General features: G+C 72.2%; 205 protein-coding genes, 7 tRNA genes and 1 other RNA gene (1 of these 213 cut by a window edge). 122 read left to right on the forward strand and 91 right to left on the reverse strand.

The genetic code is table 11. The features are described 5' to 3' along the window. Nucleotides 1-149: 149 nt before the first annotated feature. The 5 genes from MRBLMI1_RS00005 to MRBLMI1_RS00025 form a co-directional block, all read right to left on the reverse strand. Complete coding sequence (locus tag MRBLMI1_RS00005; protein ID WP_367726082.1) at nt 150-989, reverse strand: SDR family oxidoreductase; 840 nt, start codon at nt 987-989, stop codon at nt 150-152. 81 nt (nt 990-1,070) lie between these two features. Beyond that, nucleotides 1,071-1,604 (reverse strand): hypothetical protein, encoded by a 534-nt coding sequence (locus MRBLMI1_RS00010; RefSeq protein ID WP_367726083.1) that lies wholly within the window; start codon nt 1,602-1,604, stop codon nt 1,071-1,073. A gap of 137 nt (nt 1,605-1,741) precedes the next feature. Further along, nucleotides 1,742-1,963, reverse strand: a complete 222-nt coding sequence (locus MRBLMI1_RS00015; protein ID WP_367726084.1) for a hypothetical protein — start codon at nt 1,961-1,963, stop codon at nt 1,742-1,744. A 103-nt stretch (nt 1,964-2,066) separates the two neighbouring features. Continuing rightward, the gene (locus MRBLMI1_RS00020; RefSeq protein WP_367726085.1) at nt 2,067-3,269 is read right to left on the reverse strand and encodes a glycosyltransferase; all 1,203 of its coding nucleotides are present in this window, start codon (nt 3,267-3,269) and stop codon (nt 2,067-2,069) included. 120 nt (nt 3,270-3,389) lie between these two features. After that, complete coding sequence (locus MRBLMI1_RS00025) at nt 3,390-3,581, reverse strand: hypothetical protein (RefSeq protein WP_367726086.1); 192 nt, start codon at nt 3,579-3,581, stop codon at nt 3,390-3,392. 189 nt (nt 3,582-3,770) lie between these two features. Here MRBLMI1_RS00025 and MRBLMI1_RS00030 point away from each other — a divergent pair, with 189 nt between their 5' ends. Continuing rightward, nucleotides 3,771-4,070: a hypothetical protein gene (locus MRBLMI1_RS00030; protein WP_367726087.1), complete on the forward strand. Its 300-nt coding sequence runs from the start codon at nt 3,771-3,773 to the stop codon at nt 4,068-4,070. Here MRBLMI1_RS00030 and MRBLMI1_RS00035 read toward each other — a convergent pair. Continuing rightward, nucleotides 4,067-4,387: a hypothetical protein gene (locus MRBLMI1_RS00035; protein WP_367726088.1), complete on the reverse strand. Its 321-nt coding sequence runs from the start codon at nt 4,385-4,387 to the stop codon at nt 4,067-4,069. The two genes, MRBLMI1_RS00030 and MRBLMI1_RS00035, sit on opposite strands and share 4 nt — an antisense overlap. A gap of 125 nt (nt 4,388-4,512) precedes the next feature. Here MRBLMI1_RS00035 and MRBLMI1_RS00040 point away from each other — a divergent pair, with 125 nt between their 5' ends. Both MRBLMI1_RS00040 and MRBLMI1_RS00045 read left to right on the forward strand, forming a co-directional pair. Further along, nucleotides 4,513-4,650, forward strand: coding sequence for a hypothetical protein (locus MRBLMI1_RS00040; protein ID WP_367726089.1), 138 nt, complete (start codon nt 4,513-4,515; stop codon nt 4,648-4,650). Between the two features lie 2 nt (nt 4,651-4,652). Further along, nucleotides 4,653-4,880 (forward strand): DUF2188 domain-containing protein, encoded by a 228-nt coding sequence (locus MRBLMI1_RS00045; RefSeq protein WP_367726090.1) that lies wholly within the window; start codon nt 4,653-4,655, stop codon nt 4,878-4,880. A 144-nt stretch (nt 4,881-5,024) separates the two neighbouring features. Here MRBLMI1_RS00045 and MRBLMI1_RS00050 read toward each other — a convergent pair whose 3' ends face one another. Genes MRBLMI1_RS00050 through MRBLMI1_RS00060 form a run of 3 tightly spaced genes read right to left on the reverse strand, consistent with a single transcriptional unit; the run spans nt 5,025 to nt 6,812 of the window. Continuing rightward, the gene (locus MRBLMI1_RS00050; RefSeq protein ID WP_367726091.1) at nt 5,025-5,588 is read right to left on the reverse strand and encodes a DUF3618 domain-containing protein; all 564 of its coding nucleotides are present in this window, start codon (nt 5,586-5,588) and stop codon (nt 5,025-5,027) included. Further along, on the reverse strand, nt 5,585-5,998 hold the full coding sequence (locus MRBLMI1_RS00055; protein WP_367726092.1) for a phage holin family protein: 414 nt from the start codon (nt 5,996-5,998) through the stop codon (nt 5,585-5,587). The genes MRBLMI1_RS00050 and MRBLMI1_RS00055 overlap by 4 nt, the downstream gene beginning before the upstream one ends. Continuing rightward, nucleotides 5,976-6,812 (reverse strand): hypothetical protein, encoded by an 837-nt coding sequence (locus tag MRBLMI1_RS00060; protein ID WP_367726093.1) that lies wholly within the window; start codon nt 6,810-6,812, stop codon nt 5,976-5,978. Before MRBLMI1_RS00060 ends, MRBLMI1_RS00055 begins: the two co-directional genes overlap by 23 nt. Before the next feature lie 221 nt (nt 6,813-7,033). On the opposite strand from MRBLMI1_RS00060, the gene MRBLMI1_RS00065 reads away from it, so the two are divergent. Further along, complete coding sequence (locus MRBLMI1_RS00065) at nt 7,034-7,489, forward strand: MarR family winged helix-turn-helix transcriptional regulator (RefSeq protein ID WP_367726094.1); 456 nt, start codon at nt 7,034-7,036, stop codon at nt 7,487-7,489. A 175-nt stretch (nt 7,490-7,664) separates the two neighbouring features. Here MRBLMI1_RS00065 and MRBLMI1_RS00070 read toward each other — a convergent pair whose 3' ends face one another. Continuing rightward, a complete protein-coding gene (locus tag MRBLMI1_RS00070; RefSeq protein WP_367726095.1) occupies nt 7,665-8,009 on the reverse strand; it encodes a hypothetical protein in 345 nt (114 codons plus the stop codon). Between the two features lie 77 nt (nt 8,010-8,086). Next, on the reverse strand, nt 8,087-8,323 hold the full coding sequence (locus MRBLMI1_RS00075; RefSeq protein ID WP_367726096.1) for a hypothetical protein: 237 nt from the start codon (nt 8,321-8,323) through the stop codon (nt 8,087-8,089). A 234-nt stretch (nt 8,324-8,557) separates the two neighbouring features. On the opposite strand from MRBLMI1_RS00075, the gene ctaD reads away from it, so the two are divergent. From ctaD to MRBLMI1_RS00090, 3 genes are all read left to right on the forward strand, one after another. Further along, nucleotides 8,558-10,324 carry a cytochrome c oxidase subunit I gene (gene ctaD / locus MRBLMI1_RS00080; RefSeq protein WP_367726097.1) on the forward strand — a complete coding sequence of 589 codons (1,767 nt, stop codon included), beginning with the start codon at nt 8,558-8,560 and terminating at the stop codon, nt 10,322-10,324. Nucleotides 10,325-10,544: 220 nt separating this feature from the next. Continuing rightward, nucleotides 10,545-11,480 (forward strand): helix-turn-helix transcriptional regulator, encoded by a 936-nt coding sequence (locus tag MRBLMI1_RS00085; RefSeq protein ID WP_367726098.1) that lies wholly within the window; start codon nt 10,545-10,547, stop codon nt 11,478-11,480. 767 nt (nt 11,481-12,247) lie between these two features. Further along, nucleotides 12,248-12,339: transfer RNA gene (locus MRBLMI1_RS00090), tRNA-Ser, on the forward strand. Nucleotides 12,340-12,450: 111 nt separating this feature from the next. Here the strand turns inward: MRBLMI1_RS00090 and MRBLMI1_RS00095 are convergent. The 3 genes from MRBLMI1_RS00095 to MRBLMI1_RS00105 are packed head-to-tail and all read right to left on the reverse strand — an operon-like array spanning nt 12,451 to nt 17,024. Next, complete coding sequence (locus tag MRBLMI1_RS00095) at nt 12,451-14,766, reverse strand: transglutaminase TgpA family protein (protein ID WP_367726099.1); 2,316 nt, start codon at nt 14,764-14,766, stop codon at nt 12,451-12,453. After that, entirely contained in the window at nt 14,753-15,997 is a 1,245-nt protein-coding gene (locus tag MRBLMI1_RS00100; protein WP_367726100.1) for a DUF58 domain-containing protein, read from the reverse strand. The genes MRBLMI1_RS00095 and MRBLMI1_RS00100 overlap by 14 nt, the downstream gene beginning before the upstream one ends. A 7-nt stretch (nt 15,998-16,004) precedes the next feature. Then, nucleotides 16,005-17,024: an AAA family ATPase gene (locus MRBLMI1_RS00105; RefSeq protein WP_414685799.1), complete on the reverse strand. Its 1,020-nt coding sequence runs from the start codon at nt 17,022-17,024 to the stop codon at nt 16,005-16,007. Between the two features lie 176 nt (nt 17,025-17,200). Between MRBLMI1_RS00105 and MRBLMI1_RS00110 the strand changes: the two genes are divergently transcribed. Next, nucleotides 17,201-18,121 carry an ROK family protein gene (locus tag MRBLMI1_RS00110; RefSeq protein WP_367726102.1) on the forward strand — a complete coding sequence of 307 codons (921 nt, stop codon included), beginning with the start codon at nt 17,201-17,203 and terminating at the stop codon, nt 18,119-18,121. A 17-nt stretch (nt 18,122-18,138) separates the two neighbouring features. On the opposite strand, the gene MRBLMI1_RS00115 is transcribed toward MRBLMI1_RS00110, so the two are convergent. From MRBLMI1_RS00115 to MRBLMI1_RS00125, 3 genes are all read right to left on the reverse strand, one after another. Beyond that, nucleotides 18,139-18,633, reverse strand: coding sequence for a hypothetical protein (locus tag MRBLMI1_RS00115; RefSeq protein WP_367726104.1), 495 nt, complete (start codon nt 18,631-18,633; stop codon nt 18,139-18,141). A gap of 4 nt (nt 18,634-18,637) precedes the next feature. Further along, nucleotides 18,638-20,656 carry a primary-amine oxidase gene (locus MRBLMI1_RS00120; protein WP_367726105.1) on the reverse strand — a complete coding sequence of 673 codons (2,019 nt, stop codon included), beginning with the start codon at nt 20,654-20,656 and terminating at the stop codon, nt 18,638-18,640. A gap of 78 nt (nt 20,657-20,734) precedes the next feature. Further along, entirely contained in the window at nt 20,735-22,213 is a 1,479-nt protein-coding gene (locus MRBLMI1_RS00125) for an APC family permease (RefSeq protein ID WP_367726106.1), read from the reverse strand. A gap of 203 nt (nt 22,214-22,416) precedes the next feature. Between MRBLMI1_RS00125 and MRBLMI1_RS00130 the strand changes: the two genes are divergently transcribed. The 3 genes from MRBLMI1_RS00130 to ffs all read left to right on the forward strand — a co-directional run bounded on the left by MRBLMI1_RS00130 (nt 22,417) and on the right by ffs (nt 24,730). Then, entirely contained in the window at nt 22,417-23,916 is a 1,500-nt protein-coding gene (locus MRBLMI1_RS00130; protein WP_367726107.1) for an APC family permease, read from the forward strand. After that, complete coding sequence (locus MRBLMI1_RS00135) at nt 23,906-24,613, forward strand: helix-turn-helix domain-containing protein (RefSeq protein WP_367726108.1); 708 nt, start codon at nt 23,906-23,908, stop codon at nt 24,611-24,613. Before MRBLMI1_RS00130 ends, MRBLMI1_RS00135 begins: the two co-directional genes overlap by 11 nt. A 20-nt stretch (nt 24,614-24,633) precedes the next feature. After that, nucleotides 24,634-24,730: signal recognition particle sRNA small type (ffs, locus tag MRBLMI1_RS00140), an RNA gene on the forward strand. A 38-nt stretch (nt 24,731-24,768) separates the two neighbouring features. On the opposite strand, the gene MRBLMI1_RS00145 is transcribed toward ffs, so the two are convergent. Further along, entirely contained in the window at nt 24,769-25,440 is a 672-nt protein-coding gene (locus tag MRBLMI1_RS00145) for an NUDIX domain-containing protein (RefSeq protein WP_367726109.1), read from the reverse strand. A gap of 141 nt (nt 25,441-25,581) precedes the next feature. Between MRBLMI1_RS00145 and pta the strand changes: the two genes are divergently transcribed. The 18 genes from pta to MRBLMI1_RS00235 all read left to right on the forward strand — a co-directional run bounded on the left by pta (nt 25,582) and on the right by MRBLMI1_RS00235 (nt 52,102). Beyond that, the gene (pta, locus tag MRBLMI1_RS00150; protein WP_367726110.1) at nt 25,582-27,726 is read left to right on the forward strand and encodes a phosphate acetyltransferase; all 2,145 of its coding nucleotides are present in this window, start codon (nt 25,582-25,584) and stop codon (nt 27,724-27,726) included. Next, nucleotides 27,723-28,958 carry an acetate/propionate family kinase gene (locus tag MRBLMI1_RS00155; RefSeq protein ID WP_367726111.1) on the forward strand — a complete coding sequence of 412 codons (1,236 nt, stop codon included), beginning with the start codon at nt 27,723-27,725 and terminating at the stop codon, nt 28,956-28,958. The genes pta and MRBLMI1_RS00155 overlap by 4 nt, the downstream gene beginning before the upstream one ends. A gap of 124 nt (nt 28,959-29,082) precedes the next feature. Then, on the forward strand, nt 29,083-29,817 hold the full coding sequence (locus MRBLMI1_RS00160; RefSeq protein ID WP_367726112.1) for an HAD family hydrolase: 735 nt from the start codon (nt 29,083-29,085) through the stop codon (nt 29,815-29,817). A 44-nt stretch (nt 29,818-29,861) separates the two neighbouring features. Beyond that, complete coding sequence (locus MRBLMI1_RS00165) at nt 29,862-32,393, forward strand: glycoside hydrolase family 65 protein (protein ID WP_367726113.1); 2,532 nt, start codon at nt 29,862-29,864, stop codon at nt 32,391-32,393. Nucleotides 32,394-32,723: 330 nt separating this feature from the next. Continuing rightward, a complete protein-coding gene (locus tag MRBLMI1_RS00170) occupies nt 32,724-35,498 on the forward strand; it encodes a DNA polymerase III subunit gamma and tau (protein ID WP_367726114.1) in 2,775 nt (924 codons plus the stop codon). Beyond that, nucleotides 35,498-36,091, forward strand: coding sequence for a recombination mediator RecR (gene recR / locus MRBLMI1_RS00175; RefSeq protein WP_367726115.1), 594 nt, complete (start codon nt 35,498-35,500; stop codon nt 36,089-36,091). The genes MRBLMI1_RS00170 and recR overlap by 1 nt, the downstream gene beginning before the upstream one ends. A 174-nt stretch (nt 36,092-36,265) precedes the next feature. Then, complete coding sequence (locus MRBLMI1_RS00180; protein ID WP_367726116.1) at nt 36,266-36,802, forward strand: hypothetical protein; 537 nt, start codon at nt 36,266-36,268, stop codon at nt 36,800-36,802. Further along, entirely contained in the window at nt 36,795-38,534 is a 1,740-nt protein-coding gene (locus MRBLMI1_RS00185) for a serine/threonine protein kinase (RefSeq protein WP_367726117.1), read from the forward strand. Before MRBLMI1_RS00180 ends, MRBLMI1_RS00185 begins: the two co-directional genes overlap by 8 nt. 175 nt (nt 38,535-38,709) lie before the next feature. Then, the gene (gene pstC, locus MRBLMI1_RS00190) at nt 38,710-39,780 is read left to right on the forward strand and encodes a phosphate ABC transporter permease subunit PstC (RefSeq protein ID WP_367726119.1); all 1,071 of its coding nucleotides are present in this window, start codon (nt 38,710-38,712) and stop codon (nt 39,778-39,780) included. Between the two features lies 1 nt (nt 39,781). After that, nucleotides 39,782-41,119: a phosphate ABC transporter permease PstA gene (pstA, locus tag MRBLMI1_RS00195; RefSeq protein WP_367726120.1), complete on the forward strand. Its 1,338-nt coding sequence runs from the start codon at nt 39,782-39,784 to the stop codon at nt 41,117-41,119. Then, a complete protein-coding gene (pstS, locus tag MRBLMI1_RS00200) occupies nt 41,116-42,759 on the forward strand; it encodes a phosphate ABC transporter substrate-binding protein PstS (RefSeq protein WP_367726121.1) in 1,644 nt (547 codons plus the stop codon). The genes pstA (MRBLMI1_RS00195) and pstS (MRBLMI1_RS00200) overlap by 4 nt, the downstream gene beginning before the upstream one ends. A 219-nt stretch (nt 42,760-42,978) precedes the next feature. After that, nucleotides 42,979-45,546 (forward strand): hypothetical protein, encoded by a 2,568-nt coding sequence (locus MRBLMI1_RS00205; RefSeq protein WP_367726122.1) that lies wholly within the window; start codon nt 42,979-42,981, stop codon nt 45,544-45,546. Between the two features lie 70 nt (nt 45,547-45,616). Then, nucleotides 45,617-46,747 carry a hypothetical protein gene (locus MRBLMI1_RS00210; protein ID WP_367726123.1) on the forward strand — a complete coding sequence of 377 codons (1,131 nt, stop codon included), beginning with the start codon at nt 45,617-45,619 and terminating at the stop codon, nt 46,745-46,747. A gap of 39 nt (nt 46,748-46,786) precedes the next feature. Then, nucleotides 46,787-47,836 carry a hypothetical protein gene (locus tag MRBLMI1_RS00215; protein ID WP_367726124.1) on the forward strand — a complete coding sequence of 350 codons (1,050 nt, stop codon included), beginning with the start codon at nt 46,787-46,789 and terminating at the stop codon, nt 47,834-47,836. Between the two features lie 116 nt (nt 47,837-47,952). Beyond that, nucleotides 47,953-49,050, forward strand: a complete 1,098-nt coding sequence (locus tag MRBLMI1_RS00220) for a WxL protein peptidoglycan domain-containing protein (RefSeq protein ID WP_367726125.1) — start codon at nt 47,953-47,955, stop codon at nt 49,048-49,050. After that, nucleotides 49,047-49,889 (forward strand): hypothetical protein, encoded by an 843-nt coding sequence (locus tag MRBLMI1_RS00225; protein WP_367726126.1) that lies wholly within the window; start codon nt 49,047-49,049, stop codon nt 49,887-49,889. The genes MRBLMI1_RS00220 and MRBLMI1_RS00225 overlap by 4 nt, the downstream gene beginning before the upstream one ends. Further along, on the forward strand, nt 49,886-50,836 hold the full coding sequence (locus MRBLMI1_RS00230; RefSeq protein ID WP_367726127.1) for a sortase: 951 nt from the start codon (nt 49,886-49,888) through the stop codon (nt 50,834-50,836). The genes MRBLMI1_RS00225 and MRBLMI1_RS00230 overlap by 4 nt, the downstream gene beginning before the upstream one ends. A 474-nt stretch (nt 50,837-51,310) precedes the next feature. Continuing rightward, nucleotides 51,311-52,102, forward strand: a complete 792-nt coding sequence (locus MRBLMI1_RS00235) for a phosphate ABC transporter ATP-binding protein (protein ID WP_414685801.1) — start codon at nt 51,311-51,313, stop codon at nt 52,100-52,102. 72 nt (nt 52,103-52,174) lie between these two features. Here MRBLMI1_RS00235 and MRBLMI1_RS00240 read toward each other — a convergent pair whose 3' ends face one another. Further along, nucleotides 52,175-53,572 carry a threonine/serine ThrE exporter family protein gene (locus MRBLMI1_RS00240; protein ID WP_367726128.1) on the reverse strand — a complete coding sequence of 466 codons (1,398 nt, stop codon included), beginning with the start codon at nt 53,570-53,572 and terminating at the stop codon, nt 52,175-52,177. A 217-nt stretch (nt 53,573-53,789) separates the two neighbouring features. Between MRBLMI1_RS00240 and MRBLMI1_RS00245 the strand changes: the two genes are divergently transcribed. The 7 genes from MRBLMI1_RS00245 to MRBLMI1_RS00275 all read left to right on the forward strand — a co-directional run bounded on the left by MRBLMI1_RS00245 (nt 53,790) and on the right by MRBLMI1_RS00275 (nt 61,494). After that, nucleotides 53,790-55,076: an aspartate kinase gene (locus tag MRBLMI1_RS00245; protein WP_367726129.1), complete on the forward strand. Its 1,287-nt coding sequence runs from the start codon at nt 53,790-53,792 to the stop codon at nt 55,074-55,076. A gap of 223 nt (nt 55,077-55,299) precedes the next feature. Continuing rightward, nucleotides 55,300-56,370: an aspartate-semialdehyde dehydrogenase gene (locus MRBLMI1_RS00250; RefSeq protein WP_367726130.1), complete on the forward strand. Its 1,071-nt coding sequence runs from the start codon at nt 55,300-55,302 to the stop codon at nt 56,368-56,370. Between the two features lie 124 nt (nt 56,371-56,494). Next, complete coding sequence (locus MRBLMI1_RS00255) at nt 56,495-57,967, forward strand: malate:quinone oxidoreductase (protein ID WP_367726131.1); 1,473 nt, start codon at nt 56,495-56,497, stop codon at nt 57,965-57,967. 7 nt (nt 57,968-57,974) lie between these two features. Next, entirely contained in the window at nt 57,975-58,595 is a 621-nt protein-coding gene (locus MRBLMI1_RS00260) for a thymidine kinase (protein WP_367726132.1), read from the forward strand. 155 nt (nt 58,596-58,750) lie between these two features. Beyond that, nucleotides 58,751-59,776 carry a UDP-glucose 4-epimerase GalE gene (gene galE / locus MRBLMI1_RS00265; protein ID WP_367726133.1) on the forward strand — a complete coding sequence of 342 codons (1,026 nt, stop codon included), beginning with the start codon at nt 58,751-58,753 and terminating at the stop codon, nt 59,774-59,776. 66 nt (nt 59,777-59,842) lie between these two features. Continuing rightward, a complete protein-coding gene (locus MRBLMI1_RS00270) occupies nt 59,843-60,676 on the forward strand; it encodes a FadR/GntR family transcriptional regulator (RefSeq protein WP_367726134.1) in 834 nt (277 codons plus the stop codon). Further along, nucleotides 60,673-61,494 carry a siderophore-interacting protein gene (locus MRBLMI1_RS00275; protein WP_367726135.1) on the forward strand — a complete coding sequence of 274 codons (822 nt, stop codon included), beginning with the start codon at nt 60,673-60,675 and terminating at the stop codon, nt 61,492-61,494. The genes MRBLMI1_RS00270 and MRBLMI1_RS00275 overlap by 4 nt, the downstream gene beginning before the upstream one ends. Nucleotides 61,495-61,593: 99 nt before the next feature. On the opposite strand, the gene MRBLMI1_RS00280 is transcribed toward MRBLMI1_RS00275, so the two are convergent. The 5 genes from MRBLMI1_RS00280 to MRBLMI1_RS00300 form a co-directional block, all read right to left on the reverse strand. Beyond that, nucleotides 61,594-62,367 carry an HAD-IIB family hydrolase gene (locus MRBLMI1_RS00280; RefSeq protein WP_367726136.1) on the reverse strand — a complete coding sequence of 258 codons (774 nt, stop codon included), beginning with the start codon at nt 62,365-62,367 and terminating at the stop codon, nt 61,594-61,596. Between the two features lie 69 nt (nt 62,368-62,436). Further along, nucleotides 62,437-62,510 (reverse strand) — tRNA-Pro (locus MRBLMI1_RS00285). 285 nt (nt 62,511-62,795) lie between these two features. After that, nucleotides 62,796-64,313 (reverse strand): hypothetical protein, encoded by a 1,518-nt coding sequence (locus MRBLMI1_RS00290; protein WP_367726137.1) that lies wholly within the window; start codon nt 64,311-64,313, stop codon nt 62,796-62,798. Between the two features lie 115 nt (nt 64,314-64,428). Next, a complete protein-coding gene (locus MRBLMI1_RS00295) occupies nt 64,429-65,352 on the reverse strand; it encodes a metallophosphoesterase (protein WP_367726138.1) in 924 nt (307 codons plus the stop codon). Beyond that, complete coding sequence (locus MRBLMI1_RS00300; protein WP_367726139.1) at nt 65,349-68,048, reverse strand: transglycosylase domain-containing protein; 2,700 nt, start codon at nt 68,046-68,048, stop codon at nt 65,349-65,351. Before MRBLMI1_RS00300 ends, MRBLMI1_RS00295 begins: the two co-directional genes overlap by 4 nt. 110 nt (nt 68,049-68,158) lie before the next feature. On the opposite strand from MRBLMI1_RS00300, the gene MRBLMI1_RS00305 reads away from it, so the two are divergent. Together MRBLMI1_RS00305 and MRBLMI1_RS00310 are read left to right on the forward strand one after the other, a co-directional pair. Beyond that, nucleotides 68,159-68,377 carry a hypothetical protein gene (locus MRBLMI1_RS00305; protein WP_056229468.1) on the forward strand — a complete coding sequence of 73 codons (219 nt, stop codon included), beginning with the start codon at nt 68,159-68,161 and terminating at the stop codon, nt 68,375-68,377. Further along, nucleotides 68,374-68,841, forward strand: coding sequence for a RidA family protein (locus MRBLMI1_RS00310; protein WP_367726140.1), 468 nt, complete (start codon nt 68,374-68,376; stop codon nt 68,839-68,841). The genes MRBLMI1_RS00305 and MRBLMI1_RS00310 overlap by 4 nt, the downstream gene beginning before the upstream one ends. A gap of 64 nt (nt 68,842-68,905) precedes the next feature. On the opposite strand, the gene MRBLMI1_RS00315 is transcribed toward MRBLMI1_RS00310, so the two are convergent. The 3 genes from MRBLMI1_RS00315 to acs form a co-directional block, all read right to left on the reverse strand. Next, on the reverse strand, nt 68,906-69,307 hold the full coding sequence (locus tag MRBLMI1_RS00315; protein ID WP_367726141.1) for a type II toxin-antitoxin system VapC family toxin: 402 nt from the start codon (nt 69,305-69,307) through the stop codon (nt 68,906-68,908). After that, nucleotides 69,304-69,558, reverse strand: coding sequence for a type II toxin-antitoxin system VapB family antitoxin (locus tag MRBLMI1_RS00320; RefSeq protein WP_367726142.1), 255 nt, complete (start codon nt 69,556-69,558; stop codon nt 69,304-69,306). The genes MRBLMI1_RS00315 and MRBLMI1_RS00320 overlap by 4 nt, the downstream gene beginning before the upstream one ends. A 108-nt stretch (nt 69,559-69,666) precedes the next feature. Next, nucleotides 69,667-71,634, reverse strand: a complete 1,968-nt coding sequence (gene acs, locus MRBLMI1_RS00325; protein WP_367726143.1) for an acetate--CoA ligase — start codon at nt 71,632-71,634, stop codon at nt 69,667-69,669. A gap of 467 nt (nt 71,635-72,101) precedes the next feature. Here acs and MRBLMI1_RS00330 point away from each other — a divergent pair, with 467 nt between their 5' ends. The 13 genes from MRBLMI1_RS00330 to MRBLMI1_RS00390 all read left to right on the forward strand — a co-directional run bounded on the left by MRBLMI1_RS00330 (nt 72,102) and on the right by MRBLMI1_RS00390 (nt 83,758). Further along, nucleotides 72,102-73,112 carry a TadA family conjugal transfer-associated ATPase gene (locus MRBLMI1_RS00330; protein ID WP_367726144.1) on the forward strand — a complete coding sequence of 337 codons (1,011 nt, stop codon included), beginning with the start codon at nt 72,102-72,104 and terminating at the stop codon, nt 73,110-73,112. Next, a complete protein-coding gene (locus MRBLMI1_RS00335; protein WP_367726145.1) occupies nt 73,109-74,071 on the forward strand; it encodes a type II secretion system F family protein in 963 nt (320 codons plus the stop codon). Before MRBLMI1_RS00330 ends, MRBLMI1_RS00335 begins: the two co-directional genes overlap by 4 nt. 77 nt (nt 74,072-74,148) lie before the next feature. Further along, the gene (locus MRBLMI1_RS00340; RefSeq protein WP_414685728.1) at nt 74,149-74,415 is read left to right on the forward strand and encodes a DUF4244 domain-containing protein; all 267 of its coding nucleotides are present in this window, start codon (nt 74,149-74,151) and stop codon (nt 74,413-74,415) included. A 104-nt stretch (nt 74,416-74,519) separates the two neighbouring features. Continuing rightward, nucleotides 74,520-74,837: a TadE family protein gene (locus MRBLMI1_RS00345; protein ID WP_367726146.1), complete on the forward strand. Its 318-nt coding sequence runs from the start codon at nt 74,520-74,522 to the stop codon at nt 74,835-74,837. Nucleotides 74,838-74,937: 100 nt separating this feature from the next. Next, nucleotides 74,938-75,258 carry an Rv3654c family TadE-like protein gene (locus MRBLMI1_RS00350; protein WP_367726147.1) on the forward strand — a complete coding sequence of 107 codons (321 nt, stop codon included), beginning with the start codon at nt 74,938-74,940 and terminating at the stop codon, nt 75,256-75,258. 64 nt (nt 75,259-75,322) lie between these two features. Further along, nucleotides 75,323-78,037, forward strand: coding sequence for a type I DNA topoisomerase (gene topA / locus MRBLMI1_RS00355; protein ID WP_367726148.1), 2,715 nt, complete (start codon nt 75,323-75,325; stop codon nt 78,035-78,037). After that, on the forward strand, nt 78,034-78,708 hold the full coding sequence (gene tmk / locus MRBLMI1_RS00360; protein WP_367726149.1) for a dTMP kinase: 675 nt from the start codon (nt 78,034-78,036) through the stop codon (nt 78,706-78,708). The genes topA and tmk overlap by 4 nt, the downstream gene beginning before the upstream one ends. Nucleotides 78,709-78,896: 188 nt before the next feature. After that, a complete protein-coding gene (locus MRBLMI1_RS00365; RefSeq protein ID WP_367726150.1) occupies nt 78,897-80,084 on the forward strand; it encodes a DNA polymerase III subunit delta' in 1,188 nt (395 codons plus the stop codon). Between the two features lie 44 nt (nt 80,085-80,128). Then, nucleotides 80,129-81,625 carry an alpha/beta hydrolase gene (locus tag MRBLMI1_RS00370; protein WP_367727523.1) on the forward strand — a complete coding sequence of 499 codons (1,497 nt, stop codon included), beginning with the start codon at nt 80,129-80,131 and terminating at the stop codon, nt 81,623-81,625. A 57-nt stretch (nt 81,626-81,682) separates the two neighbouring features. Beyond that, nucleotides 81,683-82,354 (forward strand): deoxyribose-phosphate aldolase, encoded by a 672-nt coding sequence (deoC, locus tag MRBLMI1_RS00375; protein ID WP_367726151.1) that lies wholly within the window; start codon nt 81,683-81,685, stop codon nt 82,352-82,354. Nucleotides 82,355-82,430: 76 nt separating this feature from the next. Beyond that, nucleotides 82,431-82,503: transfer RNA gene (locus MRBLMI1_RS00380), tRNA-Thr, on the forward strand. Between the two features lie 166 nt (nt 82,504-82,669). Then, nucleotides 82,670-83,065 (forward strand): hypothetical protein, encoded by a 396-nt coding sequence (locus tag MRBLMI1_RS00385; RefSeq protein ID WP_367726152.1) that lies wholly within the window; start codon nt 82,670-82,672, stop codon nt 83,063-83,065. Nucleotides 83,066-83,179: 114 nt separating this feature from the next. Then, a complete protein-coding gene (locus MRBLMI1_RS00390) occupies nt 83,180-83,758 on the forward strand; it encodes an isochorismatase family protein (protein WP_367726153.1) in 579 nt (192 codons plus the stop codon). A 198-nt stretch (nt 83,759-83,956) separates the two neighbouring features. Here MRBLMI1_RS00390 and MRBLMI1_RS00395 read toward each other — a convergent pair whose 3' ends face one another. Both MRBLMI1_RS00395 and MRBLMI1_RS00400 read right to left on the reverse strand, forming a co-directional pair. Further along, on the reverse strand, nt 83,957-85,549 hold the full coding sequence (locus MRBLMI1_RS00395; RefSeq protein WP_367726154.1) for a molybdopterin-dependent oxidoreductase: 1,593 nt from the start codon (nt 85,547-85,549) through the stop codon (nt 83,957-83,959). Between the two features lie 37 nt (nt 85,550-85,586). After that, nucleotides 85,587-86,564, reverse strand: a complete 978-nt coding sequence (locus MRBLMI1_RS00400; RefSeq protein WP_367726155.1) for an EamA family transporter — start codon at nt 86,562-86,564, stop codon at nt 85,587-85,589. An 80-nt stretch (nt 86,565-86,644) separates the two neighbouring features. Here MRBLMI1_RS00400 and MRBLMI1_RS00405 point away from each other — a divergent pair, with 80 nt between their 5' ends. The 7 genes from MRBLMI1_RS00405 to MRBLMI1_RS00435 all read left to right on the forward strand — a co-directional run bounded on the left by MRBLMI1_RS00405 (nt 86,645) and on the right by MRBLMI1_RS00435 (nt 92,627). Beyond that, nucleotides 86,645-87,136, forward strand: coding sequence for an Lrp/AsnC family transcriptional regulator (locus tag MRBLMI1_RS00405; RefSeq protein ID WP_367726156.1), 492 nt, complete (start codon nt 86,645-86,647; stop codon nt 87,134-87,136). Nucleotides 87,137-87,217: 81 nt separating this feature from the next. Continuing rightward, entirely contained in the window at nt 87,218-87,928 is a 711-nt protein-coding gene (locus MRBLMI1_RS00410; RefSeq protein ID WP_367726157.1) for a DsbA family protein, read from the forward strand. A 271-nt stretch (nt 87,929-88,199) separates the two neighbouring features. Further along, nucleotides 88,200-89,099, forward strand: a complete 900-nt coding sequence (locus tag MRBLMI1_RS00415; RefSeq protein ID WP_367726158.1) for a hypothetical protein — start codon at nt 88,200-88,202, stop codon at nt 89,097-89,099. Further along, on the forward strand, nt 89,096-89,767 hold the full coding sequence (locus MRBLMI1_RS00420; RefSeq protein ID WP_367726159.1) for a hypothetical protein: 672 nt from the start codon (nt 89,096-89,098) through the stop codon (nt 89,765-89,767). Before MRBLMI1_RS00415 ends, MRBLMI1_RS00420 begins: the two co-directional genes overlap by 4 nt. A 3-nt stretch (nt 89,768-89,770) precedes the next feature. Further along, nucleotides 89,771-90,664, forward strand: coding sequence for a hypothetical protein (locus MRBLMI1_RS00425; protein ID WP_367726160.1), 894 nt, complete (start codon nt 89,771-89,773; stop codon nt 90,662-90,664). Beyond that, nucleotides 90,661-91,341, forward strand: a complete 681-nt coding sequence (locus MRBLMI1_RS00430) for an ABC transporter ATP-binding protein (RefSeq protein WP_367726161.1) — start codon at nt 90,661-90,663, stop codon at nt 91,339-91,341. Before MRBLMI1_RS00425 ends, MRBLMI1_RS00430 begins: the two co-directional genes overlap by 4 nt. Continuing rightward, the gene (locus tag MRBLMI1_RS00435) at nt 91,338-92,627 is read left to right on the forward strand and encodes an ABC transporter permease (RefSeq protein WP_367726162.1); all 1,290 of its coding nucleotides are present in this window, start codon (nt 91,338-91,340) and stop codon (nt 92,625-92,627) included. Before MRBLMI1_RS00430 ends, MRBLMI1_RS00435 begins: the two co-directional genes overlap by 4 nt. A gap of 78 nt (nt 92,628-92,705) precedes the next feature. Here the strand turns inward: MRBLMI1_RS00435 and MRBLMI1_RS00440 are convergent, their stop codons facing one another. The 5 genes from MRBLMI1_RS00440 to MRBLMI1_RS00460 all read right to left on the reverse strand — a co-directional run bounded on the left by MRBLMI1_RS00440 (nt 92,706) and on the right by MRBLMI1_RS00460 (nt 99,052). Continuing rightward, nucleotides 92,706-94,160: an aldehyde dehydrogenase family protein gene (locus MRBLMI1_RS00440; protein WP_367726164.1), complete on the reverse strand. Its 1,455-nt coding sequence runs from the start codon at nt 94,158-94,160 to the stop codon at nt 92,706-92,708. A gap of 91 nt (nt 94,161-94,251) precedes the next feature. Further along, the gene (locus tag MRBLMI1_RS00445; RefSeq protein WP_367726165.1) at nt 94,252-95,145 is read right to left on the reverse strand and encodes a dioxygenase; all 894 of its coding nucleotides are present in this window, start codon (nt 95,143-95,145) and stop codon (nt 94,252-94,254) included. A 16-nt stretch (nt 95,146-95,161) separates the two neighbouring features. Then, the gene (locus tag MRBLMI1_RS00450) at nt 95,162-96,235 is read right to left on the reverse strand and encodes a maleylacetate reductase (protein WP_367726166.1); all 1,074 of its coding nucleotides are present in this window, start codon (nt 96,233-96,235) and stop codon (nt 95,162-95,164) included. Then, the gene (locus tag MRBLMI1_RS00455; protein ID WP_367726167.1) at nt 96,232-98,028 is read right to left on the reverse strand and encodes an FAD-dependent oxidoreductase; all 1,797 of its coding nucleotides are present in this window, start codon (nt 98,026-98,028) and stop codon (nt 96,232-96,234) included. The genes MRBLMI1_RS00450 and MRBLMI1_RS00455 overlap by 4 nt, the downstream gene beginning before the upstream one ends. A 112-nt stretch (nt 98,029-98,140) precedes the next feature. Next, nucleotides 98,141-99,052 carry a helix-turn-helix domain-containing protein gene (locus MRBLMI1_RS00460; RefSeq protein ID WP_367726168.1) on the reverse strand — a complete coding sequence of 304 codons (912 nt, stop codon included), beginning with the start codon at nt 99,050-99,052 and terminating at the stop codon, nt 98,141-98,143. 333 nt (nt 99,053-99,385) lie between these two features. Between MRBLMI1_RS00460 and MRBLMI1_RS00465 the strand changes: the two genes are divergently transcribed. Then, nucleotides 99,386-99,649 carry a ribbon-helix-helix protein, CopG family gene (locus MRBLMI1_RS00465; RefSeq protein ID WP_367726169.1) on the forward strand — a complete coding sequence of 88 codons (264 nt, stop codon included), beginning with the start codon at nt 99,386-99,388 and terminating at the stop codon, nt 99,647-99,649. A 563-nt stretch (nt 99,650-100,212) separates the two neighbouring features. Here the strand turns inward: MRBLMI1_RS00465 and MRBLMI1_RS00470 are convergent. The 3 genes from MRBLMI1_RS00470 to MRBLMI1_RS00480 all read right to left on the reverse strand — a co-directional run bounded on the left by MRBLMI1_RS00470 (nt 100,213) and on the right by MRBLMI1_RS00480 (nt 102,247). Then, entirely contained in the window at nt 100,213-100,653 is a 441-nt protein-coding gene (locus tag MRBLMI1_RS00470; RefSeq protein ID WP_367726170.1) for an Lsr2 family DNA-binding protein, read from the reverse strand. A 531-nt stretch (nt 100,654-101,184) separates the two neighbouring features. Continuing rightward, a tRNA-Lys gene (locus MRBLMI1_RS00475) sits at nt 101,185-101,260 on the reverse strand. Nucleotides 101,261-101,578: 318 nt separating this feature from the next. Then, on the reverse strand, nt 101,579-102,247 hold the full coding sequence (locus MRBLMI1_RS00480) for a fasciclin domain-containing protein (protein ID WP_367726171.1): 669 nt from the start codon (nt 102,245-102,247) through the stop codon (nt 101,579-101,581). A gap of 301 nt (nt 102,248-102,548) precedes the next feature. Between MRBLMI1_RS00480 and sigK the strand changes: the two genes are divergently transcribed. The 4 genes from sigK to MRBLMI1_RS00500 all read left to right on the forward strand — a co-directional run bounded on the left by sigK (nt 102,549) and on the right by MRBLMI1_RS00500 (nt 105,939). Next, nucleotides 102,549-103,151 carry an ECF RNA polymerase sigma factor SigK gene (gene sigK, locus MRBLMI1_RS00485; protein ID WP_367726172.1) on the forward strand — a complete coding sequence of 201 codons (603 nt, stop codon included), beginning with the start codon at nt 102,549-102,551 and terminating at the stop codon, nt 103,149-103,151. Next, nucleotides 103,148-103,978 carry an anti-sigma factor gene (locus MRBLMI1_RS00490; protein ID WP_367726173.1) on the forward strand — a complete coding sequence of 277 codons (831 nt, stop codon included), beginning with the start codon at nt 103,148-103,150 and terminating at the stop codon, nt 103,976-103,978. Before sigK ends, MRBLMI1_RS00490 begins: the two co-directional genes overlap by 4 nt. A gap of 114 nt (nt 103,979-104,092) precedes the next feature. After that, on the forward strand, nt 104,093-104,731 hold the full coding sequence (locus MRBLMI1_RS00495) for a DNA-directed RNA polymerase subunit beta (RefSeq protein WP_367726174.1): 639 nt from the start codon (nt 104,093-104,095) through the stop codon (nt 104,729-104,731). Nucleotides 104,732-105,054: 323 nt separating this feature from the next. Beyond that, a complete protein-coding gene (locus tag MRBLMI1_RS00500; RefSeq protein WP_367726175.1) occupies nt 105,055-105,939 on the forward strand; it encodes an aminodeoxychorismate lyase in 885 nt (294 codons plus the stop codon). Between the two features lie 97 nt (nt 105,940-106,036). Here MRBLMI1_RS00500 and pstB read toward each other — a convergent pair whose 3' ends face one another. From pstB to pstS (MRBLMI1_RS00520), 4 genes are all read right to left on the reverse strand, one after another. Then, entirely contained in the window at nt 106,037-106,816 is a 780-nt protein-coding gene (gene pstB, locus MRBLMI1_RS00505; protein WP_367726176.1) for a phosphate ABC transporter ATP-binding protein PstB, read from the reverse strand. Nucleotides 106,817-106,835: 19 nt separating this feature from the next. After that, entirely contained in the window at nt 106,836-107,945 is a 1,110-nt protein-coding gene (gene pstA / locus MRBLMI1_RS00510; protein ID WP_367726177.1) for a phosphate ABC transporter permease PstA, read from the reverse strand. A 1-nt stretch (nt 107,946) separates the two neighbouring features. Beyond that, nucleotides 107,947-108,891 (reverse strand): phosphate ABC transporter permease subunit PstC, encoded by a 945-nt coding sequence (gene pstC, locus MRBLMI1_RS00515; protein WP_367726178.1) that lies wholly within the window; start codon nt 108,889-108,891, stop codon nt 107,947-107,949. Nucleotides 108,892-108,969: 78 nt separating this feature from the next. Further along, nucleotides 108,970-110,085, reverse strand: a complete 1,116-nt coding sequence (gene pstS, locus MRBLMI1_RS00520; RefSeq protein ID WP_367726179.1) for a phosphate ABC transporter substrate-binding protein PstS — start codon at nt 110,083-110,085, stop codon at nt 108,970-108,972. A 166-nt stretch (nt 110,086-110,251) separates the two neighbouring features. Between pstS (MRBLMI1_RS00520) and MRBLMI1_RS00525 the strand changes: the two genes are divergently transcribed. From MRBLMI1_RS00525 to MRBLMI1_RS00535, 3 genes are read left to right on the forward strand one after another with little or no spacing between them, the layout of a single operon-like run. Further along, nucleotides 110,252-114,196, forward strand: coding sequence for a Pls/PosA family non-ribosomal peptide synthetase (locus MRBLMI1_RS00525; RefSeq protein ID WP_367726181.1), 3,945 nt, complete (start codon nt 110,252-110,254; stop codon nt 114,194-114,196). After that, a complete protein-coding gene (locus MRBLMI1_RS00530) occupies nt 114,193-115,524 on the forward strand; it encodes a M1 family metallopeptidase (RefSeq protein ID WP_367726183.1) in 1,332 nt (443 codons plus the stop codon). The genes MRBLMI1_RS00525 and MRBLMI1_RS00530 overlap by 4 nt, the downstream gene beginning before the upstream one ends. Continuing rightward, nucleotides 115,521-116,252: a class I SAM-dependent methyltransferase gene (locus tag MRBLMI1_RS00535; protein ID WP_367726184.1), complete on the forward strand. Its 732-nt coding sequence runs from the start codon at nt 115,521-115,523 to the stop codon at nt 116,250-116,252. The genes MRBLMI1_RS00530 and MRBLMI1_RS00535 overlap by 4 nt, the downstream gene beginning before the upstream one ends. Nucleotides 116,253-116,271: 19 nt before the next feature. Here the strand turns inward: MRBLMI1_RS00535 and MRBLMI1_RS00540 are convergent, their stop codons facing one another. The 5 genes from MRBLMI1_RS00540 to MRBLMI1_RS00560 form a co-directional block, all read right to left on the reverse strand. Further along, complete coding sequence (locus MRBLMI1_RS00540; RefSeq protein ID WP_367726185.1) at nt 116,272-117,078, reverse strand: HNH endonuclease signature motif containing protein; 807 nt, start codon at nt 117,076-117,078, stop codon at nt 116,272-116,274. A 100-nt stretch (nt 117,079-117,178) separates the two neighbouring features. Further along, complete coding sequence (locus tag MRBLMI1_RS00545; RefSeq protein WP_367726187.1) at nt 117,179-117,646, reverse strand: hypothetical protein; 468 nt, start codon at nt 117,644-117,646, stop codon at nt 117,179-117,181. 62 nt (nt 117,647-117,708) lie between these two features. After that, nucleotides 117,709-118,647 carry an NUDIX hydrolase gene (locus MRBLMI1_RS00550; protein ID WP_367726188.1) on the reverse strand — a complete coding sequence of 313 codons (939 nt, stop codon included), beginning with the start codon at nt 118,645-118,647 and terminating at the stop codon, nt 117,709-117,711. Continuing rightward, entirely contained in the window at nt 118,644-120,812 is a 2,169-nt protein-coding gene (locus MRBLMI1_RS00555) for an RNA degradosome polyphosphate kinase (protein WP_367726189.1), read from the reverse strand. The genes MRBLMI1_RS00550 and MRBLMI1_RS00555 overlap by 4 nt, the downstream gene beginning before the upstream one ends. A 57-nt stretch (nt 120,813-120,869) precedes the next feature. After that, on the reverse strand, nt 120,870-121,562 hold the full coding sequence (locus tag MRBLMI1_RS00560) for a winged helix-turn-helix domain-containing protein (protein WP_367726190.1): 693 nt from the start codon (nt 121,560-121,562) through the stop codon (nt 120,870-120,872). Nucleotides 121,563-121,677: 115 nt separating this feature from the next. Between MRBLMI1_RS00560 and MRBLMI1_RS00565 the strand changes: the two genes are divergently transcribed. The 4 genes from MRBLMI1_RS00565 (at nt 121,678) to MRBLMI1_RS00580 (ending at nt 124,919) form a co-directional block, all read left to right on the forward strand. Further along, nucleotides 121,678-121,968, forward strand: coding sequence for a hypothetical protein (locus MRBLMI1_RS00565; RefSeq protein ID WP_367726191.1), 291 nt, complete (start codon nt 121,678-121,680; stop codon nt 121,966-121,968). A 133-nt stretch (nt 121,969-122,101) separates the two neighbouring features. Then, on the forward strand, nt 122,102-122,701 hold the full coding sequence (locus tag MRBLMI1_RS00570; protein WP_367726192.1) for an FABP family protein: 600 nt from the start codon (nt 122,102-122,104) through the stop codon (nt 122,699-122,701). Nucleotides 122,702-122,703: 2 nt separating this feature from the next. Continuing rightward, nucleotides 122,704-123,810 (forward strand): YgfZ/GcvT domain-containing protein, encoded by a 1,107-nt coding sequence (locus MRBLMI1_RS00575; protein ID WP_367726193.1) that lies wholly within the window; start codon nt 122,704-122,706, stop codon nt 123,808-123,810. Continuing rightward, on the forward strand, nt 123,807-124,919 hold the full coding sequence (locus tag MRBLMI1_RS00580) for an FUSC family protein (RefSeq protein ID WP_367726194.1): 1,113 nt from the start codon (nt 123,807-123,809) through the stop codon (nt 124,917-124,919). The genes MRBLMI1_RS00575 and MRBLMI1_RS00580 overlap by 4 nt, the downstream gene beginning before the upstream one ends. A gap of 163 nt (nt 124,920-125,082) precedes the next feature. Here the strand turns inward: MRBLMI1_RS00580 and MRBLMI1_RS00585 are convergent, their stop codons facing one another. Continuing rightward, a complete protein-coding gene (locus tag MRBLMI1_RS00585; protein ID WP_367726195.1) occupies nt 125,083-125,874 on the reverse strand; it encodes a class I SAM-dependent methyltransferase in 792 nt (263 codons plus the stop codon). A 72-nt stretch (nt 125,875-125,946) separates the two neighbouring features. Here MRBLMI1_RS00585 and MRBLMI1_RS00590 point away from each other — a divergent pair, with 72 nt between their 5' ends. Then, the gene (locus MRBLMI1_RS00590; RefSeq protein WP_367726196.1) at nt 125,947-126,699 is read left to right on the forward strand and encodes a phosphoglyceromutase; all 753 of its coding nucleotides are present in this window, start codon (nt 125,947-125,949) and stop codon (nt 126,697-126,699) included. Nucleotides 126,700-126,760: 61 nt separating this feature from the next. Here the strand turns inward: MRBLMI1_RS00590 and phoU are convergent, their stop codons facing one another. Beyond that, nucleotides 126,761-127,444 (reverse strand): phosphate signaling complex protein PhoU, encoded by a 684-nt coding sequence (phoU, locus tag MRBLMI1_RS00595; protein WP_367726197.1) that lies wholly within the window; start codon nt 127,442-127,444, stop codon nt 126,761-126,763. Between the two features lie 173 nt (nt 127,445-127,617). Here phoU and MRBLMI1_RS00600 point away from each other — a divergent pair, with 173 nt between their 5' ends. After that, nucleotides 127,618-128,832, forward strand: coding sequence for a sensor histidine kinase (locus MRBLMI1_RS00600; protein WP_367726198.1), 1,215 nt, complete (start codon nt 127,618-127,620; stop codon nt 128,830-128,832). Then, nucleotides 128,829-129,512 (forward strand): response regulator, encoded by a 684-nt coding sequence (locus MRBLMI1_RS00605; RefSeq protein WP_367726199.1) that lies wholly within the window; start codon nt 128,829-128,831, stop codon nt 129,510-129,512. The genes MRBLMI1_RS00600 and MRBLMI1_RS00605 overlap by 4 nt, the downstream gene beginning before the upstream one ends. Nucleotides 129,513-129,566: 54 nt before the next feature. Here MRBLMI1_RS00605 and MRBLMI1_RS00610 read toward each other — a convergent pair whose 3' ends face one another. Beyond that, a complete protein-coding gene (locus MRBLMI1_RS00610; RefSeq protein ID WP_367726200.1) occupies nt 129,567-130,133 on the reverse strand; it encodes a DNA modification methylase in 567 nt (188 codons plus the stop codon). A gap of 171 nt (nt 130,134-130,304) precedes the next feature. Between MRBLMI1_RS00610 and MRBLMI1_RS00615 the strand changes: the two genes are divergently transcribed. Together MRBLMI1_RS00615 and ispD are read left to right on the forward strand one after the other, a co-directional pair. Beyond that, nucleotides 130,305-130,787: a CarD family transcriptional regulator gene (locus MRBLMI1_RS00615; RefSeq protein ID WP_367726201.1), complete on the forward strand. Its 483-nt coding sequence runs from the start codon at nt 130,305-130,307 to the stop codon at nt 130,785-130,787. Between the two features lie 31 nt (nt 130,788-130,818). After that, the gene (ispD, locus tag MRBLMI1_RS00620; RefSeq protein ID WP_367726202.1) at nt 130,819-132,012 is read left to right on the forward strand and encodes a 2-C-methyl-D-erythritol 4-phosphate cytidylyltransferase; all 1,194 of its coding nucleotides are present in this window, start codon (nt 130,819-130,821) and stop codon (nt 132,010-132,012) included. A 20-nt stretch (nt 132,013-132,032) separates the two neighbouring features. Here ispD and MRBLMI1_RS00625 read toward each other — a convergent pair whose 3' ends face one another. Next, nucleotides 132,033-132,491 (reverse strand): GNAT family N-acetyltransferase, encoded by a 459-nt coding sequence (locus MRBLMI1_RS00625; RefSeq protein WP_367727524.1) that lies wholly within the window; start codon nt 132,489-132,491, stop codon nt 132,033-132,035. Between the two features lie 82 nt (nt 132,492-132,573). Between MRBLMI1_RS00625 and cysS the strand changes: the two genes are divergently transcribed. Genes cysS through MRBLMI1_RS00640 form a run of 3 tightly spaced genes read left to right on the forward strand, consistent with a single transcriptional unit; the run spans nt 132,574 to nt 135,618 of the window. Then, nucleotides 132,574-133,962, forward strand: coding sequence for a cysteine--tRNA ligase (cysS, locus tag MRBLMI1_RS00630; RefSeq protein WP_367726203.1), 1,389 nt, complete (start codon nt 132,574-132,576; stop codon nt 133,960-133,962). Beyond that, on the forward strand, nt 133,955-134,956 hold the full coding sequence (gene rlmB / locus MRBLMI1_RS00635) for a 23S rRNA (guanosine(2251)-2'-O)-methyltransferase RlmB (protein WP_367726204.1): 1,002 nt from the start codon (nt 133,955-133,957) through the stop codon (nt 134,954-134,956). Before cysS ends, rlmB begins: the two co-directional genes overlap by 8 nt. 20 nt (nt 134,957-134,976) lie before the next feature. Then, entirely contained in the window at nt 134,977-135,618 is a 642-nt protein-coding gene (locus tag MRBLMI1_RS00640; protein ID WP_367726205.1) for an NAD(P)-dependent oxidoreductase, read from the forward strand. 202 nt (nt 135,619-135,820) lie between these two features. Here the strand turns inward: MRBLMI1_RS00640 and MRBLMI1_RS00645 are convergent, their stop codons facing one another. Together MRBLMI1_RS00645 and MRBLMI1_RS00650 are read right to left on the reverse strand one after the other, a co-directional pair. Beyond that, complete coding sequence (locus tag MRBLMI1_RS00645) at nt 135,821-137,143, reverse strand: DUF4032 domain-containing protein (protein ID WP_367726206.1); 1,323 nt, start codon at nt 137,141-137,143, stop codon at nt 135,821-135,823. 83 nt (nt 137,144-137,226) lie between these two features. Then, nucleotides 137,227-138,330 (reverse strand): ABC transporter ATP-binding protein, encoded by a 1,104-nt coding sequence (locus MRBLMI1_RS00650; protein ID WP_367726207.1) that lies wholly within the window; start codon nt 138,328-138,330, stop codon nt 137,227-137,229. A gap of 211 nt (nt 138,331-138,541) precedes the next feature. Here MRBLMI1_RS00650 and MRBLMI1_RS00655 point away from each other — a divergent pair, with 211 nt between their 5' ends. From MRBLMI1_RS00655 to MRBLMI1_RS00670, 4 genes are all read left to right on the forward strand, one after another. Then, a complete protein-coding gene (locus tag MRBLMI1_RS00655) occupies nt 138,542-139,516 on the forward strand; it encodes a DsbA family protein (RefSeq protein WP_367726208.1) in 975 nt (324 codons plus the stop codon). A gap of 210 nt (nt 139,517-139,726) precedes the next feature. After that, nucleotides 139,727-139,802: transfer RNA gene (locus MRBLMI1_RS00660), tRNA-Thr, on the forward strand. A 78-nt stretch (nt 139,803-139,880) separates the two neighbouring features. After that, a complete protein-coding gene (locus MRBLMI1_RS00665; RefSeq protein WP_367726209.1) occupies nt 139,881-140,510 on the forward strand; it encodes a hypothetical protein in 630 nt (209 codons plus the stop codon). A gap of 271 nt (nt 140,511-140,781) precedes the next feature. After that, nucleotides 140,782-142,422, forward strand: coding sequence for a hypothetical protein (locus MRBLMI1_RS00670; protein WP_367726210.1), 1,641 nt, complete (start codon nt 140,782-140,784; stop codon nt 142,420-142,422). A gap of 48 nt (nt 142,423-142,470) precedes the next feature. Here MRBLMI1_RS00670 and MRBLMI1_RS00675 read toward each other — a convergent pair whose 3' ends face one another. Beyond that, the gene (locus MRBLMI1_RS00675) at nt 142,471-144,378 is read right to left on the reverse strand and encodes an alpha-amylase family protein (RefSeq protein ID WP_367726211.1); all 1,908 of its coding nucleotides are present in this window, start codon (nt 144,376-144,378) and stop codon (nt 142,471-142,473) included. 204 nt (nt 144,379-144,582) lie between these two features. Here MRBLMI1_RS00675 and MRBLMI1_RS00680 point away from each other — a divergent pair, with 204 nt between their 5' ends. Continuing rightward, complete coding sequence (locus MRBLMI1_RS00680) at nt 144,583-145,521, forward strand: DMT family transporter (protein ID WP_367726212.1); 939 nt, start codon at nt 144,583-144,585, stop codon at nt 145,519-145,521. A 41-nt stretch (nt 145,522-145,562) separates the two neighbouring features. On the opposite strand, the gene MRBLMI1_RS00685 is transcribed toward MRBLMI1_RS00680, so the two are convergent. After that, the gene (locus tag MRBLMI1_RS00685; protein WP_367726213.1) at nt 145,563-146,132 is read right to left on the reverse strand and encodes a nitroreductase family protein; all 570 of its coding nucleotides are present in this window, start codon (nt 146,130-146,132) and stop codon (nt 145,563-145,565) included. After that, a complete protein-coding gene (gene msrB, locus MRBLMI1_RS00690; RefSeq protein WP_367726215.1) occupies nt 146,129-146,548 on the reverse strand; it encodes a peptide-methionine (R)-S-oxide reductase MsrB in 420 nt (139 codons plus the stop codon). Before msrB ends, MRBLMI1_RS00685 begins: the two co-directional genes overlap by 4 nt. A gap of 74 nt (nt 146,549-146,622) precedes the next feature. Between msrB and MRBLMI1_RS00695 the strand changes: the two genes are divergently transcribed. The 5 genes from MRBLMI1_RS00695 to groL all read left to right on the forward strand — a co-directional run bounded on the left by MRBLMI1_RS00695 (nt 146,623) and on the right by groL (nt 150,747). Further along, entirely contained in the window at nt 146,623-147,615 is a 993-nt protein-coding gene (locus MRBLMI1_RS00695) for a DUF2332 family protein (RefSeq protein WP_367726216.1), read from the forward strand. Between the two features lie 9 nt (nt 147,616-147,624). Next, entirely contained in the window at nt 147,625-147,879 is a 255-nt protein-coding gene (locus tag MRBLMI1_RS00700; protein ID WP_367726217.1) for a DUF3263 domain-containing protein, read from the forward strand. Between the two features lie 62 nt (nt 147,880-147,941). Beyond that, nucleotides 147,942-148,529, forward strand: coding sequence for a LytR C-terminal domain-containing protein (locus tag MRBLMI1_RS00705; RefSeq protein WP_367726219.1), 588 nt, complete (start codon nt 147,942-147,944; stop codon nt 148,527-148,529). Between the two features lie 223 nt (nt 148,530-148,752). Further along, nucleotides 148,753-148,956, forward strand: coding sequence for a cold-shock protein (locus MRBLMI1_RS00710; RefSeq protein ID WP_367726220.1), 204 nt, complete (start codon nt 148,753-148,755; stop codon nt 148,954-148,956). A gap of 171 nt (nt 148,957-149,127) precedes the next feature. Next, entirely contained in the window at nt 149,128-150,747 is a 1,620-nt protein-coding gene (gene groL / locus MRBLMI1_RS00715; protein ID WP_367726221.1) for a chaperonin GroEL, read from the forward strand. Nucleotides 150,748-150,962: 215 nt separating this feature from the next. On the opposite strand, the gene MRBLMI1_RS00720 is transcribed toward groL, so the two are convergent. From MRBLMI1_RS00720 to MRBLMI1_RS00740, 5 genes are all read right to left on the reverse strand, one after another. After that, nucleotides 150,963-152,636: a sensor histidine kinase gene (locus tag MRBLMI1_RS00720; protein ID WP_367726222.1), complete on the reverse strand. Its 1,674-nt coding sequence runs from the start codon at nt 152,634-152,636 to the stop codon at nt 150,963-150,965. A 134-nt stretch (nt 152,637-152,770) separates the two neighbouring features. Further along, nucleotides 152,771-153,463 carry a response regulator transcription factor gene (locus MRBLMI1_RS00725; RefSeq protein WP_367726224.1) on the reverse strand — a complete coding sequence of 231 codons (693 nt, stop codon included), beginning with the start codon at nt 153,461-153,463 and terminating at the stop codon, nt 152,771-152,773. A gap of 69 nt (nt 153,464-153,532) precedes the next feature. Next, entirely contained in the window at nt 153,533-155,182 is a 1,650-nt protein-coding gene (locus tag MRBLMI1_RS00730; protein WP_367726225.1) for a DNA repair helicase XPB, read from the reverse strand. Nucleotides 155,183-155,263: 81 nt separating this feature from the next. Further along, on the reverse strand, nt 155,264-157,003 hold the full coding sequence (locus MRBLMI1_RS00735; protein ID WP_367726226.1) for a helicase-associated domain-containing protein: 1,740 nt from the start codon (nt 157,001-157,003) through the stop codon (nt 155,264-155,266). 1 nt (nt 157,004) lies between these two features. Continuing rightward, complete coding sequence (locus MRBLMI1_RS00740; protein WP_367726227.1) at nt 157,005-157,271, reverse strand: multidrug ABC transporter ATPase; 267 nt, start codon at nt 157,269-157,271, stop codon at nt 157,005-157,007. A 110-nt stretch (nt 157,272-157,381) separates the two neighbouring features. On the opposite strand from MRBLMI1_RS00740, the gene MRBLMI1_RS00745 reads away from it, so the two are divergent. Together MRBLMI1_RS00745 and MRBLMI1_RS00750 are read left to right on the forward strand one after the other, a co-directional pair. Then, nucleotides 157,382-157,765, forward strand: a complete 384-nt coding sequence (locus MRBLMI1_RS00745) for a cold-shock protein (RefSeq protein ID WP_367726229.1) — start codon at nt 157,382-157,384, stop codon at nt 157,763-157,765. After that, on the forward strand, nt 157,749-158,459 hold the full coding sequence (locus tag MRBLMI1_RS00750; protein WP_367726231.1) for a DUF3027 domain-containing protein: 711 nt from the start codon (nt 157,749-157,751) through the stop codon (nt 158,457-158,459). The genes MRBLMI1_RS00745 and MRBLMI1_RS00750 overlap by 17 nt, the downstream gene beginning before the upstream one ends. A gap of 63 nt (nt 158,460-158,522) precedes the next feature. Here MRBLMI1_RS00750 and serC read toward each other — a convergent pair whose 3' ends face one another. Then, nucleotides 158,523-159,647: a phosphoserine transaminase gene (gene serC / locus MRBLMI1_RS00755; protein ID WP_367726232.1), complete on the reverse strand. Its 1,125-nt coding sequence runs from the start codon at nt 159,645-159,647 to the stop codon at nt 158,523-158,525. Between the two features lie 100 nt (nt 159,648-159,747). On the opposite strand from serC, the gene MRBLMI1_RS00760 reads away from it, so the two are divergent. From MRBLMI1_RS00760 to MRBLMI1_RS00780, 5 genes are all read left to right on the forward strand, one after another. Continuing rightward, the gene (locus MRBLMI1_RS00760) at nt 159,748-160,446 is read left to right on the forward strand and encodes a metal-dependent transcriptional regulator (protein ID WP_367726233.1); all 699 of its coding nucleotides are present in this window, start codon (nt 159,748-159,750) and stop codon (nt 160,444-160,446) included. Nucleotides 160,447-160,703: 257 nt separating this feature from the next. Then, nucleotides 160,704-161,618: a M23 family metallopeptidase gene (locus tag MRBLMI1_RS00765; protein ID WP_367726234.1), complete on the forward strand. Its 915-nt coding sequence runs from the start codon at nt 160,704-160,706 to the stop codon at nt 161,616-161,618. A gap of 340 nt (nt 161,619-161,958) precedes the next feature. Further along, complete coding sequence (locus MRBLMI1_RS00770; RefSeq protein ID WP_367726235.1) at nt 161,959-162,456, forward strand: HNH endonuclease; 498 nt, start codon at nt 161,959-161,961, stop codon at nt 162,454-162,456. 123 nt (nt 162,457-162,579) lie between these two features. After that, nucleotides 162,580-163,137, forward strand: coding sequence for a cysteine hydrolase family protein (locus MRBLMI1_RS00775; protein ID WP_367726236.1), 558 nt, complete (start codon nt 162,580-162,582; stop codon nt 163,135-163,137). Nucleotides 163,138-163,257: 120 nt separating this feature from the next. Further along, on the forward strand, nt 163,258-164,409 hold the full coding sequence (locus MRBLMI1_RS00780) for a GAF domain-containing SpoIIE family protein phosphatase (RefSeq protein WP_367726237.1): 1,152 nt from the start codon (nt 163,258-163,260) through the stop codon (nt 164,407-164,409). Between the two features lie 51 nt (nt 164,410-164,460). Here the strand turns inward: MRBLMI1_RS00780 and opgC are convergent, their stop codons facing one another. The 4 genes from opgC to MRBLMI1_RS00800 are packed head-to-tail and all read right to left on the reverse strand — an operon-like array spanning nt 164,461 to nt 169,708. Beyond that, a complete protein-coding gene (opgC, locus tag MRBLMI1_RS00785) occupies nt 164,461-166,950 on the reverse strand; it encodes an OpgC domain-containing protein (protein WP_367726239.1) in 2,490 nt (829 codons plus the stop codon). A gap of 8 nt (nt 166,951-166,958) precedes the next feature. Then, a complete protein-coding gene (locus MRBLMI1_RS00790) occupies nt 166,959-167,375 on the reverse strand; it encodes an ATP-binding protein (protein ID WP_367726240.1) in 417 nt (138 codons plus the stop codon). Next, nucleotides 167,368-167,703 (reverse strand): STAS domain-containing protein, encoded by a 336-nt coding sequence (locus tag MRBLMI1_RS00795; RefSeq protein WP_367726242.1) that lies wholly within the window; start codon nt 167,701-167,703, stop codon nt 167,368-167,370. Before MRBLMI1_RS00795 ends, MRBLMI1_RS00790 begins: the two co-directional genes overlap by 8 nt. 1 nt (nt 167,704) lies before the next feature. Next, nucleotides 167,705-169,708 carry a glycosyltransferase family 2 protein gene (locus MRBLMI1_RS00800; protein ID WP_367726243.1) on the reverse strand — a complete coding sequence of 668 codons (2,004 nt, stop codon included), beginning with the start codon at nt 169,706-169,708 and terminating at the stop codon, nt 167,705-167,707. A gap of 181 nt (nt 169,709-169,889) precedes the next feature. On the opposite strand from MRBLMI1_RS00800, the gene MRBLMI1_RS00805 reads away from it, so the two are divergent. From MRBLMI1_RS00805 to MRBLMI1_RS00820, 4 genes are all read left to right on the forward strand, one after another. Continuing rightward, on the forward strand, nt 169,890-170,615 hold the full coding sequence (locus MRBLMI1_RS00805) for a hypothetical protein (RefSeq protein ID WP_387053796.1): 726 nt from the start codon (nt 169,890-169,892) through the stop codon (nt 170,613-170,615). Then, a complete protein-coding gene (locus MRBLMI1_RS00810; protein ID WP_367726244.1) occupies nt 170,615-172,159 on the forward strand; it encodes a DNA polymerase Y family protein in 1,545 nt (514 codons plus the stop codon). The genes MRBLMI1_RS00805 and MRBLMI1_RS00810 overlap by 1 nt, the downstream gene beginning before the upstream one ends. A gap of 30 nt (nt 172,160-172,189) precedes the next feature. Then, nucleotides 172,190-175,603 (forward strand): error-prone DNA polymerase, encoded by a 3,414-nt coding sequence (locus MRBLMI1_RS00815; RefSeq protein ID WP_367726246.1) that lies wholly within the window; start codon nt 172,190-172,192, stop codon nt 175,601-175,603. Between the two features lie 85 nt (nt 175,604-175,688). Then, nucleotides 175,689-176,894, forward strand: coding sequence for a DUF2510 domain-containing protein (locus MRBLMI1_RS00820; protein ID WP_367726248.1), 1,206 nt, complete (start codon nt 175,689-175,691; stop codon nt 176,892-176,894). A 141-nt stretch (nt 176,895-177,035) separates the two neighbouring features. Here MRBLMI1_RS00820 and coaBC read toward each other — a convergent pair whose 3' ends face one another. Further along, entirely contained in the window at nt 177,036-178,238 is a 1,203-nt protein-coding gene (coaBC, locus tag MRBLMI1_RS00825; protein ID WP_367726250.1) for a bifunctional phosphopantothenoylcysteine decarboxylase/phosphopantothenate--cysteine ligase CoaBC, read from the reverse strand. 231 nt (nt 178,239-178,469) lie between these two features. On the opposite strand from coaBC, the gene MRBLMI1_RS00830 reads away from it, so the two are divergent. Together MRBLMI1_RS00830 and MRBLMI1_RS00835 are read left to right on the forward strand one after the other, a co-directional pair. Continuing rightward, nucleotides 178,470-179,252 (forward strand): NRDE family protein, encoded by a 783-nt coding sequence (locus tag MRBLMI1_RS00830; protein ID WP_367727526.1) that lies wholly within the window; start codon nt 178,470-178,472, stop codon nt 179,250-179,252. Further along, nucleotides 179,215-179,290 (forward strand) — tRNA-Arg (locus MRBLMI1_RS00835). The genes MRBLMI1_RS00830 and MRBLMI1_RS00835 overlap by 38 nt, the downstream gene beginning before the upstream one ends. Nucleotides 179,291-179,323: 33 nt before the next feature. Here the strand turns inward: MRBLMI1_RS00835 and MRBLMI1_RS00840 are convergent. From MRBLMI1_RS00840 to MRBLMI1_RS00850, 3 genes are all read right to left on the reverse strand, one after another. Continuing rightward, nucleotides 179,324-180,616, reverse strand: a complete 1,293-nt coding sequence (locus tag MRBLMI1_RS00840) for a hypothetical protein (protein WP_367726251.1) — start codon at nt 180,614-180,616, stop codon at nt 179,324-179,326. 154 nt (nt 180,617-180,770) lie between these two features. Next, the gene (locus tag MRBLMI1_RS00845) at nt 180,771-181,055 is read right to left on the reverse strand and encodes a Fe-S cluster assembly protein HesB (RefSeq protein WP_367726252.1); all 285 of its coding nucleotides are present in this window, start codon (nt 181,053-181,055) and stop codon (nt 180,771-180,773) included. A 113-nt stretch (nt 181,056-181,168) separates the two neighbouring features. Continuing rightward, a complete protein-coding gene (locus tag MRBLMI1_RS00850; protein WP_367726253.1) occupies nt 181,169-182,077 on the reverse strand; it encodes a helix-turn-helix transcriptional regulator in 909 nt (302 codons plus the stop codon). Between the two features lie 84 nt (nt 182,078-182,161). On the opposite strand from MRBLMI1_RS00850, the gene MRBLMI1_RS00855 reads away from it, so the two are divergent. Next, nucleotides 182,162-182,515, forward strand: a complete 354-nt coding sequence (locus tag MRBLMI1_RS00855) for a DUF485 domain-containing protein (protein WP_367726254.1) — start codon at nt 182,162-182,164, stop codon at nt 182,513-182,515. After that, entirely contained in the window at nt 182,512-184,128 is a 1,617-nt protein-coding gene (locus MRBLMI1_RS00860) for a solute symporter family protein (RefSeq protein ID WP_367726255.1), read from the forward strand. Before MRBLMI1_RS00855 ends, MRBLMI1_RS00860 begins: the two co-directional genes overlap by 4 nt. Before the next feature lie 80 nt (nt 184,129-184,208). Here the strand turns inward: MRBLMI1_RS00860 and MRBLMI1_RS00865 are convergent, their stop codons facing one another. Then, nucleotides 184,209-184,742 (reverse strand): methylated-DNA--[protein]-cysteine S-methyltransferase, encoded by a 534-nt coding sequence (locus MRBLMI1_RS00865; RefSeq protein ID WP_367726256.1) that lies wholly within the window; start codon nt 184,740-184,742, stop codon nt 184,209-184,211. A 200-nt stretch (nt 184,743-184,942) separates the two neighbouring features. Between MRBLMI1_RS00865 and MRBLMI1_RS00870 the strand changes: the two genes are divergently transcribed. Beyond that, the gene (locus MRBLMI1_RS00870) at nt 184,943-188,641 is read left to right on the forward strand and encodes an AAA family ATPase (RefSeq protein ID WP_367727527.1); all 3,699 of its coding nucleotides are present in this window, start codon (nt 184,943-184,945) and stop codon (nt 188,639-188,641) included. 6 nt (nt 188,642-188,647) lie between these two features. Continuing rightward, complete coding sequence (locus MRBLMI1_RS00875) at nt 188,648-188,965, forward strand: hypothetical protein (RefSeq protein ID WP_367726257.1); 318 nt, start codon at nt 188,648-188,650, stop codon at nt 188,963-188,965. 46 nt (nt 188,966-189,011) lie between these two features. Here the strand turns inward: MRBLMI1_RS00875 and mscL are convergent, their stop codons facing one another. From mscL to MRBLMI1_RS00890, 3 genes are read right to left on the reverse strand one after another with little or no spacing between them, the layout of a single operon-like run. After that, nucleotides 189,012-189,428, reverse strand: coding sequence for a large conductance mechanosensitive channel protein MscL (gene mscL / locus MRBLMI1_RS00880; RefSeq protein WP_367726258.1), 417 nt, complete (start codon nt 189,426-189,428; stop codon nt 189,012-189,014). A gap of 34 nt (nt 189,429-189,462) precedes the next feature. Continuing rightward, nucleotides 189,463-189,753, reverse strand: coding sequence for an FmdB family zinc ribbon protein (locus MRBLMI1_RS00885; RefSeq protein WP_367726259.1), 291 nt, complete (start codon nt 189,751-189,753; stop codon nt 189,463-189,465). A gap of 21 nt (nt 189,754-189,774) precedes the next feature. After that, complete coding sequence (locus MRBLMI1_RS00890) at nt 189,775-190,368, reverse strand: 5-formyltetrahydrofolate cyclo-ligase (RefSeq protein ID WP_367726260.1); 594 nt, start codon at nt 190,366-190,368, stop codon at nt 189,775-189,777. A gap of 63 nt (nt 190,369-190,431) precedes the next feature. Here MRBLMI1_RS00890 and galU point away from each other — a divergent pair, with 63 nt between their 5' ends. From galU to MRBLMI1_RS00910, 4 genes are all read left to right on the forward strand, one after another. Further along, nucleotides 190,432-191,322, forward strand: coding sequence for a UTP--glucose-1-phosphate uridylyltransferase GalU (gene galU, locus MRBLMI1_RS00895; RefSeq protein WP_367726261.1), 891 nt, complete (start codon nt 190,432-190,434; stop codon nt 191,320-191,322). Between the two features lie 15 nt (nt 191,323-191,337). Continuing rightward, complete coding sequence (locus MRBLMI1_RS00900) at nt 191,338-191,964, forward strand: GNAT family N-acetyltransferase (RefSeq protein WP_367726262.1); 627 nt, start codon at nt 191,338-191,340, stop codon at nt 191,962-191,964. A gap of 116 nt (nt 191,965-192,080) precedes the next feature. Next, complete coding sequence (locus MRBLMI1_RS00905) at nt 192,081-193,211, forward strand: large exoprotein (RefSeq protein ID WP_367726263.1); 1,131 nt, start codon at nt 192,081-192,083, stop codon at nt 193,209-193,211. 189 nt (nt 193,212-193,400) lie between these two features. Continuing rightward, nucleotides 193,401-193,473 (forward strand) — tRNA-Ala (locus MRBLMI1_RS00910). Nucleotides 193,474-193,670: 197 nt separating this feature from the next. Here the strand turns inward: MRBLMI1_RS00910 and MRBLMI1_RS00915 are convergent. Continuing rightward, complete coding sequence (locus MRBLMI1_RS00915; RefSeq protein ID WP_367726264.1) at nt 193,671-195,041, reverse strand: MFS transporter; 1,371 nt, start codon at nt 195,039-195,041, stop codon at nt 193,671-193,673. Between the two features lie 318 nt (nt 195,042-195,359). On the opposite strand from MRBLMI1_RS00915, the gene MRBLMI1_RS00920 reads away from it, so the two are divergent. Then, nucleotides 195,360-196,022 (forward strand): peroxiredoxin-like family protein, encoded by a 663-nt coding sequence (locus MRBLMI1_RS00920; RefSeq protein ID WP_367726265.1) that lies wholly within the window; start codon nt 195,360-195,362, stop codon nt 196,020-196,022. A gap of 117 nt (nt 196,023-196,139) precedes the next feature. Here the strand turns inward: MRBLMI1_RS00920 and MRBLMI1_RS00925 are convergent, their stop codons facing one another. Further along, a complete protein-coding gene (locus tag MRBLMI1_RS00925; RefSeq protein WP_367726266.1) occupies nt 196,140-196,733 on the reverse strand; it encodes a hypothetical protein in 594 nt (197 codons plus the stop codon). Between the two features lie 238 nt (nt 196,734-196,971). Here MRBLMI1_RS00925 and MRBLMI1_RS00930 point away from each other — a divergent pair, with 238 nt between their 5' ends. Further along, nucleotides 196,972-197,397, forward strand: coding sequence for a hypothetical protein (locus tag MRBLMI1_RS00930; protein ID WP_367726267.1), 426 nt, complete (start codon nt 196,972-196,974; stop codon nt 197,395-197,397). A 52-nt stretch (nt 197,398-197,449) separates the two neighbouring features. On the opposite strand, the gene MRBLMI1_RS00935 is transcribed toward MRBLMI1_RS00930, so the two are convergent. Further along, entirely contained in the window at nt 197,450-198,937 is a 1,488-nt protein-coding gene (locus MRBLMI1_RS00935; RefSeq protein WP_367726268.1) for an amino acid permease, read from the reverse strand. Between the two features lie 141 nt (nt 198,938-199,078). On the opposite strand from MRBLMI1_RS00935, the gene MRBLMI1_RS00940 reads away from it, so the two are divergent. Beyond that, entirely contained in the window at nt 199,079-199,429 is a 351-nt protein-coding gene (locus MRBLMI1_RS00940; RefSeq protein WP_367726269.1) for a histone-like nucleoid-structuring protein Lsr2, read from the forward strand. 130 nt (nt 199,430-199,559) lie between these two features. After that, complete coding sequence (locus MRBLMI1_RS00945; protein ID WP_367726270.1) at nt 199,560-199,901, forward strand: histone-like nucleoid-structuring protein Lsr2; 342 nt, start codon at nt 199,560-199,562, stop codon at nt 199,899-199,901. A gap of 87 nt (nt 199,902-199,988) precedes the next feature. Here the strand turns inward: MRBLMI1_RS00945 and MRBLMI1_RS00950 are convergent, their stop codons facing one another. From MRBLMI1_RS00950 to MRBLMI1_RS00970, 5 genes are all read right to left on the reverse strand, one after another. Beyond that, the gene (locus tag MRBLMI1_RS00950) at nt 199,989-201,062 is read right to left on the reverse strand and encodes a Glu/Leu/Phe/Val dehydrogenase family protein (RefSeq protein ID WP_367726271.1); all 1,074 of its coding nucleotides are present in this window, start codon (nt 201,060-201,062) and stop codon (nt 199,989-199,991) included. A gap of 327 nt (nt 201,063-201,389) precedes the next feature. After that, nucleotides 201,390-203,342 (reverse strand): glycogen debranching N-terminal domain-containing protein, encoded by a 1,953-nt coding sequence (locus MRBLMI1_RS00955; protein WP_367726272.1) that lies wholly within the window; start codon nt 203,340-203,342, stop codon nt 201,390-201,392. A gap of 49 nt (nt 203,343-203,391) precedes the next feature. Continuing rightward, complete coding sequence (locus tag MRBLMI1_RS00960; protein ID WP_387053804.1) at nt 203,392-204,225, reverse strand: carbohydrate ABC transporter permease; 834 nt, start codon at nt 204,223-204,225, stop codon at nt 203,392-203,394. An 80-nt stretch (nt 204,226-204,305) separates the two neighbouring features. Continuing rightward, entirely contained in the window at nt 204,306-205,415 is a 1,110-nt protein-coding gene (locus MRBLMI1_RS00965) for a carbohydrate ABC transporter permease (RefSeq protein WP_367726274.1), read from the reverse strand. 10 nt (nt 205,416-205,425) lie between these two features. Next, nucleotides 205,426-206,661: a sugar ABC transporter substrate-binding protein gene (locus MRBLMI1_RS00970; protein ID WP_367726275.1), complete on the reverse strand. Its 1,236-nt coding sequence runs from the start codon at nt 206,659-206,661 to the stop codon at nt 205,426-205,428. A gap of 161 nt (nt 206,662-206,822) precedes the next feature. Between MRBLMI1_RS00970 and MRBLMI1_RS00975 the strand changes: the two genes are divergently transcribed. After that, nucleotides 206,823-207,833 carry a LacI family DNA-binding transcriptional regulator gene (locus tag MRBLMI1_RS00975; protein WP_367726276.1) on the forward strand — a complete coding sequence of 337 codons (1,011 nt, stop codon included), beginning with the start codon at nt 206,823-206,825 and terminating at the stop codon, nt 207,831-207,833. A gap of 12 nt (nt 207,834-207,845) precedes the next feature. Here MRBLMI1_RS00975 and MRBLMI1_RS00980 read toward each other — a convergent pair whose 3' ends face one another. After that, nucleotides 207,846-208,619: an IclR family transcriptional regulator gene (locus MRBLMI1_RS00980; protein ID WP_367726277.1), complete on the reverse strand. Its 774-nt coding sequence runs from the start codon at nt 208,617-208,619 to the stop codon at nt 207,846-207,848. A 61-nt stretch (nt 208,620-208,680) separates the two neighbouring features. Here MRBLMI1_RS00980 and hutH point away from each other — a divergent pair, with 61 nt between their 5' ends. Next, entirely contained in the window at nt 208,681-210,300 is a 1,620-nt protein-coding gene (gene hutH, locus MRBLMI1_RS00985; protein WP_367726278.1) for a histidine ammonia-lyase, read from the forward strand. Here the strand turns inward: hutH and MRBLMI1_RS00990 are convergent. The 5 genes from MRBLMI1_RS00990 to MRBLMI1_RS01010 all read right to left on the reverse strand — a co-directional run bounded on the left by MRBLMI1_RS00990 (nt 210,290) and on the right by MRBLMI1_RS01010 (nt 214,844). Beyond that, a complete protein-coding gene (locus MRBLMI1_RS00990; RefSeq protein ID WP_367726279.1) occupies nt 210,290-210,742 on the reverse strand; it encodes a SixA phosphatase family protein in 453 nt (150 codons plus the stop codon). The genes hutH and MRBLMI1_RS00990 overlap by 11 nt on opposite strands. Before the next feature lie 227 nt (nt 210,743-210,969). Continuing rightward, nucleotides 210,970-211,311, reverse strand: coding sequence for a gamma-glutamylcyclotransferase family protein (locus MRBLMI1_RS00995; protein ID WP_367726280.1), 342 nt, complete (start codon nt 211,309-211,311; stop codon nt 210,970-210,972). After that, nucleotides 211,308-212,579 (reverse strand): DUF445 domain-containing protein, encoded by a 1,272-nt coding sequence (locus MRBLMI1_RS01000; protein WP_367726281.1) that lies wholly within the window; start codon nt 212,577-212,579, stop codon nt 211,308-211,310. Before MRBLMI1_RS01000 ends, MRBLMI1_RS00995 begins: the two co-directional genes overlap by 4 nt. Beyond that, on the reverse strand, nt 212,579-213,739 hold the full coding sequence (locus MRBLMI1_RS01005; RefSeq protein WP_367726282.1) for an acyl-CoA dehydrogenase family protein: 1,161 nt from the start codon (nt 213,737-213,739) through the stop codon (nt 212,579-212,581). The genes MRBLMI1_RS01000 and MRBLMI1_RS01005 overlap by 1 nt, the downstream gene beginning before the upstream one ends. A 352-nt stretch (nt 213,740-214,091) precedes the next feature. Further along, nucleotides 214,092-214,844, reverse strand: coding sequence for an alpha/beta fold hydrolase (locus MRBLMI1_RS01010; RefSeq protein ID WP_367726283.1), 753 nt, complete (start codon nt 214,842-214,844; stop codon nt 214,092-214,094). Between the two features lie 175 nt (nt 214,845-215,019). Here MRBLMI1_RS01010 and MRBLMI1_RS01015 point away from each other — a divergent pair, with 175 nt between their 5' ends. Further along, on the forward strand, nt 215,020-215,424 hold the full coding sequence (locus tag MRBLMI1_RS01015; protein WP_367726284.1) for a pilus assembly protein CpaE: 405 nt from the start codon (nt 215,020-215,022) through the stop codon (nt 215,422-215,424). Between the two features lie 45 nt (nt 215,425-215,469). On the opposite strand, the gene MRBLMI1_RS01020 is transcribed toward MRBLMI1_RS01015, so the two are convergent. Beyond that, complete coding sequence (locus tag MRBLMI1_RS01020) at nt 215,470-216,675, reverse strand: MFS transporter (RefSeq protein ID WP_367726285.1); 1,206 nt, start codon at nt 216,673-216,675, stop codon at nt 215,470-215,472. Nucleotides 216,676-217,174: 499 nt separating this feature from the next. On the opposite strand from MRBLMI1_RS01020, the gene nrdH reads away from it, so the two are divergent. The 4 genes from nrdH (at nt 217,175) to nrdF (ending at nt 221,048) form a co-directional block, all read left to right on the forward strand. Continuing rightward, complete coding sequence (gene nrdH, locus MRBLMI1_RS01025; protein WP_367726286.1) at nt 217,175-217,408, forward strand: glutaredoxin-like protein NrdH; 234 nt, start codon at nt 217,175-217,177, stop codon at nt 217,406-217,408. Between the two features lie 66 nt (nt 217,409-217,474). After that, complete coding sequence (gene nrdI, locus MRBLMI1_RS01030) at nt 217,475-217,903, forward strand: class Ib ribonucleoside-diphosphate reductase assembly flavoprotein NrdI (protein ID WP_367727528.1); 429 nt, start codon at nt 217,475-217,477, stop codon at nt 217,901-217,903. Next, nucleotides 217,885-220,041 carry a class 1b ribonucleoside-diphosphate reductase subunit alpha gene (gene nrdE / locus MRBLMI1_RS01035; protein ID WP_367726287.1) on the forward strand — a complete coding sequence of 719 codons (2,157 nt, stop codon included), beginning with the start codon at nt 217,885-217,887 and terminating at the stop codon, nt 220,039-220,041. Before nrdI ends, nrdE begins: the two co-directional genes overlap by 19 nt. 32 nt (nt 220,042-220,073) lie before the next feature. Then, nucleotides 220,074-221,048, forward strand: a complete 975-nt coding sequence (gene nrdF, locus MRBLMI1_RS01040) for a class 1b ribonucleoside-diphosphate reductase subunit beta (protein WP_367726288.1) — start codon at nt 220,074-220,076, stop codon at nt 221,046-221,048. Between the two features lie 65 nt (nt 221,049-221,113). On the opposite strand, the gene MRBLMI1_RS01045 is transcribed toward nrdF, so the two are convergent. Next, complete coding sequence (locus MRBLMI1_RS01045; RefSeq protein ID WP_367726289.1) at nt 221,114-221,758, reverse strand: TetR/AcrR family transcriptional regulator; 645 nt, start codon at nt 221,756-221,758, stop codon at nt 221,114-221,116. An 88-nt stretch (nt 221,759-221,846) separates the two neighbouring features. On the opposite strand from MRBLMI1_RS01045, the gene MRBLMI1_RS01050 reads away from it, so the two are divergent. Further along, entirely contained in the window at nt 221,847-222,584 is a 738-nt protein-coding gene (locus MRBLMI1_RS01050; protein ID WP_367726290.1) for an SDR family oxidoreductase, read from the forward strand. Between the two features lie 36 nt (nt 222,585-222,620). Here the strand turns inward: MRBLMI1_RS01050 and MRBLMI1_RS01055 are convergent, their stop codons facing one another. After that, the gene (locus tag MRBLMI1_RS01055; protein WP_367726291.1) at nt 222,621-223,511 is read right to left on the reverse strand and encodes an aminoglycoside phosphotransferase family protein; all 891 of its coding nucleotides are present in this window, start codon (nt 223,509-223,511) and stop codon (nt 222,621-222,623) included. Nucleotides 223,512-223,620: 109 nt separating this feature from the next. Further along, nucleotides 223,621-224,901, reverse strand: coding sequence for a DUF3500 domain-containing protein (locus MRBLMI1_RS01060; RefSeq protein WP_367726292.1), 1,281 nt, complete (start codon nt 224,899-224,901; stop codon nt 223,621-223,623). 164 nt (nt 224,902-225,065) lie between these two features. On the opposite strand from MRBLMI1_RS01060, the gene bla reads away from it, so the two are divergent. Then, on the forward strand, nt 225,066-225,631 hold the 5' portion of the coding sequence (gene bla / locus MRBLMI1_RS01065) for a class A beta-lactamase (protein ID WP_367726293.1). 367 nt of this gene lie beyond the right edge of the window; only the first 566 of its 933 coding nucleotides appear in the window; the start codon lies at nt 225,066-225,068; the stop codon falls past the right edge of the window.

Below are 225,631 nucleotides of genomic sequence, written 5' to 3' on the forward strand. Positions count from 1 at the left end.
AATAAACACCCGCCCCCTGGGGGCGGGGTGGCCCGCGGGCTGCCGGGGGGCCGCGGGACGCGCCGGGGGGGCGCGCCGCGCGCCGCTTCTGTGTCACGGGTCAGCCGCCGACGGCGCTGCTCACCTCGGTGGGACCGTCGACGCAGGTCTTACAGGATGGGCTTGCCGCCGGTGACGGCGACGCGGGCGCCGGAAACGTAGCTCGCCTCGTCGGAGGCCAGCAGCACGTACACGGGGGCGAGCTCGGCGGGCTGTCCAGGGCGTCCCATCGGCACCTGCTCGCCGAAGCTCGCCACCTTGTCCTCGGGCATGGTCGCGGGGATGAGGGGCGTCCACACCGGTCCCGGGGCGACGCTGTTGGCGCGGATGCCGCGCTCGGCGAGCAGCTGCGCCAGCGACGCCGTCATGTTCGCGATGGCCGCCTTCGTCGCGGCGTAGGGCAGCAGCTGCGGCGACGGCATGTCGGAGTTCACCGAGCTGGACGCGATGATCGACGCCCCCTCCGTCAGGTGGGGCAGGGCGGCCTTGACGAGGTGGAAGTAGGCGCTGACGTTCGTCGCCCACGTGTAGTCCCACTCGGCGTCCTCGATCTCCTCGAGGGTGTCGTGGCTCATCTGGAAGGCGGCGTTGCTGACGAGCACGTCGAGTCCGCCGAGGTGCTGCACGGTCTGCGCGACGAGGTCGCGGCAGTGCTGCGGGTCGGAGACGTCGCCCGGCAGGAGGATCGCCCGGCGCCCGGCGTCCTCGACGAAGCGGCGGGCCTCCTCGGCGTCCTCGTGCTCGTTCAGGTAGGCGATCGCCACGTCCGCCCCCTCCCGGGCGAACGCCAGGGCCACCGCCTTGCCGATGCCGCTGTCGCCGCCGGTGATGAGCGCGACCTTGCCCTCCAGGCGGCCGGAGCCGCGGTAGCTGTCGACGCCGTAGTCGGGCTTCGGGTCCACGGCCTGGTCGCTGCCGGGCACGTCCTGCTGCTGAGCGGGCTGGGTCATGTCTGTCTCCTCGCGATCGGAGACCCGACTCCACCGGGAGTCTCGGGAGCGCGCACGAGGGTTGACAGCGTGCGCCGGCGCTCACTCGGAGGCGGTCGTGTCCACCCGCTCGCCGACGAGGGCCCCCCGGACCGGGGCGTCCCCGGATGCCAGCTGGTGCAGCTGCCGTGTCCGGAACCGGTGCACTGTCCGGGCCACGCCGCGCATCAGGGTGAGGGCGCCGGCGACGTTGACGGCGAACTCGCCGAAGCCGCGGAAGTCGTCGAGGGTGAGGACGTAGGCGCCGTCCGCGGCGTGCGGGTCGGCCGGCTTGAGGCGGAGCCCCGCACTGCGTCCGACCACCTGCGCCAGATCCTGCAGGGTCCAGTCGCCGTCGACGGCGAGGAGGGCCGACGGGTCGTCCGGTCCGAAGCCGGCGGTCGGCACGAGCACGAACCGCGCGTCGAGGAGCTCGGGCGTCTCGGGCTGGGTGGGCGGCACCTCCAGGCCGGCCGCGGCCAGCGCGTTCTCGATCGCGGCCACCGCTCCCACCGTCGGCGCGTCGCTTACTCGGACGAGCTGCCCCTCCTCGTCTCCCGTCGACCAGCGGACGACGACGGAGACGGGGGATGCCATGGCGAGGACCTCGGAAGACGTAGGGCGGCGGGGATGCGACGTGGCGCTCACGCTACGGGGAGCGCCGACGCCTGTCCGAGCCCTTGACAGTCCCACCGCGAGCGGCGGGTGGGCCGTGGGCCCCGGCGTCGGGCTGCTCACGGCCACGGCCACGGGGGGAGGAGGTCGACGTCGCCGAGATCGGGCGCCGTCGCGGGCGGGGTCTCCCACACGGTGAGCACGGGCGGCGGCGTCTCCGCCGGGGCGAGCGCGCCCAGCAGGTCGAGGTCGACGAGGGCCGACGTGTCCAGGTACTCGCCGTGGAGGAGGACGTGGTCGACCGGTGCGGCGGAGGGCGTCGGTGCGGAGGAGCGGGCCATGGCATCCACTGTCCGCCCGGCCCCGCAAGGACCGCCCCGCGCGCGGACGGGACCGGCGCAAGATCGACGCAAGATTCTCCCCGACGACCGCCGGGAAGAGGGGTCAGGCGGCCAGGACGTCGCGCAGCTGCATGCTCTCGACGATGGCGCGGTAGTCCTCCACCATGCGGCTGCGGTCCCAGCGCGGGCGGGTGAGGAGGGCGGCCGCGCGCAGGGCACCGCGATGGGCGAGTACGTGCTCCCAGGCCGCGGCCACGCGGACGGGGTCGCGATCGGTGACGACCCCGACCCCCTCGACGATGCGCGCCGCGTCGCCGACGTCCGTGGTCACCGGGGTGGCGCCGGACGCCGCGCCCTCGGCCAGGCAGAGCGGCGACGCCTCGCCGAAGGCGGAGGTGAGCGCCACGATGTCGGCCGCGCGGTACAGCTCGGGCATGTCCTCGCGCAGCCCGAGCGCGTGCAGGGGGGTGCCGGAGGGGATGCCGCTGGCTGCGACCAGCGCGGCGAACCCGGGGTTCGCCATGGTCATGCCCGAGCCGCACACGAGGTAGTGGGCGTCCGGGCGGCGCGCGGCGTGGAGGGCGACGGAGCGGAGGAAGAGCCCGGGGTCCTTCATAGCGTCGAACCGCGCCGCGAGCAGGACGAGCGGTGCCCGCTCCGGGATCCCCAGCCGTGCGCGGATCGCGCGCTTCTCGCCACGCACGGCGGGACGGAACCGGCCGGTGTCGATGCCGTTGTCGACGACGAGGGCCTCCGCGACCTGCACGCCCGCGGCCGCGTATGCCGCGGCGGTGGAGGACGCACAGGCGATCGTGGTCGTGACGGCCCCGGAGGCGCTCGCGTGCCGCAGCCACTCCAGCGCCGGGCCGGAGTGCGTCGGGTCCGAGCGGTGCAGGCAGACGGCGAGGGGGCGGTCCGGCAGCATCCCCGCGCGCTCGAGCGCGACGACGAGGCTCAGCGGCTGCTCCTTGAGCGACAGGACGACGTCGGCGTCCGCGATCGCCGCGGACGCGACGGCGAGCTCGTCGGCGGTGAAGTCCTCCGGCGCGACGGGACGGTCGCCCGCGACGCGGTCGAAGGCGGTGATGCGGACGCCCGCGGCCCGCAGTCCGCGATAGCGGCCGTCGTCCGCCGCGCGCTGCACCGATCCGTCGCGGCGCGCGGACGAGGTGAGCGAGAGCACGTGATGCTCCTGGGCCCCTCCCGCGGCCAGGCCGGCCACCACGTCGCTATGCAGGATGCGCGCGCCGCCGGCGAAGAATCCTTCGTACAGGGAGAGCACGCGCACGGCACCAGTCGTCGACATGGGCCTATGCTGCAAGCCGCGGCGCGGCGCCGGGTTACGTCAGGACGACCATCTCGTGAACGCCCTCCGCACGACAGGACGCGCCGACCCCCACGGGGCCGGCGCGTCGCGTCGGATCGGTCAGGCCGTCGGCGCGGTCTCCGCAGCGACCGGGGCGGCCGGCCGCGCCCAGGGCCAGCGGACGGCGCTGCGCGCGGTCGGGTGCGCGGCCGGGGCCGACCGCGGCACGATGCCGTCGCCCATCGCGGCCGAGAACGCGCTGCTCCACACCGAGCTGCCCTGCTGTCCCGCGTGCTGTCCATAGATCGTCATGGTGTCCTCCTCTTCCCCGTCTCCCGACGGGTCGTTCCCCTCAGAGGTACTCCGACGTGCGTGCCGTCGACCGGCCCTTGACAACCCGTCCCCTATCCGGGCGGGACCGATGGGGCAAGGGGGGTCGTGCGGGTGGGCAGGAGCCGCATCCTGGACGAGCGTGCGAGACAAGGACCGAGGTGACACGACATGCGGGACTTCCTCGTCAATGGGACACGCATCCTCACGGATGACGCCATCGCCGATGCGGTCGTCGACCTGTCGCGCGAGCTGAGCAATCGTGGGCGCGTCGAGGTCGTCACGTTCCCCGGGATCGTCGAGGGCGCTCTGGCCACGACGTGGATGAGCGTCGGCGCCGGGATCCCGTTGCTCATGGTGCAGGCCGATACGGGACTGCCCGTCTCGATCGCCGGCTCCGAGCTGGCGGTGTGGGCGATCCGCCGCCGTCGGCACGAGATCGAGCAGACCTCGACCGGCAAGGACCGTTAGTCGGAGGACGTCGGGGCCGCGGCATCCAGGTTCTCGGGGACCAGCATGATGCCCCCGGACGAGTTCGCCGAGTTGGCGAGGTCTTCGATCCAGGAGCGGCTCAGCTGCGCGGGCTCGATCTCGTCGAAGACGAACCGCAGCGGGATCGACGGGTGGATCCAGATGGTCTCGCGGCCCACGTCGTCGCCGTCGGGGTGCCGCCACGAGAGGGTGAAGCTCTCACCGCGACGGAGCTTCGTCGAGATGACCACCTTGAGATGCGCGAGCGCGCGGTCCTCGATGCGGATCGGTGTCGTCCCGTAGAAGATCGTGCCCATCACCCCAGAGTAATGACGCGCGTCCGTTCTCGCAGGTCGGCTCCCCGGGCGCCGCACGTCAACCCCCTTCGCGTCGATCCTCGTCCGCATTGGACTGGGAGGCCGACCGACCGAAGGAGAGCACCATGACGGATTCGATTCCCGACAAGCCCAGCCAGGCCGAGGGCGACATCGGCGACGACGACCTGACGCAGGGCGACACCAGCGGCACGATCGGCGAGAGCTCCGACGACTCCGACCCCTCGGGCGACGAGGAGGACTGACCATGCCGGCCGGCGACGTCGAGACCTTCCACCGCGACGGTGCGTGGCACAACCGCATCGAGGGGGAGGAGGGGACGATCGACGGCACGCATCGCACGCGCGCCGAGGCGGCCGCGGCCGGGCGGACCATCGCCCGGGCGCGACGCGTCGAGCACATCGTCCGCGACCTGCACGGTCGCATCGGCGATCGGAGCTCGTACGGACACGACCCTCGGGACATCCCCGGCTGACGGGGCCGCGCGGCGATCGACCACGGAGCCGGGATCCTCGCGGATCCCGGCTCCGTGGCGTTCCGACCCGCCCCCGAGTGGGTCGGCCCGTAGGGCGGAGCGAGCCCGGTGCCCCGCCCCACGGATCCTCCGATACGGACGGCGTCAGCCCTCCCGCACCGACTCGCCGGCCTGCTGGGCCCGGTCCTTCACCGTCGATGCGGCCTCCGTGGAGTCGTCCTTGACGTGCGCGACGGCCTCGGTGGCCCGTTCCTTCACGGCCTGTGCGGCCTCGGTGGCGGGCTCCTTGAGCTCGCCCGCGATCTCCTTCGCCACGTCCTTCGCCTGGTCGACGAGGGGCTGCGCCTGGTCCTTCACCTTCGCTGCCGCGTCGCGCTCGGCGCGGGTCGGAGGGATCAGGGACGACACGACGAGGCCGACGCCGAAGGCGACGAGGCCGACCGCGAGGGGGCTGCCTTTCGCCTTGTGGGCGGCGCCGGTCGTGGCGTCGCCCGCGCTGTGGGCCAGGTCGGACGCCGCCGCGGCCGAGTCGTGGGCGACGCCCATGATCCGGTCGCGGACGCCGCCGACGGCGTCGCGGACCTTGTTGGTCTGCCGCTCGACGATCTTCGACGGCGAGACCTTGTCGGCCAGCGCGTCGACGTCGGAGCCGAGCTCGGCGCGGGTGCGCTCGATGTCGGCACGGATGGCTTCCGGTGAATCGCTCATCGGTTCTCCTCGTTCCTCGTGAATGCCTCGGGGATCTCCTGCAGGGTCGCCGCCGTCTGCGGCACGCCCTCCACTTTCTTCAGCTGCGCGCGCCCGAGCGCGAACAGCACGGCCGCGATGATCGCCCAGACGAGGGCGACCACGACGGCGGACCAGCCCTCGCCCATGACGGTCGCCAGAGCAGCCCAGAGCGCGACCGACAGGAAGAGCAGCACCATGCCGGCGGCATAGCCCGCTCCGCCCAGCATCCCGGCGCCCTTCGCCGACTTCGACGCGGAGTCCTTCACCTCGGCCTTGGCCAGGGCGAGCTCCTGCCGCATCAGCGTCGACATGTCCCGCGTGACCTCGCCGACGAGCTCGCCGAGCGACGTCGACGCGGCGCGGCGCTCAGACGGTACCGGGTCGCTCATCGAGTCCCCCTTCCCGGGTGGTGTCCAGGCGGGCGGCCGACTCGGCGTACACGGGCGGGTCGACCGAGTCGACGTCCGTGACGAGTCCCGTGTCGTCGAGTCCGGTGTCGACGGGACCGATGCCGTCCGCGACGGTCTCGACCCCCGCGGCTCCGACGCCCGCGGCTCCGACGCCCGCGGTCCCCGCCAGCGCGGCGCCGCCGACGGGCGCGTCACCGATCGTCGAGCCCGACGTCGGCGGGGCGGGCGGGGCGGGCGGCAGCGGCGGCGCGGCAGGCGCCGACCCGGCCGTCGAGGCCGACCCGCTCGCCGAAGAGGCTCCGGCGGCCAGAGACCGGCTCAGGCGCCCGACGACGATGCCGGCGAGCGCGGCGACGGCGATGAACGTGCCCGGACGGCGACGGGCGAAGCCCTTCACGTCCTCGAGCAACTGCTGCGGGTCGCGGTCGCCCAGCCAGGAGCCGACGGTCGACACGTGACCGGCGGCCCGGCGCACGAGCTCTCCGGCGAGCCCGCCGTTCTCGTCGGCGTCGGCCATGCGCGACAGGTCCCCGCCGACGGAGCCGAGGCTCTCGGCGAGACGCTGCTGCTGCGAGGACGCCTGGTCCGAGAGCTGCCTGCCGGTCTGCGACACGAGGTCGCGGATCTGGTCCTTCGCCTCCCCGGCGACGGCCGCGGCCTCGTGCGCGCTCGTCTCGGCCACCCCTCGTGCGGCGTCCCGGGCGGTGCCCGTGACGGCGGACGCCTCGTGGGCGGCGTTCTTGACCGTGGAGTCGTCCTGGCTTCCGCCGTCCGACGCGGTGTATTGCGACATAATCGCTCCTTCCGTCCTGCGTTGGTCAGCCAGGTATAGGGGCGTTCGCGAGCCCCCGCAGCGGGCCTTGCCCCGGGCGAGGCGGCGTGCAATGCGCGCGGCGGCCTGCGGTGAGGCGCGAACGGCCGCGGAACGAAGTGCCCGGAGCCGACGCCGACCGCCTTATACACCTCGTGCGGGGCGCCGTGACTTCTTCGCCGGTGTGGGTACTATCAGGCCTCGTGCAGAACTCCACCGGATCCGTCGCGGAGCCGTCCCCGGTCTCCGACCTCGGACGCGCTCTGCTGGCCTACGGCGAGGCCCGCCGTGTCGCCGCCGTCGAGGCGCGTCGGACCCTGTCCCTCAACGAGCTGGACGCGCGTGCGCTCCTGTTCGTCGCGGGGAACCCCGGTGCCCGTCCGTCGCACGTGCGGGACCACCTCGGGATCACGTCGGCGGGCGTCACCACGCTCATCGACCGTCTCGTCCAGCGCGGCACCGTGCGCCGGGACCTGGACGAGGAGGACCGGCGCGTGAACCACATCACCGCCATCGTCGACCTCGACGCGGAGCCGTGGTGCGCGCTGCGCGGGTTCGACGCCGCCATCGAGTCCGCCATCGCGGATGTGCCGCCGGAGACGGCGGCGGAGCTCACCCGCATCCTCGACCGGATCGTCGACCTCGCCTCCGACGGCTGACGGCCGCCTCCACCTCTTGACGGCCGCCTCCGACGGCTGACGGCCGCCTCCACCTCCCGACGGTCGCCGGCGGGGGAGAGCCCGCACCGCTGCATCGCGGGACCCCGGCCCCGCGGCATCCCGCCGGCGCGGGCGAGGGCCCGCGCGGCCCGGGTGAGGCCGTGGGTGAACGGGATCAGCTGGCGGCGGCGGCGACGAACGCCTCGGACCGCGACTGCAGGAACGCGCAGAGCGCCGAGAGCATCGCGAGCTCGGCGGACAGCGCCATCACGCGCCCGCCGGGGAGCGGTGCCGCATCCTCCCGCGGCTCGAAGGTCACGGACCAGCGGGTCCCGTCCGGGCCGGCCTCCGGCGCGACGAAGAAGGTCGTCGACACGCTCCGCAGCTTCGCGGCGATGAGGCCGGTGTCGTCGTCCTCGTCCGTCTCCTGCGGGATGACGCGCAGGATCCCCGTGTCGTAGCCGAGGGCGGTGAAGTCGTCGACCCACGTCTGCAACGTCGACAAAGTGCGGAACGGCATGAGGACTCCCGTCTCGTTCGGCACGTCCGGCGACGTACCGTCCAATTATGCCGTTCCAGGCGGGGGCGGATGCCGGATCAGAGCCGACCGGTCGCCCGCTCGACCGCGAGCAGCGCCTCGCGCAGGGTCTCGAACCGCTCGGGCGGTCGCGGCGTGCGGACCCAGGTGACATCGACCACGTGATCGCGGCACTGCGCGAAGGCGAGCACGCGGTGCGGATCGTCGTCGCCGCGGGCGGCGTCGCAGATGCACCAGCCCCCGTCGCCGACCCAGAGCAGTTCGGTGCGTGTCGTGGCGTCGCTGTCGAGGGACATGGGGACCTCCGGGGTGGAACAGCCGACGACCCTGTCGGCGGCACCATGGTGCGAGCGGCGGGACGCACGCGCGCTCCCCTTGACAGCCCGCGGGCGGTGGGGCAGAGCCCGCGGATACCGCACGCCGGAGCCGCTGACAAGCCCGTCGTCGCGGGGCCACGGGGATTCCTATCGTCCGCGCACGTGGCATCCCTCCCCCCGCCACCTCCGTCGAACGCGTGAGAGCAGGACCCGATGTCGACCACCGACCGCACCCCCGGGGCGCCGACCCCCCGCCGCCCCGAGGTCCTGCCCCCGAAGCAGGCGGCGCTGCTCGCCCGCACGCGTGTCGGCGCGAAGGGCAACGTCGTCGTGCGGTGGATCACCTCCACCGACCACAAGACGATCGGCTTCCTCTACATCATCTCGGCGCTGATCTTCTTCTGCCTCGGCGGGGTCCTCGCCCTCGTCATCCGGGCGGAACTGTTCGAGCCGGGCATGCAGATCGTGCCGACCCGGGAGCAGTACAACCAGCTGTTCACCATGCACGGCACCCTCATGCTGCTGATGTTCGCGACGCCCCTCTTCGCCGGATTCGCCAACACCCTGCTGCCGCTGCAGATCGGCGCCCCCGACGTGGCCTTCCCGCGTCTGAACGCGTTCTCGTTCTGGATGTTCCTCTTCGGCTCGACCATCGCCGTGTCGGGGTTTCTCACCCCGCAGGGGTCGGCCGGCTTCGGGTGGACGGCCTATCAGCCCCTCGCGAGCGAGACGTTCCATCCGGGGGTCGGGGGAGACCTGTGGTTCCTCGGCCTCGCCCTCAGCGGCTTCGGCACGATCCTCGGCGCCGTCAACTTCATCACCACGGCCGTCACGATGCGCGCGCCCGGCATGACCATGTGGCGGATGCCGATCTTCACCTGGACCGTGCTCATCACCAGCATCCTGGTGCTCCTGGCCTTCCCCGTGCTCGCGGCCGCGCTCTTCGCCGCCGCGGCGGACCGCATCCTCGGCGCGCAGGTGTTCCTCCCGCAGAGCGGGGGAGTGCTGCTGTGGCAGCACCTGTTCTGGTTCTTCGGCCACCCGGAGGTGTACATCATCGCGCTGCCGTTCTTCGGCATCATCAGCGAGGTGGTGCCGGTGTTCAGTCGCAAGCCCATCTTCGGCTACAAGACCCTCGTCTACGCCACCATCGCGATCGCGGCCCTGTCGGTCGCGGTGTGGGCGCACCACATGTACGCGACGGGCGGGGTGCTGCTGCCGTTCTTCGCGCTGATGACGATGCTCATCGCCGTGCCGACCGGGGTGAAGGTGTTCAACTGGATCGGCACGATGTGGCGCGGATCGGTCACCTTCGAGTCGCCCATGCTCTTCGTCATCGGGTTCCTCGTGACGTTCGTCTTCGGCGGACTGACGGGCATCATCCTGGCCTCGCCCCCGCTGGATTTCCACCTGCACGACACCTATTTCGTCGTCGCGCATTTCCATTACGTCGTCTTCGGGACCGTGGTGTTCGCGATGTTCGCCGGCTTCTACTTCTGGTGGCCGAAATGGACGGGACGAATGCTGAACGAGCGACTCGCGAAGACGCATTTCTGGATGCTGTTCATCGGATTCCACCTGACGTTCCTCATCCAGCATTGGCTGGGCGTGGACGGGATGCCGCGGCGGTACGCGGACTACGGCAGCGCCGATCTCTTCACGTGGCAGAACCAGATCTCGACGATCGGCGCGATGATCCTGGGCGCCTCGATGCTGCCGTTCCTGTTCAACGTCTGGATCACCGCCCGCCGCGGGGCGGTCATCACCGTGGACGACCCCTGGGGATACGGCGCGTCGTTGGAGTGGGCGACGTCCTGCCCGCCGCCGCGGCACAACTTCACGTCGATTCCGCGCATCCGGAGCGAGCGGCCCGCGTTCGACCTGCACCACCCCGAGGCGGGCGTCCCCGTGGGCGTCGGACCGGCGAAGGATGCGCCGGCGAGCCCGACCGTGGATGCCGCGGACGGCGAGGTCAAGTGACGGCCGTCGCGATCGGTTTCTTCGCTGCGGATATCGATCCCGGACGGGCGCCCGGACGCCCTGGCGCGAGGGACGGCGGGCGCGGACCGATACGGTGAGGACATCGCCTCCGCGGCGACCGGCCGGGGGGACGGATGCCGCATGAGAGCGGTTCCATACAGAAATAGCGGCAATGCGCAACGGGTTTGCCGCATTCTTTCGGACGATTTAGGAAACTCTCGTGGACCATGTGAATATCGAGACCCGAGATGCCGCGACCGTCGAGGAGCTGTGGCAGACGGTGGTCCCCGGCGCTCGGATCGCGCGGGCCGAGACCATTCAGCCGGCCCTGTCGTGGCATGCCGTCTCGGACGGCTCCTTCGGCTTCTGCGACTACACGATCGGCTCGACCATGCTCGTCGAGTCGGATCCCCTCGACCAGGTCGTCGTCGGGCGCATCGCCGGCCCGCGGGTGCAGGGCACGTACCGGCGGGAGCGGATCGACACCGCCGTCCCCTTCCTCGTCGCCGACCGCCCCCTCGAGATCGCCTTCAGCGGGCGGATCGTGGGAACGGCGGTGTCGTTCGCCCGGTCGGAGTTCGACGAGGCCGCGCAGCGCCTGTCCGGCGACGACGGCCTGCGCGTGCGCCCCACTGGGTACGCCCCGGTCAGCGACCACCGGCTGCGGTACTGGACGCGGACGTGGAAGTACTGCCGCGACGTCCTCCTCCGCTCGTCGGAGCGGGCACCCCTGGTCGAGCAGCAGGCGCGCGCCCTCATGCTCGAGGCATCGCTGCTGTCCTTCCCCACCACCTTCACCGACGTCCTCGCGTCGGGGCGGCCGGCGCGACCGCTGCCCGCGCCGGTCCGACGGGCCAAGGCGTACATCGAGGCCCATGCGGCGGAGCCGGTCGTGCTGGCGGACGTGGCCCAGGCGGCCCGGCTGTCGCCGCGCGGGCTGCAGTACGCCTTCCGCGCGGCGACGGGGCGCACGCCGATGCAGTACCTGCGGCATGTGCGCCTGGATGCCGCCCGGTCCGACCTGCGCGGCGGGGACCCCTCCACCGACACGGTCGCCGCCATCGCCGCGCGCTGGGGCTTCTCGAACCTCGGCCGCTTCGCCGCGATGTACCGGGCGGAGTTCGGCGAGACCCCCTCCTCGACGCTCCGCTCCTGACCCGCGGGTCCTCCCTTCGCGCTGACTCGCCGCGTCTGCGGCCCGTCGTGGCCGGGAGCGGAGGGAGGAGATGTGGGCAGCGGAGGAGTCCCTCTCCGGTGAGGGTCCTCCCTTGGCGGCATCCCCTCCCTTCCCCGTCGTTTGGCGGCCGGGAGCGGAGGGAGGAGATGTGGGCAGCGGAGGAGTCCCTCTGCGGTGAGGGTCCTCCCTTGGCGGCATCCCCTCCCTTCCCCGTCACGTGGCGGCGTCGGCGGGGGGAGGAGATGTGGGCAGCGGAGGAGTCCCGCTGCGGTGGGGGTCCTCCCTTGGCGGCATCCCCTCCCGTCCCCGTCACGTGGCGGCGTCGGCGGCGGGAGGAGATGTGGGCAGCGGAGGAGTCCCGCTGCGGCGGGGGTCCTCCCTTCGCGGCATCCCCTCCCTTCCCCGTCGTGTGGCGGCGGGGGTGGGGGGAGGGGATGTGGGCAGCGGAGGAGTCCCTCTGCGGTGGGGGTCCTCCCTTGGTGGCATCCCCTCCCTTCCCCGTCGTGTGGCGGCGGGGGCGGAGGGGAGGAGATGTGGGCAGCGGAGGAGTCCCTCTGCGGTGGGGGTCCTCCCTTGGTGGCATCCCCTCCCTTCCCCGTCGTGCGGCGGCGGGGGTGGGGGGAGGAGATGTGGGCAGCGGAGGAGTCCCTCTGCGGTGGGGGTCCTCCCTTCGCGGCATCCCCTCCCTGCGGCGACGCGAGGGCGCGCGTTCGGTCGAGGCCGAGCGCCGTGTAAGATCGTCTGTTGGAAGTGTGTCCGAGCGGCCTAAGGAGCATGGCTGGAATCCATGTAGGCGGGGTAACTCGCCTCGCAGGTTCAAATCCTGTCACTTCCGCCACCGGAGCCCCGCCGAACGAGAGTTCGGCGGGGCTTCGTCGTTGCCGGTACGTCCCCCTCCCGGCTCCCTTCTCCCCGACGAAAGGGGACAGGGATGCCGCCACGACGGGCGTCAGCGCGAGACGAGCTCCCGCGACTCGGCGTAGGCGCTGCCCGGCCGCACGACGAGCGAGCGGGGGAGCATGGCCGCGACGAGCCGGCGTGCCGGCGACACCGCCGTGGTGAGGGACCGGTCCACGGCGTCGACCGCGGCGCCGAGGCGCGGACCCGCGTCGGCGTCGACGGCCTCGCCGGCGTAGCTCGCCCGTTCGACCGCGTCGACGAGGAGGTCCAGCGCGTCGGTGTCGGCGCCGTGCCGTTCCCGCAGCCGCGCCGCGTACCGGCGTGGCGACTCCGCGGCGGGGGCGGGGATGCCGAGGTCGATCGCCCTCTCCTGGATCGCCGTCCAGGCGGCGAGGGCGTCGCCGGACAGCACACGGGTCCGCCGGCGGCGGCGGCGGAGGATCCGCGTCACGGCCGGGGCGGCGAGCAGGAGCAGCAGGACGACGGAGCCCGCGGTCCAGGCGGCCCACGTCGCGTCGGTCTCCGCGGCCGAGGCCGCCCCGGTTCCGCCCGTCGGCGCCGCGTCCTCGTCGGACAGCTGGGGCGCCGTCGTCGGCGCGGGCTGGGGAGCGGAGGCATCCGGCTGGTCCGGAGTGGTGACGGCGCCGCCCTCGGCGTCGGTCGTGCCCGGCGCGAAGTACGTGGGGACGCCGAGGCTGTTGGTGGGTTCGAACTGCACCCAGCCGATGCCCTCGAAGAACACCTCCGGCCACGCGTGCAGCTGCGACGAGCTGACGGTGTAGGTCGTCTGCCCCTGCTGGACACCGCTCGTGGGGGTGCCGGGGAGGTAGCCGACGACGATGCGCGCGGGCATGTCGAGCGTCCGCGCCATGACGGCGAACGCCGAGGCGAAGTGGACGCAGTACCCCTCGCGGCGTTCCAGGAACTGCGCGACCGCGTCCAGGCCGGCCCCGTCGAAGCCGTCCTCGACGGGCGCGTCGAGGGAGTAGCGGAAGTCGGTGCCGCGGAACCACGCCTGCAGGTCGACGAGCGCGTCGTACGGGGACTGCGCCTCGGCGGTCACGGCGCGCGCCGTCTCCTCGATGACGGCCGGGACGCCGTCCGGAAGCGAGCGGACGGAGTCGGGGAGGCCGTCGCCGCCGACCGGCCGCGCCCGGATCTGCTCGAGGGTGGGACGCGGCACCCGCGTGGAGATCTCGTACTCCTGGTCGCGGGTGGAGCCCGAGCGCGTCACGACCGTGGCGTTCTGGGGGAGTCCCAGCCAGTCGCCCTGAAGCCCGGACACCTGCAGCGCCGGGTACGGGATGGGCAGCCACGGGCTGTCGAGCTCGTCCACGACGACGTCGGTGGTCCAGTCGACGACGGGGATGTCGGCATCCACCGTCACCGGATCGAAGACGGGACCGTCCGCGGGCACCTGCACCGTGTCGCCCGTGTCGGGCTCCCAAACCGAGCCGTCGAACTGCGAGAGGGTCACCGCGCGCAGGTAGGGCGCGCGCGGAGCGGTCGTGCGGACGTTGAGCACGTCGACGGGCCGAGGCTGGCGCAGGTCGTTGCCGAGCTCGAGGTTGGGGTTGATGGTCGAGCCGAAGCCGCCGCTGCCGCCGGAGGCGAAGCGCAGACCCGGCTGGGGGAGCAGCGGGGTCGCGACGATCGCGACGACGACCGCGACCGCGGCGATCCCGACCGCCGTCGCGGAGGCTCCGGCGAAGCGTGGCCGGGCTGCCGTGCGCGCGCCGTCCCCGGACGCTCCCCCCGTCCGCGAGCGGGTCTCGACCCGCAGCAGGAAGAGGATCGCCGCGGCCAGGAGGACGAAGCCCGGCACGTCCACCTCGGCGGGGACGGCGATCGTCGGGATCAGCGAGACGGCGACGAGACCCACGCCCGCCAGCAGCGGCATCCGCGCCGTGAGGACGACGTGATCGAGCACGATCGCCAGGGCGCCGACGGCGGCGACGAGGACGAAGGACAGACCGTTCGCCGCGTCGACGGGGGCCACGCCCACCCGCACCTCCTCCGCCGCGGCGGCGACGAGGTCGGGGACGAGGCCGAAGGTGGCGGGGGTGGGGATGACGCCGAGGAGCGTGCTGCCCCGCCCGAACATCGCCGTCAGCAGAAGGATCCAGACGCCCGCCTCGAGCACGCTCACCACGAGGGCGGGGAGCGAGAACAGGCGCGCCACCAGGCCCGTGCCGAGGACGGCGACGGTCACGCCGAGGGCGCCGGCCGTCCACGCACCGGGCCCGATGACCGAGAACACCGGCAGCAGCGCGGCGACGATCGCGGCGAGGACGCCGAGCGACAGCAGCAGCGCGTCGCGGCGGCGGCGCGGGGAGCGGAACGTCGACGGGTCAGCCGCGGACATGCGCGAGCCCCCGGTCCAGGGCGGCGTCCCACGCCGCCGCGACGTCGCCCGCCGGCGGGAGCGTCGCGGCGTGCCAACCGGCGCGGCGCAGACCCTCGACGTCGACGGAGCCGCCGACGCTCAGCAGCACGGGCAGCGCCGAGTGCTGCGCCACGCCGCCGAGGGCGATCAGGTCGTCCTGTTGCAGCGCCCCGGTGACGACGACGACCGGTCCGAGCAGAGCCGACGCCGCGGCGGGCACGAGGCGGTGGCCGGGGCCGTCGTCCCGGGCGACGACGGTCGCGAATGCCGCGGCCAGCGCACGCGCCTCGCTCTCCTCCCCGCCCTCGACGGGGTCTGCGAGGAGCGTGCCGTCGCTGTCGACGACGTCCACGGTGTAGCCCTCGTGCACGAGACGCGCGACGGCCGAGACGCACGCCGAGACGGCCGTCTCGAACGCCTCGTCGGCGCCGGGTGCGGTGGCGGCGTCGGGCGACCAGCGCCGGACGCCGCGGTCGAGGATCACCGTCGCGGCGGGGCTGGACTCCTGCTCCTCCTGCCGGACCATGAGCATGTCGCGGTGCGCGGTGGCCCGCCAGTGGATGCGCCGCATCGAGTCGCCGGGGGCGTACGGGCGTGCGACGAGGTTGTCCGCGCCCTGGCCGAGCTGCAGCGCAGCGGTCTGCCGTGTGCCGCCGGCCTCCCCCGACGCGGGCGGCAGGGGAGCGAGGTCGACGATGCGGGGAGCGACCGTCACGGCGGTCGTCCCGCCGAGCCCGAAACGGCGCCGGACCAGGCCGAACGGGTCGGTGGTGGCGACCTGCAGCGGGCCGAGCGCGTGCACGCCACGGCGGGCGCCCACGGCTTCGTACCGCAGCGTGATCGGACCGGACCCGGAACGCAGGCCCGAGCCGGTGGCGGGGAAGTCGCCCACGGCGTGGCCCCGCAGTCCCACCGGCAGGGTGTCGGTCCAGCGCCCGGGGGCCGTCGGCAGCGCGGTGCGGAGCCCGACCCGCAGCTCCACCGTGACGAGCCGGTCGACCTCGGCGGTCTCGGGCCGCAGGGTGCGCGCCACGTCGTCGGTGCGGCGCACGAGCAGCAGGGCCGCGGCCGCGGCCACCAGCAGCACGGCCAGCAGCACCGCGAAGTACAGCAGCTCGGGGATGCCCGCGCGCTGCGCGACCACGTAGGCCGTCACGGCGAGCACGAGCGCACCCGTCCCCCGCAGGGTGAGCGGCCAGAGACGTCTCACGGCCCGCTCACGCGTGCGCGGCGAGCGGGACGCGCACGCCGGCCGCGATCCGCTCGAGCGCGTCGGCGACGACGACGGCCGCCGCGCGCCCGCCCGCGGCCGAGCGGTTGGCGATGAGGCGGTGGCCGAAGACGGGGGCCAGCAGCGCGGAGAGGTCGTCGGGGATGACGTACCCACGGCCGTCCAGGGCCGCGCGCACCTTCGCGGCGCGCACGAGCTGCAGCGTCGCGCGCGGGCTCGCGCCCAGGCGGATGTCGGGGTGGCTGCGCGTGGCCTGCGCGAGCGCGACGGCGTACTCGCCGAGGGCGGGAGCCAGGTGCACGTTCCGCGCCCACGCGATCATCGCGGTGATCTGCCGCGCCGAGACGACCGGTCGCAGGGTGTCGAGCGGGTTGCGGGTGTCGCGCTGGCGCAGCATCTCGGCCTCCGCGCCCGCGTCGGGGTAGCCCATCGAGATGCGCATGAGGAAGCGGTCGCGCTGCGCCTCCGGCAGCGCGTACGTGCCCTCCATCTCGAAGGGGTTCTGCGTCGCGACGACGAGGAACGGCGAGGGGAGCACGTGGGTGCGGCCGTCGACGGTGACCTGCCGCTCCTCCATCGCCTCCAGCAGCGAGGACTGGGTCTTCGGCGACGAGCGGTTGATCTCGTCCGCGATGACGATGTGGGCGAACACGGCACCCGGCGTGAACTGGAACTGCCGGTCGACCGGGTTGAACACCGAGACGCCGGTGATGTCGCCGGGCAGCAGGTCGGGCGTGAACTGGATGCGGCGCACGTCGGCGTCGACGGTCGCGGCGAGCGCCCGCGCGAGCATCGTCTTGCCGACGCCGGGGACGTCCTCGATCAGCAGGTGCCCCTCGGCCAGCAGCGCGGTCAGCGCCGCGCGCACGGCCTCGGGCTTGCCGTCGATGACGCGGGAGATGGATGCCACGATCTCGCCGGTCAGCCGGGCGAAGGACTCGCTCGTGAGCTCCGACTCCGGCCCGCCGGCATCGGAGCGTCGCAGGCGGGCGACCGCCTCGGGCATGACCGTCTCGTCCATGGCATCCCTCTGCTCGTGGATGTGCCGGAGGCGCGTCGTGGCCGCCGTGACCCGATCGTAACCTGCCGACGTGGCGAGAAGGCCGTGAGTCGGGGTCCCCCCAGCCGCCGCACGGTCGCCGCCCAGGCACCTAGGATCGGACCGCCGACCGAGGAGGCTCGATGAGCGACGACCGTGTGCCCGCCCCCGTCCTGGCCGTCGACATCGGCGGGACGAAGGTGGATGCCGCCGTCGTCACGGCCGCGGGCGAGGTGGTGCGCGAGAGCGTGACCCGCCGGCCGACCGGCCGCGACGCGTCTCGCGCGGAGATCGCCGGGAACATCCGGGCGGCCGCGACCGCCGCGCTCGCCGCCGTCCCCCACCTGCGCGTCGGGGCGATCGGGGTGGGAAGCGCCGGTCCGATCGACCGGCCGGCACGGGCCGTGTCGCCCCTGAACCTGCCGGACGCGGCGGGGCTCGTGCTCGACGAGGTGCTGCGCGGTCTCGTCGACGGCCCGCTCCACCTCGCGCTGGACGGCACCTGCATCGCGCTCGCCGAGCACTGGCGCGGCGCGCTCGTCGGGTGCCGCGACGCGATGGCGATCGTGGTGTCGACGGGAGTGGGCGGGGGCCTCGTCCTGGACGGCCGCCCCGCGAGCGGGGCGAGCGGGAACGCCGGGCACCTCGGGCAGACGTTCGTCCGGACCGTCGAGGACGGGGACGTCGTGGCATCCACTCTCGAGGCCGTCGCGGCCGGTCCGGGGACCGTCGCCTGGGCCCGGTCGCACGGCTGGGCGGGGGAGACGGGTCTGGACCTGGCGGCGTCGTACCGGTCCGGCGACGAGGTCGCGGTCGCGGCGGTCCGCCGCTCGGCCACGGCCGTCGGCCAGGCGATCGCGGCGGCGACGACCCTGTGCGACCTCGAGGCGGTCGCGATCGCCGGCGGGTTCGCCCGCGTGGCCGACGACTACATCGATCTGGTCCGCGCGGCCGCGCAGCGGGCCGCGGTCCACGCGTACGCCCGCCGGTGCCGCATCGTGGGGTCGGGCCTGGACGGCGACGGTCCGCTCCTGGGCGCCGCCGCCCTCGCCCTCCGGCCCTGACGGGGCAGGGACAGGGGCTAGAGCACGGCGAGGGCCATCAGACCCGTGGATGCCGCCATCCCGAGGATCTGCGCGCGATCGAGCCGCGTGCGCATCCGCCGGGCCGCCACCGCCGAGAGGCCGAGGTACCCGGCGGCCACGACGAGCAGGAAGGGGATGAGACCGACGCCGTGCGCGTGTCCCGCGCCCGCGGCGTGCCCACCCATCCCGGCCTGGAGGGCCGCCATCACCACCATCCCGAGCGTGGTGTGCACCGTCATCAGCGCGGGCACCCGCGGGACGCGGCGCTGGCGGGGGCGCCGCCAGACGGCCAGGCCCACCGCCGCCGCCGACAGCAGCGCGGTCCAGTACACCGGCGGGACCCACCCGGCGAGGGCGGCGTCGAGCATCGCGAGCAGCATGAGGACGGATGCCGCCAGCTCGGGCGGCCGCACCCGCGCGCGGTCGGCGGCCACGCAGCAGGCGCCGATCGCGGCGGGGGCGACCGCCCACGCGTGAAGGACCTCGCTCATCCCGTCAGCAGTGGCATCCGTGGCCCGGCGCCTCGCCGGCGTGCGGACCGTGCCCGGGGGCGTAATCCTCGGCTGCGGGGTGCGCGGCGGGCGCGCAGTGCGACATGGCCGGCGCGGGGACGTTCAGCACGGGGTTCCGCTCGAAGAAGTTGTACGGCTTCAGCGTGAACTTGGCGTAGTCCATCGGCATGACCGGCCAGTCCTCGTTGCGCGGGAAGTGCGTCAGGCCGAAGGTGTGCCAGAGCACGACGTCCTCGCCCACGAGCGGCTCGTCGCCCGCGATGAACGCGGGGATGCCGGCGCCGCCGGGGTGCTGGTTGACGAAGTCGCCCGCGGCGTAGCGCTCGTCGGGGTCGTACTTCGTGACGAAGAGGTTCTTCGTGGCGAAGGCGGCGCGCGCGGCGATCGACGAGGCGTCGTCGGCGAGCAGCACGGGCGTCTCGGTCGGGAAGAGCATGTACGAGGTCGCCTGTCCGCGTTCGGTCGTCTTCTCGGTCGACGCGATCTGCCAGACGCGGTTGACCGCGCCGTCGGCGACGCGGCCCGACACCTTCTCGGAGGCGATCGGCGTCACCTTCTTGGTGAAGGCGTTGCCGGCCGGATTGGTCTCGGAGATCGGCAGTCGCACCGCGTCGATCTCGTTGACGACGTTGGCGACGCCGTCGACGGTCATGTCGAGTCGGGCGGAGAACAGGTGCTGGTGGTAGGGCGCCCCGAGCCCCGGCGCGACCTCGGACGCGAAGGGGTAGCCCTCGCCCGGGTAGGCGGAGGTGAACAGGATGCCGGTGAGCTTGGCCTCGCACTCGATGGTGCCGTCCAGGTAGAGGTACCAGTAGAAGCCGTAGTCGTAGTTGCCGACGGTCGTGAAGAAGGAGATGACGAGACGGCGGGCGCGGCGGACCTCGCTGGAGCCGGTGAAGATGTCGGTGTGCTTCCAGAGGGAGCCGAAGTCCTCCTCGTGCATGCACACGGCGTTGCGGATGGTCCGCGGCATCCCGTTCTCGTCCGAGAGCACGGCGTCGACGTAGGTGATGTCGCCGACGCAGTCGCAGCCGAGCTCGAGCTCGTTCGTGTACCGGCCGAAGAGGTACTCGCCCGTGTCGAAGTAGTTCTGCCAGAAGCGGTTGGGCGCAGGGTCGGCGTAGGGGACGACCATCTCGCTGATCGAGCCGCGGTACATCACGGGCCGCCCGGCGAAGGACAGCTGACGCAGGATGAGCCCCTCGCGGGTGTCGAAGCCGATGCGCAGGTCCCACTCGCCCCACGTGACGTGCTCGTCGTCGACGGTGAAGCTCGAGCCCTCCGGCTGCGTGATGACGATCGGCTTCAGCCCCTCCAGCGGCGGGCCCTGGAGCTCCGGGTCGTCGAAGTTGCCGGACGTCTCCGGCACGGTGAAGCCGGGGGTGTCGACGACCTCGATGATCTTCCGGTCGGCGACGTCGATGTACGCCGTGAGGCCGTCGACGGGGTGGGCCCACGGGTGGTCGGCCGGGTGGTCCTGGCGGAACGCGAAGGTGCGCAGCACGCGCCGGCCCACCTCGTTCTCGTAGCCGTAGTGCCCGGCCGACAGGGGGACGAGGACGACGTCGGCGGTGGTGAGCCCGCGCGCGGCGAGCGCGGCGACCCAGTCGGCGCTCTCGTTCGCGATGACCCCGACCTCCTCGAACTCCGCGTCGAGGATCGGCAGCTGTCCGTCGGACCCGTCCAGCTCGGTGGAGCGCAGCACCTCGCCGGTCGTGAGCGAGACGACGAGGTCGAGCGAGTGCGCGGTGCGCAGGTTCAGCAGCTGCACGCGGGCGCGGCGGTCCGGGAACGCGGTCTCCCCGCGCTCCCAGGCCAGCACCTCGCCCTTGGGCGCCTCCTCCAGGCCGACGTACGCGAAGCGGGTGGCCTCGTCGACGCCGTCGAGGCCGGCGACGACCGCGTGGACGGCGGTGATCTCGGCGGGGGTGAGGGAGGCCAGGGGATGGGCCGGGGCGGCGGGGGCGGCGAAGGCGGTCGAGGTCGGGTCGGTGAGCGTCATGGTGTCTCTCTCGGGTGGAACGGGTGGGACGGGAAGGAGGGGGAAGGGATGCCGCGGCGCCGAGGCCGCGGCATCCGGTCAGCCCGCCGCGATGGTGTCGGTGAGCTTGGCGTAGGCGGCCGGCCGGCGACGGCGGATCCACGCGGCCTGGGCGTAGCCGAGGGCGGGGAAGACGACGACGAGGGCGAGCAGCGCCCAGCTCACGGCGCCGAAGACGGGGGCGCCGTCGGCATCCATGTCGCCGACCATCACGGGGAAGTACGCCACGATGATCACCGCCGACACCGCGAGGCCCGCGAAGCCGAGGGCCGGGGCGATCACGGTGTTCCAGACGCGGCGATCGGCCCGCGTGCGCCGGAAGTACACGATGACGGCGACCGAGGTCGCGGCCATGAGCACGGCGATCGCGAGGGTGGCGACGCCGGCGAACCACGTGAACACCTGCAGCAGCGGGTCGAGGTTCAGCACGGCGAAGACCACCGTCAGCACCGCCGCCGTCGCGGTCTGGACGATCGAGGAGACGTGCGGGGACAGGTGCCGCGCGTGCACGCCGCCGAGGCGGTCGGGGAGCACGCCTGCGCCGGACATCGCGTGCTGATAGCGGGTGAGGACGTTGTGGAACGACAGCACGCACGCGAACATCGACGTCAGCAGCAGGACGTTGACGATGATCTCGCCCGCGGTGCCGAGGTAGATCGCGACCGTCCGCAGCATGAGCGTGCCGGGGTCCTCCGCCGCGGCGGCGAGCACCCCCTCGGGACCCCACGCCATCACGAGACCCCACGAGGCGAGGGTGTAGAACACGCCGATGCCGATGACGGCGCCGTAGGTGGCGCGGGGGATCGTGCGGTCGGGGTCGCGGGCCTCGTCGCGGAAGATCGCGGTCGCCTCGAAGCCGATGAAGGCGGCGATCGCGAACATCAGGCCCACGCCGGGGGAGCCGCTGAGGACGTTCGCCGGCTCGAAGGGGGCGGCGCTGAGGCCCTCGGGACCCCCGTTCACCACGACGGCCGCGACCAGCACGAGGACGATGCCGACCTCGGCCACGAGCAGCACGCCGAGCACCTTGCTCGAAAGGTCGATGTGGCGGTAGCCCAGGATGCCGACCAGCCCGACCACGGCGAGCGCGTACAGCCACCAGCCCAGGGCCGGGCCGCCGAGCGAGACGACCGTGATGCTCAGCAGGTAGCCGATGTAGCCGTAGACCGAGATCTGGATGGTCGTGTAGGTGAGCATGGCGGTCCAGGCGGCGGCGAGCCCGGACGGGCGACCCAGGCCGTAGCCGATGTAGGTGAAGAACGCGCCGGGGCGGGGGACGTGCCGCGTCATGGCGGCCAGGCCGACCGCGAACAGCAGCAGGATCACGGCGCTGACGGCGTAGAGGGTGGGGAAGCCGGCGCCGTTCCCGATGAGGATGCCGAGGGGCGCGGCGCCCCCGACCACGGTGAGCGGCGAGGCCGCGGCGACGACCATGAAGACGATCGCCGTGACGCCGAGGGAGCCCTGCAGCGTCCGCTTCGCCGACGCCGCCACCCCCTTCGATTTGAGCTGGGTCATTCGGTTCCTCCGGAGTGTCGGGTGTCGCGTCCGAGGTTCCTCCCGCGCCGTTGCGGAGCGGTGTAGCGGGCGTGAAGGTGTGCGCGCACCCGGTGAGACGGGCCGCCGCCGGCGTCTCACCCGCGGTCACGCCCCGGAAACATGGGCGTCGCGGCGGGGCAACCGCGTTCCCGTACGGTCGGGGCATCCCGACGGAGACCGACATGACCGCACTCTCCCGCGCCATCGCGCGGCCCGCTCCCGTCGCCGGGTTCGGCGACCGCTCGCCCCTGCACGGTCTGGAGCGGCGGCGGATCGGCGTCGTCGATCTGGCGGCGCAGTCGGTCGCGGCGGTGGCGCCGGCGGCCGCGGCGACCACGGTCGTGCTGATGGTGGCCGGGGTCGCTCCGGGGGTCACCGTCACGGCCATCCTCGCCGCCGCGATCCTCGCCTTCGGCGTCGCCCGCACCGTCGGCGTCTTCGCGCGCCGCTTCGCCGCCAGCGGCGGCCTCTACACCTACACCGCGCGCGGCCTCGGCACGCGGGCCGGGCTCGCCGGCGGGGCCGCCATCCTCACCGGGTACGCGGCGGTGGCGATGTTCGCGCTGCTGGGCGGGGCGTACTACACGTCCTATCTGCTGCGCGGGCTCTGGCCGGACCTGGACGGGGTCCTCGTCGCGGCGGGGGCCGTCGTCGCGCAGGCCGCGCTGGTCGCGTTCGTGCTGGTCCGCGGCATCCGGGTGTCGGCGCGCGCCGCCCTCGTCGTCGAGACGCTGTCGGTCGTCCTCATCGTCGCGCTGCTGGTCGCGCTGCTCGTGAGCATCGGCCCGATCGACCCGTCCGTGCTCCTGGGCGCCGGGGCGGCGGGGGCGACCCCCCTGTCCTTCGCCGCCGGCGCGGTGATCGCGCTGACGGCCTTCGTCGGCTTCGAGTCGGCCGCCACCCTCGGCGTCGAGTCGGTCTCGCCCCTGCGCAACGTGCCCCGGGCCGTCACCGGCACGGTCGTGCTCTCGGGGGCGCTGTACCTCCTCGCCGCGGTCACGCAGGTCGCCGGGTTCGACGCCCTCGGCGCCGACCTCGCGGCCAGCGCCTCGCCCGTCAACGACCTGGCCACCGCCTCCGGGCTCGGCGGCTGGGCCGTGGTGGCCGACGTCGGCATCGCCGCGTCGTTCCTCGCGTGCGCCATCGGCACGACCACCGCCCTCGTGCGCGTGCTGTTCGCGATGAGCCGGGACGGGGTCCTTCCCGCCGCCGTCGGCCGGACGCACGGCCGCTTCGGGACGCCGGCGGCCGCGGTCGGCGCGGGGGTGCCGGTCATCGCCGGGGTCCCGCTCGTGCTCGTCGTGACCGGCGTCGACCTGCGCGAAGCGATGCACGTGACGCTGTCCGTGGGGGCGGCCGGATACATCCTGGCCTACGTCCTCGTGTGCGCCGCGGCGCCCGTCTTCCTCCGGCGCATCGGCGAACTCACTCCGGCCCCGGCCGTGGTCGCGGTGCTGTCGGCCGTCGCGCTCGCCGCGGCGCTGCTGGCGTTCTTCGCCGTCGACGTCTCCTCCGGAGGGACGGTGCTGATCGTGCTGGCCGCCATCGCCCTGTCGTCCGCCGTCGTCATCGGCGTGATCCGCCGCCGGAAAGGTCCGGGCGCGATCGGCCGCTACGACGAGCCGGTCGCCGCCCAGGTCCTCGGCGGGGTGCCCTCGCCGACGCGTCCCGATGATGCGTGAGCGCGGGATGCCGTCCGAGCCGGCCCGTCCGCCGGGCACCGTCCACTCGGCCCTGTCGCTGCTCGAGGCCGTCGCCCACCTCGGGGCGGGGGTCAGCGCCCAGCGCATCTCGGCGGAGGTCGGACTGCCCCGGGCGACGACGTACCGGCTGCTGAACGTCCTCGTCGAGGACGAGTACCTCGTGCGCACGCCGGACCTGTCCGGGTTCGCCCTCGGCGCGAAGGTGGCGCAGCTCGCGGCGGTCGCCGCCCCGCCGGCGCGGCTGTCGTCCGCCGCCCGCTCCGTGATGGACGAGGTGCGCCGGGCCGTGCGCGGGGGAGTGCACGTGGTGCTCTACGTCGACGGGAGGGTCGTGGTGCTCGACGCGGACCCGGACTTCCCGCTGTCCGACCACGGCCGCCTGGCCCGGGAGCCGGCCCGCTACGCGCTGGGCCGTCTGCTGCTCGTGGACGACGTGCGGGCGACCAACGAGGTGGCCGAGGCGGCCCGCGCGGACGTGGCCCGCTGGGGGGCGACACGCCAGTGCGGCGAGATCGCGCCGACGACCGGATGCCTCGCCGTGCCGCTCCGCGACGACGCCGGCGGTCTGGCCGGAGCCCTGGGATTCTCGGGCGCCCGCCACCGCGTCGACGAGCCGGCCGCGGTGCTCGCCGCCCTGCGGCCGGCCGCTGCGGCGCTCGGGCCGCTCATCGTGTGAGCCGCGTCGGGTAGACTGGTGTCAGCTCTCCGCGCGGCGGCATCCAGGCCAACTCCCCCAGGACGGAAACGTAGCAAGGGTAACCAGGCTCTGCCGGGTGCGCGGAGAGTCTTTTCATGCCCGGGCGAGGGCGCCGACGCCGCGCAAGCCGCGCCTCAGCCCCGCGCGAACGGCCCGTCGAGCACGGCCCACTGCAGCAGCATGATCGTCTTGGCATCCTGGATCCCGCCGGATCGGATGAGTTTCCGCGCCTCGTCGATGTCGTACTCGAGGATCTCGATCTCCTCGCCCTCCTCCGCGAGGCCCCCGCGGTCGCCGGTGCGGGTCGACCCGTCGTAGGCGGCGGCGAAGAAGTGCAGGCGCTCGGTGACCGAGCCGGGGCTCATGTACACCTCGAACACCGGCTGCACCTCGGTGACCACGACGCCGGTCTCCTCCTCGGCCTCGCGGCGGATCGCGGTGACCGCGTCGTCGTCGTCGAGCAGGCCCGCCGCGGTCTCCACGAGCATGCCGTCCGGGTGGTCGTTGACGTAGACGGGGTAGCGGAACTGCCGGGTGAGCAGCACCGTGCGCCGCGCCGGGTCGTAGAGCAGGATCGTGGCGCCGTTCCCGCGGTCGTAGGTCTCGCGCTTCTGCGTCGCCCAGGAGCCGTCGTCGCCGCGGTAGCGGAAGGTCGTCGCCCGCAGCACGTGCCACCCCGCCGCCAGGAGCTCGACGTCGGTCACCTCGACGCGGGGGTTCCGGTCGAGGTCGCGGCCGGTGAGGTGGAGCCCGGTCCGACCGCGGTGGTCGGGGACGGTGGTGCCGGGGCGCGGAGTGGTCGTCATGCCTCGAACGATAGCGGCGGCGGCGCGGACCGGTCCGCCCGTCGCCGCGCGCCGGTCCGCCCGTCGCCGCGCACCGATTCCGATGACTCGACGCCGAAGCAACCCCGTGGCCGTGTCCGAGGCCCGCAATAGTCTGGTCGCGTGACGCAGAGCATCTACATCACGTCAGCCGAAGGACACTCGGGCAAGTCCACCGTCGCTCTGGGCGTGCTCGACGCGCTCAGCCGCGTGACCCCGCGGGTGGGGGTGTTCCGCCCCATCGCCCGCTCGACCGCCGAGCGCGACTACGTCCTCGAGATGCTGCTCGACCACGACGGCGTCGGACTCGACTACGACGAGTGCGTCGGCGTCACCTACGACGACGTCCGCGACGACGCCGACGCCGCCCTCGCCCGCATCGTCGAGCGGTACAAGGCCGTCGAGGCGCAGTGCGACGCGGTGGTCGTCATCGGCAGCGACTACACCGACGTCGGCAGCCCCGCCGAGCTGGCCTACAACGCCCGCATCGCGGCGAACCTCGGCGCGCCGGTGCTGCTCGTCCTCGGTGGCCGCGCGCAGCAGGGACAGGGCGAGACGCTCGGTCTGTCCGTGTCCCGGACGCCGCAGGAGGTCGGGCAGATCGCCGCCCTCGCACTCCCCGAGCTGCTGCACGAGCGGGCCGAGCTCGCCGCCGTCATCGTGAACCGCGCCGATGCCGAACGGCTCGACGAGGTCGTGGCATCCGTCCGCCATGTCGTGGACGTCTCGCCGGTCCTGGCCGCGGGGGACCGTCGGGCCGTACCCGTCTGGGCGCTGCCGGAGGACCGGTTCCTCATCGCGCCGTCGGTGCGCGGCGTGCTCCGGTCGGTGGAGGGCGAGCTCATCAAGGGCGACCCCGAGCTGCTCACCCGCGAGGTGCTCGGCGTGGTCGTCGCGGGCATGTCGATGGTGAACGTGCTGCCGCGCCTGAAGGAGTCCGCGGTCATCGTCATCCCGGCCGACCGCACCGAGGTGCTGCTGGCCACGCTGCTGGCCAACGCGTCCGGCACGTTCCCGTCGCTGGCGGCGATCGTGCTCAACGGCGGCTTCGAGCTGCCCGACACCATCGTCCGCCTCATCGACGGCCTCGGATCGCCGCTGCCGATCATCGCGACCGACCTCGGCACGTACGACACGGCCGTGCGCATCATGAACACCCGCGGGCGTCTCGCCGCCGACTCGCAGCGCCGCTACGACACGGCTTTGGCGATGTTCGAGCGCCACGTCGACACCGAGCTGCTCACGCGCGAGCTCGGGGTGGCCCGCACCAGCGTCGTCACCCCGCTCATGTTCGAGTACGGGCTGGTCGACCGCGCCCGCAGCGACAAGCGACGGATCGTCCTGCCCGAGGGCAACGACGACCGCGTCCTCCGCGCCGCCGCCACGGTGCTCTCCCGCGGCATCGCCGACCTGACCATCCTCGGCGAGCCGATCGAGGTGCGCGGGCGCGCCATCGAGCTGGGCATCGACATCCGCGACGCCGAGGTGCTCAGCCCCTTCGACGCCGTGCACGTGGACAAGTTCGCCACCGAGTACGAGCGTCTGCGCGCGCACAAGGGCGTCACCTATGCGCAGGCCGCCGACACCGTCACCGACGTGTCGTACTTCGGCACGCTGATGGTGCACCTCGGGCTGGCCGACGGGATGGTCTCGGGTGCCGCGCACACCACGGCCCACACCATCCGCCCGGCCTTCGAGATCATCAAGACCGCGCCGGGCGTCTCGGTCGTCTCCAGCGTCTTCCTCATGGCGCTCGCCGACCGCGTGCTCGTGTACGGCGACTGCGCCGTCATCCCCGACCCGACGAGCGAGCAGCTCGCCGACATCGCGGTGTCGTCCGCGGCGACGGCCGAGCAGTTCGGCATCGAGCCGCGCGTGGCGATGCTGTCGTACTCGACGGGGGAGTCGGGCACGGGCGCCGACGTCGAGAAGGTCCGCGCCGCGACCGCCCTCGTCCGCGAGCGAGCTCCCCAGCTCCTCGTCGAGGGACCGATCCAGTACGACGCCGCAGCCGACGCCGCCGTCGCCAAGGCCAAGATGCCGGGCTCCGACGTCGCCGGCCGCGCGACGGTCTTCGTCTTCCCCGACCTCAACACCGGCAACAACACGTACAAGGCGGTGCAGCGCTCCGCCGGGGCCGTCGCCATCGGCCCGGTGCTGCAGGGGCTGAACAAGCCGATCAACGACCTGTCCCGCGGGGCGCTCGTCGACGACATCGTCAACACCATCGCGATCACCGCGATCCAGGCGCAGGGGGGCGCGCAGTGAGCGTGGTCCTCGTCGTCAACAGCGGCTCGTCGTCGTTCAAGTACCAGCTCCTCGACATGCGCACCGAGGCGGTCCTGGCATCCGGGCTCGTCGAGCGCATCGGCGAGGGCACGGGCGTCGCCACGCACACGGTCGCCGCGGCGGCCCTGGCCGGCGACGGGTCGTCCCCGGCGCCGACGGTGACGGATGCCACCAGCCGCATCGAGCGCGAGATCCCCGACCACACGGCGGGCTTCGCGGTCATGCTGGACGCGTTCGCCGCGCACGGGCCCTCGCTGGACGCGCACCCGCCGACCGCGGTGGGCCACCGCGTCGTCCACGGCGGAGCGCGGTTCTTCGAGCCCACCGTCGTCACGCCCCTCGTCGAGATCAACATCGACGAGCTGTCCGTGCTCGCGCCGCTGCACAACCCGGCCAACCTCGCCGGCATCCGCGCGGCCAAGACGGCCTTCCCCCACGTGCCCCACGTCGCGGTCTTCGACACCGCGTTCCACCAGTCGCTGGCTCCGGAGGCGTTCACCTACGCCATCGACCGGGAGGTGGCCGCGGCGCACCGCATCCGCCGCTACGGCTTCCACGGCACCAGCCACAAGTTCGTCAGCGAGGCCGCTGCGGCCTTCGTCGGGCGTCCGCTCGGCGAGCTGCGCCAGATCGTGTTCCACCTCGGCAACGGCGCATCGGCCGCGGCCATCGAGGGAGGGCGGTCCGTCGACACCTCGATGGGGCTCACCCCGCTGGAGGGCCTGGTCATGGGCACGCGGTCCGGCGACCTCGACCCCGCGGTGCTGTTCCACCTCGCCCGCCGCGCCGACATGGGCATCGGCGACCTCGACACGCTGCTGAACAAGCGGTCTGGCATCCTGGGCATCGCCGGCGTCTCCGACATGCGCGACATCGAGAAGGGCCGCGCCGAGGGAGACCCCGCCGCGCAGCTCGCGTTCGACGTCTACATCCACCGTCTGCGCGCCTACGCCGGCGCCTACCTCGCCCAGCTGAACGGCGTGGACGTCATCTCCTTCACCGCCGGCGTCGGCGAGAACTCCGCCGCCGTCCGCGCGGGGGCCGTGGCGACGCTGGGCTTCGCCGGGGTCGAGCTGGACCCCGAGCGCAACGCGGCCCGGGAGCGTGGCATCCGTCGTATCTCGACGGACGCGTCGCGCGTCGAGGTCCTCGTCGTCCCGACCAACGAAGAGCTCGAGATCGCCCGTCAGACGCTGTCCGTCGCGCGCTGACCCGCCCCGCGCCACCCGTCGCCGCGCCGTGCGCCGTCGCCTCGGCCGGGGCGCCGACCGCTAGCCTGGACGGGCGGCGCCGGGGGGCGCCCGTGACCGCCGTCCGCCCCGTTTGGAGCCCGTCATGACCGACACCCCCGACCTGCCCGACCTCCGCACCGTCGACGCCGTGCTGTTCGACCTCGACGGTGTCCTCACGCCGACGGCCGACGTGCACATGCGGGCGTGGAAGGAGATGTTCGACGAGCTCTTCGACCAGTGGGACATCGCCCCGCCGTACACCGACCGCGACTACTTCGAGTACGTCGACGGCAAGAAGCGCTACGACGGCGTCGCCAGCCTGCTGCGCAGCCGCGACGTCGAAGTGCCGTGGGGCGACCCGTCCGACGACCCGTCCGCGGACACCGTCTGCGGCGTCGGCAACCGGAAGAACGCGGTCTTCTCGCGCATCCTCCGCGCGGAGGGCATCGCGCCCTACCCCGGATCCGTGGCTCTGCTGGACGTGCTGGCCGAGGCCGGCGTGCCGACCGCTGTGGTCTCCAGCTCCAAGAACGCCGTCGAAGTGCTCGACGCCGCCGGTCTCCGCGACCGCTTCGACGTGATCATGGACGGCGTCGTCGCCGAACGCGACCATCTCGCCTCCAAGCCCGCCCCCGACGTCTTCGCTGAGGCCGCCCGCATGGTAGGAGTCGACCCGGCCCGCTCCGTCGCCGTCGAGGACGCCCTCAGCGGCGTGCAGTCCGCCGTCGCGGCGGGCTTCGGCATCGTCGTCGGCGTGGACCGCGGCGCGGGGGCCGACGACCTCCGCGGTGCGGGGGCGACCGTGGTCGTCGACGACCTCGCCGCGTTCGTAGACTGAGCCGTCGCACCCGAAGCGACAGCCCCCTTTCCGGAAGGCCCCGAATGATCGACCGCGATCGTTTCCCCGTCGACGAGTGGCGTCTCGTCGAGACCCGCTTCAACGTCGACGACGTCGGCGTGACCGAGACCCTCTTCTCCGTCGGCAACGGCTACCTCGGGTTGCGCGGCAACTACCCCGAGGGGCGTTTCGCCCACGAGCAGGGCACGTTCATCAACGGCTTCCACGAGACGTTCCCCATCCGTCACGCGGAGCAGGCGTACGGGTTCGCCGAGGTCGGGCAGACCATCATCAACGCGCCGGATGCCAAGGTGATGCGCGTCTACGTCGACGACGAGCCGCTGTCGCTCGATGTCGCCGACGTCCGCGAGTACGAGCGCGTGCTCGACATGCGCCAGGGCATCCTGCGCCGGAACCTGCTGTGGGTCACCCCGTCCGGCAAGCACGTGCGCATCGAGGACGAGCGGTTCGTCTCGTTCGACGAGAAGCACCTCGCCGTGCTGCGCCTGACCGTCACGGTCCTCAACTCCGACGCGCCGGTCACCGTCAGCAGCCAGCTGCTGAACCGGCAGGACGGCGAGGGGATCTACGGCGGGTCGCCGATGGCATCCAAGGGGTCCGACTTCGACCCCCGCAAGACCGAGAAGCTCACCGACCGGGTGCTCCAGCCGCAGGAGTACTGGCAGGACGGCGACCGGTCCGTGCTCAGCTACAAGGTCTCGCAGTCGCAGATGACCCTCGCGGTCGCGGCGGACCACCTCGTCGACACCGACAACCCGTACACCGCGCGGCACCTCGTCGAGCCCGACATCGCCAAGAACGTCTTCCGCGTCGAGGCGCGCGCCGGGGTCCCCACGACGATCACCAAGCTGACGAGCTACCACACCTCGCGCGGCGTGCCCGCGGGCGAGCTCATCGACCGCTGCCGCCGCACCCTCGACCGGGCCCGCGACCTCGGCGTCGAGGAGCTCGTGACGCGCCAGATCGACTGGTACGCCGCGTTCTGGGACCGCTCGGACGTCCGCATCGGCGGCCACCCCGACCTGCAGCAGGCCACGCGCTGGTGCTTGTTCCAGCTCGCGCAGGCGGCCGCCCGCGCCGACGGCCAGGGCGTGCCGGCCAAGGGCGTCACCGGCTCCGGCTACAGCGGCCACTACTTCTGGGACACCGAGGTCTACGTCCTCCCGTTCCTCGCCTACACGACGCCGCTCTGGGCGCGGAACGCGCTGCGCATGCGGTCGCTCATGCTGCCCGCCGCGCGCAAGCGCGCGCACCAGCTCAACGAGGCCGGCGCGCTGTTCCCGTGGCGGACCATCAACGGCGAGGAGGCCTCGGCCTACTACGCCGCCGGCACCGCGCAGTACCACATCAACGCCGACGTCGCCTTCGCCCTGGCCAAGTACGTGCGGGCCACCGGCGACGAGGAGTTCCTCGCCGGCGAGGGCGTGGACATCGCGATCGACACCGCCCGTCTCTGGTCGACGCTGGGCTTCTGGCGCTCCAGCGACGCCGGTGAGGACGGCGAGCGCGACTCGTTCCACATCCACGGCGTCACGGGTCCGGACGAGTACACGACCGTCGTGAACGACAACCTGTTCACGAACGTCATGGCGCGGTTCAACCTCCGCTTCGCCGCGCGCACCGTGCGCGACCTGGCCGAGAACGACCCCGAGGCGTACGGCCGCATGGTGCAGCGGATGAACCTCGACCCGTCCGAGCCGGAGCGCTGGGACCACGCGGCCGAGGCCATGCACATCCCGTTCAGCCCCGCCCTGAACATCCACCCGCAGGACGCGGTGTTCCTCGAGCGCGAGATCTGGGACCTCGAGAACACCCCGCCCGACCAGCGCCCGCTGCTGCTGCACTTCCACCCGCTGGTGATCTACCGGTACCAGGTGCTCAAGCAGGCCGACGTCGTGCTCGCGCTGTTCCTGCAGGGCAACCACTTCACAGATGCCGAGAAGCTCGCGGACTTCGAGTACTACGACCCGCTGACCACCGGCGACTCCACGCTGTCGGCGGTCGTGCAGTCGATCCTCGCCGCCGAGGTGGGGTACCAGGACCTCGCGCTGGAGTACTTCCGCCAGGCCGCGTTCGTCGATCTCGGCGACCTGCACCACAACGCGGCGGACGGCGTGCACGTCGCCTCCGCGGGCGGGGTGTGGACGGCGCTCGTCAGCGGCTTCGGCGGCATGCGCGACCACTTCGGGCGTCTCACCTTCGACCCGCGCCTGCCGGTCGACTGGCCCGAGCTGGCGTACGTGCTGCACTGGCACGGCACCCGTCTCGACATCACGGTCACCGCGACCGCGATGACCGTCGCGGCCGGCGGCGAGGGCGGACCGGTCGAGTTCGCCGTGCGGGGCGCCGAGTACGTCGTCGCCCCGGGCGAGACCGTCCGCGTCACGCTGCACGGGCAGGGACCGGTCCGTCCGGGACGCCCGTCGATCCGTCAGCTCGAGGGCTCGGTCCGCGAGGACGGCACGCTCCTCTCGGCGTCGGTGCCCATCGTCACCGCCGCCATCCCCATCGTCACGGACGAGGAGCAGCCGCTCGCGGTCGGCCTCGACGTCTGATCCGTCTCTCCTCGCGAACGCGGCGGTGCCTTCGGGTGCCGCCGCGTTCGCCTGTCCGGCGGCGGCGGAAGGCGGCGCGTCCGGGGCAGGCGTCGCGCGCGGGGCAGGCGTCGCGCGCGGGGCAGGCGGTGCGTCCGGGGCAGGCGGTGCGTCCGGGGCAGGCGTCGCGCCCGGGGCAGGCGGATCCGTCGCAGAGGCGCCTGTCTCCGGCGCATCGCCTGTCGCGGGTGCGGGGCGCGGCCGCGCCCGCGGGGGAGGGGGAGGGATGCCGCCCGGCCCCGGCCCCGCGGTCGGAGACGCGATGTCGGTGGCACGCCGTAGGCTGTTCGGGTGACGACCGCTCTGTACCGCCGCTACCGCCCGCAGGCGTTCGGCGAGATGATCGGGCAGTCCCAGGTGACCGAACCGCTCATGACCGCCCTCCGCGGTGATCGCGTCGGCCACGCGTACCTCTTCTCGGGTCCGCGCGGCTGCGGCAAGACCACCTCCGCCCGCATCCTCGCCCGCTGCCTCAACTGCGCCGCCGGCCCCACCGACACGCCCTGCGGCACCTGCGACAGCTGCGTCGAGCTCGGTCGCGGCGGCGGCGGGTCCCTCGACGTGGTCGAGATCGACGCGGCCAGCCACAACGGCGTCGACGACGCCCGCGACCTGCGCGAGCGCGCCATCTTCGCCCCGGCCCGCGACCGATTCAAGATCTTCATCCTCGATGAGGCGCACATGGTGACGCAGCAGGGGTTCAACGCCCTGCTCAAGCTCGTCGAGGAACCGCCCGCGCACGTCAAGTTCATCTTCGCGACGACCGAGCCCGAGAAGGTGCTCGGCACCATCCGCTCGCGCACCCACCACTACCCGTTCCGGCTCGTGCCGCCCGCCGCCATGCTCGAGTACGTCCAGGAGCTCTGCGAGACCGAGGGCGTCGGCGTCGAGGCGGGTGTGCTGCCGCTCGTCGTGCGCGCCGGCGGCGGGTCCCCCCGCGACACGCTCTCCCTCCTCGACCAGCTCATCGCCGGATCGGACGTGGATGCCACGGGCTCCGTCCTCGTGCGCTACGAGCGCGCCGTCGCGTTGCTCGGCTACACCCACTCCGAGCTCCTCGACGAGGTCGTGGACGCGTTCTCCGCCGAGGACGCGGGCGCAGCCTTCTCGGCGGTGGACCGCGTCATCCAGACCGGTCAGGACCCGCGCCGCTTCGTCGACGACCTCCTCGAGCGTCTGCGCGACCTCATCGTCGTCGCGGCCACGGGAGCCGGGGCGTCGGCGGTGCTCCGCGGCATCCCGGAGGACGAGCTCGAGCGCATGGGACGCCAGGCCGGCTCCTTCGGGGCGGCCCGCCTCTCGCGCACGGCCGACCTGACCGTCGCCGCGCTCGACGAGATGACGGGAGCCACCTCGCCGCGGCTGCAGCTGGAGCTGCTCGTCGCCCGCGTGCTGGCCCACGCCGGCAGCGCCGGCGTCGCCCCGGCCGCCGCGACCGCGCCGACGGTCACCGCCGCCCCCGCGGCGCCGCCGACGGCGCGCACGGAGGCGCCGTCGCGCCCGGCCCCTGCGACGAACCCCCGCGTCGCCTCGCCCGGCGTCGCGGCACCGGTCGCGGCGCCCGCCGTGGCATCGCCGAGCGCATCGCCGAACGCCGCCCCACGGGTCGCGTCGCCGGGCGTCGCGTCGCCCGCTGCCGCACCGCCGGTCGCCTCACCGAACGCCGCCCCACGGGTCGCGTCGCCGGGCATCGCGTCGCCCGCGGCCGCCGCGCCGAACGACGCCTCGCGGGTCGCGTCGCCGACCGCCCCCTCACGCGTCGCGGCACCGACCGCGGGTCCGGACGCCGCGAGCCCCGCGCGGGGTCCGCGCGACACCGCCCCCGCCGGCGACCTCGACGACATCCCGCCGCTCTCCGACGACGACGCGCCCGCGCCGGACGACGAGCCGCATCCCTTCGACGTGGCCCCGACCGAGGAGCCCCCGGCGGCACGCCCCGCCGCGGGCGCACCCGGACGCGACGACGCGGCGTCCTCGCAGGCTCCGGCGGCCCCGCAGGTTCCGGTGACCGCACAGACCCCGCAGTCACCGGCCAGCGCACAGACCCCGCAGGCTCCGCCCGCCGCGCAGACTCTGCCGGCGGAGCAGGCCCTGGCCGCCGCGCAGCCCCCTGCAGTCTCCCCGGCGGAGAAGACCCCGTCGGCCTCGCCCGCGGCCTCCGCGCCGGCCGGCCCCGCCGCGACCGAGCCCGCTCCGTCGTCCGAGGAGGAGGCCGGTCCCTTCGACCCCTCCCCGCCGACGCCCCCGGCGCCGCCCACCGGTCCCCTCGAACTGCCGCAGGTGCGCGACTCGTGGCCGGAGGTGCTGGAGCAGCTCGAGGTGCTCAGCCGCCCGTCCTGGCTCGTGGTGTCCACCGCGTCCGTCGCGGCGTTCGAGGTCGACGTGCTGACCCTCGCCTTCCGCTCGCCCGGCGATCTGACCGCCTTCAAGACCCGCGTCGACGGCGCCGGCCCCAGCGAGGACCTGCGCCAGGCGATCCAGACCGTGCTCGGCATCCGGGTCAAGTACCTCGCCCGTCTCGAGGGCGACGCCGGCCCCGGTGGTCCGGGCGCGCCTCCCGCCGGCGGTGCGCCGCGCGGCGGCGGCTCGACCCCGCCCTCCGGCGGCGGTCGGGCTGAGCCCCGCGCCACCGCCGCCTACTCGTCGGCCCCGGTCACGGAGTGGGCGGTCGCGCCCATTCCGTCGTCCGACGGCACCGCCGGAGCACCGCAGGCCTCCCGTGCGTCGGTCACGACGGCCGAGCGCCCGCCGGTGGCCCCGGCCCTCGCCGTGGACGACGAGCCCGACGAGACGCCCGCTGCTGCGGTCGTCGCCGTCCGGGAGGGCGCCGTCCTGCCCGCCACCGACGTCACCCCGTCCGTCGCCGTCCCCGAGGAGAGGGAGGACGACGACGTCATCCCGCCCGCGGACGAGCAGCCCGACGCACCGGTGCCGCCCGTGGTCGTCCCCCGCATGGCCCCGCTCGCCGGGGGCGTGCAGCGGTACGGCGAAGCCGTCGTCCGCCAGATGCTCGGCGCCGTCTACGTGCGCGATGAGCCCTACGAGCCGCCCGCGAGGTTCAGCTGATGTACGACGGCATCGTCCAAGACCTGATCGACGAGTTCGGCCGCCTTCCCGGCATCGGTCCGAAATCCGCGCAGCGCATCGCGTTCCACATCCTGCAGTCGCCGAGCTTCGACGTCTCCCGGCTGTCGACCCTGCTCGGCGAGGTGCGCGAGAAGGTCAAGTTCTGCGAGGTGTGCGGCAACGTCTCCGAGCAGGACCGCTGCTCCATCTGCCGCGACCCGCGCCGCAACGCCACGCTCATCTGCGTCGTCGAGGACGCCAAGGATGTCGCCGCCATCGAGCGCACGCGCGAGTTCCGCGGCCTCTACCACGTGCTCGGCGGGGCGATCAGCCCCATCGCCGGCATCGGTCCCGACGACCTGCGCATCGCACCGCTCATGCAGCGTCTCGCCGACGGCACGGTCCAGGAGGTCATCCTGGCCACCAATCCCAACCTCGAGGGGGAGGCCACGGCGACCTACCTCAGCCGGCTGCTGCACGCCCTCGAGATCCGCGTCACGCGGCTGGCATCCGGTCTCCCCGTCGGCGGCGACCTCGAGTACGCCGACGAGGTCACCCTCGGCCGTGCCTTCGAGGGGCGCCGCACGCTCTGAGCCGGAGGCTCCGGGGGAGGGATGCCACCGCTCCCGACCGTTGCGGGCTCGTGCACCGCTCGTTCACCCGCCGCACCCGGGACGGCCATGAGATGAGAGCACTTTCATCTCTGCGGAACAGCACCGGACGACCCGAAAGTCCGGCGCGCACGGCCGCCAGACAGGGGCCCCTCCGTGAGCGATCCGCTCTCCCCGCGCGCCAACGCGCGCGCACGCGTCGTGTTCGACACGTTCCGTTCCCGCCACGACCCGCTGCTCGCGGCGTGGCTGTCCTTCCGCGCGCAGGTGCTGCCCGGCGCCGAGCTCCCGCCTGCCGGTCCCGTGCGCTCGGTCGACGGCCCGGCCGTCGGCGGCGTGTTCGGCGTCTGGCGCCTGCTTGCGTCGAACAACCGCGAGCTCGCGCGGGGCGCCGACCTGTCGGCATCCCCCGACCGGGCGCGTGCCGCCGTGGAGCTGGTGCAGACCCGCTTCGTCGAGCTCGCCCCCGCCACCGTCCGCGGGACGTCCGCGATGCGGCACGGCTGGTCGCTGCGTCTCGACGGCGAGCCGGTGCTCATGTGCGCGCGATGGTACGAGTCGCCGGGGGAGGCCGCCGCGGCGGCGAGATCCGTCCGTACCGTCCTCGCCGGCGCGGACATCGCGCTGAGCGTCACCATCGGCACCCGGTCGGGCCGACGGCACCGGCACGGCGTTCTGGATCTCGTTGGCTGACCCCATCACGTCCGGATCCGGCGGCGAGGAGCTCGTCGCGGGGCGGTTCCGCGTCTCCGGGCTGCTCGGCTCCGGAGCCACCGCGTCGGTGTACGCGGCGACGGACGTCCGGTCCGCGGCCCGCGTCGCGCTGAAGGTGCTGCACCCGCACCTCGTGGGGGAACGGGCGCTGTCGGCGGCGTTCCTCCGGGAGGCGCAGGTCGTCGAGGGGATCCGGCATCCCGGTCTCTGCGCGCTGCGCGGCTGGGGAGGGGGAGACGGGGATGCCACGACGTGGACGGCCTGGGACCTCGTCGACGGCCGCTCGCTCGGCGAGGTCGTCCGCGCGGAGGGACCGCTGACCCCGGAGGCGGCGACGGCGATGGCCCGCCGGATCCTCGACGGACTCGACGCCCTTCATACGGCCGGGCTCGTCCACCGGGACGTCTCGCCGGCGAACGTGCTCGTCGACCTCGCCCCCGACGGCGGCCTCCGCGACGCCCGCCTGGTCGACTACGGTCTGACCGCCCCCGGCGGGGAGACCGCGCACGGCGCCGACGTCCTCCGCAGCACGACGGGCGACGGGGTCGTGGGCAACGTCGGCTACGCCTCGCCGGAGCAGCTGCGCGGGGAGGGCGTGGGCCCCGCCGGCGACCTCTACCAGCTCGGCGGCGTCCTGTACTTCGCGCTCGTCGGCCGGCCCCCGTTCGACCGGGCCACCACGGACGAGGTCGTGCGAGCGCACCTCGGCGCTCTGCCGCCGACCCCGTCCGTCTCCGCACCGCGCGTGCCGGTGGCGCTGGATCGCGTGGTCGTGCGGGCGCTGCTGAAGGACCCCTCCGCGCGCTTCGCGGATGCGCCGGCGATGCGGAAGGCCCTGGCGGAGGCGATGCCGTCCCCGGGCCACCGGGCGGGGCGCGGGACAGCGGGCGCCGTCGCCGCGGACGCCGACGCCACACGGCTTCTCGCCGCGGGGCCCGGCGCGGCCGCACCCGCCGCCGCGGCGCCCGCCACCGCGCCCGTAACCGCCTCCGCGCCCGCCCTCCCGGCCCCGCCGGCCTCCACCGCCCCGCCCGCCGCGTCCCGATCGACGTCGCCGTGGCTGTGGATCCTCGCCGGCACCGCGGCGGCCGTGGTCGTGGCCGTCGTCGCCGTCGCGGCCCGACCGTCGCCGGCACCCGCGGGCGAGACGGCCCCGGCCCCGTCTGTCGTCGCACCCGCGGCATCCGTCCCCCCGCCGTCGCCGACCACGTCGGCGACCGCAGCGTCCTCCGCCCCGCCGCCGGCGACGGTCGCACTCCCGGAGCTGCGCGGTCTGCCGCTCGCCGACGCCGTCGCCCTCCTGGGGCGTCTGGGCCTTCAACCGGGAACCGTCACCGCGATGGACGGCACGGACGCCGCCGACACGATCCTCCAGACGGGCGTCGCGGCGGGAGCGGCACTCGCCCTCGGCACCCCCGTCGACCTCACCGTCGCGAGCGGCTGGAACGCCGTCCCCGGGATCGTCGGGCTGCAGGAGCGCGACGCCGTCGAACGCGTGTCGGCGGCCGGTCTCACCCCCGTCGTCGTCCGCGAACCGCATGCCGGCATCGCCGGCACGGTGGTCGGGACGGATGCCGCCGCCTCTCCCCGGCTCGTCCTCGGCAGCCCCGTGGTGCTCACCGTCGCCACCGCGCCGACGCCCGCCCCGACCGCCACCCCCACGGCCGGACCGACGCCCACCGCGACGCCGACGCCGGGGGCGACACCGTGACGTGCCTCGATCATGGACGGGTCAGCCGTCCTTCGCGCACCGGTCGTCCGGCGTTCACCTTCCGCCCCCACGATGACCAGGATCCGGTCGGAACCCGCCGCCGGTCGCTCTGCTCAGGACACCCGATGAGTCGATTCCTCCGCGCTGTCGCGCGCCCCAGCACCGGCGTGCGCGCGTGACCCCCGCCGGCTCCGACGACCTCACGCAGGTCCTCTTCGCCCCCGACGAGGTCGCGCCGGACGAGGCGACCCCCGCCGCGCAGACCCCCGCCGCGCCCGCGCGCCGCTCGTTGGTCTCCCGCCGCCCGCTCGGCGACACCGTCTTCCGCACGACGGCGTTCGCCGCCGGCGGCATCACCGTGGCGATCATGCTCGCCGTCGGCTTCTTCCTCACCCTCCGCGGGGGCGACGCCCTCTCCGTCGCCGGTCCGTCCTTCCTCACCACGCAGGAGTGGTCGCCCGAGACGCGTACGTTCGGCATCGCCGCGATCCTGGCCGGCACCGTCACCATCGCGCTCGTCGCGATGACCTTCTCGGTCCCGCTGGCGATGGGGACCGCGCTCCTCATCTCGGAGGTCGTTCCGCCGCGCGTCCGGACGCTGCTCGTCTCGCTGGTCGACCTCATGGCCGCCGTGCCCAGCGTCGTCTACGGTCTGTGGGGGCTGTTCTTCCTGCAGCAGAACGTCATCCCGGTCGCGCAGTGGATCTCGCACTACTTCGGGTGGATCCCCGTCCTCGCCGTGACCGACCCCGACGGCACCCCGCTCACCGACGCGAGCCAGTTCACGTCCTCGGCCTTCATCGCCGGGATGGTGGTGGCCCTCATGGTCGCGCCGACCCAGACCTCGGTCATGCGCGAGGCCTTCTCGCAGGCGCCCGTGGGCGAGCGCGAGGGGGCGCTGGCGCTGGGGTCGACGCGGTGGGGGATGATCCGCACCGTCGTGCTCCCGTTCGGCCGCGGCGGCATCATCGGCGGCACGATGCTGGGGCTCGGCCGCGCCCTGGGCGAGACGATCGCGGTGTACCTGATCATCTCGCCGATCTTCACCATCAACACCGAGGTGCTCAAGACCGGCAGCAACTCCGTCTCGGCCCTCATCGCGCTGCGCTACGGCGAGGCCAGCGAGTTCGGCCTGTCGGCCCTCATGGCCGCGGGGCTCGCCCTGTTCCTGATCACGCTCGTGATCAACTTCACCGCGTCCTCGATCGTCGCGCGATCGCGCTCGGGCGCCCAGAGCGAGGGATGACATGTCGATCGACGACACGATGACCGCCATCGTCGGCGCCGCTCCCGCGCCGCGGGGGACGGGGACCATGGATGCCACGGCCTCCGCCGACGCCGTCGCGCTCGCGCGCACGTTCCGGCCCGTCACGACGGACGAGCCCCTCGGCCCCCGCCGGCGGATGAGCGGGGCCACCGCGGAGGACGCCTTCAACCTGACCGGGGCCCTGGGCGCCGCGGTCGCCGTCGCGACCCTGCTGTTCGGGTGGTTCACCCCGATGACCGGCGCCGTGGGCTGGGCCGTGGTGACGTACCTGCTGTTCGTCGTCGTCTACGCCCTCCTCGTGGCGCTGCGGGCGACGGGGCAGGAGGTCACCGACCGCGTCATGACGGCGCTCCTCTACAGCGCGGCGGCCCTGCTCATCGCCGCCCTGGTCTTCGTCGTCTGCTTCGCGGTGTTCCGCGGACTGCCCGCGCTGCTGAACCTCAACTCGTTCGTGCAGACCATGGAGCCCGCAGGCCCCCTCGACCCGCTGAGCGTCGGCGGCATCGCGCACGCGATCGTCGGCACGCTCATCCAGATCTCCATCGCCCTGTCGATCACGGTGCCGCTCGGCATCGCCACCGCCGTCTTTATGAACGAGATCGGCGGGCGCTTCGCCCGGTTCGTGCGGACGATCTCGGATGCCATGACGGCACTGCCCTCCATCGTCGCCGGCCTGTTCGTGTACTCCGCCGTCATCCAGCTCATCACCCACGAGCGCTCCGGGTTCGCGGCATCCCTCGCCATCACCGTCATGATGCTGCCCATCGTCATCCGCGCGTCCGACGTCGTCCTGCGCCTGGTGCCGGGCAACCTGCGGGAGGCCTCCTACGCGCTGGGGTCGTCGCGCTGGCGGACGGTCTGGCACGTGGTGCTGCCCACCGCCCGCTCCGGACTCGTGACCGCCGTCATCCTCGGCACGGCGCGCGGCATCGGCGAGACGTCGCCCGTGCTGCTCACCTCCGGCGTGACCGCGGTGATGAACCTGAACCCGTTCTCGGGACCGATGATCTCGCTTCCGCTGCAGGTGTTCGACTTCGTCAAGTCGCCGGAGCCGAACATGATCGCCCGCGGCTTCGGTGCGGCGGCGACGCTCATCCTGCTCGTGCTCCTGCTGTTCATCGTCGCCCGCGTCATCGGCGGCAAGGGGCCGGGTCAGCTGAGCGCCCGGCAGCGCCGCGCCCGCGCGACCCGCTCCCGCGACGACCTCCTCCGCATCGAGGGCCGGCGCTCCGCCGCCGTCCCCGCCGCCCCCGATCCCTCCTCCGCCCCCGACCCCCGCGCCGTCCCCGCGACGCCCCCGACGAAGGACCTGCCGTGATCCGCCGCTTCCGCTCATTCCTGGCGGCCTCCGCCGTCGCGCTCCTGGTGGTCACCGGGTTCGTCTCGTCCTCGGGCGTGCCCGCGCGCGCCGACTCCTGGGCCCCGATCTCGGGCACCGGCTCGACTTGGTCGCAGAACGCGCTCGACCAATGGCGGCGCAACGTCGGCGAGAACTACGGCATGACCGTGAACTACTCGGGCGTCGGCTCCTCGGCCGGCCGCCGCGACTTCATCAACGGCACCGTCGACTTCGCGATCAGCGAGATCCCGTTCCAGTCCCGCCCCGAGGACGGGTCGCAGCCCGAGACGCCCCGCTCGGGCTACGCCTACATGCCGATCGTCGCCGGCGGTACCGCGTTCATGTACAACCTGAAGATCGGCGGCAAGCGCGTCACGAACCTCCGCCTGTCCGGCGCGGTCGTGACGAAGATCTTCGCCGGTGCGATCACCAAGTGGAACGACCCTGCCATCCGGGCCGACAACCCCGGGCTCGCCATGCCCGACCGGGCGATCGTCCCGGTGGTCCGCTCGGACGGCTCCGGCTCGTCCGCGCAGTTCACGCTGTGGATGTCGAAGCAGCACGGCGACATCTGGACCCGCGGCATGACCTCGCAGTTCCCGACCCCGGCCAACGGCAAAGCGCAGAACGGCTCGCTCGGCGTCGCCGGGTACGTCAGCCAGGACTACGGCGAGGGGGCCATCACCTACGTCGAGTACTCCTACGCGGTCAAGTCGGGCTTCCCCGTCGCCAAGGTGCTGAACGCCGCCGGCTACTACATCGAGCCGACCGCGCCGTCGGTCGCCGTCGCGCTCATGCAGGCCCAGATCAACACGGATGCCAACTCGCCCGACTACCTCACGCAGATCCTCGACGGCGTCTACAACAACGGCGACAAGCGCACCTACCCGCTCTCGAGCTACTCGTATCTCATCGTCCCGACGCAGGTCGCGGGGATCTTCACGGCCGAGAAGGGCCGCACGCTCGGCGGGTTCGCCGAGTACGTCCTGTGCGAGGGGCAGCAGTCGGCGACGGCCCTCGGGTACTCGCCCCTGCCGATGAACCTCGTCATGGCCGGATCCGAGCAGCTCAAGCGCATCCCGGGCGCGAACGCCAACGGGATCGACATCAGCACGTGCAACAACCCCACCTTCAAACCCGGCGACTCGCCCTCGAGCAACCAGCTCGCCGTCTCGGCGCCGCAGCCCGCGGAGTGCGACAAGGTCGGACCCGACCAGTGCACGTCGGGCACGGCGGGCTCCGCCGGCACCGACACCGCCGTCACCGGCTCCGGCGCGGGCGGATCCTCCGCCGAGGCCGCCGCGGCCGGCGGCGGGGGCGCCGCCGCGAGCGCGGGAGGCGGGGCGGCAGCGACCGGCGGTGCCGCCGCCGGCGCGGCGGACACCGGGGGAGCGGCATCCACGTCCGACGCCGTCTTCGACGCCAACGGCAACCTCGTCTCGGGGAGCGCGGGCGGGGCGGCCTCCGTCGTCGCAGCCTCGACCCCGTACACCCTCGCCGACGACGGGTGGAAGGCGCCGCAGTGGCTGATGCTGGCCGGTGCGGTCCTGCTGCTGGGGGCGATCGTCGTGCCCCCGCTCACCTCCCGCCGCCTGCGCAGCGGATCCCGGCGGAGCTGACCCCGCCCTCTCGCCCCGCCCTCCCGTCGACGGCCGCCGTCGCGGTCCGCTGCCCGCGGACCGCGGCTCCGTCGCGCCGAAAAACACCAGATCAAAAACCCTATCGGCGGCGCCACGAATGTTCTCGACCTCGTTGGTCGACCGTTCACGTGATCGTCACGACCCGCCCTTACTTTCATCGCTGTCGGCACCCCGTGCCGCTCGAACCTGGAGATGTCCGTGCGTAGTGCTCTACCCGAAGGGCGCGCCGCCCGAGGCGCGCTGTCCGGCCTGGCCGGCGCCCTCGTCGGCGGTCTGGTCTTCGCCGCCCTCACCGCCGGCGGTGCCGCCGGCGCGTCGGCCGCGACCGTCGCCGACGACACGCCCGTCACTTCCATCGCCGGAGCCGTGACCGCGAAGGGCTACGACCCCGACTGGGAGAGCTCGCCGTTCCCCGACCTGGCGGTGACGGTGTCGCAGACGAAGGGTCTCGTCGCCCAGGGCCTGAAGGTCAGCTGGACCGGCGGGTCCGAGTCGACGCCGCCCACGCAGCAGTCCGGCGGTCAGAACTACCTGCAGATCGCGCAGTGCTGGGGCGACGACCCGGAGAACCCCGGCCGGCCCGACCGCACGACCTGCCAGTACGGCGCCTTCGGCACGCCCGGCGCGACCCGGGACGGCAACCGCACCGAGGGCAGCGTCGCCGCCTCCGACGCCGCGCTGACGACCACGGCGGCGGGGGCGCTGGACCCGGCCTACACGTCGATCCCGTTCCGGTCCGCCACGGGCGACACCATCGCCTCGGTCGTGGACGGCCGGCGCGTCCCGGGCGTCGACGTGAACACGAACCCGTTCTTCACGCAGTACACCTCCAACGAGATCCCCTGGGCGGGCACCGGCGCCGACGGGACCGGCAGCACCAAGTTCGAGGTGCAGACGGTGACGCAGTCGCGCGGCCTCGGCTGCGGTGCGCGCACGTCCGACGACGCCGCCGCCACCAGCGGCGCCTCGTGCTGGCTCGTCGTCATCCCGCGCGGGACGGCCGACACGGGGGAGTCGGCGAACGTCTCCTCGGGGCTGTTCGCCGACAACTGGAAGCACCACCTCGCCGTCAAGCTCGACTTCCGTCCGGTGGGGCTGCGGTGCGCGATCGGTGCGGCCGAGCGTCAGCTGGCCGGGAGCGAGCTCATCTCCCGCGCGGTGTCGTCGTGGCAGCCGACGCTGTGCGCGCAGGACGGCGGGAGCGTGTTCACGCTTCTCACGGGCACGGAGAGCGACGCCGCGACGGCCGCGAACGCCGCGGCGGGCGACGCGCCCCTGGCGCTGACCTCATTGCCCTACAGCGGTCCGGACGAGGACCGCCTCGTCTACGCACCCATCGGGCTGACCTCCGTCACGGTCGGCTTCGCCATCGACCGGTTCCCGGCGCAGGACGGCTCCGCCTCCGAGGAGGCGCTCGCGCGCGCCCGGCTCCCCCTGACCGACATGAAGCTCACTCCGCGCCTGATCGCCAAGCTGCTGACGTCGTCCTACCTGGACTCGCTGCCGTACCAGGCCGATCGCGGGCATCTCGGCGCGAATCCACGCAACCTGCTCTTCGACCCCGACTTCCGGGCCATCAACGACCCGGAGTGGTCGCAGCAGGCGATCGCCGGCGTCGCCGTCGCCGACATGCTGCTCCCGCAGGGCCGGTCCGACGTCGCCACGGCGCTGTGGACCTACGTCATGGCCGACTCGGAGGCCCGGGAGTTCCTCGCCGGTACGCCGGACGACTGGGGGATGGTCGTCAACCCGTTCGCGTCGACGACCCCCGAGAAGAACCCCACGGGCACGGGGCTGACGCTGCCCCGCGACAGCTTCCCCAAGCCGGACCCCGTGGAGGTCGCGGCCACCCCGAACGGACCCGCCGCGATCAACTCGGTCACCTGGCGGCCCTACACGAACGACCTCGACAGCGCCGCCTACGCGACGCTGCGTGGCGACGGCCTCGTCCTGAGCGCCTGGGACCCGGCCGGCAACCCGCCGCGCTACTCCCGCAGCCCTCGCAACCTGCCGGGGACCCAGGCCGTGATCTCGCTCACCGACGGTGCCGCGGCCGAGAAGTACCAGCTCGTCACCGCCGCGCTGCGCAACCCCGCCGGGGAGTTCGTCCTCCCCACGACGGAGGGCCTCACCGCCGCCGCGTCGGCGATGACCGCGAGCGGCTCGCAACCGCAGGTGCGCTCGTTCGCCCCCGCGACGGACGAGGCGGCCCGGGCGGCCGGGGCCTACCCGCTGGCCATGCCGGTCTACGCGGCGGCGAGCCCCTACCTCGGCGATGCCGGCGTGCGCTCCGTCTACGCCGACTTCATGCGGTATGCCGCCGATCAGGGGCAGATCCCGGGCGTCGAGACGGGTCAGCTGCCCGCCGGGTACTCCCCGCTGCCCGACAGCTGGCGCGTCCAGGCGCGTGCCGCGGCCACGGCGCTCGAGAACGGCCTGACGGCCGCGGCGCCGACGCCCTCCGCCGCTCCGGCCGGGGACACCGCCGGCATCTCGTCGGGGGCGCTGCCTGCCGCCGGCTCGACCTCCACGGGCGGCTCCGGTGCCGCAGCGGGTGCCTCCGCGGGTGCGGCGGGTGCCGCGCCGGCCGCCGAGGCGACGAACCCCACCGCGTCGGGCGCCGTGGCGGGGGCCCTCGCCGGTGCTCGGACGGCCGCCGACCCCGACTCCGGACCCCTGCCGGCGGCACTGCCCATCAGCCTGCTCGCCGCGCTGATCGCCGCCGCCGTCGTCCTCCTCATCCCGCGCCTGCCGCGCAGGCCGTGACCCTCGACCTTCCCTTCCCGCAGTTCCCTACCCGCAGTTCCATTCCTCCTCTCCCACAGATAGGTCATCAGTGAAGATCAAGAAGATCGCCGCTCTCGGTGCGGCCGTCGGCCTCGTCCTCGCCGGCGCCGGGTTCGCCTCCACGGCGTCCGCCGAACCGGTGTCGAACAGCTACGCCGTCGTCGGATCCGACACGCTGCAGGACTCCATGAACGCGCTCAGCAACGGCACCACGGTGTCCGGCGCGAGCGTGCGCATCCTGGCCGCCGGACAGACCATCGGAAACTTCGATGCGTTCGGCTCCGCCGCCATCCAGACCAAGCCGGGCGGCGTGTACTTCGCCCGTCCGAACGGCTCCGGCTCCGGTCGCGACGCCCTGCGTGCCTCGGTGAGCGGCGCGGACTGGTCGATCAAGCTCAACCCCACCCCCGCCCGGGCGATCACCGGTCAGGTCGACATCGCCCGCAGCTCCGGCGGCCCCGGCTCCAACGCCAACGCCGACGGTCGTCTGCTCTACGTCCCCTACGCCCGCGACGCGGTCGGGTACGCCTACAAGGGCGGCACCGCCGCCTGGGCCTCCCTCACGCCCGCCCAGCTGAAGTCGATCTACGACGGCACGCTGACCTCGATCGACGGCGTCCCGGTGACCCCGCGCCTGCCGCAGGCCGGCTCGGGCACCCGCACGTTCTTCCTGAACGCACTGGGCTACTCCGGCAGCGCCCCGACCGCCCCCGCCGTCAACGACACGGGCAACACCACCCCGGAGAACGACGCGACCGTCCTCGGTGACAACGAGATCATCCCGTTCTCCGTCGCCAACTGGGTCTCGCAGGCCAACAACGTCTCGGGCGTCAACACTCTCGCGACGGCTCCGACGGTCCAGCTCGGCTCGCCCGTGTCGGGTCAGGTCCCCTTCACCGGCACCGCGCCGAACCTCGTGCCGAACTCGGGCTTCTACGCCAACACCACGTTCGGTCGCGACACCTATCTGATCGTCGAGCGCGCCAAGGTCGTGTCGTCCTTCACCTACAGCGGCGCGCCCGCCTACGACCCGGTGCTCGCCGGCCTGGTCGACTCGAGCAAGACCACGAGCTTCACCAACTTCGGCACCGCTCCCTTCGCGCCGGGCGCCGTCAAGCGCAAGTACGGCTTCCTCGCTCCCAGCACCACCACCCCCATCGCGGCCTACGCCGCGGGTTGATCCTCACCTCTCCCGAAAGGCATTCCTCTCATGAACCGCATGTCGAAGGTGAAGGCGGCCCTCGCCGCCGCCGTCGCCCTCACGCTGCTCTCCGGTGGGGCGGTGTCCTCGGCCTCGGCCGCCGACACCACGACCTCCGCGCCCCCGTCCCTCGAGGCGATGTACCTCTGGAACAGCGACGAGACGCTGCTCACCAGCTCCTCGACGATCGGCTGGGGCCAGCAGGTGCTCGGCTACCCGAAGAACACGGACTTCACGAACTACGACGCCTACTTCACGGCGCCGTCGCAGGCGGCGCAGCCGTACGTCTTCCTCGCGCCCCGGGGTGACGAGCTCGACCCGCAGAAGTGGATCTCGAAGGCGATCAACGGCTTCGCCCCCGGCACCAAGAAGGTGCTCACGCCGAACCTGGCGCCCGAGAACACCGCCGGCGTGAACCTGGCCTCGGCCAAGGCGAACGGCGGCACCTTCTCGCTCGGTCTGGCCTTCACCGACCAGAACGCGGCCGTCGTCTACGGCGTCACCTTCGTCCACATCACGGTGCAGCCGGGCGGAAGCTACACCTACGAGCCGACCACGTTCGTGACCGGCACCACCCCGACCCCGGCCCCGACCGGGAGCTCGACCGACGTGGGCATCTCGGCGGACGTGCAGGAGGCGGCCGGCGCGCTCACCTTCAAGGTCCCGACCACCTCGATCGCCCTCACCACGGCGATCAACGCCGCGACGCAGCTCTCCGAGTCCACGGGCACGATCAGCGGCATCCGCGTCGACGACACCCGCCGGACGGTCGACCGCAAGGGGTGGAGCCTCACGCAGTCGGTGACGGACTTCACGTCCGGGTCGAACGTCATCGACAAGAAGAACCTGGGCGTCGCCGTGTCGAAGGTCTCCGGCTCCGCCGCGAGCGCCGCCGTCGCGCAGGCGGCCGGCTCGGCCGTCTTCCCGTCGCCGTTCGCCACGGGCGACGCGGGCGTGCCCGCGCAGCCCACCACCGAGCTGAAGGCCGACCTCAAGCTCGTGGCCCCCGCCGGCACCCCGGCGGGCACCTACACCTCGAAGATGACGCTCACGCTCGTCTCGAAGTGACCCGACGGGGGAAGGGGCGGCACGACGCGTGCCGCCCCTTCTCTCGGACCAGGGGCGTTCACACCTCGTTCAGCACGGCGCTGCGCCGCCGTAAGCCTTCCCTGCGGAGATATATCGTGCAGTTCTTCCGGACCGCGGTGCGCCCGAACGCCCGCCCCCTCCCCGCGCTCGCCGCCGTCCTGGCCGCCGCGATCGCCCTCGGCTCGGCCGTCCCGGCCGGGTCCGCCCGCGCCGACGACGCGGCCCCCGTCGACGAGATCGGCATCTCCGCCCAGCCCGTCAGCGGTGACGGCGCGACGCGCAGCCGCTTCGACTACACGACCGCCCCCGGGCAGAGCCTCGACGACGCGTACCAGGTCATCAACCGCAGCACCGCGCCGCAGACGTTCACGGTCTTCGCCACCGACGCCTTCAACACCGACGACGGCTCGTTCGCGCTGCTCGAGACCGGCACCGCTCCGACGGACGCCGGCGCGTGGGTGTCCTTCGACGGCCAGAGCTCGGTCGTGATGACCCTCCAGCCCGACGAGAGCGCCACTGTGCCGTTCACGCTGCGGACGCCCGACGACGCGACGCCCGGCGATCACGCCGCCGGCATCGTGGCATCCGTCCAGACCTCCGACGGCCAGGTGCTCGTCGACCGCCGCCTCGGTGCGCGCCTGTACGTGCGCGTCCCCGGAGACCTGCAGCCCAGCCTGTCGATCGCGGGCATGTCGGCGTCGTACAGCCCCGGCCTGAACCCGTTCGCCGGCGAGACGACCGTCACGTTCACCGTGCGCAACGCGGGCAACGTGGCGCTCTCGGGCGACCTCAAGACCGAGGTGCGCGGGCTGTTCGGCATCGGGCTGTCCGCGCCGCTGGAGGAGGAGGTGGCCGAGATGCTGCCCGGCAGCACGCGGACGATCACCACGACCGTCGCCGGCGTCGGGCAGTGGGTCTACCTCGCCCCCGTCGTCACGCTCTACCCCCGCGTGGATGCCACGGCGCAGAACCCGGGTGTCCTGACGAGCGTCAGCCGCGACACGGTCGTCTTCGCCGTGCCGTGGGCCGCGCTGGGGCTGCTGCTCGTCGCGGGCCTCGTCGTCCTGATCGTCCGCGTCCGCCGTCGTCGGGACGCCGTCCGCGCGCAGCAGTGGATGGACTTCGCCGAGGCGGAGGCCCGTCGCAAGGCCGAGGCCGAGCGGGAGCCCGCCGTGGCCGAGACGCGCTCGTGAGGCGCGGGATCGGGGCGCGCCGGGGAGCGCTCGTCGCCGCGCTCGCGGGAACCGTGCTCGCGCTGGCGCCGCTCGTGGTCTCGGCCGCGACCGCCGCGCCGTCCGCCGGCATGGTGCTCGTGTGCCCCACGCCGTCCGCGGCACCGACGCCGGCGCCGACCGGGGCCCCCTCCGACGGCGTGGGCATCACCGCCGTCGTGTGCGGACCCACGGCCGCGAGCGGCGGCGGCACCTCGCCGTCCGCGGGTCTCGGCGGGGCGCGCGGCTCCTCTTCCGCGACCGGGTCGCGTTCGGGCTCCGGCTCGGCGACCGGCACGGCGCAGACGCCGTCGTCGGTGGCGCCGGGAACGACCGACGACCCCGTTGCGGAGGACGCCGTCGACCTCGGCGGCATCCTGTCCATCGGGGGCCTGACGACGGGCAGCAGCCTGTCGCTGAACCCGTTCGGCGGCGACGTGCAGGTCTCGTTCACCGTGCGCAACAGGTCGCGCTCGACCATCGACGCGACCGCCGATTTCTGGATGGAGAACGCCTTCGGGATGCGCCTGGCGACCGTTGACGGTGTCGCGGTGGCCGGGCTGAAGCCGGGGGAGACCCGGACCGTCGGCGCCGATCTTCCTGGAGCCGGCCAGTGGACCGTGCTCACCACGCACGCGAGGCTGAACCCGCCCGCCCAGGTGGACGGCGTCGACCTCTCCTCCCTCACCCGCGACGCGACGGTCATCGTGGTGCCCTGGCTCCTCCTGCTGATGCTCCTGGGGTCGGCGGTCGCGGCGACGGCCGTCGTGCTGCTGCGTCGTGCCGTCCTCGGACCCGTCCTGACGGAGGCGCCCGCATGACCGTCTCGGAGATGCACGTGCCCGCTCGCGCCCGCCGTGTGCCGCGGCCGCCCCGTCCGCCGCGCAGGGCGCCCCGCCTCCGGCGCACCCCGGTGCGCCTCACCGCGACCGAGGCGCTGGTCCGCGCGATCGTGGGGATGATGGCGGCCGTGACGCTGATGTTCGTCCTCGACGTGACGGTCTTCAGCCACCTGCAGCACCTGGTCTCCCAGCAGCGTCTGTCGGACGACTTCCGCGCGCAGCTGGAGGCCGGCACCGCGCCCGTCAGCGAGTACACCTTCGACGACGACCTCCTCGCCGACGGGGCGCCGGTCGGGATCATCGAGATCCCCCGCCTCGGTGTGCACGAGGTCGTCGTGGAGGGCAGCAGCGCCGCCGAGACCGCGCAGGGCGTCGCGCACCAGCGCGACAGCATCCTGCCCGGGCAGGCGGGCGTGAGCTTCCTCCTGGCGCGGTCCGCTGCTTTCGGGGGTCCGTTCTCCGGCATCCAGAGCCTCAGCCCGGGCGACGCCATCTCGGTCCGCACCGGCCAGGGCCTGCAGGAGTTCGAGGTCGTCGGCGTCCGCTACGCCGGCGATCCGACGCTGCCGAACCTGCGGCCCGGCGAGAGCCGGCTGGTCCTGATGACCTCGCGGGGGGCGCCGTACGTGCCCACCGGTGTCGCCTACGTCGACGCCCGCCTGGTCGGCGACGCCCAGGCCCGCGGCGCCCGCGTGACGAGCACGGCGGCGCTGCCCCCCGAGCAGCGCCCGATGGCCACGGACACGACCACGGCATGGGCGCTGGTGTTCGCCCTCCAGTTCCTCATCGCGGCCGAGATCGCCGCCGTCTGGGCGTTCCGCCGCTTCGGTGCCCAGCGCACGTGGATCGTCTTCGTGCCGGTGCTCCTGCTCGCGGGCTTCCTCGTCGCCCACCAGCTCACGCTTCTGCTGCCCAACCTGCTCTGACCGTGCCGCGGCCGCCTCGCGGCGGCATCCCCACCCGACCCGCTCGACCCGAGAGTCCCGATGAACACTGAACCCGCATCCTCCGTCGCCGCCGGCGACCCGGCGCCCGCCGACGCCGCGCCCGCGCTGCGCACCGCGGTCGTCCGCGTGCCCGCGCCGGAGCCGTCCCTGCTGACGGAGGTCGTCCGCGTGCCCGACGCGCACGGCCCGGTCGTCCGCGTGCCCGACGCGCACGGCCCGGTCGTCCGCGTGTCCGACGCGCACCCCCCGGCCGGGACGCCCGACACCTCGCTCACGGAGGTCATCGTCGCCCCGGCGTCGGGGGAGCCGCCGGTGACGGGCGTGCCCGACGTGGTCGTCGTCCCCGCCGCGTCGCCCCCGGCGGGCCTGCGGCGACGTTTCGGCCGGCGCCCCGCCGCCGCTCCCGGCCCGCGCCGTTCCGGTCCGGGTGCCGCGGCGGCGGGCGAGAGCGTCCTGTCCGCCCCCGCCCCGCTCGCCACCCTCGACGCCCGCGGGATCACGGCGTGGTTCGGCGACCACCAGGTGCTCGACCGGGTGTCGCTGACCATGCCCGCCGGCCAGGTCACCGCCCTCATCGGCCCGTCGGGCTGCGGCAAGTCCACCTTCCTCCGCATCCTGAACCGCATGCACGAGCTCGTCCCGTCGGCGTCCCTCGCGGGGGAGGTGCTCCTGGACGGCGTCGACATCTACGACCCCGAGCGGCGCCTCACCGACGCCCGCCGCGACATCGGGATGGTCTTCCAGAAGCCGAACCCGTTCCCGGCCATGTCGATCTACGACAACGTCATCGCGGGACTCAAGCTCACCGGCATCCGCGCCGGCCGCGACGAGAAGGACCACCTCGTCGAGACCTCGCTGCAGAGCGCGGGCCTGTGGAAGGAGGTCAAGGACCGGCTGCGCGCCCCCGGCGGCGGCCTCTCCGGCGGGCAGCAGCAGCGTCTGTGCATCGCCCGCTCGCTGGCGATCAAGCCGAAGGTGCTCCTCATGGACGAGCCCTGCTCGGCGCTGGACCCCACCTCGACGCGCGTCATCGAGGAGACGATGGGACAGCTCCAGCACGAGGTGACCATCGTCATCGTCACGCACAACATGCAGCAGGCGCAGCGCGTGTCGCAGCAGTGCGCCTTCTTCCTGGCATCCCAGGGTCAGCCCGGCCACATCGTCGAGCACGGCGACACCGCGGCGATGTTCGACTCGCCCGTCGATCCGCGCACGTTCGACTACGTCAACGGCCGGTTCGGCTGAGCGCGCGCCGCCCCCTCGGGACCATGGATGCCGCGACCCCGACGCCCGGTCGGAGGCGTGGCATCCCCGGTCCTACTTGCGCAGCCGGGCCCGGGTCCGGATGACGCTGGACAGGGTCGCGCGCAGCGGCTGCCCCAGGTAGATGCCGAGGGAGGCCCCGACGGCGAGCGCGATGCCGATGGTCGCCGCGCTGGCGAGGGTGGTGACGCCGGTCATGAGCACCGCCGGGTCCTCGCCGGACTCCACGACGCCGAGCAGACCGCGGAACACCGCCGCGCCGGGGACCAGCGGCAGGATCGCGGCCGTCGTGATCGCGACCGAGGGCACGTGCAGGCGGTACGCCACGACGATGCCGACGAAGCTGCCGACGAACGCGCCGACGCCGCTGGCCGCGGCGACGTCGAACCCCAGCGACGACGTGGTGACGTAGCCCAGCCACGCGACGATGCTGAGCGCCGCGCTGACGAGGACGATGCGCGCCCCGGCGCCGTTGAACACCGCGACCGCGACCGCGATGACCGCCGCGCCGAGGAACTGCACGGGCAGCGGGCCGAGGGGGAGGGCGTTCGAAGGCGCGGACATCCCGAGCCCCAGCACGCGCACCGTCTCGAGCCCGGCGAGGATGCCGATGACCACGCCGAGGGTCTGGGTCGTGAGCTCGAGGATGCGCCCCGTCGCGGTGAGGGCGAACCCGTCGATCGCGTCCTGGGCCGCGCCGACGACGGTGAGCCCGGCGAGCATGAGGACGATCCCGGATGCCACGATGACCGACGGTCGGATCGCCGCCGCCGCCTCGATCCCGGTGTACTCCAGCAGCGGCGAGAGCGCCGCGACGACCGTGAGGACGAAGCCGCCGGCGATCTGCGCGAAGAAGTAGGGCACGCGGGCCCGGGCGAGGGCGTACTGGGTGGTCGCGGCCATCGCCGCCGCGATGAACGACAGGACGAGGGCGAGCCAGTTCGCGCCGAACATGATCGCCACGCCCACCGCCAGCGACGCCTGCGCGGCGACGACGACCGGCGGCCGGTAGCGGAACGGCACCCGGCGGATCGCGCGGCAGCGCGCGACCGCCGTGTCCAGGTCGAGGCCGCCGCCGATCTCGGTGACGAGGGCCTGCAGACGCTGCAGCTTCGCGTGGTCCGGCACCGATCCGCGCACGACCCGCAGCAGCGTCGTCGGGTTCGTCGCCCCGGGGCGGCTGTGCGCGACCGTGATGGAGTTGTACGTCACGTCGACGTGGACGGGGTCGAGGCCGTACGCGCCGCACACCCGGACGATGGTGAGCGTCACCTCGCTGGCGGGCGCCCCGACCACGAGCATCGTCTCGCCGATGCGGATCGACAGGTCGAGCACGCGCGCGGCGAACGCGTCGTCGATCACGGGGAGTACCGTCGTGTCCGGCCCGGACGCCTCCTCGGTGTGGACGATCCGTCGCAGGGACGACAGCAGCCGACGGGAAGTGGGGGGCACCGCACGCCTCCAGGAGCACGACAAGGCGGAACAGGGGGACCGCCCCGATCCTACCGACGCCGCCTCCCCGGATCCTGGGTGGCGCGGCACCGTCGGCGCGGGGACGAGCGCATGGCCGAGGGGGAATGCACGCGCCCCTAGGATGGGTCGTCGGGTGCGTCGTCCGAGCGCCCGTCGCGGCATCCCGACTGCCCGACACATCCGGGGAGTTCCACTTATGGCGCTGATCGTCCAGAAGTACGGCGGTTCGTCCGTCGCCGATGCCGAGAGCATCAAGCGGGTCGCCAAGCGCATCGTCGACACCCGCCGCGCGGGCCACGAGGTCGTCGTGGCCGTCAGCGCCATGGGCGACACCACCGACGAGCTGCTCGACCTCGCCGGACAGGTCGCGCCCATCCCCGCGCCGCGCGAGCTGGACATGCTGCTCTCCAGCGGAGAGCGCATCTCGATGGCGCTGCTGGCGATGGCCATCCACTCGATGGGCTTCGAGGCGCGGTCCTTCACCGGCAGCCAGGCCGGCATGATCACGGATGCCACCCACGGAGCGGCCCGCATCGTCGACGTCACCCCGGTGCGTCTGCGCGAGGCGCTGGACGAGGGCGCGATCGTCATCGTCGCCGGGTTCCAGGGCTTCAACCGCGACACCCGCGACATCACCACGCTCGGCCGCGGCGGCTCCGACACCACCGCCGTCGCGCTCGCCGCGGCGCTGAACGCGGACGTCTGCGAGATCTACAGCGACGTCGACGGCATCTTCACCGCCGACCCGCGCGTCGTCCCCCTCGCCCGCAAGCTCGACCGCGTCGGCAGCGAGGAGATGCTCGAGCTCGCCGCCAACGGGGCCAAGGTCCTCTACATCCGCGCCGTCGAGTACGCGCGCCGTCACGGCGTCCTCATCCACGCGCGGTCCACGTTCAGCTCGGGCGAGGGCACGTGGGTGCTCGACGCCTCCAAGAAGTCCCCGCTCGTCCCCGAGGGAGCCACCATGGAAGAGCCCATCGTCGCCGGCGTCGCCACCGACCTCAGCCAGGCCAAGATCACCGTCATCGGCGTCCCCGACGTCCCCGGCAAGGCGGCCGACATCTTCAAGATCGTCGCCAAGTCCGGCGCGAACGTCGACATGATCGTGCAGAACGTCTCGGCCGCCGCCACCGGGCGCACCGACATCTCGTTCACGCTGCCGAAGGCCGACGCCACCGCCGCGCTCAAGGCGCTCGCGGGGGAGCAGGGCGAGGTCGGGTTCGCCAGCCTCGTGCACGACGACCAGATCGGCAAGCTGTCGGTCGTCGGCGCGGGCATGCGCACGCACTCGGGCGTCTCGGCGACGCTGTTCGAGGCGCTGAGCATGGCCGGCGTCAACATCGAGATGATCTCGACCTCCGAGATCCGCATCTCGGTCGTCGTCCGCGGCGTCGACCTGGCCGAGGCCGCGCGTCTCGTGCACACCGCGTACGGTCTGGACGGCGACGCCGAGGCGACCGTCCACGCCGGCACCGGCCGCTGACCTGACGCCTCGCGGGGTCCGGCGCGCGCGTCCGCTCTCGTCGAACTCCTGAGTTTTCCCGCGCGGCCGCCCCTTCCGCGGCGTATTTCCGCCACTCGGCGCTGCATTCCGGACCGATTCTCCGGAGTTCCGCGGGGGCGAGGACGCCCCCCGGCGTTCGCGCTAGTCTGACCCGGACGCCGCGCTCGCGGCATCCATCCACCCGAACATCCGAGGTACCCGCATGACCCGCATCTCCGATTCCGGAATCTCGCTCGCCGTCGTCGGCGCCACCGGCCAGGTCGGCACCGTCATGCGCGAGATCCTCGCGGAGCGCTCGTTCCCGATCCGGGAGCTGCGCCTGTTCGCCACCGCGCGCTCCGCCGGCACCACGGTCGAGTTCGCCGGGCAGCAGATCGTCGTCGAGGACGTCGCCACCGCCGACCCCGCGGGCATCGACGTCGCCCTCTTCTCCGCCGGTGCCACCGGCAGCCGCGCGCACGCGCCCCGATTCGCCGAGGCCGGCGCGACCGTCATCGACAACTCCAGCGCCTGGCGCATGGACCCCGAGGTTCCGCTCGTGGTCAGCGAGGTGAACCCGCACGCGATCGACCAGGCGGTCAAGGGCATCATCGCCAACCCGAACTGCACCACCATGGCGGCCATGCCCGTGCTGAAGGTGCTCGACGCCGAGGCCGGTCTGGAGCGCCTCATCGTCAGCACCTACCAGGCCGTCAGCGGCTCGGGCCTCGCCGGTGCGCAGGAGCTCCTCGGCCAGGTCGAGGGCGTCCTCGCCCAGGGCGACGTCGAGCGTCTCGTCCGCGACGGCTCGGCGCTGGACTTCCCGGCGCCGCAGAAGTACGTCGCGCCCATCGCCTTCGACGTCATCCCGTTCGCGGGCAACCTCGTCGACGACGGGCAGAACGAGACCGACGAGGAGAAGAAGCTCCGCAACGAGAGCCGCAAGATCCTCGAGCTGCCCGACCTGCGGGTCGCCGGCACCTGCGTCCGCGTGCCCGTGTTCACCGGGCACTCGCTCAGCATCAACGCCGAGTTCGCCCGCGACATCACGCCCGACCGTGCGCGCGAGCTGCTCGCCGACGCCCCCGGCGTCCGCCTCGAGGAGGTGCCCACGCCGCTGCAGGCCGCCGGCGCCGACCCGAGCTTCGTCGGCCGCATCCGCGCCGACCAGTCCGCCCCCGAGGGCAAGGGCCTCGTGCTGTTCATCAGCAACGACAACCTGCGCAAGGGTGCGGCCCTGAACGCGGTGCAGATCGCCGAGCTCGTCGCCGAGCGTCTGGGCGCGCGCGCCTGACCACCGGCATCCGGATGCCTCCGGCCCGCTCTCCCGCGGCCGGAGGCATCTCCTTTGTCTCGATGTCGAAGGGACGTTTCTCTCGATGTCGAGAGACCTCCCAGGGCCCGCCTAGAATCGTCGGGTGACTGAAAACGTCGACGTTCTCCTCATCGGTGGCGGCATCATGTCCGCGACGCTCGGCACCCTGCTGAAGGACCTGCAGCCGGACCTCAAGATCGCGGTCGTCGAGCGCCTGAGCGAGGTCGCCCAGGAGAGCTCCAACGCCTGGAACAACGCCGGCACCGGCCACGCCGCCCTCTGCGAGCTCAACTACATGCCCGAGGGCAAGGACGGCTCGCTCGACCCGTCCAAGGCCGTCGCGATCAACGAGCAGTTCCAGCAGAGCCGTCAGCTGTGGGCCTCGCTCGTCGCCCGCGGCGTGCTCGACGAGCCGTCGACCTTCATCAACGCGACCCCGCACATGACCTTCGTGCGCGGCGAGAAGGACGTGGCGTTCCTCCGCAAGCGCTACGAGGTGCTCAAGCAGCAGCCGCTGTTCGCCGGCATCGAGTACAGCGAGGATTCCCGCGTCATCAACCAGTGGGCGCCGCTGCTCATGCACAAGCGCCGCAAGGGCGAGCCGTTCGCGGCCACGCGCGTCCCGGCGGGCACCGACGTCGACTTCGGCTCCCTCACCCGCCAGCTCTTCGCGGACCTGCGCGAGAAGGGCGTCGACGTCGCCACCAATCACGACGTCAAGAAGCTGAAGAAGCTCAAAGACGGCACCTGGCGCGTCAGCTACCGCCACGTCATCGGCGGCACCCCGGGCACGATCAACGCGAAGTTCGTCTTCGTCGGCGCGGGCGGCTGGGCTCTCAAGCTCCTGCAGCGCTCGGGCATCCCCGAGATCAAGGGCTACGGCGTCTTCCCCATCGGCGGCCAGTGGCTCAAGACCAGCAACCCCGACCTGGTCGCCAAGCACCGCGCGAAGGTGTACTCCCAGGCCTCCGTCGGCGCGCCGCCCATGTCGGTGCCGCACCTGGACACCCGCGTGGTCGACGGCGAGGCGTCGCTCCTCTTCGGCCCGTTCGCGACGTTCAGCCCCAAGTTCCTCAAGAACGGCTCGATGCTCGACATCGTCACGCAGGTGCGCCCCCACAACATCCTGCCGATGCTCAAGGTCGCCATCGACAACCCCGGCCTCATCAAGTACCTCGTCAGCGAGCTGCTGAAGAACCACGCGAAGAAGGTCGACAGCCTCCGCGACTTCATGCCGTCCGCGAAGGACGAGGACTGGGAGCTGCTCGACGCCGGGCAGCGCGCGCAGGTCATGAAGCGCGACAAGCAGAAGGGCGGCGTGCTGCAGTTCGGCACCGAGGTCGTCACCTCGAGCGACCGCTCCATCGCGGGTCTGCTCGGTGCCTCGCCGGGGGCCTCGACGGCCGTCTCGATCATGCTCGGCCTGATCAAGACCTGCTTCCCCGAGCGCATGCCCGAGTGGGAGCCGCGTCTGCGCGAGCTCATCCCGAGCTACGGCGAGACGCTCAACACGCGTCCCGAGGTCGCCCGGCGCGAGCTGGATGCCACGGCGCACGCGCTCGCGATCAACGCCTGACCTCGTCGTGGCGAAGCTGTACTTCCGCTACGGGGCGATGAACTCGGGCAAGTCGACGGCTCTGCTGCAGGCGGCGTTCAACTACGAGGAACGCGGGCAGCGCGTGCTGCTGGCCAAGCCCGCGATCGACACGAAGGGCGCCGACCAGATCGACAGCCGTCTCGGCGTCTCGCGCCCCGTCGACTTCCTCGTCGACCCGGACGACGATCTGCGGACGGAGTTCCGCGCGGTGGCGGGCGACGCGGCCGCCGGTGCGGAGCCGGTGGCCTGCCTCCTCGTCGACGAGGCGCAGTTCTTCACCCCCGCGCAGGTCGACGACCTCCTGCGGATCGCCGTGCTCGACGGCATCCCGGTCCTCGCCTACGGAATCCGGACCGACTTCCGCACCGAGGCGTTCCCCGGCTCCGCGCGCCTCCTCGAGATCGCGCACAGCCTCGAGGAGCTCAAGACCATCTGCCGCTGCGGCCGCAAGGCGATCTTCAACGCGCGTCTGATCGGCGGCCAGTTCGTGTTCGACGGCGACCAGGTCGCGATCGACGAGGAACAGGATGCCGGCGAGGTGACGTACGAGTCGATGTGCGCCGTCTGCTATCTGTCGGCCTCCGGCGGCAGGCTCGACGGCAACTGACCGGCGCGCAGCGGTGCCGCGCTCCGGGACAGACGGGCGGCGGCCGCGTCCACCGACCCCGCGCACCCCGTTCGGGTGACGTTTCTCCGGAGCCCGGCACGCCATCCGGCCGCGACCGGGCCGGTTCGCGCAGCACCGTTCGGTAGCCTGGGGGCATGCGTGTTCTGCTCGCCGGCGGTGCCGGTTACATCGGTGCCCACACGGCCGTCGCTCTCCTGGATGCCGGACACGAGGTCGTCCTCCTCGACGACCTGTCGGGGACGCACGCGGTCGCGGCCGAGCGGGTCGCCGCGATCACCGGCAAGTCCGCCCCGCTCGTCGTGGGCGACGCGTCCGACGAGGCGGTCGTCGCCGCGGCGTTCGACGCGCACGGGCCCATCGACGCGATCATCCACCTCGCCGCCTTCAAGGCCGTGGGGGAGTCGACCCAGAAGCCGCTGGAGTACTACTCCAACAACCTCGACACGACGTTCTCCCTCCTGCGCGTGGGGATCGCCCGCGGCATCCGGAGCTTCGTCTTCTCGAGCACCGGGACGGTGTACTCCGACCCGGCCGACCTCCCGTTCACCGAGGAGTCGACGACGAGCGTCGACCTGTCGAACGCGTACAGCAAGTCCAAGCGGATGAACGAGGTCGTCCTCGCCGATGTCGCCCGGGTGAACCCCGAGCTGAACGTGACCGTGCTGCGCTACTTCAACCCCGTCGGCGCGCACCCGTCCGGCCTGATCGGCGAGGACCCCGCCGGCATCCCGAACAACCTCATGCCGTACGTGTCGCGCGTCGCGATCGGGTCGCTCGACGAGATCGGCGTCTTCGGCTCCGACTACGACACCCCGGACGGCACGGGCCTCCGCGACTACATCCACGTCGTCGACCTCGCCGAGGGGCACGTCACCGCGCTCGAGAAGGCGCAGCCGGGCCACCAGGTCTTCAACCTCGGCACGGGGCGTCCCGTCAGCGTGCTGGAGCTCGTCGCGTCGTTCGAGAAGGCCGTCGGCCACGAACTGCCGAAGAAGATGCTCGACCGTCGACCCGGCGACGTCGCGGCGACGTACTGCGACCCCGCGAAGGCGGCCGAGGTGCTCGGGTGGCGCACGCGTCTGACGATCGACGACGCCTGCCGCGACTACTGGAACTGGCAGACGAAGAACCCCGCCGGCTACGCGACCGCCGAGGACTGACCGCCGCGTAGGGTGGGGCCGTGTGGTCCGGCCACACCGGACCCCGGCGACGAGGAGAGGGATGCCATGCCGACCGACGCCCCGCGCGCCTGGCAGATCGTCCTGGAACGCATCGAGGGAGACCTCCGCGACGGTCGTCTCGTCCCCGGCGACCGGCTGACGCCCGAGCGGGAGCTCGCGACGCAGCTCGGGGTCGGCCGGTCGAGCGTGCGCGAGGCCATCCGCGTCCTGGAGGTGCTCGGCGTGGTCCGGACGGCCACGGGCTCCGGTCCCAGCGCCGGCGCGATGATCGTGACGACCCCGCGGGGTGGCCTGGCCGCGTTCCTCCGCCTGCAGGTCGCGGCGAGCGGCTTCCCGATCGCCGACGTCGTCCGCACCCGCATCGTGCTGGAGTGCGATGTCGCAGAGAGCCTTGCCGGCCGGACGGCGGACCTGGCGGAGGTGCACGGGATCCTGGATGCCATGGACGACCCCGCTCTGGCCGCGGGGGAGTTCCTCGCCCTCGACGCCCGCTTCCATCTCGCTCTCGCGGAAGCGTCCGGCAACGCCGTGGTCGCCGCGATGATGGCGGGGCTGCGCAGCTCGATCGAGTCGTACACGCAGCTCGGCGCCGCACGGATGCCGGACTGGGATGCCACCGCGCACCGCCTCCGCGAGGAGCATCGCCGCATCGTGCAGGCGGTCACCGACGGCGACGGCGCCGCCGCGCGCGCGGTGGTGACGGCTCACATCACGGACTACTCGCGGCAGGTCGCCGCGGCCATCGCGCGGGTCGACGCCGGCGAGCCGCCGTCGGAGGAGGTCGCTCCCGTCCCCGCGGCGGGCGCCCGCGACGCCCTCGCGCGCGTCCCCGCAGTCCCGCCCGGTGATGCCGGCGCCGTCCGAGAGGAACGTCCATGACCGATCGCCCCGTCCGCCCGCCGCGCCCGCAGCACGTGCTCGAGGTGACCTCGAGCGAGTGGGTGACGCCGCACATCGTGCGCCTGCGGGCGACGGCCGCCGACCTGTCGGCCTTCCGGGAGAGCCCGTACACCGATCGCTACGTCAAGATCACCTTCGTCAAGCCGGAGCTGGGACTGGAGCCGCCCTACGATCTGCCGGCGCTGCGCGAGAACCTCGCCCCCGAGGACCTCCCGGTCACGCGGACGTACACGATCCGCGAGGTCACCGACCGTGACCTGGCGATCGACTTCGTCGTCCACGGCGACGAGGGCCTCGCCGCGCCGTGGGCCGCACGGGCGGTGCCGGGCGATCGGCTGGTCGTCTCGTCGCCCGGCGGCGGCTACGCCCCTGATCCGTCGGCGGACTGGCACCTGCTCGCGGGCGACGACTCGGCGCTGCCGGCGATCGCGGCGGCGCTGGAGGCCTTGGCCCCGGATGCCACCGGCACCGCGTTCATCGAGGTGCAGGGGCCGGACGACGAGCTGCCGTTGACCGCGCCGGGCGGCGTGGACGTCGTGTGGCTGCACCGCGGGGAGGCCGTGCCGGGGACGTCGTCCGTGCTCGTCGACGCGGTCGCGGCGTGGGCGCCGCAAAACGGTCGCGGGCACGTGTTCGCCCACGGGGAGCGCGAGGCGATGAAGGGCCTGCGCGATGTGGTGTTCGGGCGCTGGGGTCTGGCGCGCGACCAGGTCTCGCTGTCCGGGTACTGGGCGTACGGGCGCACCGAGGACCGTTTCCAGGCCGAGAAGCGCGAGCCGATCGGTCAGATCATCTGACGCGACGGCCCGGCGTCTCTCGTCGGCCGCTGTCCGGCGCGGGTCAGGCGGGCGCGGCGGGACGGCCGGCGTCTCGCGTCGGAGGCCTTCCCGCGCGGGTCAGGCGCGCGCGGGCAGCGTGGGGATGAGCGCGTCCAGGTAGGCGGCGGTGTCCTCCCAGCCGTGCACCGCGTGGCACTCGACGCCCATCGCGAGGACGGGGTAGTCGTTGCCGTCCGGGTCGAGGCGGTCGCCGACGAACAGCATGTCGTCGAGCGGGATCCCGGTGGCCTCGACGAGCTGGTTCATGCCGTAAGCCTTGTCGATGCCCTGGTGGGTGATGTCGACGGAGGTGGAGCCGCCGGAGCGGACTTCGAGGTCGGGGATCCGGGCGGCGACGGCCTCGCGCAGGCTGTTCTTCTTCTCACCGGTGGGGTCCCACGCCATCTTGGCGTCGAGCGGCGCCTTCTGCCCGAGGGCCGAGAAGGTGATCTGCGACCCGCGGTCTTCGAGGATGTCGCCCCACGGCTCGGCCTCCCACAGCCCGAGGCGCTCCGCCTCCTCGCGGACGGCGGTGAGGGCGCGGGTCTTCTCGTCGTCGGTCAGCGAGCGGGCGTAGACGGTCTCGATGCCGTCGGACGTCAGGCGGTAGTACTGCGTGCCGCACGTGGGCATGAGGTGGAAGTGCGACAGGATCTCGTCGCTCGTCTCGGGCAGCCGGTCGATCACCTGGGTGCGGAACTGCTGCAGCTGACCGCCGGAGATGATCGCGACCTCGACGCGCTCCGCGAGGGCGAGGAGCAGATCGCCGATGCGGGGGTCGATGGCCGTCTTCGACGGGGCGAGCGTGTCGTCGAGATCGAAGGCGACGAGGCGAGGCGAGGTGTCGGACACAGGGCTCCTATCGGACGACGCGATTTCGATACACGAAAGGCTCCGCCCGTGGGCGGAGCCTCTCTGCGGTCGGGGTGACAGGATTTGAACCTGCGGCCTCGTCGTCCCGAACGACGCGCGCTACCAAGCTGCGCCACACCCCGTGAGCAACCCTACGATTCTACCCTCTTCCGACCCGTGCTCCGAACCACCGTGCGCTCCGGGCGCGTCCCCCTCCCGTCGGCGCCGGGCGGACGACGACGCGGGGACCGGTGCACGGCGACGAGCGGGACCGCTGGACGGCGGCGCGGGGACCGCTGTACGGCGGCGGGGAGGTGCGGCGGACGGCGACGAGCGGGACCGCTGGACACCGACGAGGAGGCGCGGCGGACGGCGACGGAGAGGCGCGGCACGGCTCGCGCTCGACCGCACCGCGCCTCCCGGGGCCGTCAGACGCAGGTGCGCCTGCGGTGCACGACAGCGGCGATGACGCCGCCGACGAGGGCGAGTGCCGCGCCGCCGGCGGAGAGTCCCGCCAGGGCCGTGCCGTCGGTTCCCGTGGTGGCGAGCGCCGCCGGTGCAGGGGCGGGGGCGGGCGGTGTCGTCTCCTCGACGACCGGCGGGGTCGACACGGGCGTCGGTGTGGGCGTGGGGGAGGGCGGCGGCGCCGGTGCCCACTGGGACGTCTGCGCCGGTTCGGCGAAGCGCTCGCGCCAGACGTAGTCCGTCGGCAGGTGGGCTGCGACCTCGGCATCCTGAGCGGCCCGCTCGATGCGCCAGACCGCGATGTAGACCCCGGGTCCGGGGACGGCCTCCTCCGTCGACACGGACACCGTGCCGACGCCCGTGGACGGGTCGCTCACGACCTGCAGCGAGGAGACGGGCGACAGGCCGTCGGGGATGTCGTCGGACTCCGCGGGGAACGCCGACGTCCGGTAGAGGTCGGCCGTCGCCCGGATCGGAACGGGTGTGCCGTCCGCCCGCTGAGGCCAGACGCCATCCTCGGTGACGAAGGTGACGGCATCCACGAACCGCCCGTCGTCGTCCATGTGCGCCCGGGTGGTGATGCGCGGCGCGAAGCGCACGGGGCGCGGCGCCGCGTCTTCGCCGGTCACCTCGAAGACCGTCATCCCGCCGGGCCCGGCCGTCTCCTGCTGACCGGTGGTCACGAACAACCGGACCGCGGCGGAGCGCGAGGCGAACGTGCCGCGAGCGCGGACCGTGTAGGGGCGGAGGTCGCCGTCGGGATGCGCCGCCGTGATGGCGAACACCTCGCCGTCGTGCACGCCGCCGCGGTCGGGGCTCCCCGTGTCGCTGAAGACGGCGTTCTCCAGATGGAGCTCGCCGGTGGCGTGCGGGTCGACGTCGGCGGTGACGGTGCCGCGGGTGGGGTCGTCACCGTCGGTGGTGAGCACCAGCGAGCCGTCGGTGCGGGGCGGTGTGATGGCGGCCGCTTCGGCGAGGTACTTCTGCGCGAGCTCTTGGATGGCGGGGTTGGCGTCTGGGGCGACGCGACGCATGATCCAGTCGATCGCCTCGGGGAACGAGTCGCCCGTGTATCCCCACGAGTGCAGCGTCGTGTCGAGGTCGGCGATGGCCTTCACCGCCCAGCCGACCGCGGCCGCCTGTACGGCGTCATCGGTCTGCCCGTACGTGGACACGAGGTGGTTGATGGAGACCAGCTGCTGCGGACTCATGCCGTTGGCGTCGGTGCTGATGCCCATGTCGGTGCTCGTCCCGGTCGGGACGGGCTCTCCGGGATTGACGCAGTACGTATGGGAGTCGCCGGCGATCATCGAGCCGTGCCAGCCCTGCGAGGACAGCGGGGCCCAGGTGCCGAATCCCGAGCCGCGGTCGGCGCCGTGCGCGGTCGGGGCGGCGAGGGCGACGCCGACGATCGCCGCACCGGCGAGCGCCAGCCCGAGCAGCCGGCGTCGGGGCCCGTGGGCGGGTGGGGGATGGTGCATGTCGAGAGTCCTTTCGTCGAGGAGCCTCGATCGTGTCGGTCCGGACGGTCGCCGCGATGGCGAAAGGGGCCGATCCGTGAAGGATCGGCCCCTTTCGGTGGCTGGGGAGGAGACGTCAGCGCGGCAGCAGCGTGACGAGCGACACCTCCGGCCGGCAGCCGAAGCGCACCGGCGCATAGATCGAATGACCGAGTCCGGCGCTCACGTTCAGCGGGACCGTGCGTCCGCCGTGCGTCCACTCGCTGAGCCCGCGGGCCTGGTCGAGCGGGATGTCGCAGTTGGCCACGAGAGCCTTCCGCGAGAACGGCACGCGGACCTGTCCGCCGTGCGTGTGTCCGCCGAACAGCACGTCGGCGCCCAGGTCGACGAACTCGTCCAGCGTGCGACGGTACGGCGCGTGCATCACCCCGAGCGTCAGGTCGGCGGCATCCAGGGTGTCCAGGATCGGGGGGAGGAGCTCCGGGTGGTCCCACTTCCGATGCGCGTCGTTGACGCCCATCGCGGTGATGCGGGTGCCCTTCACCTCGAACGACACGGCGGTGTCGTCGAGGAGGTGCCAGCCGAGGTCGTCGCCCAGGAAGCGGTCGAGCGCACCGACATCGAGGTGCTTGTGCTTCGGCTGCGTGCCGGACGGGCCGAGGAAGTAGCGCAGCGGGTTCCGCGGCGACGGCTCCTGGTAGTCGTTCGACCCGTGGACGAACAGACCCGGGATGCCGCGGAGCGGCGCGAACGCCGTCCGGATCCCCGTCAGTCCGTCGCGGTGTCCGAGATTGTCGCCGGTGTTGACGACGAGATCCGGCTCGAGCTCCGCCAGCTGCGCCATCCACTCCTGCTTGCGGTGCTGCCAGGGGGCCATGTGCGCGTCGGAGACGTGCAGGACGCGCAGGGGCTCGGCGCCCTTGGGCAGCACCCGCAGGGCGTGGTACCGGACGGTGAACAGGTAGCGCTCGATGCCGACGCCCCACACCGTGGCCCCGACAGCGGCCGCCCCCGCGACCCCGAGGGGTGCGAGGGCGGCCTTCAGGACGGGGCCCGTCATCCGCAGTTCTTCGCGATCACGTCGATGGCGATCGGCGTGTTGCGGTTGGTGCTGGTTCCGGGGCCGGGGTTGGTCCCCGTGGCCTGGCCCTGGTCCGGCGCGTCCGGCTGCGTGACGCAGTTGCCGAGACTGAGGCTCGTGAACCCGGCGCCCTGGAGGGTCGCCGTGGCCTCGGGCAGGCTCTGCCCGGCCACGCTCGGGACCGTCGCTGCCTGGCCGTTGCCGGGGCTCAAGGTGATGGTCGAGCCGGCGCCCGCCTGACCGCTCGGGGTCTGCGAGGCCACGGTGTCGGGACCCGACGACGAATCGATCGGGTCGCCGATGGCCACCGAGAAGCCGGCCCGCTCCAGGGTCGCGCTCGCATCGTCGATGCTCTGCCCGACCACGTTCGGCACGTCGCGCAGGATGCGGCGCGTCAGCGTGTTGTCGGGCTGCGGGAAGCTCTCGCCCCCGTAGAACTCGTCGGCCGCCTGCTGGATGTCGCGAGCGATGGGGTATCGGACGTTGTTGAGGGTGCGGCCGTTGTAGCGCTTGTTGAAGATGCTCTCGAGCCCGGTGTAGTTACCCGCCCAGACCGCCGTGGTCACGTTGGTGGACGACTCGATCATCCACGAGTTGACCGCTTCGTGCGTTCCGGTCTTGCCGAGCACGGGCGTCCCGTCACCCGGATTCGCCTGCGACCCGGTTCCGCCGCTGGTCATGACGCCCTGCAGCGCGAAGGCGGCGGTCGCGGCGACCTCGGGGCTGAGCACGGGTGTGCACGACCTCTCCGGCGCGGGGCGCTCCGCACCCTTGTTGTCGGTCACGCGGTCGATGACCTTGGTCTGGCAGTAGGTGCCGCCGTTCGCCACCGTCGCGTACGCGCCCGCCATCGCCAGCGGCGAGACGGCGTCGGAACCGATGACGTTGTTGCCGAAACGCATCTCGATGTCCTTGCCGGTGGCCAGCGTCACACCCATCTTCTTCGCCGTCTTGGCGATGTCGCACAGGTCGAGCTGAGCGGCCATGCCGAGGTATCCGGTGTTCAACGACTGTCGCGTGAACTGCATGGGGGTGCCCACGTAGCCGGACTGCTGATCGAAGTTGCGGATGCGCGCGTTGTCCGTGTTGACGTAGTTGCCGTAGCAGGAGTTCTTCATGTTCGGAACGGGACCGTCACGGCCGTTCACCGGCTCGTTGACGGAGCGGCCCTGTTCGAGCCAGTCGACGAGAGTGAAGAGCTTGAAGGTCGAACCGGCGTTGAATCCCTGCGAACCGCCCTTGTCGAGGTCGCCCGCGAAGACGATCGACGTCGAGCCGGGATCGTTGGCCGCTACTTCGGCGTCCTGCGTGAACTTCGTGTTCTGCGCGAGGGACAGCACGCGACCGGTCTTCGACTCGACGTTCACCGCCGTCGATCCGAATCGCATGCCCTCGACGGACTGCGGCGCGTAGTCGCTCATCGCGGTCTGCGCCGCATCCTGCATGCGCAGGTCGAGGGTCGTGTAGATGTTCAGACCGTCCTGGCGGAGGGCCCGCTGGCGGTCGTCCTCGGTCTCGCCGAAGGCGGGGTCGTCGAGGATCGTGGCGACGACGTACTGGCAGTAGTAAGGAGCGACCGAGCTGGCGCAGCCCTGCGACGGCTGGGTGATCTGCGGCGTGATGGGCTCGATCGCGGCGGCCACGTACTCCTCGTGCGTGATCTTGCCGGTCTCCTCCATCTGGCTGAGGACGTACAGCTGACGACCCTTGGTCGCGCTGTAGCCGTCGGCGGCGGTGAGGAGCTGCTCCTGCGTGATCTCGCCGTTGTCGAGCAGCGTGTACAGCGCCTGGATCGTGCTGCGGTCGACGTCGTCGATCGAGCCGTCGGGGGCCTTGTTGTAGCCGATGGTGCCGTCGGCGCTGAAGATGGAGCCGTTCGGCAGGTCGATGCGGAAGCGGTTCGGGTTCTGCACCATGCCGGCGAGCATGGCCGACTGGCTGACGCTGAGCTGCGAGGCGGGCACGCTGAAGTAGTACTTGGCCGCGGCGTCGATGCCGTAGGTGGTGCCGCCGAAGTTCGCGATGTTGAGGTAGCCGAGGAGGATCTCGTCCTTGGTGTAGCGCTTCTCGAGGCTGATGGCGTAGCGCATCTCCTGCAGCTTGCGCTGGTAGCCCTCAGGGCCCTCGGCCTGGATCGCCTCGGTCGCGCAGGACCGCAGGACCTCGTCGCGGGTCTGCGCGGGCTGCGTGTCCGTGGCCTCGGTGGCGCGCGCGTTGCGCTCGCACCGCTGCACCAGCACGTTCTTCACGTACTGCTGGCTGATGGACGAGCCACCCTGCGTCTGCCCGTTGGCCGCGTTGTTCAGCAGCGCTCGGGTCGTTCCGATGAGGTCGATGCCGCCGTGCTGGTAGTACCGGGGGTCCTCGGACGACAGGACGGCGTCGTACATGACGGGCGCGACCTGGTCGAAGGTGACGGGGGAGCGGTTCTGGTCGAAGAACTGCGCGAGTACCTGGTCGCCGGCCCAGAGGGTCGTCGGGAGCATGAGCTCGTCGATCTCGAGGTAGTCGGGCATGCTGTCGAAGATCGAGATGGCGCTGTTCGCCGCGGCACCGGACACGGCGATGGCCGGGGTGACCGCCGCGGTCACGAGGACGCCGGCCGCCGCGCTCAGGCCGACGAGGCCGACGATGCCGCCGAGCACACCGTTGGCCGTTCGTTTGTTCTCAGGCATAGGCTTGATGCTAAGCGACGTTGCTGGGCGATGCCTCGAAGGCGTGCGCTCGCGCGCGTACGCGTCCACCATCGCGCTCGCTCGTCGAGCTGACCCGCCGGGAGCCTCGTATGACCACGTGGGAGTACCTCACCACGCCGCTGCTGATCCACAACACCGCCGCGATCCTCAACAACTGGGGCAAGCAGGGCTGGGAGCTGGTGCAGGTCGTCACCGGCCCCGAAGGCGGTCTCGTGGCCTACTTCAAGCGCCCCACCGGCGGCGGCGCCGCCAACGCCGGACTCGGCGCGGCGGAGACCGCGGCCCGTCAGTTCGAGGGCCAGCAGTGACCGTTTCGGAGCGTCTCGCCGATCTCGGCGTCGACGTCCCCGCGGTCGTGCCGCCCGTCGCCTCCTACATCCCCGCGAAGCGCCACGGCGACCTCGTCTACACCTCCGGGCAGCTCCCGATGGTGCAGGGCGCGCTCCCCGCGACCGGCAAGGTCGGCGAGACCGAGGGCCTCGTCGCGCCCGCCGACGCGAAGGACTACGCCCGCCAGTGCGCCCTGAACGCACTCGCCGCGGCCGCCGCGCTCGTCGGCGGAGTCGACAACATCACCGGCGTGCTCAAGCTGACCGGCTTCGTGGCATCCGTCCCCGAGTTCACCGGGCAGCCCGGCGTCATCAACGGCGCGAGCGAGTTCCTCGGCCAGGTCTTCGGCGAGGCGGGGGCGCACGCGCGCTCGGCGGTCGGCGTCCCGGTTCTGCCGCTGGACAGCCCCGTCGAGGTCGAGGTCGTCTTCACCGTCGCCTGATCCTCATCGTGAGACCGAGAAGGTCCCGGATGCCGCTCGCCGTGGCATCCGGGACCTTCTCGTCTTACGCGGTGGGCAGGGCCGGAGTCAGATCCGTGCGGGTGAAGTCGTCGCCGACGAACAGCAGCGGTTCGCGGCGCTCGGCGGCGAGGGCGTAACTGAAGCAGTCGCCGAGGTTCAGCTGGGCCGGGTGGCCGGATCCGCGGCCGTAGTCCCGGTACGCCTGCCGTGCCCGCGCCGCGCGCGCGGCCGTGAACGGCACGATCTCGGGGTCGATCGCGGCGATCAGCGCGTCGAAGCGCGCCGCCCTGACCGGGTCGCCGCCCTTGTCGGCGACGATCGTGGCCTCGACGAGCGTGGCGGCCGAGAGGGCGGGCCGCTCCTCCGCGGAGAGTACGGCGAGGATGGCGTCGGCCGTGCCCTCGGCCTGCAGCACGGCGATGAGCGCCGACGTGTCCACGATCATCGGGGGAGCCCGGCATCGTCGTAGAGGTCGCGCTCGGCGGCGCGGAGGTCGACGCCGGCGAAGGCGTGCTGCGCGGCGGCCGCCGCCCGGGCGATCCGTGCCGCCCGGTCCTCGGCGGAGGGGGCGGCGTCGAGGGCGTCCAGGGCGGCGCGGACGGCGAGCTCCACCGCGGAGGTCTGACCGACCCCGAGGCGCGCGGCGAGCTCGCGCACGGCCGCGTGCACGCTCTCGTTCTTGATGTTCAGGCTCACGGTGGAAGTCTACCCGTACCGTCTTACCGTCTACCCTCATTCGGCGCGAACGGAGAAGGTCCCGGATGCCGCTCGCCGTGGCATCCGGAACCTTCTTCTCTCACCGCGTCACTTCACCTGCGCGCTGATCACGCTCATCACGGCGGTGTCGGCGAGCGTCGTGGTGTCGCCGACCTCGCGGCCCTCGGCCACGTCCCGCAGCAGGCGTCGCATGATCTTGCCGGAGCGGGTCTTGGGCAGTTCGCCGACGATGTACACGTCGCGGGGGCGGGCGATCGGGCCGATCTGCTCACCGACCCAGCGGCGCAGCACGTCGCCCAGGCCCTCCACGGGGTTCTGCTTCAGGTACCGGCTCTTGATGATGACGAACGCGACGACGGCCTGGCCGGTGGTCTCGTCCGACGCGCCCACGACCGCCGCCTCGGCGACGCCCTCGTGTCCGACGAGCGCCGACTCGATCTCGGCCGTGGACAGGCGGTGGCCCGAGACGTTCATGACGTCGTCCACGCGGCCGAGCAGCCAGACGTCGCCGTCCTCGTCCAGGCGGGCGCCGTCGCCGGCGAAGTAGTAGCCCTTGTCGGCGAACTTCTCCCAGTAGGTCTCCTTGTACCGGTCCGGGTCGCCCCAGATCCCGCGGAGCATGCTCGGCCACGGCTCGGTCACGACGAGGAGGCCGCCGTTGCCGTTGCCCACCGGCTCGCCCGCGTCGTCGACGACCGCGATCGAGATCCCGGGGACGGGCACCTGGGCGGACCCCGGCTTGGCCTCCGTGACGCCCGGCAGGGCGGAGATCATGATGGCGCCGGTCTCGGTCTGCCACCAGGTGTCGACGATGGGCGTCTGGTCGGCGCCGATGATCTCGCGGTACCAGACCCAGGCCTCCGGGTTGATGGGCTCGCCGACCGAGCCGAGCAGGCGCAGCGACGACAGGTCGAAGGTCTGCGGCACGTCACGGCCGATCTTCATGAACGACCGGATCGCGGTCGGCGCGGTGTAGAAGATCGTGACGCCGTGCTTCTCGATGAGCTCCCACCAGCGGCCCGGGTGCGGGGTGTCGGGGGTGCCCTCGTACAGCAGCTGCGTCGCGCCGTTGGCCAGCGGACCGTACGTGACGTACGTGTGCCCGGTGATCCAGCCGATGTCGGCCGTGCACCAGTAGACGTCGGTCTCGGGGTGCACGTCGTGCACGACCCGGTTCGTGAACGCCGCCTGGGTCAGGTATCCGCCGGAGGTGTGCAGGATGCCCTTCGGCTTCCCGGTGGTGCCCGACGTGTACAGGATGAAGAGGGGGTTCTCGGCCGGGAACGGCTGCGCCTCGTGGACCGTGGATGCCACCGGCACCACGTCGTGCCACCAGATGTCCCGCCCGTCGTTCCACTCCACCTCGTTCTCGCCGCGCCGCACGACGAGCACGTGCTCGACCGTCTCCTGGACGCCGGAGCCGTTGCGGTCGGCCAGCGCCTGGTCGACCGCGGGCTTGAGCGGCGACACCTTGCCCTTGCGCCAGCCGCCGTCCGCGGTGATCACGAGCTTCGCGCCGGCGTCGTCGATGCGCGCGCGGAGGCTGTCGGCGGAGAACCCGCCGAAGACGACGGAGTGGACGGCGCCGATGCGCGCGACGGCCAGCATCGCGGCGATGGCCTCGGGGATCATCGGCAGGTAGATCGCGACGCGGTCCCCGCGCTCGATGCCGAGGTCCGTCAGGACGTTCGCGACACGCTTCACCTCGTCGGTGAGCTCGGCGTAGGACACGTTCCGGGTGTCGCCCGGCTCGCCCTCCCAGCGGAGGGCGATGCGGTCGCCGTTGCCGGCCTCGACGTGGCGGTCCAGGCAGTTGTACGCGACGTTGAGCTCGCCGTCGGCGAACCACTCCGCGAACGGGGGGTTCGACCAGTCGAGCACCGTGGTGAACGGGGTATGCCAGTGCAGCTCCCGCGCCTGGTCGGCCCAGAAGCCCTCGCGGTCGGCCGCGGCCTTCTCGTAAAGGGCCGCGTCGGCGACGGCCGCGTCGGCGAATCGGGCGGACGGCGCGAAGCGCCGCGTCTCGGTGAGGAGGTTGTCGATCTGGCTGCTCATCGCGGCGCTCCTTCGCGTCATGATCGGAATCGACGGATGCCGCACGGCGTGCGCCATCGTCACCCGGTCAGGCTAGCCACGCGTGGCGTCGGGCGAATACCCCCGATAGTTGGCATGGCGCGCGAGGACGACACCGCTGATATATCGGTGTGAATAGACGTGTCGCGAGTTGGCTCGGGCTCCGGGTGTGCATAAAGTAGGGGCGCCCGAACATCGCTTCCGGCATCCGCGTCGGTGGGAGCCCCCCAACATTCCGCCGGCGCGTGGCGGCATCCCTCGCCCCCCACTGATGGGATGCCGCCCCCTTCTTCTTTCGGCCCCGCGCCGCGTCTTCAGGCCCTTTCCGCCGCGTTCCGCCGGCCCCGGGTCGTGGTCCTCTCCTTCCCAGGTGGGGATCTCGTCGAACCGTTCACCGAACGGCTTTTCTTCCCGGCGGGAGAGGTAGCCCGCTCCGTATCGTCCCGGGCATGCCGCTTCCGACATCCCCTCCCCAGCCCCCTGGCGGGGACTCCCGCAGCCTCGTCCGCGAGGACCTCCGCAGCGCCGATGCGTGGCGGGACCCCGCGCTGGCGTTCCTGCGACCGTTCCTCGATGACGACGCCGTGACGGACGTGTTCGTCAACGGCGAGGCGGGGCTGTTCGTCGACCACGGCGACGGACCGCAGCGCATCCCGGGCTGGTGGGCGCCGGAGGCGGACGTCCGTCGGCTGGCCGTGCGTCTGATCGCGATGGGCGATCGTCATCTCGACGACGCCTCGCCGTGCGTCGACGTGCGTCTGCCCGACGGCATCCGCGTCCACGCGGTTCTCGCCCCGATCGCGACCTCGGGGACCGCGATCTCCATCCGGGTCGCCCGGTGGGCGGCACCGGACCTCGACCGGCTGCAGCGGACCGGGATGTTCGACGCCGTCGGGCGCGCTCGGCTCGAGGGTCTCGTCGAGGGACGTGCGAACGTCCTCGTCACGGGTGCCACCGGCGCCGGCAAGACCACTCTTCTCAGTGCGCTGCTCGGTCGGGTGCCCGCACGCGAGCGCCTCATCACGATCGAGGAGGTGGCGGAGCTGCGGCCCCGCCATCCCCATCACGTGGCCCTGGAGGCGCGTCAGCCCAACCTGGAGGGCGCGGGCGGGATCGACCTCGCGCGTCTCGTGCGCGAGGCGCTGCGGATGCGCCCCGACCGGCTCGTCGTCGGCGAGTGCCGCGGCCCCGAGATCCGCGACCTGCTGATGGCGCTGAACACCGGGCACGACGGCGGTGCGGGGACGCTGCACGCCAGCGGCCTGGGGGAGGTGCCGGCGCGGCTCGAGGCGCTGGGAGCCCTGGCCGGAATGGATGCCACCGCCACCGCGCGTCAGGTGGCGAGCGCGATCACCTGCGTCATCCACGTCGAACGCGGACCGCGCGGACGCCGGATCGCAGGTGTCGGACGCCCCGTCGTACGGGACGGGCGGCTGGAGATCGCGGGGGAGTCGTGGTGAGCTCGCGCCGGCGCGACCGGATCGACGCCGCCGTCCTGGAGACGACGTTGCGGCTGGCGGTCGTGCTGTCGGCCGGGGTGACACCGGTCCGGGCCTGGGCGCTCGTCGCCGAACGGTCCGACCTCTCCGGAGAGGTCGCGCCGGTCGTCCGCGGGGCCGCCGCCGCGCTCCACGCCGGTGACGACGCGTCCGCGGTCCTCCGTCGCGGGGGAGAGGAGTGGCACGCGCTCGCGGCGGTGTGGCAGGTGGCGGCGACCGTCGGTGCGCCGCTGTCGGAGACGCTGCGCGACACCGTCGGGGCTCTGCGGGATGCCGCCGAGGTGCGCGACGACGTCCAGGTCGCGCTCGCCGAGCCGCGGTCGACGGCGCGTCTCCTCGGCTGGCTCCCCGTCCTCGGGGTCCCGCTGGGCGGCGCGCTCGGCGTCGACGTGTGGGGTGTGCTCACCGGCGGGACGGTCGGCGTCGTCTGCCTGGTCGGAGGCGTCGGCCTCGTCGTCGCGTCCCGTCTCTGGGCGCGGACGCTCGAGCGCCGCGCCCGTCCCGGGACCGAGGTGCCGGGACTGCGTGCGGAGCTGTTCGTCGTCGCCCTGGCCGGCGGGGTGTCGGTGGATGCCGCGCGCGCGCTCGTCGAGCGGGCTCTCCCGCCCCCGCGCGATGTCCGGTCGTCGCGGCGACGACGGGAGGAGCCCGGCGGGGCGGGCGACGCGGAGCAGGGCCGGCGAGAGGTCGACGAGGCGCTCGCGCTCTCGGAGCGCGCCGGCGCGCCCGCCCGCGAGCTGCTGCGCGGCACCGCCTGGCTGCAGCGCCAGCGCGCCCGGTCGGCGGGGCGGACCGCAGCGGCGGAGCTCGCGACGCGGCTCCTCGTGCCGCTCGGCGTCTGCACCCTGCCGGCGTTCCTCCTGCTGGCGGTCGTGCCCATGATCCTGGCCGTCGTCCGATCGGAGGTGCTCCCCTTCTGAGGCCCCGCCGCATCCGTCGTCGAACGCGCATCCCTGTCCACCGCGAGAACCGCCCACCCCTGAAAAGAGGAGACCCCATGTCCGTCGTCCGCCGCCTCGTCCCCGTCCGCCGTGCCGCAGCTTCTCGGCCCCCGGCCGCCCTGCCCGAGTCCGCCCTGCCGCCGCTCACGACGTCCCACGCCCGAGCGACCTTCCTCGACGAGCGCGGGGCCGCCACCGCCGAGTACGCGATCGCCACCATGGCGGCCGTCGCCTTCGCCGGTCTGCTCGTCGTCATCATGCGGTCCGACGAGGTGCGCGGCATCCTCACCGACCTCGTCCGCCGCGCGCTGACGGTCCAGTGAGGCGCCGCAGCCGTTCCGGGGTGCCGAGGGAGCCTCACCGCCGCCGCCCCGCGGTGCCGCCGGAGCCTCGCCGCAGCCGCCCCGCGGTGCCGCCGGAGCGCGGAGTGCTCGACGAGCGCGGGGCGGCGGCCGCCGAGTTCGCGGTCGCCGTGCCCGCCGTGCTCGTCGTCCTCGCCCTGGGGATCGGCGTGCTGAGCGCCGGGGCGACGGCGGTCCGGCTGCAGCACGCGACCGCGGATGCCGCCCGCCTCCTCGGACGCGGCGACGACGGGTGCCGTGCGATCGACGTGGTGGCGCGCGCCGGTGCCACGGCGCAGATCGCCCGCACCGACGGCATGGTGTGCGTGTCGGCCGCGGTGGCGGTCCCGTTCGGGCTGCCCGATCTCACGGCGCGGTCGTGCGCCCTGGACGGTGGGCGATGAGGACCCGCGACCGAAGCGGCACCCGGTCCGCCCGCCCGTTCGTCGGCAGCCGTCGTCGACGGCGGTGCGGCGGGCCGGACCCGCGGCATGGGGACCGCTGATGGCGGGCACCGCGGCGACGGTCGGCGTCACGGCCGCCCTGGCGATCCTCGCCGTCGGCACGTGCGCGGTGGCCGGTGCGGCGCTCCACGCGCAGCGGCTCGCCGGAACCGCGGACGCGGCCGCGCTCGCCGCCGCCGACACGGTCAGCGGTGCCGTCCCCGGCGACCCCTGCACGGCGGCGGAGCGGGTCGCCGCGGCCGGCGGCGCGCGGCTCGACGCGTGCGAGCTCGACGGGCTGGTAGCGACCGTGACGGTCGGATCGGCGTACGGTGGGATTCCGCTCGATGCGCGCGCTCGGGCCGGCCCGCCCCGCCGGTGACCCCCGCGACCCGGATTCCGGACAGGAATGCGTGTGTATGGTGTGCATCGAAGAAAGGACCCCAGTGGCAAACGGCAAGAAGCTCGTCATCGTCGAGTCTCCGACGAAGATGAAGTCGATCCAGGGATACCTCGGAGACGACTACGAGGTGCTCAGCTCGGTCGGGCACATCCGCGATCTCGCGTCCAAGAAGGAGATCCCGGCCGACAAGAAGGACGCCTACGGCAAGTACTCCATCGACGTCGAGAACGACTTCGATCCCTACTACGTCGTCAACGACCGCAAGACGAAGACGGTCGCCGAGCTCAAGCGCGCCCTGAAGTCCGCCGACGAGGTCCTGCTCGCCACTGATGGCGACCGCGAGGGCGAGGCCATCGCGTGGCACCTGCTCGAGGTGCTCAAGCCCAAGGTCCCCGTGCGCCGCATGGTGTTCCACGAGATCACCAAGGACGCCATCCGCGACGCCGCCGAGCACACCCGCGACCTCGACGAGTCCCTCGTCGACGCGCAGGAGACCCGGCGCGTCCTCGACCGCCTGTACGGCTGGGACGTCTCCCCGGTCCTGTGGCGCAAGGTCGGCTCGGGTCGCGAGGGCACCGCCCTCAGCGCCGGACGCGTGCAGTCCGCCGCCACCCGCATGGTGGTCGAGCGCGAGCGGGAGCGCATGGCGTTCGTCTCCGCGTCCTACTGGGACGTCGAGGCCGTGGCATCCAAGGACGGGTCCTCCTTCACCACGCGGCTGTCCCGCCTCGACGGGGCTCCCATCGCCCGCGGCGGCGACTACGACGACAACGGAAAGCTGAAGAAGGCGGTCGTCGTCCTCGACGAGGCGCAGGCCCGCGAGCTGGCCCAGCAGATCGTCGACGCCGCGCGCGCCAGCGTCGCCAAGGTCGAGGCCAAGCCCGGCACGCGCAGCCCCCGGGCGCCGTTCACGACCTCGACGATGCAGCAGGAGGCCGGCCGCAAGCTCTCGATGAGCGCCAAGCACGCCATGGGCGTCGCGCAGCGTCTGTACGAGAAGGGCTACATCACTTATATGCGTACGGACTCGGTCGCCCTCTCGGGCCAGGCCGTGCGCGCCGCCCGCGAGCAGGCCGTCGCCCTTTACGGCGACAAGGCCGTGCCCGCCAACCCGCGCGTCTACAAGGGCAAGTCCAAGAACGCGCAGGAGGCGCACGAGGCGATCCGCCCCTCCGGCGAGACCTTCCGCACGCCCGCGTCGGTCGCGTCCTCGCTCGACCGCGACGAGCAGAAGCTGTACGACCTCATCTGGAAGCGCACCGTCGCCAGCCAGATGGCGGATGCCAAGTACGAGACGACCACCGTCACCCTCACGGTCCCGGCGGGTGAGCGGGTCGCCGAGTTCACGGCATCCGGCACCGTCTACACCTTCAAGGGCTTCCTCGAGGCGTACGAGGAGGGCAACGACGAGAAGCGCAACGGTCGCGACGACGACGCGGACCAGTCGCTGCCCGCGCTCGCCGCGGGTGACGAGCTGGCCGTCGGAGACGTCGAGCCCAAGGGCCACAGCACCTCGCCGAAGCCCCGCTACACCGAGGCGAGCCTCGTCAAGGCGCTCGAGGAGAAGGGGATCGGCCGACCCTCGACCTTCGCGAGCATCATCGACGTCATCCTCGACCGCGGCTACGTCACCAAGCGCGGCCAGGCCCTCGTGCCCAGCTGGCTCGCGTTCAGCGTCGTGCGTCTGCTCGAGGAGCACTTCGCCGACCTGGTCGACTACGACTTCACCGCGGCGCTCGAGGACGACCTCGACGCCATCGCGCGCGGAGAGCAGCGTCGCACGGAGTGGCTCAAGTCCTTCTACTTCGGCTCGGAGCAGCAGGTCGGGCTCCGGCACATCGTCGACAACCTCGGCGAGATCGACGCCCGCGAGCTGAACTCGACCCGCATCACCGACACGGCGACCCTCCGCTTCGGCAAGTACGGCCCGTACCTCGAGATCACCGAGCCCGGCGCCGACCCCGAGGCCAAGCCCCGCATCGTCAACATCCCGGAGGACCTCGCACCCGACGAGCTCACCCCCGAGAAGGCGCAGGAGCTCATCGAGGCTCCCGTGGCCGGCGATCGCGTGCTCGGCGAGAACCCCGAGAACGGCAAGCTCGTGGTCGTCAAGGACGGCCGGTTCGGTCCCTACGTGCAGGAGGTCGACGCCGAGGACCCCGAGAACGTCGACGAGGCCACCGGAGAGGTCGTCGAGACGCCGAAGAAGCGGACCGCCAAGAAGGAGGCGGCCCCCAAGCCGCGCACCGCGTCGCTCTTCCGCTCGATGTCGGTCGACACGATCGAGCTCGACACGGCTCTGCAGCTGCTCTCGCTCCCGCGCGTCGTCGGCGCCGACCCCGAGACCGGAGCCGAGATCACCGCGCAGAACGGTCGCTTCGGCCCCTACCTCAAGAAGGGCACCGACTCGCGGTCGCTCGACGCGGAGCAGCAGATCTTCGACATCACGCTCGAGGAGGCGCTGGCCAAGTACGCCGAGCCCAAGTACGGCGCGCGCCGCGCATCGAGCGCCCTCAAGGAGTTCGACGCCGACCCCGTGAGCGGCAAGCCGCTGAAGCTCAAGGACGGTCGCTTCGGTCCGTACGTCACCGACGGCGAGACCAACGCCACGGTCCCGCGCGGCGAGAATGCGATGGAGATCACCTTCGAGCGCGCCGTCGAGCTCATCGCCGACAAGCGCGCCAAGGGGCCCGCGCCGAAGAAGACCACCGCCCGCAAGACGACGACCACGCGCAAGGCGCCGGCGAAGAAGTCGTGACCGGCGAGCCGACCCGGCCTCCGCGCGCCCCCGGCGGTGCGGCGGCCGGGGGTCCGGGCCTGTTCGTCACCTTCGAGGGCGGTGACGGCGCGGGGAAGACCACCCAGGCCGCACAGCTCGAGCAGTGGCTGCGAGAACAGGGCCGCGAGGTCGTCCGCACCCGCGAACCCGGCGGCACCGAGGTCGGCGTGCTCGTGCGCGACATCGTGCTCCACCACCGCGGGCACGTCGCCCCGCGCGCGGAGGCGCTGCTCTACGCCGCAGACCGCGCGCACCATGTCGAAACGGTCGTCCGCCCCTCCATCGCCCGCGGCGACGTCGTCATCCAGGACCGCTACCTCGATTCCTCCGTCGCATACCAGGGCGCCGGGCGCGTGCTCGACGCCGACGACGTCCGCTCCCTCTCGCTCTGGGCCACCGGCGGGCTCCTTCCCGACGTCACCGTGCTCCTGGATCTCGACCCCGCCGTCGCCCGCGCCCGCCTCGACGCGGACGACAAGCCGTTCGACCGGCTCGAGGCCGAGAAGGCGGAGTTCCACGAACGCGTCCGTGCCGGCTTCCTCGCGCTGGCCGCGTCGGAGCCGGATCGATTCCTCGTCCTGGATGCCGCCCTCCCGGCGGACCAGCTCGCCGGACGCATCCGCGAGGTCGTGGCATCCCGCCTCGCATGACCCCCTGCCGGACCGTCCGTGCGCCCCGGCGCGGTCCCGGACGTCCCGCCTCGTACGACCCCCGCCGGACGTCCCTCGCGCCCCGGCGCGTCGACGCACGTCGCACGTGACCCGGCCGGTCGACCGGCGATCGTTCACTCAGCGGATCGGCAGCGGCCGTGTCGTCGCCCCCGCTTAGGCTGGACCGCATGACGTCCGCGCTCGCCTCGCCTCCCGGCGCCGCCCTCCGCCCCGCCCCGGCGCCGTTCCCGTGGGACGCGGTGTGGGGGCAGGACGAGGCCGTCGCCACCCTCCGCGGAGCGGCTGCCGACCCGTCGGCGCTCGCGCACGCGTGGCTCATCACCGGTCCTCCGGGATCGGGGCGGTCGACGCTGGCCCACGCTTTCGCCGCGGCCCTCATCGCCGACCCGCACGACGAGCACGCGCAGCGGCAGGTCCTCTCCGGGACGCATCCCGACCTGACGGCGCTGCGCACCGAGCAGGTCGTCATCCGCATCGACGAGGCCCGCAAGCTCGTCGAACGCGCCTACTTCGCGCCGTCGCTGGGACGCTACCGCGTGATCGTCGTCGAAGACGCCGACCGCATGACCGAGCGCACGTCGAACGTGCTCCTCAAGGCTCTCGAGGAGCCGCCCGAGCACACGGTCTGGGTGCTCTGCGCCCCGAGCGACGCGGACCTCCTGCCGACCATCCGCTCGCGCGTGCGCATGCTCCGACTGCGCGAGCCGTCCGTCGACGACGTCGCCGCCCTCATCGTCGAGCGGACGGGAGTCGCACCGGAGGTCGCCGAGGAGTCGGCCCGCCACGCGCAGCGCCACATCGGCATGGCGCAGCGCCTGGCCACCGACGACGGCGCGCGCGCCCGCCGGGCCGAGACCCTGGCCGCCGTGCTCGGCGTCCGCGGGGTCGGCGACGCGGTCGACGTCGCCGGCCGCATCGTCAAGCTCGCCACCGACGACGCCAAGGCGCTCACCGCGACGCGGGACGAGGAGGAGAGGCGCGCCCTGCTGCGCATGCTCGGGGTCGCCGAGGGCGCGGCCGTGCCGCCGTCGTTCCGCGGGCAGGTCAACGCCCTCGAGGACGATCAGAAGCGCCGTGCCACCCGCAGCCTCCGCGACGGCATCGACCGCGTCCTCACCGACCTGCAGTCGCTGTTCCGCGACATCGTCATGCTCCAGTACGGGCGCGACGAGGGCCTCATCAACAGCGAGCGCCTCGACGAGCTCCGTGCCCTGGCCGCGGAGTGGACCCCGGCCCGCACCCTCGGCGTGCTCGACCGCATCGCCGACACGCGGCGGGCGCTGGAGCAGAACGCCGCCCCCCTGCTCGCGCTCGAGAGCCTGCTGATCACCGTCGCGAACGGATCCGCGCCGTGAGCGTCCGTCGGCGCCTGGCGGCCGTGATCGCCGGTGTGGTCGCGATGGGCATGGCTCTGTCCGGCTGCCTGTACGCCCAGATCCCGCCCCTCGCGCCCGACACCGGCGCGTCCGCCACTCCCGTCACGGACGGGATCGATCCGGCTCTGCTGCCGTACTACGGTCAGACGCTGGCGTGGGAGGACTGCGGCGGCACCGGGTACGACTGCACCCGGGTGACCGCGCCGCGCGACTGGGCCGACCCGTCGGCCGGCGACCTCGAGCTCGCCCTCGTCCGGCACCGCGCCACCTCCGGGCAGCCGCTCGGCTCGCTCCTGACCAACCCCGGCGGCCCCGGCGGCAGCGGCAAGTCCTTCGTCCTCAACTCCCTGTCGTTCGTCGCCGGCGAGGACCTCGTCGAGAACTACGACGTCATCGGCTTCGACCCGCGCGGAGTGGGGGAGTCCACCCGGGTCACCTGCTACGACCCGGCCGGGCTGGACGCCTTCCTGTACGACATCGTTCCGGGGGAGCGCGGCAGCGGCGAGTGGACCGCCGCGGTGGAGCAGCGCAACGCGGACTTCGCCGCCGCGTGCGAGGCGAACAGCGACGGCATCCTGCCCTACATCACCACCGAGAACGCCGCACGCGACATGGACCTCCTCCGTGCCGTGCTCGGCGACGAGAAGCTGAACTACCTGGGCTACTCGTACGGCACGTTCCTCGGGGCCACCTACGCCAAGCTCTTTCCCGAGCGAGCCGGGCGTCTGGTGCTCGACGGCGCCATCGACCCGTCGGTGTCGGGCAGCGAGGTCGGCATCTCGCAGGCGGTCGGATTCCAGGAGTCGCTGCGGACGTTCCTCACCGATTGCCTGACGCTGTCGTCCTGCCCCTTCGCCGGCTCCGTCGACGACGCTCTCTCCGATCTGTCCGCGCTGCTCGCCCGCGTCGACCAGCGCCCGCTGACCGCGTCGGACGGACGCCGTCTCGGCGCCGACAGCCTGCAGACGGCGATCATCGCGGCGCTCTACAGCCAGGAGAGCTGGCCGTTCCTCCGCGCCGCCCTCGCGGATGTGGTGAACGGTCAGGCGGACGTGGCGTTCCAGCTCGCCGACTCCTACAACGGGCGCGTCGGCGGCGAGTATCTCGACAACTCCACCGAGGCCTTCACCGCCTACAACTGCATGGACTACCCCGTCGAGGACGACCCGGCTGACGAGGCCGCGTTGCAGGAGCGCATCGAGCGGGAGGCCCCGACGATCGCGCCGTACTGGCAGACGCCGAGCGTGTGCGACGCCTGGCCGTACCCCCCGACGGGCACGCGCGGCGAGATCACGGCCGAGGGCTCCCCGCCGATCGTCGTGGTCGGCACCACCGGCGACCCGGCGACGCCCTACCCCTGGGCGGAGTCGCTCGCCGCGCAGCTCTCCCAGGGCGTCCTCGTGACCCGCGTCGGAGAGGGACACCTCGGGTACAACCGGGGTAACGCCTGCGTCGACGCGGCGGTGGAGGGCTTCCTCGTCGACGGCACCGTGCCGGAGGGCGGCCTGCGCTGCGAGTGACCGCGTCCGGGACGCCCCGCGCTTAGGCTGGAGGGCGTCCCACCCGAAGGAGTCCGCATGACCGCGCCCGTTGCCGACCTGGCGACCTACATCGACCACACGCTGCTCAAGCCCGAGGCGACGCGCGCCGACGTCGAGCGCATCATCGCGGAAGGCGCCGAGCTCGGCACCTACAGCGTGTGCCTGTCGCCGTCCTTCCTCCCCGTCGAGGTCCCGGCGGGTCTCAAGGTCGCGGTGGTGTGCGGCTTCCCCAGCGGCAAGCACCACGCCGAGGTCAAGGCCGCCGAGGCGGCGCTGTCGGTGTCGCAGGGCGCCGACGAGATCGACATGGTCATCGACGTGGGCGCCGCCATCGAGGGGCGCTACGACGTCGTCGAGTCCGAGATCCGTGCCGTGCGCGCCGCCGCCCCGGCCCCGACCGTGCTGAAGGTCATCATCGAGTCCGCCGCCCTCTCCGACGACGCCATCGTCGCCGTGTGCGAGGCCGCCGTCGCGGCGGGCGCCGACTTCGTGAAGACCTCGACCGGGTTCCACCCGGCGGGCGGCGCGAGCGTCCACGCCGTGCAGCTCATGAAGCGCACCGTCGGCGACCGGGCCGAGGTCAAGGCCTCCGGCGGCATCCGCACCCGTGCCGCCGCGGAGGAGATGATCGCCGCCGGCGCCACCCGCCTCGGACTGTCGTCCAGCCGCGACATCCTCGCGGACCGTTCCGCGACCGGCGACTACTGAGCCCCCGCCCGCCTCGGTTCGTCGCGGACCGCTCGAGCATGTAAGATCGATGATCGTGCACGCGAGAGCGGCGCAGGCCACCTTAGCTCAGTCGGCAGAGCGATTCACTCGTAATGAATAGGTCAAGGGTTCGATTCCCTTAGGTGGCTCGGACAGACCCCCGGACAGTGCGTCCGGGGGTCTTCTCGTTGGATGGATGCCACCGCGGTGGCATCCATGATCCGTCGGCGCCGGGGTGCGGGCACACCGGTCCCGCCGCGGGGCGACCGATAGGCTGGGCGGACCGTCCCCGTCGTCGACCCCGCAGGAGCCCCCGTGTCGAACGCCCTGGACGCCGTCATCGAGATCTTCTCCTGGGTCGGACTGGGCGTCGGTCTGCTGCTTGCGCTCGTCGCGCTGATCCTCTTCCTCGCGGACGGCACCTGGGTACCCGCGCGGGCCGTCGTGGAGCAGATGGACGGCCACCGCGTGGTCCGGTGGTTCGACGAGAACGGCGGGGTGAACGAGGCGCCGCTGTCGCCTCACGACGAGGCCAAGGTGGGCTCGGCCGACATGGTCGACATCTTCCATCGGCGGGGGAGCGTGCACCGCATGCGGCTGACGCAGAAGTCGCCGCTCGTCCGCTTCGTCGCGCTGCTCGCCGCAGGCGTCCTGGGCCTCGGCGTCCTGGCGTTCGTGCTGTCGATCGTCCTCCTCTTCGCCCGCGGCTGACCGCCCCGGCCGCGGCTGATCGCCCCGGCGGTGCCCGCGCCCTGACCGCCCCGGCCGCGCCCGCACCCGGGCCGGGCCCGCCCGTCGGGACCCTGCCGCGCGTAGGCTCGGAGCATGACCCGCGCCTTGTTCATCGTCGACGTGCAGAACGACTTCACCGAGCGCGGGGCGCTCGGGGTCGAGGGCGGGGATGCCGTCGCCGAACGCATCAGCCGGTACCTCCAGGCCCACGCCGACGACTACGCCGTCATCGTGGCATCCCGCGATTGGCACCACGGGACAGACGACAACGGCGGGCATTTCTCGGACGCTCCCGACTTCGTGGACACCTGGCCGGTGCACTGCGTCGGCGGGACCTACGGCGCCGAGTACGACGAGGTCTTCGACACCACCCGCGTCACGCACCACCTCAAGAAGGGGCAGGGCAAGCCCGCCTACTCGCTGTTCGAGGGCGTCTCCGACGAGGGTGAGACCGCGTCCCAGATCCTCGACGCCCACGGCATCCGGGACATCGATCTCGTCGGCATCGCGACGGACTACTGCGTCCGGGCGTCGACCCTGGACGCCCTCGGTGCGGGGCGCAACGTCCGCGTGCTGACCGACCTCGTCGCCGGGGTGCATCCGGTGTCGAGCGAGAAGGCACTGGACGAGATCGAGGCGGCCGGGGCCGTGCTCACGACCTCGCGCTTCTGACGGAACCCGCGTCGGAAAGGGCGCCGGGACCCGCGGCGGGACGAACCACGGAACCCGCGTCGGAAAGGGCGCCGGAACCCGCGGCAGGGCGAACCACGGAACCCGCGTCGGAAAGAGCGCCGGGACCCGCCACGGAGAGAACGTCTCCCGGGAACGACGACGGCGCCGGACCCGGAGGTCCGACGCCGTCCGCTCGGATCAGGACACGGTGACGAGCGTGCGCTGCCATCCGCTCGAGCCGTTCGGGGCGATCGGGGCCTGCTCCTGGATCTGCACGTTGCCGTCGTTGTCCGTGGCCCGGACCGTGATGTAGTGCGTGCCGGGCTCGGCATCCCACTCCAGCATCCACTGCACCCAGGTCGAGTCGTTGACCGGCGTCGACAGCGTCGCCTGCTGCCACTCGCCGCTGTCGATCATGACCTCGACGCTCTTCACGCCCACCGGCTGCGCCCAGGCCATGCCCGCGATCGGCACGCGACCGGCCGCCACCGGGGTGCCGATCTTCGGCGTGTCCACGCGGGACGACATCTTGATCGGCGCCTCGGCGGAGTAGCCGCGGGGCGTCCAGTAGGCCTCGTCCTGTGCGAACGTCGTCACGGTGAGCTTGGTGACCCACTTCGTCGCCGACACGTACCCGTACAGCCCGGGGACGACCATGCGGACCGGGAAGCCGTGCTCGAAGGGCAGCGGCTCGCCGTTCATCTCGACCGCGAAGATCGCGTCGAGGTTGTCGTCCGTCAGCGCGGAGAGGGGAGTGGATGCCGTATACCCGTCGACGCTCTCGGAGAGCACCATGTCCGCGCCCGACTGCACACCGGCCATGCGGAGCACGTCGCGGATGGGGACGCCGGTCCAGATCGCGTTGCCGACGAGCCCGCCGCCGACCTCGTTCGAGACGCAGGTGAGGGTGACGCCGTACTCGTCCAGGCCCATGCTGATGAGCTGGTCGAAGCTGATCTCGATCTGCTGGTCGACCATGCCGTCGATGGTCAGGCTCCAGGTGTTCGGGTCGACGTTCGGGACGGTGAGGGCGGTGTCGACGCGGTAGAAGTCCTCGTTCGGCGTGATGAGCGGCGTCAGTCCGTCGACGTCGAGCATGGCGCCCTCGGGGATGGTGACGGTGGTCCGCGGGGCGGGGAGGCTCAGCGCGTTGCGGGCGGCGGACACCGAGGCGACGGTGGCGTTCAGGATGCGCGCCCCGACGCCGACGACGATCGCGCCCGCACCGACGATCCCCGTCATCAGGAAGAAGCCGCGACGGTTCACGCCGACCTCGTCCGCGTCGGCGCCGTCGGCGGTCGCGGCGGCCACCCAGCGGCGGAGCCGGCCGACGAGCAGCAGCAGCACGACGATGCCCGCGACGGTGCCGACGACCGGCGGCACGAACGACAGGGCGCCCGCATTGGCGCGGGTGAGGATCGCCGCGGTTGCCAGGGCGCCGCCGATCCCGAGCAGGATCGCCCCGGTCGGGCGGAAGCGGTACTGCAGCACGCCGGCGACGGCGGAGGCCACGGCCGCGCCGAGTCCGATCCCGGCGAGCAGCGCGATCTTGTCGGCCTCGCCGAAGAGGGTGATCGCCAGCTCCTTGAGGGGACGCGGGACGATGTCGACGATGAACGACCCGACGGCCAGTACCGGGCTGGCGGAACGGGCGACGAGGGTGGCGAGCAGTTCGGCCACGGCGAGCAGCGCGGCGGCCGAGACGATGCCGGCGAGCGAGGCCCACAGCCACGCGTGCGGTCGGCGCACCCGCTTCGCGGTGGGGCGTTCGGCAACCGTGTCGCTGGTCATGGCATCCCTCTCGTCCGACGGCGCATGCAGAACGCGCCTAAGGGTTGTTCGGAGCGGACAGGGGAACGGATGCCGCGGACGCGCTGCTCGGCCGGTCGATCCGCGCGCGCCGGGGCGGGGTGGGGACGTGGAACACGACGACGCCCGCCACGATCAGCCCGAGCGCGAGCGCGAGCCCCGCGGTGACCGGTTCGCCGAGCAGCGGGACGGCGACCAGGGCGGTGAGGACGGGGCTCATCGCGCCCGCCGCGCCGGCCAGGCTGCCGCCGAGGTTCTTGACTGCGACGACGTAGCACGCCGTCGACAGCAGCCCCGTGCCCACCCCCTGCAGCAGCGCGAACGTGCCGACCTGGGACCAGTCCGCCCGGCCGGCCAGGAGGTGCGACGGCATCGCCCCGGTGGCCGCGAGGAGGAGGACCACGACCGTCGACGAGACGCTCACGACGACCATCACGGCGGGGAGGTCGAGCCGGGTGGCCGAGAGGCCGACGGTGTAGAGCGCCCAGACGAATCCCGCGAGGACGAGCACGGCGATGCCGCTCGCCTGCACGTCGCCGCCGGTCAGCAGCGCGCTGACCGCCACCCCGACGACGACGGCGGCCAGGGCAGCGAGCCGCCGGCGCGGCACCGCGACCCGGGTGCGCAGGAACACCAGCAGCGTGACGAAGAGCGGCACCGTCCCCGGCACGATGAGGCCCGTCAGCCCGGCGGAGGTCAGGTCGGCACCCCCGGCGAAGAGGAGGAAGTGGGGCAGGCCGGCCAGAAGCACCAGGGCCAGGACCCCCACCCGTTCGCCGCGGAGGGCGCGGACGGTCCGGGGGATCCACGGGGCGAGGGCGAGCGCCGGCACGGCGAAGCGGAGGAGCGCGCCGTCCGCGACCGTCAGGGTCGACCCCTCGAGCGCGCGGCTCGACAGGGCGAACGTGGACCACAGCACGACGACCGCGGCGAGGGCGGCGGCGCCGCGGACGGTCCGGGCGGGGAGCGCGGGGCGGCCGAGCGCGTGAGTGGTCACGCTTCGAGGTTAGGTTCGCGCAGGCGGCAGACGATTGCAAATATTGCTCGAATCAGCGTCGGATTGGCAGAATCTGCCTCATGATCACCTTGGACGACATCGACCGGCGCATTCTGCGCGAGCTGCAGCAGGACGGCCGCCTCAGTAACCAGGATCTCGCCGACCGCGTCGGTCTGTCCCCGTCGCCGTGCCTGCGCCGCGTCCGTCACCTGGAGCAGGCCGGCATCATCGAGGGCTATCGCGCGGTCGTCTCCCCGAAGGCCGTCGATCTGACCATCACCGCCTTCGTCCGCCTGCGGCTCGCCTCCCACGAGGGGGCGACGGTGGATGCCGTGGAGCAGCGGCTCCGCGAGATCCCGCACATCGTCGAGGCGCACCTCCTCGCCGGGGACTGGGACTACCTGGTGCGGGTGGTCACGCCGAGCTTCGCGGAGTACGAACGTCTGTTGCGCGAGCACCTCCGCGGCATCCCGTCCCTCGCCTCCATCGACACGACGTTCGCCTTCGCGGAGACGAAGCCGGTGTCGCCGCTGCCGCTCGGGGAGGGTGAAATCCGCCGCGCCGCGTCATGATCGGGCCGGGCCGTCGTCCAGAGGGGAGACAGCGAGCGGGGCGACACGCGCCCCGCCTCCCCGACGGAAGGACGACCCTCCATGCCCGCTCACCCCCTCACCCGTGTCCTCGCCCGTGTCGTGACCGCCGTGTCGCTCGTCGTCGTCCTCGGCGTGGGCGCGACCGCCTGCGCCCCCGCCTCCCCGTCGGCGCACCCCACGTCCACGGAGCTCGTCGGCGAGGAGGGCGGCGTCTCGTTCGACGAGGGCTGGATCCGCATGGGAACGGGTCCGAAGATCGTGGACGTCTACGTCGACCCGATGTGCCCGTACTGCCGGATGTTCGAGGAGACGGCGGGCGGGATGCTCGCCGCGGAGGCGGAGGCCGGTCGCGCGACCGTCCGCATCCACCCGGTGGCGATCCTGAACCGGCTGTCGCGCGGCACGGAGTACTCGTCGCGGGCGGCGGCCGTGCTCACGGCCGCGGCGGCCACGACTCCCTCGGCGACGGCCGACGTGATCGCCGCGCTCTTCCGCAACCAGCCGGCCGAGAACACCGTCGGGCTGACGGACGACCGGCTCCTCGACATCGTGGTCGAGGCGGGTGCCGATCCCGCCGTCCGGGACAGCGACCTCGCGTCGTACCGCGCGTGGGTCGACGCTCAGACGGCGACGGCCACGCGGGGACCCCTGCCGACCACCGCCGACGTGCCGTCCCTCCAGGGGGTGCCGTTGGTGCTGGTGAACGGCGACCTGTTCAGCGGGAACGGAGGTCAGGAGGGCGCTTTCCGTCGGTTCTACGACGCGTCGTGATCATGAGGGTGAGGCGAGGATCACCATTCGGCGCCGAAACGCGGCGCGCTGTAAGGAACCGGAATATCCGGACACGGTCTTCACGACACCTCTTTTCGCCGCGGAAAGAGGCGGTCGAGATACACCGAGAGGATGACGCGCGAAATGCGCGGCCTCCTTAGCATCGGAACCGTACCCGAATCGAAGGAAACCAATGGCTGCTCGTCCTCGCCTCATTCTCGCCACCGCATTCGGAGGAATCGTCGTCCTTCTCTCCGGGTGTTCCGGTCCCGTGGAATCCGAGCAGGAGGAAACGCCGCTCACCCCGTATATGAACGCGGTCTACGGTGGCGACCTCAGCGAGGAGGAGCAGCAGGCCCGCTTCGACGAGCAGAACACGCAGCGCGAGGAGCTGACGGCGACCTGCATGACCGAGGAGGGTTTCGAGTACATTCCGAACACGGCATCCAGCTCGATCTCCTTCTCGAGCGGGGAGGAATGGAAGCCGGACGACCGCGACTGGGTGGCGCAGTACGGCTACGGGATGATCGACTTCCCGGGCCGTGACGAGCCCGTCGACCCGGAGCAGACGGTGGAGGACCCGAACGCCGATTACGTCCAGAGCCTGTCGGAGTCCGAGCAGACCGCCTACTGGGAGGCGCTCTACGGCCCCAGTCCGTCCGAGGACGAACTCGCCGAGGACGGCTCGTACGAGTACGACTGGACGAAGGGCGGGTGCTCCGGCATGGCGCAGCACGAGGTTCAGGATGCCGACCCGCTCGCGACCGAGGAGTTCGCGGCGCTCAGCGAGTCCCTCAACGACTTCTGGAACACGGTGCAGGACGGCCCGGAATTCGCGGAGCTGAATTCCGCCTGGGCCGCGTGCATGGATGAGGCGGGGCAGCCCGGATTCACCGAGCAGATGGAAGCTCAGCAGTCCATCAACGACGAATACAACGCGATGTGGGAGAACGTGACGGAGGGCCCCGGGCCCACGCCCGATTCTCCTGAGATGGTCGAGCTCGGCCAGAAGGAGATCGCCCTCGCGCTGATCGATCTCGACTGCCGCGAGGACGTCGATTTCCGGGACGGGAGCCAGGCCGCGCAATTCGCCGCGGAGGAGAAGTTCGTCGCCGACCACAAGACCGAGCTCGAGGCGCTGAAGGCCGCCGCCGAGCAGGCCCGTTCGTGAGCGAGGACCTCCTCCTCACCGAGCCCCAGGACAGCACCGGCACGCAGACGCCGCGGCGCAGTCCGTGGCGCCGCCTCGCCGCGGGCTGGGCGGGCACGTTCCGGCGCAACCGCACGCTGTGGATCGTCGCCGTCGCGGCGGTGGTCGCGCTCGTCGCCGGTCTCGTGGTCGGACGGTTCGTCATCTCGCCCGCCGACGCCGCGGCGGGCGCCGCGCCGCCGGATCCGGGCCTCGTGACGGTCCCCGTCGGGTTCGGGACGCTGAGCAACGACGTCACCATCCGCGGGGAGGTCGGGTTCGCCGACCCCGTCGAGGTGCAGATCGACACGTCGGCGCTGTCGGGACCGGCCGTGATCACCGGCCAGGTGCCCGAGGCCGGAGCCGAGCTGGGTCCGCTGGCGGTGGCGATGGAGCTGGCCGGCCGTCCGGTCATCGTCCTTCCGGGCGAGCTGCCCTCCTACCGCTCGCTGCGCGTCGGGGTCTCCGGCCCGGATGTCGTCCAGTTCAAGCAGGCCATGCGCGCGGTCGGCCTGGATGCCGGCGACCCCGAGAACAACGTCTTCGACGCCCAAGCGGCATCCTCCGTCGCACAGCTGTACGCGCAGGCCGGATACCCGGCCCCGGACGCCGAGGACGGGGTCGCGGAGGGCGTCACCAGCGCGGAGTAGGGCGTGCGCAGCGCGGAGCAGGCGGTGCAGGCCGCGCAGGCCGAGCTGGCGTCGGCCCAGGCGGGCGCGGGTGTCGTCGAACGGCGCGAGGCGGACAACGCCGTCGCGGCGGCCCGACGCGAGCTGGACGCCGCGCGGGCGTCGGGGGCGGGCGACGCCGTGCTCATCGGCGGCCTGGAGGACGCCCTCGGGCTCGCCGAGCTCCGGCGGCAGCAGCTCGACCAGCCGCGGGACACATCCGCGGAGCGCGGCGCCGTGGCATCCGCGATTGCCGCTCTCGACCAGGCACGGGCCGCGGTCGACCGGGCGCGTCGGGACGCGCTGCCGTACCTGCCCGCGGGGGAGGTGCTGTACCTGACGGACCTGCCGCGCCGTGTCGACGCCGTCTCCGCTCGACGCGGATCCACGCTGCAGAACCCGGCGATGACCGTCTCCGGCGCGACGATCGCGCTCACCGGCTCGGCCGCGCAGGCGGACGCCGAACTGCTCGAGGTCGGCGGGACGGCCACGTTCGAGCTGCCCGACGGCGCGGCGCACGAGGCGACCATCACCGCCGTCGAGGCGGGCGACGGTGGAGAGGCGCGATGGACGGTGCGTCTCGAGCCGGCGCCGCTGAGCCCCGAGCAGATCGCGCAGCTGCAGGGCACCAACGTGCGCGTGTCCATCCCGGTGGGGGCCACCGCGGGGGACGTCCTGAACGTCCCGCTCGCCGCTTTGACGGCCGGCCCCGGCGGCGAGTCGCGCGTGGAGGTCGTGGAGTCCGATCCGCGCGAGGGGGAGCAGGCGCAGACGCGGCTGGTCACGGTGGAGACGGGGCTCGCGGCCGACGGGGCCGTCGAGGTGACACCCGTCGACGGCGAGCTCGCGGAGGGCGACCTGGTCGTCGTGGGCCGATGACGGCGCTCATCGAGCTGCGCGACGTGACGCGCTCGTTCCCGGGTCCGCCGGAGGTGCAGGCGCTCAAGGGCGTGAACCTGACCGTGGATGCCGGGGAGTACGTGTCCATCGTCGGGCCGAGCGGGTCGGGCAAGTCCACGATGCTGAACATCCTGGGTCTGCTCGACCGGCCGACCGTGGGCGAGTACACGCTGGCCGGGTCGCCGACGAGCCGGCTCGACGAGAACGGCCGCGCGGCCGTCCGTGCGCGGCGGCTGGGATTCGTCTTCCAGTCCTTCCACCTGCTGCCGCGTCGGACGGTCCTGGAGAACGTCATGCTGCCGATGCTCTACAGCGGGGCGCCGCGTGCGGAGCGGGAGACGCGGGCGCGCGACGCGCTGGACCGGGTGGGGCTGTCGCATCGCCTGACCTTCCTCCCCGGCGTGCTGTCGGGCGGGGAACGGCAGCGGGTCGCCGTGGCGCGCGCCATCGTGACCCGGCCGAGCCTGCTCCTCGCGGACGAGCCGACCGGAAATCTCGACCAGAAGACGACCGGCGAGATCATGACGCTCTTCGAGGAGCTGAACGACGACGGGCTGACGTTGATCCTCATCACGCACGACCGCGGCGTCGCCGACCGCGCGCGACGCACCGTGCGGATCGCGGATGGTCGCCTGACCGAGGTGGTGGCGGCATGATCCGGCGCCTGCGCGGGTGGCGGCGTCGTCCCGAGACCACACCGGCGCCGGACCTCCGTCCGGTCGACGCGGCCGACCGCTTCCGATTCTCGGACCTCGTCGGAGAGGCGACCGCCGACATCGGCGCCCGGCCGGCCCGGCTCCTCATGACGCTGGCCGGCACGGTCCTGGGGATCGCGGCCCTCGTCGCGACGATCGGATTCGCGCAGACGGCGGCGAGCCAGATCGCGGCGCAGTTCGACGCGGCCGCCGCGACCCGGCTCACCGTCACCCCCGCCACGGCGCAGGCGCGGGGCGGCACCGAGGTCGCGACGGCGTCGCTGCCCTGGGACACCGTCGGGCGGATGGAGCGGCTGGCGGGCGTGCGTGCGGCGGCGCTCATCGGCGAGGTCGACCTCGAGGGACGAACGCTCACGTCGGTGCCGGTCAACGACCCGTCGGCGGCAGCGTCGGCGCCCCCGCGCCTGTTCGCCGCCTCGGCGGACATCCTCGACACGGTCGGAGCGGAGACCGTGACCGGCCGCCCCTTCGACGCGGGGCACGACGCACGTGCGGACCGGGTGGCCCTGCTCGGGGAGCGCGCCGCCGAGCGGCTGGGGATCAACCGCATCGACACGCAGCCGTCGATCTTCATCGACGGTCTCGCCTACGCGGTCATCGGCATCTACGGCACCCCGTCGACGCGCGGGGAGCTGACAGACGCGGTGGTCATCCCCACCGGGGCGGCGCGCGCGGACTTCTCGGCGGCGGCTCCGGGGGAGGCGCAGGCGCGGATCGACATCGGCGCGGGTCCGCAGCTGCGCGCGCAGATCGCCCTCGCCCTCGCCCCCGACGCCCCGGACACGATGGAGGTGGCCGCGCCGTCGGGCCGTTCGGACCTCGGTGCACAGGTGCAGGCGGACGTGAACGTGGTGTTCGTCATCCTGTCGGTGGTCGTGCTGCTGGCGGGCGGACTCGGGATCGCCAACGTGACGATGCTGTCGGTCATGGAGCGGGTCGGCGAGATCGGCCTGCGCCGGGCTCTCGGCGCGACGCGGCAGCAGATCGCCGGCCAGTTCGTCGTGGAGTCGATCGTGGTCGGGCTCCTCGGCGGGCTCATCGGCGCGTCGGTCGGCGTGCTCGCGGTCGTCGTCGTCTCGCTGACGCAGCAGTGGACGCCGGTGCTGGACCCCGTCGTCGCCGTGGGTGGCGCGCTGCTGGGCGCCGTCGTCGGTCTGGGCGCCGGGGGAGTGCCCGCCCTGCGCGCGAGCCGCATCGAGCCGGTCGCCGCGCTGCGCGGCGCCTGACGCAGGGGGACGGACGACCTCCGGCCCGCCCTCTTCCACGGAAAGAGCGGGCCGGAGGCATCCCTCCCCCGTCCGACCTCAGAACGGGTAGGTGGCGACGTCGGCCTGCATCGTGACCCATTGGGTCTCGGTGAACGCTTCGATGTTGGCCTCGTGGCCGCCGAAGCGCGCGCCGGTGCCGGAGGCGCCGACGCCGCCGAAGGGTGCCTGCGACTCGTCGTCGACGGTCTGGTCGTTGATGTGCAGGATGCCGCTGGGCAGGCGGTCGGCGAGCTCGTAGGCCCGGAACGCGTCTTTGGCGAGGATGCCGAGCGACAGGCCGTAGTCGCTCGCGTTCACGAGGTCGACCAGCTCGTCGACCGAGCCGAAACGCGTCACCGGGGCGACAGGCCCGAAGATCTCCTTCTGGAACGCGGCGTGGTCGGGCGTGACGTCGGCGAGCACCGTCGCCTCGAAGAACAGGCGGTCGTAGCCGCCGCCCGCGGTGACGCGCGCTCCGGCAGCGACGGTCTCGCGCACGATGGCGTCGATCTTGTCGCGCTGACGCTCGTCGATGATGGGCCCGAGGGGCGCGCCCGTGGAGGGGTCACCGGCGGGGAGGGCCGCCGCCTTCGCGCTGAGGGTCTCGACGTACTCGTCGTAGATGCTGTCGTGCACGAGGTGACGTCCGGTGGTCATGCAGATCTGGCCCTGGTGGAGGAACGATCCCCATGCGCCGGCGGATGCCGCGGAGGTCACGTCGACGTCGCCGAGGACGACGAGGGCGTTGTTGCCGCCGAGCTCGAGGTGCGCCCGCTTGAGCAGCTGCCCGGCGCGGGCGCCGATGATGCGGCCGGCCTCGGTCGATCCGGTGAACGAGATGATGGGCACGGCCGGGTGGTCAACCAGCGCCGAGCCGACCTCGACGCCGCCGGGCAGCACGGAGAAGACGCCGGCGGGGACACCGGCTGCTTCGAGGACGGCGGCGAAGAAGAGCCCGCCGCTGACGCTGGTGCGCGGGTCGGGCTTGAGCACCACGGCGTTGCCGAGGGCGAGGGCGGGGGCGAGGGAGCGGGCGGACAGAATGCCGGGGAAGTTGAACGGCGAGATCACGCCGACCACGCCGACGGGGCGGCGTCGGCTGAGGCTGAGGCGCGGGCGGGCCGAGCGCAGCAGCTGACCGTACGGCATCATCGCGGTCGCTGCGGCGAGGTGGAACTCGTTGGCGACGAGGCTCGCCTCGAAGTGCGCCTTCCCGTGGGCTGAGCCGGCCTCGTCGCTGAGCCACCGGGCCAGGGTGTCGGTGTTCTGCTCGATGATCGCCGCCGCGCGGCGCAGGACGGCGGCGCGCTCCTCGGCGGGGGCGGCGGCCCACGCGGTCCGCGCGCGGCGGGCGGCCTCCACCGTGCGGTCGAGGTCGGCGGGCGTCGCGGCGGCGACGCGGCCGATCGTCTCACCGGTCGAGGGGGAGACGACCGCGGCGGTGTCGGGCGTGCTGGCCCAGGTCCCGTCGAAGTAGCGGCCGTCCCAGGTCTGCGGGTCGAAGAAGGTCATGATTCGGTTCTTTCCGTGTGGAGAGGGCGAGGGGATGCCGGAGGTCGGTGCATCGTCGACGGCCGGGTCCGTCGCGCGGACCCGCCGACCGTCACACGTGCTCGGGCGCGAGGACGATGTCGAACCGGGTGCGGGACCAGGCGGTGTCGGCGAGGACCCGCCCGTCGGGGGTGGGGGTGCCGGGCGGCTGCTCGTCGAAGTCCATGACGAGCGACTCCTTGACGCCGAAGACGGAGTCGGAGGCCAGCAGCTCGTCCCCGCGGACGAAGATGTGGGTGACGAGCGTCCGCAGGCCGGGGGCGTCGACGAGGAAGTGCAGGTGCGACGCGCGCATCGGGGACCGGTTCACGGCGGCGAGGAGCGCGCCCACGGGGCCGTCGGCGGGGATGGGGTACGGCGTCGGGGTGAGACCCCAGAAGCTGTACCGGCCCTCCTCGTCGGTGAGGAGGTGCGCACGGCCCGCGATGCGGTCGTCCGCGTATTGCACGTCGTAGAAGCCGTCCTCGTCCGCCTCCCACACCTCGATGCGCGCGCCGGCGACGGGGCGTCCTTCCGTGTCGGTGACGGTGCCCTCGACCCAGCACGGCTGGCCGGGGGCGCCCCCGGCGATGTCGCCCCCGTTCTCGACGAAGGGGGCGTCCGTGACGAAGAACGGGCCGAAGACCGTGGCCTCGGTGGCATCCAGGTAGGCCTCGTTGTTGACGGCGACCGTCTGCATCGAGATGCCGAGGACGTCGGAGAGCAGGATGAACTCCTGGCGCCGGTCGTCGGTGATGTGCCCGGCCGCGGTCAGGAACTCGATGCCGGCGTTCCACTCGGCCTCGGTGAGGCGCACGTCGCGGACGAAGGCGTGGAGATGGCGGGTCAGCGCCTGCATGATCTCGCGCAGACGGTCGTCGGGGGCGTCGGCGAAGGATGCCACGACCGTCTCGACCAGCGCCTCCTCGCGTTCGCGCTGTTCGGCAGAGAGTGCGTCGTCCGTCACGGTGTTCTCCTCTTCGTCAGATGTCTTCGGCCGGGCTGCCGGCCCAGGCCGCGGTCAGGATCGCCCGCAGGTCCTCCTCGGCGACGGGTCTCGGGTGCGAGGCGGGGACGGCCGTCAGGATGATGCGGGCGGCCTCGGGGATGTCCTCCGCGCGGAAGCCGTGGTCGCGCAGGGCCACCGGGGCGCCCACGTCTCGGCGGAGCTCCTGCAGTCCGGACAGCCCGCTCCCGGACCCGAAGGCCTCGGCGAGGCGGCGTTCGGCCGCGGGGGCGGCGGGCACCGTGAACGCCGTGACGTACGGCAGGACGATCGCGTGCGTCTCGGCGTGGGGGAGGCCGTAGGTGCCGCCGAGGGCGTGGCAGATCTTGTGATGCAGGCCCGAGCCCGCCGAGGCGAAGGCCGCGGCGGCGAGGTAGGTGCCGAGGAGCGCCTCGGAGCGTCCCGACCCGTCGGCGGGGCTCGCCGTGACAGCCCGGAGGCCCGCCCCGAGCGCGCGGATGCCCTCGGTCGCGAACGCGGCGTTGATCGGGTCGGCGCGCGGGGCCCAGAGCGAGTCGACGCAGTGGGCCAGGGCGTTCAGGCCTGACGCGACGGTGAGGTCCCGGGGGAGCGTCGTCGTGAGGTCGGGGTCGTAGACGATCGCACGGGGCAGCACGCGCGGGTCCGTCCCCGTGGTCTTCCTCCCGTTCTCGGTCAGCCCCCACACATCGGTGGCCTCGGACCCCGCGTAGGTGGTCGGCACGGCGATGATCGGGATGCCGGTGGTCAGGGCGACCGCCTTCGCCAGACCCGTCGTCGACCCGCCGCCGATCGCGACGATGACGTCCGCCTCCGCGTCCGTGGCCGCGCGCCGTGCCCGTTCGGCCGTCTCGACGGGGACGTGCGGGGCGACCTCGGTCCAGCTGAGCGCGACGGGGAGGGCCGCGGCGACGGCGCCCGCGAGCTCCGCCTGCGAAGCGGTGGCGATGACCATCACGCGCTGCGCGCCCAGTCTCCCGACCTCGCTGACGACGTGCGGGACGGCGCGTCCGGTCTCGAACACCACGCGCGCGGGGAGCGTCGCGTGCGTGAACGTCAGGCTCGCGGTCATGTCGTCCTGCTGAGGAGGGACCGGAGGGCGGCGGTGAGCGCGCCCGCGGGGTCGTCGACCACGTTCATCGATCGCCAGGCCACGATCTTGTCCGGGCGCACGAGGAGCGCGCCGTCCTCGTCGACGCCGCGGAGGCGCTCCCAATCGAAGTAGAGGTCGGTGTAGCGGCGACCGGGCCCGATGACGACGGCGGCGACCGGCAGCCCCAGGGCGGCGGCCACGTCGGGGACGGCATCCGCCCAGGCCTGCCCGGCGATCCCGGTGAAGAGGGTGAACTGGGAGCTCGGGGCGAGGTCCAGGGTCGAGAACGTCTGGCGCGCGTCGCCGACCCAGGCGTGGGGGAGCGGCGAGCCCGGCACGGTCGACGGCTCGTAGTACAGCTCCGGGTCGCGCGTCGCCGTCGGTCGCGTCGTCCCGTCGGGGATGACGGCCGTGGAGGTGTAGAACTGCCCCATCTCGACCCCGTGGGCGTTGAACTCGTAGTTCTTCAGCTCCATCGCCGCCGAGATCGCGCGGCGTTTGGCCTCGCCGCGCGGCGTCGGCGCCTTGCGCTCCTCGATCTGCTCCCGCATCTCCTCCTCCGTCTTGGCATCCGTGACGCCGAGGGCGGTGAAGAGCTCGCCGAACTCCCGTCCGGACTTGTTGGCGCGCAGGACGATCTGCTTCGCGACCGGCGCGCGCTCGGCGGTGTAGGTCGCGAGCAGGTCCGGGCCCGCCTGGCCGCGGAGGACGGCGGCGAGCTTCCAGGCGAGGTTGTAGGCGTCCTGGATCGACGTGTTGGAGCCGAGCCCGTTGGACGGCGGGTGGCGGTGGATCGCGTCCCCGGCGGCGAAGACGCGTCCCTTCTGCAGGAGCGTGGCGTACATCTCGTTGTTGCCCCAGAGGGAGGTCCCCGTGATCGTGATGTCGAGGTCGGGGTCGCCGATGAGGTTGCGGACGATCTGCTCGGCGGCGGCGTGGTCGATGACCGGCTCCGGTCCGTTGATGTCGTACCCCCAGACGATGAGCCACTCGTTCCAGGGGCGGACCATGCGGATGAGGCCCGCGCCGATGCCGCCGACGTTCGAGCCGGGCTGCACGACCCAGTACAGGACGCTCGGCCGGTGTCCGACCAGGTGGTCGATGTCCGCCGTGAACGTGATGTTCATCGACCCGGCGATGTCCATCCGGCCCTCCATCGGGAGGTCGAGGTCGGCGACGACCCGCGAGCGGGCGCCGTCGGCGGCGATGAGGTACTTCGCCCGCACGTCGTAGGGCCGTCCCGTCACGCGGTCCATCACGCTGACGGTGACGCCGTCCTCGTCCTGCGTGTGCGACAGGTATTCGCTGGAGAAGCGGGTCTGCGCGCCGCGCGCGGTCGCGTTGCGGACGAGGATCGGCTCGAGGTAGTTCTGCGGCACGTCGCAGTTCAGGGTGGGGGAGGCCAGGACGTAGTCGGCGTGGCGCGCGGGGCTCGTCCCCCAGCTGAGGATGCGGCCGAGCTCCTCCCCGGCGAGCGAGGTGCAGAAGACCGTGTCGCCGATCATGTGGTGCGGGGTCGCGTCGGCCTCGACCTGCTTCTGGATGCCCATGTCGCGGAAGAACTCCATCGCCCGCTGGTTCGTGATGTGCGCGCGGGGGGTGTTGGCGGTCCACCGGTACTTGGTGATCATCATCGTGTCGATGCCGAGGGTTGCCAGGGCCAGGGCGGCGGAGGCGCCGGCCGGTCCCGTCCCGACGATGAGGACGTCCGTCGTCACCGCCCCGGTGCCGGGCAGGGGGGTGTCCACGATGCCGTCGTCGAATGCCGCCATGAGTTCGTCCTTCGTGCCGGAGCCACGTCGATGTGGCGTCAGGGGAAGTATGCGACCGGATGGGCGGAGGCAGACGGGAACGCTGTCGCGGGACCGGAGATGTCCGGATTCGTCAAAGCGGGGGCAGGGCGCGGACGTCGCTCGGGCGGCATCCGTACTCGGCACGGAACGCACGGGTGAAGTGCGCGTGCGAGGCGAATCCGCTCCGACGAGCGACATCGGCGACCGAGTCGGACCCTTGCAGCAGACGACGGGACAGCACCAGTCGGCGGTGGCGGATCTCCTCCGCCAGGCTCGCTCCGGTGGGCGCGAAGAGGCGTCGGACGGTGCGTTCCGTGACGCGGAGGCGTTCGGCCACGACGCCGGTGCTCAGCGCTGTCTCGTGCAGGTGCGCGTCGATGTGGTCGAGCACGATCATCCGGAGTCCGTCGGGGGAGGTCGCCGCCCCCGGAGTGAGGAGGAGGCGGAGCCGGTCGGTGAAGTCCGCCTGGGGGAACGGCCGCGCGGCCAGTCCGGCCTGCACCCGTCGACCGAGGGACGCCGAGAGCATGCCCGCGGCGGGGGCGGTTCCGTCCGAGACGAGGGCGACGGCTGCGGATCCCGGCGGAACGAGGTCGCTCGCCGCCTCAGGGGAGAGGCGGATGACGAGCTCGTCCACGCCTTCGCGGAACCGGCGCTCGAACGCCGTGTCCTCTCCGCACAGGATGACCGACCCCGGTCCGTGGGAGATCTCCCCGGTGCGGCTGCTCAGCTCGGCACCGCCGCGGCGGCTGACGTAGAGGACGTATCCCGGCGCCTCATCGGATCGGATGTGCCGCCGCGTGCGCTCGACCGCGTGCGGGGTGGCCACGACGTGGGCGAGATCGTAGGGATCGAAGCGGGCGCTCCTGACCGCGGCGTCGAACGTCCCCGATCGGGGAAGCGCGCACGTGAGGCCCACCAGCGAGTCGGCGTGGTGCGCCTCCCACGTCGCGACGCGCTCGGCCCGGGGGATGTGCCGCGTCGCGAAGAACTGCCGGTCCATGGGGTGAACCCTTCGACTCGTCGTTGAGTGAGGCGTCGGTTCTCGATCGGATGGATGCCGAGCGCGCGACGTTCCGGCCAGGATAACGCGCACGGGCCCGTCGGAGACCGTGGTGAGGCCAGCCCTTCCCGTGGTCGGTTCGACCATGTCCCACTTTGTGCAGAATGCGCGGTGCAGGGCTGCACATAGTGGGACACGCTGTGTTGGGCCCGCCGCAGGGGTTCGGACCCGCCTCGGTCCCTGAGGTCTGGCCGCGATCCGCAATGAGTCGGCTGCTCGCATTCGGTGATCAGACTCCTCGTGGCGGGAGAATTTTCGTTATACGTTTTTCGCGTGAGCGAAGGCGAGACGATCGGCGGTGTCCCTGTCACGGACGAGCAGATCCAGGTCTGGGCGGACGAGGCCGAGGCTGGGATCGACATTGACCTGCTGAAGAAGCGTGGCCGGGGCCGACCGGGTCGTGGCGCCGGGCCTGCACAAGTCGTCGCTTTGCGGCTGACGGCGGAGGAACTCGCGGACCTGGACGCGCTCGCAGCGCGAGCGCACAAGACGCGATCAGAGCTCATCCGCGCCGCTCTCGCCGCATACGCCGCGTGAAGGTCCACCCCGCAGCTCTGAAACACGGGGTCTCCGAACGCTATCCCAAGCGAGACCGGGCCGTTCTCAACTATTAGTTAAAGGTTCGTCTGGACGGAGTCATATTCTTGGAAGCACTAAGAAGGCGCACGGTGACCGTTGTCGCAGCGGTGTTGTTATGCCTATCCGGCTGTAGTGCAGACGAATCGAACGGGTCCTACGCATACGGTGTGGAGATGTCGGACTTGTTAGGAGAGTGGCAGTCGTCCGAGCCGCTAGAGGTGAAACTGATCCTTAATAGCGACGGCTCGTTCGAGAGTTCGTCTTGGCGTGACTACTTGACCTGCCCGCCTGACAACAGTCGGAGCGTCGAGGATCTCTCCAGCGATCCCGCTGTCGCACTATCGGGAACTTGGGCCGTCAATCCTGGCAAGCCGGTCGGCGCACTGCCGAGTGTCTCGCTAACAGTGCCGGGTTCGGAATGCTCCGACGGAGGCGTCATCTCGTATGTATGGCGCGACCAATCGGGAGCGCTCAGTGTCTGTTTTCCTCTGGGTCGGATACTCGATCCAGACAACTTCGTGTCAACGAAGACGGTGATACTCACTCGCCCGAACGTCAGCGAGGACACGGGCCGGGCCTGTTTCAATTGACCGGCGAAGCGGCGCTGTAGGCGATCTGTCGCGCAAGAAGCGGCCACGAGAGCATGTTGCGGCCGCACGAGCGCTCACGCGAGAAGACGCAAGCCCGCCTTGAGAAATAGGCGCCACCGGGACGCTTTTCGGCTGGGTCGCGAAGAGGAGAATTCTTCTGAAGGACGGGAAAGAAGAAGGGTCGGCCCGCAGCGGGACGAACCCTTCTCTCAGTCCGGAGCTAACGGGTGCCGGACGCTGAGGCTGTTGCCCTTTGGGCGCCTCCACGATGGTCGATGGTAGGCGGCCCCGGTCGCTCACAGTGTGCCCATTCGCCCGCGCCCACTCACGAACCGCTCCGAGGTCGATGTCGCTCTTCAGACGGGATGGCACGAGTCAAGGACGCCATCGAGTACTACTGGAGTCGGTTGAAGGTGAGCCCCGGTTTCGTCGAAGCTGCCCGGGCTGGGCTGCCGCACAGTCGAGAGCCACCAGGCGACGGCGCTTTCGTTGCACGCGCGGCTGACCAAGAACCTCGCCAAGCTCGCGCAACAGGAAGAGAACCTCCTCGACTTGTCAGCGGACGGGACACTTCCTCAGGAAGTTGTTCAGAAGCGAATGAACGGCATCGTGGACTACCCCGACGCGGCGCTCTCAGTACTCGTGCGACCGGGGGAGTTGTACGCCAACGCGACAGACGACCACCGGCGGATGTCTAAGCAGGCGGTGTTCTCGCGCATTCCGTGCACGCCGACGAGGTCGTTGAGGTCAAGTTCAACGAACCGTTCGACATGTCGATGGCGGCGGAGGAGCTGTACGAGAACCTCTCGACAACCGCCCCTGAGGGCAGGGGCGGGAAGATTTCTGCGGAGGCATCAAGTCTCGTGAATATTGCTCGTGGCGATGTTTCGAGTGACGATGACGTGGTGGGCCCCGTGGGGCTCGAACCCACGACCCGCGGATTAAAAGTCCGATGCTCTACCGACTGAGCTAGAGGCCCGTGGCATCCACCCTACCGGCGCGGACGGCCGGGGAAGGACGCCTGCGACGCCCGCGCTCGCGCGCGACCAAGGTGGCGTGAGGAGGACGCCGGCGACGCTCGCCCGCGTGCGCGGCCGAGGCGCTCGCGCAAGAGCGGTCGAGAACGCCCGCCGCACGCAAGAAGGCGGTCAGCGTCGCGCGGTACGGACTTCCCCAAAAGTCCGTACGCTCGCGAACGCTGACCGCCCTCGAACAAAGCGACCGCCGGGGCCCCCTCGCCTGGGGCACCGGCGGTCGCCGTCAGTTCCGATCGGTCATCGATCGGCCGGTGCGTGGATTACGCAGCCGGGGGCATCAGGACCGTGTCGATGAGGTACACGGTCGCGTTGGCGGTCTGGACGCCACCGCAGATGACGTTGGCGTCGTTGACCATGATCGAGTCGCCGCTGCCGGTGACCTCGACGTCGGCACCCTGGACCGTGGCGTGCGTGCCGTCGATCTCGTCGGGGGCGATCTGGCCGGGGACCACGTGGTACGTGAGGATCGTGGTCAGCAGGTCGGTGTCGGTCTTCAGCGTCTCGATGGTCGCCGGGTCGATCTTGGCGAACGCGTCGTCGACCGGAGCGAAGACGGTGAACTCGCCACCGTTCAGGGTGTCGACGAGGTTGACCTCGGGGTTCAGCTGGCCGCTGACGGCCGCGGTGAGGGTGGTGAGGAGCGGGTTGTTCGACGCGGCCGTGGCGACCGGGTCGGCGGACATGCCCTCGACCGAACCGGCACCGGAGGGAACGGCGGCGGCGTAGTCGGCGCAGCCGGGGCCGACGAGGTTGGCGGCCGGGTCCATGGTGTCAGCGGACGCCGACATCGAGGGGGTGGACTCCATCGAGGGCTCGGTGGTCTCCTCGGTCGCGGTGCTGCCCGCGCCACCCGAACAGGCGGTGAGAGCGAAGGCCGAGCCCATAACGAGGGCGAGACCGGCAACGACGTGCTTCTTGTTGGTGAGCATGACATTCCTCCGAAATCGTCGGACCGCGTGATGCGACCCGTCAGGACACCCCGGTGCGGGGGGTGGTTCGCCGTGAGGCGGCGTACACAGGGTCTTCGGCACCCCCGCACCTTCGGATTGCGCAAAGTTACGAATTGCCTAGCCGGAGGCTAAGAAAACCCAGATCAGAGGTTCCTAAATTGATTTTCGTACTCGGTCTGCCGTGGCATCCATCGGCCGGACGACGCCGGCTTCTGTAACGGTTCTATAGCCGCTGACGGGCTCGCGCGCGCGTACGGGGGCCTGTGAGGCGGGGTGAGGAATGATGGATGCCATGGTGATCGACGGCTTCGCTCTTCCCGACGACGGGCCCGACCGCGTCGACCACGTCGGCGATCTCCTGCGACGGGTCGCCGACGGCGACCGCGTCGCCTTCGCGGAGCTGTACGACACACTGTCGTCTCGTGCTTTCGGCCTGATCCTCCGCGTCCTCGTGGACCGCTCTCAGAGCGAGGAGGTGCTGCAGGAGGTCTTCCTCGAGATCTGGCAATCCGCCGGACGTTTCGCTCCGAACAAAGGGCAAGGACGCTCGTGGGTTCTCACGATCGCGCACCGCAGGGCGGTAGACCGGGTACGGTCCTCGCAGTCCAGTGCCGATCGGGATGTGCGCGCGGGATTCCGGGATATGGACGTCGCCTACGACGACGTCTCTGAGAAAGTAGAGATGAGGATCGAGGGGCGCCGCGTCACCGAAGCATTGGCGACGCTGCCCGACGCGCAGAGAGAAGCGATCGCACTGGCCTACTTCGGGGGTTACAGCCAGAGCGAGATCGCGACTCTCGTCGGGGCGCCGCTCGGCACGATCAAGACAAGGATGCGCGACGGTCTGTCGCGCCTCAGGCAGGAAATGGGGGTGGAGAAGTGAACGAGAGGGATTTCGCCGACCTCGCAGCCGGTCACGCGCTCAACGCGCTGTCGGACGCAGATGAACGCGCATTCCAGGAGGCTCTGGCGGGGAACCCGCTGTGGGACCGTCACGTTCGGGACGCCTCCGATGCGGTCGCGGCTATCAGCGACACCGTCGATCCCGTCGAGCCTCCGGCCGCGGTCCGCGCTGCGCTCTTCGCCCGCATCAGCGAGCTGCCGCAGCAGTCCACCACCGCGACGGACGAGGGCGACGCATTCGACGACGAGGACTACGCCGCGCTCGGCGTGGCACCGGCCACCGTGCAGAACAGCCCGCAGGGGTCCGACTCGGACGTCGTCGCGCCGGCCGCGTCTGCGGGATCGTCGTGGGGGCTGCGCCGCTGGTTCACGCTGGCGGCATCCATCGTCGCCGTCCTCGTGCTCGGATTCGGCGCGGTCACGGTCGGCCAGCAGCTGACCCGCCCGGCATCGCTCATCGCGCTCGAGCAGATCGAGAACGCGCCCGACGCGCAGTCCACGACGACGACCATGCCGGACGGGACGACCGTCACCGCCCACTGGTCGGCGGCGACGGGCCAGAGCGTGCTCGTCACCGACGACATGCCCGCGCTTCCCGCGGAGCAGACCTACGAGCTGTGGTTCGTTCGCGAGGGCACGCCGATCGCGGCGGGCGTCTTCGACCCGGATGCCTCCGGTGACGCCACCGCCGTCCTCGACGGCCAGTACCGTTCGGGCGATCTCATCGCCGTGACGGTCGAGCCCGCCGGTGGATCACCCGACGGCACGCCGAGCTCCGACCCGGTCGTCCTCCTCGCGACGGCCTGACGCAGAACGCTGCACCGCTCCGACGCCCGCGCTCCGGCGCGGGCGTCGTTGCGTACGGCGGCTGACGGCGCGCAACCGGCCCCCGGAACGGACCCTCGCGATTAGCCTGGAACGATGAGCGATGCCTCTCGCGAGTTCCACAAGCCGATCCGTCGCCCGGCGGAGCTGTTCGACCGCCTCTTCGCCGCGGAGGACCCCGCCGAGGTCTCGCGGGTCGCGCACAGCACGGCGCAGGCGCTGCTCTCGCGTGTGCGGGAGGACCCCACGGCGGACGTGGTCGAGCGCCTCGTGCAGTTCACCGCCGACCACGGCATCGACGACATCGCGGAGCTGTGGTCGCGGTCCCCGGCGCGATCGCTCCCCGGCGCGCTGTGGCGGCTGTACCTGCTGCAGCTCATGATCCACGACGACCCGCAGACCGCCGCCCTGCTCTACGAGCGCGGACGGGTGGAGATGTCGACGGTCGACGCCGTGGTCGCCGGAGCCCCCGCGCCGGCGGGGCCGGAGGAGCTGGTGCAGCTCATCGACACGATCCTCCGCGGATTGTTCGAGGGCGACTTCGCGGTGGCCCTGGATCGCGCGGCGGCGTTCTGCCGCGTCCAGGCGTCCGGCTCGACCCACCTGGCCGACGACTACGAGAGCACCGAGTCCGAGCGCGCCTCGGCTCTGACCACCCGTGCGCTGCGACTGTCCACCTACGCGGAGGACCTCGCCGCGTCGGCGGCCCTGTGGCGACGCGACGCGCTGACGTGAGCGAGCCGGGCGTCGGCTCGCGCTGACCGGGCGAGCGACGAAGTACGCGCTGACCGGGCGAGCGACGCGGCCCGCGCTGACCGGGCGAGCAAATGGATGCCGAGCCCGTGGCATCCCCTCGTCGATGAACAGACACCGGAAAGAATAAGTGCCGGACCGCAGAACGCCTCTCGGCGCAAGGCCGCTCATAGCGGCAGAAGATGGAGCCCGGGGTTACTGCGGCCCGGCTATACCAGTGTAACAAGAGCCCGCCCCGGGTATTCCTCCCCGGCACCCCGTTGACAACGTCCGGGCGTGTCGGTGCGGCGGCGTAGGCTCGCTGCATGGCTTGGCGTTTCGCGCTCGTGATCGACCCCGCGGCATCCACGGATCCCCGCTCCGACTTCACCGACACGTTCACCGTCATCGATCCGAACGCCCCGGCGCTGAGCGTCGGGGAACTGAGCACCCAGCGCGGCGACGGGATCTTCGAGTCCATCGGCGTCGTCGACGGGCACCCGCAGGAGGTCGGCCCCCACCTCGACCGTCTCGCGCATTCGGCGCGGCTCTGCGACCTCCCGACGCCGAACCTCGCGCAGTGGCGCGCGGCCGTGGAGCGGGTCGCCGCCGAGGCGGACCCGGGGGAGAGCGTCATCAAGCTCATCCTGAGCCGAGGCGTGGAGCACGGTCCGGCGCCGACGGCATGGGTCACGCTCGCCCCGGCACCCGACAACTCCCGTGTGCGGCGCGAGGGCGTGCGCATCGCCCTGCTCGACCGCGGCTACGCGCTGGACGTGCCCGCGCGGGCGCCGTGGCTGCTGCTGGGCGCCAAGACGCTGTCGTACGCGGTGAACATGGCGGCGATCCGCGAGGCCAAGCGCCGCGGGGCGGACGATGCGGTGTTCGTCTCGACGGACGGCTTCGTGCTGGAGGCGCCGACGGCCTCCGTCGTGCTGCGGTTCGGCGACCGTTTCGTCACGCCCGCGCCGAACGCCGGCATCCTGCACGGCACGACCCAGCTCAGCCTCTTCGCCCACCTCGAGGAGCGCGGGTTCGAGACGGCGTACGAGACGGTCGCGGCGGACGACCTCGCCCGGTCGGACAGCGCGTGGCTGCTCTCCAGCGTCCGGCTGGCGGCGCCGGTCTCGGCGGTCGACGGCGCGGAGAAGGCGATCGACGCCGCTTTCACCGACGAGATCAACCGCTACCTGCTGACGCCGCGCGACTGAGCTCTCTCGGCGGGGCCGGGGGTGGCGGCATCCATCGGTCCGGAGAACGCGGAAGGGCCCCCGCCGGAGCGGGAGCCCTTCGATCACGCGTCGGTGATCACCCGAAGCGGCCGGAGACGTAGTCCTCGGTGGCCTGCACGGCGGGGGTGGTGAAGATCGTCGAGGTGTCGTTGTACTCGATGAGCTTGCCGGGCTTGCCGGTGCCGGCGATGTTGAAGAAGGCCGTCTTGTCGCTGACGCGCGAGGCCTGCTGCATGTTGTGGGTGACGATGACGACGGTGTAGTCGTTCTTCAGCTCGCCGATCAGCTCCTCGATCGCGTAGGTCGAGATCGGGTCGAGCGCCGAGCAGGGCTCGTCCATCAGGATGACGTCGGGCGAGACGGCGATCGCGCGGGCGATGCACAGACGCTGCTGCTGTCCGCCGGAGAGGCCGGAGCCGGGCTTGTCGAGACGGTCCTTGACCTCGTTCCAGAGGTTGGCGCCCTTGAGCGACTTCTCGACGAGCGCGTCGGCGTCCGACTTGGAGATGCGGCGGTTGTTCAGCTTGACGCCGGCCAGCACGTTCTCGCGGATCGACATCGTCGGGAACGGGTTCGGGCGCTGGAAGACCATGCCGACCTGACGGCGCACGAGCACCGGGTCGACGCCGGCGCCGTAGAGGTCGTCGCCGTCCAGGAGGACGGAGCCTTCGACGCGGGCGCCGGGGATGACCTCGTGCATGCGGTTGAGGGTGCGGAGGAACGTCGACTTGCCGCAGCCGGAGGGGCCGATGAAGGCGGTGACGCTGCGGGGTTCGATGTCGAGGGACACGCCTTCGACGGCGAGGAAGTCGCTGTAGTAGACGTTGAGGTCGTTGACTTCGATGCTCTTGGACACGGGGTTCTTTTCTTTCGGGTCAGCGGCCGAGCTTGGGGGAGAAGACCTTCGCCACGGTCCGCGCGACGAGGTTCAGCACCATGACGATGACGATGAGCACGAGGGCGGCGCCCCAGGCGCGGTCGACGAAGGCCGAGGCGGGGATGCCCTGGTTCATGTACTGCGAGTAGGCGAAGACCGGCAGGGTCATCATGCGGCCGCCGAAGAGGTCGTAGTTCATCGACGTCGCCACTCCCGCGGTGAGGAGCAGAGGAGCGGTCTCGCCGATGACGCGCGAGATCGACAGCATGACGCCCGTCGTGATGCCGGCCAGCGCGGTCGGCAGGACGACCTTGCTGATCGTCAGCCACTTCGGCACGCCGAGGGCGTAGGAGGCCTCGCGCAGCTCGTTCGGGACCAGTCGCAGCATCTCCTCGGTGGAGCGGACGACGACCGGGATCATGAGCACCGACAGGGCGATGGCGCCCATGATGCCCATGCGGATGCCGGGCCCGAAGATGAGCGCGAAGAGGGCGTAGGCGAAGAGGCCGGCGACGATCGAGGGTATGCCGGTCATGACGTCCACGAGGAACGTGATGGCCTGGGCCAGGCGCTTGCCCTGGCCGTACTCGATCAGGTAGATCGCAGTGAAGATGCCGATCGGGATCGAGATGACCGCCGCCGCGAGCGTGATCATCAGCGTGCCGATGATGGCGTGCAGCGCACCGCCGCCTTCGCCGACCACGTTGCGCATCGACGAGCTGAAGAACTGCCCGCTGATGCCGGCGACGCCGTTCGTGATGACGGTGACGGCGACGGAGACGAGCGGGACCATCGCGATCGCGAAGGCGATGACGACGACGCCCGTGACCAGGCGGTCGACGCCCTTGCGGCGACCCTCGATCAGGGTCGAGGTGACCGTGATGAGGACCAGGTAGACGACGGCGGCCAGGACGGCCCATCCGGCGATGTTGAACGATCCGCCCGGGGCGAGCGACATGATCCCGAACAGGGCGCCGCTGAGGGCGGCGCTCCCGGCCAGGACGGCCCAGGGACCCCAGGTGGGGATGCGTCCGCTGGTGAGGCTGTTGCCGGAGGCGACCGGGGTAGGCGGCGTCGTGGTCCGGGGAGCGGTGGAGGTCGCGGTCATGTCAGTTGGCTCCCGAGAATTCCTTGCGGCGGCTGACGATGTAGCGCGCCAGCGCGTTGACCGCGAAGGTGACGACGAACAGGACGAGGCCGGTGGCGATGAGGACGTTGACGTTGAAGCCGTAGGCCTCGGGGAAGGTCAGCGCGATGTTCGCCGGGATGGTGCTCGGGTTCTCCGAGGTGAAGAGCTGGAGGGAGACGACTCCGGATGCCGACAGGACCAGGGCCACCGCCATGGTCTCGCCGAGGGCGCGGCCGAGACCGAGCATCGACGCGGAGACGATGCCGCTGCGGCCGAAGGGGAACACCGCCATGCGGATCATCTCCCACCGGGTGGCACCGAGCGCCAGGGCGGCCTCTTCGTGGAGCACCGGGGTCTGCAGGAAGATCTCGCGGCAGATGGCGGTGATGATGGGCGTGATCATGACGGCCAGCACCACGGCGGCGGTCAGGATGGTGCGGCCGGTCGCCGACACCGTCCCGGAGAACAGCGGGAACCAGCCCGCGTTGGCGTTCAGCCACGCGTAGACCGGCTGGATGGCCGGGGCGAGAGTGAGGATGCCCCAGAGGCCGAAGACCACCGACGGCACGGCCGCCAGGAGGTCGACGATGTACCCGAGGCCCTGCGCCAGGCGGCGGGGGGCGTAGTGCGAGATGAAGAGGGCCACGCACACGGACAGCGGCACGGCCATCACGAGCGCGAGGATCGACGCCCAGATCGTGCCGAACGCCAGCGGGCCGACGTAGGACCAGAAGTCGGCGCTCAGGATCGACGCGTTCTCGCTGGTGGCCGTGAAGCCGGGGATGGACTGGACGACGAGGAAGATGGTCACCGCGGCGAGGGTGACGAGGATCATGGACCCTGCGAACAGGGCCGTGCCGGAGAAGACGCGATCTCCGGGGCGTTGCTTCGGCTTCTCGGGTGCCGGAGCCGTGGTGGTGGTCATGACTTCCTGTCTCGGGTCGGAAACGGGCGGAAACCCGGTCCGATGCCGTGGGGCATCGGACCGGGTATCCGGATGTTCTTACTCGGCGACGATCAGGTCGATCGCGGCGTTCACGCGCTCGCGGAGCGAGTCGCTGATCGGGGCGCTGCCGGCGGCGTCGGCGGCGGCCTGCTGGCCCTCCTCGCTGGCGACGTACTCCAGGAAGGACTTCACGATCGGCGCGGAGGACGCGTCGGCGTACTCCTCGCAGGCGATCATGTAGCTGATGAGGACGATGGGGTAGACGCCCGACTCCTGCGAGGTGCGCTCCAGCTCGATGGCGAGGTCGCCCTCGGCGCGGCCCTCGACGAACGGCGACTCGTCGACGATCGCGGCGGCGGCCTCGGGGGAGTACGACACGAACTCGTCGCCGACGCCGATCGCGACGGTCGACAGGCCCTCCTGCGCGGCGCGCGAGGCGTCCGCGTAGCCGATGGTGCCGTTCGCGCCGGCGACGGCGGAGACGACGCCGGAGGTGCCGTTGGCGGCCTCACCGGAGGACAGCGGCCACTCGCCGTCGGGCTCCGAGGTCCACACCGACGGGGCGGCCTGGAAGAGGTAGTCGGTGAAGTTCTCGGTCGTGCCCGAGTCGTCCTGACGGTGGACCGGGGTCACGGCCAGGTCGGGGAGGCTGACGCCGGGGTTGGTGGCGGCGATCGCGGGGTCGTTCCAGGTGGTGATGGTGCCGGCGAACAGGCCCGCGACGGTGGCCGCGTCCAGGTTCAGCGAGTCGACGCCCTCGAGGTTGAAGATGACGGCGATCGGGGAGATGTAGGTGGGCAGCTCGACGATGTTGGTGCCGTCGGCGCAGGCGCCGAAGCCGCCCGCGGCGATCTCCTCGTCGTTGAACGCGCGGTCGGAGCCGATGAACGGGAACGCGCCCGCCTGGAACGACTCGCGACCGGCACCCGAGCCCGAGGGGTCGTAGGTGATGGTCACGTCGGGGTTCGCGGTCTGGAAGCCCGCGGTCCAGGCCTGGACCGCCACCTCCTGCGACGACGCGCCGCCGCTCGCGACCTCGCCGGACAGCGAGGAGCCGGAGTCGCCGCTCTCGGCGCCGCCGCCGGTGCCGCCTTCGTTCGCGGCGCAGCCGGCCAGGGTGAGGGCGGCGACGGCGGAGAGCGCGCCGAGCTGGGCGAAGCGGGAGATCTTCACGATGGGAGTCCTTCGGGGTTTGTCGGGAGCTGTGTCGAACCCGGTGCAGGGTTCGCCCGGAACGCTAAACATCGACTCTTACGAGAGTGCGCTGCACGGGTGAACGGACGGTGAACGACGACCGCCCGACCGGGGTGTTTCCCTGGGCGGTATACGCTTCGCGACCGTGACGACTTCCGCTGAGAACGCGCAGGCGCCGCTCGATCGCACCGGCGACGCCCCGCCCCCGCGCACGCTCATCGACATCCTGACCGATGTCGCCGGGCGGCATCCCGAGGCCTCCGCCGTGGACGACGGCTCCGGGGCCCTCAGCTATCGCGAGCTGCTCGCGCGCGTGTGGCGGACGGCGGGCGTCCTGCATGCGGCGGGCGTCCGGCGCGGCGACCGGGTGGGCATCCGGATGCCGTCGGGGTCGAAGGAGCTGTACGTGTCGATCCTCGGCGTCCTCGCAGCGGGGGCGGCGTACGTGCCGGTCGACGTCGACGACCCGGACGAGCGCGCTCGCGTGGTGTTCGCGGAGGCGGGTGTCCGCGGGATCGTCGCGGGCGAGGGCGAGTACCTGCCGCGGGAGGACGGGGACGGGCTCGTCCGTCTCTACGACGGGGAGGTCCCGCACCCGCGTACGAACGCCACTCCCATGGTCCCGCCTCCGGGCCTGGACGACGACGCATGGGTCATCTTCACCTCCGGCTCGACCGGCACGCCGAAGGGCGTCGCGGTGTCGCACCGGTCGGCGGCGGCGTTCGTGGACGCCGAGGCGCGTCTGTTCGTGCAGGCCGAGCCGCTCGGGCCGGGCGACCGCGTGCTGGCCGGGCTGTCCGTGGCGTTCGACGCCTCGTGCGAGGAGATGTGGCTCGCGTGGGGACACGGCGCCTGCCTCGTGCCGGCCCCGCGCTCGCTCGTCCGTTCCGGGGAGGATCTGGCGCCGTGGCTGCTGCGGCAGGGGATCACGGTGGTCTCGACCGTGCCGACGCTGGCGGCGATGTGGCCGGCCGCGGCGATCGAGAACGTGCGCCTGCTCATCTTCGGCGGCGAGGCGTGCCCACCCGAGCTGGCCGCGCGCCTCGCCTCGGACGGCCGGGAGGTCTGGAACACGTACGGCCCCACCGAGGCGACGGTGGTGGCGTGCGCCGCCCCGCTCGACGGGAGCACGCCGGTGCGCATCGGACTTCCGCTGGACGGGTGGGCCCTCGCCGTCGTCGACGCCGACGGACACCGCGTCGCACCCGGGGGGACCGGGGAGCTCATCATCGGCGGGGTGGGCCTGGCCCGCTACCTCGACCCGGCCAAGGACGCCGAGAAGTACGCGCCGATGCCGACCCTCGGGTGGGAGCGGGCCTACCGTTCGGGCGACCTCGTCCGCTTCGACCCGGAGGGGCTCGTGTTCCAGGGACGTGCCGACGACCAGGTCAAGGTCGGCGGCCGCCGCATCGAGCTCGGCGAGGTGGAGTCGGCGCTCCAGGACCTCCCCGACGTCGCGGCGGCCACCGTCGCGGTGCGCACGACCGACGCGGGGGTTCCCGTCCTCGTCGGATACCTGGTGATGGATGCCGACACCGCGCTCGACCGTCATGCGGCCCGCGCCGCGCTCGCCGACCGTCTGCCCGCCGCGACCATCCCCCTGCTGGCCGTCGTCGACGAGCTGCCCGTGCGCACGTCCGGCAAGGTCGACCGTGCCGCCCTGCCCTGGCCGCTGCCGGGCGTCGACGCCCCTGTCGCGACCGACTTCTCCGCCGCCGAGTCCTGGCTGGCGGAGCAGTGGCAGGCCGTGCTCGGCCAGCCCGTCGCCGACCGCCGCGCCGACTTCTTCGACCTGGGCGGCGGGTCGCTCGCCGCGGCGCAGCTCGTCTCGCGCATCCGCGCACGGGTGCCCGAGTTCTCCGTCGCCGACATCTACGACGTCCCGCGCCTGGGCGCGATGGCCACGGCGCTCGGTCCGCAGCTGCGGGACGACGTCGACGTCGAGTTCCACCGCGCCGCGCCGACCCCGCGGGCGACCCAGGTCGTGCAGACCCTGCTCGGCGCGCCGCTGTTCATCCTCTCCGGCGTCCGGTGGCTGCTGTATCTGCTCACGGCATCCGCTCTCCTCCGACTCGTCCCGGGGTTCGAGGTGCTCCCCGCGGTGCCGTGGCCCGTGCTCGTCGGCGCGCTCCTCGTCTTCGCGACGCCGTTCGGCCGCATGGCGATCGCCGTCGTCGCCGCCCGTGTGCTGCTGCGGGGCGTCCGCCCCGGCGACTACCCCCGCGGCGGCGGGGTGCACATCCGGCTCTGGCTCGCCGAGCAGATCGGGGACCAGGTGGATGCCGTCGGCCTCGCCGGTGCGCCCTGGGTGTCGTACTACGCGCGGGCACTCGGCGCGCGGATCGGTCGGAACGTCGACCTCCACGCCCTGCCGCCGGTGACCGGCATGCTCGAGATCGGCGACGGCGCATCGATCGAGCCCGAGGTGGACCTCACCGGATGGTGGATCGACGGCGACCAGGTGCGCATCGGCGAGGTGCGCATCGGGGCGGAGGCCGCGATCGGGGCCCGGTCGACCCTCGCCCCCGGCACGCGTATCGGCCGTCGCGCCGAGATCGCCCCGGGGTCCGCCGTGTTCGGCCGGGTGAAGGCGGACCAGTCCTGGGCGGGCTCGCCCGCCGTCCGGGTCGGCGGGACCGCGAAGGGGTGGCCGGATCAGCGACCGCCCGCGCCGACCCGCTGGCTGTACGCCTACGCCGGCTCGGCGATCCTCCTCGCGCTGCTGCCGCTGGCGTCGTTCACCGTCGGCGGTCTCGTCGTCGCGCAGGGGATGCGCGGCGCGGACAGCCTCGGGGCGGCCGCCCTCGCCGCCTTGGCCTGGCTCGTCCCGGGCGTCCTCGTCACGGGGCTCGTGTTCGCGGCATCCGTCGTCCTGCTCGTCCGCGTGTTCTCGCGGGGTCTCGCCGAGGGCACCCACCCCGTCCGCAGCCGCATCGCGTGGCAGGCATGGACGATCGAGAGACTCCTGGATGCCGCCCGCACCCTCCTCTTCCCGCTGTACTCCAGCCTCTTCACCCCCGTGTGGCTGCGGATGCTGGGCGCGCGCGTCGGCCGCGACGTCGAGGCATCCACGGTCCTGCTGATCCCCTCGATGACGCGCATCGAGGACGGGGCGTTCCTCGCGGACGACACGATGGTCGCCTCGTACGAGCTGCGCGCGGGATGGATGCGGCTCGGGCCGGTCCGCATCGGCAAGCGCGCGTTCCTCGGCAACTCGGGCATGGCGGCGCCCGGGCACCGCGTGCCGCGCGACGGCCTCGTCGCCGTGCTGTCCGCGGCGCCGGCGAAGGCGAAGCCGGGGTCGTCCTGGCTCGGCTCCCCGGCCGTGCGTCTGCGGCGGCTCTCGGCGGAGGGCGACGAGTCGCGCACCTACCGTCCCCGCGCCGGGCTGCGCATCGCCCGGACGATGTGGGAGCTGTGCCGGATCGTCCCCGTCGTCGTCACGTGCGCGATCGGGCTCGGCGTGCTCTTGGCGCTCGCCGCCCTGTGGGAGGGTCCCGGTCCGCTGTGGGCCCTGCTGCTGTCCGGCGTGGTCATGCTCGCGGCGGGCGCGGTGGCCGCAGCGGTGTCGACGGCGGCCAAGTGGACGATCGTGGGCGTCATCCGCGCGGGCGAGCAGCCGCTGTGGTCCAGCTTCGTGTGGCGGACCGAGGTGTCGGACACGTTCACCGAGATGGTCGCGGCGCCGTGGTTCGCCCGCGCCGCGTCCGGCACGCCCGCACTCGCCGTGTGGCTGCGGTCGCTGGGGGCGCGCATCGGCGCCGGGGTGTGGTGCGAGAGCTACTGGCTGCCCGAGCCGGATCTGGTGACCCTCGGCGCAGCTTCGACGGTCAACCGCGGGTGCGTCGTGCAGACCCACCTCTTCCATGATCGAATCATGAGCATGGACACCGTCGAACTGGAGGCCGGGGCCACCCTCGGTCCCCACAGCGTCGTGCTGCCCGCCTCGACCCTCGGTGCGCACGCGACCGTCGGCCCCGCCTCCCTGGTGATGCGCGGCGAGACCGTCCCCGTGGGTTCACGCTGGAGCGGCAACCCCATCGGCCCGTGGCGTGCGGTCAAGGTGCGCGCCTACCAGTCCACCTCGTGACGGGCGCCGATCCGTACGCCCCGCAGAGCGGCGATCGCACGTACGCCGTGGAGTCGTACGACCTGCGGCTGTCGTATCGCGTGCGCACCAACCGGCTGGAGGGCACGGCCGTCATTGAGGCGGTGGCCCGGACGGATGCCGCCGGCGTGGCGTTCGACCTCGTCGGTCTGCGCGTGTCCCGGGCACGGGTCGACGGGCGGGTGGCGCGCCACGTGCAGGGGCGGAACGCCGTCCGTGTCGCGCTGCCGCGGACCGTCGTCGCGGGGGAGAGGTTCACCGTCGAGCTGACGTACGCCGGCGCCCCGTCGCCGCGCCGCTCGCGGTGGGGCACCGTCGGGTGGGAGGAGCTGACCGACGGCGCCCTCGTCGCCGGGCAGCCGACGGGCGCGCCGACGTGGTTCCCCTGCAACGACCGCCCCGACGACCGCGCGCGCATGCGGATGGAGATCACCGTCGACGACGGGTACGCCGTCATGGCGACCGGGGTGGCCGGCCGCACCGTCCGCAGCGGCGGGCGCACGACCACGACCTTCACCAGCGACGTGCCCACCGCGACCTACCTGGCCGCCGTGCACATCGGCCGCTACCGCACGACCCCGCTCGCCCGGACCGGAACCGCGGCGGACGCCGGAACCGGCACAGCGGCGGTGCCGCCGGTGACGGTGACCGCGCCGCCCGCGCTCGCCGCGGCCGCCGACCGGGCGTTCCGCGCCGTGCCGGACATGCTGCGTCTGTTCGACGGAACCTTCGGGCCGTACCCGCAGGAGGCGTGCGCGCTCGTGGTGACGGCCGACGAGCTCGAGATCCCCCTCGAGGCCCAGGGGCTCGCGGTGTTCGGCATGAACCACCTCGTCCCGGCCGCGCAGCGTCTCATCGCCCACGAGCTGGCGCACCAGTGGTTCGGCAACAGCGTCGGCCTGGCGCGATGGAGCGATATCTGGCTCAACGAGGGCTTCGCCTGCTTCGCGGAGTGGGTGTGGTCCGAGGCATCCGGGGGGCCCACGATCGACGCGTGCGCGGCCGAACACTACGCCCGTGTCGCGGCTCAGCCCGCCGATCTGCTGCTCAGCGATCCGGGACCGGACGACATGTTCGACGACCGCGTCTACAAGCGCGGGGCGCTGACCTTGTACGCGTTGCGCGGGCACCTCGGCGCCGACGTCTTCGCCGCGCTGCTGCGCGACTGGGCGCGCGATCACCGCCACGGCCTCGTCACGACGGACGACTTCCGCGCCGCCGTGGCACAGGCCGGGGGAGCGGATGCCGCGGAGCTGCTGTCGGCGTGGATCGATCGGCGGGAGCTGCCCGCCCTGCACGGGGGGTCGTGACCCCTGTGTCGGACTACGATCCGCGCGTCGTCGACCTCTACGACGAGGACAATCCCGACGGACCCGATCACGACTTCTACCGGAGGTTGGCGGCATCGGAGCGGGCGGACGCGGTCGTCGACCTCGGGTGCGGCACGGGCCTGCTGACGGTCACCTTGGCCGTCGGCGGACGGCGGGTGGTCGGGGTCGACCCGTCGGCATCCATGCTCGCCTTCGCGCGCCGTCGGGACGGTGCGGAGGCGGTGCAGTGGGTGCACGGCGACAGCGGCGCGATCCCCGCGCGCGTGTTCGATCTCGCGCTGATGACCGGCAATGTCGCTCAGCACATCGACGACGGCGCATGGACGCGGACCCTGCGAGACGTACGTGACCGTCTTCGCGCCGGTGCGGTGCTTGCTTTCGAGACGCGGAACCCCCGCGTGCGGGAGTGGGAGTCGTGGGCGACAGCGGGCTGCCACGACCGCGAGACGTCGCGGGGCCGGGTGTCGGTCTGGATGACGGTCGATGCCGTCGACGAGCGTCGTGTGCGGTTCACGGCGTACACGGACTTCGGTGAGGGCGGGGGACCGCACACCGAGACGCAGACGCTGGTGTTCCGTTCGCGCCACGAGGTCGAGTCCGATCTCCGGGTGGCGGGTTTCGAGGTCGAGGCTGTGCACGGCGATTGGACCGGTCGGCCGCTCCGGCCGGACGATCGGCTGATGATCTTCGTCGCTCGCGCCCGCTGAGGGACGTCCGGGCTGGATGTCACGGGTGCGCCCAGCTCGGGGGTTCGTCGTCAGGAGGGCCGCCCGGCGGGACAGGGTCATCCGGCGCGAATCGCACGGTGGGCGCATAGGCGGGCGGTTCGTCGATGTACTCCACGCCGGCCGGGGAGACCCACCGGAGCACACCGCCGCCCACCTGTTCGACGGTCCAGTCCGTGAACTGCTTCATGGAGTGGTGGCGCTGACACAACGTCGCCAGGTTGCCGACGTCGGTGGGGCCGCCCAGGGCATGGTCGCGCGTGTGATCGACCTCGCAGGAGACCGCGGGGAGGGCGCAGCCGGGCATCCGACAATGGCGGTCCCTTGCACGGACGTGCTGGTCGATCGCGGCGGTGCGGTGATACGTGTCGGTTCTCAGGACGGCGCCGGTGATCGGGCGGGTGATTACGCGATCCCACGGGACGGGTGTCGCCACGGCCAGCTGTTTCGCGAGGCCGATGTCGATGGGGCCGTGTCCGATCAGCTGGGCGGGGTCGCGATTCTCGTCGTCCGGGTTCAGCACCGACAGCGCCGGAACGACGACCTGGATCCTCGCCCGTATGGCGCCGAGGGTGCCCGGTCCGTCGTCGGTCCGTGTCGGATCGATCGCGGGGGCAGCGGTGAGCAGGAGGTCGGTGAGAACGTCCGCCCGGATCTGGTCGGCGGTACGGGTGTCCGCCTGAGCAGCCTGGGCAGCCTGGATACCGTCGGTGGCGCCGGGTGCGCCGTCGGGCGCCGGTTCCTGTCCCGCTTCCGGGGCCGCCCCTGGCGCCGACGCCCGTTCCTGCTGCGCCGCCGACGCCGGCATCCCGAGGCGCGCCGGATGCCGGCCACTGGTGGATGACGCGACACCTCCTCCGAATGGGGAGGACAGGTGTCCCACTTATGGCGCCGGCGCGGGCCGGTGATCAGCGCCGCGACGACAGTCGGACGGCGAGCGACACGACGACCCCGTCCGGCGCCGGAGCATCCCAGCCGTGAAAGACAGCCGTGCCCACCCTCGCGATGAACCCGTCGGGCTCGTTCTCGATGGTCACGTGCGCGGGCTCGACGGCGAGCCCGCGCCCGTCGGCCTTGAGCGCCGCCTCGACACGCGCCCACCCGCGGTGGTCCGCCCCTGCGGCGAGCACCCGGTCCACACCGACGGGAGCAGAGGTCACCGTCACCGCGTCGACCCCCAGAGCCGTGGCGAAGGACGACGGCGCGACCGCGGCGACGACCCACCGGTCCGTGTACGACACCGACACGACGTGGCGACCGCCGACGACGAGCGGCCGGCCGTGGGCGGTGCTCCCGCAGCGGGCGCAGCGTCGCACGACGACGGCGCCGGGCAGCAGACCGTCGATCAGCTCCGCTGACGCGTCGCGCCGTGGCATCCCGTCCGTCCGGGGCGCCCACGCGACCCGCACCTCCGAGGGGAACCCGCGCGACGCGCCCGTCACACCCGCGGCTCGTGCGTCTCGATCGCGACGATCCCGGAGCCGGGGTGCTCCACGGGGATGTGCACCACCGAGAACGCCGCCGTCTCCAGGGCCGCCGAACTGCCCAGGTAAGACCCGCGCATCGTGCCGGTGGCCAGGGCCAGCTCGTTCATGATGTCGGGGAGCACGGGGCCGTGGCTCACCAGGACGACGGGCTTGCGCGCCCGGACCCGCTCGCCGACCACCGCGCGGGCGTCGCTGCGCCCCACCTCCCAGTCGTCCTGACTGATGGCACGGCACAGGTCCACGCGCTGATGCAGGGCCTCGGCGAGCGGCGCGGCCGTCTCGACGCAGCGGTCCGCGGGGCTCGAGACGATGCGGCGGACACCGAACGCCCGGAGGGGGCCGACGATGGCCCGCGCCTGTCGGACGCCGCGCGGGCTGAGCGGGCGGGCGGCATCCGGACCCTTCCAGTCCTCGCGCGACTTCGCCTTCGCGTGCCGCAGCACCACCACGGGGAAGGTGGGAAGAGCGTTCTCGTCCACGAGCCGCACGAACTCGTCGAGGATCTCGATGTCCACCGGGTAGCTGAGGTGCTTGCGCGCCTTCTTCAGCCCGACCCATTCGATCGCCGCGATCTCCTTGTTCGGCACGAAGGTCGACGCGCGGACGGCGGCCTCCGTCGCCTCCGCCGCCCAGTAGTGCACGACCTTCGTCCGGGAGCTGGGGAGGCGGTAGCGCGACACCCCGACGGGCACGCCGAGCGCCACGGCGATCCCGGTCTCCTCGCGGATCTCGCGCACCGCCGTCTCGGCCAGCGTCTCGCCCGGGTCGACCTTGCCCTTGGGCAGGGTGACGTCCCGGTACTTGGTCCGATGGATCAGCAGCACCCGCAGCTTGTCGTCGACGACGCGCCAGACCACGCCCCCGGCGGCGTAGACGGCGGTTTCGCTCACCGGACCGCCCGGGCGCGACGCTTGCGCTGGATCCGCGTCATGGTGTGCTCCTGCAGGTCGATCAGGGGGGTCCCGTCGGCCTGCACGCTGTGCCGCACCCACTCGCCGTCCGAGCGCAGGTGCCACGAGCTCGTCTCCTCGCTCATGGCCAGGTCGAACAGCGCGTTCAGGTCGCCGACCTGGCGCTCGTCCACGACGCGCACGAGCGCCTCGACGCGGCGGTCGAGGTTGCGGTGCATCATGTCGGCGCTGCCGATGTAGACCTGCGGGTCGCCGTCGTTCGCGAACGCGAAGATCCGCGAGTGCTCGAGGTAGCGACCGAGGATGGAGCGGACGGTGATGTTCTCGCTCATCCCGGGCACGCCGGGCTTGATGGAGCAGATGCCGCGCACCCAGACCTCGACCGGCACGCCCGCCTGGCTCGCCCTGTACAGCGCGTCGATGATCTGCTCGTCGACCATCGAGTTGACCTTGATCCGCACGCCGGAGGGCTTGCCGGCCAACGCGTTGCGGCGCTCCTTGTCGATGTGGCGCAGCAGTCCCTTGCGCAGGTGGAGGGGAGCGACGAGGAGGCGCTTGAACTTCTTCTCGATCGCGTAGCCGCTGAGCTCGTTGAACAGGCGGGTGAGGTCGCGGCCGACCTGGTCATCGACCGTGAACAGACCGAAGTCCTCGTAGATGCGGCTGGTCTTCGGGTTGTAGTTGCCCGTGCCGACGTGGCTGTAGTGGCGCAGCACGCCGTCCTCCTCGCGGATGACGAGCGCGAGCTTGCAGTGCGTCTTCAACCCGACGAGGCCGTACACGACGTGGACGCCGGCCTTCTCGAGCTTGCGCGCCCAGACGATGTTGTTCGCCTCGTCGAAGCGCGCCTTCACCTCGACGAGCGCGAGGACCTGCTTGCCGGCCTCGGCGGCGTCGATGAGGGCCTGCACGATCGGGCTGTCGCCCGAGGTGCGGTACAGCGTCTGCTTGATGGCGAGCACATGCGGGTCCTTGGCGGCCTGCTCCAGGAACGCCTGCACGCTCGTCGCGAAGGACTCGTACGGGTGGTGGACGAGCACGTCGCCCTTGCGGATGGCCCCGAAGATGTCGGCGCGCCCGTTCTGCTCGGGCGGCTGGAAGGGCAGCGCCGTCTTGGGCACGTGCGGGGGGTAGCGCAGGTCGGGACGCTCGATGCGCGACAGGTCGAACAGCCCGCGCAGGTCGAGGGCGCCCGGCAGCCGGTAGACCTCCTGCTCGGTGATGTCGAGCTCGCTCAGCAGCAGGTCGCGCGTGAGGTCGTCCATGTCGTCGGTGATCTCGAGACGGATGGGCGGCCCGAACCGGCGGCGGAGCAGTTCGGCCTCGAGCGCCTGGATGAGGTTCTCGGTCTCGTCCTCCTCGACCGTGACGTCCTCGTTGCGGGTGAGGCGGAACGCGTGGTGATCCAGCACCTCCATGCCCGGGAAGAGGTCGCCGAGGTGGTTGGAGATGAGCTCCTCGAGCGGCAGGTACCGCACGCCCGGGCCGTCGCCGGAGACCTCGACGAAGCGGGGCAGCATCGGCGGCACCTTGAGGCGGGCGAACTCCTGGCGGCCGGTGCGGGCGTTCCGGATGCGGATCGCGAGGTTCAGCGACAGCCCCGAGATGTAGGGGAACGGGTGCGCCGGGTCGACGGCGAGCGGCATCAGCACCGGGAACACGTTGCGCTGGAAGTACTCCGTCAGCTTCTCCTGGACGGATGCCGCCAGCGACCCCCACGACACGACCTCGATGCCGGCCTCGGCCAGGGCGGGCCGGACCATGTCGGTCCACGCGGCGGCGTGGCGCAGCTGCAGGCGGTGCGCCTCGGCCGAGATGTCGGCGAGCACGTCCTGCGGCGCCCGGCCGACGTTCGTGGGCACGGCGAGGCCGGTGACGATGCGCCGCTTCAGGCCGGCGACGCGCACCATGAAGAACTCGTCGAGGTTGCTGGCGAAGATGGCGAGGAAGTTGGCCCGCTCGAGCACCGGGATCGTGGGATCCTCGGCGAGCTCCAGGACGCGCTGGTTGAAGGACAGCCAGCTGATCTCGCGGTCGAGGTACCGGTGGTCGGGCAGCTGGTCGTCCTCGGCCTCCACGGCCTCGTCGAAATCGTCGTCGTCCGCGTCGCCCAGGCCCGCGTCGAGCACGTCGTGTTCGATCATCCCCACATCATGACAGGGGTCGGTGACACGCGTGTGAACGGTTGCGTTCCGCGGGGCTCAGACCGTGGCGGCGGGGACCGGCGGCTGATCGTCCTCGTACACGTTGAAGCGGTACCCGACGTTGCGGACCGTGCCGATGAGCTGCTCGAGGTCGCCGAGCTTGGCGCGCAGACGGCGGACGTGGACGTCGACCGTGCGGGTGCCGCCGAAGTAGTCGTAGCCCCAGACCTCGCTGAGCAGCTGCTCGCGGGTGAAGACGCGCGACGGGTGCGTGGCGAAGAAGTGCAGGAGCTGGAACTCCTTGTAGGTGAGGTCGAGCGGCTTGCCGTGCACCTTGGCGGAGTAGGAGGACTCGTCGATGATGATGCCGGAGGTCTGGATGCGGGTGGAGACCTGGTCGGCGCTGCGGCGGCCCATCGCGAGGCGCACGCGCGCGTCGATCTCGGCGGGGCCCGCGCCCACCAGCACGACGTCGTCGACGCCCCAGTCGGTGGAGACGGCCGTGAGCCCGCCCTCGGTGACGACGAGGACGAGGGGCGCCTCGAGTCCGGTCGTGGTGAGGATCTTGCACAGCGACTTCGCGCCCACCAGGTCGGTGCGCGCGTCGACGAACACCACGTCCGCGGACGGGGCGTTGACGAGCTGCGCGGGCTCGGCGGGGATCTGCCGGACGCGGTGGCTCAGGAGTTCGAGCGCGGGCAGCACGGGACCGCCGCCGGGGGCGGAGCTGAGAACGAGGAGCTGTGCCAAACGGACCTCCGAGTGCGGCCTGCGTCCCGCCCATCTTAGAGTGCACGCTCGCTCCCGCTGTCAACGACGGCGTGGAGGCGTGCGCCGCCGCCGGCCGTGCGCCAGGATGGAGCCCATGTCCTTCCCCGACCTCGCCCCGCGTCGCACCGTCGGCGGCGTCGTCGCGGTCTGGGTGCTCGCCGCGGTCCTGGGCGTCGCGGTCGGCGTCTTCGTCCCGTCCGAGTGGCGGGCGCAGTGGGCGACCGTGGCACTGGGCGTGTGCGTGATCGTCGCCTTCGCCGTGCAGCTCTGGTACGGCCGCTCGCAGGCGTTCATCCAGCGGGTCGCGGCGAGCGTGCTCGGCGCCCTCGTCGTCCTCGGACTCATCACGGCAGGTTTCGGGCTGGCGATGCTCGTCGCCGGTTAGAGTTGACCCATGGATCTCCTCGCGCTCGAACTGTTCTTCGTGGGACTTCTCGGTCTCGCCTCCCTGGCGATCGTGTTCGTGTCCGGAGTGGTGATCAAGAACCTCTACCGCGGCCAGCGCTGAGCGGCCCGCTGTGATCGAGCTTCCGACCGATCTCCCCTCCGACCTCGTCCCCCTCGCCTGGCTCATCGGCGTCTGGGAGGGCACGGGCGTCATCGACTACGAGGTCGACGGCCGCTCCTATTCGGGGGAGTTCCAGCACCGCGTGAGCTTCAGCCACGACGGCGGACCCGTCCTCAACTACTCGGCGCACGCCTGGCTGCTCGACGGCGACCAGCGCCGCCCCCTGGTGTCCGAGATCGGCTACTGGCGTCTCGGCCGCCCCGCGACCGATGCCGACCCCGGCCCGGCGCTGCTGCCGGCTGTCGCCGAGGCCGCCCCGCGGACCGCCGACGACGTCGAGGCACTCCGCAACGCCGAGAACGGCTTCGACCTCGAGGTCAGCATCGTGCACTCGGACGGCGTCATGGAGCTGTACCTGGGACAGGTCCGGGGCCCGCGCATCGACATCGCGACGGATGCCGTCGTCCGCACGGCCGGGGCCAAGCCCTACGTCGCGGCCACGCGCATGTACGGCCTCGTCGACAACCACCTGCTGTGGGCGTGGGACATCGCCGCCCTGGGCCGCGAGCTCGGCTCGCACGCCTCCGCGCGCCTGGCCCGGGCGGAGTGACCGTGGCCACTCTCGCCGAGGTCCCGGGCGCCGTCCTCGACGACGACGGCGGGCTCCGCCATGTCGGCTCTCCTCTCACGGAGCAGCGCCGCCTGGCATCCGGGTCCGCCCTGGCCCCGCTCGCGGACCGTCGCGTCCTCACGGTCGGCGGCGAGGACCGTCTCAGCTGGCTCGACTCGCTCTCGTCGCAGGCGCTGACGCACCTGCCGGCCGGCGTCTCGACCGAGCTGCTGATCCTGGACCCGCAGGGGCGCGTCGAGCACGCCGCCGCGCTCGTCGACGACGGCGCGACCGCCTGGCTGATCGTGGATGCCACGGATGCCGAGCCCCTCGCCGCCTGGCTGACCCGCATGCGCTTCCGCCTGCGCGTCGAGGTGCGCGACCGCTCGGACGAGCTCGCCGTGATCGGCGGCACCCGCGACGCCGTGTCGGCGCTGTCCGCCGTCGCGCCGGAGGGGCGTGCCGTCGTCTGGGTCGACCCGTGGCCCGAGGTGTCGCCGGGCGGGTGGGCGTACGCCCGCGTCGAGCCGCACCCCGGGGCGGACCGGGACTGGGCGGAGGCCGTCGTCGAGCGCGCCGAGCTCGACCGTGTCGTCGCCGCCGCGGCCGCGGGGGAGCAGTCCCTCGCCGGTCGCGAGGCGGTCGAGGCGCTGCGCGTCGCCGCCTGGCGGCCGCGTCTGTCGGTCGACGCCGACGAGCGCCTCCTGCCCCACGAGATGGACTGGCTGCGCACCGCGGTTCACCTGTCGAAGGGCTGCTACCGCGGGCAGGAGACCGTCGCCAAGGTGCACAACCTCGGCCACCCTCCCCGGCGCGTGGTCGCCCTGCAGCTGGACGGCAGCGACAGCATCCTGCCGTCCCGGGGCGACGCGGTCCGCGCGGGCGACACCGTCGTCGGGGCGATAACGTCGGTCGCCGTGCACCACGAGGACGGTCCCATCGCTCTGGCGCTGATCCGCCGGAACGCCCCCGAGGGGGTGACCCTCGAGATCGACACCGAGGACGGCGTGATCGCCGCCGCGCAGGAGACCGTCGTCCCCTCCGACGCCGGCGCCACCGCGGGGGTCCCGCGCCTGCCGCGTCTCGGACGCCGCCGCGCCGCGGAATGAGCGACGGCGAGACCTGGTCGACGACCTCCGGGGTCGTCGTCCCGCGGTCGCGCATGAGGTCGAGCCTCCGCCGGCGCCTGGCGCGCCTGCGCGAGTCCGCGCCGGCCGTCGCGCAGATCGTCGTCGCGGCCACCGCGGCGTACGTCTTCGCGCATCTCGTCCTCGGGCATCCGGCGCCGCTGCTCGCGGCGACGGTCACCGTCTCGAGCCTCGGCCTGGTCCGGGACGCCCGCCCCTGGCGGGTGGCCGAGACGGTCGCGGGCATGCTCGTCGGCATCCTCATCGCCGAGATCGTGCTGCTGCTCGCCGGCGCCGGGTGGTGGCAGCTGGCGATCGCGATGACCCTCACCCTCATCGTCGCCCGGTTCCTCTCGCCCCAGCCGGGGTTCGCGCTGGCCGCGGTGGTCCAGTCGCTCATCGCCCTCATCGCCGTGGGCGGCGCCCCCTTCCTCCGTCTGCTCGATGGCATCGTCGGCGGGGCGGCGGCGCTCCTCGTGACCGCGCTCATCCCGCGGACCCTGCGGCGCACCGAGCTGCGCGACGCCGACGAGCTCTTCGACGCCTTGGATGCGGCGATGTCGACGATCGTGCGGGCGCTGCGCCGCGGCGACCGCGCCCGGGCCGACCGCGGGCTCGACCGCGCCCGCTCGCTGCAGACGTACGTCGACGCGTGGACGGGGTCGCTGGAGTCCGGCCGCGAGGTGGCGCGCATCTCGCCGTTCCTGCGCCGGCAGCGCGGCGAGCTGCAGCGCCACGAGCGCGCCCGGGCCGCCCTCGACCTGGCCACGCGGAACCTCCGCGTCATCGCCCGTCGGGCGGCGTACCTCTGCGCCGACGGCGAGAGCCGTCCGGTTCCCGCCGACCTGCTGGCCGAGCTCGCCCGCGGCGCCTCCCTCGTGCGCGACGCCCTCGCCGACGCCGACCGCGAGCCGGAGGCGCGGGCGTATCTGGCCGCGATCGCCCGACGCCTGGACCCGGCGGCCCTGCTCCCCGGCGGCGGGGTGGGGGAGCTGAACCTGCTCGCCGCCCTCCGGCCGCTGGCCGTCGACCTGCTGGTCGCGGTGGGAGTGCCCTCCGGCGAGGCGCGCGACCTCCTGCCGCGCATCTGAGCCGCGGTCGGCTCGGCGCCGCGTCGTCTCGCACGAGAAACGCGTTCTGCACCGAGAAACGCGCGCACCCGGCGTTCCTCCGTGCATAGGGCGTTTCTCGCGGTTCCCGCCGACGCACCTCCCGCGGCGCACGTCCCGCCGCGGCGCACGACTGCGGCCGACGCTAGCCCCGCGGCGCGACCGCCGACCAGTCCACCGTGACCTCGCCGAGGCGCCACCGACCCGGCTCGCGGACCGGCCATCCGGCATCCCTCATCGCCCCGACGGCGGTGCGCCAGCGGTGGACGGGACCGAAGGGGGCGACGGCCGAGGCGCGGGCCCACTCCTGGTCCAGAGCCGTGAGGAACGCGTGCACCCCCTCGCCGGGGACGTTCCGGTGGATGAGGGCCTTGGGCAGACGCTCGGCGGCGATCGACGGAGCGTCGAGCACGTCCAGGCGCAGCGACACCGTGAGGGTCCGCGGAACGGCGTCGGCCCCGACCTCGATCCACGTCACGACGCGCCCGATCTCGTCGCACGTCCCCTCGACGAGGATGCCGTCGGCGTCGAGGCGCCCGCACATCCGCCCCCAGGCGTTCGCGACGTCGGCCTCGTCGTACTGCCGCAGGACGTTCATGGCCCGGATGATCGCCGGCCGTCGGCCGCGCGGGACGGGCACCTCGAACCCGCCGAGCGCGAACCCGACCCCCGGCATACCGGCGGCCTGCGCCCGGGCGCGCGCGACGCGGTCCGGATCGATCTCGAGACCGAGGACCTCGACGTCCGCCCGCACCCGCCGCAGCCGCGCATGCAGCTCGAGGGGGGTGACGGCGCTCGCCCCGAAGCCGAGGTCCACCACGAGCGGATCCCCGGCCCGGCGGAGCACCGGGTGCCGGGCGATCCAGCGGTCCACCCGTCGCAGTCGGTTGACCCCGGTGGTGCCACGCGTGGGGCGGCCGACGGGGGAGGCGTTCACCCGAACATCCTGCCAGCCGGGGGCCGGGTCCCCGGCCCGTGGAGGACCCCGCCGTCTCGCTAGCATGGAGGCATGACCGAGCCTTACACGCTGATCCTCCTCCGTCACGGCCAGAGCGAGTGGAACAAGACCAACCAGTTCACCGGGTGGGTCGACGTCCGCCTCACCGACCAGGGCAAGGCCGAGGCGAAGCGCGGCGGCGAGCTGCTCGCCGAGTCCGGCATCCTGCCCGACGTCCTGCACACCTCGGTGCTCAGCCGTGCGATCCAGACGGCGAACATCGCCCTCGACGCCGCCGACCGTCTGTGGATCCCCGTCAAGCGCTCGTGGCGCCTCAACGAGCGCCACTACGGCGCCCTGCAGGGCAAGGACAAGGCGCAGACCCTCGAGGAATTCGGCAACGAGCAGTTCATGCTCTGGCGCCGCTCGTTCGACGTGCCGCCGCCCGCGCTGCCCGCCGACGACCAGTACAGCCAGGTCGGCGACCCCCGTTACGCCGACATCGACGGCGAGGTGCCCGACACCGAGTCGCTGAAGATCGTCATCGACCGCATGCTGCCCTACTGGCAGAGCGACATCGCCCCCGACCTGAAGGCCGGCAAGACCGTCCTCGTCACCGCCCACGGCAACTCGCTGCGCGGTCTCGTCAAGCACCTCGAGGGCATCAGCGACGGCGACATCGCCGAGCTGAACATCCCGACCGGCATCCCGCTCGTGTACCGCCTCGACGCCGACCTCCGGCCGCTCGGCCCCGGTCAGTACCTCGACCCCGAGGCTGCCGCCGCCGGTGCCGCCGCGGTCGCCGCCCAGGGCAAGAAGGACTGACGCACCGGAACGAGAAAGAGGGTGGATGCCATCGGCATCCACCCTCTTCGTCGTCGCGGGGTCAGACGACCGGCGCGTGCTCGACGGTGGTGTCCTCGCCGTCGTTGGCCCAGTCGCCGGTCGCCAGGTAGACGACCTTCTTCGCGACGGACACGGCGTGGTCGGCGAAGCGCTCGTGGTAGCGGCTCGCGAGCGTCGCGTCGACGGTCGCGGTGGCCTCGCCCTTCCACGAATCGCCGAGCACCTTCTCGAACACGCTGACGTGCAGCTCGTCGATGTCGTCGTCGGCGTCGCGGATCGCCTCGGCGATGCGCAGGTCCTGCGTGCGGAGCAGCTCCGCGAGCTTGCGGGCCACCTCGACATCGAGCTCGCCCATGCGGGTGAAGGTGCCCTTCAGGCCGCGGGGGATCGCACGCTCGGGGAAGCGGGAGCGGGCCAGCTGAGCGATGTGCTCGGCCATGTCGCCCATGCGCTCGAGCGACGCGCTCACTCGCAGCGCGGTGACGACGATGCGCAGGTCGCGGGCGACGGGCTGCTGGCGGGCGAGGATCTCGATCGCGAGCTCATCGAGGGCGATGGCCTTCTCGTCGATGACCGCGTCCGCCTCGATGACCTCCTCGGCGAGGGAGACGTCGCTCGTGCCGAACGCGCGGGTGGCGCGGTCGATGGCGACGGTCACCAGGTCGGCGATCTCGACCAGACGGCTCTGGACGTCTTCAAGGGACTGGTGGAACACTTCGCGCATCGCAACTGACCTTCCTCGTTCGCGGCACGGCACACACGCGTCCCGCGACCCTCCGCGATTGTTCCCAGCGAAGGTTAACGAGTGGTGCTGTGACAGTGAATAGTAGCCCTCCCCGGCAACGGTGCGCGGCTGAACGTCCGGTGACGCACAGATCGCGCCCCTACGCTGGAGGCATGGATCAGACGCAGCTCTCGCTGCTCGCGCTCCTCGTGGGATTCCTCGTCGGAGGCTCCGTCGTCGGCCTCGTCGTCGGAGCGCTGCGTGCCCGCGACCGGGCGCTGGCGCAGGTGTCGACCGCCGTGCCCGAGGGCGTCGAGGCGATGCTCGGAGCCATGGACGACCCCGCGTTCGTCTGCGACACCTCCTCCACGGTGCTCGCCCTCTCGCCGGCCGCCGAGGTGTTCGGACTCGACGAGGGCCAGGTGATCGCGAGCGACGATCTGCGCCGCGTGGCCCGCGCCGCGCGCGACACCGGCGCGGCGGTCGCGGAGAACCTGCGGCTGCGGCGGGGGGCCGCTCCCGCGGAGCCGCGGCTCGTGGCGGTCCGTGCCACCCCGATCTCGCCGCGGCTCGTGCTGCTGGTCCTGCGCGACATCACCGAGCGCGAGCGGGTCGAGGAGATGCGCCGCGACTTCGTCGCCAACACGAGCCATGAGCTGAAGACGCCCGTCGGCGCGGTGAGCCTCCTCGCCGAGGCGATCGAGTCCGCCGCCGACGACCCGGCGCAGGTGCGCGCCTTCTCGGCGCGGCTGCAGGCGGAGATCGCGCGCTTGAGCGCGCTGACCAACCGCATCCTCAGCCTCTCCCGCCTGCAGGCCGCCGACGAGCTGCGCGACGTCCGCGACGTCTCGATCGACGAGGTCGTCACCGCCGCGGTCGAGTCGCACGCGCTGCAGGCCGATTCCGCCCAGGTGACGGTGGTCCGCGGCGGGACCAAGGGGCTGTGGGTACGCGGCGAGCCGCAGATCCTCACGGAGGCCGTCGGCAACCTCATCGCCAACGCCATCGCCTACTCGCCGAACGGGTCGAAGGTGGGAGTCGGGGTCAAGCTCGACGACACCGTCGTGGAGATCGCGGTCACGGACCGCGGCATCGGCATCCCCGAGGGCGACCAGCACCGCGTGTTCGAGCGGTTCTACCGCGCCGACCAGGCGCGCTCGCGCCGCACCGGCGGCACCGGCCTCGGGCTGTCCATCGTCAAGCACGCGGTCCAGCGTCATGGCGGCGAGGTGCGCCTGTGGTCGCGCCCGGAGCGCGGCTCGACCTTCACCATCCGCCTCCCGCAGTCCGAGGCGCCCGATCTCGACCAGACCCGCACCAAGCCGCGCCGGAAGCCCCGCAAGCCGCCTGCCGCGCGCCCCGTACCCGTGAAGGGGGACACCCTATGACCCGCGTCCTGATCGTCGAGGACGAGCCCGACCTCGCCGACCCGCTCGCCTATCTGCTCCGTCGCGAGGGCTACGAGGTCGAGATCGCCGAAGACGGCGCGCTCGCCCTGACCGCGTTCCGCGAGCGCGGTGCGGACATTCTCCTTCTGGATCTCATGCTCCCGGGGATGCCGGGGACGGAGGTGTGCCGGCAGCTGCGGCTGACCTCGCAGGTGCCGATCATCATGCTCACCGCCAAGGACTCCGAGGTCGACATCGTGGTGGGGCTGGAGCTCGGCGCCGACGACTACGTCACGAAGCCGTACTCGACCCGCGAACTGCTCGCGCGCATGCGGGCGGTCCTGCGCCGCCGCACGCCCGAGGACGCCGACCTCGACGACCGCGTCCTCACGGGCGGTCGCGTGACCCTCGACATCGACCGGCACACGGTCGCGGTGGACGGCGGCGAGATCAACATGCCGCTGAAGGAGTTCGAGCTCCTGGAGGTGCTGATGCGCAATGCCGGTCGCGTGCTGACGCGCGGCCAGCTCATCGACCGCGTCTGGGGGACCGACTACTTCGGCGACACCAAGACGCTCGACGTCCACATCAAGCGCATCCGCTCCCGCATCGAGCAGAACCCGAGCGAGCCGACCATGCTCGTGACGGTGCGAGGTCTCGGCTACCGCTTCGAGTCCTGATCCCGGGAACGACGAAGGCGCCGACGGTCCTGCCGTCGGCGCCTTCGTTCGTGCTCAGGACGAGGGGGTCTCGGTCGCGGACGGCGTCTCGTCCGGCGACGGGGTGACCAGCGGGGTCGGGGCGACCGTCGGGGTCGGGCCGGCCGGGGCGAGGTCGCTCAGGTACTCCAGTGCGCCGTCGAGCACGGGGACCTGGATGAGGGCGCCCTCGGAGTCGCCTGACTGGAAGTAGACCGGGGTGGTGGAGCCGGGGACCGCGTCGATGCCCTCGAGCAGCAGCGGCTCGACGTCGTTGGCCAGGTCGCCGAGGCTCAGGGTGGTGCTCGCCGGGACGTTGACCGTCGCGCGGACCGCGGAGGACCCCTCGCCGACCTCGATGCGCAGAGTCTGCTGCTCGAGGGTGTCGTTGACGATGGCGGCGATCATGTTGCCGTCGGTGCCCTCGGCGTCCGCCACGATGAGGGCGTTGCGCACGTGCAGCGGGCCCGACTCGGGGACGTTGACACCGTCCGATGCGGAGTACTGGATGGTCGTCGCCTGCGGAGCGATCAGGTTGCAGCCGGACGTGCCGAGCACGACGGCCGCTCCCACGACGATGGACGCGATGAGGCGCGATTTCACGGATCCTCCAAAGACAGACGGCATCCCCGCCATTCTATGGGGTCCGCGGAACCGGCCCGGTCTCGCGCGCGGGCGGCGTGCGTACCCGGGTGCGCGGGCGCGGGGAGGGGGCGGAACCTTAGCGCATGGGGGCCTGTGGTATCCTGGACGTTGCCGAAAGGACATAACTCCATGCTTTTTGAGGTTGGCGAGACCGTTGTTTACCCGCACCACGGCGCGGCCACGATCATCGAGGTCAAGGAACGCGTCATCAAGGGCGAGACGAAGAAGTATCTGAAGCTCAACGTCACGCAGGGTGACCTGGTCATCGAGGTTCCGGCTGAGAACGTCGATCTGGTCGGCGTTCGCGACGTGATCGGCCGGGAGGGCCTGGACAAGGTCTTCGAGGTGCTGCGCGCGCCGTTCACCGAGGAGCCGACCAACTGGTCGCGTCGCTACAAGGCGAACCTCGAGAAGCTCGCGTCCGGCGATGTGATCAAGGTCAGCGAGGTCGTCCGCGACCTGTGGCGCCGCGACCAGGACCGCGGTCTGTCGGCCGGCGAGAAGCGCATGCTGGCCAAGGCCCGCCAGATCCTCGTCTCCGAGCTCGCTCTGGCCGAGAAGACCGACGAGGAGCGCGCCGGCGTCGTCCTCGACGAGGTCCTCGCGTCCTGAGCCCCCGTCGGCCCCGCGCTAGCGTGGGGGCGTGAGTCTTCCGCCCCCACCGCGCACCGCCGTCATCGTCGTGGCCGCCGGCTCCGGCACCCGCCTGAACGCGGGCGGGCCGAAAGCCTTCGTCGGCATCGACGAGCACTCGATCCTGCGGCACGCCCTCCGCGGCGTGTTCGCGGCCGAGCGGGCGCAGGTCGTCGTCGTGGCCCCCGCCGGGCTCGAGGGCGAGGCGCTCACCGAGGCTCTCTCCGTCGCGGGCGACCGCCAAGACCTCGTGACCGTCGTCCCCGGCGGGGTTACTCGGCAGCAGTCCGTGCTGGCGGGCCTTGCGGCCCTCTGGGGCGACGTGGACCTCGTCCTCGTGCACGACGCCGCCCGCGCGTTCACTCCGCCCGTCGTGTTCGACCGCGTGATCGCCTCCCTCAGCGGCGGCGCCCCCGCGGTGATCCCGGTCGTCCCCGTGGTCGACACCATCAAGCGCGTCGCCGCGGACGGTGCGATCGTGGAGGGCGTGGACCGCGCGGAGCTCGCCGCCGCTCAGACGCCGCAGGGCTTCCGCCGCGACGTCCTCGCCGCGGCCGCCGCCGCGGTCGACGCCGACCACACCGACGACGCCTCCCTCGTCGCCGCGGCCGGCCACCCCGTCGTCACCGTCGCCGGCGACGAGCGGTCGTTCAAGATCACGACGGGCGCCGACCTCGAGCGCGCCCGCGCCCTGCTGCCCACCGGCCCGGAGGCATCCATGTCCGTTCCCCTCCTCCCGCGGGTCGGCGTCGGCACCGACGTCCACGGTTTCGGCGGGACGGGGGAGCTCTGGCTCGCCGGTCTGGAGTGGCCGGGGGAGCCCGCGCTGTCCGGGCACTCCGACGGCGACGCCGTCGCCCACGCCATCGTCGACGCCCTGCTCGCGGCGGCGGGCCTCGGCGACATCGGCACGCACTTCGGCACCGACCGCCCGGAGTTCGCCGGCGCGCACGCCGACGCCTTCCTCTCCCACACGGTGACGCTCCTCGCCGAGGCCGGCTGGCGGGTGGGGAACGTGTCGGTGCAGGTGCAGGCCAACCGTCCGCGCTTCGCCGCACGCCGGGTCGAGGCCGAGCAGACGCTGTCGGCGGCTCTCGGCGGCGCCCCCGTCTCGGTCAGCGCCACCACCACCGACGGCCTCGGGTTCACCGGACGGTCCGAGGGGGTCGCGGCCTTCGCGACGGCCCTGGTCGTCCCGGTCTGATCCCGGGCCGGCGGCGCTCCTCAGAGCGCGCGGGTCATGAAGGTCGACAGCGGGTCGGGCAGGTACGGCGGGAACGCCGGGCACTCGACGAAGCCCTCGCTCGCGTAAAGGCGACGAGCGGCCAGGAAGTCGTCGGTGCTCCCCGTCTCCAGCCAGAGGCTCCGGATGCCGCGCGCTCGCGCCTCCGCGACCAGGTGATGCAGCATCGCGCGGCCGACCCCGCGACCGAGGTGGGCATCGGCGACGCGCATGGACTTCAGCTCCGCACGGTCCTCGGACAGCCGGGAGAGGGCCCCGATGCCGGCGATCCCGCCGTCGACCCACGCGGAGAACAGCGAGACGTCCTCGCCGCCCAGCGCGTCCAGATCCAGGGCGTGCACGCTCTCCGCCGGGGTGTTGGCGTGCATCCCGGCAAGGTGCGCGGCGGCCAGCGCGCGCGTGGGCGCGCCGGAGAGGTCGTCGGGGCGGATCTCGATCATCACCGTCGGAGCGTACCGACGCCGTGTGACGGCCGGATGTCGTCCACGGGGAGCGGACAGGGGCGGCCGGTAAGCTTGACAAGTGACCGTCCGGATCTATGACACCAAGGCGCAGGCCCTGCGCGACTTCGTGCCCGTCGACCCCGGAAACGTCACCGTCTACGTCTGCGGCCCGACGGTGCAGTCGGGACCCCACATCGGGCACGTCCGCGCCGCCCTCGCGTTCGACCTGCTGCGCCGCTGGCTCGCGCACCGCTTCGGTCGCGTCACCTTCGTGCGCAACGTCACCGACATCGACGACAAGGTCCTCGCCAACGCGACCGACACCGAGCCGTGGTGGGCGCTGGCCTACCGCATGGAGCTCGAGTTCACGCGGGCGTACGCCGCCGTCGGCATCCTTCCCCCCACCTACGAGCCGCGGGCGACCGCGTCCGTGCCGCAGATGCAGGAGCTGATCGCCGAGCTGATCGACCGCGGTCACGCGTACGCCGCGGCCGGCGACGTCTACTTCGACGTGCGCTCCTGGGCGGGGTACGGCGAGCTGACGCGGCAGTCCCTGGATGCCATGGAGCCGGCGGCCGACGCGGACCCCCGCGGCAAGCGCGACCCCCGCGACTTCGCCCTCTGGAAGGGCGCCAAGGAGGGCGAGCCGTCCTCGGCGACATGGGACTCGCCGTGGGGCGCGGGACGACCGGGCTGGCACATCGAGTGCTCCGCGATGTCGCGCCGCTACCTCGGACCCGAGTTCGACATCCACGGCGGCGGACTCGATCTGCGCTTCCCCCACCACGAGAACGAGCTGGCGCAGTCGAGCGCCGCGGGCGACGCCTTCGCGCGGTACTGGTTGCACAACGGCCTGGTGACCGTCGACGGTCAGAAGATGTCGAAGTCGCTCGGCAACTTCACGCTCGCCGCCGACGTGCTGGCCGAGCGCGACCCGCGCGTCGTCCGCTACGCCCTCGCCGCGGCCCACTACCGGTCCAGCCTCGACATCTCGGACCGCGGATTCGACGAGGCCGCCAGCGCGCTGGACCGCATCGACACGTTCCGTCAGCGTGTCGTGCGCGCCGCCGACGCGGTGGTCACGGCGCCGGGCACAGTGCCGGACGCCTTCGCCGCGGCCATGGACGACGACCTCGGCGTGCCGCAGGCGCTCGCGGCCCTGCACGAGACGGTCCGCGCGGGGAACACCGCCCTCGACGGGGGAGACCTCGCGGCCGCCGTCGCGGCATCCCGGTCCGTGTCGGCGATGCTCACGGTCCTCGGACTGGATGCCACCGACCTCACCGCCGCCGACGGGGGAGCCGAGACCGCTCTCGACGCCCTCGTGCGCACGATGATCGACCAGCGCGCGCAGGCGCGCGCCGACAAGGACTGGGCAGCGGCGGACCGCATCCGCGACGCCATCGCCGCCGCCGGAATCACGCTGGAGGACACTCCGGCCGGAACCCATTGGAGTATCAATGCCTAAGCCAGGACGCCCGGGCGCACGTAACCCCGGCAAGAAGAAGGGCCCGCTGAAGGGCACCGGCGGGCACTCCCGCAAGGCGCTCGAGGGCAAGGGCCCCACCCCGAAGGCCGAGGACCGCGCCTGGCACCCCGCCGGCAAGCGCAAGGCCGCCCAGGAGCGCTACGCCGCCGCGGGCGGGAAAACCAAGCCCGGCGTCCGCGCCGTCGGCTCGCCGAACCGCAACGCCCGCCCCAAGCAGAGCGATGACACCGAGACGGTCACCGGCCGCAACTCGGTGCTGGAGGCCCTGCGCGCCAAGATCCCCGCGACGGCGTTCTACATCGCGCAGCGCGTGGAGATGGACGACCGCGTCAAGGAGATGCTGTCGATCGCCACGAACCGCGGCATCCCGGTCCTCGAGGTGACGCGTCCCGAGCTCGACCGCATGGCGGGCTTCGACGGCGTCCACCAGGGCGTGGCGCTGAAGGTGCCGCCGTACGAGTACGCGCACCCGCAGGACCTGCTCGAGGAGATCATCGACCGCGACGAGCTGCCCCTGCTCGTCGCCCTCGACGGGGTCACCGACCCGCGCAACCTCGGCGCGATCATCCGCTCCACGGGCGCCTTCGGCGGTCAGGGCCTCATCATCCCGCAGCGCCGTTCGGCCAGCGTGAACTCCGCTGCCTGGAAGACCAGCGCCGGCGCGGCCGCCCGCATCCCCGTCGCGCTCGCGGCGAACCTGACGGCGACGCTGAAGGAGTTCAAGAAGCAGGGCGTCTTCGTGCTCGGCCTGGACGGCGGCGGGGACGTGTCGCTGCCCGCCCTGGAGCTCGCGGACCGCCCGGTGGTCATCGTCGTCGGCTCCGAGGGCAAGGGCCTGTCCCGCCTCGTGACCGAGACGTGCGACCAGGTCGTGTCGATCCCGATCTCGACCGCGACCGAGTCGCTGAACGCCGGCATCGCGGCATCCGTCGCCCTCTACCAGGTCTCGACGCTCCGCGCCGCCGCGGACTGACCCCACCGAAAGGACGCACCATGCCCCGCATCGCCGTCATCGGAGGCACCGGCTACGCCGGCAGCCACATCGTCACGGAGGCCGTCCGTCGCGGCCACACGGTCGTCTCCGTCGCCCGCTCGGTTCCCGCCGAGCGCGTCGAGGGCGCCACGTACCTGGAGGGCACCGTCCTGGGCGTGCCCGGCCTCGTCGCCCAGCTCGAGGGCGTCGACGTGGTCGTCTCGGCCGTCGCGCCGCGCGGCGACATGGCGGGCAAGCTGCGTCCCGCCATCGCCGAGCTCGTCACCGCCCTCCCCGACACGGTGCGCCTCGGCGTCATCGGCGGGGCCGGCGGCTCCCTCGTGGCCGAGGGCGGACCGCGACTGATCGATACGGACGGGTTCGCCGAGGAGTACAAGCCCGAGGCGAGCGAGGCCATCGGCATCCTGGAGGACCTGCAGGCCGACGACACCGGCCGCGACTGGTTCTACGTGCACCCGGCGGGCGCCTTCGGCGCGTGGGCGCCGGGCGAGCGCACCGGCCGCTACCGCGACGGCGGCGCGGTGCTCGTCGTCGACGAGAACGGCGAGTCGTCCATCGGCGGCGCCGACTTCGCCATCGCGGTCCTCGACGAGATCGAGAACCCGAAGCACGAGCGGGAGCGCTTCACCGTCGGCTACTGACCCGGCGGCGCATGCGGAGGCCGTGGCATCCCGGATCGATTCCGGATGCCACGGCCTCCGTCGTCTGCCGAGCGGCGTCGCGCCGCGAGCCCGGGCGGGCGTGTCCCACTCCGTGCGGGTTCGGGGCACGATTCCTGCACGACGTGGGACACCCCGTGCGGGCGAGGCGAGGAGGCGGGTGCGGGGCGGCGCGGGTGCCGCGTCAGACCAGGTCGCGCCAGTCGACGTTCGCGGTGTCGGTCGTGGGGACCTCGCCCGTGGCCGGGGCGTCGGCGTCGGAGACGACGGGGACGGACATCGTGTCGGTCGGCGGGCCCATCACGGTGGCCTCGTCGCGGCGGTGGCTGAGCACGTCGTCGATGTAGGAGGTGACGACCTCCGCCAGGGGCACCGACCGCCCGCGCGCCTGCGACATGTACCACCGGTGCTCCAGCACCTGGTGGAAGACCTCCGCGGGCTCGAGCTTGGCCCGCAGGTCCCACGGGATCGCCATGACGATCGGCTCGAACACGCGGGTCAGCCACTCGTGCGCGACCATCTCCTCGTCCGCGCCCAGCCGCGACACACGTGCCCGGAACTCGTCGAGGTCGTTCAGCAGGCGGCGGGCCTGGTTCTCCTCGACGTCGAGACCGGTGAGCCGGAGGAGCCGACGCTGGTGGTGGCCGGCGTCCACGACCTTCGGCTGGATCGACACGCGCGTGCCGTCGGATGCCGTGGTGATGGACATCTCGCCGATGTCGAAGCCCAGCGCGTTGAGGCGGTGCACGCGCTCGGTGATGCGCCAGGACTCGTCGACGGCGAAGCTCTCGCGGTCGGTCAGGGCGGCCCACAGCGAGTCGTAGGACGAGACCAGTCCGTCGGCGACGGCGACGGCATCCACTCCGCCCTCCAGGCGCCCGCCGGCCTCGAGGTCCATGATCTCGCCCGCGATGTTCGTGCGGGCGACGTCGAGGTCGTGCGCGCGCTGACCCCGGCTGAGGGTGTTGCCGTGCAGCTCGCCCGTCTCGGCGTCGACGAGGTAGGCGGCGAAGGCGCCCGCATCCCGGCGGAACAGGGTGTTCGACAGCGAGACGTCGCCCCAGAAGAAGCCGACGTTGTGCAGGCGCACGAGCAGCACCGCCAGGGCGTCGACGAGGCGGGTGGCGGTGTTCGGCCGCAGCACCTGGGTGAAGAGGGCGCGGTAGGGGAGCGAGAAGCGGAGGTGCGCCGTCACGAGGGCGGCAGGCAAGGGGCGGCCGGAGGCGTCCGTCCGTCCGGCGATGACGGCGACCCGCTCGACGCAGGGCGTGCCCAGCCGGTCCAGGTTGCCGAGCATGTCGTATTCGCGCCGCGCCATCTCCTCGGTCGTCTCCTTGATCGCGACGACGCGGCCGGACAGGTTCGCGAAGCGGACGAGGTGACGCGAGATGCCCTTCGGCAGCGCGACGATATGGGTGCTCGGCCAGTCGGCGAGGCCCGTGGACCACGGCAGCTGCAGGAGTCCGGGGTCGACGGTGCTGGCGGTGATGCGGAGCGATTCGGGCACGATGCCTCCGGGAGAACGAGTGCGGCGCGCCTCCGCCCGGATCGGATCCGGAGAACGGAGACGCGCCGCAGCGGTGCGTCTGGTCAGGCCGAGGCGATGGCCTTGTCGGTCAGGCGGTCGCCCGACTCGAGGTCGAAGACGTGCACGTGACCGGGGACCGGCGCGAGCACGACCGTCTCACCCGCGTTGGGGTGACGGCGACCGTCGACGCGGGCGACGATGTCGGTGCGCTTGCCGTTGATGTCGGTGTGACCGTACAGGTAGCCGTCGGCGCCGAGCTCCTCGACCAGGTCGACGACGACCGACAGGCCGCGGCCGTCGGCCGGAGCCACCTGGATGTCCTCGGGACGCACGCCGATGGTGACCTCGCTGCCGTGCGCCTTGCCGATGGTGTCGGCCTCGACGGGGACGACCAGGTCGCCGAAGCGGACGCCGCCCTCGGCCAGGTCGACCGGGAACAGGTTCATCGCGGGCGAGCCGATGAAGCCGGCGACGAAGACGTTCTTCGGGGTCTCGTACAGGTCGCGCGGGGTGCCGACCTGCTGCAGGATGCCGTCCTTGAGCACGGCGATGCGGTCGCCCATGGTGAGCGCCTCGGTCTGGTCGTGGGTGACGTAGACCGTGGTGACGCCGAGGCGGCGCTGCAGCGAGGCGATCTGGGTGCGCGTCTGGACGCGGAGCTTGGCGTCGAGGTTCGACAGCGGCTCGTCCATGAGGAACACCTGCGGCTGGCGGACGATCGCGCGTCCCATCGCGACGCGCTGACGCTGACCACCCGAGAGGGCCTTCGGCTTGCGGGTCAGGTACTGCTCGAGGTCGAGCAGCTTGGCGGCCTCGAGCACGCGGGCGGCGCGCTCGTCCTTGCCGACGCCGGCGATCTTGAGGGCGAAGCCCATGTTCTCGGCGACCGTCATGTGCGGGTACAGCGCGTAGTTCTGGAAGACCATCGCGATGTCGCGGTCCTTCGGCGGCACGTCGGTGACGTCGCGATCGCCGATCAGGATGCGGCCGGAGTTGACCTCTTCGAGGCCGGCGAGCATGCGCAGCGAGGTGGACTTGCCGCAGCCGGACGGGCCGACCAGGACGAGGAACTCGCCGTCGGCGACCTCGAGGTTGAGCTTGTCGACCGCGGGGCGCGTGCCTCCGGGGTACAGACGGGTTGCGTTGTCAAAGGTGACGGACGCCATGTTCTCTTCTCCTTCACCGGCAGGTACGTGCCGGACGATCCGTAGTGAATGGAATGAGCGGGGGCGACCCCGCGCGCGCGACAGTGAGCGCAGGCTCAGTATGGCATGTGTCCCGGGTTTTCTCAGCCTGTCGAACTAGCATCGGTTGTCGGTCGCTTCCCCGCGCGACCCGTCGATTCTCCCCCTGGAAGCTGCGCGCCCGAGAGGTTCCATGTCCAACGATCAGTCACCGAACGTGCCGTCCGAGCGTGCCCGCCGGGAGGCGGTGCGCGAGAAGGCGCAGCAGGTGAAGGCGCGCCAGACGCGTGCCCGGATCGCCCGCCGGTCGATCGTCGGCATCCTCGGCGTCGCGGTGGTCGCCGCCGGCGCCGTGGGCGTCACCTGGGCGGTCTCCTCCGACGACTCGCGCTCGCAGGCGCTGCCCGAGGCTGCGAACGACGGCTTCGTCGTCACCGCCGCCACCGGCGTCGCCGACCCCATGGTCGACCAGAGCGTCGAGGGCAACGCGGCCACGCCCGCCGCGACCCCCGCGGCCGAGGCCGCCGCCACCGAGACGCCGGCCGCCGCGACCCCCGCGCCGACGGGGACCGCCGCGCCCGTGGACATCCGGGTCTACGTCGACTACCTCTCCGCGGAGGCCAAGGAGTTCCAGTCGGCCAACGCCGACCAGCTCTCCAAGTGGGTCGCCGAGGACGCGGCATCCCTCACCTACTACCCGGTCGCGATGCTGACGTCGAAGTCGAACGGCACGAAGTACAGCCTCCGCGCCGCGAGCGCCGCCGCCTGCGTGGCCACGCACGACCCGGACGACTTCTTCTCGTTCAACCACGAGCTGCTGATGAAGCAGCCCGCCGTCGACAGCGACGGCTACAACGACGAGGAGCTCGCCGACCTCGCGCAGGGCGCCGGTGCGAGCCCGGACGTGCGCTCCTGCATCGAGGACGAGACCTTCACCTCGTGGGCGAAGGCGGCGACCGACCGCGCCATCAAGGGCCTGCCCGACACCGACGGCGAGACCCTGTCCGGCACGCCCACGGTCTTCGTCAACGGCACCAAGTACGTCGGCGCGCTGAGCGACCCGAAGGAGTTCGCGCAGTTCGTGCTGACCCTCGACAGCAACGCGTATTACACGTCGACCCCGACGCCGACGGCCACCGCCGTCCCGTCGTCGACGCCCGCTCCCTGACGCGCGCCCTCCGCCGCCCCGCGCGCTGACGCCTGCGCCCTGACGCGCGCCTTGTCTCGTCGCTGAGTTGGCGCAGATGTACGCCGTGCGCGCTGCGCGGCGTACATGTGCGCCAACTCAGGGCTCGACGCGGCGCCGGCGGGGCTCCGACGCGGCGCCGGCGGGGGGCGGGCGGGGGCAGGGTGCCGCCGTCGCTAGACTGGGTGGCCTGCCGGCTTGGCGCAATTGGTAGCGCACCGTACTTGTAATACGGGGGTTGCAGGTTCAAGTCCTGTAGCCGGCACCACGAATGCCGCGTGGCCGGGAAGATCGACGAGGCGTCGCCCGCGGACGCGGTGTCGACCGGGCTCGTTAGGCTCGGGACATGGCTCGCCGTCTCGCCCTCCTTCCCCTGTCCGTCCTCGCCGCGGGGGTGCTGGGTCTCTCGGCGTGCGCCGCGCCGTCCGCTCCGGGCGCCGACGTCGAGACGCCGTCGACATCCCCCTCCCCGACGCCGTCGATCTCCGCGTCCGCTCTTCCGACCGCGACACAGACGGGCACCCCGTCGAGCGATGGACAGGCCTCCGCTTCGTACACGTCGTGCGATGAGATCATCACGCCCGCCTTCGCGCAGGATGTGACGGACAACGGGTGGGTCGGCTGGAACATGGCCGGCCAGAAGATGGGGCACAGCCCCTTCGACTCCTTCCCCGGCGGCGCGCCCGACGGCCAGCTGAGCTGCCGCTTCGGAGCGGGCCCGGAAGTGGCGACGGACAACGTGCTGGACCTCGCGTGGGCGCGGATCGACGAGTCCGCGGCGCAGGCCGCGCAGGGCGCGCTGGTCGACGCCGGGTATGAGCGCATCGACGTCTCCGACGGGGTGCAGTTCGGTCTGCGGGCGGAGGACGGCTGGGCGGATGACGAGGGGTGGGGGGCGACGTACCACTTCGCGGGCGACGAAGTGCGATGGGCCGTCGTCCGGGACCAGCTCTCCCTCCTCCGACCCGCGACCTGACGGCACGCAGCGGGCATCCCCGTTCGGGAGCGACGCCGTTCGCCGATCCGGATGGCTTCTCGAGCGTTTCCGGCGTCCGGTCCGTCCCCGGAACGCCGGCGGGTGAATTTCGTTGCAGGTCTCGGAATGCCCTTCCTAGGGTGATCGCACACGCGCGGCTTCACATGTATGCATGTCCTCCGTGCGGTTCTAATCGCCTGGATCGTCCCGCCGGGACGGGGACGGAGCCTGCCATGATCACCTGCCCGCAGACCGACGACCGGGATGCGTCGTGAGCGACGTCCTCCGCTTCGCGACGAGTTCTCTCGTCTTCCCCGAGCCGACGACCGCACGGCCGCAGATCTCCCTGCCGCTGGTCGGCGTCGACGGGCCCGTCGAGTGGACGGTCCGGCGCTTCCCCGACGACGTCGTCGTCGCCTCCGGGGTCGCGCCCGCGTCGGAGAGCGGCACGGCCACGATCGTCCTCGAGCCGCGGGCGTGGGCGCCGGGCTACGTCCGGGTCGAGGCGGCATCCGGATCCCGGCAGGCGGCCGTGCCGATGATCGTGCAGACCCCGCCCGCGGCGGACGACTTCTTCGGCGGAGTGACGCTCTTCCCGCATTCCGACGACTCCGATCAGGTGGCGCAACGCAAGGAGACGCCGAACGACCTCATCCCGGTGATGGGAGCGCTGGGGATGGGGGCGCTTCTCGACACGCTCCCGTGGTCGGTCATCGAGACCACGCGCGGCGAGTACGCGTTCTCCACCTGGACCGACCAGATCGTCGAGCTGTGTCAGAAGCACGGCCTGCGCCTGACCCTCCGCTTCATGCAGAACAACCCGCTGTACAACGGCGGTGACTCCTCGCAGAAGGGGCTGACGCGCCTCCCTCGGACCGATGAGGAGGTGACGGGGTTCACGGACTTCGTGCTGGCGGCGCTCCGGCGGTACCCCGGCAAGGTGCACGCGGTCGAGCTGTGGAACGAGGTGAACAGCGCCTCGTTCAACTCGGGCTGGTGGCCCGACGCGGACGCGCGGACGATCCTGCCCCTGCTCCGGGCCGCCTACACCGCCATCGCCGACGAATTCCCGGACGTACAGGTGCTGACGCCCGGGGCGGTCGGAACCGGTGTGCAGGCGGCCGGCGAGTTCTGGAAGCAGTTCATCGAGGAGGGCGGACTCGAGCACTGCGACGCCATCAGCGCGCACCCGTACGAGCAGTCGCCGCGGCAGTTCCGGGCGCTCATGAAGGCCCTCAACAAGAAGATGGTCGCCGTGAACGGCGCGGTGCACCCGGTGGCGTTCACCGAGGCGGGCTGGTCACGGGTGGTCCCCGATCCGACCGGCGGCAACGGTGCCTGGGTCCGCACACTGCACGCGCAGGCGATGGCGCTCGTGCACCTTCTCGTGGGCGCGCAGGAGTTCGCCAACGTGTCGAGCGCGTTCTGGTACAACATGGTCGACTCCTGGTGGGACGACCCCGGCGGCACCGAGAACAACTTCGGCCTGTTCGTGCTGCGCGGGAACGCGTCGGATGCCGACCGTCCGAAGCCCGTCGCCTGGGCGTTCGCGCGACTGCGTCGGGAGCTCGCCGGCGTCGCGTTCCACTCCGTCCGCTCCTTCGACGACGGGGGTCGTCACGTGGACGTCTTCCGGTTCACCGGGGGCGGGCGCACGCGGCTGGTGGCCTGGACGACACCCGAGCAGATCGACCCCTATCCGGACGAACTGCGCAGTGCGCGCGCCGGAGACGGCGCGGTGTCGCTCCCGGTCAGCGCCGTCGTCGCCGACGGGGAGCGCATCACCGGCATGCGGGACATCTACGGCGACGCCGTCGCCGTCGACGGAGCCGTGACGCTGTCGTTCACGCCGGCCTACATCGACGTCGCGAAGGCGACGGAGGCGCGGCGCGCCGGAGCGACCCTCGGGTGATCGACGCGTATTCCTCGCCGCCGCTGCGGCGCGTCGTCGGAGTGCGGCTCAGCGCAGCGTCACGCGCAGCCAGAGCACCCCGTGCGCGGGGATGTCCAGGCCGCCGGCCACCCCGACGTCCTCGCCCGAGACGAGGTCGACGGCATCGGTTTCCAGGCCCGACAGCGTGAGCGCGTCGACGTGGACCGCCCCGTCCGCCACGTTCGCGAGCACCAGCACCGCGGATCCGACACCCGGTCGCAGGAATCCCACCACGGAGGCCACGGGGGTGCCGAACCCGATCAGCGTGTTCCCCGCGAACTCCGGTGTCTCGCGGCGGACGGCGATGAGCCGCGCCAGCCGGGAGAACACACGGCCGGCCGGGGTGGCGGCATCCGTCCGGTCCGCGTAGTTCTGCTCGGGTCGGTGCGGGCGGTGCACCCACCGGCTGTCGCCCGCCTCATGCGGGTCATCGGCGTACGAGTCGTCGTTGAGCTGGGCGACCTCGTCGCCCAGGTAGAGCAGCGGGATGCCGCCGGTCGAGAGCGCGAGAGCGTGCGCGAGCACCACGCGGTCCTCGCCGCCCGCGTCCCCGGCCTCGATCCCGGCGAGCGAGGCGGTCGTGCCCGTGACCCGGGCGTCGCCGGTGCGCGGGTTCTCCTGGAACGGGACCCCGCGGGCGAACGTGCCGTCGTGGCGGCCCACGTAGAAGTCGTTGAGGAACCGGCGGTGCGGGTACCCCTCGATGCCGAGCTCGGCGGCATCCTCGTCCGCGAAGGTCCAGCCGATGTCGTCGTGACTGCGCACGTAGTTGACCCACGCGGTGCCCGCCGGCAGAGTGTGGCGCCGCTCGAGCGCCTGCTGCAGCAGCCGACCATCGCGGGTGGCGAGCGCCTCCCAGGTGAGGGCCATCTGCAGCGGGTTGTAGGAGATCTGGCACTCCTCGGGCGAGATGTAGGAGACGACCTCGTCCGGGTGCACGATCGCCTCCGACTTGAACAGCAGACCCGGCGCGGCCATCGCGAGGACGGCGTTGAACGCCTGCAGGAGCAGGTGCGCCTCGGGCAGCGACTCGCAGGTCGTCCCGAGCTGCTTCCAGATGAACGCGACGGCATCCATCCGCAACACCTCGACGCCTTGGTTCGCCAGGAACAGCATCTCCCCGGCCATCGCCTCGAAGACTGCCGGCTCGGCGTAGTTGAGGTCCCACTGGAAGTGGTAGAACGTCGCCCAGATCCACCGCCCGTCCGGCAGCTGCACGAACGAGCCGGGGTGATCGTCGGGGAAGATCTCGCGGGTGGTCCGCTCGTAGGCGTCGGGCATCGTCCGGTCCGGGAAGATGAGGTAGAAGTCCTCGTACCCCGGCACGCCCGCGACGGCCTTCTGCGCCCATTCGTGCTCGTTGCTCGTGTGGTTGAAGATGAAGTCGACCACGAGCGAGATCCCTGCGCGCCGGAACTCCGCGGCCAGGTCCGCCAGCTCCGCCATCGTGCCGAGCCGCGGGTTCACCCGCCGGTAGCTGGACACCGCGTACCCGCCGTCGCTGTTGCCCTCGGGGCTCTCGAACAGGGGCATCAGGTGCACGTAGCTCAGCCCCAGCTCGCGGAAGTAGGGGATCTGATCCCGGATGCCGCGGAGCCCACCGGCGTAACGGTCGACGTAGCAGACGCCTCCGAGCATCCGCTCGCTCTCGAACCAGGTCGGATCCGCCGCACGGGCGTCGTCGAGGGCGCGGAGCTCGGCCGGCCGCTCGGCCCACGACCGGCGGGCGAGGTCGACGACGGATGCCAGGCGCTCGACGCCGTCCGTCCGCTCGCCGTACAGCCGGCGGAAGAGGTCGTGGAGGCGCGGCAGCTGCGCCTCCGCCCGCGCGAGGAAGGAACGGTCCGCGCCGGCGGCGCGGGCCGCGCGCAGGATGCGGGAGACGTCGGCGGCGGAGTCGGCACGGAGCTGGGGCACACCCACACCCTGGCGCATCGACGCCCTCCGCGGCGACTTCAACGCGCGGAGACGTCCCGCGGCGACCCGTTCCTCGCAGAATCACGCGAAACGCGCAGGATCCGGGCGAGATCCTGCGAGCGCGGACGCTTTCTGCGAGAGACCGTCGCGACGGACGAGAGCCGCCTGGGCCGTAGCATTCTCGATGGCCCTCGCGCGTGCAGCGGCCGGGAAGGACAGCCGGTGGACGAGCGTCGGACGGTCGGCATCGCCGTGCTCGGCGCGGTCCTCATCGGCGCCCTCACCGCGCTGCAGGCCCGGATCAACGGCACGCTCGGCGCCGAGATCGGCGACGGCATCTACTCCGGGGTCATCTCGTTCGGCTCCGGGCTGCTCATCCTCATCGTCCTGTCCGCCCTCGTCCCCGAGGGGCGCCGCGGATTCGGCCGTCTGGTGGGCGGCATCCGGGACCGTCGCATCCCGCCGTGGATGCTCCTGGGCGGGCTCGTCGGCGCCTTCACCGTCGCCAGCCAGGGACTGACGGTCGCGACGATCGGAGTGGCCCTGTTCACCGTCGGCTTCGTCGCGGGCCAGACCGCCGGCGGTCTCGTGCTCGACCGGGTCGGCTACGGGCCGGCCGGCGTCGTGCCCGTCACCCCGGGGCGTCTCGTCGGCGCACTGCTGGCCATCGCCGGTGTCGTGGTCTGCCTCGCGGGGGACGACGTCCGCGGCGTGCCCGTCTGGATGCTCATCGTCCCCGCGATCGCCGGTGCGGGCGTCGCCTGGCAGCAGGGGACGAACGGGCGCCTGCGCGTCCGCGTCGAGAGCCCCCTGACCGCCACCCTGGTCAACTTCATCGGCGGGACGGCCGTCCTGCTTCTTGCGGCCGTCGTGCGCGCGGCCTTCACCGGCCTCCCCGACGCCCTCCCGCCCGAGCCGTGGCTCTACCTCGGCGGCGCCGTCGGGGTGACGTACATCTTCCTGTCCGCGATCGTGGTGCGCCGCACCGGCGTGCTCCTGCTCGGCCTCGGCTCCGTCGTGGGGCTGCTCGCCACCTCGGTCGTGCTCGACGCGCTGTGGCCCGCCCCCGCCGCGCCCTCCACGCTCGTGGCGATCATCGCCGCCGCCGTGGCGATCGCGGGGGTGGCGGTCGCGGCCGTGCCCTGGCGCCGCCGCGGCTGAACCGGGCGGTCGCCGGCGCGCCGGTCGCCCGGCGAAGCGCGTCAGCCCGCGTCGACGCTCTTCTTCGACCGGCGGCGGCCGGACGGCATCCGGGACAGGTGCTTCGCGGCATCCACCGTCTTCCGGCGGACGGGACGCGACCGCGGGGGCTTGCCGCCCACGTACAGCCAGCCGAGGAGCACCTCGGACTTCGACAGGCCGTGCGCCTTGGCGAGGGCCTTGCTGCGGGTGTTGTCGTCGGTGCGCCAGAACACGCCGAAGCCCGCCTCGTCGAGCGCGAGGCTGAGCATGTGCGCGACACCGGATGCCACGGCCTCCTGCTCCCAGGCGGGGATCTTCTTCGAGCCGAGGTCGGCCACGACCGCGATGATGAGCGGCGCGCGACGGGGCTTGGAGGAGTAGCCCTTCTTGCCGTCGGCCTTGTTCAGCGCGCGGGCCAGGACATCGCGGTCGGCGCCGCGGATCTCGATGAGACGCCAGGGACGGAGCGACTTGTGGTCGGCGACGCGACCGGCCGCGGCGACGAACGCCTCGAGCTCCGGTCCGGTGGGCGCCTCGTCGGTGACCTTCGACCAGGAGCGCCGGTCGCGCATCGCCTCGAGGGCGCTCATGCCTCGTTCGCGGGGGCGTCGGCGGGGGCGAAGTTCAGCGACAGCGAGTTCATGCAGTACCGGTCACCGGTCGGGGTGCCGAAGCCGTCGGGGAAGACGTGCCCCAGGTGCGAGCCGCAGTTGGCGCAGCGGACCTCGGTGCGCTGCATGCCGTGGCTGTTGTCCTCGATGAGCTCGACCGCCTCGGGGCGGACCGACTCGTAGAAGCTCGGCCACCCGCAGTGCGAGTCGAACTTCGTCCCGCTCTGGAACAGCTCCGCGCCGCAGGCGGCGCAGGTGTACAGGCCGGCGCGGCTCTCGTCGAGCAGCTCACCGGTCCACGCGCGCTCGGTTCCGGCCTGGCGGAGCACCGCGTACTGCTCGGGCGTGAGCTCGGCACGCCACTGGTCGTCGGACTTCTCGACGGCGTAAGACATGGGGACTTCCTTTCTCCGACGACCATTCTCTCGTCTCGCGTCGGGCGGAGGCGCACCGACGGCATAATCGCCGGATGGACATGGATGCCGCGACCGCGGTCGCCGCGCGGTTCGCGCGCTTCGCGCGCGACGAGGCCCCCGGCCGGTCGGTGCTGTACGGCGCGTGGGCGCAGGCGATCGCCGACGACCGCGGGCTCGCCGAGGCGCTGACCGCCGTGCCGGCGAACCGTCGTCAACCCCCGCTGGTCTTCGCGGTCATGCGGCTGCTCGGGGCTCCGGAGGACGACCTCGGCGCCTGGGCGGAGTGGGTGCGCCGTCACGCGGACGAGGTCGGGGCGGAGTGCGCGGGGCGCAGCGTGCAGACGAACGAGCCGCTGCGCTGCGCGGCGCTGCTGCCCGCCCTCGCGCTCATCCCCGGGCCGATCGCCCTGCTGGAGGTCGGGGCGAGCGCGGGCCTGTGCCTGTATCCCGACCGCTACTCGTACCGCTACACGGCCGCCGACGGGCGGGTGCGCCGACTCGACCCGCCCGGCGGGGAGAGCCCCGTCGTGCTGGAGGCCGTCCTCTCCGGCGAGCCGGCGCTGCGGCTGCCGGAGGTCGTCTGGCGGGCCGGCATCGACCTGAACCCGCTCGACCCGCGGGTGGCGGACACGCGGGCCTGGCTCACGGGTCTGGTGTGGCCGGGGGAGACGGGGCGACGCGAACGCGTCGAGGCGGCTCTGGACATCGCCGCGGCGGACCCGCCGCTCCTCGTCCGCGGCGACGGCGCGGCGGCTCTGCCGGAGCTGGCCGCGCTCGCACCGGCCGGTGCCACTCTCGTCGTGACGACGCCAGGGGTCCTCCCGCACGTCCCCGCTCCGCACCGGGCGGACGTCGTCGCAGCGGCGCGGGCGGCGGGCCGGTGGATCACGATCGACCCCGTCGGCCTGCACGACGGGCTCGCCCCCGTCGCCGACACGTGGCCGGGCGGGTTCGCTCTCGCCCTCGACGGGCAGGTGCTCGCGGCCGTCGACCCGCTTGGGGCGTCGGTGGCGTGGCATCCGGGATCCTCTCCCTCGCCGCAGTAGCGTCGGAGCGTGCCTCTGACAGACCGCGACCGCGCCTTCCTCGCCTTCGAGGCGGAGTGGCGTCGGCACGGCGGTGCCAAGGAGGAGGCGATCCGCGCGGAGTTCGGCCTCGCCCCGGCGCGCTACTACCAGCTGCTCGGTCGGCTGATCGACACGGCCGACGCCCTCGCGGCCGATCCCATGCTCGTCCGCCGGCTCCGGCGCGCCCGCGACGGTGCGGCCGCGTCGCGCGAGGCCCGTCTCGGTCGAACCGCGGCGCGATGACGACCGCACGCGCGGATCGGGGCGCGACGGGCGCCCGTAGGCACGACCGATAGCATCGTCCAATGGCCAGATCGACTTTCCCTCGGGATCGGTTCGACGACCTGTCGACGGACTCCGGACGCGTCGGCGCCCACCGCGCCGAGAACCCGGGGCTCCGCGGCTGGATGGTCTTCCTCTGGGCGGCGGTCCTGACCGTCGTGCTCATCGCCGTGGGGATCTTCGGCACGCTCGTCGCCTCCGGCCGCATCTCGCTGGGCGGGGACGACAGCATCGCGCAGCCCGCGCCGACCCCCACCGTGGCGGGGGTGGTCGACACGTCGTTCTCGGTCGTCGTGCTCAACGGCACCGGCCAGGACGGGCTCGCCACCCAGCTGCGCGACCAGATCGTCGCCGCCGGGTGGTCGGGCGACACCGTGGTGACGGGCGACTCCGACAGCACGGACTTCGCGACGACGACCGTCTACTACGTCCGTCCGGAGGACGAGGCGGCGGCGCTCGGCCTGGCGCAGGCCATCGGCGGTGCGGAGATCGCGCAGAACGACTTCCTGCAGCCCGCGGACGACCCCAACACCCCCGACGACGAGGCGCAGACGAGACAGCTCGTCGTCGTCATCGGGCTCGATCGCGTCCCCGCGGCGCCGGCCGCCTGAGCGGGAGCCCCGCACGTCCGTCGCGACCGGGGAGAGGGGCGTCGACCGTCGACCTCCAGCGGCCGGAAGGGCCCTGGCATCCCTCTCACCCCCTCGGGCGAGGCCCCGTGTTTCGGGGCGGTAAATCTCTCGCGGCACCCGCGTCAACAATGGCCTTCCGGCCCGGTTCGGGGCGCCTGTGCGTGCATACGATGACCTCGTCGTTCAGCAACAGGAGATTCGCATGACGCAGGGCACCGTCAAATGGTTCAACGCCGAGAAGGGTTTCGGATTCATCACCGTCGCAGACGGTCAGGATGTCTTCGTGCACTACTCGAACATCGAGATGTCGGGGTTCCGTGTCCTCGAGGAGGGCCAGTCGGTGGAGTTCACCATCGGCACCGGGCAGAAGGGCCCGCAGGCCGAGTCGGTGCGCCTGACCGCCTGACTCCCGACCCTCACCTCGACGCCGCGGCATCCGGAACAGGATGCCGCGGCGTCGTCGTCCGCCCGCGTGGCGCGGCTTGCACTCCCTAGGGGCGAGTGCCAGAATGAGTTAGCACTCGCTTTCGTCGAGTGCCAAAATCTGGTTCATCCGTCCGGGAGGGACGACACACTTATGGCAAAGATCATCGCTTTCGACGAAGAGGCCCGTCGCGGTCTCGAGCGCGGCCTCAACACGCTGGCCGACGCCGTCAAGGTGACCCTGGGCCCCCGCGGTCGCAACGTCGTGCTCGAGAAGAAGTGGGGCGCCCCCACGATCACGAACGACGGTGTCTCGATCGCCAAGGAGATCGAGCTCGACGACCCGTACGAGAAGATCGGCGCCGAGCTGGTCAAGGAGGTCGCCAAGAAGACCGACGACGTCGCCGGTGACGGAACCACCACCGCGACCGTCCTCGCTCAGGCGCTCGTGCGCGAGGGCCTGCGCAACGTCGCGGCCGGCGCCGACCCCATCTCGCTCAAGAAGGGCATCGAGAAGGCCGTCAAGGCCGTCACCGACGAGCTCCTCGCCTCCGCCAAGGAGGTCGAGTCCAAGGAGCAGATCGCCGCGACCGCGTCGATCTCCGCCGCCGACCCCGCGATCGGCGAGCTCATCGCCGAGGCCATCGACAAGGTGGGCAAGGAAGGCGTCGTCACCGTCGAGGAGTCGAACACCTTCGGCACCGAGCTCGAGCTCACCGAGGGCATGCGCTTCGACAAGGGGTACATCAACCCCTACTTCGTCACCGACCCCGAGCGTCAGGAGGCGGTCTTCGAGGACCCCTACATCCTGATCGCCAACCAGAAGATCTCGAACATCAAGGACCTTCTGCCGATCGTCGACAAGGTGATCCAGGAGGGCAAGGAGCTCCTCATCATCGCCGAGGACGTCGAGGGCGAGGCGCTCGCGACCCTGGTGCTGAACAAGATCCGCGGCATCTTCAAGTCGGTCGCCGTCAAGGCTCCCGGCTTCGGCGACCGTCGCAAGGCGCAGCTGCAGGACATCGCGATCCTCACCGGCGGCCAGGTCATCACCGAAGAGGTGGGCCTCAAGCTCGAGAACGCGACCGTCGACCTGCTCGGCCGTGCGCGCAAGGTCATCATCACCAAGGACGAGACCACGATCGTCGAGGGTGCCGGTGAGTCGGAGCTGATCGAGGGTCGCGTGACCCAGATCCGTCGCGAGATCGAGAACACCGACAGCGACTACGACCGCGAGAAGCTCCAGGAGCGCCTCGCCAAGCTCGCCGGTGGCGTCGCCGTCATCAAGGCCGGAGCCGCGACCGAGGTCGAGCTCAAGGAGCGCAAGCACCGCATCGAGGACGCCGTGCGCAACGCCAAGGCTGCTGTGGAAGAGGGTGTCGTCGCCGGTGGTGGCGTCGCGCTCATCCAGGCCGGCAAGACCGCTCTCGCCAACCTCGAGCTCTCGGGTGACGAGGCCACCGGCGCGAACATCGTCAAGGTCGCCATCGAGGCCCCGCTCAAGCAGATCGCGCTCAACGCCGGTCTCGAGCCCGGTGTCGTCGCGAACAAGGTCTCGGAGCTGCCCGTGGGCCACGGCCTCAACGCCGCGACCGGCGAGTACGGTGACCTGTTCGCACAGGGCATCATCGACCCCGCCAAGGTGACCCGCTCGGCTCTGCAGAACGCCGCGTCGATCGCCGGTCTGTTCCTCACGACCGAGGCCGTCGTCGCCGACAAGCCGGAGAAGAACCCCGCCCCCGCCGGTGACCCGACGGGTGGCATGGACTTCTGATCCACGCCTGAGGTTCTGAACGCCCCCTCCTCCGGGAGGGGGCGTTCTGCCGTTTCGGGACGGTGTCGCCGGGCCGGGTCAGCGCGCCCGCCGCAGGGCCGTGAGGTGTCGCAGATGTACGCCCCGCGGGGCGTTCCGCGTGCATCTGCGCCATGTCAGCGCCCGTGCGGGCAGCGCGACACGGCGGGAGCGACGCGGCGGGGGAGAGCGCGGGGTCAGGCCTGCGGGGGCGGGGCGTCCTCGGGCAGGCGCTCCAGCGGCTGCGTCTCGATCGACGCGTGCTCGGCGGCCTCGCGGCGGTGCGCGAGCGGCAGCGAGACGCGGAACGTCGCCCCTCCGCCCGGGGTGTCGACGACCTCGACCGTGCCGTGCAGCAGGTCGACGATGGATGCCACGATCGACAGGCCCAGCCCGGACCCGCCGGTCTCGCGGGTGCGGGACGTGTCCGCCCGCCAGAACCGCTGGAAGATCTGCTCGCGGATCTGCTCCGGCACGCCCTCGCCGTGGTCGATGATCTCGATCCATCCCATGTCGGCGGCGGCATCCACTCCCACCCTCAGGCCGATGGGGGAGTCGTCGGGCGTGAAGCGCCGCGCGTTGCCGAGGAGGTTCGTGACGACCTGTCGCACGCGGTTCTCGTCGCCGAGGACGATGGGGGCCGGGCGGGGCGCGCCCAGGATCCCCGGAGAGGTCCCGCTCCCCGACGCGGGCGCGTCGACCGGGCCGGTCTCGCCGTTCTCCTTGGGGCGACGGCGGAACCGGGACAGCCGGGCGATCGCCATCGCCGAGGTCGCCGGCGCGGGCCGCCGGCGGGGCGCGGGACCCTCCTCCGCCGGGGTGTCGCGGGAATCGGATGCCGGGAGCGCCGAGCCGTCGAGCGACATGACCGGCAGCACGACGGCGTCGCGCGTCGTCGTGTCGTCCACCGTCACCTCGCGCTGCGGGGCGGCGGCGCGGACGTCGAGCGCGGCGTCGCGCGCGATCGGTCGCAGGTCCAATGGGATGATCGTGACGTCGCGGCGCTCGTCCAGGCGCGCGAGCGCGAGGAGGTCCTCGACGAGCGCGCCCATCCGGATCGCCTCCTTCTCGATGCGCTCCATCGACTGCGACACGTCCTGCTCGGAGCGGATCGCGCCCATGCGGTACAGCTCCGCGTACCCGCGCATCGTCACGAGCGGCGTCCGCAGCTCGTGGCTGGCGTCGCCGATGAAGCGCCGCATCTGCCGGACGGTCGCGTCGCGCTGCCCGAGGGCGCCGTCGATGCGCGTGAGCATGGCGTTGATGGCGGTCTTGAGGCGTCCCACCTCGGTGCCGGGCACGATGTCGGTGAGGCGCTGGCTGAAGTCGCCCGCGGCGATGTCCATGGCCGTCGTCTCCACCTGGCCCAGGCTGCGGAATGTCAACGTCACCAGCCAGCGCGTCAGGAGGGCACTGGCGATGAGGATCAGCAGCGCGACGAAGCCGTAGATGCCGACGTACGCCGCGACGATGCGATCGGTGGGGGCCAGCGGCTGGATCACCATCTGCGTGTAGACGGTCCCGTTGATCGTCAGCAGGTCGACGCGGGCGAGGAAGTGCTCACCCGTGTCCGGGTTCTCCAGATCGATCCGCTTGCCGAGGTCGAGGTACATCTGCTCGAGCGGGTACGTCTCGGGCAGCTGCGGCAGACCCTTGGCGTTGGTGCCGTTGTAGAACGCCTTGCGCTCCCCGTCCGGCGGCCCGTAGACCGCGACCATCGAGCCGATCTGCGCGACGTTGTCGACCTGCGTGAAGGCGACCTCGCCGTCCACCTCCGACCAGGTGAAGACGCTGCTCGCGACGCTGCTGGCCGCCTGCTGGCCGAGCTGCTCGTCCAGGCTGTTCACGAGCGTCGTGCGCAGGAACACCATCGTGCCGATCCCCGCCGCGAACAGCCCGACCGCCAGGAGCGTGACGGTGACGCCGGTGACCTTGGCCCGGAGGCTCAGCGCACGCCACCAGCGTGTCAGGGCGTCGTCGGAATGCGACAGGGGAGCCTCCCGGCTCAGGCGCTCTTACCGGACTTGAGCATGTAGCCGAAGCCGCGCTTGGTCTGGATGAGCGGCTCGGAGGAGTGCGGGTCGATCTTGCGGCGCAGGTAGGAGATGTAGCTCTCCACGATGCCGGCGTCGCCGTTGAAGTCGTACTCCCAGACGTGGTCGAGGATCTGCGCCTTCGACAGCACGCGGTTCGGGTTCAGCATGAGGTACCGCAGGAGCTTGAACTCCGTCGGGCTGAGGTCGATCGAGACGTCGCCGACGCTCACGTCGTGCGTGTCCTGGTCCATCGTCAGCTCGCCGGTGCGGATGACCGACTCCTCGTCGGCCTGCATCGTGCGGCGGAGGATCGCCTGGATGCGCGCGACGATCTCGTCGAGGCTGAACGGCTTGGTGACGTAGTCGTCGCCGCCGGCGTTCAGGCCCGTGATCTTGTCCTCCGTCTCGTCCTTCGCCGTGAGGAAGAGGATCGGCGCCGTGTATCCGGCCCCGCGCAGACGCTTCGTGACGCTGAAGCCGTTCATGTCCGGCAGCATCACGTCGAGCACGATCAGGTCCGGTTCCTCCTCGAGGACCGCCGAGATCGTCTGCGCGCCGTTGCTCACGGCCCGGACATGGAACCCGGCGAAACGCAGGCTCGTGATCAGCAGGTCGCGGATGTTCGGTTCGTCGTCCACAACGAGGATGCGCGGTGCAGTCATGTGCTCATTATCGTGACTGCACCCAGGGAACCGCTGGATATCGCACGAAACGCCGCGCCCTGCTATGGGTCAGGCGGCGACGGCCTCGATCCCGTCGGCATCCAGGATCGTGTACGCGTAGCCCTGCTCGGCGAGGAACCGCTGCCGGTTCTGCGCGAAGTCCTGGTCCACGGTGTCGCGGGCGATCAGCGTGTAGAAGCTCGCGGTGTGCCCCGACTGCTTGGGGCGCAGCAGGCGCCCGAGACGCTGGGCCTCCTCCTGGCGCGAGCCGAACGAGCCGGAGACCTGGATGGCCACGGACGCCTCGGGCAGGTCGACCGAGAAGTTCGCGACCTTCGACACGATGAGCAGGGAGATCTCGCCCACGCGGAAGGCCTGGAACAGCTCCTCCCGCTCCGACACGGGGGTCGAGCCGGTGATCTTCGGGGCGTTCAGCGCCTCGGCCAGCTCGTCGATCTGGTCGAGGTACTGCCCGATGACGAGGACGCGCTCCCCGGGGTGTCGGTCCACGAGCCGGCGCACGACGTCGATCTTGGCCGGGGCGGTGGCGGCCAGGCGGTACCGCTCCTCATCCGCGGCGGCGGCGTACTCGAGGCGCTCGCCGGCCGGGAGGTCGATGCGCACCTCGTAGCAGGCGGCGGGGGAGATGAAGCCCTGGGCCTCGATCTCCTTCCACGGTGCGTCGAAGCGCTTGGGGCCGATGAGGCTGAAGACGTCGCCCTCGCGTCCGTCCTCGCGCACCAGGGTCGCCGTCAGGCCGAGACGGCGCCGCGCCTGCAGGTCCGCCGTGAGCTTGAACACGGGCGCGGGCAGCAGGTGCACCTCGTCGTAGAGCACCAGGCCCCAGTCGAGCGCATCGAGGAGGGCGAGGTGGGCGTACTGGCCCCCGCGCTTGGCCGTGAGGATCTGGTAGGTCGCGATGGTGACCGGCTTGATCTCCTTCGACTGACCCGAGTACTCGCCGATCTCCTCGGGCGTGAGCGAGGTGCGGCGCAGCAGCTCGTCCCGCCACTGGCGCGCGCTCACGGTGTTCGTGACGAGGATGAGCGTCGTCGTGCGGGTCTCGGCCATCGCGCCGGCGCCGACGAGCGTCTTGCCCGCACCGCAGGGGAGCACCACCACGCCGGAGCCGCCCTCCGAGAAGGAGTCGACGGCCTGCCGCTGATACGGCCGCAGGTGCCAGCCGTCCTCGTCGAGGTCGATGGGGTGCGGCGTGCCGGGCGTGTAACCGGCGAGGTCCTCGGCGGGCCAGCCGATCTTGAGCAGCTCCTGCTTGATGTGGCCGCGGGCCCAGGCGTCGACGGTGTAGCTGTCGGGGGACGGGTGTCCGATGAGCAGCGGTGCGATGCGCTTGTTCCGCGACACCTCGCTCAGCACGGCCGCGTCCGTGGACCGCAGGACCAGCGCGCCCTCGTCGTCGCGCTCGATGACGAGACGGCCGTACCGGGTGACGGTCTCGCGGATGTCGGTGCTCACCGAGGCCGGCACCGGGAAGCGCGACCACCGGTCGAGCGTCTGCAGCATCCCGTCGGCGTCGTGGCCGGCGGCGCGGGCGTTCCACAGCCCCAACCGGGTGATGCGGTACGTGTGGATGTGCTCGGGCGCGCGTTCGAGCTCGGCGAAGACCGCCAGCTCGTGCCGCGCCGTCTCCGCGTCGGGGTGTGCGACCTCGAGCAGCACGGTGCGGTCGCTCTGCACGATGAGGGGACCGTCAGCCATAACGGTCGATTCTACCGAGGTCGCGCGTGCCCCCGGCGCGTCGGCGGGCGGATGGATGCCACCGGGGCGGCATCCCGGTCCTCAATCGACCAGCGCGACCCCGTCGATGTGCGACAGCGGCAGGGTGCGCTCGACGTCGGCCGCCTTGTCCCGCCCGCGCAGCCGTCCGCCGCCCAGACCCGTGGCCTCGAGGCGGAAGACGCGCGCGGATCCGTCGGGGAGCCGCACCGTCACGTCGACGACCGACCGCGTGCGGACGGCCTGGTCGAGCTCGCGTTCGAGCCAGGCGGCGTCCGAGTCGCCGACGCCGGCGCGCAGCCGACCGACGAGCGGCGCGTACACGTCCGCGGGGGAGGGGGCGGACTCGTCGGGGGCGAGGCGGGCGCGGTCCAGCGCCCGGGCGCGGCCGTCCGCGTCCACGGCGACCGCGGGGTAGTGCGCGTCGCTGAGCGCCCAGAAGACGACGTCGCGGTCCACGTGGGTGACGAGGTCGTGGCCGTCGGCGTCGTCGTCGACGGTGAGGGCGATGGACCGCAGGGACTGATCCACCTCCATGGCGCGCGCGAGGGTCGCGTCGTCGGTGCGGATCCGGGTCAGGCCGGACGCCTCGTCCCGGGCCACCTGCACCCGCCCGTGCTCGGCGGCGGACCGCTCGATGACGTAGGCCAGGGGCTGCGGCAGCCCCGTCAGCGACAGCCCGGTGAGGAAGTCGCGCAGCGACTCCGCGGTCTCGCCCGCCGTGATGGCGGAGCCGATCGACGCGGCGCTGAAGCGGTAGCTGGACGCCTGGGCGCGCGACTCCCGCGCCGCCATGCCGCGCAGGCGGACGTCGAGGTGCGGGGCCAGCGGTCCCGGCGCGATCGCCGTGAGGTCGTTCTGCAGGTACACGCGGTCCACCTCGGGCGGAAGCAGCGCGCGCAGGGCGTCGGTCTCGGCCGGGCCGCCCGCGGCGAGACCGCGGCTCCACGGCGTCTCCTGGCCGGCCGTGTCGATGAGCCCCCACGCGCGGAAGCGCGCGATCCACTCCGAGGCGTGCCGGGGACCGGTCGGGTCGAACGGCGCGGCCCCCGCCCAGAGGTAGGCGGAGACCCAGCCGCCGTCGGGCGAGCGGTAGGAGGAGGGGAGCGCGTCGCGCAGGGCGGCGGCGGTGCTCTCCCATCGGTCGAGCGTGGGCTTGCGCAGCCAGTCGCGACCGGCGCGGGTCACCAGCCACGCGCGCCCGTTCGAGCCGAGCAGACCGACGGCGGCGCCGAGGCCGACCAGCAGATCGGCGTCGTCGGGGGTGACGGCCGCTCCCGTCTCGACGAGACGACGACGTTCGCCGGCGCCGAGCGAGCCGGAGCCGATGCGGCCGAGAGGCGTCTCGAGGGCCAGCAGGAGCACGTCGGCGAGCGAGGCCGCATTCGTGAACGCGTCCTCGGCGGCGGCGGCCTCGCGCGGTGCCGGGTCCGAGGTCACGGCGGGGATCTCGGTGTCCGGGATGCCGTCCGGGAACGTCTCGCGGACGATCTCCGCGACGGCGGTGAAGGGCGTGCCGTCCTCACGGGCGAGGGCCCGGGAGATCAGGGCGTCGCGGGACTCGGGCGGGAGCGGGGTGCGCGAGGCCGTGGCATCCACGAGTCCCTGCGCCTCGGCGCGGTTGAGTGCGGGGAGCGCCCGTCCGATCGAGGCCGGGTCGAGGAGGGCGTCGGCCGCGTCGAACATGTCGCGCCACGTGGCGGTCGGCGACACCTCGCGGTCGGCGAAGAGGCGGACCAGCTCATCGTCGCGCATCGCGCCCAGAGAGACCGCCAGCGCACGTTGATCGGAGGTCTCGGACACGTCAGCGACCCTTGTTCGCGCGTGCCCTTCGCACGAAGCTCATGATGAGCACGGCCACCAGGCACGCGAACGCCACGGGAGGTGCGATGTAGATGAGGACGCCGACGGTGGGCCAGACGCCGGTGCGCATGTCGGCGCCGGTCGAGGAGCCGATCATGATCGCGAAGAAGCACACGATCGACAGGATGAGCAGGCCCAGCGACATGAACGCGAGGATGCGATCGATACGTCGGATCGGGACGTCTTCGCCGGGGGTGCGCGTGCTCATCGGGCTCAGCCTACTGCCTGGCGGCGGTGCCGTAGGCTGGGAGGCCGGGTCCCGATCGGGTTTCCCGCGTTCCATCGCGCGTCTGCGCGCACATCCCCAGCGAGGTATCCATGCCCACCGGCAAGGTCAGGTTCTACGACGACGAGAAGGGCTTCGGCTTCATCACGACCGATGACGGCCAGGACGTGTTCCTGCACGCCACCGCCCTGCCCGCCGGGACCCCCGGGCCGAAGGCCGGAACGCGTCTGGAGTTCGGCGTCGCCGACGGCAAGCGCGGACCCCAGGCCCTCTCGGTGCGCGTCCTCGAGGCGCCCGTCAGCCTCGCCAAGCGCTCGCGCAAGCCCGCGGACGACATGGCCATCATCGTCGAGGACCTCGTCAAGCTGCTCGACGGCATCGGCGGCGACCTGCGTCGCGGCCGGTACCCCAGCGGCGCGCACGCGAAGAAGATCGCCGCCGTGCTGCGCAAGGTCGCCGATGACTTCGAAGCCTGAGCAGCCGGTCGACCCGCGCCTGCTCGACGCCCACGACCTCGCCCTCGCCGCCCTGCGGGAGATCACGCCGGAGTCCAGCATCGGCCCGGCGGCCGGTTACGTCGTCGAGGACGACGGGGTCGTCTCGCTGCGCTTCCTCACCCGTCTCGCCGGCTACCCCGGCTGGCACTGGACCGTGACCGTCGCCGTCGTCGAGGACGCCGAGCCGACGGTGCTGGAGGTCGAGCTGCTGCCCGGTGAGGGGGCGCTGCTGGCTCCCGAGTGGATCCCGTGGGCGACCCGGCTCGCCGAGTACCAGGCGGCGCAGGCGGCGGCGGCCGAGTCGGACGACGCGGATGTCGACGACCTCGACGACGACGAGTCGGATGCCGAGGACGAGGACGAGGACGAGGACGACCCGGACGACGAGTCCGACGACGACGAGCCCCGGGCGCGCCTGCACGCCGGCGATCTCGACGGCGTCGACATCGACGAGCTCGACGTGGATGCCGCGGACGACGAGTCCGATGAGGAGTCCGACGACGACGACGCCGCAGACGGCGAGGACGACGGCGACGAGGACGACCCGGACGACGACGGCGACGACGATGCGGACGACGACGGCGACGACGCGGACGACGAGTCCGGTGACTCCGACGACGACGAGTCGGACGATGACGAGTCGGACGACGACGAGCGCGAACGCAGCTACTGACCGAGACGACGAAGGCCGCCCCCGAGAAAGAGGGCGGCCTTCGTCATGTCCATCGGTGACGGGTCAGGCGCCGACGCGCAGACCCTCCACGGTGTAGTCGATCGCGCCGATGAGCTTCCGGACGTCCTCCGGCTCGATCGACACGAACGTGGCGACGCGCAGCTGGTTGCGTCCGAGCTTGCGGTAGGGCTCGGTGTCGACGATGCCGTTCGCGCGCAGGCTCTTCGCGACGGCCGCCGCGTCGACGGACTCGTCGAAGTCGACGGTCACGACGACGGGGGAGCGGTCCGCGGGGTCCGCGACGAAGGGCGTGGCGACGGTGCTGCCCTCGGCCCACTCGTAGAGCGCCGAGGAGGACTCCGCCGTCCGCGCGCCGGCCCACGCCAGGCCTCCGTTGTCGAGGATCCAGCCCAGCTGGTCGTCGAGCAGCAGCAGCGTGGCGAGCGCCGGGGTGTTGAGCGTCTGCTGCAGGCGCGAGTTGTCGACCGCGTTCTTGAGGCTGAGGAACTCGGGGATGTAGCGGTCCGACGCGGCGATCCGCTCGATGCGCTCGAGCGCCGCGGGCGAGACGGCGGCGTACCAGAGGCCGCCGTCCGAGCCGAGGTTCTTCTGGGGCGCGAAGTAGTAGACGTCGGCCTCCGCCACATCGAAGTCGATGCCGCCGGCGGCGCTGGTCGCGTCGATGACCGTCAGGGCGCCGTCGTCGCCGTGGACGCGGCGGACGGGGGCGGCGACACCGGTCGAGGTCTCGTTGTGCGGCCAGGCGTAGACATCCACGCCCTCGACGGCCTCGGCGACGGCGGACGTGCCGGGCTCGGCGCGGCGGACGTCGGGGGCCTGCAGCCACGGGGCGCCGGCGGCGGCGGCGAACTTGCCGCCGAACTCGCCGAAGACGAGGTTCTGGCTGCGCTTCTCGATGAGGCCGAAGGCGGCGGCGTCCCAGAACGCGGTGGACCCGCCGTTGCCGAGGATGATCTCGTACCCGTCGGGCAGGCGGAACAGCTCGGCCAGACGCTCGCGCGTGCTGGCGACGAGGTCCTTGACCGGGGCCTGACGGTGCGAGGTGCCGAGGATGGTGGCACCCCGGGTGACGAGCGCCTCGAGCTGCGCACCGCGCACCTTGGAGGGGCCGCACCCGAAGCGGCCGTCGGTGGGCAGGAGTTCGGTGGGGAGGTCCACGTGCGGCATGGCTCGATTCTAGGACGCACGCCTCGGCCGTCCCGCCTTCATGTCGGGGCGGGTCGGTAGGCTGGGAGGACTTGCCGCGCGACGCCGAGGGAACCCCCGAATGACCGATCTGATCGACACCACCGAGATGTATCTGCGCACCATCCTCGAGCTCGAGGAGGAGAACATCGTTCCCCTGCGGGCGCGCATCTCCGAGCGCCTCGGGCACTCCGGTCCGACGGTGTCGCAGACCGTCGGGCGCATGGAGCGCGACGGTCTCGTCGTCGTGTCCGAGGACCGCCGGCTCGAGCTCACCGACGACGGCCGTCAGAAGGCGGTGGACGTCATGCGCAAGCACCGTCTCGCCGAGCGGCTGCTCAGCGATGTCATCGGCCTGGACTGGGCCTACGTGCACGACGAGGCCTGCCGGTGGGAGCACGTCATGAGCGAGCAGGTGGAACGCCGCCTCGTCGAGCTGCTCGGGCATCCCACCGAGTCGCCCTACGGCAACCCCATCCCCGGCCTCGACCAGCTGGGCGACATCCCCGGCGCCACCTTCGAGGAGGGCGTCGTCGGTCTGGTCAAGAAGCTCAACGAGGCCGGCCAGCCCATCTCCGGCACCGTCCGTCGGCTCGCCGAGCCGGCGCAGGTCGACCCGGAGCTCCTGCAGCAGTTCAAGGCCGCCGGCGTCGTCCCCGGGGCCCGCGGCGAGTACCGCTTCAACGAGGGCTACGTCCTCGTGCAGATGGACGAGTCCGAGGAGGGGCTCGAGCTTCCCGTCGAGGTCGCCTCGCACATCTTCCTCGTGGCCGACGCCTGACCCGTTCGCGCACGGGCGGTCGGGGGAGTTCTCCGCCGGTCGCCCTGCAACCCGAACGGTCCCTGGGGAAAGCGTCGGGTGCGTGACATGTTCGTTATATTCGGGTAGCCTCAGAGGGTCCACAGGCGAGAAGCCCGCCGTCGGACCCCTCGCAGTCTGCCTCATCGGCTCGTCGTCTGCAGAGGGTGAAGCCCGCATCGTGCCCCATCGAGTGCTGACGAGCCAGCGTGTGACCGCGCAGAGGCGCCGGAGGAACTTTGGCTGAACACACCGATCCCGTCGAGGGCCTGCCCGAGGTCCCGTCGACGGGTCTGACCCGCAGAGCGCGCACCACCGCCGCCCGCTCGACCGCCGCACCGTCCCGCGAGCGCCGCGCTCCCGCGACGAGCGCCCCCGCTTCGCCCCGCACCCCGCGGCGCGGCGCCAAGCCGCTGCGCAGCGCCGTCATCCTGTCGATGGTCGCCGGCCTCGTCGCGACGGTCGCCATCCCGGCGTACGCCGCGTCGCTGCCCTCGGCCGACACCATGACGCTGCAGCAGATGTCGGCCCCCGACAACCAGTCGCTCGTGGTCGCGTCCGACGTCTCGGCGCAGACGCTCGACCGCAGCAGCTACTCGGCCACGACCGCCGAGGAGATCCAGAAGAAGAAGGATCAGGAGGCCGCCGCCGCCGCTGCCGCGGAGCGTGCCCGCGAGGCTGCCGAGCGCGCCGCGCAGGCGGCCACCAGCGCGCCGACCAGCGTCTCCTCCGTCGACCTCAACATGACGGCCCCCGGGTCGGGCGAGGTCCGCTGGCCCCTGTCGAGCTACACGCTCGGTCGCGGCCTCTGGGACTCCGGCTACCACCAGGGCGTCGACCTCCTCGCGCCCGGCGGTCAGCCGATCTTCGCCGCCGCCGCCGGCGTCGTCCGCGTCTCCCAGGAGAGCTACGGCGGCTACGGCGTCGCCGTGACGATCGATCACGTCATCAACGGCCAGCGCGTGTCGACGCTGTACGGCCACATGACCTACGGCAGCCGCGTCGTCCAGTCGGGTCAGACGGTCGCCGCCGGTCAGCTGATCGGCCTCGTCGGCTCCACCGGCAGCTCGACCGCCAACCACCTGCACTTCGAGGTGCACATCAACGGTTCCGTGGTCGACCCCTACGCCTGGCTGCAGCAGAACGCGAGCTGAGCCCGCCAGACCTCGACGGCGTGTCGGAGACATGAGTTCTCCGACACGCCGTCTTCTGTTTCCCGACGCGTCGGACCCCGGGCGTGTCGCAGTGGGTTAGCCTGTCCTCGACGTCGGGAGAACCGGAGGGACCGCCGATGGACGACATGCCTCGCATCCGCACCATGGATGCGCTCGGGCTGCTCGTCCTCCGGCATCGTGTGAGCGGATGCCGCGGGATCGCCGCGACCTCCAGGGCGCTGTCTGTGTGACAGCGCCCTTTTTCATACCCCTGCCGCCCCTCCCGCCGTCGCGAGTCGAACATCCGAGAAGCCGTCTCGGCCATTCGAGAGGACAGGAAATGCGCACTCTTGTGCTGAACGCGGGATACGAACCGCTGGCCGTCGTGTCGTTCAAGCGAGCCCTCGTGCTCGTGATGAACGAGAAGGCCACCGTCGTCGAGTGCATCGACGGCGATCCGGTGTGGACGGCTGCGTCCACGTACGATCGCCCGGCGGTGATCATCCTGACGCGCTATGTGCGCGTGCCCGGTGCCCGTCGCGTCCCCGTCACCCGTCGCGGGGTGCTGCGACGCGACGCCCACCGCTGCGCGTACTGCGGCAAGGCGGCATCCACGATCGATCACGTCCAGCCGCGCTCGCGCGGGGGCAAGGACACGTGGGAGAACCTCGTGGCCTGCTGCCTGCGGTGCAACAACGTCAAGGGCGATCGGACCCCGGCCGAGATGGCGTGGGAGCTCCGGCTCGTCCCGGGCCCTCCCCGGGGATCCTCCTGGACGGTGCGCGGGGTGGACAAGTCGGACCCGCGCTGGGAGCCGTACCTGGCTCTGGCCGCCTGACCTCGCCCGCCGCGTCCGAGGAACCGCCTGCCCGAAGACGTCGGCGCCGAGTGGCGGTGATCCGTCGGTCGACGTCCGTCCGGACACTCGAGGCGCCGGGCCGGCGGGTGATGTGATGAGGGCATGACACGCGCTCTCCTCGTCATCGACATGCAGCAGGGATTCGACGACCTCGCCTTCTGGGGCGCCACGACCAACCCCGACTGCGAGGAGAACGTCGCCGCCCTGATCGAGCACTGGCGTCGCACCGGCGAGCCCGTCGTCGTCGTCCGGCACGACTCGGTCTCGCCCGGGTCCCCGCTGCATCCGTCGTCGCCGGGCAACGCCCTCGTGGCCGCGGTCGCGGCTGCCGAGGCGGACGTCCTCGTCACCAAGCAGGTGAACTCGGCGTTCTACGGGGAGCCCGACCTCCACGCGTGGCTGGGGGAGCGCGGCATCCAGGAGGTCGTCGTCTGCGGCATCCAGACCAACATGTGCGTCGAGACGACCGCGCGGATGGCGGGCAACCTCGGTTACGACACGACGGTCGTGCTGGATGCCACGCGCACGTTCGACCTGGACGAGGAGGTCGCGGGGGTCGGTCGCGTCACGCGGACGGCTGCGGACCTCATGGCCGGGACCGCGCTGGTCCTGCAGGGCGGCGGGTTCGCGCGTGTCGTGCGGACCGCGGACCTGGTCTGACGACGGCCGCGCGGGGGACGGATCACGACGATCCCGGTCCGGTCTGCGAAGCGGGCAACCGAGCCCGGCCGGGCTCGATAGGGTCGGAGGAGAACCGTCGTCTGCGGAAGGATCGATCCCGTGACCTCTGAACTGCCACGCGACACCGACGACCGCACCGGTCTGATGGACACGCCGCCGGAGGAACGGTTCGACCGCATCACGCGACTGGCACAGGACCTCTTCCAGGTCGACTTCGCGCTGGTGAACATCGTCGGAGACGACACGGTCTACACGAAGTCGCAGCCGCCCGGACCGGCCATCGGTCATTCCGCCCCCGAGGACGTGTTCTGCGCCGAGACGATCCGGCAGAACGGCGTCCTGGAGATCCGCGACGCTGCGGCGGACGACCGGTACCGGGACCGCAAGGCCGTGACCGACTACGGCATGCGGTTCTACGCCGGTGTGCCGCTGCGCACCGACGACGGCCAGGCCGTGGCGACCCTCTGCCTGCTCGACGACACCCCGCGCACCCTCGACGGCGACCAGCGCGCCGCCCTGCAGCGCTTCGGGGCGTGGGCGCAGGCGGAGCTGCGGCAAAGCGAGCCCGGTCCCGACGAGGCCGCCCCGGCGACGTCGCCGGAGACGCACCAAGAAGACCTCGGCAGCGAGGTGCACCTGGCCTCCCTCGCCATCCCGCACGGCGCGGTGAGCGGGGACCGCAGCGGCTGGATGCAGGTGGGCGGCCGCGTCGTGGTCACCCTCGCCGACGTCATGGGCAAGGGCGAGATCGCCGGTGGATTCGCCGACGAGCTGCTCCGGGCGATGCAGGAGCGACGCGACATGGACCCGGTCGGGGCGCTGACCTCCGTCGAGAGCCAAGCCGGTGCGGACCGACGGTTCCGCGACACCTTCGCCACCATCTTCCACGCCGTCATCGACACGCGCGCCGGCCGGCTGGACTACGTCGACGCGGGCCACGGGCTCTCGCTCGTCCTGCACCCGGACGGGAGCGACGAGCGCCTGAGCTCGCGCAACCTCCCGCTGGGCCTGCGTCCCGCCGACATGCCGTGGGAGGCCGGCTCGTCGGCCGTGAGCCGCGGCGACCTCATCGTCTCGGTCTCGGACGGGGCGCTCGACGCATACGATTCGACCCTCGAGAGCCTCCGCCTCATCGGCGAGGACCTGCGTCGCGCCGCCCGCGCCGACCGCTTCTTCGAGGAGCTCGCGGTGCGGGTGTCCACGCACGCCGTCGACGACGACGTCACCGCCGTGGTGGTGGCGATCCACTGACCCCGGGATGCCACCGGCGCCGAGGCCCGGTGGCATCCCTTCTCCGCCCGCTCAGCGCGGGATGACGGAGAACAGGACCTTCTTGCGCACCATCAGCAGGATGATCGCGATGACCGCCGTGTGGATGAGCGTGCCCTGCCAGAGGCTGGCGCGGTCGAGTCCGGGGATGTTCGAGACCGCCAGCACGAAGAACACGTGCACGATGAACACGTACAGGCTCGCCTGGCCGAGGGGGATCCACAGCCAGCCCATGCTCTTCTCGAGCGGTTTCCACGCCACCGTCAGCACCGCGTAGCTGCAGACGAGGACCAGGGGCAGGTCGACGAGCCGGCCCCAGTCGAGGAAGATGCGCTGGTAGCCGGAGTCGTACAGGCCCGCGTAGAGGTCGGCCGGGAACGGGGTCGGGGTGAACCCGTACGTCTCGCCCGCCCACAGGTAGACGAGGAACCCCGCGTATCCGACGACGAAGACACCGGTGACGATCTTGCCGGGCAGCGTCGTCAGCGCGCGGATGATCTGCCGGCGGTAGTAGCCGATGACGAGACCGTGGGTGAACAGCACCTGCCAGATGAACAGCGGGAAGACCGCCTCGAACTGCGACGGCAGACGCGGGTACTCCGAGACGAAGACGTGCAGCAGGTACAGCGCCCAGCTCCCGGCGAGCACCACCCACCAGAGTCGGCGCCGGATGAGCCACATGAGCGCCGGGTACGCCAGGCTGAGGACGACGAACAGCCCCATGATGTTGAACGGCCACGGGCCCATCTCGAGCAGCAGCAGCTGCCGGACGGCGTACCAGGGCGGCGGGTAGTCCAGCAGGCGCTCGCCGTTGGGGTACAGGTCGTACACGCGGCCGGAGTCGCCCGTGCCGCCCTCGCCGGTGCCGCGGTCGGTGAACGTCGTGATGCTCGTCGCGTCGATGAAGGGGACGAAGCCGAGGGCGAAGATCAGCAGCACGACGGCCAGTGCCACGATGTACTGCTTGCGGGCGCGGGCCCACGCCCCGACCGCCGCGGCCCACTCGCCGCCCCGCTTGATCGCCGCGGGGAAGACCATGCCGAGCACGATGCCGCTCAGCAGGACGAACAGCTCGGCGCCGGTGATGGCCCCCACGGCTTTCAGCGCGGCGTAGGCGTACGGGCTCGTGACCTCGATGTGCGTGACCACGACGACGACGATGATGAACCCGCGGATCATGTCGATGCGCAGGTCGCGGCTCGCGGACGTGTCGTCGTACCGCCACTTCGGGAACAGCCGTCCCACGATCCCGGAGGCGAGGAAGGCCACGGCGAGCACGGCCGCGCTGCCGGTGATCCAGTTCATCTCGTCGTTGGCGGGGGCGGCGTCCTCGCGCACCTGCACGGTGGTCGCGGAGCCCTCCTGCGGGGTGATCACCTCGGTCAGGGGACCCCAGCGGATGAGACCGGATGCCACCAGGTCCGAGCGCAGCGCGGCGGCCAGCTCGCCGTCGGCCGTGGCGCGCCAGTCGACCTCGCGGTCACCGGCCTCGGCCTCGGGCCGGACGGTCTCGAGCCACGTGACGGTGTCGATGCGCGGGTGGGCGGGCAGCTCCGCCAGGACCTGCCGCCACCACCCCTGCTTGACGGCCAGCTCGGTGTCGCCCTCGCGGGCGAAGTCGTACAGGGCGCCGGTGTCGAGGACCATCGGCAGGCCCTCGTCCACCGCGAAGCGGTCGTAGAACGACTCCTGCGGGGTCGTCGTGTAGCCCCACCGCTCGTCCAGCCGCCCGGCGACCTCCCCCTCGGCGGGGGCGGTGTTGGTCTCCAGCGGCACGTCGCGTCCGGCGGCCGCGGCGGCCTCGCCCTTGCCGAAGTAGTACATCGTCAGACCGACGTGGTCCACGGCATCCCGATCCGGGAAATAGGGGCCGTAGGGGTCGTCCGCCTCGGTGAGCAGACCGTCGCCGTCGGTGTCGAGGACGCGCAGGTCCCGTGCCGACAGCGCGTCGAGCCGTCCGTCGGCGCGCTCGAAGGGGTATCCCGCGCCGTACGACGGCGCCCACACCGTCTCGGCGTCGGAGGATCCGGCGTGGACGGCGTCGGCAACCTGCTCGAAGGCGCGGACGTAGGCGGTCGGCTGCTGACCCCAGCTCTGCCAGGACCCGTTCATCTCGGGCGCGAAGCGCACCAGCTGCCGCGTGCCGTACTGCGTCGCGTAGTCCTCCAGCTGCGTGTTGAGGGCGGCGGCATCCGTCCCGCTCAGGCGCGACAGGTCCACCGTGGGCTCGAGCGTGAGCATGAGGGCGGCGCCCTGTCCCGCCACCTGGAAGGCGGCGCGCTGCCACTCGGCGCGCGCCCGGTCGTCGAGGGGGTAGGGGATGCGGACGGCGTAGACCGCGGGGGTCTCGCCGAGGCGGTCGCGGTAGCCGTCGGGGCCGTCGTCGCCCCAGTTCAGCTCGGGTCCGTAGCGCACGTCGCCCGTCGCCGCGGTCGTCCGGTCGTCCGTGGCCGCGGTCGCCGGTCCCGCACCGAGCAGAGCCGCGGCTCCGACGAGCGCCAGTGCCGCAGCGAGTCGTCTCACCGTGTGTCTCACGCGCGCTCGCTCTCCAACCGCCAGACGTTGCGGTCGCCGACCCGCTGATAGCGCAGGCGGTCGACCCCGGCGCGGGCGAGAGCCAGTCCACGGCCGCTCTCCTGGTCGACGTCCGCCATCGTCGGGGCGCTCAGGTCGACGTCCACCGGGTCGGCGTCGTCGGACACGGTGGCCGAGACGGTGCGGGCGTCGGCCGTGAGCTCCACGGTGAACCGGCCCGGCCCCCGGTGCGCGGGCGCGTGCTCGACGACGTTCCCCGCGATCTCGATCACGGCCGTGTCGAAGCCGAACCGGACGCGGGGCTCGACATCGCCGACGTCGAGCCACCACGCCGAGAGCGCGTCCAGGACGAGCTCGATGCTCTCGACCTCGACGGCGAGATCGAGAGAGCGCCGAACGGGGATCTCAGTCACGCAGGGCCTCGTCGACGGTGGCGCGCGGGCGGAGGACGCGGTCCAGGTTGGTCAGGCCGAGAACCATCGTGACCTGTTCGGTCGGGGCGGCCAGCCGCAGGTCGCCACCGGACTGGCGGGCGGTCTTCAGGCACGCGACGAGCGCGCCGAGGCCGGACGAGTCGATGAACTCGGTGGCCGAGAGGTCGACGACGACGACCGAGCCGCCGGTGCGCGCGATCTCGTCGGTGACCGTCTCGCGGAACGAGCGCGCGGAGACCATGGTGAGACGGCCGCGCGGAGCGACGACGGTCGCGCCGTCACGGGAGTCGATGTCGACCTGGAGCATGTCAGAAACCCTTCGGTTCGTGGTCGGAGGCGGAGTACAGCACCGCGCGGATGATGATGCTGAAGACGGCGAGGTCGTAGAGGACCCAGGCGATGTTGACGAACGGGGCGATGCCGTCAGCCTGACCCGCGATGAAGCGGATCGCCACGATGACGAGCGACGCCACGAGCGCGGCCATGACGAAGAGCTGGGGTCTCACGAGGTCCCAGCGCGGGCGGTTCTCGAGGGAGCGCGTCTTCGGGGTGACGGAGAAGGCGAGCGAGCGTCCGCGGTAGACGTTGTCGAACGCGCTGGTGACGGCGCGGATCCACACCGGGAAGAGCGCGAGGGAGTACTGCGCGCCCCGCCAGGTGGGGCGGCCGTTCGCCACGACGATGAAGAGCAGCTGGTTGACGAGGAAGAACGGGATGAACCGGGCGAAGAAGTCGAGGCTGAAGGCCTGGACCGGCATGACCCCGAACGACAGGTTCAGGATGGGGGCGGCGACGTAGACGACGGCGGCGAAGCCGGCCAGGTAGCTCCACATCGTGCCGAAGTACATGATCCGCTGTCCCCAGCCGAGGCTCTTCTGCAGCAGCGGGTTCTCGCGGAACATGACCTGCATGGTGCCCTGCGCCCAGCGCAGCCGCTGCGTGAGCATCGTGGGCAGGTCCTCGGGGGCCAGCCCCTTCGCGAGAACCTCGTCGTGGTACACCGACCGCCAGCCGAGACCGTGCAGGCGCATGGAGGTGGCCATGTCCTCGGTCACCGAGATGGTCGCCAGCGGCATGACGGCCTGCGCCTCCTCCTCGCGCCCGACGTCGAACGAGTCCACGAGCATGCTGACCGACTCGACCGCCGCCAGCGGCGACAGGTGCCGGTCGCCCAGGGCGTCGAGGGTCGTCTCGTCGATGGCGGCGAGCGAGGCGGGGTCGCCGGTGATCTCCGCCAGGGCGGCGAGCTCGGCCCGCACGTCGGCGATGTCCTGATCGCTCAGCTCGCGGCGCACGGCCTGGATCCGCTGCTGGAAGGAGTAGGTGAGGTCGGCGAGGGCGTCGCCGCGGGCGATGCCGGTGCGCAGGTCGTCCAGCGCGGTCGAGACGGCGTCCAGCGCCGCAGCCACCCGCGGGTCGGAGCCGAAGTCCCGCCGGGCGCGGGCGAGCACGCGGCGCGAGGAGCGGACGCCCCGGTTCACCGCGAGCGTCACCTCGCCGACGTAGCGGGAGACACCGAGCTGCATGAGCGCCTCGCGACGCAGGATGGCGTTGGAGCCGCAGAAGAACGCGGCGTTCCAGCCGTCCTTGGACTGCTGGATGGGGCCGTAGAACAGCGGCGCCTGGCTGCCGAGCGGGTCGCTCGGGGGCACGTTGACGAACCACTGCGGCGTCTGCACCAGGGCGACCTTCTCGTCCTCGAACCAGCCCAGCGTGCGGTCGAGGATGTCGGGGGAGGGTATCTGGTCGGCGTCGAGGATGAGCAGGAACTCGCCCTCGGTGACCATGAGCGCGTTGTTGAGGTTGCCCGCCTTGGCGTGCCGCGGGCGGTCCCGCCAGGCCTCGGACCGCGTCACGACGCCGATGCCCTCCGCCTCGGCGAGGGCGCGCAGCTCGGGCCGGTCGCCGTCGTCGAGGATCCAGGTCTCATGCGGATACCGGATGGCCTTGGCGGCGCGCGCGGTGTCCATGACGAGGTCGAGGGGCTCGTTGTACGTGGTGACGAGGACGTCCACGGTGGCCTGCCGGCGCATCGTGGGGGCATCGTGCCGCTCGCGCAGGCGCCAGGCGCCGATGGCGAACAGCAGCGAGTCGATGAAGCTGTAGGTCTCGGCGAGCACGAGGGGGACCGCGATCCACCACGACTCCCAGTTCACCGAGGCGAGCCAGCGCCAGACGATGTAGTTCAGCCCGGCAAGGACGGCGACCAGGGCGACGATGCGGACGAGGGCGAGTCGACGGACGATCGACGTCTCGCGACGTCGGGCCTCCCGCCGCTTCTCGTCGCGGCGGATCGTTGTCTCGACGACCATGCGCCCTCCTCTTCCACCCCTCATCCTCATAGAAATCTCGCAGCTCTGACAATTAAGCAACGGCGTTGCGAGAAATGGATGCCACCGGCTCGGGGGGCGATGTCGGAGGCCGATCGTATCTTCGACCACAGGGATTGAGAGTGTAGAACACATGTTCTAACCTGTGGGAGTGAGGGCGATCGTGCGAGACCAGGTGCAGGCCGTGCCCGACGTCCACGCGCTGCGGGCGCGGCTCGAGCATATGCAGGGCCGCCGGATGGACGCCCCCGTGCTGCCCACCCACCCCGCGTTCACCGCCCTGCTGCCCGGCGGCGGTCTGCGGTCGGGATCGGCCTACGCCGTCGCGCGGTCGATGTCGCTGCTGCTCGCGCTCATGGCCCGTCCCTCGCAGGACGGCGCCTGGTGCGGGGTCATCGGCATGCCCGAGCTCGGCGCCGAGGCGGCGGAGAAGTACGGTCTCGACCTCGACCGCCTCGTGTTCATCCCCGATCCCGGTCCGCGGTGGCTCGCGGTCACGGCGACGATCGCGGAGGTGCTGCCCGTGGTCGCGGTACGGCCGCCCGCGGGATCGACCGCGGGGCGCGGCGGGGCCGAGACCGCGCGGCTGGCCGCCCGGATGCGCGACCGCGGCACCGTGCTGCTGGTGCAGGGGGCCTGGCCGCAGGCGGAGGCGGTGATCGACGTCGCGGATCCGCGCTGGTCGGGGCTCGGTCAGGGACACGGATACCTGGCGGGGCGCGAGCTGACGGTGTCGGTCAGCAGCCGGCGGTCGCCGAACGCGCGCCGGGCGCGCATGCTGCTGCCGGCGGCCGACGGCACGATCGAGCTGCTCGGCGCCCCGACCGAGCGTCTCGTGCCGCGCCACCGCGACGAGGTGGCGGACTACCGCACCCGGGCGGTGGGGTGATGCAGGCGCCCGCGCGCAGCCTCGTGCTGTGGTTCCCCGACTGGCCGGTCACCGCCCTGCGCCGGGAGGCGACCACGCCGCCCCGCGCGGACGCGGCCATCGCGGTCTTCGAGAAGAACATCGTCACCGCCTGCTCGGCGGCGGCCCGGGCGCAGGGCGTCCGGCGCGGCCAGCGGCGTCGCGACGCCCAGGCGCTGTGCCCCGCGCTGACCGTCGTCGCGGCCGACCCCGTGCGCGACGCGCGGGCGTTCGCGCCGCTCGTCGCGCGCATCGAGGAGCACGCGCCGGGCGTGCAGATCGTCCGCCCGGGGCTCTGCGCGCTGCGGGCGCGGGGTCCGGCGCGGTACTACGGCGGTGAGGAGGAGGCCGCCCGGACGCTCCTCCGGCTGCTGGCGGCCGACGACGTCCTCGACGTCCGCGCGAGCGTCGCGGACGGCATCTTCACGGCCGACCAGGCCGCCCGCACCGCCCCCGACGCCGCGACCGTCCGCATCGTGCCGCCGGGGGAGGCCGGGTCCTTCCTCGCCCCGCTCTCGGTGGCCGCACTCGACGACGACGAGCTCGCGGGGCTGCTGTCGCGTCTGGGCGTCCACACCCTCGGCGACTTCGCCGCCATGCCGGTCAGCCGCGTGCGGGAACGGTTCGGCGAGCGGGGGACGCGGCTGCACGCGCTGGCGGCCGGGTGGGACTCGCAGCCCGTCGTCCCGCGGACGCCCCCTCCCGAGCTGCACCGCACGGTGGCGTTCGAGCCGCCGCTCGACCTCGCCGACCAGATCGCGTTCGGGATGCGCGTCGCGGCGGAGGAGTTCGTCGCCCAGCTGGGGGCGCACAACCTCGTCTGCACCGAGCTGCGGGTCGTCCTGACGGGGGAGCGGGCCGAGCGCAGCGAGCGCGTCTGGCTGCATCCGGGCTCGTTCGACGCGGCAGCGGTGGTCGACCGCGTGCGCTGGCAGCTCGCCGAGGACGGCCAGGGCATCTTCGGCAGCGGGGTCGCGAGCGTCCACATCGAGCCCGAGGCCGTCGACGACGCCGCCCACCACGCCAAGGGGCTGTTCGGCGCCGGTTCCGACGAACGCGTCCATCACGCCCTCTCCCGCGTGCAGGCGATGCTCGGCCACCGCGGCGTCGTCACGCCCGTCATCGGGGGCGGGCGATGGCTCGCTGAGCGGCAGGTCCTCGTCCCCTGGGGGGATCGCGCCGTCACCGCGAAGGACCGCTCGCGGCCGTGGCCGGGCAGTCTCCCCGACCCGCTGCCGGCCACAGTGTACCCCGAGCCGCGGCTGATCGAGGTGACCGACATCGCGGGGGCCACGGTGACGGTCGGGGAGCGCGACGTGCTGAGCGCGCCGCCGGCGGTGCTGGTGACCGGCGGGCAGCGGCGGCGTATCCGGGAGTGGGCGGGTCCCTGGCCCATCAGCGAGCGGGGATGGGACCCGCTGCGGCGGCGGCGGGCGCACCGGTTCCAGGTCGTCGACGACGACGGCGGCGCGTGGCTGCTCGTCGCCGAAGAAGGGGAGTGGCGGGCGGAGGGTCGATATGACTGAGGCATCCGTCCTCCGGACGGCGGCGCGCTGATGGGGTGGCACAACCCGCCGGTCAAGTGGTCCGAGCTCGAGCGTGCGCTCAGCGACGCGCAGCGTCCGACGGGAACGCCCTCCGGCGGCGACGGCGGAGACAGTCCCGCATGGTCGCACAAGCGCGGTCCCTACGTGCCGCCGCGCATCCAGCGCCCGGCCGACACGGTGCCCTACGCCGAGCTCCACGCGCACTCGTCGTACTCGTTCCTCGACGGGGCGTCCTCGCCCGAGGACCTCGTCGAGGAGGCGGAGCGCCTCGGACTGCACGCCCTCGCCCTCACCGACCACGACGGGTTCTACGGCATCGTCCGTTTCGCCGAGGCGGCCGAGGCCCGCAGCGTCCGCACCGTCTTCGGTGCGGAGCTGTCCCTCGGCCTGCCCGGACCGCAGAACGGCGAGGCCGATCCGGCCGGATCCCACCTGCTCGTGCTCGCCCGGGGCGAGGAGGGCTACCACCGTCTCGCCGCGGCGATCACCCACGCGCAGCTGACCGGCGCCGAGAAGGGGCGGCCCGTCTACGACCTCGCCGACCTCGCCGAACGCTCCGGAGGTCCCGGCGACCCGCACTGGGCCGTGCTCACCGGATGCCGCAAGGGCACCGTGCGTCAGGCGCTCGCCGCCGAGGGGCCGGCGGGGGCGGCTCGGGCACTCGACGAGCTCGTCGCCCTCTTCGGGCGCGACGCCGTCGACGTCGAGCTGATCGACCACGGCAATCCTCTGGACTCCCGGCACAACGACGTGCTCGCCGCCCTCGCGGCCGAGCGCGGACTGCCCGTCCTCGCCAGCAACAACGTCCACTACGCGGCACCGCAGAAGCAGATGCTCGCGGCCGCCGTCGCGGCTGTACGAGCGAACCGCGGCCTCGACGAGCTCGACGGGTGGCTCCCCGCCCATGCCGGCGCCCATCTGCGCTCGGGAGCCGAGATGACGGCGCGGTTCGCGCGCTACCCGGGCGCGGTCGCGCGCACCGTGACGCTCGCCGACGAGCTGGCCTTCCCGCTGCGCCGTGCGAAGCCGGCGCTGCCGCGCCAGACCGTCCCCGACGGCCACACCCCCATGTCGTACCTGCGGCAGCTGGTGTGGGATGCCGTCCCCCGCAAGTACCCGAACCTGTCCGATGACGACCGCGACCGCATCGAACGCGAGCTCGCCGTCATCGAGATGAAGGACTTCCCGGGCTACTTCCTCATCGTCTACGGCATCGTGGCCGAGGCCCGACGCCGCGGCATCCTGTGCCAGGGGCGGGGCTCGGCGGCGAACAGCGCCGTCTGCTACCTCCTGGACATCACGGCGGTGGACTCGATCTTCTACCAGCTGCCGTTCGAGCGGTTCCTGTCGAGCCTGCGCGACGAGGAGCCCGACATCGATGTCGACTTCGACTCGGACCGGCGCGAGGAGATCATCCAGTGGGTGTACGCCACCTACGGGCGCGACCGCGCCGCCCAGGTCGCCAACGTCATCCAGTACCGGCCCAAGAACGCCGTGCGCGACATGGCGCGGGCCCTCGGGCACTCGCCCGGTCAGCAGGACGCCTGGTCCAAGCAGGTCGAGCGCTGGGGCGCGACCCTCGAGACGGGGGCCGACCACGACATCCCCGACGAGGTCATCGAGTTCGCGGCCGAGCTGCTGAAGGCGCCCCGACACCTCGGCATCCATTCGGGAGGGATGGTGCTCACCGATCGCCCGGTCGGGGAGGTCGTGCCGATCGAGCACGCCCGCATGGAGGACCGCACGGTCATCCAGTGGGACAAGGACGACGCGGCCTGGATGGGCCTGGTCAAGTTCGACCTGCTGGGCCTGGGCATGCTGGCGGCCCTCCAGTACTGCTTCGACCTGATCCGGGATGCCACCGGCGAGACGTGGGAGCTGTCGACCCTGCCCAAGGAGGAGAAGGCCGTCTACGACATGCTCTGCCGGGCCGACTCGATCGGGGTGTTCCAGGTGGAGTCCCGGGCGCAGATGGGTCTGCTGCCCCGCCTGCAGCCGCGGCGGTTCTACGACCTCGTCGTGCAGATCGCCCTCATCCGGCCCGGGCCGATCCAGGGCGGCGCGGTCCACCCGTTCGTGCGGCGGAAGCTGGGCCAGGAGCCCATCACGTACGTGCACGAACGCCTGCGCCCGGTGCTCGAGCGCACGATGGGCGTCCCGGTGTTCCAGGAGCAGCTCATGCAGATGGCCGTCGCCGTCGGCAACTGCTCCGCCGAGGATGCCGACCTGCTGCGCCGGGCGATGGGGTCCAAGCGCGGACTCGAACGCATCGAGCAGCTGCGCGAGAAGCTGTACGCCGGCATGGCCGACAACGGGCTCGTCGGCACGGTCGCCGACGATCTGTACGCCAAGATCCAGGCGTTCGCGAACTTCGGCTTCGCGGAGTCGCACTCGCTGTCGTTCGCGCTGCTGGTCTACGCCAGCTCGTGGATCAAGCTGCACTATCCCGCGGCCTTCCTCGCGGGGCTGCTGCGCGCCCAGCCGATGGGCTTCTACTCGCCCGCCACCCTGACCGCGGACGCGCGCCGTCACGGGGTGCAGGTGCGCCGTCCGGACCTGCTGCGCTCGGGGGTGCAGGCCGGTCTCGAGCCCGTCGCCGACGACGGGCCCCGCGCGGCGAGCGGACTCGACGCGTGCGCCGCGGCGCATCAGCCGCCGACGGGGGAGTTCGACCCGACGGCGCCCGACGACACCGACGCCCACCGTCGCGACGGCTCCTTCGCCGTGCGTCTGGGGCTGGCCGAGGTCACCGGTATCGGGACCAAGGTCGCCGAGCGCATCGTCGCCGAGCGCGAGAGCAACGGCCCCTACCGCGACATGCGCGACCTCGTGCGGCGCACCGGGCTCGTCGCCGCGCAGCTGGAGGCCCTCGCCACCGCCGGGGCGTTCGACAGCCTCGGCCACACCCGCCGCGAGGCGATCTGGCTCGCGGGGTCGGCGGCGCAGGACCGCCCGGAGTTCCTGCCCGACTCGCTGGTGGCGGTGCAGCCGCCGCTGTTCACCGACCCGTCCAGCTACGAGGTGCTCGCCTCCGACCTGTGGGCGACGGGGCTGTCCACCGACGACCACCCGATGACGCACTTCCGCGCCGCGCTCGACGCGCGCGGTGTCATCACGTCCCGCGAGCTGCGCACGCACGAGACCGATCGTCGCGTCGAGGTCGCGGGGCTGGTCACCCATCGGCAGCGTCCCGCCACGGCATCCGGGATCACCTTCCTCAACCTCGAGGACGAGCACGGCTTGATGAACATCATCTGCTCGGTCGGCGTCTGGAACAGGTACCGGCGCGTCGCCCGGGAGTCCCCGGCGCTCATCGTGCGCGGGATGCTGGAACGCTCCGTCGAGGGCGTCACCAACCTCGTCGCCGACGGCTTCACGGATCTGCGGGTCGGGGTCGCGCACGTCTCGCGGGACTTCCGGTGACGGGTGAAAGCCCGCCCGGCTCCGGGCCGTGCATGGGCGCCCTCACTAGACTCGGGGCTCCGAGACCCGGTTCCGAGGGAGCGACATGACCGACACGCCCAACCCGCCCGAGGGCTGGTATCCCGACCCCGCCGGCAGCGGCGACCTGCGCCGCTGGGACGGGGCGAGCTGGACCGACGAGCTGCGTCCGCCCGCTCACGCTCCCGCGCCCGACGCCGCGGACAGCGCCGCGGACGCCGGGACCGCACCGTCGGCGGAGGAGCCGGCGGTCGTCTTCGGCGATGCCGCGCCGGCGCACCCCGCGTCCGTCCACGAGACCTCGTCCGACGCCGCGCCCGTGCACCCCGCGCCCGTCGACGCCGCCGCGCCGACCACCGACGCCCGTCGCGATGCGGCCGACGTCCGTCACGAGGGCGGCGACGCCGCTCCGCACGAGGGCGGCGACGCGGCGGACGGCCGTCACGACGGTGCCGAGGACGCCGACGCCCGCCGTGACCGCACCGCCGCCTGGGACGCGGAGGCCGCCGACCGCGACCGTCCCGCCCCGCCGGCACCCCTGACTCCGCCCGCGTACTCCAGCGGCGCGCCCGTCCCGCCGCCGTACTCCAGCGGCGCCCCCGTCCCGCCGCCCGGCGGCTCCGCCCCGGCGAGCGGGTACGGCTCCGCTCCGGCAAGCGGGTACGGCAGCTCTCCGACCACCCCGTACGCCGCCGCCGCTCCCGCATACGGCGCCGCGGCCGGGTACGGTGCGGCCGCCGGATACTCCGCCTCCCCGACCGGAGGGGCATCGACCCCCGCGCGGGCCGGCGACCCCACCACCGTCTGGATCTGGCTGCTGGCCGTGCTGCCCCTGGTCAGCACCCTGTCGCTGTTCCTCTTCGACTGGACGGGCGCCATCGAGGCGTCCGTGTACAGCTCGATCTACGGTTCGTCGAGCGCCGGATCGCTCGCCTTCCTCGGGACCATCTCCGGCTTCACGCTGCTCGCGCTGCTGCTGAACGCCGCGGTCGTCGTGTTCTCGTTCCTCGACTGGCGCACCCTGCGCGCGCGGGGCGTCGACCGTCCGTTCCACTGGGCGTGGAGCTTCCTCATCCTGGCGATCAGCACGAACGCGGTGTACCTCATCGGCCGCAGCGTCGTCGTCCGCCGGCAGACGGGCAAGGGGCTCACCCCCCTGTGGGTGTGGATCGCCTCGACGGCCCTCGCGTTCATCATCGGCACGGTGTTCGTCCTGTGGCTGCTCGACCGGACGTTCGTCATCATGCAGCAGGCGGGCATCGGCGCGTACTGAGCCCCCGGCGAACGGCCCCGGCGCTTCGGCGACCGGGGCCGTCCGCATCCCGGGACACCGCGTCGCGCGAGCGGAGCGAGAGGCGGGGAGCAGGATGCCGCGGCGTTCTCCGTCGTCGCGGCCGGGCGCACTGCCGAGGAGTCAGCCGCGGGCCGCGGCGATGGCGTCCCAGAGCGCGTCGGCCGTCTCGTCCTTCGACCCGGCCGCCCGGCTGACGACGTCCCCGGCCCCGGTGACGACGACCACGGCGTTCTCCTGCGACTCGAAGCCCTGCGTCCACCCCACCGCGTTGGCGGCGAGCAGATCCACGCCTTTGCGTGCGGCTTTGGCACGCGCGCGCTCCAGGAGCTCCGCCTCGTCGGCGACGGTCTCGGCCGCGAACGCGACGATCGTCTGGCCGGGCCGGCGGCGGCTCGCCAGACCCGCGACGATGTCGGGGTTCTCCACGAGCTCCAGCGTCAGCGTGTCGCCGCCGGTGCGGTCCTTGCTGAGCTTGCGCTCGGACACCGCGGCGACGGAGTAGTCCGCCACGGCCGCGGCCATGACGACGACATCGGCGTCGGGGGAGGCGGCATCCATCGCCCTCTGCATCTCCGCGGCCGTACCGACGCGGACGACCTCGACCCGAGGATCGGGGACGACGTCGGCCTCGAGGTGCGCGGCCACGAGGGTCACGCGCGCACCGCGCGCGACGGCGGCGCGGGCGAGGGCCACTCCCTGGCGTCCGCTCGAGCGGTTGCCGAGGAAGCGCACGGGGTCGATCGGCTCGCGCGTGCCGCCGGCGCTGACGACGACCGACAGGCCGTCCAGATCGTGGGGACGCTCGACGAGCGCGAGCGCTGCGGCGACGATGTCCTCCGGCTCCGACATCCGCCCGGGTCCCGAGTCGCCTCCGGTGAGCACGCCGTCGGCGGGACCGACGACGTGGACGCCGCGTTCGCGCAGCACCCGCATGTTGTGCGTCGTCGCGGGGTGCCGCCACATCTCGGTGTGCATGGCCGGAGCCACGACGACGGGGGCGGTGGTCGCCAGCAGCGTCGTGCCGAGGAGGTCGGAGGCCAGTCCGGCGGTCATCGCGGCGAGGGTGTTCGCGGTGGCCGGGGCGACGATCACGAGCTCGGCGGACTGGCCGAGCGCGACGTGCCGCACCTTGGCGACGTCGTCGTGCACCGATGTCGTGACGGGGTTGCGGCTGAGCGCCTCCCACGTCGGCAGGCCGACGAAGCGCAGCGCGTCGTCGGTGGGGATGACGTGCACGTCGTGCCCCGCCTTCACGAGCAGCCGCACGAGGCTGACGGTCTTGTAGGCGGCGATTCCCCCGGTGACCCCGACGACGACGAACATCGTCCCAGTCTTCCAGGTCCGCGCATCCCTCTCCTCACGGTGAACGCTCTCTCGCGGGGGAAGCGCCGCGTCGCGGCGTTTCCCCCGGCGCGGAGCGTTTCCTGCCCCGACCTCGGGAGACGGGCCCGCCGGGATCCGGACGAGCCGGCGCCCGGTCGGCGGACGGGTCCGGTCGGCGGACGAGCCCGGCGGACGGGCCCGGGAGCTCGGCGCGCGGGTAGCGTGGATGCCGTGTGCACCGTCGTCATCGACGTCCCGGTCGACCCGCGCGACCCCGTCCGTCTGCTCGCCGTCCGCGACGAGGAACGCGACCGTCCCTGGCGCGGTCTCGGCCCGTGGTGGCCCGAGCACGGGGACGTCCTCGGCGTCCGCGACGACCGCGCCGGCGGCGCCTGGCTCGCCGTGGATCTCGCGGCGGGGCGTCTCGCCGTGCTGCTGAACCGCGAAGACCTCTCGGACCGCCGCGACGACGAGGTCGTCAGCCGGGGCGGCATCCCTCTGTCCGCCGTGTCCGGGGGGCTCCCCGCCACCCCGCCCACCCGCGGGTTCAATCTCGTCGAGGTGGATGCCGCCGGCGCGCACCTCGTGGAATGGGACGGCGTCGTGTCGCGTCGCAGCCGTCTGCAGCCGGGCACGCACATGGTCGCCCACCATGCGGTCGACGACCCGGGGACGCCGCGCATCGCCCGCTGGCTGCCGGAGTTCCGCGCCGCCGGACTCGCGGACGGGGCCGCCTGGTTCACACCGTGGCTGGACGTGGTCGCGGCCGGGACCGCGGACCCGTCGTCGTCCGTGCTGCGTCGCGACGCCCACGACCAGCACGTCCTCGAGTCCCTCCTCGTGTGCACGGCCAGCATCGGACCCGACGGCATCGAGGTGCGCGAGGCCGCGCTGTCCGAGCCGGGGGAGTGGGACGGCGGCATCCAGGACCGCCTGCTCGCGCGCTCGTGGGGGCGCAGTAGGCTGGAGGACGTCCGCCTCCGTAGCTCAGGGGATAGAGCGCCGCACTCCTAACGCGGGCGTCGCAGGTTCGAATCCTGTCGGGGGCACCACCGGCCGCCTCCCCCGTTGGGGAGCGTCCACCCTCAACCGCCGCCGAGACAGCCTTCCGCGGAGATGCGCACCGACGTGCGATCGGTCCGCCCGTCCGCGGCGTCGCTGACGCTCAACGGCGACGGGAGGCGCTGACGGCGGTTCACCGGCACGGCGACGACGGTCTCCCCGTCCGGCTGGACGACGGGATTCGGGATGCCGCGGACTCCCGGCACCCGCACCCGCACGGGCACGTCGTCGTGGTTGCGCACCTGCACGCGCACGACGCTCGCCCGCGGTGAGCACACGTCGCGCGACACCGCGTCCACGGCGAGCGGGACGGGGACCGACTCCGCGGCCACGCGGTTCAGCGCCGCGGCCGTCCGGGCGTCGAGGCCGAGCTCGGACGCGGCGCTGCCGGGGCCGACGGGCAGCAGCTGGGGATTGCGGTGCGTCAGCGTCGCCGTCAGGACGGCGGCGGCGAGGTAGCTCCCGGCTGCTGCGGCGTGGCGATCGTCCTGCGCGCTCCACAGCCGTGCCGTGCCGGGGGCGACGCCGTCCGCCGGGGTGCCGTCGGCGGCGCCCTCCTCCACCGCGCGGACGAAGGCGGCCCCCACGGGAGCGGTGCGCGTCCACCCCGTGGTGAGCGCCTCGTCCGCGTAGGCGGCGTCGAGGTCGTCCTGCATCGCCCGGAGGGCCGACGGACCCTCCCCGTACCCCTGCAGGCGGACGCTCGTCGGCGACGCCCACGTCTCGAACAGCACCGTCCGGGTGGCCGACGAGGCGGCGCGGACCCGGTCGTGCATCGTCCGGGCCGCGGCGTGGAACGACGCGCTCGACCCGCCGTGCGCGGCAGGGAGCGCGGACAGGCTGAACTCCTGGGCGACGACGGCGTCCCAGGGCTCGTCGAAGACGTGCGGCCGGTTCTCCAGGTGCCACTGGAGCGACTGCCCGCCGACGGCTTCGAGGCTGATGTCCAGCGGCACGCCGAGATCGGCGGACAGCCGCGACACGATGCCCGGCACCCCGCCGGTGCCGCTGTCGTTCAGATCGTCGACGGTGCCGCTGCCGTACGACACGGTCGGCTCCTCGAACCCCTGCGTGAAGCTGTTGCCGACGAACAGCACGCGGTCGCCGGCCCGGACGACGGGCGCGAGCTGGGCGGAATCCTGGATGCCGGGGGCTCCCGGTCCCGCGGCGTCCTGCGGGCGCGGGTCGAAGGTCGAGACGCCGAGCCGGGCCCCGTCGGAACCGGTCGCCGCCGTCGCCGGCGTCGCCGTCAGCACCGAGGCGACCACCGCCGCCAGCACCGCGAGGGCGCGGCGACGGGCGGATGCGGTGGGCACGTGGTCCTCGGGGTCGGGGACGCCGGGGCGTCCGGGCGGGCTTGCTCCCAGCATCCGGCACGGAGGTGAACAAACGGCGCGCGACGAGCCGGGAAGACCCGGACACGACGATGCCCCGGCACGCGGCCGGGGCATCGTGGGGACCGCGCGGCGGTCAGGCCTGCTCGGTGACGGCGAACTGCACGCCGCCCTGCCCGTCGAGCTGCGCGTCGAGGACGCGGTCGTCGAGGACCTCGGCGGCATCCGTGTCCAGGAACACGCGGGCGCCCTGGTTCTCCACGACGGCGTCGGCGGGCTCCGGCTCGGCCACGACGGACAGCCGGAACTGCGAGTCGGGGGAGCCCGCTCCCTCGATGCGGACGCCGCCCTGGGCGGCATCCGGGAACTGGGCGGTGATCGTCTTGACGGCGCTGGTGGCCTCTTCCGTGAGTGTCAGCATGGCGACTCTCCTTCTGTGTCGACGTCAGGAGCCAGCCACGATTCCGAGATCGGGACGGAGGGTCAACCTGAGGGCATCATTGCCAGCGTTCTCTCACGAAGGTCGCAGCCGGCTCAGGGCAGCAGCCCGGCGCGGCGCGCGCGGGCGACGGCGGCGTGACGCGTCGATGCGTCCAGCTTCGCCATCGCCGAGGCGAGATAGGACTTGACCGTCGTCTCGCGCAGGTGCAGGGCCTCGCCGATCTCGCCATTCGTCGAGCCGACGGCCGCGCACGCGAGCACGTCGATCTCGCGACGGGAGAGGTGCACGTCGGGGGCGTCCCGGACCTCGGGGGCGTCGCCCGACAGGGCGGCCAGGCGCGCCTCGAGCTCCTCCAGCCGCCGGCGCACGTCGCCGTCGCCGACCGTCGCGGCGATGCTGCGGAGCTGGGCGTAGCTCTGCCGGATCTCCTCGCGGGCGGCGGGGCCGATGCCCTCGTCCGCGGACGGCAGGGCCGACATCCGCCGCTGCACCTCGGCCCGCACGCGCAGCTCCGTGCCGAGCTCGCCGGCCACGTCGAAGGCCGGACGCGCCTCGCGCTCGCCGAGGGGCGCCTGGGCCCAGGAGCCGCAGTACAGCACGCCGCGGGCGGCCCCGCCGACGAGCACCGGGACGGCGAAGAGCGTCGCGATGCCCTCGCCGAGGATGGCGCGGTCGTAGTCATGGGTGATGGACCGGGCCGTGCGGTAGTCGAGCGTCAGCCGGGGACGTCGTTCGACGAGCGCCCTCCCGCCGAGACCGCGCTCCGCGTGGACGACGAGGCCCTCGATGCTGCGCGTGCGCGCGCCGACGATCGAGGAGACGTGGACGGCGCCGTTGTGCTCCAGGCCGCCGAAGGCGACGGGGAAGTGCGTGCGCCGGGCGAGCTCGACCACGGCGGTCGCGACGAGGGAGGCGTCATCGGCAACGGTGGCGGGGGCCTGCACGCAGTACCTACTTCCGGGGGTGACGGCTCCGTCGCCGCCTTTCGTAGCGTCGACCATACCACCGGGGATGCCACGGCCCACCCGGTCATATCCCCTTCCGGTGCAGTGCGGCGCCGGGGATTCATGAGGCAAGGAGGCCACATGACGGACAGTCGGATCGACGGTTCCCCGAAGGGTGCCATCGACTACATCGCGGTCGAGGAGTCCGCGCCGTTCCGGGAGTTGAAGAGGCGTCAGCGCAGCTTCGTGTTCCCGTTCGCGGTCGCGTTCCTCGTCTGGTACTTCGCTTACGTGCTGCTGTCGTCGTTCGCGCCGGGGTTCATGGCGCAGCCGGTGTCGGGGGCCATCACGGTGGGCCTGCTCATCGGCCTCGGCCAGTTCGTCACGACGTTCGCCATCACCATGGGCTACGTCGCGTACGCCAACCGCCGGCTGGACCCGCTGGCCGAGCAGATGCGCACCGACCTCGAGCGCTCCGAGAGGGGTGAGGCATGAACGAGGTCTTCGGCTCCGTGCACGCCGCCGTGCAGACGGTGGAGAACAACCCCATCCTGAACATCTCGATCTTCGGGGCGTTCGTGGCGGTGACGCTGTTCATCGTCATCCGGGCCAGCCGCAACAGCAAGACGGCGGCCGACTACTACGCCGCCGGCCGGTCCTTCACCGGTCCGCAGAACGGCTTCGCCATCGCGGGCGACTACCTGTCGGCCGCGTCCTTCCTCGGCATCTGCGGCGCGATCGCGATCAACGGCTACGACGGGTTCCTCTACTCCGTCGGATTCCTGGTGGCCTGGCTGGTCGCTCTGCTGCTCGTCGCCGAGCTGATGCGCAACACCGGCAAGTTCACGATGGCGGACGTGCTGTCGTTCCGCCTGCAGGAGCGACCGGTGCGGATGGCGGCGGCCATCACCACCCTCGCCGTCTGCTTCTTCTACCTGCTGGCCCAGATGGCCGGTGCCGGCGGTCTGGTCTCGCTGCTGCTCGGCATCACCGAGCGGGTCGGGCAGTCGATCGTCGTCGCCGTCGTCGGCGTCCTGATGATCGTCTACGTGCTCATCGGCGGGATGAAGGGCACGACCTGGGTGCAGATCGTCAAGGCGTTCCTGCTCATCGGCGGCGCCCTGGTCATGACGATCTGGGTGCTCGCGATCAACGGGTTCAACCTGAACACCCTGCTCGAGAGCGCGGTCGCGGCCTCGCCCAAGGGAGAGGCGATCCTCGGCCCGGGCCTGCAGTACGGCGCCAACCCGTGGGACTTCCTCTCGCTCGCCCTGGCCCTCGTGCTCGGCACCGCGGGACTCCCGCACGTGCTGATGCGCTTCTACACCGTGCCGACGGCCAAGGAGGCCCGGCGTTCGGTGGTGTGGGCCATCTGGCTGATCGGGCTGTTCTACATCCTCACCCTCGTCCTGGGCTACGGCGCCGGCGCGCTCGTGGGGGCGGAGACGATCCTCGCCGCACCCGGAGGAGTGAACGCGGCCGCGCCGCTGCTGGCCCTCGCGCTCGGCGGGCCGATCCTGCTCGGCTTCATCTCGGCGGTGGCGTTCGCGACGATCCTGGCGGTCGTGGCGGGTCTGACCATCACGGCGGCGGCGTCGTTCGCACACGACATCTACGCCAACGTCGTCAAGAAGGGCGATGTCCCGCCGGACGGCGAGGTCAAGGTCGCCCGTCGGACGGTCATCGTCATCGGCGTGCTGGCGATCGTCGGCGGCATCGGCGTGCAGGGACAGAACGTCGCGTTCCTGGTCGCGCTCGCCTTCGCCGTGGCGGCCTCGGCCAACCTGCCGACGATCCTCTACTCGCTCTTCTGGCGCCGCTTCACCACCCGCGGCGCGGTGTGGAGCATGTACGGCGGGCTGGGGTCGGCGCTCGTGCTGATCCTCCTCTCGCCGGTGTTCTGGGGCGGGCCGACGAGCGTCTTCGCGAACACGGGCGTGGCGATCTGGCCGCTGAACAACCCGGGCATCGTGTCGATCCCGCTGGGCTTCCTGCTCGGATGGCTCGGCTCGATCACCTCCTCCCGCCGGGAGGATCCGCGCAAGGCGGCCGAGATGGACGTGCGCTCCCTCACGGGGCACGGGGCCGAGAAGGCCACCAGCCACTGAGGCTGTGTGACGAGGCGGGGCCGGGGGCATCATGCTCCCGGCCCCGTCCGCGTCCGCGGGCGGTGCGACTTCGGCCCGCGTCAGGCGGGGATGCGCAGGCTCCGCCCGAGCAGGACGCGGCTCTCGTGATCGAGGAGCGCCCGCTTGACCTCGGGGTACCCGCCGTATTCGCCGATGGATCCGTCGGAGCGGACGACCCGGTGCACCGGGACGACGAGGGAGAACGGCGTCTTGGCGCAGGCGGTGCCGACGGCGCGTGCGGCACGGGGAGCGCCGGCCATGACGGCGACCTCGCCGTAGGACGCCGTCTCGCCGTAGGGGATCCCGCGGACGGTCTCGAGGGCCTCGCGGGCGAAGCCGCCGATCAGTCGCCAGTCCAGCGCGACCTCGAACTGCCGCCGCGTTCCGGCGAAGTACTCGTCGAGCTGCGCGCACAGGGCGGCCGCCGGGGCGTCGTCCGGCTCGGGCAGCACGCCCAAACGCGGGCCGAGAGCCGCAAGGGACACGTCGATCCCGTCGTGGGCGAGGTCGAGCGAGACGAGCGCGTCGTCGACGAAGACGAGGACGGCGGGGCCGACCGGAGTGTCGTGGATGGTGCGGGTGATTCTGCTCATGGGGTCATCCTGTCCATCCCGGTCCACCGCCCGCGGGGCCTCCGCGTCGTTCCGTGGACGGTTCCGCTCGTTCGCATGCTGGGGAGGAACGGCCGATCCGTCGGCGTGTCCGATCCGGCGAAACTCGGCCTGACTACAGGCGATCGTCGGAGACGCCGCCTAGTCTGGCAGACGTGTGGCGAGCTGAGGGTGGCGCCGTGATGGGCGCGGAGGGTGACGAGACGTCGTCCGTCGATCCGGGCGAGCTGCGATTGTCGGAGCCCGGCATCGTGGTGCGCCACGTCGCCGACCCCGAGCGCGACCGCATCCGCGCCGAGGCCGCGGTCCTCGGCGGGAGGTCGACCCTCCTGCGCTTCGACGACGCCCTCGACGCCGGTATCGACATCACCAAGGCCCACCCGGGATCTCTCCCGCAGTTCATCACCGGCCGCGCGACGATGCTTTCCAACCTCTTCCGCGACGAGGTGGCCCTGCGCACGGCGCGCATGGCCGCGGAGCGGATCACCGCGAAGAACGTCGAGTTGCGCACGGCGCGCGGGCTGGAGCCGGTGCACCTGGCCGTCGGCCTCGCCGGCTGGAAGGTCGGGGGAGTGGAGTGGTCCGCCCCCGTGCTCCTGCGTCCGCTGGCCATCCGCCGCCACAACGGCGATTTCGAGCTCAAGCTCCACGGCGCGTTCGTCATGAACCCCGAGCTCGCCCGCGCCTTCCGCACCCACTTCGGCATCCAGATCGACAGCGCGGCGCTCGCCGGTCTCGCGTACGACCAGGGCGTCTTCAAGCCGCAGCCCGTCATCGACCATCTCCGCCGGCTCACGACGCACATCCCCACGTTCGTCGTGCACCCGCGTCTGGTCATCTCGTCCTTCGCCGACGTGGCCTCCGGGATGTCGCGCGACACGCACGACCTCGACGACCCGCTGCTGAACGCGCTGGCCGGTCACGTCGACGACCGCGAGCGCGTCACGGTCCGTCGCGACGAGCCGACGGTGCTGAGCCCCGACGAGCGGACGCCCGCGGCCGACACGCTGCTGCTGGACGCGGACGCGGAACAGGAACGCGTCCTCGCGCGCATCTCCGCCGGGCACTCCCTCTCCGTCCACACCCTCCCCGGCACCGGCGGCACGCAGACGGTCATCAACGCCGTCGGCCAGCTCGTGCACGACGGCAAGCGCGTGCTGGTGGTCAGCGCGCGCCGTTCGACCCTCGACGGCATCCGGCACCGCCTGGCGGGCATCGGCCTCGCGGGCCTCGCCGTGACCCCGCGTCACGTGCGCCGCGACCTCATCCGCGCGATCGGGCGCAACGAGAAGGCCGAGCAGCCCAAGGTCGCTGACATCGACGACGCGCTCGTGCGTCTGCGGGCCGTCCTGCGGGACTACCGCTCCGCCGTGACCGAGCCGCACCTCGCGCTCGGGGTGTCGGCGCTGGACATCCTCCGCGCCCTCACCGCCTTGGCATCCGGGGACCACGCCCCCTCGACCGAGGCGCGACTCGACCTCTCCACGCTGGAGCGCCTGGCCGGTCGCCGCGACGCGGCGGCCCGCGCGCTCGCCACGGCCGCCCGTCTCGGCGAGTTCCGCTTCGGGCCCGACGACTCGCCGTGGTACGGCGTGAGCTTCACCCGCACCGAGGACGCGCGCGCCGCCCACGACCTGGCGGCCAAGCTGCACGCCCAGGACGTCCCCCGCCTGCTCGAGCGCGGCTACGAGCTCATCGCGCAGACGCGCATGCGCCCGTTCCAGACGGTGTCCGAGCTGGGCGCGTACCTCAAGCTGCTGCAGGGCATCCGCGAGTCGCTCGACCGCTTCAGCCCCACCGTCTTTGAACGCCCCCTCGGCGAGCTCATCGATGCGCACTCGCCGCGTCGCGACGGCTCCGCGATGAGCGGGCCCAACCGTCGCCGTCTCCGCCGGCTGTCGAAGGAGTACGTGCGCCCGGGGGTGCACGTCCCCGACATGTACGACGCCCTCGTCCGCATCCAGCAGCAGCGCACCGAGTGGCAGCGGGTCGTCGACGCCGGGGTGACCCCGGAGGTGCCGCTGGGCCTGGGCGACGTGCACGTCGGATGGCAGCGGGTCGACTCGCTCCTGGCGGAGCTGGACGCCGTCCTCGGACGACAGGGCTCGGACCGCCTGGCGACCCTGCCCGTGCAGCGCCTCGTCCGCACGCTCGCCGGCCTCGCCGCGGAGTCCACCTTCTTCGACAACCTCGTCGAGCGCGCGCAGCTGCGCTCGGAGCTCGCACGTCTCGGCCTCGAACCGCTGCTGGTCGAGCTGTCCGTGCGGCACGTCCCCGAGGAGCGGGTCGGCGCCGAGCTCGAGTTCGCCTGGTGGCAGTCCGCCCTCGAGCACCTGCTGCGCACCGATCGTGCGCTGCTCGGCGCCAACACGACCGTCGTCGACCGCCTCGAACGCGATTTCCGCCTCGTCGACGAGGCGCACGCCGCCGCCGCGGGACCGCTGCTGGCGACCAAGCTGGCCACGCAGTGGCGGATCGGCATCGTCGACCACGCCCACGAGGCGGCCGCGCTGAAGAACGTCCTCAAGGACGGCCTGCACACCGCGCAGGAGATCTCGGATGCCGCGCCCACGCTGCTGCGCACCCTCGCCCCCGTGTGGCTGGCCTCTCCCTACGAGGTGCCCGACGTCCCGCACGATCTCGCGTTCGACGTCGTGATCGTCGCCGACGCCGCCGCGCTGTGCCTGTCCGAGGCGGCCCCTGCCCTCCGCAGGGCGCGGCAGGTCGTGCTGTTCGGCGACCCGGTCACGCAGAAGCCGACCCCGTTCCGCGTCAGCGCGGCGATCTCGGCAGGAGTCGAGGACGACGTCGAGGTGCCGTTCGACGAGACCTCCGTGTTCGAACGCGTGGCCGAGCTGCTGCCGGTCGAGACGCTCACACGCAGCTACCGTGCCGGCGGCGAGGATCTCGCCGAGCTCGTCAACGACGCCTTCTACGGCGGCGAGATCGTGTCGCTGCCCTGGGCCGGGTCGTACCTGGGCCGCGGCAGCCTGAGCGTCGACTACGTCGAGGGAGGCACGGGTACCCCCGATCCGGTCACCGGCGCGGTGGAGAGCCCCGACGCCGAGGTCGCCCGCGTGGTGACCCTCGTCGTGGAGCACGCCGTCAACCGCGCGTCGGAGTCGCTCATGGTCGTCACGGCCAGCCGTCGGCACGCCGAGCGCGTGCGCGCCGCGGTCGAGGCGGCCCTGGCCGGCCGGTCCGACGTCGCCGCGTTCGTCTCGCGCGACGCGGCGGAGCCCTTCGCCGTCCTGACGCTCGAGGAGTCCGTCGCCGAGAGCCGCGACCGCGTGGTGTTCTCGCTCGGGTTCGGCCTCACCCGGCACGGGCGCGTCCTCAGCGACTTCGGCGACCTGTCCACCCCGGACGGCGAGCGACTGCTCACGGTCGGCATGACCCGCGCGCGGCGGTCGATGGTCATCGTCTCCTCGATCCGGCCGTCCGCGTTCGACGACGGTCGCCTGGAGCACGGCGCCGCGACGCTGATGGGCATCCTCGGCAACGTCGCGGCCCGCGGTCGCGAGAGCCGCCTCGAGGACCTCGCGGACCCGCTCACCCGCGCCCTCGCGCGCGAGCTGCGGCACCTCGGCGTGACCGTCGACGTCGACTACCGCGGTCTGCTCCCGCTCGTCGCGCGGTACAAGGGCAAGGCGGTCGTCGCCGAGAGCGATCCGGAGACGATCGGCGAGTCGCTGCGCGAGACCCTGCGCCTGCGCCCGCAGATCCTGCGCCGCCTGGGATGGCACTACGTGCGCGTCCACGCGTTCGACCTGTACAGCGACCCCGCGGGCGTCGCGGCCCGCATCGCGGAGCTCCTCGGCGTCGTCTCGGACGAGCCGCCGACGGGCGCGACGACCGAGCAGCTCGACCTCCCCGACTGAGGGACGATGAACGAGACTCCGGATGCCGCCCACCCGGGCGCTCCGTCCACGGCCGAGCCGAGCGCGTCCCCGTCCGACGACGCGACGAGCGACCCCGTCTCCGATGTCCCCGCCGCGCCCGACGACGCGTCGACGACCCCGCAGGCGGCGCGGCAGCGCGTCGTGAAGGTCGGGGGAGCGCGGCGTGCCCGCCTCCTCCCGGCACCCGGGACCAGCGCGGAGCCGGCACCGGCCGACGATCGCACGCGGGGGCGGTCGGTCACGCCCGTGGCATCCGGTCCCAACGACGACCGCTTGCGGCAGGACGTCCCCCCGCACTATTGAGCGAGGGCCGCCCCGGGGATCCGATCCCGGGGCGGCCCTCGTCACCTCATGCGCGGGGCTGTCGCTCCAGCAGGTCGCGGATCTGCACGAGCAGCTCCTGCTCGGTGGGGAGCTTCGGCTCCTCCGCTTCCTTCTGCACGCCGGCGCGGGCGGCCGCGCGGGCCTTCCACCGGTTCATCGGGTAGACGAACACGAAGTAGACCACCAGGGCCACGGCGAAGAAGCTGACGATCGCCGACAGGAGCGCCGGCAGGGGGAACGTGACCTGCTGGCCGTAGATCCCCGTGATGGTCGGCCCGAGCGAGCCGTCCTCCGCCGGACGGTAGAACACCTCGATGAGCGGGGTGATGATGGAGCTGACGATGGCGTTGACGACGGCGGTGAACGCCGCGCCGATCACCACCGCGACCGCGAGGTCGATGACGTTCCCGCGGAGGATGAACTCCTTGAATCCCTTGATCATGCGCTGCACCCTTTCGTGCCGCGCCGACCGGGGCTCAGGATGCCGAGGACGACGCGGACGTCTTCGATTCCGACTTCGATGATGTCGAAGATGCGCTGCCGCTGCCACTGCTGCTGCTCGAGCCGGCGGCATCCGTCGTCTTCGATCCGCCGCGCGAGTCGGTGCGGTAGAAGCCCGAGCCGTTGAAGGTGACGCCGATCGAGCCGTACTGCTTGCGCAGCTCGCCCCCGCACTCGGGGCACTCGACGAGGGCGGCGTCGGAGAAGGACTGGACCGCGTCGAAGCGGTGACCGCACTGCTTGCAGGCGTAGGCGTACGTGGGCATCGGGTGATCCTTCGGGTGTTTTCAGGACGCGGCGTCGAGGGACACCGTGCGGGTGGGGGTCACGACGCCCGAGACGGGCTGGTCGTGCACATCGCGGGGGACGTCGTCCACGAGCTCCGAGTCGAAGATGACGGCGTAGACGGGCGGGCACTTCTCCATCGATCCGATGGTCTTGTCGAAGTAGCCGCGACCCCAGCCGAGCCGCATGCCGTGGCGGTCGACGGCGGCGGCGGGGATGACGAGGAGGTCGACGTCGTTGACGGCGATGGGTCCGAGCACGTCGCCGACCGGCTCGGGCACTCCGAAGAGCCCCTCGCCCACCTCGGAGTCGGGGGTCGCGACGGTCCAGTCGAGCAGGCCGTCCTCGCGGGTGATGGGCAGGAGGACCCGGATGCCGCGGGCGACGGCCCCCGTGATGAAGGCGCGGGTGCTCGGCTCGGTCGTCGTCGAGAGGTAGCAGGAGATGCTGCGGGCGCCGAGGCGATCCACGAGCGCGTCGAGCTGGGCGGTGATCCCCGCCTCGGCCGTCTCCCGCGCCTGCGCCGAGACGGTGTGGCGTCGTTCGCGCAGATCCGCGCGCAGCGCGCGCTTGGCCTGCTCGATGCTGTCCGGCATGGAGGTAAGTGTAATTGCGCGTCCCGACACCGCGGTGTCATACGGCAGCGCTAGGGTATCGCCATGCCCAACAAGCCCTTCAAGGCCGTGATTCCGGCCGCAGGACTCGGTACTCGCTTCCTTCCCGCCACCAAGGCGATGCCGAAGGAGATGCTCCCCGTCGTCGACAAGCCCGCCATCCAGTACGTCGTCGAGGAGGCGACCGGCGCCGGCATCGAGGACGTGCTGATCATCATCGGCCGCAATAAGAACAACATCGCGAACCACTTCGACTCCATGCCGGAGCTGGAGGCCAAGCTGCGCGAGAAGGGCGACAGCGACAAGCTCGCCAAGGTCGAGCACTCGTCCGACCTCGCCGACATCCACATGGTCCGGCAGGGTGAGCCCAAGGGCCTCGGTCACGCCGTCCTCCGCGCCCGCAGCCACGTGGGAGACCACCCGTTCGCCGTCCTCCTGGGCGACGACCTCATCGACGAGCGCGACCCGCTGCTGACGAAGATGATGTCGGAGTACGACAAGCGCGGCGCGACCGTCATCGCCCTCATGGAGGTCGACCCCGAGCACATCCACCTGTACGGCGTCGCCGCGGTCGAGGCGACCGAGGTGGACGACGTGGTCAAGGTCACGCAGCTCGTCGAGAAGCCCAAGGCCGAGGACGCCCCCTCGAACCTCGCCATCATCGGCCGCTACGTGCTCGGACCCGACGTGTTCGACATCCTCGAGCACACCGAGCCGGGCAAGGGTGGCGAGATCCAGCTGACCGACGCGCTCGAGGAGCTGGCGACGGGCGGCGGCGACGGCGGCGGCGTGTACGGCGTGGTCTTCCGCGGCCGGCGCTACGACACCGGCGACCGCGTCGACTACATCAAGGCGATCGTGCAGCTCGCGGCCGACCGCGACGACCTCGGTGCCGAGCTCCGTCCTTGGTTCAAGGAGTTCGCGGCGGGTCTCTGATCCGGCCCCGACGTTATGGATCTCTCCGTTCCGCGACGGCACGGTGAGGTGTCGATCCGCCTCATCCGCAACCGCGACGCGCGCATCCTGCAGCAGGAGCTGATCGACAACCGTGCGTGGCTCAAGCGGTGGGAGGCGACGAACCCCGACGGGCCCGTGTCGTTCGACATGCGCCTCGGTGTCAAGCGCCTGCTGCAGCAGTTCCGCGACGGCCTCGGCGTCCCCCTCGTCATGGAGTGGGGCGACGAGGTCGCCGGGCAGCTGAACGTGTGGGGCGTCGCGCGCGGGTCGCTGTCGTCCGCGACGGTCGGGTACTGGGTCAGCGAGCGCTTCGCCGGTCGCAACATCACGACGATCGGCGTGGCCATGGCCACGGACATGTGCTTCACCGAGCTCAACCTGCACCGCATCGAGGTCTGCATCCGGCCCGAGAACCACGCCAGCCTGCGCGTCGTCGAGAAGCTCGGCTTCCGGTACGAAGGGCTCCGCCGCCGGTACATCCACATCGACGGCGACTGGCGCGACCACTACTCCTTCGCGCTCGTCCGCGAAGAGGTGCCGAACGGCGTGCTCGACCGGTGGGTGCGCGGGCAGGTGCCGCCCGACGCGGCGCGCGTGCCCCCGTCCGACCGCGTGTCCTGAAGCCTCGCGCGCGTCGGCCGGCGTTCCCCGCGTCGACAGGCGGCTTCGCGGCGGATTCGGCGGCGACACGCGGAGGGATGCCGAATGGTGACCCCCGCGTGACCTAACGTGGTGCCATGGGTGGGCAGGTTCTCGGCGGTGGGGTGATCGTCCTCGTCGCGGTCGCGCTGTGGTTGGTGTACCTCCTGCCGTCCTGGCAGAGCCGTCACCGGTTCACCTCCGCGGAGCGGAACGCCGTGCGACTCGGGCAGGCGCTGCGCGTCCTGGCGGAGACGTCCGAGACGCCCCGCGAGATCCACCTCGAGCTCACCGCCCGCACCGCCCACCAGCAGCAGAAGCTCGCGAAGCAGATCCAGGCGCAGAAGGCCGCGACCGAGCTCGCCGAGGCCAAGGCGCGCCTGGAGATCGCGCGGGTCGAGAGCGCCCGCGACCGCGACCTCGTCAAGGAGCAGCGCGCCGCCGACCTGGCCCTCGCGAAGGCGGAGCGTCAGGCCGCCGTCGAGCTGGCCAAGGCCGAGCGCGCCGCCGCCGTCGAGATCGCGAAGGCCGAGCGGGAGGCCGCCGTCGAGATCGCGAAGGCCGAGCGCGCCGCCGCCGCCGAGACGGCCAAGGCCGAGCGCGCCGCCGCCGTCGCCCAGAAGCGCGCGGAGCACGCTCTCGCGGTGCAGCGTGCGCGCCGAGAGCGCGAGGCCGCCGCGGGCGGGCCCGAGACGCGCCGTGCTCGCGCCCGTCGCCGATTCCGTCTGACCCTCAGCACTCTCGCACTCGCGGGCGCCGTCGCCCTCGGCGTCGGGGTGACACTGAACGTCGCGGCCCTGATCCTCGTCGGTGGCGCCGTCGTCGTGGCATCCGGAAGCCTTCTCCAGCGCCTGTCGCGCGTCGCCCGCCGCACGGACGTCCGGCCCGTCCCGGTGGCCGCGCCGCGAGTCGCGACCCCCGTGCCGGACTTCGCCGTCGTCGCCACCCCCAAGCCCACGTGGACGCCGCGCGAGCTGCCGCGGCCCCTCGTGGCGTCGGCCGGGTCGCGCGCCGCTGCCGTGCTGGACGAGCAGGCCGCCCGCGAGGCCCTGCGCGCGGCTGCGCGCGAGCAGGCGGTCGCCCGGGACATCGCCGCCGCCGCGCCCACGCCGATCGAGACCGCACGTCCGGCCGCCGCGTCGCCGTACGCGGGCATGGGCTACGTCGACGACGCCGAGATCGAGGACCACGTCCGCCGGCTGCTCGAGCGACGCGCCGCCACCGCCTGAGTGTCGCTGGGGCGCGTCCGTCCGCGCTTCCGATCTCGCAGTTCTGCACGGTTCTCGCAGAATGCGCGGCTGACTCTGCGAGGTCTGCCTCTTTCTCCGAGTTCCGTGCGACGCCGGACCGCGGCACGCCCGGGGGGTGGACCGGTTGGGGGACGTCCCGCGGCCCGTGATAGTGTTGCGGGGTTGTCAGGGCCTGTGGCGCAGTTGGTAGCGCGCTTCGTTCGCAATGAAGAGGTCAGGGGTTCGAATCCCCTCAGGTCCACATCGCACGGCGTCTCTCCTTCGGGAGGGGCGCCGTTCCTCTTTCCCGACGGCACGCGGCGTGCAGGCCGCGTGTGCCGGGCTCCGGAGTTCCCGGGCCGGCGCGCGATCACCGCGGCGGGAACCGGCCGAGCGCGACGATCTCTCCGGAGCCCTGCCCGCCCGCGCGCGGAGCATCCGCCGCATCCGGCTCCGCCGTCAGCCCTCCCGCACCCCGGACGGGGATGCCACGGGCGGGGCGACCGCCGGGTCGGTGTCCCGCAGGCCCAGCCGCGCCGTGGGGACGCGGGCGGTCTCCGGCGCGAACAGGGCGGCGATGCCGGAGACGACGATGATGCCGATCGTGAACCCCGCGACCGTGCCCCAGTCGCGCTCGTGTCCGGGCGCCGAGATGAGACCCTGCGCGATGGCCGGAGTGAACCCCGCCAGCACGAGGCCGAGCATCAGGCTCACCGCCATGCCGGTGAACCGGACGCGGGCGGGGAACTGCTCGGGGAAGTAGGCCGGGTAGAGCGCGTTCGACAGGGTGTAGGCCACCCCGATCACGAAGACGCTCAGCACCCACACGAGGGTCAGGTCGGCGGCATCCACCGCCCGGAGGAGCGCGGGCACGCTCACCGCCTGCAGGACGAGCCCCGCGAGGAACACGGGTTTGCGGCCGATGCGGTCCGCGAGGGCGGCGGCCGGCGGGCCGACCACGACGGCGACGAGGTTGGCGACGGTGATGATCGTCAACAGGTCCTGGCGAGGGATACCGACGACCGTCGTCCCGTAGGCGAGGACGAACATGTTGACCATCGTGTTCACGCCGGTGAAGAGCGTCATCAGGGTGACGCGGACCACGGTGAGACCGTGGTGCCGCAAGAGCTCCCAGAGCGGGATCTTGACGACGTCCTCGGTCTCGCGGGTCTCCTCGAAGATCTCCGGCTCCTCGAGATGACGGCGCAGCGCGATCGCCAGGGCGGTGACCAGGACCGAGGCCCAGAACGGGACGCGCCACCCCCACGACAACAGGTCGGCCTCCGGCAACGAGGCGATCGGGATGAACACGAGGCTCGAGATGACGATGCCGAACATGACGCCGCTCATCGTCCAGCTCGTGTAGAACGCGCGGCGGCCGTCGGGAGCATGCTCCATCGTGAGCGCGCTCGACCCGGGCGACTCGCCGCCGGCCGATGCGCCCTGGACGAGCCGAAGCATCACGACGAGGATCGGTGCGGCGACGCCGATCGACTCCCACGTCGGCAGGCACCCGACGAGGAAGGTCGCCACGCCCATGATCCCGAGACAGGCGAGCAGGGCCCGCTTGCGGCCGAAGCGGTCGCCGACGTGGCCCCACAGCACCGCGCCGAACGGCCGGGCGACGTAGGCGACGCCCACGGTCGAGAAGGACAGCAGCGTGCTCACGCCGGGCTCGCCCTCGGGGAAGAACAGCCGCGGGAAGATCAAGGCCGCCGCCGAGGCGAAGATGAAGAAGTCGTAGTACTCCAGGGCGCTGCCGACGAAGCCGGACACAGCGGCGACGCGGGCGTTGTTCTTCGGTCGGGGGAGGGGTGTCGTCATCGACATGGCTCTCGCTTTCACTCGGAGGGTCGGCGGTGACCCGAGGGCAGCCTGGCCGATCCGCCGAGGGGCCCGGAGACGGTCCGCCATGCTTCGGACCCGGGATGCCACGAGCCACCTGACATGTATGCATGCCAGCCCCGAGGCGCATTCACCTCCGCCTTCATCCGCTCGCGGGACCGCTTCACCTGACTTCCCCGGGCGCGCGCCCCGCCGAGCATCCTCATATGACGTTCCATGACTGCGACGGCCCCGCGTTCACCCGGCGACCGTACGCTCGCATCGGCGACGACCCCCGTCCCCATCTCTCGAGGAGGCCCCCGCATGTCCACTTCGTCCATCGCCGAGCAGGTCGACGAGTTCAACGTCGGCTTCGAGGCGCAGATCGGGCCGCGCCTGTCGGCCGTCTTCTCCGGCGAGCAGAACGACCTGCGCGCCGCCGGCGTCCCCGCCGACGTGGTGTCGGTCGGCGATGAGGTCCCGGATGCCGCCGTCCTCACCCCCGAGGGCGCCTCGACGACGTTCCACGAGGTGCTCGCCGGCAAGACGAGCGTCGTGGTCTTCTACCGCGGCGCCTGGTGCCCCTACTGCAACATCACCCTCCGCACCTACCAGGAGAAGCTCGTCCCGGCGCTCCAGGAGCGCGGCGCCCAGCTCGTCGCCGTGTCGCCGCAGACCCCCGAGGGGTCGGCGCAGGCCGTCGAGAACGGCTCGCTCGACTTCGCCGTCGTCTCCGACCCGGCCAACGCCCTCGCGTCGTCCCTCGGCATCGTGACCGAGCCCAGCGCCGAGGCGCGCAGCGCCCACACCGAGCTCGGCTTCGACGTCGCCGACAGCAACGCCGACGACACCGCCGCCATCCCGTTCCCCACCGTCCTCGTCGTCGACGAGCAGGGCGTCGTCCGCTTCGTCGACATCAAGGTGGACTACACCACGCGCACCGAGCCGGAGGAGATCCTCGGCGCGGTGGACGCCCTCGCCGTCTGACGGACGCCACGACGCCCCGTCCTCCGGCTCCGTGGGGCCAGGAGGACGGGGCGTCGCTGATGTGGGTCGATCCTGCCGAGGTGTGACCACGACTGAACTGCGGTGGACGGTTGCGATCTACTTGTAGTAGTTGAGTCCCCAGCCAGCATTGAAGAACTCGCTGATTGGCGCGTAGAGGACGTACTTGCTGCATTCGCGGCCATCGGCGTCCCCGGTGCAACTCTTGGAGTAATCTCTGATGCCGCTGATCACTCCGAAGGCGTAACGACCTTCGTCCGTGGCGGAGGAGATGACTGGTCCGCCACTGTCACCCTGACCGGCGGCAGGAACCCCCGTCGTTTGCCGGCTCAACGCAAGATCGTTGTAGCAGGGGAGCCCGCCGCCATAGCAGGCTGTTATGTTGACTTCCTCAATGAGGTTGTTGCAGACTGTGCCGCTCCGGGCGCCGGAGTAACAGACGCGACCCCCCACCGCAGTTGCCCGAGCCCCTCGGATTTTCTCGACTCGAGAACCCTTGCCCGTGTTGTCACCTGTCAACACGCCGGGCACCATGTACTCGCTACCGCTTTTGACGTAGGCGGCGGTGTCGCCGTAAGGCTTGCCCGCGGCGCCGAGTCCTCCGGAGAAGCTGCCGATGCCCCATCCGGTGCCGGTTCCGTAAAACCAATCGGGGGAGCCGCCACCTCCGCCGCAGCGGTGCGCTGAGCCCATCGCGGGGGTTTTGCTGCCGTCCGTTCCCCACGGTTTCGCTCCTTCGTTCGATCAGATGGGCTGGGTTGTGGGGGGCTGCCTTGCTTCCAGGAACGTACCTAGGGGCCGGTCGATCCACCACCTAGGGACCGGGTGAATCCCGTGCTGCCCTCCACCGCGGTCTCCGGGGACGGGGTGAATTGGTTTGACGCCGGGAGGGAGCGCGCGTCTACCCTTGGTCCGTCCAAAGGAGGTGTCGATGGCACGATGGCGTCTCATGACACGTCGGACGGTGATCTTCTCCGCGGGGGCGGCGCTGGTCTGCGTTCTCGTCGGGTGCACGGCACCCGCGCCCCTCCCCGGGCCGACCGTGCCGCCGTCGGCGGTGGCCCTGAACGTCGCGGGTCCCGACACGGAAGGGATCTCCGCGTTCTCGGACGGGGGCACCCTCTACGTGCTCGCTCCCGCATCGTCCGGGTGCACCTGGTCCGGAACGCTCCGCCCGTTATCGGGCGTTCACGGGGCCGTCGAGGTCGAGCTCGACCAGGCGACGCCGGAGGTCTGTGCCGCGAACTTCTTCGAGCAATCCCTGGCGTTCGAGACCGGTGTCGACCTCGCGGCGGGCGACACCGTCTTCGTGCACGTCGATCAACAGTTAAGGCGCCTCGGGCCGGCCCGGGAATGACGGATGCCTCGCCCTGCGCTCTCTGGGAGCAGGGTGAGGCATCCGTCGTTCGTCAGCTCTGCGGGGGTGAGGCGGGCTGGGGCGTTGCCCCGCCACGGCCGAGGCGGGCGTGCGAGCGGGAGTAGGCGAAATAGATCGCGAACCCGAGCGCCAGCCAGATGAGGAACCGCAGCCAGGTCTCCACTGACAGGTTCAGCATCAGGTAGGTGCAGATCGCCGCGGACAGGATCGGCAGGACCGGGCTGAACGGCACGCGGAAGCCGCGCGGGAGGTCGGGACGCTTGCGGCGCAGCACGATGACACCGACCGAGACGAGTACGAACGCGGAGAGCGTCCCGATGTTGACCATCTCCTCCAGGATGCCGACGGGGGTGACGCCCGCCACCACCGCGACGATCGCGGTGACCACGATCGAGATGACCCACGGCGTCCGGAAGCGCGGGTGGACCTTCGCCAGGCCCTGCGGCAGCAGACCGTCGCGCGACATCGCGAAGATGATGCGGGTCGCACCGATCATCAGGGTCAGCACGACGGTCGTGAGACCGGCGACCGCACCCGCCGCGATGATGGTAGCCATCCAGGTCTGCCCGTGGAAGGCGAAGGCGTTGGCGAGGGCGGCGCTCGGGTCGAGGTCCTGGTACGAGACCATCCCCGTCACGACGATGGCCACGGCGCAGTAGAGGACGGTGCAGATGACCAGCGACGCGATGATCCCGATCGGCAGGTCGCGCTGCGGGCGCTTGGTCTCCTCCGCCGTCGTCGCGACGACGTCGAACCCGATGTAGGCGAAGAACACGAGCGCGGCCCCCGCGAGGATGCCGCCGACGCCGAACGTCGCCGGCTCCAGGCCGGACAGGAACTGCAGCAGCGGCTGGGTCAGGTCGGATGCCGTCTCGGTCGGGGCGGACGGCGGCACGAAAGGCGTGTAATTCGCGGGATTCACGAACATGATGCCCGCGACGATCACGAAAAGGACGATGAAGAGCTTCACGGCGACCAGCGCCATGTTGACGCGGAGGGATTCCTTGATGCCGATCGTCATGAGACCACCGAGAACGAGGACGAGAAGGATCGCGGGAAGATCGACGACTCCGCCGGAGCTCACCGCTTGCGGCAGAACGACTCCGAGCTGCTCGAAGAACGCGCTCAGATAAGCGCTCCATCCCTGCGCGACGACACTCGCCCCGAGGAACATCTCGAGGATGAGATCCCACCCGATGATCCAGGCGAAGAGCTCGCCGAGGGATGCGTATGAGAATGTGTACGCCGACCCCGAGACGGGCACGGTCGAGGCGAATTCGGCATAACACATCGCGGCCAGCCCGCACGCGATCGCGGCGACGATGAAGCTGATGACGACGGCGGGGCCGGCGACCTCGTGGGCGGCGCGGCCCGTGAGCGTGAAGATACCGGCCCCGATGACGACGCCGACACCGAACACGGTGAGGTCGAGGGCGCTCAAGGATTTCTTGAGCCGGAACTCCGGATCGGTCGTGTCGGCGATGGACTGCTCCACCGATTTGGTCCGCAAAAGGCTCATGCGGCGCCCTCCTTGTCAGCGGCGTTCGGGAGGAACGCCATCCGGGAGGATAGTCCCGCCCGCCCGTCCATGCACACCGCGGCCGCGGCACGGTGGTGCGCCGGGGGAGGAACGCAGGCCGGGTGTAGGGTTTTGCGCACTATGGCAACCAAGCTCATCGCGCATCTGGTGGACGACCTCGACGGCACGGTCCTCGACGAAGGCGAGGGGACGCAGATGACGTTCTCCATCGACGGGCGCGATTACGAGATCGACCTCTCACGACGGAATGCCGACAAGTTCTACCGCGCTCTCACGCCTTTCGTCGATGCGGCACGGCCCGCCCGCTCGGCCGCCCCTTCCGGTCGTTCCGGAACGCGGGAGCCGCGAGGGAGCAGCGGTCTCGACCTCGGCGCCGTGCGCGAATGGGCGCGCGCCCAGGGAATGACCGTGAATGACCGCGGCCGTCTGCCCGCGACCGTGATCGAGGCGTATTCCGCCGCGAATTCCTGACCGCGCGGCTGCGTAATCCTCGGACTGTTTCGCGAATTGGACTGTTCTGACGGGTGATAAAGCGGGTGAATTCTATACCTGCGGCGGGGGAGTGCTTCTCGAGGGGTCATTTATCCCTATCATTGGCCACATGGCCAAGAAGCACATCACCCAGCTCATCGACGATCTCGATGGTTCCGTCCTCGATGAGGGGACCACGGTTCATTTCTCCCTCGAGGGCCGCGCCTACGAGATCGACCTTTCCGACGAGAATGCGAAGAAGCTCCGCGACGCATTCGAGCCCTTCGTCTCCGCCGGCCGCGCCGTCGGATCCGCCGGGGGCTCGACGCGCCGCCCGGGTCGTCCGCGCTCGGCAGGGTCGTCCCGTGACCTCGGCGCGGTCCGCGCGTGGGCCGAGGAGAACGGCCACCAGGTGAACTCGCGCGGCCGCATCCCCGCGAACATCCTCGAGGCCTACGACGCCGCGAACTGATCGCACAGCGAAGCGCCCGGACGTCCCCACAACGTCCGGGCGCTTCGTCGTCGGTCGACGTGGGCGGTGCCGCTGTCGACGTCCGGCTCAGACGAGCGCGGCGTTCGCGGCGCCGACGCTGAGGCGCTCGGCGGCGATACTCTCGGCCGCGGCGAGCGGAGTCACTCCTCGGCTCTCCGCCTCGTCGAAGACACGACGCACGGTGTCGCCGATCCCGGCCACGCGCCCCATGATCTCGTCACGACTGCCGAGCTGCTTCGCGACGAGATCGAGGTAGATGACACCGCCCGCGTTCACGACGAAGTCGGGCGCGTACAGGATGCCGCGACCCGCCAGCCGGTCGGCTCCCGACCGGTCCGCGAGCGGGTTGTTCGCCGGCCCGCAGACGGCGCGCGCGTCCAGGGCGTCGATGACCTCGTCGGTGAGGACCCCGCCGATGCCGGCCGGGACGAAGACGTCGGCCGAGACCAGGTGCGCCTCGCCCGGCTCGACCCAGGCCGCGCCCAGCTGAGCGGCGAGAGCGCGCTTGGCGGGGTTCACGTCCGTGACGGTCAGGGCGGCGTGCTCGGCGGTGAGACGCTCGGCGAGTCGGCTGCCGACCTGTCCCAGGCCGGCGATGGTGATCCGGCGGCCCGCCACGTCGCCGCTGCCCGTGACGCGCTCGAGCGTGGCGACGAGCGAGGCGTAGACGCCGAGGCTCGTGGGGCCGGCCGGCTCGCCCGAACCGCCGACGGCATCGGGGAGGCCGACGACGTGCGCCGTGCGCTCGCTGACGACGAGCATGTCGTCCGTGGTCGAGCCGACGTCCTCCGCCGTCCGGTACAGGCCGCCGAGGCTCTCGACCACGTCGCCCAGATCGAGGAACGCGGCGCGACGACGGTCGGCATCCAGCTCGGTGCCGAGGGGCAGCCCGATGACGGCCTTCCCGCCGCCCGCGTCGAGCCCCGCGGCCGCGTTCTTCAACGTCATCGCCGCAGACAGCCGCAGTGCGTCGCCGAGGGCGTCGCTCCAGGTGGGATAGGTCCACAGACGGGCACCGCCGAGGGCGGAGCCGAGCACCGAGGAGTGGAGGGCGACGGCGATGAATAGACCGCTGCGTCGTCCCGTGATCACCTCCACGCGCTCGTGGGAGAAATCGGGCAGGGGCAGGGCGTTGGTCATCGCGATCCTCGTGTTCGGCCACCTTGTGGGCGGCTCTGCGGCGGTGCCGCGGCGTTGCGGCATCCATCGTCCATTCTGACGCGTCGCGTCGGCGCGCGCGAGTGGCCCCGGGGCCACCTGCGGCGCCCCGGGGCCACTCGGATGCACCGGCCTCGGCCGTGCAGCGCCGTCCGGTCTCGGTCGCGCGAGTGGCCCCGGGGCCACCTGCGGCGCCCCGGGGCCACTCGGATGCACCGGCCTCGACCGTGCGCAGCACCCGCGGCGCCCCGGGGCCACTCGCATCGCCCCGCGACGACCGAGCGCGCGAGCCGGCCGCCGCCGCGCGCGTCAGGGCCGCGGGGCGGACTCCAGCGCCGTCCGACATACCACGGCGGCTGCGGCCGACCACGCCTGCGGGCGGCAGGCGGCCGGGTACGGCGTGGGCACGGAGGACTGCGCGCGGGGGTCGCCGGAATGCAGCTCGGGCACGCGGAAGGCGAAGCCCTCGGCGGCATCCAGGAGTCCCTCGACCACCTGGCGGGCCGGAGCGTCCAGGCCCGCGCGCAGCATGCCGTGGACGGCGATGGCGGTGTCGTGCACCCACACGCTGCCCCCGTGGTACGACAGTGGCCAGTACCCCGCGGCGCCGGTGGACATCGTGCGGATGCCGTACCCGCTCGACATCGACGGGTCGAGGAGCAGCGTCGCGACGTGCGCCTCGTCGTCGGCGGACAGGATCCCCGTACCGATCAGGTGTCCGATGTTGCTGGTGAGCGTGTCGACCGGGCGCTTGTCCCGGTCCAGCGCCACGGCGGGGTAGCGCCCCTCGGGGGTCTCCACCCAGTACGCGGCGGCGAAGCGCTCGCGCAGATCGGCCGCCCATTCCCGCCAGGTCGCCGCCTCGGTGGCATCCGCCGCATCTCCGAAGCGCTCGAGAAGGTCCGCGCCGGACAGGGCGGCCTCGTAGGCGTACGCCTGCACCTCGCACAGCGCGATCGGTCCGTCGGCGAGGCGGCCGTCGCGCCACTGGATGGAGTCGCCGGAGTCCTTCCAGCCCTGGTTCGCCAGGCCGGTGCCGAGGCGGTCGATGTAGTCGAGGAAGCCGTCGCCGTCGCTGTCGCCGCTGTCGCGGATCCAGCCGAGGGCGGCGCGGAGCGCGGGGAGGAGCTCGCGGACCTCCTCGTCCGGCATACCGGCACGCCAGGCGTCGGCGAGCAGGCAGATCCACAGGGGGGTCGAGTCGACGCTGCCGTAGTACTTCGGCGGCAGCACGATGCCCTCACCCGGGATCTCCAGGGCCGACGCCCGCAGCTCGTGCAGGATCTTGCCGGGCTCCTGGGCGGTCTGCGCGTCGTCCTCGGTCGCCTGCAGCCGCGCGAGCACGCGGAGAGTGGATGCCGCGATCTCGCGGTCCAGGGGCAGGGCGAGGCGCGCGGCCCAGAGCGAGTCGCGGCCGAAGAGGGTGAAGAACCACGGCGCCCCGGCGGCGAAGAACTCGTCGCGCGGGTCCTCGGGCAGGACGAGACGCAGCGCGTCGAGATCGCCGAGCGCCCGCTCGAGCCACCGCGCGAGGCGGGGATCGGGGGCTGCGGCGGCGACGGCGGCGGCATCCCACCGCGGGGCGGCGGTGGCCCCGCCCACGACGAGGGCGTCGTCGTGGAGTGTCAGGGTGAAGCCGACCTCCGCGGTGCCGAACGCGGGGACGTCGACGTCCCAGCTCACCTCGATCCCGTCGGTTCCGGATGCCACCCGCCCGCGCGGCGCGACGAGCTCCAGGCCCTGCGCGCCGGCCTCGAGCCGGATCACGTCGTTCCCCGCGTCGGACGCGGCGGGCCGGGGGCGCGCGTGCCCGGACTTCACCTCGTGGAGCTGCGCGAACTCGGGGGTGAGCGTCAGGCGGAGGGTCGTCGACACGGGCTCGGCGACGCGGGAGCGCAGCGTCCACGTCTCGCTGACGCGGCCGTCGGCGACGCGGCGGTCGCGCAGCAGCCGCAGCTTCGGGTCGGGGGTGGGGTCGTCGAGGCCGCGCAGCAGACCGCCGAAGACGATGCGGGAGGGACCGTCGGGGGCCGCGGAGATCCATTCGACGGCCGACCCCTCGCACGAGAGGGCCATCGCCCGGACGTGCCGGACGTCACCGTGGTACACCCCGTGCACGGCCGCGGAACCGATGTCGCCCGTGTGATCGGACCAGACCTGCGTCGGGGCGCGGAGGACGATGACGGCGTCGTTCAGCAGGGGCTGCAGGGGAGCGGGGTCGGAGGCGGTCTCGACGGACGAGACGGCGGGTGCGGTGGTCATGCGGCGGAGGCTCCTCGGGGGACGGTCGGGGCGGGACGGGAAAGCGGTGTCATTCCTTGACGGCTCCCTCGCTGGCGTTCATGATGCGCCGCTGGAAGATGAAGAACATCACGGCGACGGGGATGGTCATGATGGCCGCCGCGGCGAGCTTGATCGGGAACTGGCTGCCCTGGCTCAGCTGTCCGCTGGCCAGGGAGGCGACGCCCTTGGTCAGCGTGGTGAGCTCGGGCGACTGCGAGGCGATGACGAAGTGGCTGAGCTCGTTCCACGACCCCTGGAACGACAGGATGACGATCGTGATGAGGGCCGGCCGCGCCATCGGCAGGACGACGGACCAGAACACCCGGAACGTCCCCGCACCGTCGACACGAGCCTGCTCCTCCACCGATGGCGGGACGGACTCGAAGAAGTTCTTCATGATGAACACGCCGGCCGCGTCGACGAGCAGCGGCAGGATCATGCCCGCGTAGGAGTCGTAGATGCCGAGCTGGTTGATGACGAGGAACTTGGGGATCAGCAGCACCACAGCCGGGACGGCCATGACGGCGACGAGCGCCGCGAAGATGACGCTCCTCCCGCGGAACCGCAGGCGCGCGAGCGCGTATCCGGCGAGCGAGGCGAAGAACACGCGTCCGATCGTGACGAACACCGTCACGATCGCGGAGTTCGCGAACCAGACGGGGAAGTCCGAGTTGAGGAACAGCCGCTCGTAGGCGGCGACCGAGAACGGCTGCGGCACGAGGGAGACCGGGTCCGCCGCCGCCGAGGCGTCCGTCTTGAAGGACGTCGCCACCTGCACGAGGAAGGGATAGATGTAGATGAGCGCGAGCACGCACAGCAGCGCGTACAGCGCGATCTGCCAGCGCAGCGTCTTCGCCGGCATCCGGTGCTTCCGGGGTGCGCGGCGGGGTCCGTCCACGACCTGCTCGGCCAGGACGGCGGTCTGCGGGGATGCCGTGGCGGTCATCGTGCGCCTCCATTCGTGCCCCGGACCTCGTACTGCCGCGCGCGGCGACGCGAGACGGGGCGGTCGCGCAGCACCCAGCGCTGCAGGATCGTCAGGGCGACGATGATCACGAAGAGCACGAAGGCGATGGCGGCGCCCTGGCCCCACTGCTGGGAGAGGAACGCGGACGAGTAGCTGAGATAGGCGGGGGTGAGCGTGGTCTTGCCGGGTCCGCCCTGCGTGCCGGTGTAGATCTGGTCGAACACCTGCCAGGTGCCGATGAGGCCCAGCGTCAGCACGGTGAACAGCACCGGCTTCAGCTGCGGCAGGGTCACCCGCCAGAAGCGCTGCCAGCCGTTGGCGCCGTCCATCATCGCGGCCTCCATCACGTCGCCGCCGATGTTCTGCAGCCCGGCGATGAAGAGCAGCATGAACGTCCCGGAGGTCGTGAAGACCGCCATGAGGACGAAGGCCGACATCGCGACGGAGGGGCCGGCGAGCCAGTCCCACCACGAGACGCCCAGGAAGGTGTTGCCGGTGAGGGCGGCCGGACCGGTGGTGACGCCGACGGCGCCCAGCAGGTTGTGGACGACCCCGGACGGGTCGTTGAACCAGTTCGGCCCGTTCACGCCCAGCCACGACAGCACCTCGTTGACCGCGCCGGACGTGGAGAAGAGGAACAGCCAGAGGACCGTGATGGCGACGGAGCTCGTGACCGAGGGGAAGTAGAAGGCCGTGCGGAAGAACCCGCGTCCGCGCAGCACCGCGCGGTTGACGAGGACGGCGAGGAAGAGCGAGAGGGCGGTCTGCAGGGGCACCACCAGCAGGACGTACCAGGCGTTGTTGCGCAGCGCCGTGCCGAAGTCGCGCTCGGCGAGACCCCCGCCGGTGGTGACGGCGGCGTAGTTGTCGAGGCCGACGAAGTTCACGTTCGAGGAGAAGGGGCTCCCGCGACCGGTCCAGTCCGAGAAGCTCACCCACAGCGCCATCAGAACGGGGACGAGCAGGAAGATCCCGAGGATGATCAGCACGGGGGCGGTGAACAGCCAGCCGGCGGCGGCCTCGCCGCGCCGGATCCCCGCAGAGGGGGAGCCGGCGCGACGGGGCGCGGAGGTGAGAGCGCTCATGATGGTCCGCTTACGGGACGATCGCCTCGAGGTTGGACTGCACGCCCGTCAGGATCGACTGCGGGTCGCCGCTGCGCAGCGACTCGATCTGCGCGTTGAAGTCCGTGATCACGTCGGCGGCGCCGGCGAGGTTCGGCGGGAACTGCGCGTAGTCGGCGCCGGCGAGGAACGCCGACAGGTCGGGGTTGGCCTCGGTCCACGCGTCGGCGGCGGACTGGATGGACGGCATCGGGCCGAACGCCTCCGAGAACGCCAGCTGCTGGTCGGTGCCGGTCAGGTACTCGACGAGGGCGCGCGCGTCGTCCTGGTTCGCGCTGTCCGCGGCCAGGCCCCAGCAGTTGGTGAACTGGAGCGTGCCCTTGCCGCCGGGACCCTCGGGGAGCTCGGCGACGACGTAGTTCACGTCGGGGTAGTCGGCGGTCAGGGCGCCGGTGATCCAGTTGCCCTCGATGGTCATGGCCGCCGCCTGGGTGCCGAACGCCTCGCCGCCCCAGCCCGCGCCGATGTCGGCGGCGAAGGCGAAGCTGCCGTTCTCGAGGTTGGTCTTGACGTACTGCAGCGCCTCCACGTTCTCGGCGCTGTCGGCCGTGGCCGCGCCGTCGGTGAGGAGGCCGCCGCCGGCCTGCGCCATGAACACGCCCAGGCGCTGGTACTCGGCGCCGAAGGCGAGGCCGACCTGGCCGTCGGTGGTGAGGCGCTGGGCGACGGATGCCAGCTCGTCCCAGGTCGTCGGGATGTCGGCATCCGTGAGTCCGGCCGCGGCCCACAGGTCGCTGTTGATGATGAGCGCCAGCGTGGAGAAGTCCTTCGGGGCGCAGTAAAAGGAGCCGTCGACGGTGAAGTTCTCGACGAGGGACGGGTAGAAGTCGTCCTTGTTGGCGAGGTCGTCGCCGTACGGGGCGATGAAGCCGTTCTCGGCGTAGCCGGCGAGGGCCTCGGGGGCGAGGTAGAACAGGTCCGGCGGCGAGCCGGCTGCGAAGCCCTGCGACAGCTGCTGCGGGAGGTCGTTGGCGACCTGGACCTGCGCGTCGACGCCGGACTCCTCGCTCCACGCGGCGACGGCCTCCTCGACCGCCTGCGTCTCGGCGTCGCCGGAGGAGCCGATCAGGACGCTGAGGGAGCCGCTGCCGCTCGCCTCGCCGCTGCCGGAGTCGTCGAAGCCCGACCCGCACGCGGTGAGGGTGAGGGCGCCGGTGGCCAGAAGCGCGCCGGCTCCGAGCCAGGTGCGCGCGATGTGCCGTGTCATGTGTCTCTCTCCTTCGATGAGGCATGCACCCCTCCGTGTGACGTCGGAGGGTCGCTGTTTGAACGTTCAAATAGCGATACGGTGAGAGTACGAACACCGAGCCCCGGATGTCAAGGCGGTGCCGCCGCCTACAATGACCGTCGACCCGAGGGAGGACGCGCATGGTCAAGGCCCCCACCGTCGACGACGTCGCCCGGGTCGCCGGCGTCTCCCGGCAGACGGTGTCCAACGTCGTCAACAGCCCCGACATCGTGCGGGAGGCCACGCGGATGCGCGTGGAGCAGGCCATCGCCGACCTCGGATACCGTCCCCACGCCGCCGCGCGCCGGCTCCGCACGCGCCGCAGCTCGACCATCGGCATCCACCTCGACCCCTACGCCGGCGGGATCTCCGGCGTCGTGCTCGACCGGTTCGTGCACGCCCTCACCGAGCGCGCCGGCGACCGCGACATGCGGGTCGTGCTCTACGCCGCCCGCACCCCCGAGGAGGAGATCGCCCGCCTCGGCGACCTGCTCGAGGGAGGGGAGGTGGATGCCGTCGTCGTCACGGGCACGTTCCACGGCGACCCCCGCACGGGCTGGCTCACGCAGCGGGGTCTGCCGTTCGTCTCGTTCGGGCGCCCGTGGGGCGAGGACGACGTCGAGGCTCCCGCGCACCTGTGGGTCGACGTGGACGGGGCGGCGGGCACCCGCGCGGCGACGCGCCACGTGCTCGGGCTCGGATCCGGACGCGTGGCCTTCCTCGGCTGGCCGGCCGGCTCGGGCACCGGCGACGAGCGCGAGCGCGGCTGGCGCGAGGCGATCGCGGACGCCGGAGCGGCCGGGGTGCGGTGGACCATCGAGGAGAACGTCGCCGCCGCGCGCGACGTCGTCGCGGCCGGGCTCGCCCGCGACGCGGACGTCGACGCGATCGTCTGCGCGAGCGACTCCCTCGCCATCGGCGCGCACCTCGCCGTGTCGCTCGCCGGGCGGGAGGGACTGCCCATCGTGGGCTTCGACAACACGCCGGCGGTCGAGGCGCTCGGGATCTCGAGCGTGGAGCAGTTGCCCGAGCGGGTGGCATCCGGAGCCCTCGATCTGCTGATGGGCGAGAACGGGACGGTCGTCGCCCCGCGCGCCGCGACCGCGGGCGCCGCCCACGTCCTGGTCGAGCCGCGCCTCGTCGTGCGCTGACGGGACGGGGCCTCAGGCGGGGCGGCCGATGCGGCGGGACAGCTCGGCGGCCGAGGCCGTCGCGGCGGCGGCGAAACGCTCCGGGTCGGCGCGCACGACATCCGCCGGCCACGTCACCGCGATCGCGGCGGCCGGCCACCCCGCGTGGTCCCGCACGGCCGCGGCGACGGAGCGGAAGCCGGGGGTGACCTCCCCGTCCTCGACCGCGTACCCGGTCGCGCGGACCTCGCGCAGCAGATCGCGGAGGGCCCGCGGGCTCGCGGGCCCGCGACCGTGACGTTGCGTGAAGGCCGTGGCATCCGGGAACGACGCCCGCACCTGCTCCCGCGGGAGGGCCGCCAGCATCGCCACCCCCGTGGCGGTCAGGTGGGCGGGGAGTCGGACGCCCACGTCGGTCACCAGTGCGGGACGCCGGGGCGCGCGCTCCTCGACGATGTACAGCACGTCGCGCCCGGCCAGCACGGCGAGGTGCGCGGACTCCCCGACGCGGTCCGACAGGGCGGCGACCAGCGGACGTCCCAGCCGCGCGAGGGGCTGCTGACGCGCGTACCCGCCGCCGAGCTCGAACGCCGCGGTGCCCAGTCCCCAGCGGCGATCGCCCGGCAGGTGCACGACGTACCCGTGCTGTTCCAGCGTCGCGAGCAGGTGATACGTGCTGGACCGGGGGATCCCCAGCGCGGACGCGATCGTCTGCGCCGCGACGGGTCCCGGCTGCCGCGCGAGCAGCGAGAGGATCCGCAGCGTCTGATCGGCGGCGGGCACCTGGGGGCGCGGACTGTCTGGCATGACAGACACAGGATGCCAGAACACCGCGGTTCCGCGCCCGCGCACGCGGTGGAATCGGGGTATGAACAGCAGCGTCACCGTCGGAGCGTCCCCCCTCACCCCGCGCGAGGTCGTCGCCGTCGCGAGAGAGGACGCGACGGTGCGGATGGATGCCACGGCCCTCCGCCGCGTCGCCGATACCCGCGCGCTGATCGAGGGGCTCGCCGACGACCCGCAGCCCCACTACGGCATCTCGACCGGCTTCGGCGCGTTGGCGACGACGTTCATCGCGGAGGACCGGCGGGCGCAGCTGCAGGCGAGTCTCATCCGCTCGCACGCCGCCGGCACCGGCGGGGAGGTCGAGCGCGAGGTCGTCCGCGCGCTCATGCTGCTGCGTCTGCAGACGCTCGCCACCGGACGGACGGGCGTGCGGCCGGTGGTCGTGGAGACCTACGCCGCCCTGCTCAACGCCGGCATCACGCCCGTCGTGCGCGAGTACGGCTCGCTCGGGTGCTCGGGGGATCTCGCCCCGCTGTCGCACGTCGCGCTCGCGGTCATGGGGGAGGGCGAGGTCCGCGACCGGGACGGCGCGCTCACGACCGCCGCCGCCGCGCTCGCCGTGGCCGGGATCGCCCCCGTCGCCCTCCGCGAGAAGGAGGGACTGGCCCTCATCAACGGCACCGACGGCATGCTCGGCATGCTGCTGCTCGCCCTCCACGACCTGGAGGTGCTCCTCACCACCGCGGACGCCGCCGCGGCCCTGTCGATCGAGTCGCAGCTGGGCAGCGACGCCGTCTTCGCGGCGGATCTCATGGCTCTGCGGCCGCAGCACGGACAGGCGGCATCCGCGGCCAACCTCCGGGCGTTCCTCGCCGGCTCGCCGATCGTGGCGAGCCACCGCGGACCCGAGTGCACGCGCGTCCAGGACGCCTACTCGCTGCGCTGCACACCCCAGGTCCACGGCGCCGCCCGCGACACCGCCGCCCACGCCGCCCTCGTCGCCGGCCGCGAGCTCGTCTCCGCCGTCGACAACCCCGTCGTCACGGTCGACGGGCGGGTCGAGTCGAACGGCAACTTCCACGGCGCGCCGGTGGCGTACGTGCTCGACTTCCTCGCGATCGCCGTGGCGGACGTGGCATCCATGTCCGAGAGGCGGACGGACCGCGCGCTGGACGTCGCCCGCAGCAACGGCCTGCCGCCGTTCCTCGCCGACGAGGTGGGCGTGGACAGCGGCCTCATGATCGCGCAGTACGCCGCCGCCGGCATCGTCTCGGGGCTGAAGCGCCTGGCCGCGCCCGCGTCCGTCGACTCCATCCCGTCCAGCGCCATGCAGGAGGACCACGTGTCGATGGGCTGGGGCGCCGCCCGCAAGCTGCGCCGCGCTCTGGACGGGCTCGCGCGCGTGCTGGCGATCGAGGTGATGACGGGATGCCGCGCCCTCGACCTGCGCGCCCCGCTCGCGCCCGCGGCGGTCACGGGAGCCGTCCGGGCGCTCGTCCGCACGCGGGTGGCCGGTCCCGGTCCCGACCGGTTCGTCTCTCCCGAGATCGAGGCGGTCGCGGAGCTCGTGGCCTCCGGCGCCGTCGCCCGCACCGCCGTGGATGCGACCGCCGTGGAAGCGACCGCCGCGGACGCCGGCCCGGTCGACGCCGCCCCCGCCGGTGCGACCGCCGCGGACCGGGAGGGAGCCGCTACGGCGTGATCAGCTCGAACTCGTCGGGCGGGGTGGCATCCACGTCGTCCCAGTCCCCGTCGTGCCACGTGAAGATCGCGACGGCGCACGTCACCATGCGCTCGTCGCGGTCGGCCAGCCGCGAGACGAGCGCGCTCAAGCCGGGGTCGTGGGCGACCACCATCACCTCGGCGGCCCCCGTCGCCCGCGCGGCGTCGAGGATGGTGTCCGGGGCGGCGAGGTAGAGCTGCTCCTGGGTGACCACCTCGGTGTCGAAGGCATCGGCGAACGCCGCGGCGGTCTGCTGCGCCCGGAGCGCCGAGCTGGCCAGCAGCACCTCCGGCCGGACGCCCTTGCGCAGCACCGTCCGCGCGATCTCCGGTGCGTCCCGACGTCCGCGGTCGTTCAGCGGACGGTCGTGGTCGTCGAGGCCGTCGTCGGCCCAGTCGGACTTCGCGTGTCTGGCGAGCACCAGTTGGATCATCGTCGTCTCCCCGCAGGACCGGTTCGTCGGTGACGGACGACGCCGGGCGCACGGTGCATGCGTCCGTCCCGGTGTCGGCCGTGGAATCGTCCCCACGATAGCGGCGCTGAGAAAAGGCGACGTCGAGGTGGCGCTCGACGGCTGTTCTCTGCCATAAGCGTCCTGTTCCGCGCCACCGGGAGCCTGTCGCGGACGGTCGGGCCGGGTGCCGGGCATCAGGCCGTGCCGACGTAGGCCCACGCGCGGATGCCGCCGGCCAGCTGCACCGAGATACGGCGGTAGAGGGCGAGCTCGTACTCGTCCACGGCGTCCAGCTCCGCGATGGTGAGCGGGAGGACGGTGCCGAAGACGCGGTCGCGCGCGTCGCCGGTCGGGCGGATCACGGGCCGGGCGGGGGATGCGGAGGTCGGGTCCGCGGCATCCATCCACTCCAGCCGGAACCCGGGCAGGGCGTCCGGCTCGCCCGCGACGCGGCGCCCCAGGATGTCGAGTTGCACCTCCGGCCGCTGCAGCCCGCCGTACGCGAAGACCGGCTCGGTCGCCGCCGCGGCGCTCATCCGAACACCAGGTGGGCCACGGTGAAGATGACGAGCCCGGCCAGCGCTCCCACGATGGTGCCGTTCAGGCGGATGTACTGCAGGTCGCGGCCGACCATCAGCTCGATCTTCTCCGTCGTCTCCTCCGCGTCCCAGCGCTCGACCGTGTCGGTGATGATCGAGGCGATGTCGTGGCGGTAGCGGCCGACGAGGAAGACGGCGGCGTCGGTGATCCAGCCGTCCACCCGCTTCTGGAGGGTCTCGTCGCGGCCGAGCCGCACGCCGATCTCCGCCAGGGCGGAGGAGGCGCGACGGCGGAGCGAGCTGTCCGGATCGGCCAGCGCCGTGAGGAGGCCGGCCTTGGCCGTGTTCCACGCCTCGGCGGCGAGCCGGCGCACCCGCGGGCTGTCGAACACCGCGGCCTTGGCCTCCTCGAGGCGCATCATCGTCGCCGGGTCGTGCTGCAGGTTGTCCGCGAGCCGCGCGAGGTAGCCGTCGATGGTGTCGCGGGCCGGGTGGCCGGGATCGGCGCGGACGGCGTCGACGAAGCCGACCGCCTCGCGGTACACCGTGTCATCCACCAGACGCAGGGCGAGACCCGGCACCCACGATGGCAGGCGGCGGGAGACCAGGCCCTGGAACTGCTCGCGGTTGTTCCCGAGCCAGGTCGCGATGTTGTCGAGCGCGAGGTCGACGGCGCCGTGGTGGGCCCCCGACTCGACGACCCGCTCGAGCCAGCCGCCGACGGACGGACCCCAGTCGGGCGAGAGCAGGTGCTCCCGCGCGAGGTCCTCGATGAGGCCCTGCACGTCGTCGTCGCTCAGCGCGCGCAGGATGCTGGAGGCGACCGTCGCCCCCTCGGCTGCGACGCGGTCGGCGTGCGCGGGCTGGGCGAGCCACGCGCCGGCCCGTGCCGAGAGGGGCGTGGACTCCAGCTTCGTGCGGACGACGTCGCCCTCGAGGAAGTTCGTCTCGACGAACTCGCCCAGTTGGGCTCCGATCTCGTCCTTGCGGCGGGGGATGATCGCCGTATGGGGGATCGGCAGGCCGAGCGGATGCCGGAACAGCGCGGTCACCGCGAACCAGTCGGCGAGGGCCCCGACCATGCCGCCCTCGGCGGCGGCCCGGACGTACTGCAGCCACTCGACCTCGTTCTGGAAGGCGAAGGCGACGACGAAGACGACCGCCATCCCGATGAGGGCGCCCAGGGCGACGCCCTTCATGGTGCGGAGCGCGCGACGGCGTTCCTGGTCGGCGGGGCTCAGCAGGGCCGTGGGCGTCCGGGCCATCAGGCGACCGGTCCGAGCCACGCCGAGGCCGCCGTCGAATGGGCGGACTCGGGGTCGGACGGGTGGAACATCCCCGCGAGGACGTCGCGGTACAGGCGGCTGATCTCGCTGCCCGCGAAGTACGACGAGCCGCCGCCGACGAGGACCGCCTCGTCGACGACCTGCTTCGCCATCGTGACGGCGCGGTGCTTGACCCCCGCCAGCAGCGAGAACCAGCGGCCGCCGTGGTCGACGAGGCCGTCGACGTCGCCGGCGAGAACGGCCAGCTGCGGGGGGAGCGCGTCGTAGGCGAGGGCCATCTCGGCCACGCGCCAGCGGATGTCGGGGTCGTTCGCGTACGTCGTGCCGGTCTTCTTCGACGTGCGCGTGGTGGCGGCGGTCACCGCGAGGTCGATCGCGCGGCGGGCGATGCCGGTGTAGACCGACGCCAGCAGGATCTCGAACACGGCGAAGATCCCGAACACGAGCGGGTCGGGCTGCGGCCCGGGCGGGAGTCGCCGCACCACCCGGTGGGCGGGGGCATGCGCTCCGCGCAGCTCGGTCGTGCGGCTCTGCGTGCCGCGCATGCCGAGGGTGTCCCAGTCGTCGCGGGCGACGACGTCGTCGCCGCGGTCGAGGAACGCGAACACCATCTGCGGTCCGTCCGGCGAGGTCGCGTCGAGTCCATGCACGCCGAGGTGGTCCCACACGGGGGAGAGGGAGGTGAAGATCTTCGTGCCGGTGAACCGGTATCCGCCCGCGCCGTCGGGGGCCGCGTCGGTGTCGCTGCCGAAGAGGACGAGGTCGTTCCCCGCCTCGCTGATGCCGAAGGCGAACACCTCGCCGCGCGCGGCGCCCTCCTGCACGAAGGCGAGGTCGTCGATGCCGCGGTCCCGCAGCACCTTCGCCACGCCGGTCCACACGAGGTGCATGTTCAGGGCGAGGGCGGTGGCCGGCGCGGCCCCCGCCAGCCGCTGCTGCAGCTCCGACGCCTCGGCGAGGGTCAGGCCGGCGCCGCCGCGGTCCGCGGGGACCAGGATGCCGAGGTACCCCGCCGCCCGCAGGTCGTCGAGATCGTCGGTGGGGAAGGTGTTCTCGCGGTCATGCACCGCAGCGCGCTCCCGGATGCGCGCGATGAGCTCGTCGGGCAGGAACTGCGCGGGATCGAACGGAGCGGTCATGGCATCCATTCTGTCCGCGGCCGCGGACATCGGGGCCGCGCGCTCCGGCGGGTCCGGATGTGTCGGGACGGCGATGCGGGCCGGGTCGGCCGGGGGAGGGATGCCGTGGAATCGGGCAAGTGCGCCGGAATCGGAGCGTCTGCCGAATGGCATCCGATTCTGGGGCCCCGGTCCGATTCCGCGACGCGCCTTGCGGGCGGGGAGGGATGCCGTGGAATCGGACGAGTGCGCCGGAATCGGAGCGTCTGCCGTGTGGCATCCGATTCTGGGGCCTCGGTCCGATTCCGCGACGCGCGTTGCGGGCGGGGGCGACCCGCGTTGCGGGCGGGGAGGGATGCCGGGACGGGCGGGGTCAGCGCAGGGCGTCGAGCAGCGCGGCGACTGTCTCGTCCGGCTTGTCGCGGTGCGGCGAGTGTCCGGCACCCTCGACGACCGACATCGAGACGAGCGGGTTGCGCAGCACCTCCTGGGCGAGGGCGCCGGTGAAGATCGAATGCACCCCCGGGTCGGCGCCGATCACGTGCGTCGGCACGGTCAGCGTGGATGCCGCCGCGCGCGCGTCCCACTCGGGATTCTGGTCGGTGGTCTGCTCGACCGCCCACCGGCTGGCGCGCAGCGTGGCCCGGGCCTTGAGCTCGACGTCGAGGGGATGCCAGTGCGGGTGGGCCGCGCGGACCGCCTCCTGCCGCGGGTCGTCGAAGGCCTGCTCCAGTCCGACGCGGACGATATCGCGGTCTTGCGGGCCGATGTGGATCGCGGGATCGACGAGGACGAGGCGTCGCGTCCACGAGGGGTCCGCGGCGGCGGCCAGGGTCGCGGCCGCGCCGCCCAGCGAATGGCCGAGGACGGCGTCCCAGCCCACCCCGCGGTCGGGCCGCGCGGCGGCGAGGTCGGCGCCGTAGGCGGCGAGCGTGTAGTCGAGCGCCCGCGGGGCGTCGCCGTGCCCGCGCAGGTCGACAGCCACCGCGTGCCAGCCGGCGTCGGCCAGCGCGGTGCCGAAGCGCCACATGAGGGCGCCGTCCGAGCCGAGGCCGTGAGCGAGGAGGATCTGCGGGCCATCGGCGTCGCCCCAGCTGAGGCGGGGCAGGGTCACGGGAGCGGGCATCCCCTCATGCTAGATCCGCCGCCGGGCGCCGCTGGTCCGCGCCGTCTCGCCGAGAAACGCGCGCTGCACCGAGGAACGCCGGGCGACGGCGTTTCTCGATGCAGACCGCGTTCCTCGAACGAGGGGAGCGCCCCGCGGCGGCCCGCCGCGGACGAACCGCAGCGAGAATGGCTGCATGATCTCGACCGAGATGGCCCTGGCCCTGCGCGCGGCCGGACTGGTGTGGCATCCACGCTCCGGCGACCGGTTCCAGCTCGACGAGCCCGAGTTCGACGCCGACGTCTTCACCGTCAGCGAGATGACCGTCGAGCCGCGCGACTACCCGACGGGCCGCATCCTCGCGTTCAACGGGACGACCGAGTGGGCGCTGGACTCCGTCGCGACCGAGGATGCACTGTGGCTGCCGTCCGAGGCGCAGCTCCGCGAGCTGCTCCGCACGTCGTTCCGCGCGCTGCGCCGCCTCGCCGACACGCACGAGGTCGAGATCGCCGTCGGGGGAGCGACCCTCGTGTTCGAGCACCCGGAGCCGGCGGACGCCTACGCCCTGGCCGTGCTCGAGCTGCTCCGACGCATCCAGTGACCGGATGCCGCCCGGCGGCGGTCCCGCCTCGCGGTCGCCGCCGCGTCAGGTGATGGTGTGCACCGGCTCCGTGTCCGGGATGGGGCTGGCGTCGCGGTGGCGGAGGTCGGGGAACCCGCGGACGAAGACGGCCGACACGACCAGTCCGGCCGCGGCGAACGCCGCTGCGGCGATGTAGGCCCCCTGCGGGCCGATGCCGTCGATGAGCAGGCCCGCGATCGCCGAGCCGGCGGCCGCGCCGATCAGCTGGCCGGTGCCGATCCAGCCGTAGGCTTCGGCCGTCTCGCTGAAGCGGACGCTCGCGGAGGTCATCGCGAACATCACCGCGAGCGCGGGGGCGATGCCGGCTCCCGCGACGAGGAGGGTCGCGCCGAGCCACCAGGCGTTCAGCGACACGATCGTCAGGGACAGGCCGAGGGCGACGATCGCGAACCGGCGGGCCATCGCCCACGGGCCGATCGGGATGTGGCCGAAGGACAGGCCGCCGGCGAGGCTGCCGACCGCGAACACCGCGAGGATGAGGCCCGCCTCCAGGCCGCCGTGGTCGAACGTCGCGACGACGCCGGCCTCGACCGCCGCGCACGCGCCGATGAGGAGGAAGCCGGTCGCGGTGGCCAGGACGACCGGCGGCTTGGCCAGCACGGTGCCCAGCGCGCGACGGCTGCGGGGGATGCGGACCCGGCCGACCTCGGGGCTGAGGATGAACCACGCGCCGCCGCCGAGGAGGATCGCCACGACCAGCAGCAGTCCGGGCACGGTGCCGACCTGCGTGGCCACCAGGGTGATGAGCACCGGGGCGAGGACCCAGATGATCTCCTGCAGGGAGGCGTCCAGGGAGTAGAGGGGGGTGAGCTGCTTCGAGTTGACCATCTTGGGGTAGATGGTGCGGACCGCGGACTGGATCGGCGGCGTTGACAGTCCGGCCAGCAGACCGAGCGCCATGTAGAGGGGGAGGGCCATCTCGATGAGGGCGAGCGTCGCGATCGCGGCGGCGCACACGAGCAGCGTCGTGGTGAGCACGCGCCGCATGCCCCACACGCCCATCCAGCGGCTGGTGACGGGACCGGCGATGGCCTGCCCGATGCTCGTCGCCGCGAGGACCAGGCCCGCCGCGCCGTAGGAGCCGGTGACGTGCTCGATGTGCAGCAGCACCGCGAGGCTCGTCATGCCGTTGGGGAACCGCGCCGTCAACTGCGCGGCGATGATGCGCCCCACCCCGGGGGTGCGGAGGAGTTCGCGGTAGCCGGCCACCTGGCAACGGTACAGCCCGCCGCCGACACGCGTGGGCCGTGCCGGGGGCGCGCGCGGGCGAGGGTCCGGGCGTCGAGATCACGCGATCCCGCCGAGATCACATGCTCCGGTCGACCGGGGCGCGTGATGTCGCGCCGAACGTGTGATCTCGGCGACGCGCCGACGGCTGGTGCGACACGCCGACGACACGCCGGCGCGCCGTTTCCACACCCTGTGCGATGTCGGAGCCCCCTCGTACCGTGCGACCTGTGGACGGAGGCATCACCAGGGGTCGGGAACCGCGGAAACGCGGGCCTTCCGACGGCCGGGAAGGGAGGTCGAGCTGTGGATGAAATCGTGGACAACCTGTGTTGTACATGGGGATGGTCGTGCGAAAACCACACTCGTGTAACTACTACCCCTTGTGGTGCCATCGGATGTCCGCACCCATATGTAGTATTGAGGTCCCGGCGGGCCGAGCCCACCGGACGACAGGATTCCCAGGGGAGAGAGAACCGAAATGGCGATCACGGTCTACACCAAGCCCTCGTGCGTGCAGTGCACGGCGACGTACCGCGCACTGGACTCGAAGGGCATCGAGTACGAGGTCCTCGACCTCTCCGAGGACCCCGCTGCGCTCGAGCAGGTCAAGTCCCTCGGCTACCTGCAGGCCCCCGTCGTCATCACCGACGAGGACCACTGGTCGGGCTTCCGTCCCGACAAGATCGACGAGCTGGCCTCGCGTCTGGCCTGACTCCCGGACGGCTCGGAGGGCGTCCCCGTGAGCATCGATCTCCAGAACGCCCCCGGCGGCGTCGCGATGTCCGACACCACGTCTCCGCTCCTCGTCTTCTTCTCGAGCGTGTCCGGCAACACGGCGCGTTTCATCGAGAAGCTGGGGAAGCGGGCGGTGCGCATCCCGCTCCTGCCCTCCGAGCCCGCCCTGGTCGTCGACGAGCCCTTCGTCCTCGTCACTCCGACGTATGGAGGGGGAGAGGGGCGCGGCGTCGAGAAGGGCGCGGTGCCCAAGCAGGTCATCCGCTTCCTCAACGAGGAGCGGAACCGACGCAACATCCGCGGGGTCATCTCCGCGGGCAACACGAACTTCGGCGATTCCTTCTGTCTCGCCGGCGACATCATCAGCCGCAAGTGCTCCGTGCCGCACTTGTACCGACTGGAAGTTTTCGGCACGCCAGACGACGTCGAGCGCGTCACCGAGGGATTGGAACGATGGTGGAAGTTGAGCTGAGCGACGTGGACTTCAAGACCGAGGCGCGATTCGAGGGCATGGACTACCACGCCCTCAACGCGATGCTGAACCTGTACGACGCGGACGGCCGTATCCAGTTCGACGCGGACAAGCGCGCTGCCCGGGAGTACTTCCTGCAGCACGTCAACCAGAACACCGTCTTCTTCCACTCGCTGAAGGAGCGTCTCGACTACCTCGTCGAGAAGGAGTACTACGAGCCGACGGTGCTCGCGAAGTACTCGATGGAGTTCATCCAGGAGCTGAACGACCGCGCCTACGGCAAGAAGTTCCGCTTCGAGACCTTCCTCGGCGCGTTCAAGTACTACACGAGCTACACGCTCAAGACCTTCGACGGCAAGCGCTACCTCGAGCGCTTCGAGGACCGCGTCGTCATGACCGCGCTCGCCCTGGCCGACGGCGACCAGCGCCTCGCGGTGCAGCTGGTCGACGAGATCATCTCGGGGCGCTTCCAGCCCGCCACCCCCACGTTCCTCAACGCCGGCAAGGCGCAGCGCGGCGAGCTCGTGTCGTGCTTCCTTCTGCGCATCGAGGACAACATGGAGTCGATCGCCCGCGGCATCAACTCGGCTCTGCAGCTGTCCAAGCGCGGCGGCGGCGTCGCCCTGCTGCTGTCGAACATCCGCGAGGCCGGTGCGCCGATCAAGCAGATCGAGAACCAGTCCAGCGGCATCATCCCCGTGATGAAGCTCCTCGAAGACAGCTTCAGCTACGCCAACCAGCTCGGCGCGCGTCAGGGCGCGGGCGCGGTGTACCTCAACGCGCACCACCCCGACATCCTCCGCTTCCTCGACACCAAGCGCGAGAACGCGGACGAGAAGATCCGCATCAAGACGCTCTCGCTCGGTGTGGTCGTGCCCGACATCACGTTCGAGCTCGCCAAGAACGGCGAGGACATGTACCTCTTCTCGCCCTACGACGTCGAGCGCGTCTACGGCGTGCCGTTCGGCGACATCTCGGTCACCGAGAAGTACCGCGAGATGGTCGACGACCCGCGCATCAAGAAGACCAAGATCAACGCGCGCGAGTTCTTCCAGACGCTCGCCGAGATCCAGTTCGAGTCGGGCTACCCGTACATCATGTTCGAGGACACGGTGAACAAGGCCAACCCGATCAAGGGCCGGATCAACATGTCGAACCTGTGCTCGGAGATCCTCCAGGTCAACACCCCGACGACCTACAACGAGGACCTCTCGTACTCGGGCATCGGCAAGGACATCTCCTGCAACCTCGGGTCGATGAACATCGCGCTGGCGATGGACGGCCGCGACCTCGGCCAGACCGTCGAGACCGCCATCCGCGCCCTCACCGCGGTCAGCGACCAGAGTCACATCGCCTCGGTCCGCTCGATCGAGGACGGCAACGACCGCTCGCACGCGATCGGCCTGGGTCAGATGAACCTCCACGGCTACCTCGCCCGCGAGCACGTGCACTACGGGTCCGAAGAGGGCATCGACTTCACGAACATCTACTTCTACACGGTGCTGTTCCACGCGCTGCGGGCCTCCAACCGCATCGCCATCGAGCGCGGCACGTCCTTCGACGGCTTCGCGGACTCCACCTATGCGTCGGGGGCGTTCTTCGACAAGTACCTCGAGCAGGCGTGGGAGCCGCAGACCACCAAGGTGAAGGAGCTGTTCGCCGGCATCCAGGTCCCCACCCAGGACGACTGGCGCGAGCTCAAGGCATCCATCCAGCAGCACGGCATCTACAACCAGAACCTGCAGGCGGTGCCGCCGACCGGCTCGATCTCGTACATCAACAACTCGACGAGCTCGATCCACCCGATCGCGTCGAAGATCGAGATCCGCAAGGAAGGCAAGCTCGGTCGCGTCTACTACCCGGCGCCGTTCATGACGAACGAGAACCTGGAGTACTACCAGGACGCGTACGAGATCGGCTACGAGAAGGTCATCGACACGTACGCCGCCGCCACCCAGCACGTGGACCAGGGCCTGTCGCTGACGCTGTTCTTCAAGGACACCGTCACGACCCGCGACATCAACAAGGCGCAGATCTACGCCTGGCGCAAGGGCATCAAGACCATCTACTACATCCGTCTGCGTCAGCTGGCGCTCGAGGGCACCGACATGACCGAGTGCGTCTCGTGCATGCTCTGACCCGCTGATCCCGACTTTCGATAGAGGACACCATGGCTGAGAAGCTGCAGCTCCTGAACCACGTGCAGGCGATCAACTGGAACCGCATCCAGGACGACAAGGACCTCGAGGTCTGGAACCGTCTCGTCAACAACTTCTGGCTCCCCGAGAAGGTGCCGCTGTCCAACGACATCCAGTCGTGGAACACGCTCACCCCCGACGAGCAGACGCTGACCATGCGCGTGTTCACGGGTCTCACCCTGCTCGACACGATCCAGGGCACCGTCGGCGCCGTCTCGCTGATCCCGGATGCGCTCACCCCGCACGAGGAGGCCGTCTACACGAACATCGCGTTCATGGAGTCGGTGCACGCGAAGAGCTACTCGTCGATCTTCTCGACGCTGTGCTCGACGAAGGAGATCGACGAGGCGTTCCGCTGGTCCACCGAGAACGAGTTCCTTCAGAAGAAGGCTCGCATCGTCATGGACTACTACCGCGGCGACGACCCCCTCAAGCGCAAGGTCGCCTCGACGCTGCTCGAGTCGTTCCTGTTCTACTCGGGCTTCTACCTGCCGATGCACTGGTCGAGCCGCGCCAAGCTCACCAACACGGCCGACCTCATCCGCCTCATCATCCGCGACGAGGCCGTGCACGGGTACTACATCGGCTACAAGTTCCAGCGCGGTCTGGAGCAGGTCGACGAGGCCCGCCGCCAGGACCTGAAGGACTACACCTTCTCGCTGCTGTACGAGCTCTACGACAACGAGGTGCACTACACCCAGAGCCTGTACGACTCGGTCGGCCTGAGCGAGGACGTCAAGAAGTTCCTCCACTACAACGCCAACAAGGCGCTGATGAACCTCGGCTACGAGGCGATGTTCCCGTCGTCGGTCACCGACGTGAACCCGGCGATCCTGTCGGCCCTGTCGCCGAACGCCGACGAGAACCACGACTTTTTCAGCGGGTCGGGCTCGTCGTACGTCATCGGCAAGGCCGAGGCCACGGAGGACGAGGACTGGGACTTCTGAACCCCTCGATCACCGTGCGGATCTGATCCGCGCAGCGACCACGAGCCCCCGTCGCACCGCCCCTGTCAGGGGGCGGGCGCCGGGGGCTCGTCCGCGTTCCGCGCACCTCCGCGAGCGGCGCCGGCGCCCCGCATCGCCGCGGTCACGAGCCGCTCCACGTCGAGGTCGTCGAGGGGCACCTTGAGCACGAGCAGCCGGTGATAGCAGGCGCCCCACAGCTGGTCGATCATGATGTCGATATCGGCGTCCGCCGGAAGCTCTCCCTGCGCCTGCGCGGAGCGGAGGCGCTCGCGGGCCAGCTCCCGGCGGGGGAGTCCGTAGACGCGCGACCAGGTCTCCCCGAGATCCCGGTCCGTCTGCGCCGCGCCGATCAGCTCCGACACCGGCCCGGCGGCGCCGCCGTGCGTGAGCAGTCCGAGGAATGCCGTCATCTGCGCGACCAGGTCCGCGTGGAGGTCTCCGGTGTCGGGGAAGCTCAGCAGCGTCTCGCTCTCGCGGTAGTAGGCCTCGGCGGCCAGGGCGGCCGGAGACGGCCACCACTTGTAGAGCGTCGTCTTGCTCGCTCCGGCCGCGTGGGCGATCCGCTCGAACGTGACCGCCCGCATGCCCTCCGCGATGAGCAGTCGGGCGGCAGCAGCGAGCACCTCCGCACGGACCTCCTCCGCCGGACGGCGGCCGCGTCCGCGCCGGAGTGCCGGTGTCGCGCTCATCGCGCCTCCTCTTGTGGACGGTGCGTTCATTTGCGATGCTACCGTCGTAAGTGAACAGGTCGTTCATATTCTACCGGAGGAGATCATCATGAGCAGCAGCGCGGATCGTGTCGCCATCGTCACCGGCGGCTCCGGCGGCATCGGGCGCGCGAGCGCCGAACGGCTCGCCGCGGACGGCATGGCGGTCGTCGTCCACTACGCCGGCAACAAGGACCGAGCCGACGAGACGGTCGCCCGGATCATGGATGCCGGCGGTCGCGCCGTCGCCGTCGGAGGGGACATCGCCGACGAGGCGCAGATGGCGGTGGTCTTCGACATGGCCGAGGAGCGGTTCGGCGGGGTGGACGTGCTCGTGCACACCGCCGGCATCATGATGCTGTCGCCGCTCGTCGACCTGGACCTCGACACCTTCGACCGCATACAGCGGACCAACGTGCGCGGGACGTTCGTCGCCGACCAGCTCGCCGCGCGGCGGGTGCGCTCCGGTGGAGCGATCATCAACTTCTCGACCTCGGTGACGCGGCTGCAGATCCCTGGATACGGCGCCTACGCCGCGTCCAAGGGCGCCGTGGAGGCCTTGACGCTCATCCTCGCCCGCGAGCTCCGCGGGCGCGACGTGACGGTCAACGCCGTCTCGCCCGGCCCCACGGCGACCCCGTTGTTCTTCGAGGGCAAGAGCCCGGAGCAGATCGAGGGGATCGCGGCATCCACTCCGATGGGCCGACTCGGCACCCCCGACGACATCGCCCAGACGGTGTCGTTCCTCGCCGGTCCCGCGCGATGGGTCAACGGCCAGGTGCTCTACGTCAACGGGGGCGCCGCCTGACGCCGGCCCCGGCGGACCGCGACCGCGCGAGGGGCGTCAGTGCGGATCGCGTCCCAGGACCTCGGCGAGCACGTGGCGGGCGAAATCCGCCTCGCCGGGGGTCACGTTGGTCAGCATGATGAGTCCCTTCCACAACGTCCACCCCGCGCCGCGCGCCCAGGTCGCGTCGTCGAACCCGACGGTGCGGCGGAACGTCGTCCGGGCGTGTCCGCGGAACCTCGTCCACAGGATCACCGTGTCGCACGCCGGGTCGCCGACGGCGGAGCAGCCGAAGTCGATGACGGCGGTGAGACGGTGGTCGTCGTCGACGAGCAGGTTGCCGATGGCGACGTCGCCGTGGACCCAGACCGGCGGTCCCGTGAACGTCGCGTCGACCGCCTCCCGCCAGATCCCGCGAGCACGGTCGCGGTCCGATCGGTCGAGGAGATCCAGTCGCGGCAACACCTGATCCTCCCACTGCGCGACGTCGCCCCCGCGGAACGCGCTGTGCAGCCCAGGAGCCGGACCGCCGTCGGCGTCCACCCGGCGCAGAGCGGCGAGGAACGACGCCAGCCCGTCGGCCAGGGCCACGTCGTCGGCCATCCGGGCGGCATCCGGCCGATGCCCGTCGATCCACTCGTAGACTGACCACGGTGCCGGGAAGAAGGCGGTCGCGCGACCGCGGCCCGCGACGACGGGGATCCGCAGGGGGAGCAGGGGAGCGAGCCGCGGCAGCCACCGCTGCTCCTTCTCGACCTGGGGGACGTAATCCGCATCGGCGGGAAGACGCACGAGGTGGTCCCGGCCGAGACGGAACGTGCGGTGGTCGTTCCCGGACTCGGGCACGGCCACCACGGGGTCCTCGCCCCACCGCGGGAACTCGGCGCGCACGAGCGCCGTGACGAGCGTCGGGTCGATGGCATCCCGTGGGGGGAAGGTCGCGCTCATCGCGCCAGGCTAGCCCGCGCCCTCCTTCGCAACGTCATCACCGCGTTCTGAGCGGGGACCAGGACGGCCCCTGAGGCCGAGCTCAGGGGCCGTCGGGCGTCCGGCGCTCTCAGGCGCCCGGGGCCCCGCCCCCGGGACCGCCGGCCATGCCGGTGGCCGCCTGCTGCTCGACGCTGTTGGCGTAGTCGTTCGACGGGTCCCGGTAGATGGTGTGGACGTGCCCCCAACCGGAGGTGGTGACGCCGGACACGTCGGCCCCGGCCGAGCCCTGCTGGGCCTGGAAGGCGATGTACACGTTCGGCCCCGAGATGGAGAAGTTGATGCCGTCGCCCGTGGTCATGTCGTACACCGTCTCGCCGGACCACGCGATCACGGTCTCGTCCAGCGTGGCCTCGATCTTCGCCAGGGCGTCGGCGGTGGTCTGCTCGTCGGCCATTCCCGCCCAGTTGGCGATGAGCTCCAGCAGCAGCTGCTTCTGCTCGTCGGTGAGGTCCGCGCCGGTCAGGCCCGCGCCGGTCTCGAAGTCGCACGTGTCGCCCGGCGCGCACATCGACACGTCGCCCGACGTGAGGGTCGCCTGCTGCTCGGCGGTGAGGCTGTCGAAGAACGCGAAGGCGTCGGTGTAGATGCCCTCGAAGGGCTGCACCTCCGTGCCGGAGTCGTCGGTGAAGTCGGCCGGCTGGACCCCGAGGTGGGTGGGTGCGAAGGTGATGGCATCCGTCGATCCGTCCAGAGTGGCGTTGATGCCGAGGTGGTGTCCGCCGAACTGGACCTCCCAGGCCGACGTGTCGGAGGGGTCGCCGAAGAAGGCGATGTAGTACTGACCCAGCACGTCCGCGTCCGTGGAGCTGGAGTACTCCGACAGGTAGGCGTCACCGGCCATGATGTCGCTGACGGTCTGGTAGGCCTCGTCGCTCAGCAGCGCCTGGAGGACGGTGAGGGCGGCGGTCTTCTGCTCGTCCGTCAGGTCCGCGAGGTTCAGGCCCGCGCGCTCGACGAAGGTGATGGGGAAGTTCGACCACGAGGTGGTCTTCGTCTCGTCGTCGTAGTCGTACAAGACGGCCTCGCGCTGCTCGTCGCTGAGGGTCGCGAGGAACGCCTCCGCCGCGGCGGCGGTGTCGGTGATGGTCTGCGTCGTCGTCGTGGCCGAGGTGCCCGTGGACGCGGTGGTGCTCGTCGACGCGGACGCGGAGGTCGTCGTCGAGGTCGTGGCGGCCGTCGTCGGCGTGGTGGTGGAGGCGCCCACGGCGCAGCCGGTCAGGGCCACCGACATGAGCACGACGCCGGCGGCGAAGGTCGCGAGGGGTCTGGTCCGGGTCGGGCGGGCGACCGGCGCGTCGGGGGCGGTCGAGGAGCGACGAAGGCGGGAGAGCAGGTTCGTGGTGTGCATGCCCATCATGATGGGAAGGGCTCCCAAACCGGGCCCTCAGCGAACCTTGGACGTTCCTATGAGGGTGGCCGCCCGCCTCGCCCACCGAGGCGTGCCGGGTGGGGGGGGGACTCGATGAGCGTCGCGCGGAGGCGCGGACAGGAGCGCGTGTGAGAATGCTTCTCATGCACGCCCCCCGCGTCCTCCGCACCGCCGCCGCCGCCGTCCTCGTCGCCGCGCTCGCCGCCCTCGCGGGATGCGCGAAGGGGACGGCCACCCCGTTGCCGGAGCCCTCGGCGCAGACCTCGTCGGCGGACGGCGGGTCGACCGTCCCCGGGGAGGACGTCGCCCGCGCGCTGGGCGAGGTGGAGGCCGCTCACGACGTCACCGTCGGTGTCGCTGTCATGGACGCCGACGGCGAGATCCTGTCGTACCGGGGCGATGAGCGGTTCGGATACGCCTCCACCCTCAAGGCGTTCGCCGCCGCCGCTCTCCTCGCCGTGAAGACGCCGGCGGAGCGCGCCGAGACGGTGACCTGGACGCAGGCGGACGTGGATGCCGCCGGCTACTCGCCGGTGACCTCGATGCGCGTCGGCGACGGTCTCACCCGCGACGAGCTGGCCGAGGCCGCGGTCCGCGACAGCGACAACACCGCGATGAACCTCGTGATGTCGTCGGTCGGCGGGCCGGCGGGCGTCGAGGACTTCCTGCGGGGGATCGGCGACGAGACGACACGGGTGACGGCGTTCGA

The organism is Microbacterium sp. LMI1-1-1.1, from assembly GCF_040815675.1.
Classification (GTDB): Bacteria; Actinomycetota; Actinomycetes; order Actinomycetales; family Microbacteriaceae; genus Microbacterium.

Bases quoted from the DNA above. Each gene is read 5' to 3' on its own strand.
- MRBLMI1_RS00005 (WP_367726082.1), bottom strand. From the start codon at position 989: ATGACCCAGCCCGCTCAGCAGCAGGACGTGCCCGGCAGCGACCAGGCC.
- MRBLMI1_RS00010 (WP_367726083.1), bottom strand. From the start codon at position 1,604: ATGGCATCCCCCGTCTCCGTCGTCGTCCGCTGGTCGACGGGAGACGAG.
- MRBLMI1_RS00015 (WP_367726084.1), bottom strand. From the start codon at position 1,963: ATGGCCCGCTCCTCCGCACCGACGCCCTCCGCCGCACCGGTCGACCAC.
- MRBLMI1_RS00020 (WP_367726085.1), bottom strand. From the start codon at position 3,269: ATGTCGACGACTGGTGCCGTGCGCGTGCTCTCCCTGTACGAAGGATTC.
- MRBLMI1_RS00025 (WP_367726086.1), bottom strand. From the start codon at position 3,581: ATGACGATCTATGGACAGCACGCGGGACAGCAGGGCAGCTCGGTGTGG.
- MRBLMI1_RS00030 (WP_367726087.1), top strand. From the start codon at position 3,771: ATGCGGGACTTCCTCGTCAATGGGACACGCATCCTCACGGATGACGCC.
- MRBLMI1_RS00035 (WP_367726088.1), bottom strand. From the start codon at position 4,387: ATGGGCACGATCTTCTACGGGACGACACCGATCCGCATCGAGGACCGC.
- MRBLMI1_RS00040 (WP_367726089.1), top strand. From the start codon at position 4,513: ATGACGGATTCGATTCCCGACAAGCCCAGCCAGGCCGAGGGCGACATC.
- MRBLMI1_RS00045 (WP_367726090.1), top strand. From the start codon at position 4,653: ATGCCGGCCGGCGACGTCGAGACCTTCCACCGCGACGGTGCGTGGCAC.
- MRBLMI1_RS00050 (WP_367726091.1), bottom strand. From the start codon at position 5,588: ATGAGCGATTCACCGGAAGCCATCCGTGCCGACATCGAGCGCACCCGC.
- MRBLMI1_RS00055 (WP_367726092.1), bottom strand. From the start codon at position 5,998: ATGAGCGACCCGGTACCGTCTGAGCGCCGCGCCGCGTCGACGTCGCTC.
- MRBLMI1_RS00060 (WP_367726093.1), bottom strand. From the start codon at position 6,812: ATGTCGCAATACACCGCGTCGGACGGCGGAAGCCAGGACGACTCCACG.
- MRBLMI1_RS00070 (WP_367726095.1), bottom strand. From the start codon at position 8,009: ATGCCGTTCCGCACTTTGTCGACGTTGCAGACGTGGGTCGACGACTTC.
- MRBLMI1_RS00075 (WP_367726096.1), bottom strand. From the start codon at position 8,323: ATGTCCCTCGACAGCGACGCCACGACACGCACCGAACTGCTCTGGGTC.
- ctaD (WP_367726097.1), top strand. From the start codon at position 8,558: ATGTCGACCACCGACCGCACCCCCGGGGCGCCGACCCCCCGCCGCCCC.
- MRBLMI1_RS00095 (WP_367726099.1), bottom strand. From the start codon at position 14,766: ATGTCCGCGGCTGACCCGTCGACGTTCCGCTCCCCGCGCCGCCGCCGC.
- MRBLMI1_RS00105 (WP_414685799.1), bottom strand. From the start codon at position 17,024: ATGCCCGAGGCGGTCGCCCGCCTGCGACGCTCCGATGCCGGCGGGCCG.
- MRBLMI1_RS00110 (WP_367726102.1), top strand. From the start codon at position 17,201: ATGAGCGACGACCGTGTGCCCGCCCCCGTCCTGGCCGTCGACATCGGC.
- MRBLMI1_RS00115 (WP_367726104.1), bottom strand. From the start codon at position 18,633: ATGAGCGAGGTCCTTCACGCGTGGGCGGTCGCCCCCGCCGCGATCGGC.
- MRBLMI1_RS00120 (WP_367726105.1), bottom strand. From the start codon at position 20,656: ATGACGCTCACCGACCCGACCTCGACCGCCTTCGCCGCCCCCGCCGCC.
- MRBLMI1_RS00125 (WP_367726106.1), bottom strand. From the start codon at position 22,213: ATGACCCAGCTCAAATCGAAGGGGGTGGCGGCGTCGGCGAAGCGGACG.
- MRBLMI1_RS00130 (WP_367726107.1), top strand. From the start codon at position 22,417: ATGACCGCACTCTCCCGCGCCATCGCGCGGCCCGCTCCCGTCGCCGGG.
- MRBLMI1_RS00135 (WP_367726108.1), top strand. From the start codon at position 23,906: ATGATGCGTGAGCGCGGGATGCCGTCCGAGCCGGCCCGTCCGCCGGGC.
- MRBLMI1_RS00145 (WP_367726109.1), bottom strand. From the start codon at position 25,440: ATGACGACCACTCCGCGCCCCGGCACCACCGTCCCCGACCACCGCGGT.
- MRBLMI1_RS00160 (WP_367726112.1), top strand. From the start codon at position 29,083: ATGACCGACACCCCCGACCTGCCCGACCTCCGCACCGTCGACGCCGTG.
- MRBLMI1_RS00165 (WP_367726113.1), top strand. From the start codon at position 29,862: ATGATCGACCGCGATCGTTTCCCCGTCGACGAGTGGCGTCTCGTCGAG.
- recR (WP_367726115.1), top strand. From the start codon at position 35,498: ATGTACGACGGCATCGTCCAAGACCTGATCGACGAGTTCGGCCGCCTT.
- pstA (WP_367726120.1), top strand. From the start codon at position 39,782: ATGTCGATCGACGACACGATGACCGCCATCGTCGGCGCCGCTCCCGCG.
- MRBLMI1_RS00215 (WP_367726124.1), top strand. From the start codon at position 46,787: ATGTCGAAGGTGAAGGCGGCCCTCGCCGCCGCCGTCGCCCTCACGCTG.
- MRBLMI1_RS00230 (WP_367726127.1), top strand. From the start codon at position 49,886: ATGACCGTCTCGGAGATGCACGTGCCCGCTCGCGCCCGCCGTGTGCCG.
- MRBLMI1_RS00245 (WP_367726129.1), top strand. From the start codon at position 53,790: ATGGCGCTGATCGTCCAGAAGTACGGCGGTTCGTCCGTCGCCGATGCC.
- MRBLMI1_RS00250 (WP_367726130.1), top strand. From the start codon at position 55,300: ATGACCCGCATCTCCGATTCCGGAATCTCGCTCGCCGTCGTCGGCGCC.
- galE (WP_367726133.1), top strand. From the start codon at position 58,751: ATGCGTGTTCTGCTCGCCGGCGGTGCCGGTTACATCGGTGCCCACACG.
- MRBLMI1_RS00270 (WP_367726134.1), top strand. From the start codon at position 59,843: ATGCCGACCGACGCCCCGCGCGCCTGGCAGATCGTCCTGGAACGCATC.
- MRBLMI1_RS00275 (WP_367726135.1), top strand. From the start codon at position 60,673: ATGACCGATCGCCCCGTCCGCCCGCCGCGCCCGCAGCACGTGCTCGAG.
- MRBLMI1_RS00290 (WP_367726137.1), bottom strand. From the start codon at position 64,313: ATGCACCATCCCCCACCCGCCCACGGGCCCCGACGCCGGCTGCTCGGG.
- MRBLMI1_RS00295 (WP_367726138.1), bottom strand. From the start codon at position 65,352: ATGACGGGCCCCGTCCTGAAGGCCGCCCTCGCACCCCTCGGGGTCGCG.
- MRBLMI1_RS00300 (WP_367726139.1), bottom strand. From the start codon at position 68,048: ATGCCTGAGAACAAACGAACGGCCAACGGTGTGCTCGGCGGCATCGTC.
- MRBLMI1_RS00305 (WP_056229468.1), top strand. From the start codon at position 68,159: ATGACCACGTGGGAGTACCTCACCACGCCGCTGCTGATCCACAACACC.
- MRBLMI1_RS00315 (WP_367726141.1), bottom strand. From the start codon at position 69,307: ATGATCGTGGACACGTCGGCGCTCATCGCCGTGCTGCAGGCCGAGGGC.
- acs (WP_367726143.1), bottom strand. From the start codon at position 71,634: ATGAGCAGCCAGATCGACAACCTCCTCACCGAGACGCGGCGCTTCGCG.
- MRBLMI1_RS00330 (WP_367726144.1), top strand. From the start codon at position 72,102: ATGCCGCTTCCGACATCCCCTCCCCAGCCCCCTGGCGGGGACTCCCGC.
- MRBLMI1_RS00340 (WP_414685728.1), top strand. From the start codon at position 74,149: ATGTCCGTCGTCCGCCGCCTCGTCCCCGTCCGCCGTGCCGCAGCTTCT.
- MRBLMI1_RS00350 (WP_367726147.1), top strand. From the start codon at position 74,938: ATGGCGGGCACCGCGGCGACGGTCGGCGTCACGGCCGCCCTGGCGATC.
- MRBLMI1_RS00365 (WP_367726150.1), top strand. From the start codon at position 78,897: ATGACGTCCGCGCTCGCCTCGCCTCCCGGCGCCGCCCTCCGCCCCGCC.
- MRBLMI1_RS00370 (WP_367727523.1), top strand. From the start codon at position 80,129: ATGGGCATGGCTCTGTCCGGCTGCCTGTACGCCCAGATCCCGCCCCTC.
- deoC (WP_367726151.1), top strand. From the start codon at position 81,683: ATGACCGCGCCCGTTGCCGACCTGGCGACCTACATCGACCACACGCTG.
- MRBLMI1_RS00390 (WP_367726153.1), top strand. From the start codon at position 83,180: ATGACCCGCGCCTTGTTCATCGTCGACGTGCAGAACGACTTCACCGAG.
- MRBLMI1_RS00395 (WP_367726154.1), bottom strand. From the start codon at position 85,549: ATGACCAGCGACACGGTTGCCGAACGCCCCACCGCGAAGCGGGTGCGC.
- MRBLMI1_RS00405 (WP_367726156.1), top strand. From the start codon at position 86,645: ATGATCACCTTGGACGACATCGACCGGCGCATTCTGCGCGAGCTGCAG.
- MRBLMI1_RS00410 (WP_367726157.1), top strand. From the start codon at position 87,218: ATGCCCGCTCACCCCCTCACCCGTGTCCTCGCCCGTGTCGTGACCGCC.
- MRBLMI1_RS00430 (WP_367726161.1), top strand. From the start codon at position 90,661: ATGACGGCGCTCATCGAGCTGCGCGACGTGACGCGCTCGTTCCCGGGT.
- MRBLMI1_RS00435 (WP_367726162.1), top strand. From the start codon at position 91,338: ATGATCCGGCGCCTGCGCGGGTGGCGGCGTCGTCCCGAGACCACACCG.
- MRBLMI1_RS00440 (WP_367726164.1), bottom strand. From the start codon at position 94,160: ATGACCTTCTTCGACCCGCAGACCTGGGACGGCCGCTACTTCGACGGG.
- MRBLMI1_RS00450 (WP_367726166.1), bottom strand. From the start codon at position 96,235: ATGACCGCGAGCCTGACGTTCACGCACGCGACGCTCCCCGCGCGCGTG.
- MRBLMI1_RS00455 (WP_367726167.1), bottom strand. From the start codon at position 98,028: ATGGCGGCATTCGACGACGGCATCGTGGACACCCCCCTGCCCGGCACC.
- MRBLMI1_RS00460 (WP_367726168.1), bottom strand. From the start codon at position 99,052: ATGGACCGGCAGTTCTTCGCGACGCGGCACATCCCCCGGGCCGAGCGC.
- MRBLMI1_RS00480 (WP_367726171.1), bottom strand. From the start codon at position 102,247: ATGCTCACCAACAAGAAGCACGTCGTTGCCGGTCTCGCCCTCGTTATG.
- sigK (WP_367726172.1), top strand. From the start codon at position 102,549: ATGATGGATGCCATGGTGATCGACGGCTTCGCTCTTCCCGACGACGGG.
- MRBLMI1_RS00495 (WP_367726174.1), top strand. From the start codon at position 104,093: ATGAGCGATGCCTCTCGCGAGTTCCACAAGCCGATCCGTCGCCCGGCG.
- MRBLMI1_RS00500 (WP_367726175.1), top strand. From the start codon at position 105,055: ATGGCTTGGCGTTTCGCGCTCGTGATCGACCCCGCGGCATCCACGGAT.
- pstA (WP_367726177.1), bottom strand. From the start codon at position 107,945: ATGACCGCGACCTCCACCGCTCCCCGGACCACGACGCCGCCTACCCCG.
- pstC (WP_367726178.1), bottom strand. From the start codon at position 108,891: ATGACCACCACCACGGCTCCGGCACCCGAGAAGCCGAAGCAACGCCCC.
- MRBLMI1_RS00540 (WP_367726185.1), bottom strand. From the start codon at position 117,078: ATGCCGGCGTCGGCGGCGCAGCAGGAACGGGCGTCGGCGCCAGGGGCG.
- MRBLMI1_RS00545 (WP_367726187.1), bottom strand. From the start codon at position 117,646: ATGCCACGGCGCGACGCGTCAGCGGAGCTGATCGACGGTCTGCTGCCC.
- MRBLMI1_RS00555 (WP_367726189.1), bottom strand. From the start codon at position 120,812: ATGATCGAACACGACGTGCTCGACGCGGGCCTGGGCGACGCGGACGAC.
- MRBLMI1_RS00565 (WP_367726191.1), top strand. From the start codon at position 121,678: ATGTCCTTCCCCGACCTCGCCCCGCGTCGCACCGTCGGCGGCGTCGTC.
- MRBLMI1_RS00580 (WP_367726194.1), top strand. From the start codon at position 123,807: ATGAGCGACGGCGAGACCTGGTCGACGACCTCCGGGGTCGTCGTCCCG.
- MRBLMI1_RS00590 (WP_367726196.1), top strand. From the start codon at position 125,947: ATGACCGAGCCTTACACGCTGATCCTCCTCCGTCACGGCCAGAGCGAG.
- phoU (WP_367726197.1), bottom strand. From the start codon at position 127,444: ATGCGCGAAGTGTTCCACCAGTCCCTTGAAGACGTCCAGAGCCGTCTG.
- MRBLMI1_RS00600 (WP_367726198.1), top strand. From the start codon at position 127,618: ATGGATCAGACGCAGCTCTCGCTGCTCGCGCTCCTCGTGGGATTCCTC.
- MRBLMI1_RS00605 (WP_367726199.1), top strand. From the start codon at position 128,829: ATGACCCGCGTCCTGATCGTCGAGGACGAGCCCGACCTCGCCGACCCG.
- MRBLMI1_RS00615 (WP_367726201.1), top strand. From the start codon at position 130,305: ATGCTTTTTGAGGTTGGCGAGACCGTTGTTTACCCGCACCACGGCGCG.
- MRBLMI1_RS00625 (WP_367727524.1), bottom strand. From the start codon at position 132,491: ATGATCGAGATCCGCCCCGACGACCTCTCCGGCGCGCCCACGCGCGCG.
- rlmB (WP_367726204.1), top strand. From the start codon at position 133,955: ATGCCTAAGCCAGGACGCCCGGGCGCACGTAACCCCGGCAAGAAGAAG.
- MRBLMI1_RS00640 (WP_367726205.1), top strand. From the start codon at position 134,977: ATGCCCCGCATCGCCGTCATCGGAGGCACCGGCTACGCCGGCAGCCAC.
- MRBLMI1_RS00650 (WP_367726207.1), bottom strand. From the start codon at position 138,330: ATGGCGTCCGTCACCTTTGACAACGCAACCCGTCTGTACCCCGGAGGC.
- MRBLMI1_RS00655 (WP_367726208.1), top strand. From the start codon at position 138,542: ATGTCCAACGATCAGTCACCGAACGTGCCGTCCGAGCGTGCCCGCCGG.
- MRBLMI1_RS00665 (WP_367726209.1), top strand. From the start codon at position 139,881: ATGGCTCGCCGTCTCGCCCTCCTTCCCCTGTCCGTCCTCGCCGCGGGG.
- MRBLMI1_RS00675 (WP_367726211.1), bottom strand. From the start codon at position 144,378: ATGCGCCAGGGTGTGGGTGTGCCCCAGCTCCGTGCCGACTCCGCCGCC.
- MRBLMI1_RS00685 (WP_367726213.1), bottom strand. From the start codon at position 146,132: ATGAGCGCCCTCGAGGCGATGCGCGACCGGCGCTCCTGGTCGAAGGTC.
- msrB (WP_367726215.1), bottom strand. From the start codon at position 146,548: ATGTCTTACGCCGTCGAGAAGTCCGACGACCAGTGGCGTGCCGAGCTC.
- MRBLMI1_RS00695 (WP_367726216.1), top strand. From the start codon at position 146,623: ATGGACATGGATGCCGCGACCGCGGTCGCCGCGCGGTTCGCGCGCTTC.
- MRBLMI1_RS00705 (WP_367726219.1), top strand. From the start codon at position 147,942: ATGGCCAGATCGACTTTCCCTCGGGATCGGTTCGACGACCTGTCGACG.
- MRBLMI1_RS00710 (WP_367726220.1), top strand. From the start codon at position 148,753: ATGACGCAGGGCACCGTCAAATGGTTCAACGCCGAGAAGGGTTTCGGA.
- groL (WP_367726221.1), top strand. From the start codon at position 149,128: ATGGCAAAGATCATCGCTTTCGACGAAGAGGCCCGTCGCGGTCTCGAG.
- MRBLMI1_RS00720 (WP_367726222.1), bottom strand. From the start codon at position 152,636: ATGGTGTTCCTGCGCACGACGCTCGTGAACAGCCTGGACGAGCAGCTC.
- MRBLMI1_RS00725 (WP_367726224.1), bottom strand. From the start codon at position 153,463: ATGACTGCACCGCGCATCCTCGTTGTGGACGACGAACCGAACATCCGC.
- MRBLMI1_RS00730 (WP_367726225.1), bottom strand. From the start codon at position 155,182: ATGGCTGACGGTCCCCTCATCGTGCAGAGCGACCGCACCGTGCTGCTC.
- MRBLMI1_RS00740 (WP_367726227.1), bottom strand. From the start codon at position 157,271: ATGAGCACGCGCACCCCCGGCGAAGACGTCCCGATCCGACGTATCGAT.
- MRBLMI1_RS00745 (WP_367726229.1), top strand. From the start codon at position 157,382: ATGCCCACCGGCAAGGTCAGGTTCTACGACGACGAGAAGGGCTTCGGC.
- MRBLMI1_RS00750 (WP_367726231.1), top strand. From the start codon at position 157,749: ATGACTTCGAAGCCTGAGCAGCCGGTCGACCCGCGCCTGCTCGACGCC.
- serC (WP_367726232.1), bottom strand. From the start codon at position 159,647: ATGCCGCACGTGGACCTCCCCACCGAACTCCTGCCCACCGACGGCCGC.
- MRBLMI1_RS00760 (WP_367726233.1), top strand. From the start codon at position 159,748: ATGACCGATCTGATCGACACCACCGAGATGTATCTGCGCACCATCCTC.
- MRBLMI1_RS00770 (WP_367726235.1), top strand. From the start codon at position 161,959: ATGCGCACTCTTGTGCTGAACGCGGGATACGAACCGCTGGCCGTCGTG.
- MRBLMI1_RS00775 (WP_367726236.1), top strand. From the start codon at position 162,580: ATGACACGCGCTCTCCTCGTCATCGACATGCAGCAGGGATTCGACGAC.
- MRBLMI1_RS00795 (WP_367726242.1), bottom strand. From the start codon at position 167,703: ATGCTCCAGGTCGACATCGACTCCCGTGACGGCGCGACCGTCGTCGCT.
- MRBLMI1_RS00800 (WP_367726243.1), bottom strand. From the start codon at position 169,708: ATGGTCGTCGAGACAACGATCCGCCGCGACGAGAAGCGGCGGGAGGCC.
- MRBLMI1_RS00810 (WP_367726244.1), top strand. From the start codon at position 170,615: ATGCAGGCGCCCGCGCGCAGCCTCGTGCTGTGGTTCCCCGACTGGCCG.
- MRBLMI1_RS00815 (WP_367726246.1), top strand. From the start codon at position 172,190: ATGGGGTGGCACAACCCGCCGGTCAAGTGGTCCGAGCTCGAGCGTGCG.
- MRBLMI1_RS00820 (WP_367726248.1), top strand. From the start codon at position 175,689: ATGACCGACACGCCCAACCCGCCCGAGGGCTGGTATCCCGACCCCGCC.
- coaBC (WP_367726250.1), bottom strand. From the start codon at position 178,238: ATGTTCGTCGTCGTCGGGGTCACCGGGGGAATCGCCGCCTACAAGACC.
- MRBLMI1_RS00845 (WP_367726252.1), bottom strand. From the start codon at position 181,055: ATGCTGACACTCACGGAAGAGGCCACCAGCGCCGTCAAGACGATCACC.
- MRBLMI1_RS00850 (WP_367726253.1), bottom strand. From the start codon at position 182,077: ATGGTCGACGCTACGAAAGGCGGCGACGGAGCCGTCACCCCCGGAAGT.
- MRBLMI1_RS00855 (WP_367726254.1), top strand. From the start codon at position 182,162: ATGACGGACAGTCGGATCGACGGTTCCCCGAAGGGTGCCATCGACTAC.
- MRBLMI1_RS00860 (WP_367726255.1), top strand. From the start codon at position 182,512: ATGAACGAGGTCTTCGGCTCCGTGCACGCCGCCGTGCAGACGGTGGAG.
- MRBLMI1_RS00865 (WP_367726256.1), bottom strand. From the start codon at position 184,742: ATGAGCAGAATCACCCGCACCATCCACGACACTCCGGTCGGCCCCGCC.
- MRBLMI1_RS00870 (WP_367727527.1), top strand. From the start codon at position 184,943: ATGGGCGCGGAGGGTGACGAGACGTCGTCCGTCGATCCGGGCGAGCTG.
- MRBLMI1_RS00875 (WP_367726257.1), top strand. From the start codon at position 188,648: ATGAACGAGACTCCGGATGCCGCCCACCCGGGCGCTCCGTCCACGGCC.
- mscL (WP_367726258.1), bottom strand. From the start codon at position 189,428: ATGATCAAGGGATTCAAGGAGTTCATCCTCCGCGGGAACGTCATCGAC.
- MRBLMI1_RS00885 (WP_367726259.1), bottom strand. From the start codon at position 189,753: ATGCCCACGTACGCCTACGCCTGCAAGCAGTGCGGTCACCGCTTCGAC.
- MRBLMI1_RS00890 (WP_367726260.1), bottom strand. From the start codon at position 190,368: ATGCCGGACAGCATCGAGCAGGCCAAGCGCGCGCTGCGCGCGGATCTG.
- galU (WP_367726261.1), top strand. From the start codon at position 190,432: ATGCCCAACAAGCCCTTCAAGGCCGTGATTCCGGCCGCAGGACTCGGT.
- MRBLMI1_RS00900 (WP_367726262.1), top strand. From the start codon at position 191,338: ATGGATCTCTCCGTTCCGCGACGGCACGGTGAGGTGTCGATCCGCCTC.
- MRBLMI1_RS00905 (WP_367726263.1), top strand. From the start codon at position 192,081: ATGGGTGGGCAGGTTCTCGGCGGTGGGGTGATCGTCCTCGTCGCGGTC.
- MRBLMI1_RS00915 (WP_367726264.1), bottom strand. From the start codon at position 195,041: ATGTCGATGACGACACCCCTCCCCCGACCGAAGAACAACGCCCGCGTC.
- MRBLMI1_RS00920 (WP_367726265.1), top strand. From the start codon at position 195,360: ATGTCCACTTCGTCCATCGCCGAGCAGGTCGACGAGTTCAACGTCGGC.
- MRBLMI1_RS00925 (WP_367726266.1), bottom strand. From the start codon at position 196,733: ATGGGCTCAGCGCACCGCTGCGGCGGAGGTGGCGGCTCCCCCGATTGG.
- MRBLMI1_RS00930 (WP_367726267.1), top strand. From the start codon at position 196,972: ATGGCACGATGGCGTCTCATGACACGTCGGACGGTGATCTTCTCCGCG.
- MRBLMI1_RS00935 (WP_367726268.1), bottom strand. From the start codon at position 198,937: ATGAGCCTTTTGCGGACCAAATCGGTGGAGCAGTCCATCGCCGACACG.
- MRBLMI1_RS00940 (WP_367726269.1), top strand. From the start codon at position 199,079: ATGGCAACCAAGCTCATCGCGCATCTGGTGGACGACCTCGACGGCACG.
- MRBLMI1_RS00945 (WP_367726270.1), top strand. From the start codon at position 199,560: ATGGCCAAGAAGCACATCACCCAGCTCATCGACGATCTCGATGGTTCC.
- MRBLMI1_RS00950 (WP_367726271.1), bottom strand. From the start codon at position 201,062: ATGACCAACGCCCTGCCCCTGCCCGATTTCTCCCACGAGCGCGTGGAG.
- MRBLMI1_RS00955 (WP_367726272.1), bottom strand. From the start codon at position 203,342: ATGACCACCGCACCCGCCGTCTCGTCCGTCGAGACCGCCTCCGACCCC.
- MRBLMI1_RS00960 (WP_387053804.1), bottom strand. From the start codon at position 204,225: ATGCCGGCGAAGACGCTGCGCTGGCAGATCGCGCTGTACGCGCTGCTG.
- MRBLMI1_RS00965 (WP_367726274.1), bottom strand. From the start codon at position 205,415: ATGAGCGCTCTCACCTCCGCGCCCCGTCGCGCCGGCTCCCCCTCTGCG.
- MRBLMI1_RS00970 (WP_367726275.1), bottom strand. From the start codon at position 206,661: ATGACACGGCACATCGCGCGCACCTGGCTCGGAGCCGGCGCGCTTCTG.
- MRBLMI1_RS00975 (WP_367726276.1), top strand. From the start codon at position 206,823: ATGGTCAAGGCCCCCACCGTCGACGACGTCGCCCGGGTCGCCGGCGTC.
- MRBLMI1_RS00980 (WP_367726277.1), bottom strand. From the start codon at position 208,619: ATGCCAGACAGTCCGCGCCCCCAGGTGCCCGCCGCCGATCAGACGCTG.
- hutH (WP_367726278.1), top strand. From the start codon at position 208,681: ATGAACAGCAGCGTCACCGTCGGAGCGTCCCCCCTCACCCCGCGCGAG.
- MRBLMI1_RS00995 (WP_367726280.1), bottom strand. From the start codon at position 211,311: ATGAGCGCCGCGGCGGCGACCGAGCCGGTCTTCGCGTACGGCGGGCTG.
- MRBLMI1_RS01000 (WP_367726281.1), bottom strand. From the start codon at position 212,579: ATGGCCCGGACGCCCACGGCCCTGCTGAGCCCCGCCGACCAGGAACGC.
- MRBLMI1_RS01005 (WP_367726282.1), bottom strand. From the start codon at position 213,739: ATGACCGCTCCGTTCGATCCCGCGCAGTTCCTGCCCGACGAGCTCATC.
- MRBLMI1_RS01010 (WP_367726283.1), bottom strand. From the start codon at position 214,844: ATGCCCGCTCCCGTGACCCTGCCCCGCCTCAGCTGGGGCGACGCCGAT.
- MRBLMI1_RS01015 (WP_367726284.1), top strand. From the start codon at position 215,020: ATGATCTCGACCGAGATGGCCCTGGCCCTGCGCGCGGCCGGACTGGTG.
- nrdH (WP_367726286.1), top strand. From the start codon at position 217,175: ATGGCGATCACGGTCTACACCAAGCCCTCGTGCGTGCAGTGCACGGCG.
- nrdI (WP_367727528.1), top strand. From the start codon at position 217,475: ATGTCCGACACCACGTCTCCGCTCCTCGTCTTCTTCTCGAGCGTGTCC.
- nrdE (WP_367726287.1), top strand. From the start codon at position 217,885: ATGGTGGAAGTTGAGCTGAGCGACGTGGACTTCAAGACCGAGGCGCGA.
- nrdF (WP_367726288.1), top strand. From the start codon at position 220,074: ATGGCTGAGAAGCTGCAGCTCCTGAACCACGTGCAGGCGATCAACTGG.
- MRBLMI1_RS01045 (WP_367726289.1), bottom strand. From the start codon at position 221,758: ATGAGCGCGACACCGGCACTCCGGCGCGGACGCGGCCGCCGTCCGGCG.
- MRBLMI1_RS01050 (WP_367726290.1), top strand. From the start codon at position 221,847: ATGAGCAGCAGCGCGGATCGTGTCGCCATCGTCACCGGCGGCTCCGGC.
- MRBLMI1_RS01055 (WP_367726291.1), bottom strand. From the start codon at position 223,511: ATGAGCGCGACCTTCCCCCCACGGGATGCCATCGACCCGACGCTCGTC.
- MRBLMI1_RS01060 (WP_367726292.1), bottom strand. From the start codon at position 224,901: ATGCACACCACGAACCTGCTCTCCCGCCTTCGTCGCTCCTCGACCGCC.